Raw genomic sequence first — 230,686 nt, forward strand, 5'->3', positions numbered from 1 at the left:
GGATTTGAACCTGCGACCCCCTGTACCCAAAACAGGTGCGCTACCAGGCTGCGCCACTCCCCGACGCGCGCTTCCCCTAGGCGGTGCTTTTCGGAAAAGCAAAGGGTTTTTCACGCTTCTTTTTGCCGCCGCCCCGAAGGGCCACTATTCTCGGCAATATAAAGATATGGTGGGCCCGGAGGGACTCGAACCCCCGACCTAGCCGTTATGAGCGGCCAGCTCTAACCAACTGAGCTACAGGCCCGTATGAGCAGCTTTTTTCAGGCAAATCTCACTGGGATGGTCCGATAGCGGAAGCTGTGATGATTTGGCAAGAACGATCAACGCGAATCGTGTCATTCGCCGCAATGATCGACTAAACGCCGCCCGCAGCGGTGATCAACTCGCCGATTTCCAGCGGCCTGACGTTTCTTGTCTGGAGATGCGCAAGCACGTCGCGCCACCAGTCGTAAAATTCGTCCAGATCCGCCTGTGTGCGCACATAGGGCGTGTAACCGGGAGACAAAGAGGGCGAATGGAAGGAAAAAACCAGCAATTGCAAGTCATCGTCCAGCGCGACATCAATCGCTTCTTTCGTTTCCCGGGCCGAAACGCCTTCGGGCGTCAGCGGGATTCGTTCCAGCATCTTGCTGCGCGACAATAAGGCGTTGGCCAGAGGATATTTTTCCATGATCGCTGCGGCCAGTCCCGCCTGTTTGCGCAGCAGCCCCGAATAGACCGTGGTCAGCGGCACTTCGAGCAGCCGTTTGTCATCATTCCACCAGAAGGGCTCCGATCCGACCGCGAGGAAATCAGGGCCGCCCTGCTCGCTGTAATCGAACATTGGCCGGATACTGCTGTCCAGCACAAAGCCGTGCTTTATCAGGAGCTCCATCGTATGCGGCCCCATGCCATAGCGGCCGGCACGAAAAATGGTCGGGGCAACACCGATTTTGTCCCGGATCGCATCGCGCAAAATGACAAGCTTTTGCTCTTCCAGCGCTTTCGGCAAATTACCGGCAAAGCTGTTGTGAACGTTGACCTCTTCTTCGAAAGGCGGATTGACCCACGGATGCAAATGAACACCGACCAGAGCGGTTTGCTGCTCGGTAACGGTCTTTAGAAATGCGGAAGCCGCGTCATCCTCGATAATCGCATAGTCGACAAAATAGATCGGTTTGACACCATATGTTTCGGCGAAAGTCTGAAATTCCTGCAGTTTGGCCGCCGAGACCGTCGTGTGGCCGCTGCTCTGGAAAGGCGCGTTCCAGTCAAATTCTTCTTCGGTGTCGATCGTTATAAGAAAGCGTCTGCCAAATTGCTCCGGCCATTTGACATGACGATCCGGTTTTCGGATTTTCATCGGCTGATGATCCTGCGCAGAAATCTCCGTCACCTCTATCTTGCCACAAATGTCTCAAAACCATTTGAGAAACCGCAAATTAATCCGATTCCGTTTCCCGAATTTGAATTTTGCTAGTGGTCGCTGCTGGCAGCGTCAAGGCAATGTTGTCTTCGTGGATCGTCAGGGAGCCGCCCACCGACTGCGCCAGATTGCGCACCAGACGGAGCGAAAAGCCGAGACCGAGCAGCGATGATTCGCCGCCCTCCCCTTCGATACCCTGCGATGGATCGAGCAAGACATTTTCCGCTACGCCCTTGATGCGGGACGGGCGCGACAAGGTGAACTGGTTGGTTGGCTGCAATCCGATCCGCGTTCTCAGTTCCCCCTTCAGGGTCTCGCCATTCTCGCAGGAGATAATCGCGGCAGACAGCAAGCGCGCGTAGATCCGCTCGAGCGATTCGCCGTCCAGAGCAAAGGGGCGCACCGGCTCGGCCTTGCTGATGTTCAGCTCTACCGATTTGCTTTGCGTCAGCCCTTGCAGGCGTTGACTCATCCGCTCGAACAGCCAGTCCGCCTTCGCCGTGCCGTTGGACTCGGGCAATTGTCCGGAATCCACCTTCACGGCGATGTCGAGATCTTCGAAACCGGCCAGCAAACGGCGCGCTTCATCCATGATATTGCGCGCCAGAGACCGATATTCGTAGGACGCCGGTCCAAACAGCTGCTGCTCGATGATCTCGCTAAAACCGATCACCGCATTCAGCGGGGTCCGCAGTTCGTGAATCAGTTGCTGAAGCTGCTCGCGGCGCTCCACGTCAATACCGTCATGCCGGGCATCTTCTGCCACGTTGGGCCGGCGCATGATGCCCCGATAGCCTTCGAACCGTCCGGTTTCTTCGCTGAAATAGGGTATCGCGCTCATGCGCCAGTTGCCGACGATAATGGCCGCTCCACAGAGCCGCATCCGGGCATTTTCCATCGGCATCCGCTGACGGAAAGCTGCCGCGCCATATGCGTCCGGGCCGGGCCCGTCATCAAAGGCGGGTTGAGCGATGGTAACCCCTACGATAGCCCCTTTCGGAGGCCCTTCGGTCCAAACGATGGTTCCGGTTTCATCGGTTTCAAACCGGATGGTCTCAAGCGATTCCAGCGACAGACCTGGGATGCCGCGCTCGTCACTGGTTTCGCTCAGCGCCTCGACCGAACGGTTTTTCTGATAGTCCGCAATTTTTTCCACCAGCGCACTGATCTGGGATTCGGCGACCCGCTCCGCCGGTTCACCGGGATCGTCAGCAGCTATATCGTTTGCTGCCGCCTCTTCCGGGAGGCTGATGTCGGTCGGTTCTGGCTCCTCAACCGTATCAGGCGCCTCTTCCTCAACTTGCTCGGACGCTGTGAAACCTTGCGATAGCAAACGCTCCTGCGCCCGCCGGGAAAGCCTGGGAAACGCGTCTTCGTAGATTTCCGGAGACAGGTCAGCGGCCGCCATCGCCGCATCGCAAATAGCATCACTATCGGCAGTCAAATAGACCAGCAACGGAGCCGAGCGCAGTCGGCCGTTCAGCGATTGCACGGCAGCCAGACGGTCCTGTTCAGACACCCGGTCATGCAGATCGCGCAGTCTTGTTAGACCCGCCTGAACGTCCTGATTAGCCAGATCGCCCGGTTTCTGTGCCAGCAGATCGATAACTTGCCGCCACTGGGTTGCGGCTCCTCGGCCTTCCGGCAGGCTCCCCTTGAGCACGGTGGTCAGACGGTCATCGAAGCGCAATGTGATATCCCGGAAGTCGTTGGCTTTTCCAATTGTTAACTGGCCGATAACCCTTTCGGTCTGTGACAGGAAGCGGTGAAAATCTCTCGTCACAATGTGGGACAAAGGAGAAAGCATTGCTTGCCGCCCTTATTATATTATAACGATCAAATGACTCGCGAACGGATATTACATCTCTATGGCTGATACAAACCTTGACGAAATCGATCTGAAAATCCTGCAGCGGCTGCAGGATGATGGGCGGGTTACTAATGTGGAACTCGCGAACAGCGTTGGCCTGACGGCCCCGCCCTGTCTTCGCCGGATGCGCGCGCTGGAAGAGGAAGGCGTGATCAACTCCTATCATGCTGCGATCGATCCGGCCAAAATGGGTTACACCATCACGGTTTTCGCAATGGTCAGCTTGAAGAGTCAGGCCGAAGCGGATCTGAAAGCGTTTGAAGATCATGTGCAAAAACTTCCAGAAGTGCGCGAATGCTATATGTTGAACGGTGAAATCGATTTCATACTGAAGGTGGTAGCAAAAGACCTTCAACAATTTCAAAGTTTTTTGACCAGCCAGCTAACCTCTGCACCCAATGTCGCCAGCGTCAAGACTTCGCTCACCATTCGGTCGGCCAAGCATCTGCCCGGCGTGCCCATTCAGGAATAAAAAAGGGCGCCCAAGGCGCCCTTTTCTCAACCAGTAGATCAACAGGATCAGCTTGCCGGTTCAGCGTCCGTCGCGGCTGCTTCAGGAGCTGGTGCCGGTGCCGGAGCGGATTGCTGGTCAATCCACGTCTCCCACATCGCCGCCAGCGGTGCGCGTTCCCCGGAAACCTTGTCAAAGGCCTGTTTCGCCGCCGTCATATTGCCAGCATAGGCTTGTGCGGTGCCAATTCCGATATAGCCGCGATTGATGTCAGCACCCGGCTTGGCAAGCCCTGCCTCATAAAAAGCGACAGCCTTGTCATAATCCTTATAACCAAGCCACACATCCGCAAAGTTCATCATTACCGAACTGCTCCCGGAGCCGCTAACCCCGGAAGGCTGCGAAGGCAAAGATGCCCGGTCAGAAGACAGCTGCCGCTCTGCCGGTACCAGCACCTCAGCGATCAGCGGGCTGTCGGCGCTGATGACGCCTTTCTGCTTACCGTCATTGAGCACGGCAGCAACTTCCCCAAACAGGTTCTTGCGCTGAGCTTCTTCAGCGAATTCCTTGTAGTCACGGGTCGTTTTGAGAGAGTCGGTCGCTTTCATGAAGCGCAACACTTCAAGATTTTGGATGCTGTCAGCCTGTGCCGTCCAGCGACTTGCAGCGATCGCGTCGCCCCAGGAATCACCGCTCGGATAGGCACCAGCCCATTTTGCAGCCCATGTCGCGTAGAGGTTCTTGTCCTTGGTCGCCAGCGAACGGTCTCGGGCCAGGCGATACCAGGATTCAGGAGCCTTTGTGCCAGTGGCATTGGCGTTGCTGATAATCTGGTCCCATTTTGCCAAGCCTTCTACAGGCATGTTCCGCTTGAAGTATGTCTCGGCCAGCAGCGGTTCGATATTATTTGCACGATATCCGAGGTCATAGGCTGCCTGAAAATATTTGGCAGCGTCTGCCCAACGCTCTGCGCCATAGGCAAAATTACCGGCAAAGAAGTTGAATGCCGGCAATTGCTCAGCGGCAGTTTTTCCGCTGTCGAGCGACGCCAGAATGCCTTTTTCCTGCAAAGACGTGTCTTTCAGGGCACCGCCAAGCTGAATGGCCAGCTGTCCCGCGACAAAGCGGTCATCGGGTGCCAGGTTTTCAGCCAGCAGAGCTTCGACCAGCGGCTTCGCAGTGGCTGGCGTATCAGTCGCCATGGCCGCCTGGATTTCGGCCACTTTTGGCCTCACTTCCTTGCTGATCTCAACGCCGCCGCCCTTGTCCTTTTTCTTCTTCGCGGCATGGGCGTCCTGTGGCAATGCCGTGACCGCTATCGTGCCAGCGGTTGCCAACGCTACGGCCATGGAAAAATGAGATAAAAAACGCATGAATATCCTCCGGATGATTATTATTTGGGAGAAACGGGTTCCCCGGAATATGGTTGCACCACACAGTCTTGGCCCTATTACCAAGCTTTCATCGCTTTTCTAGGGTGAATCCGCTGAATAGAGGTTGAACAGCTGTCTCCCTGATCCACCAGAGGCTGTTCTGGGTCTTATAAAGAGGTAGAGTCGCGTGATTGCAATTATTTCCCCCGCCAAATCGCTGGATTTCGAATCCGCCATTCCGGCTGTCCAGCCATCGGAAAATCGCTTTCCCGACGAAACAGAGAAACTGGCCAAAGCGATCGGAAATCTGACCGTCAAAAAGCTGAAATCGATCATGCCGGTCTCAGACAATCTAATCGCCCTGAACCGGCAGCGGTACAGCGCGTTTTTCGATCAGCCGGAACGCCCCGCGATCTACGCCTATAATGGTGACGTCTATACCGGCTTCGAAGCGGGCAGCGCGGGTGAAGAGACCATGGCATTCGCCCAGGATCATTTGCGCATATTGTCGGGCCTATACGGGCTGCTGCGCCCGCTGGATCCCATTCGCCCCCATCGGCTCGAAATGGGCACAAAATGGGCACCCCGCTATAAGAAGCTGACCGATTTCTGGAAGGACAAGATTGCCAAAGCGTTGGCCAGCGATCTGGAGCAGATCGGCAGCGAAACCATAGTCAACCTGGCGAGCAACGAATATTGGGCATCGGTCAAGCCTCATCTGGCAGAACTGCCGGCACGGGTTATCGAAGTGGATTTCCGCAAGGACAGCCCCGATGGCCCCAAATTCATCAGTTTCGAGGCCAAGCGAGCGCGGGGCATGATCGCACGCTATATCTGCGAGAACCATCTGACCGACCCGGAAATGCTCAAGGGATTTGACTACGACGGCTACCGATTTGATGCCGAAAGCAGCACGGAAGACAGTCTCCGCTTTCTTCGCACATGAGCGGAAAGACGGCCGTCGTCATCGGCGCAACCGGCGGCATCGGCGCAGCCATCGCTGATACGCTGGAAACCGATGGCCATTTCGACCGCGTAATCAGATTTTCCCGTTCCGCCGAAAGTCCCGTCTCCCTCGACCTGTCCTCGGAGTCCAGCATCCGGGACGCCGCCGCGTGGATGAAGGATAACAAGCTCTCGCCGTCCATGGTGTTTGTGGCCACGGGCTTGCTGCACGACGGCTCGCGAGGGCCTGAAAAGAGCCTTCGTCAGCTGGATTCCGACTGGCTAGTGCAAAACTATCAGATAAATGCAGTCGGACCGGCACTCGTCGCCAAGCATTTTCTGCCGCTTATGGACCGGAACGATCGGATAAGATTCGCAGCACTCTCGGCCCGGGTTGGCAGCATTTCGGACAATCGCCTCGGCGGCTGGTACGGCTATCGCACATCAAAGGCTGCGCTCAACATGATGATCCGTAACCTGTCGATCGAATGGTCTCGCAAGAACGCAAATTCGATCATCGTGGCGCTGCATCCGGGAACCGTGGACACGGCGCTGAGCGAACCGTTCCAGAGCAATGTCCCCGATGGACAATTATTTGATTCGCAGCGCGCAGCGCGCCAGCTTCTGACCGTCCTGAAGGGCCTGAAACCAGCCGATAGCGGCAAACTGTTCGCCTGGGACGGGACCGAAATCCAACCCTGATCCACGAGCGCAATTCGGCCCTGTAATAATAATGTAAAACTGGCCCGAAAGGCTGGCTTTTGCTGCCTCCTTCCCCTAGAAGAGCCGACAAGAAAAAAACCATAAAAAAGGCCCGTTTGTGAACGAACAAACCACCCCACCGTCGCCGTCCAATATCGAATCGATCGACATCGTCGATGAGATGAAAACCAGCTACATGGACTATGCCATGTCGGTTATTGTCAGCCGGGCGCTACCCGATGTGCGCGACGGCCTGAAGCCGGTTCATCGCCGCATTTTGTTTGCCGCCCAGGAAGGCGGCATGGTCGCCGGACGTCCCTATCGCAAATGCGCGAAGATCGTCGGTGACGTGATGGGCAATTATCACCCCCATGGCGACAGCGCGATCTACATGGCACTGGCCCGCATGACCCAGGACTGGTCGATGCGGGTGCCGCTGATCGACGGCCAGGGCAATTTCGGCTCGATGGACCCGGACATGCCGGCATCGATGCGATATACCGAGGCACGGCTCAACAAGGTCTCCAATTTCTTGCTCAACGATCTCGACAAGGATACCGTCGATTTCATTCCCAACTATGATGGCAGCCGGCAGGAGCCCAATGTGCTCCCTGCCCGTTTCCCCAACCTGCTGGTCAATGGCGCAGGCGGCATCGCGGTCGGCATGGCCACCAACATTCCGCCGCACAATCTCGGCGAAGTAATCAACGCCAGCCTTGCCTATATCGACAATCCCGGCATCACCACCGACGAGCTGATCGAAATCGTGCCCGGCCCCGATTTCCCGACGGCACCGCTGATCCTGGGACAATCCGGCGCCCGCGCAGCCTATAAGGATGGCCGCGGCTCCATCATCATGCGCGCACGGCACGAGATCGAGGAAGGCCGCGGCGACAAGCGTTCGATCGTGCTGACCTCGATTCCGTTCCAGGTCGGCAAGTCCAGTCTGGTCGAAAAAATCGCGGAAGCGGCCAAGGACAAGCGGATCGAGGGTGTCTCCGACATTCGCGATGAATCCAGCCGGGCCGGTGTACGCGTTGTGATCGAACTGAAACGCGACGCAACCGCCGAGGTGGTACTGAACCAGATCTGGCGCTTCACCCCTGCCCAGGCCAGCTTCCCGGCCAATATGCTCGCCATTCGCGGCGGACGACCAGAGGTGCTGACGCTGCGCGACATCATCGAAGCCTTTATCAAATTTCGCGAAGAGGTCATCACCCGTCGCACCAAATTTGAGCTGACCAAGGCGCGCGAGCGGGCCCATATCTTGCTCGGTCTGGTCGTTGCGGTCACCAATATGGACGAGGTTGTCCGGATCATCAGGGGGTCGGCAACCCCGGTTGAGGCGCGCGAATCCCTGTTGCGGCGCGAATGGCCCATTGCCGAGATCGCGCCCTATATCAGGCTGGTCGAGGCGACGGAAACGGACATCGAAGGCGACACCTACAAATTGTCTCAGGTGCAGGTAAAAGCGATCCTCGATCTCCGCCTGCAGAAACTGACCGCCCTTGGCCGCGAAGAAATCGGTGACGAGCTGAAGGAACTGGCTGCCGCGATCGAGGAATATCTTGCGATTTTGGCGGACCGCGCGAAACTCTATGCAGTGATGCGCGAAGAGCTGGAACAGGTGCGCGATGAATTCGCGACCCCGCGCCTGTCTGAAATCACCGCTGCCTGGGACGGTCTGGAAGACGAAGATCTGATGGAACGGTCTGAGATGGTCGTGACCGTCACCCATGGCGGCTATATCAAGCGGACGCCGCTCGACACATTCCGGGCCCAGCGCCGCGGCGGCAAGGGACGCGCCGGCATGGCGACCAAGGACGAGGATGCGATCACCGAATTGTTCGTCACCTCGACCCACACGCCGGTGCTGTTCTTCTCCTCTCACGGGAAAGTCTATCGGCTCAAGGTCTGGAAACTGCCGGAAGGCGGCCCACAGACCAAGGGCCGCCCAATGGTCAACCTGTTGCCGCTGGCCGATGGTGAAGTCATTTCGACGGTCTTGCCACTGCCGGAAGACGAGGCGGAATGGGCGGACCTGCACGTCATGTTTGCCACGGCCAAAGGCGGCGTCCGTCGCAACAGCATGGACAGCTTCACCAATGTACCGTCGAACGGCAAATTCGCGATGAAATTTGACGAGGACAGCGACGACCGCCTGATCGGCGTCGAACTGCTGACTGATAATGATGATGTCCTGCTCGCCACCAGGAATGGCAAGGCGATCCGCTTCGCCGGCGATGCGGTGCGTTCTTTCCAGAGCCGTACCTCCACCGGTGTCCGCGGTATCGCGCTGAAAGGCGATGACGAGGTCATTTCGCTGTCGGTCCTGCGCAGTTTTGAAGCGTCGACCGAGGAACGGGATCAATATCTCAGAGCCGCGCCGTGGAAAGATAATGAAAACGAACCCGAGCTTTCACCGGAACGGATGGCGGAATTCAGTGAAACCGAAGATTTCATTCTCACCGTCTGCGCCAATGGCTACGGCAAACGCTCCAGCGCTTATGAATATCGGCAGTCGGGCCGCGGCGGTCAGGGCATTCTGAATATCGATAATATCAAGCGCAATGGCACCGTCGTCGCCAGTTTCCGGGCAAGCGACGATGAACAGGTCATGCTGGTCACCGATCAGGCCAAACTGATCCGGATGAAGGTCGCAGATATGCGGGTGATCGGACGGAACAGCTCGGGCGTCAAACTGTTCGATGTCGCCAAGGGCGAACATGTCGTCGGCGCTGCCAAGATTGACGAGGAAGAAGAACCGGAAAACGAGGCCGAAGCGATGATCGCTGAGGAATTGGCAGCCGAAGAACCTTCTCAGGATCAGGGTGCGAGCGACATGCGGAGCGATGATTCAGAAACATGACGAACAGCGCGCCCCTCTTCCTGGTGAAAGATGGCGCGCAGAGCTGGCCTGAAATAGCTGCCATGCGGGAGCGGATCTATCCGCCGGAAAAGCTCGTCAATACGCCGATGCACGGGATTGAGTGGTCGGCTGCCCAGCGCCGGGTCTTGCTTTATGTTGATGACCAGGTCGTCGCAGTAGCAGGCATTCACGAACGCGAAATATCGTGCGACGGAACAATGATGCGCGTCGCCGGCATTGGCGGGGTAATGACCGATCCCGATCATCAGGGACAGGGATATGGCAAACAGGTGATGTTGCATGTGATGCAATTGCTGCGGACCGAGGCCAAGTGTGCCTTCGCCCTGCTGTTCTGTGAAGATCACAACGTCGGCTTCTACAGCAAATTGGGCTGGTCGCTGTTCGAGGGCGATATGGTGGTGGAGCAGCATGGCAAAACCGGGCCGTTTGTGTTTCGCAATGTGATGGTCTTGCCGCTGGCAGAACAGGCGAAACGAACTGCCGATATAGACCTCTGCGGACTGCCCTGGTGAAATGTCCCAGCGCACCTGAATTCGGAAGGAACGTTCGATGACGATCCATATTACCCCATCTGGTCAAGCCTGCGGTGCGATTGTGACGGGAGTGGATCTCACCGAACCACTGCCCGATAAAACCGTTGATGCCATTCGGACCGCATGGCTGGACCATCATGTCCTGTCCTTCCCGGATCAGGCCATGACAGACGATGATCTGGAACGCTTCACCCGATATTTTGGCGACTTCGGCAACGATCCGTTTTTCGATCCGATAGAAGGCCGCCAACATATCGCCGCAATCCGCCGCGATGCCGATGAGAAAAGCCCGCTATTTGCCGAAAACTGGCACAGCGACTGGAGCTTTCAGGCGCATCCGCCAGCCGGCACCTGCTTGCTCGGGATCACCATCCCGCCAGTGGGCGGCGACACTTTGTTCGCCGATCAGCACAAGGCGCTCGAGGCGATGCCGCCCGACATGCGCAAACAATATGAAGGCCTGACCGCGATCCACAGTGCGCAAATGGCTTATGCACCGGATGGCGCTTATGGCGAAAAGGACGAGGGCCGCAGCATGGCCATCCGCCCACACGAATCGGCCCGCGAAACGCAGACCCATCCCCTGATCCGCGAACATCGCGAAACCGGACGCCTCGGCCTGTTCAGCTGCATGGGCTATATCATCGGCTTTGATGGCATCGCGCAGGAGGAAGCCCTGCCCTTGCTGCAGCAGCTATACGCCTGGCAAAGCCGCGAAGAATTTGTCTATCGCCACCAGTGGCAGCCCGATATGCTGGTCATGTGGGACAATCGCTCGGTTCTGCACCGTGCGACCGGCGGCTATGACGGTCATGACCGCTTGCTCCACCGCACAACAATCGCCGCCTATCAGCCCTGAACCGGGTCGGCGCTGTCCGCAGCCATCTCGTGGCGCAAGGTTCGCACGATGCCGGTCGCGATCATGAACTGGCCGAAATAATAGAGTGGCCAGACGAGCAGATCGGGGATCACGCTGGTCTCCAGCGGCCCCATCCGGGCAAAGATCAGCAGGTCGGAAATCAGGAACATCATTGCTCCGGTGCCGACCTGATAGCGGGAAAAGCGACTGGTCCAGGCCATTGCCGCCATCGCCGCAACCGAAAGACAATAAATGCCAACGCCGATCGCTTCCGACCGGTCAGAGGGCAAGGTCCAGGCGATGAAGACAGATAAAGGCACCATGATAATTGCCAGCATCTTCTGACTGAAGCCCAGCCTGTGCCGACGATAGCGGGAATAGAACAGGATCGCCACCAAATGGCCAATCATGAAAGCGCCGGCGCCCAGCACCAGATCGAACTCCAGAGCCATATCGCCGATCGCACCCAGCGCCATGATCGCACCGACAATCTTTCCGTCTAGGCGGTGCAGCCGCGTGAGAGCATAGACAGCTAGCCAGCCGACACCGGCTCCCTTCCACGCAATCAGGAAGACGCCGGGAATATTGCTGTCCTTGACGAAAAAATAGCTGATCCCAAACAACAGGCTCAGCATCAGAAAAGGCCGGGATTCGGCAAATGCATTTTTCATCGGATTATTATCGCCCCTCTTCTGCTTGGCCCCTATCACGCAACAAGTGCGACTGCCAGATTGACATTGAGGTCTTACCACAACACTAAGGCGCGCATGACAGATGTACATATCATTGGCGGCGGCCTCGCCGGATCGGAAGCAGCCTGGCAACTTGCGGAACAGGGCGTAAAAGTACGCCTGTCCGAGATGCGCGGCAGCGGCGAAATGACTCCTGCGCACCAGACCGAGGGTCTGGCGGAACTGGTATGCTCGAACAGTTTCCGTTCGGACGATGCCGAGAAAAATGCGGTCGGTCTTCTGCACCAGGAAATGCGCGACCTGAATTCGATCATCATCGGTGAAGGCGACCAGCATCGTCTGCCCGCTGGCTCGGCGCTGGCGGTCGACCGGGACCACTTCTCCGACGGCGTAACCAAACGCCTGACCGAACATCCCAATATTGAAATTATACGCGAGCGGGTCGATCAGTTGCCCGAGAGCGGACTGACCATCGTCGCCACGGGTCCTCTGACCGCCATGACTCTTGCGGAAAGCATCGGCGCAGCGACGGGCGAAGATTCCCTCGCCTTTTTCGATGCCATCGCGCCGATTGTCTACAAGGACAGCATCGACATGGATATCGCCTGGATGCAGTCGCGCTGGGACAAGGTCGGGCCGGAAGGTGACGGCAAGGACTATATCAACTGCCCGATGACCCGCGAACAATATGAAGCCTTCATTCAGGGATTGCTCGACGGCGAAAAGACCGACTTCAAGCAATGGGAAAAGGACACCCCCTATTTCGAAGGCTGCATGCCGATCGAGGTCATGGCCTCACGCGGCCCGGAAACATTGCGCTTTGGACCAATGAAACCAGTCGGACTGACCAATGCCCATACCGGCGAAAGCGCCTATGCCGTGGTCCAGCTGCGGCAGGACAATGCGCTCGGAACCCTTTGGAACATGGTCGGTTTCCAGACCAAGCTCAAATATGGCGCCCAGGCTGAATTGCTGCGCACCATACCCGGCCTGGAAAAGGCGGAGTTCGCGCGCATGGGCGGTCTGCATCGCAACACGTTCATCAACGCGCCCAAATTGCTCGACCAGCAACTACGCCTGAAAAAGGCACCGCACATTCGTTTTGCCGGTCAGATCACCGGTTGCGAAGGCTATGTCGAAAGTGCAGCGGTCGGCCTGATGGTTGGCCGTATGGTCGCTGCAGAGGTCCGCGGTGAACCCTTCACTCTGCCCCCGCAGACAACCGCGTTCGGCGCGCTACTCTCGCATATCACCGGCGGTGCCGATGCCCGCGATTATCAGCCGATGAACGTCAACTTTGGCCTCTTTCCGCCGTTCGAACAGCGCGTGAAAAAGAAAGAGCGCAAGGAAGCGTACACGGCCCGCGCGCGCGCCGATTTCGCGCATTGGTTGCAACCGCTGTCGACCAAGGGGCTGCAACTCGCCTGAAGCAAAGCGCTAGCATTTGCAGCGCGGCTTGGAGCGTTTGCGCTTGGGCCGCGTGGTACGGAACTCGGTACGGGTCAGCTGACCATTGTTGTCACCGTCGGCTCCGGCAAATTTGTCACTGGTCGCCACCGCCCACTCCTCAAACGTCAGCAGATTGTTGCCGTCCTTGTCGAGCTTGCGGAAGGCGTCCGTGCGGCTGCTCATCATTTCCAGCCGGGTGATAATTTCGTCGCGATTGCGGTCATAGCGGTTGAACCGCAATTCTTCCCGGGATGCCTTATAGGCCTCGGGCGGCGTCGGCGGCGCTGGCCCGACCGTCTGCTCATCGAGATCCGCTTCGGGCAGGCTGTCGGGTTCAGCCGATTGTGGTGGCGGGGGCGCTTCGGGGATCGGAACGTCCTGCCCCTGCGCGCCGATCCACAGAAAAAGGCCCGCAGTCATCAACAGCAATATGCCGGCAGCACCGGCGGCAAATCTCTTCATAGGCGAAATCCGCAACCATGCGACCGTCGATCTAGCGACCGGTTATCCCGTGCCAGATGATGCGCCCAGCGCTGGCCGGATTGTAAAGATCGGCAGTCAGTTGACCTTTGCTAACATCCCGGACCATCAGTTTGCAGAGGATTGAGAGCGGTCGTCCGCTTCTGTCAAAATCGGGAGATGGCAGACGATTGACCAGTTCCGAGCAGCGGCCAAAGGCCGACTGTCGCATCCCGCCATCAGAACAGTGGCGCGCGAAATCCCACAGCGCCCAGGCGCGGCCATAGTCAAAGGACGCCCCTGCCGGCAGTTCGTCCTCGCCCAACGCCATGGCAAAAAATCCGCCGCCCCGCGCGTCCGCATAATTGTCAAATTGACGATCATCCCACGGAAAATCGTCAAGCATCACTTCCCAGCCGTCGCGCAAGGTCAACAGCGGGCCGAGACTCACCTCCTGCCCTTCCAGCGCATTGATCCGCTCCACCAGTGGCTCCCCCGCCGGTCTCTCAGCCGCAGGCTTGGTTAAAATGTCCCGCCACCATGTTAACCGCATCTGTCCAATCAATATTTCATTTGTTGAGCGGATAACGTCAGCAAATCTGGAATCGAGCGCGAACAACAGTGCATATCGAGACCGATCAGGCGTTTTTGCATAAGCAAGAACGAGCCTGTGAAACGGATCGAGTTGTAAAACTGTGTCTCGCATCAGGCGCTCGTCGATGCTTTTCCGCGCGAAATCAAGGTAAAGATCTTTTTAACCATGGCCATTGGTCTGGCGCTAACCCTTTTCTGGCTATCAGGCACGCTGAATTCAGATTGAACAGTGCGTCAAAGCACGCACGGATCAAGGGCCATAAGCATGTTTGACAGAACCAGAACCAAATCCGCAAGATCCTTCTTGCAGGAGCTGCGTTCGAACACGGCCGGTAACACCCTGGCAATGGCAGCGATGGCGCTTTTCCCTCTGGCCGCAATGATCGGTGGCGGTGTCGATGTCAGCCGTATTTATCTGGTACAGACACGCTTGCAGCAAGCCTGCGATGCCGGCGCGCTCGCTGGCAGACGCCAGATGGCGGGCGGCTATTGGGCGGCCAACAACAACGCCGCCAACACCGCTGCCCTGAACATGTTCAGAGCCAATTTCGATACCAACGCCTATAGCTCCTATGACAATACGGTCGCTTTTTCGGAGAATGCCGGCACGGTAACGGGCACCGCGACGGTCAAACTGGACATGGCTGTGATGCAGATGTTCGGCTATGGAACAAAAGATGTCACCGTCGTTTGCGATGCCTCCATGGCGATCCCGAATACCGACGTGATGTTCGTACTCGACACCACCGGGTCCATGAATTGTCCCGATACCGGCTCAAACTATTGCGGCAATAATGGCAATGTTGAAGCATCAAACGCCCGCATTCGCGGCCTGCGCTCTGCCGTAAAATGTTTTTATGAAACATTGGCAAAACGGGACAGCGATGAAGATTGCGGTTCAACCCCGGCGCCAGGCAGTGAAAACACTGCGCATCTTCGCTTTGGCTTTGTCCCCTACAGCACCAACGTGAACGTGGGCAAACTTCTGCCCAACGATTTTCTGGCGGACAACTGGACCTACCAGTCACGCGAGGCCATGACGAGACTGGAAAATGTCCTCGTCGATTATCAAGCCGGGACGCCCTACGTCTATGACAGCACCTTTTACTATGACGGCGGTTGGAGCGGCAGAAGCACCGTAGAAACGCATTACAACGTCCGGAACAAAAATGCGTGTAACTCGCTTCAACCGGACGATTATGATGAAATGTCGGGCAATGAAAGCGGCCGATTCTGGGAAGACTCATGGATGTCTGGCGGCGAACAAATATTGCGCTGGTACACCGATGAAACGGGCACCCGTTATGACTACAGCATCCAATATAGCAGCCGTCGGGATCGGTGCCGCATCAAGCTAAGAACGCGTTCGCTTCTTCAAAGGCGGGAATACCGGCAGGTCAATACGCCGGTCTATGAACAGCAACAGGTGTTTTCCCATTACGACTACAAGCCGGTGACATTCGATATCAGCGGTCTGAAGGCCGGCGGATCCACCTGGAACGATTCGGTAGACCTTCCGGTCGGCGATCAGGGACTGGACACCGGGGTTTCGTGGGATGGCTGTATCGAAGAACGGAAAACCGTCAGAACCAACGATTTCGACCCGATACCCACCAATGCGTACGATCTGGATATCGACCGCATGCCAACCTCCGCCGATCCGGACACGCAATGGGGGCCTGTCCTTGAAGAAGCGGTTTGGGGCCGATATGAAGGTTACAACAACAGCCGGACAACGAGCACCGTCTCCTCCTCTTATAATTTGAGCAGAAATTTCAGTTATTTCTGTGCCAATGAAGCCCGCAAGTTGCAGCGATGGGATACGCCTGCCGATTTCGACAGCTATCTCGACAGTCTGGATGCGATCGGTAGCACTTATCACGATATCGGCTTGATCTGGGGCGCGCGCCTGCTTTCGCCCACGGGCATCTTCGCGTCCGAGAATGCGACGACGGATAACGGGGGGGCGATCGATCGCCATCTGATCTTCATGACCGATGGCGATACCGTGACCAGCAACTCGCAATATAGCTCTTATGGGGTTGAGTGGTATGATCGCCGCCGGACCTCAAGCAGCAGCGCACCATCCAGCAGCGATCTTACCACGCAGGTAAACAAGCGTTTTCTGGCGATGTGCTCCGCTATCAAAAACAAGAATATTACATTGTGGGTCGTTTCCTTTGGCAACGGCGTCAGTTCCAGCTCGATCACCAACCTGGAGAATTGCGCCACCCCCGGAAAATTCTACAGCGCGGCCAACAGCGCAGAATTGCTGAATAATTTCCGCACGATCGCCAATGATATCTCACAATTGCGACTGACCGACTGATGCCAAGACTGATCCGGAAATTGCGCGGTCTTCAAAAGAATGAGCTTGGCGCGGCACTGGTGGAATTTGCGCTCGTATCGCCGGTTCTGCTGCTGTTGATCATGGGCATGATGGATGTCGGCCATCGTATTTACGCAACCGCCATTTTGCAGGGCTCGGTTCAGAAGGCCGCGCGCGACGCCAGCCTTGATGACGGCGCTGCCAATGCCAATGCAATCGACGATCACGTGAAAGAACTCATGCTCCCCGTCCTGCAGGCCGAACCGATTTCGAGTTTCGACTTTGATCGCCGGAATTACAGCAGTTTCTCCGAGGTCGGGCAGCCGGAAGATTTTATCGACAGCAACAATGACGGTGTCTGCAACAATGGCGAGCCCTATGACGACTCCAACGGCAATGACAGCTGGGACGAAGACAGAGGCATCGCTGGCCAGGGTGAAGCCAAGGACGCCGTCCTGTACACCGTCAGAGTGACCTATCCGCGGCTGTTCCCGATGGCCAGTATGATCGGGCTGCCGGAAGAGGAAGTCATTGAAGCCAGCACGGTGCTCCGTAACCAGCCATTTGGTGCGCAATCGGAACGTGGAGAGGCGAAGACTTGTACATGATGAACGGATTCAAACGCCTGAAAGAAACATTATCCCAGCTCGCGGGCAATACCAGCGGCCTGGCGCTGATCGAGTTCGCCTATGCCCTGCCGATCTTGATGGGCGTTGGCATGTATGGGGCCGAAGTGGCGAATGTCGCGATGGTCAAGATGCGGGTAAACCAGGTCTCGATGCACGTCGCTGATAACGCGTCGCGGATCGGCGAAGGCTCACTGCTGTCGACCAAGAAAATCTATGAAAGTGAAATCAACGACCTGTTCATGGGCGCGCATCTGCAAGCCGGAAACTATGTCGATATTTTTGAACGCGGCCGGGTCATCATCAGCAGCCTCGAAAAACACAGTGATGGTGGCCAGTATATCCATTGGCAGCGATGCAAGGGCAAAAAGGTGCATCCTTCTACCTACGGGACGGCCGGGGTGTACTCTTCGTCGCGCCCGATCGACGGCATGGGGCCCGCTGGCGCGAAAATCACCGCACCAGACGGCCAGGCTGTGATTTTCGTGGAAATATCATATGACTACAAGCCGCTTATATCGGACAAATTTACGAGTATCCGCACAATAACCTCGCGCAGCGCGTTCAACGTGCGCGATCGCCGGGATTTGACGCAAATATACAAACATAGTTCCAGCGAGCCGGTTTCGGATTGCGCCACCTATGACGGCATCACCTGAATGCCGCTATATCACCGATAACAGACTTTTTTTGCGGCTTCGATGATGCGGGCGCTGTCGACCAGCGCCGCTTTTTCCAGATTCGCCGCATAGGGCAATGGCACATCTTCGTTGGTCACGCGCGTCACCGGAGCATCCAGATCATCAAAGCCCTGCTCCATGCACACAGCGATGATTTCGCTTGCGATCGAACAGGTCGGCCAGCCTTCCTCGGCCACCACCATCCGGTTTGTTTTGGCGAGGCTCTTCAGCACCGTCTCCGTATCCAGCGGGCGCAGCGTCCGCAGATCGATAACTTCTGCTTCAATGCCCTCACCCGCCAGACTGTCGGCCGCCTCAAGCGCCAGACCGACACCGATGGAATAGCTGACAATCGTCACATCGCTGCCCTCACGGATGATCCGCGCCTTGCCGATCGGCAGGGTATAATCCTCTAGCTCCGGCACTTCGAACGAGCGGCCATAGAGCAGCTCATTTTCCAGAAACACAACCGGATCGGGTGTCTGGATGGCCGCTTTCAACAGGCCCTTCGCATCGGCAGCGTCATAGGGTGCAATCACCACCAGACCGGGAACCGATGCATACCAGGGACCATAGTTCTGGCTATGCTGCGCCCCGACCCGTGAGGCCGCGCCATTGGGGCCGCGGAATACAACGGGACAGCGCATCTGGCCGCCGGACATATAATTGGTCTTGGCCGCAGAATTGATGATCTGGTCGATCGCCTGCATGGCGAAATTGAACGTCATGAATTCTACGATCGGCTTGAGGCCGCCCATCGCGGCGCCAGCACCGATACCGGCGAAACCATGTTCGGTAATCGGCGTGTCGATGACCCGTTTCGCACCAAATTCTTCCAGCAGTCCCTGGGTAACCTTGTAGGCACCCTGATATTCCGCAACTTCTTCGCCCATCACAAAGACCGTGTCGTCCTTGCGCATTTCCTCGGCCATGGCATCGCGCAACGCTTCGCGAACCGACAGCGAAACCATGCTTGTGCCATCGGGCACCGCTGGGTCCTCGGCCCGAGAGACTGGCAGAGGCGGCGCCTCCTCCATGATCTCGGGCTTGGCGTCTTCCTTTTTCTCAGGCTCAGCGGCCTTTTCGCTCGATTCCTTCTTGTCCCCGGTCTCGGAAACCGGTTCTTCGCCGGACGCGGGTTCGGCTTCTTCGTCCTCTCCTGCCATTTCGGCAATGACAGTGCCGACCGCAACATCGTCGGTTCCCGCAGCCACCAGGATCTTCGAAATGACCCCGTCGTCAATCGCCTCAAATTCCATCGTCGCCTTGTCGGTTTCGATTTCCGCCAAAATATCACCGGACGTGACTTCGTCGCCTTCCTTGACGAACCATTTGGCCACCGTGCCTTCTTCCATGGTCGGCGACAGGGCGGGCATTTTGATCTCGATAGCCATCAATATTGCTCCACCAGGACGTTGGTATAGAGTTCGGACAGATCCGGCTCCGGCGATTCCTCGGCGAAGTCAGCCGCCTCCATCACAGTCTTGCGGACCTTCTTGTCCAGCGCCTTCAAATCTTCTTCCTTGACGCCCTTTTTCAGCAAGGCCGCCTTCAACCGTTCAATCGGGTCGGATTTTTCGCGCACATCCTGGACCTCGTCCCGGCTGCGATATTTGGCCGGATCGGACATCGAGTGGCCACGATAGCGATAGGTTTTCAGCTCCATCAATACCGGACCACCGCCGCCGCGGACATCCTTCAGCACTTCTTCCACGGCACCCCGAACGGCCATCACGTCCATACCGTCGACCTGCACGCCGGGTATGCGAAAGCTTTCCCCGCGCCGGTATAGTTGATCCTCGGCAGAAGACCGGTTGACGCTGGTGCCCATCGCATATTGGTTATTCTCGATTACGAAGATCACCGGCAACTGCCAGAGCTCCGCCATGTTGAAGCTCTCGTAGACCTGCCCCTGATTGGAAGCGCCATCCCCGAAATACGCCAGGCAGACGCCGCCATCTTCCTTATATTTATGGGCAAAAGCGAGTCCGGTGCCGAGCGAGACCTGCGCGCCAACGATCCCGTGACCACCATAGAAACCATGGTCGACCGAGAACATGTGCATCGAGCCGCCCTTGCCTTTCGAAATGCCGGACGCACGACCGGTCAGCTCTGCCATAACAATATTCGGGTCGATTCCGCAGGCCAGCATATGGCCATGGTCACGATACCCGGTAATGACACTGTCCTTGCCGGGATCGATCGCTGACTGCAGGCCGGTAACCACCGCTTCCTGACCGATATAGAGATGGCAGAATCCACCAATCAGGCCGAGGCCATATAGCTGGCCCGCCTTCTCTTCGAAGCGCCGGATCAGCAGCATCTGCTCGTAGAAATCGAGCATTTCTTCCTTGGTCGCTTTGTAAATCGGGGCCTTTAATCCACCGGTCGAATGCACAGTGGCCTTTGGTTTGGCTGGCGCGCGCTTGGGCGACGCGGTTTTTTTGGCTGGTGCGGTTTTACTGGGAGCTTTTGCCACGCGAGCGGAATCCTTTTTCTGACGAGCGGCCAGCATAGCCAAAACAGTTCCATTACCCAAGCACTTAGACTCAGCGAATAGCGGCAAATCGTAATAGCGTTGCCGACATTGCCACGTGCTATTTCAAAGGTACGATAATCTCGTCAGGATGAACGACATTCACCTTCTTGCGCAGCAATTCACCAATTAAATCAGGGTCCGCACCTTTTGGATCAAGCAGGTCCACCCGGTTTTTCAAGGCGTCGCGTTCGGCTTCCAGCTTGGCCAGTTCGACACCGCGCATTTCCAGCTGGGCCTGATAGTCGCCCCAGGCCAAAATTCCGGTAGGGCCAAGCACAGCATAGCCAGCGATCGCCAGCAAGGTCATCAGCGCAAATCCCGGGGCCAGGGCCGCTTTTACCAGATCTGCTATTTTTCCGCGTTGCGCCATATAATGGTCTTGAATCAGAAAAGTGATTCGCTGGCAAGAGGCTTAACCATAATTACGCGGTAACAGCGCCAAAGCGCCTCACAATAGCGAGCAACCGGCGATCAGCTGAAAATTGAGCGCCCGGCATAGTGGGCAACGCTACCCAGCTCTTCTTCAATCCGGATCAGCTGGTTATATTTCGCGAGACGGTCCGACCGCGCCAGACTTCCTGTTTTGATCTGACCGCAATTGGTGGCAACCGCCAAATCAGCGATGGTCGAATCCTCGGTCTCGCCAGACCGGTGCGACATCACCGCAGTATAGGAAGCATTGTGCGCCATCCGCACGGCCGCCAGCGTCTCGGACAAGGTTCCGATCTGGTTGACCTTCACCAGCAGCGAATTGGCCAGACCGTCCTTGATCCCCATCGACAGGCGTTCCGGGTTGGTCACGAACAGATCGTCGCCGACCAGCTGAACCTTGTCACCGACCGCGTCGGTGATCAGCTTCCAGCCTTCAAAATCATCTTCCGACATGCCGTCCTCAATCGACTTGATCGGATAGTCGCGGCACAGGTCAGCCAGATAGTCGGACATTTCCGCCGGGCTCAGCACCTTGTCCTCGCCGGAGATATGATATTTGCCGTCCCTGAAAAATTCCGTGGCAGCGCAATCGAGCGCCAGCACCACTTCGTCGCCAACCTTGAACCCGGCCTTTTCGATCGATGCCATGATGAAGTCGAGCGCTTCGCGGGTCGATCCAAGATTGGGCGCGAACCCGCCTTCGTCACCAACCGCAGTGGCCAGTCCTTTTTCGGACAGCCCCTTCTTCAGCGTGTGAAAGATTTCCGAACCCCAGCGGACCGCCTCTGACAAGCTGTCAGCACCGACCGGCATGACCATGAATTCCTGGAAGTCGATTGGATTATCGGCATGTTCGCCGCCATTGATGATATTCATCATCGGCACCGGCAGAACGTGCGCCGAAACGCCGCCGACATAGCGGTATAAAGGCAGGCCCCGCGCATCGGCTGCGGCCTTCGCCGCCGCGAGGCTGACACCCAATATCGCGTTCGCGCCGATGCGGCTTTTGTTCGCCGTTCCGTCGAGCGTGATCATCGCCGCATCCAGCTCTTCCTGGTCTTCGGCGTCCAGATCGGTCAGCGCATCCTTGATCTCGCCGTTGACCGCTGCAATTGCTTTGAGCACGCCCTTGCCGAGATATTTGCTCTTGTCGCCATCGCGCAATTCAACCGCCTCATAGGCACCCGTCGAAGCACCCGAAGGCACCGCTGCGCGACCGAAACTGCCGTCTTCCAGCAAGACATCGACTTCCACCGTAGGGTTTCCCCTGCTGTCCAGAATCTGGCGGGCGTGAAGATCGATTATTGCAGTCATGGAATAGGCTCCGAAACAAGATAGATGATGGCGACGGCCTTATCGCGACGCTCGGCTTCTGGCAATCCATTGCACCGATTTTGTCGCGGCTTTCCCCTTGATTTTCCGGCAGATGCTATCATTTTTATAGGATTAGAGGCACAAATGGAACATTTTCTGCTAATGACCGTTGGCAAGAGAAGGTAGAAGAGGGAATAGTGATCATGGCAGATATCAAGAAACCAACCGCAAAGGCACCGGCTAAGGCCGCGGCGAAAAAACCCGCCGCCAAGAAAAGTGCTGCAAACAAAGACACTTCGGAAGTCCGCACAACCAAGGCCCAGAAAGCGGCTCCGCTGAAAGCCGGCGCAACGAAAGCGGCTGCGACGACGCCGGACACCAGCTCCGATTTCAAAGAGCGCGCCGTGACGAAAGCGAAATCCGCCGCCACGCAAGGCAAGGAACGGACCGGCAACGCGATCGAAAATCTGAGCCGGATGATCGAGGACAGCGCCAGAACCATTGATGACAATGTCGGCGAAAAATATGGCAATTATGCCCGTTCCGCTGCGGACGCCGTCTCCTCATTCGCGGACAAGCTCAACGCCAAAGAGATTGATGACATAGTTGAAGACGCTCGCGGCTTCGTGCGCAAAAGTCCGGCCGTCGCGATTGGTGCGGCCGCCGTGGTCGGCTTTCTCGTGTCGCGTCTGATCAAATCGGGCATGGATGATAACGACGCATGAATGTGACAGGGCGTCACCAGGCAGACGGGTGACGGATGTTGCAGGACAAGGAAACACCAGTTTTGGATGAAGAGCGTCTTGCGGATGAAATCGCCGCCTCGATTGCGGAAGAGGAAGAAGCGAAAACGCTGACGAAGCAGGTCACCGACCTGATCGACGACGCTCGCAATCTGGCTCTGGTCGAGGTTGAATATTACAAGACCAAGCTTTCGGTCAACATGGCGGCGACCAAGCGGATTTTGACCATGTTTGGCATCGGTCTCATCTGCGGCACGATGGCGATCATCGCGCTGATTTTGGGCCTGCTGCTGATTATCGCGGAATATCTGGGACCGGTGGCAGCAACCGCCATCGTAACCGGAACCGCGCTGCTGATCGCCGCGATCCTGATGAAAAAGGCAGTCAACGCCGCCAAGAAACTGCCGCTGGACGAAAATGATGCGTGAGAATGACAATGCCACCCAATAATGACGAGATTTTCAATCTGCGCACCCTCGCCATTGAGCGCGACCTCGCCCGTACCAATCTGAAGCGCGAAACCGCCGCCGCCAAAGAACGGTTCAAACCGTCCAATCTGGTGGAAGAGGCGAAAACCAAGGCCTCCAAAAGCGTGCGCCAGGCCGGCGGCAAAGCGATCGACGAGATCAAGGCCAACCCCGTTCTCAGCGCGACCGTGGCGGCGACGGCCATGCTGATCGCAATGCGCAAACCCATTGCCAGACTGATCGCCAACCGCAACCCATCCGAGCCAGATGCAATCGAGGAATAGACTATGAACAAGCTCACGGACAATATCGATAAAGCACGCGCCGCATCGCGGGAGCGTCTCGAAACGGCCAGAGAAAAAGCGACGCAGACGTCGGTCGTGGCACGTGAGAAGATGTCGGAAAGCAAGGCGCGGGCCGCGGCGCTGCTCGGCGATGGGCGCGACAAGGCGACCGAAAGCGTTGCCGCAACCAGGGACGCGGCCAAAAAAGCCATCAGCAAATCGGAAGAGACAATTTCCAACAGCCCGCTGACGATCGTAGCGGGTGGCGCGGCTCTGGGCATCCTGATCGGGATGATGCTGCCGAAAAGCAAAACAGAAGGCAAATATGTCAGCAACGCGGGCCGCAAAATCAACGAAACAGCGCGAACCGCGTATCAGGCCGCAAAAGACGCCAGCCGCGAACAGATTGACCAGCTGGGCTTCAGCAATGACAATATGCGCTCACAGTTCAAAGATTTGTTTGGGAAAGCAATCGACGCTGCTAAGACAGCGATGGCCGCAGCACAGGATGCGGTGAAAGAAGATAATCAGGGCAAAAAATGAGCGAACAACGCAGCAAAATTCATCTGGTCATGGGCGGACGGGTCAAAGACCCCCGCGGGATCGAGTTTGTCAATCTCGACCAGCTGGATCTGGTCGGCGTCTATCCGGACTATGAGGAAGCCGAGGAAGCCTGGCGTTCCAAAGCCCAGCAGACGGTCGACGACGCTGAAATGAAATATGTCGTTGTCCACTTGCACAAGCTGCTTGAGCCCGACCTGCCGGAAGACCTCTAGGCGCTGCGAAACCGCCATTCGAGTAGCGGTCTGGTAAGCAGCAGACCAGCGACAAATCCCCCGATATGCGCAAAAATGGCAATGCCCTGCAGGCTGCCGCTGCTCGCCACCCCGATCATCAGCTGAATGCCGATCCATGCCAGCGTCAGCCAGATGATGCGCACGACATGGCCGGGGATCGGTCCCACCGCATCAACACGGTTGCGCGCAAACAGCAGCGCATAGGCGCCCAATATCGCCGATATGGCGCCACTGGCACCAACCATCGGCACCATCGAACTGCTGTCGGCGGCGCTTTGCGCGAACGCTGCGGCATAGGCACCCGCGACATAGAGAATGGCCATCAGGCCTGGCCCCAGCGCCTGCTCGACAAAGCGGCCACAGAATAACAGCATCAGCATGTTAAAACTGATATGGAGCAACCCGCTGTGCAGGAACGCCGATGAAAGCGGCGTCAACCAGGCCGGCACCAGCCAGCCATGCACCGACAGGTCTAGCGAAGGATCGCTCAGCCGGATCGGAAACATGCCGCCGCGCAACAATGCGTCCTGCTCCCAACCGAAAATCCAGATCACCAGGTAAATCACCACATTGGCGATGATCAGCCCGTTGGTAAGCTTTCCCGGCGGCATATGCATCGGGTTTAGATGAACTCGATCTTGTCTAGCAGGAAATATTTGTCGCCAGACGGCACCGTCACTTCGATCTCGTCACCGACGCTGCGGCCGATCAGGGCCCGGCCAATCGGCGAATTATAGCTGATTTTGCCGGCCTTGGCATCGGCTTCCGCCTGCCCGACCAGCTGATATTTGACCGGCTTGTCATCTTCATCGAGCAAGGTCAGCGTTGCGCCGAACACGGCCTTGTCACCCGACAGAGTCTTGGGATCAATGACCTGCGCGCGCGACAATTTGTCCTCAAGATCGCTAATCGTTGCCTCGACCTGGCCCTGCCGTTCCTTGGCGGCATGATATTCGGCATTTTCCGAAAGGTCGCCATGCGCCCGCGCGGTTTCGATCGCGTCGACGATGATCGGCCGTTCTGCCTTCAGCGCCTTGAGTTCGGCCTCCATTTGCAGATGGCCTTCGACGAGCATTGGTACTTTTTCAACAGCCATTTATTTGGCCTTTCCTTACTTATACGCCGCCGATTTCTGCCGTGCGGCGTCAAATACCGTTTTCCGACGACCCCGTTCTCCAAGGTCGCCCGCAGTGTGACAAAATGTCGGAAAATTACGTCTGCGAAGCCCTATAATAGGACTGTAACGCGCGAACTTCAAGACTCTGATCGCGCAGCGCCTCAATCGCCTGCATCGCCGCGTTGCTCGCAGTAGCGGTTGTATAGATCGGAATTTTGCCAATCAGCGCCGCCGCCCGGATCGATTTGGAGTCTTTCAGCGACTGCCAGCCTTCGGTGGTGTTGAAGATCAGGTTGATGTCGCCATCCTTGATCCGGTCGACAATATGCGGACGCCCTTCGGCAACCTTGTTCACCGTCTCCACCTTGATCCCCTTGTCCGCCAGATATTGTGCGGTGCCGGAAGTGGCGATCAGGCGGAAGCCCAGCTTCTCGGCCAGACGAGCCGCCGGTTCGATGACCTTCTTGTCGGTTTCCTTGACCGATATGAAGATCGTGCCACTGTCGGGCAGCATGTTGCTTGCCCCCATTTGCGCCTTGGCAAAGGCAATCGGGAAGCTCTGGTCGATGCCCATCACTTCGCCGGTCGATTTCATTTCCGGAGACAGGATCGGGTCGATGCCGGGGAAACGGGCGAACGGGAACACCGCTTCCTTGACCGCGATATAGTCGATATGCCGGTCGATCACGGGCAGGTCCTTCAGCTTCTCGCCCGCCATCACCCGCGAGGCGATCTTGGCAATCGGTACACCGATCGCCTTGGCGACGAACGGCACCGTCCGGCTCGCCCTAGGATTGACCTCGATCAGATAGACCTCGCCATCCTTGACCGCGAACTGGATGTTCATCAGGCCGCGCACTTTCAGACCAAAGGCCAGCGCCTCGGTCTGCCGCTCCATTTCCGCGATGATCTCGTCGCTAAGATTATAAGGCGGAATCGAGCAGGCGCTGTCGCCCGAATGGACTCCGGCTTCCTCGATATGCTGCAGCACGCCGCAGACCACCGCCTCGTCGCCGTCGCAGATCGCGTCGACATCGACCTCGATCGCATCGCGCAGATATTGGTCGACCAGCACCGGACTGTCGCCCGACACCTGCACTGCGGTATTGATATAATCTTCCAGCTGCGCCGGTCCGTCGACAATTTCCATCGCCCGACCGCCGAGCACGAAGCTTGGCCGCAGCAGCACCGGATAGCCGATCCGTTCGGCGATCTTCACCGCTTCGTCGCGGGTCCGGGCCATGCCATTGTCCGGCTGCTTCAGTTTCAGCTTGTGGACCAGCTTGGCAAAGCGCTCGCGGTCCTCGGCCAGATCGATTGCGTCCGGCGAGGTGCCGAGGATCGGAATCCCGGCGTCTTCCAGCGCCTGCGCCAGCTTCAGTGGCGTCTGCCCGCCAAATTGCACGACGACGCCGACCAGTTCGCCCGACTGCTGCTCGACGTGTAGGATTTCGAGCACATCTTCTGCGGTCAGCGGTTCGAAATAGAGCCGGTCGGACGTGTCATAATCAGTCGACACGGTTTCCGGGTTGCAGTTGACCATGATCGTTTCATAGCCCGCATCCGACAGCGCGAAACAGGCGTGGCAGCAGCAATAGTCAAATTCGATCCCCTGCCCAATCCGGTTCGGCCCACCGCCCAGAATGACGATCTTCTTGCGATCCGACGGCTGCGCCTCGCATTCCGGCGCACCAAAGATCGGCGCTTCATAGGTCGAATACATATAGGGCGTCTTCGCTTCAAATTCAGCCGCACAGGTATCGATCCGCTTGAACACCGGCCGCACGCCCAGCTTGTGGCGCAGCGCGCGAACATCGGCTTCAGTCGTCGCCCCCGCCATCGCAGCCAGCGCGTCATGCACCAGACCGTGGCTTTCCGCGACCGCGCGCCCTGCCCCGCCTGCGACATGGACCGAGTCAATCGCCAGCTTGGCCAGCCGCTGATCGGAAAAGCCCATCGATTTCAGCTTGCGCAGCGCCTGCGCACCATTGGGCAAGCCATTGTCCAGAACGTCTTGCTCGGCGTCGATAATTTCCCGGATCCGCGCCAGGAACCAGGGATCAAAACCGGCGATCGCGTGGATCTCGGCATCGGTAAAGCCTTCGCGCATCGCCTGCGCAGCGACCAGCAACCGCTCCGGGGTCGCCCGCGCCAGTTCGGCGGCGATTTCGTCCCGCGGCGCACCGATCAACTCGTGCACCCGGTTGAAACCGTCGAGCCCGGTTTCCAGACCGCGCAGCGCTTTCTGCAGCGATTCATGGATATTGCGGCCAATCGCCATGACTTCGCCAACCGACTTCATCGCGGTGGACAGGAGCGGCTCGGCGCCCTTGAACTTCTCAAAGGCAAAGCGCGGAATCTTGGTGACGATATAGTCGATCGTCGGCTCGAACGAGGCCGGGGTGGCACCGGTGATGTCATTGTCGATCTCGTCGAGCGTATAGCCGACCGCCAGCCGGGCCGCGACGCTGGCAATCGGAAAGCCGGTTGCCTTGGAAGCGAGCGCCGAGGAGCGCGATACCCGCGGATTCATCTCGATCACGACCAGCCGGCCATCCTTCGGATTGACCGCGAACTGCACGTTCGACCCGCCCGTCTCCACGCCGATTTCGCGCAGCACCGCGATGCTGGCATTGCGCATGACCTGATATTCCTTGTCGGTCAGGGTCAGCGCCGGCGCGACGGTGATGCTGTCGCCGGTATGCACGCCCATCGGGTCGACATTCTCGATCGAGCAGATGATGATGCAATTGTCCGCCTTGTCGCGAACAACCTCCATCTCATATTCCTTCCAGCCGATCAGGCTTTCGTCGATCAGCACCTCGTTGGTCGGCGAGGCCTCCAGCGAAGTCCGCACATAATGAACGAATTCCTCGCGGTTATAGGCGACGCCGCCGCCGGTCCCGCCCATCGTGAAGCTCGGCCGCATGATCGCCGGCAGGCCGATTTCCTCGAGAATCTCCAGCGCCTGTTCCTCGCTGTGCGCCACCGCGCTGCGGGGACTGTCGAGCCCGATCTTGTCCATCGCCGCCTTGAACTTCTCGCGATCCTCGGCCTTGTCGATCGCCTCGGCATCGGCACCGATCATCTGCACGCCATATTTTTCGAGCACGCCGCGCTTGTTCAGCGTCAGCGCCGTATTCAGCGCCGTCTGCCCGCCCATCGTCGGCAGGATCGCATCGGGCCGTTCCTTCTCGATGATCTTCTCGACAATTTCCGGCGTAATCGGCTCGATATAGGTCGCATCCGCCATTTCCGGATCGGTCATGATCGTCGCCGGGTTGGAGTTGACGAGAATGATCCGGTAACCCTCCTCCTTGAGCGCCTTGCACGCCTGCGTACCCGAGTAATCAAACTCGCAGGCCTGCCCGATAATGATCGGGCCAGCGCCGATGATAAGGATGGATTTTATGTCAGTTCTTTTGGGCATTTATTTATAAAGTCCTACAATCAATTTGATCAGTTCATACGAGATCAGAAAAGCGTTGAGGTATGGGGATCTCAGAATTTCAACAATTTGTTTCCAGGGAACGTTAGGCGCTTCAAGAAGATGAACAACAGCATCTACCCGCCTCAAAGCATCATCCCTCGTTGAACTATCAACGTCCGATTGAGCAATGACACTTCTTAGTTGTCTAGCTGCCCCACGGATTCGCTTTATATCTTCTGAAGACACCGATTTGGACAAACCTGTCCAATCCATGCTGTCTAATTCTGAGTCGGTTAGCGGCGCTTCAGCCGACTGAATCGCAAGTTCGTCAGATACAAGAATATTTGGTCCGTGTAATGAGTAGCTTCCGTGACCAGTAAGTCGAATGCCGTTACCAAGGAGGCGCTGGCCTTCAAATGCTTCGATGAAGTCATCTTGAATCAGTTTCTCTACGGCTTTTTCGACTTTTTCTGTCAAACTCCCAGAAGATAATTCTCTTTGTTCATCTGAAGCTTCAATGATCGAGTCATCAAGTTTAAGCAGCAAATCCTCGAATTTTATCCAACCTGGCTCACCACAATCATCATAAACGCTATCCAAAGCCGACAATATCCCAATTTCTAGCTGGTCGAGAAGTTCAATCTCGTCAATCACGCCGGATTCTCGTCGGAAATCTCGCCATTCTCATTACACGCAAAACAGCCCCAGCCATCATGGTCGATATCATATTCACTTTCGATCTCGAGGCATTTGCGGGTCAGTTCGCGGATCGTGTCACGCTTCGTGTCCAGATCGGTCTGCAACTCGATCACCCACTCGTCATCCTCATTGGCGACCGTCGCCGAACGAAAACCCCATTTCGCCGCGTCATTTTTCAGCTTGTTGAGATCGGCAACCGCCCCGACAAACTGCACATTAATCTCGCGCACAACATGCGACAAATCGCCGCCCGCTGCCATATTCTGCAGGATTTCGTCATCAATGGCCCACTCTTCGGCAAGATGTGCAGGATCAATCGGTACGCTCATTGGTTTGGGCCGGTAGTTTGGGTGGGGGGGATGTAAGTTGTTTTGGGCATTAGAGAGCCGTCCCGATCAATGGAGCGATCATGGAAACTACACTTTGTGCAGCGATCTCAAAATATGGCTTCACTACATTTTCTACTGTTGAACAATAAGCGTCAAACAGAGGCATCAATAGCAGACCGCAAACCGTCAAGAGTGAAATTTTCTTGGAATTGAGCTTTTCTAATCCACTAGAGATTGTCTTTGATAACTCTTCCTTCATTGCACTGCTAAGAAAATTTGATTTCCGTAATGCTTCTGTACAATCGATCAATTTGGTATTAATATCAGTAAGTTGCTGATCTGAATTCAAATTTATCATAATGTTGGATGGGTCGGTTAAAACCTTAGAAACCGCTTGCGATTGCCACTGTGAGAAGCCATCCACAAACTTTATCAGCAAAAATAACGGCGACAGCCTGATGTCAGTTTCAAAAAAATCTCTGTCTTCTTGTTTGTCGACCAGATGAAGCGAATGGAGACTTTTCAAAGAACGTTCGACTGTCTCAAGAAACTTTGCCGGGATGGAACCAATGTGGCTATCTGATGGAATTGAGTGGGCAGGAGATAGTAGAAGTGTCAACGAGTTTAACGACTGCCAACTCGGAATTATTGCTGATTCCGAATTCTCCGCCATCGTTGTGAGGACTTCATATTGAAACGATGTGAGTAGTTCGCTCACGCCAACCCCCCGACAAATTTCTCAAACAGATAAAAACTGTCCTGCGGCCCCGGACTCGCTTCCGGATGATATTGCACGCCAAAAGCCCGCTTGCCGATAATCTCGATGCCGCAATTGCTGCCGTCGAACAGGCTCTTGTGGGTCTCGCGCACATTGTCGGGCAATGTGTCGCCATCCACCGCAAAGCCGTGGTTCATGCTGGTGATCTCGACCAGCCCCTCGGTCGCATCCCAGCCGCCGCCGATCCGCTGCACCGGATGATTGGCGCCGCGGTGGCCCTGGTGCATCTTGACCGTCTTGGCTCCCGCCGCGAGCGCCAGCATCTGATGGCCAAGGCAGATGCCGAACAGCGGAATATCAGCCTCCAGCAACTGCTGGATCACCGGAACCGCATATGCGCCGGTGGCCGCCGGATCGCCGGGGCCATTGGACAAAAACACGCCCGCCGGCTTCAGCGCCATGATTTCATCAAAGGAGGTTTTTGCAGGAACGACAGTAACTTTTGCGCCAGCCTTAACAAGGTTTCTGAAGATATTGCGCTTCGCACCATAGTCGATCGCCACCACATGCGGACGATCAAAAGATGCTTCCATTTCTTCCACCGGCGCATAGCCATGACCCATCCGCCAGGCGCCGCCCTTGTCCCAGAGCTGCGTCTGATGGCCGGTCACAACCTTGGCCAGATCCATGCCTTCCAGTCCCGCCCAGGCCCGCGCCTTGGCGAGCAGATCGTCGATATCGAACTGGCCATCCGGATCATGCGCAATCACCGCATTGGGCGCGCCGGCTTCGCGGATCCGCCGCGTCAGAGCCCTCGTATCAACACCGGAAATGCCGATCCGGCCATTATCCGCCATCCACTGATCAAACGGCTTCTGGTCGCGGAAATTGGACGGCACGGTGACATCCTCGCGGACGATGCAGCCCAGCGCATGCGGGCTGTCCGCCTCGACATCTTCGTCATTGGTCCCGACATTGCCGATATGGGGAAAGGTGAAGGTGACGATCTGCCCGGCATAGCTGGGGTCGGTCATCACTTCCTGATAGCCGGTCATCGCGGTGTTGAAGCAAACTTCACCGACCGCCGAACCGGTCGCACCAAAGCCCCTGCCCCAGACAATCGTGCCATCGGCCAATACCAATATCCCTGTTGCACCCTCGGGAGCGTCGGGATGATGGGCATTGGTCATGGGCTGTTCCTTTGGTCTGGCGTGGGCGCAAAATTTCATGGGACCTAGGACCAGATTTCTGGCGTCACAATCTATGAAAAATATTATCTTCCCGCTATGGTGATCGCTTACTCCAAAAATATGAGGAACGCCATGATTCGCGACACCGTGAAAGCCGCGCAAATTGCCGCCATGAAGGCCGGAGACAAGGAACGCACCGCCGCCACGCGCAGCATCCTGGCAAAGTTCAAGGACAAGGACATCGAGCTGCGCAACAAGGATGATGCGCGCGACGAGGACGCGATCCTGATCGACGTTCTGCAGAAAATGGCCAAACAGCGCCGCGAATCCATCGACATGTTCGAAAGCGGCGGCCGCACCGAACTGGCCGCAGCCGAAAAACAGGAACTGGCGGTAATCGAGGAATTCCTCCCCGCCCAGCTCGGCGAAGCAGAAACCGCCGCACTGATCGACGGCATCAAGACCGAACTCGGCGCCGACGGCATGAAGGACATGGGCCGCGTCATGGGCGAACTGAAAAAACGCCACGGCACCGAAATCGACATGAGCAAGGCCAGCGCGATGGTAAAGGCGGCGCTGGCGTGACTGGCGGCGGTGGCCTGACTGGCGGCCTCCACCGTTCGTGTCGAGCGACTTCAGTCCGTTCGTGTCGAGCGAAGTCGAGACACCCGGGAGGCGCGTAATTGGCTTTCTGGACCTACATGCTGTTATGCGCAGATGGCAAGTTCTACACCGGTCATACGGATGATCTGGAACGCCGGATAGCGGAACATGACAGCGGTGGATATTGTAAGTTCACGAGCCAACGACGACCTGTAGAATTGGTCTGGTCCGAGACCTTTCCCACTCGAGCAGAAGCATTGGCAGCGGAGTTAAGCGTCAAGAAATGGTCCCAGGCCAAAAAACGCGCTCTTGTTGCAGGTGACTGGAAAAAATTGTCTTATTTCGCGAAGCCACCGAAAGAACGTCTCTCGACTTCGCTCGAGACGAACGGCGAGAATGGCGGGCCAGAAGCCGTTCGTACCGAGCGAAAAACCGTTCGTGTCGAGCGAAGTCGAGACACCGGGATCACGCAATGACCCTCTCCCCCCAATGGCTCGAACAGTTACGCTCCCGTATCACCCTGTCGACTCTGATCGGCCGCACGGTAAAGGTCCAGAAAGCAGGCCGCGAATATAAGGCCTGCTGCCCGTTCCACAATGAGAAGACCCCCAGCTTCACTATCAACGACGAAAAGGGCTTTTACCACTGCTTCGGTTGCGGCGCCCATGGCGATGCGATCAGCTGGATGACCGAGCAGCGCGGTCTTGGCTTCATGGACGCCGTAAAGGATCTTGCCGCCGAAGCGCAGATGGACGTCCCCGCCCCCGATCCGCGAGCGGCCCAGCGGCAGGAAGTCCGCGCCACCCTGCACGACGTAATGGCGGCGGCGCAGGACTGGTTTGTCACGCAGTTCAACGGCATTGAGGGAGCGGCGGCCAGAGATTATCTGAAGAACCGCGGCATATCTGAGAAAACCATCCACGAGTTCGGCTTCGGCTTTGCGCCCGATTCCCGCGGCCGGCTAAAGGAAGCGCTCTCGGTCCACGGGGTCGACCAGCTGATCGAAGCCGGTCTGCTGATCAAGGTCGATGACAAGGAGCCCTATGACCGGTTCCGCGGCCGCCTGATGATCCCGATCCGCGATCCGCGCGGCCGGGTGATTGCCTTCGGTGGCCGGATATTGGGCGATGGCGAGCCGAAATATCTCAATTCTCCCGACACGCCCCTGTTCGACAAGGGCCGCACGCTCTACAATCTCGACAAGGCCTCCCCCGCCTCGCGGAAGACCGGACGAATTTTGGTGGTCGAAGGCTATATGGATGCCATCGCTCTGGCCCAGGCCGGTTTTGCCGACGTCGTCGCGCCGCTCGGCACCGCTCTTACAGAGAATCAGATCGAGCGTATCTGGAAGATGGTAGAGGCCCCGATCCTCTGCTTCGACGGCGACAGCGCCGGCCAGAAGGCCGCGATGCGCGCCGCCCTGCGCGCGCTGCCGATATTGCGCCCGGCGCACAGCCTGAACTTCATTGCGCTACCCGCCGGACAGGATCCCGATGACCTGATCCGCTCCGACGGCGCCCACGCCTTCGCCGCGCTGATCGAGAAACCACAGATGCTCGACGAGAAGATCTGGCAGGTGGAATATGCTGCCGAACCGCTCAACACGCCGGAAGCCAAGGCCGGACTCAAGAAACGTCTTGCCGATCATGTCACCGCGATAGCCGACCAGGACATTGCCCGGCACTATCGTCAGGCATTCGACGAACGCTATCAAGAGGCCTTTTTCGCCAGGAAGGACAATCGTCCGCAGCGTCAGAATTTCCAGAACAGCAATCGTAAATTCCCGTCAAAATTTGTCTCATACACGCCGATGGACGACACCAAGAGCTTTTTGCTCGAAGGCTATGACCTGCAGATTGCCAAAGGCATTTTGGGCGGCCTGATCCGACATCCCAACCGGATTTCCGGGCATTTCGAAGAGCTCAGCGCGTTCAAACTTGCCGACTCGCAATTGCAGGCCTTGCTCGGCGAATTGATCAATATCGCGATGACCAAAGAAACGCTTGATATGCAGGGCCTTCTTACCATATTGGAGAAGACAGATTGTTATAATGTCGCAAAAGGGCTGTTACGGGCCGATGCGCTGAATTTCACTTTCAACCGCAAGCTGCCAGACGATGCCCCTTCGCTTTTGATCGAACGGGCGCATCGGGATTTGGCAGAAGCGATTAAGGTGGTGACGGCGCGCCCCGGACTGGAAGCGGCTCTCGCGGAAGCAACACGGCGAGTGCAGGACGATCTTACGGAAGAAAGTTATGCCGAGCAGCAGCGCCTTCGCAAAGCAAAGCAGTTATTTCATGAGCGGTTGGTCGACCTGACCCAGATCGACGACACAGTGTAGTTTTAAATTAGGGGCCTGAGCCATTGGCAAGTAAAGCAAAAAATTCCAAAGCCGAAGACGAACCATTGATCGATCTCAACGACAGCGCGATCAAAAAGCTGATCGCCAAAGGCAAGAAGCGCGGTTACCTGACGATCGACGAGTTGAACGAAGCCCTGCCCCAGGACCAGAACGAACAGATCGAGGACGTTATGTCCGCCATCTCTGAAATGGGTGTGCGGATCGTCGAGAATGACGAGGAAGCTGCCGAAGAAATGGGCGGCGATGAAGTCGAATCGATCGACGGCAAGGATAAGGAAAAGAAAACAGCTGCCGCCGCTCCCAAGAAGACCGCTGCCGATCGCACCGACGACCCGGTCCGCATGTATCTGCGCGAAATGGGTGCCGTCGAATTGCTCAGCCGCGAAGGCGAGATCGCCATTGCCAAGCGTATCGAAGCCGGCCGCGACACCATGATCTGGGGTCTGTGCGAAAGCCCGACCACCTTCAACGCGATTATCGAATGGTCGACCGCTCTCAACGACGGCGAAATGCAGTTGCGCGAGATCCTAGATCTCGACGCCATGCTTTCAAAGGACCCGGTCCCCGAAAACCTCGACGATGAAGATGATGATGACGGCGAAATCAGCGAAAAAACCGCTGGCCCGTCGTTCAAGGACGATGACGAAGTCGAGGACGAAGAACCGGCCGACGGCGAGGATGATGACGAATCCGAACTGACCGAACGACGGACCAAGCGGGTCGTCGAAGAGGAAGAGGAAGACAATACGCTTTCCCTCGCGCAGATGGAAGAAACCCTGAAGCCAGGCGCGCTGGAAAAATTCGCCCTGATCACCTCGGTCTTCAAGAAATTCTCGAAATTGCAAACGACGCGGCTGGAATCGCTGGCGGCGGGTAAGGATTTCCCGGCCGCTTCCGAAAAGAAATATCACGATTTGCGCGAAGAACTGACCGCTTTGGTCGAAAGTGTGCAATTTCATGCCAACAAGATCGAATTTCTGGTCGACCAGCTCTATTCGTTCAACCGCCGTCTGACCACTTTGGGTGGCCAGATGCTGCGCCTCGCAGAGCGCCACAAAGTTCCCCGCCGCGCTTTCCTGGAAAGCTATGTTGGCAACGAACTGGACGACAACTGGCTCGCCAGCATGGCCAAGACCGACAAGAAATGGGCTGCCTTTGTCGAGAAAGAAGCCGACGCGGTGGATCGCATCCGGGCTGAAATTTCCGATATAGCCAATGCCACTGGCACCTCGCTGGTGGAATTCCGCCGCATCGTCAACATGGTGCAGAAGGGCGAGCGCGAAGCACGTATTGCCAAGAAGGAAATGGTCGAGGCCAACCTGCGCCTGGTGATTTCCATCGCCAAGAAATACACCAATCGCGGCCTGCAATTCCTTGATCTCATTCAGGAAGGCAATATCGGCCTGATGAAGGCGGTCGACAAGTTCGAATATCGTCGCGGCTACAAGTTCTCCACCTACGCCACATGGTGGATCAGGCAGGCGATCACCCGCTCGATTGCCGATCAGGCGCGTACGATCCGTATCCCGGTCCATATGATCGAGACGATCAACAAGCTGGTCCGCACCAGCCGCCAGTTCCTCCACGAGCAGGGCCGCGAGCCCACGCCTGAAGAAATGGCCGAGCGCCTTTCCATGCCGCTCGAAAAAGTGCGCAAGGTGATGAAGATCGCCAAGGAGCCGATCAGCCTCGAAACGCCGATCGGCGACGAGGAAGATTCGCACTTGGGCGATTTCATCGAGGACAAGAATGCGATCATCCCGGTTGACGCGGCCATTCAGGCCAACCTCAAGGAAACGGTCACGCGCGTACTCGCCAGCCTCACCCCGCGTGAGGAACGCGTGCTGCGTATGCGCTTCGGCATCGGTATGAACACCGATCACACACTCGAGGAAGTCGGCCAGCAATTCAGCGTGACCCGCGAGCGTATCCGGCAGATTGAAGCGAAGGCACTCAGAAAGCTGAAGCATCCAAGCCGCAGTCGCAAAATGCGGAGTTTCCTGGATCAATAATCTGCAGATCAGCGGCTGGCCGCTATGGTTTGTAAATCCCTAACAGTCGGTAAACCTAGTCTTTAGGTATCGTCTCTATATCCTGAGCCAGATGAAGATGAAGATGTGCATTGCATTTTCACAGGCAATCTCGGGATATCGGAGACGCGATGCTAGGACAGAATGCTCAGTTGGAAACACAGGCAGGGTTGGCGGCATTTGTCAGCAACCACGGCAGTGATGCGACGCCCTATGTCCGGCTGATCGCCGAGGATTTTTCAGTGCTCTCCGGCGCTGATATCGCCGACATCGCCCATTTTATTTGTGTTTTGCACGGCCGTCATCCCGGCGTGGTCGACAATGCGGCGGCCAAGACTGCCGATGACGCCGCCAGGGACTGGCTGCTCGAGGCAACCGGGGGATTCGCCGCCGAACGCGCGTTTTTGACCAAATTGACCGTCGCTGCGGGCCCGATCTCTGGCGTCAGCGGCGATGATCAGAGCAATGCTGCTGTGCTGGGCCAGCGCAAGGCGCTCGATATGCTGTCCCAGTCCGATCGCGCGGGATGCGCTATTGGCGCCGCTATCGCACTGGTCGTAGACTGGCATTTGATCCGCAATATTCTGGAGCAGATTGCCTTGCGTATCGGTGTCGAAGCCCGCTCTTCAATCCTGCCATCAATCAACGCCAGCTCTGATCTCAAAGCACGCTTGGCAGAAACCCCAGCTTTGGAACGCGCGTTGAATTTTGGCGCAGAACAGCTGCTCAATCAACATCGCGGCCTTTGGCAGCTCCTCGAAGCCCGTCGAAAAATGCGCCTTTCCTGCTAGGTTCTGATCAGCGTTCAGCCGTCTTAACTAAATGATTAACTTGCCTAGAATGCGAGTTTTCCCTATCGCCTTTGCTTTGAGTTTCACGGCAAGGAATAGAAAATCATGCGTTTTGACGGTACCAAGGACTATGTTGCAACAGACGATCTGAAGGTTGCTGTCAACGCCGCCATGACCCTCCGCCGCCCGCTCCTCGTCAAGGGCGAACCGGGCACCGGCAAAACGGTCTTGGCGTATGAAATTGCCAAGGCGATGGGAACACCGCTGATCGAGTGGAACGTCAAATCGACGACCAAAGCCCATCAGGGCCTTTACGAATATGACGCGGTAGCGCGTCTGCGCGACGGTCAGCTCGGCGATGAGCGCGTCCATGATATTTCCAACTATATCCGCAAAGGAAAACTGTGGGAGGCCTTTACCGCTCCCGAACTGCCCGTGCTGCTGATCGACGAAATCGACAAAGCGGATATCGAATTTCCGAACGACCTGCTGCAGGAACTCGACCGCATGGAGTTCCATGTCTACGAGACGAAAGAGACGGTCAAGGCGACGGAACGGCCGATCGTGATCATCACCTCCAATAACGAAAAAGAGCTGCCGGACGCCTTCCTGCGCCGCTGTTTCTTCCACTATATCAAATTCCCGGATCGCGAGACGATGCAGGACATCATCAACGTCCATTTCCCCGACATTCAGGGCCTGTTGGTCAAAAAAGCGATGGATATCTTCTACGACGTTCGCGATGTCCCGGGCCTCAAGAAAAAGCCCAGCACCAGCGAGCTGCTCGACTGGCTGAAACTGATCCTCAACGAAGATATGCCGCTGGAAGTGCTGCAGTCCAAGGATTCCAGCAAGGCAATCCCGCCACTGCACGGCGCGTTGCTCAAGAACGAGCAGGACGTGATGCTGTTCGAACGCCTCGCTTTCATGGCGAAACGCGAAGCGCGCTAAACAAAGGCACTGACGATGTTCTTTAACTTCATGGACGAACTCAGAGCCGCCGGTATTTCGGCGTCGCTCAAGGAACATCTGGTCCTGCTTGAGGCTCTGGAGAAGGATGTCATCCGGCAAAGCCCGGAAGAATTCTACTATCTCTCCCGCGCTACGTTCGTAAAAGATGAGGGCCTGCTCGACCGCTTTGACCAGGTTTTTTCAAAAGTCTTCAAAGGGATAGAGACCTCTTACGGCACGCAGGAAGAAGAGATCCCGCTCGACTGGCTGAAAGCGGTCGCAGAGAAATATCTTTCCGAAGAGGAAATGGAAAAGATCAAGTCACTCGGCAGCTGGGAAGAAATCATGCAGACGCTCAAAGAGCGTCTTGAAGAACAGCAGAAACGGCACGAAGGCGGCAGCAAGTGGGTCGGTACCGGGGGCACATCCCCTTACGGCAATTCCGGCTATAACCCGGAAGGCGTCCGCATTGGCGGCGAAGGCGGCCAGAAAAAGGCGATCAAAGTCTGGGACAAGCGTGAATTTCAGAATCTCGACAACACCAAGTTGCTGGGAACGCGCAATATCAAGGTCGCGCTCCGGCGCCTGCGCAAATTTGCCCGCGAAGGGGCTGCGGATGAGCTTGATATCGACCGCACCATCAGCGGCACCGCGAAACAGGGCTGGCTCGATATCCATATGCGCCCGGAGCGGCACAATGCGGTAAAATTACTGCTGTTTCTCGATGTCGGCGGCTCGATGGACCCTTTTATCAAGCTCTGCGAGGAACTGTTCAGCGCAGCAACGTCAGAGTTCAAGAATCTCGAGTTTTTCTATTTCCACAACTGCCCCTACGAAGGCCTGTGGAAGGACAATCGTCGCCGTTTCTCGGAGCGCACCAACACCTGGGACGTTCTGCACAAATATGGCCATGATTATAAACTGATCTTCGTAGGCGATGCATCGATGAGCCCCTATGAAATCACGCATCCAGGCGGCTCCGTCGAACATTTCAACGAAGAAGCCGGCGTAACCTGGATGCAGCGGCTGACAAATACCTATCCAGCCGCGGCTTGGCTCAATCCCGTTCCGGAAAAGCAATGGGGCTATTCACAAAGCGTGAAAATCATCCGCGAGCTAATGAACGACCGGATGTACCCGCTGACCGTGGACGGACTCAGCGACGCGATGAAGGAATTGACGCGAAAGCAGGGTTAGGCGTTCAGCCTTCGACCGCTAGCAAGGTCGTGCCCTCATATTTCTCGGCAGCCGGTTCAAAAATCTCTGACCGTTCGAAATGCAAGTCCTCGACCCGGACATCTTTAAGGCCGGACAGTTTGAATGTCCCGAGCTTGACCTCCCGGGGTGGCTGACCGTCCTTTTCCAGAGGAACAGCATCGACATACATCTCGTCATGGCGCGTATACAGAATATGCGGCGCCAGCTTGAAAATCGTGTTGTTATAGGTAGCTGCCACACATTTTTTGAGTGCGACGCCTTCGAAAATTTCTTTACTCGGTAACATGTATACAAATTATCAGATTCGCGGCCGATTGCAACAAATATGTTGCAGCGCAACATATCAATAAAGGTAGAGTTCCCGGACCATTTCGCCCCAAATCTGCTCGTCTGGTGTCGCAATGGCGTCGAGATCATCCCGGCTCGAGGACGGGTTTTCGATCCACTCCCGCAGTGACGGACCACCGTTGATCACGTCGAAGGCCAGCTTATCTTCCTCATATTCATAAGGAAAATCACGCCACAGCTCATATCCCGGTTTAAGCGCCGCGATCGCCTTTAGCGCCAGCGCCTGGAGACGCCAGGGACGGAAAGCATGGTGATCATAGGCCTGCCCTTCGGCGTGAATCTGCACCCCGTTGCACAATTTCCCATGATGCTTGTGAAAGGTCGGCTCAAACCAGATTTCTCGCAACAGGCATCCTTCGAGCCATTGCGGCGCAACTCGCTGCATTTCTGCAATGATCGCGCGCGCATCGATATCGGGCGCGCCGAACAGTTCCAACGGTCTCGTCGTCCCCCGCCCTTCCGAAAGCATCGTTCCTTCCAACATCACCGTCCCGGCATAGGCGCGGGCCATGTTGACGTTGGGCGCATTGGGACTCGGATTGATCCAGATACGGTCCTCCGGCCAGCCAAATCCCGGTCCTTCGGGCTGCCAACCATCCATCTCAATGACCTTGTAATCGACGTCGAGATTGAAATGACGGATTAGCCAATGCCCCATCTCGCCCATTGTCAGCCCGTGCCGCATCGGCATTGGCCCCGCGCCGACAAAGCTTTCCCAGCCATCTTCAAGGATCGTTCCTTCAATTGGCCTGCCAGCCGGATTGGGGCGATCCAGCACCCATACGGTCTTGCCATGTTCGGCCGCGGCCTCAAGCATATATCGCAATGTCGTAATGAACGTATAGATTCGGCATCCCAGATCCTGAAGGTCGATCAGGATCACGTCGAATGTGCTCATCGATTGCCCGGTCGGCCGACGCACCTCACCGTACAGACTGAATACGGGAATGCCGTGAACCGGATCATCAAAATCTGGCGACTCGATCATATTGTCCTGCTTGTCACCACGAAGACCATGTTGCGGGCCGAAAGCAGCCGTCAGGTCAATCTCATCCAGGCTCGCCAGCGCATCCAGGCTATGTGTAAGATTGTGCGTTACCGAAGCCGGGTGCGCAAGCAAAGCGACCCGTTTTCCGATCAAGGGCTTCCGCAATTCTGCGTCTTCAATCAGCCGGTCTATTCCAAATTTCATGAACGTTCTGCTGCCTCGATTTTGAGCTTAAAGCAATCCTGATGATGGAAATCGGGCTTACCCGCCGGATGGGCCAAAGCCCAGAGAGATTTCTCGCCATTGTGCATTTCAATGACGGCCGATAATCCGGCGTCAAGGGCGCTCCCCTGCAAGATGCCTGGCAATCGGACTGTCGCTTCAAGCCCGATATGGGTATCGCTGAAATCCATCAATATTTCAGGTCGTTGCGCCATGCTGAGCTGCTCCATGCCCTGGCGATAGTCCGAAAAACTATAGGCTGCCCAGTGGCCTGAGGGCGAGAAATTGAACTCGCAATAATGCTTGCTCCCAGGCTTCTTCAAAAACAGTTCAAAGCAACTGTGCTGCCAGAGACAGTCCATGCGCTGCGACGGATCGGCATGGCCCGGCAGCTTGACCTCAGAAACGGTCCCGTCGACATGATATCTCAGCCAAATCGTACCGCTATCGGACAACGACCATTCGACGATGATCTGATCAACGGCCAATGCACCAGTCAGCGGATGACAGTGCAGATTCAAACGCATATTGCGACTTTCATCATCCCCATGTAACGCACCCATCCATGACCCAATATCAATCCGATTTCCTGCGTCTACTGAATGATCGCGGCTACATCCACCAATTAACCGATGCCGATTTACTGGATTCGCTCGCAGCCGAAAGCGTTATCCCCGGCTATATCGGCTTTGATGTCACAGCCGACTCTCTCCACGTTGGCAACCTCGTCCAGATCATGTTGCTGCGGCGGCTGCAACAAGCTGGGCATAAGCCGATTGTTCTGATGGGCGGAGGGACGACCAAAATTGGCGACCCGTCCGGCAAGGATGAAATCCGTAAAATACTCGGCGATGACGGCATCGCGGCGAATTTTGCCAAAATCCGTGGTTGCTTCGAGAATTTTCTGACGTTCGGCGATGGCCCGACCGATGCGATCATGGTCAACAATGATGACTGGCTCAGCGATCTGGAATATATTCCGTTTCTGCGCGAAGTCGGCCGCCATTTCACGATCAATCGCATGCTGACCTTCGATTCTGTAAAACTCCGGCTTGAGCGCGAACAGCCGCTTACGTTTCTGGAATTCAACTACATGATCCTGCAGGCCTATGACTATCTCGAGTTGTCGCGCACATATGGCTGCCGGTTGCAAATGGGCGGCTCCGATCAATGGGGCAATATCGTAAATGGGGTTGAACTCGCCCGCCGAATGGATGGGGCCGAGCTATTTGGCGTCACCACACCTTTGATTACGAAGGCAGATGGTTCGAAGATGGGCAAGTCTGTTGACGGTGCCATCTGGCTGAATGCAGACCGGCTCTCGCCTTACGATTACTGGCAATTCTGGCGCAATACCGACGACCGGGATGTGGGCAAGTTCATGCGCCTGTTCACCGATATCGATCTGGAAGAAATCGCCCGGCTGGAAGCTCTGGAGGGAGCCGAAATCAACGAGGCAAAAAAAATCCTTGCTGATGCCGCCACGGCAATGGCCCATGGCCAAAGCGCTGCAGAAGACGCTGCAAAAACCGCGCAGCAAACATTTGAACAAGGCGCTGCAGGCGGCGACTTGCCCGTGCTCGAACTAGCAGAGGGTGAGATATCCATTCTCGATGCTCTGGTCGCTATCGGGTTCTGCGCGTCGAAAGGCGAAGCCAAGCGACTGGTCGCGGGCGGCGGTGCCCGAATTGATGATGAACGGGTGAAAGACGCCGGCGCTGTTATTCAGACGGCTGAGAAGGATATAAAAATTTCTGCCGGCAAAAAGAAACACGGGCTTTTGCGCAGGGCGTAGCTCCATCTGTGATAGAGAATTTACAGCTATTTACCATTTCTTCTTAATCAGCGTCTAGTTTCGCAATACACCTTTCACGGAGTTTTGTGACATGACGAGTATTTCGCCTGAGACAGCGCCCGATCTGCGCCGCGCGACTAGATTTTCGGTCGATTTTGAAACCATCTGCGATCTGCATCAAGGCAGCGAGATTCGCGTGCGTATCGCCAATATCTCGGCAAACGGAATGATGCTCGCAGATCCGATCGACATGGAAAAAGGAGACCGGCTTATGGTCCGCTTGCCAGTGGCCGGCCGCATCGAAGCCTTTTTGGTCTGGTCTCATCAGGGGCGTCATGGCTTCAAATTCGAACGGGTCATTCGGGAGCCTGATTTCGTTGCCATGCTGGACAAGATCAAGAGCCAGCAGAACTAACCGCTGCGCAACAGACTGACACCCCAGTCACGCTCGAACAGGTACAGCGCTATCCGCGCCGCCTGCCCCCTTTCGCTGTCTAGCCCGCCATCGCGGTCCAGCAAAAGTCGGGCATCGTCGGTGGCCGGCCCGATCAGATCGTTGACTTGCGCTGGCGAAGCGACGCGGAAACCGGCGTCTCCGGATTGTCTTGTGCCCAACAACTCCCCTGCCCCGCGCAAACGAAGATCCTCTTCCGCGATCCGGAAACCATCGTTCGTCTCACGCATCAGGGTGAGTCTGGCGCGCGCCGTTTCGCTAAGCGTATCGCTGCGAATCAGCAAACAATTGGATTTGACACTGCCGCGCCCGACTCTGCCGCGAAGCTGATGCAATTGAGCGAGGCCGAAACGGTCGGCGGCCTCAATAATCATCAGGCTGGCATTCGGCACATCCACGCCGACTTCGATCACGGTCGTGGCAACCAGAACTTTGATCTCATTGCGTTGAAAACGATCCATGACCGAGTCTTTTTCGGGGCCTTTCATCCGGCCATGCACCATCCCGACCTGATCGCCAAATCGCGCTTGCAGGCTGGCTGCCCGGTCTTCCGCTGCTGCGAGATCGCTTTTCTCGCTTTCGTCGATCAGCGGGCATACCCAGTAGGCCTGTCCGCCCGCAGCTATATGCCGGGCCAATCCGTCCACCACATCGGATATGCGGGAATTGGAAATCACGCTGGTATCGATCGATTGCCGACCGGGAGGCAATTCATCGATGCGCGAAACATCCATCTCGCCATATTGACTAAGCGTCAGAGTCCGCGGAATAGGCGTTGCGGTCATCGCCAGCAGATGAGGCGTACGCTCTGCTTTCTGGGTCAGCATCAGGCGCTGAGAGACGCCGAATTTATGCTGCTCGTCGATCACAGCCACCGCGAGATTTTTGTAGCGGACATGCTCTTGGAAGATTGCGTGGGTACCGATCAATATATCGATCGACCCATCCATTAGTCCCATGAGCGTGGCTTCCCGCACTTTGCCCTTGTCGCGCCCGGTCAATATTGCGAGATTGACGGGCACACCTGCCAGCGTCTTTTGCAAACTGTTGAAATGCTGACGCGCCAAAATTTCCGTCGGTGCAAGGAATGCGCCCTGATATCCTGCTTCCACCGCAGATAGCAGTGCCATCAGCGCGACGAGTGTCTTACCGGAGCCGACATCGCCCTGGAGCAAGCGCAACATCGGTGCACTTTGCGCGAGATCACCTTCTATTTCGGCAATGCACCGCTGCTGCGCATTGGTGAGTTGGAAGGGCAGCGCCATCTGCTTACGAAGCCTGCCGTCGCCCTGAATCGGCGTCCCCTTCTTCGTCCGGTTATTTGCGCGCACCAGCATGAACGCCAACTGGTTGGCAAAAACTTCGTCATAAGCCAGCCGGTCATCGGCGTCCGTGCTTTCCGCACTGTGAAGTGCGAGCACACTATGCTTCCAGCTTTTCCAGCTTTTGGTGGCGAGCTGGCTTGGCTCGATCCATTCCGGCAGATCCGGAGCCAGTGCCAGCGATTGCTCGATCAATTGCCGCATCCGCGCGTTGCCAAGCCCGTCGGCCAATGGATAAATGGGCTCCAGCAAGGCAATGGCATTTTTTTGGTCAGGATCGAGCACCTGGTCCGGATGGACCATCTGAAGTTCGTCTCCGTAACGCTCCAGCTTCCCCGAAATCACTTTTCGCTCACCCAGCGGGAGCAACTTCTTCGGCCATCCCGGATTGCGCCCGAAAAAAGTCAGGCTGATATAATTGCCGAGCTTGTCCGTCGCGTGTACCCGTAGCGGGCTGCGCGGCCCTCCCGTGCGATAGTCAACCGGGGTAACCTCGATAATGATCGTCTCGCCGACATCGATTTCATCCAACACATCGACCCGTTTTCGGTGCATCCAGTAACTGGGTTGATGATACAGCAGGTCTTTCACCCGCGTCAGCCGCAGCTTCTCAAGCGGCTTGGCCAGCACCTTGCCGACGCCCTTGAGCGACTGGGTTTCACCAAATAATGGATTGAGTATCTCGGGCCGCATGTCTATCCGCCTTTATACCCCCGCTGGCGCATTATGCCAGCCAAGTTGGAGCAGCAAATATGGACCGCGAGACAAGGCTGAAACGCCTGCAATTTCGCGCATGGCATCGCGGCACGCGCGAAGCCGATTTCCTGATCGGTGGTTTTTTTAATCGCTACAGTCATGCGTGGTCAGAAAAAGAGTTGGACTGGTTCGAGAGCCTGCTCGTCGAAGACGATGTCCATGTCATGGCCTGGGCGATCGGAACGCTGCCCGTGCCTCCTGCGTTTGATGGACCACAAATGGCCGCGATGCAGCGGCTCGACTATATTGACGCGACCAAATAATATTCCTGTCCTGTAGCCAAAAGCGATCCTGAGTGTCTTATCTAGATAGATTATTGTCGTCCGAAAAGGGCATGACTCTGGCTGCGGTGCCGGTGGGCTATCGGCCGCTTTTCCTGTGCGAAACAGCGGTGCAGTCGGGCAAGCGGACGATGTTTGTCGCCACCGATGATGCAGCGATGAGCGCCGTGGTCGAAGCCGCGCATTTCTTCGCCCCCGATCTGGATATTATCGAGTTCCCAGCATGGGATTGCCTGCCCTATGATCGGGCATCCCCCGCTCTCCACACCACATCCGACCGGCTTGCCGCACTGGCGAAGCTTGCCGAGCCATTCACGGGTCCTCAACTGGTCGTGACAACCGTTAACGCGGTGACCCAGCGCGTGCTCGAGCCGGCCCGAATCAAGGACTTTGTCACCCACCTGGCACCCGGCACGACCGTCGAGCAGGAAAATCTGATCTCTTTCCTCTACGCCAACGGCTTCGTTCGCGTCGACACGGTCGCAGACAGCGGTGAATTCGCAGCGCGCGGCGGTCTTATTGACCTGTTTCCGCCAGGCGCACGGCTACCAATCCGCATCGATCTTTTCGGCGACGAGATTGAAACGCTGCGCGAGTTCGATCCCGCTGACCAGCGCACCGTGGGGAACATCGATGAACTGGACCTGCTGCCGGTTTCGGAATTTCTGCTGGACGCCGACAGTATCACCCGCTTTCGCACGCGCTATCGCGATCTTTTTGGCGCCGTTTCAACAAGCGATGCGCTCTATCAGTCAATCTCGGAGGGTCGTCGTCTGGCCGGGATGGAGCATTGGCTACCGCTGCTCGAAGACCGACTGGCGACAATTTTCGACTATATGGGAGACGATTGCGTCATCTTGCGGGATGTTGCGGGATCGGCTGCCGCTGAGGCGCAATTTGCGTCGATCGCAGATTACCACAAAAACCGGGTCGAGGCTGACCAGAGCAATCTTTCCAGTTACCGGCCGCTCCCTCCGGAGATGCTATATCTGACGCCGGACGAATGGCGCTCGATCGAGAATGATACGCCGGTTCATATTCTAAGTGAATTTGACGAGCCTGAATCGGAAACCACATTGTCGATGTCGGTTTCATCTCCCCGCGACTTTTCTCCCGAGCGCGCCCGCAATGAGAATATTTATCAGGCGCTGAGCGCTCATCTGGCCAGCCTGACAAAATCTGGAACAACAGCGATCGTCGCGAGCTACAGCAAGGGATCGCGGGCGCGCATTTTTGACCTTCTCAAAGACCACGGCGTTACGGCGGTAGCACTCTGTGATGACTGGAACGCCTGTCTGTCGGCCGGTCCGGCTATCGCTCTGACCATCTTGCCGCTTTCATCGGGCTTTCGGACAGAAAGGCTGTCCCTCCTTACCGAACAGGATATTTTCGGAGATCGCTTGGTGCGCAAATCCAAGCGGCGCAAGAGCAGCGATGCCTTCATCGAAGAATTGTCGGCGCTCAGCCAAGGCGATCTGGTTGTCCATCTCGAGCATGGTATCGGGCTGTATGAAGGCATAGTTTCGATCCCGGTCGGCACCAGCCCGCACGACTGTGTGCACCTGAAATATGCCGGTGGCGACAAGCTTTACGTGCCGGTCGAGAATATCGATGTGCTCAGCCGCTATGGTGAAGGCGGAGACAGCGTTGTCCTCGACCGGCTCGGCGGTGAAGGCTGGCAAAGACGCAAATCGAAGCTGAAAGAACGCATTCGGGCGATTGCGCATGAACTGCTTCGCACGGCAGCGGCACGGGCATTGCAACCGGCGACTCCAGCGCGCGTCGAGGCCTCCGAAATGGCCGGTTTTGTCGATCGCTTCCCCTATCAGGAAACCGACGATCAGCAGCAGGCGATCGAAGAGGTTCTTGGCGACATGGCATCCGGCAAGGCTATGGATCGGCTGGTCTGCGGGGATGTCGGTTTTGGCAAGACGGAGGTCGCCATGCGCGCCGCTTTTGCAGCGGCTATGGCCGGGATGCAGGTCGCGATCATCGCCCCGACCACGCTGCTTGCTCGGCAGCATTTCAACAATTTCGAAGAACGTTTCCGTCCGTTCCCGGTAAAAATTGGCCGCCTTTCACGTCTGGTACCACCTGCAGAAGCCAAGAAGACCAAAGAAGGTCTGGCCAGTGGCGAAGTCGATATTGTCATCGGCACCCATGCGCTGCTTGCCAAATCCATCGAATTCGAGCGCCTCGGCTTGATCATCATTGATGAAGAGCAGCGCTTTGGCGTGACCCACAAGGAACGCCTCAAGGCGATGAAGGCCGATGTCCATGTATTGACGCTCACCGCCACGCCGATCCCGCGCACCTTGCAGATGGCAATGACCGGGATGCGCGAGCTTTCGGTCATCCAGACGCCGCCGGTCGACCGGCTAGCGGTCCGTACTTATGTCATGCCATGGGACCCGGTGCCCTTGCGCGAGGCATTGCTGCGTGAACATTATCGCGGCGGCCAGTCCTTCATAGTGGTTCCGCGTATCGCCGACCTCCCGGACATCGAAGATTTCCTCAAGAAACATGCTCCGGAATTGACCTATGTTGTCGCCCATGGCCAGATGAGTCCCGCAACCGTCGAAGAGCGGATGTCTGCCTTTTATGACCGCAAATATGATGTGTTGCTCTCGACCACGATTGTCGAAAGCGGTTTGGACATTCCAAGTGCCAACACGCTGGTCATCCATCGCGCGGATCGATTCGGACTGGCCCAGCTTTATCAACTCAGAGGACGCGTCGGCCGCTCGAAAACCCGCGCTTACGCCTATATGATCACGCCCAAAGACCGAGTGATCACCGAAAAGGCAGAGAAACGCCTGAAAATTCTGGGCGATCTCGACAGTCTCGGAGCCGGCTTTGAACTCGCGAGCCATGATCTCGACATCCGCGGTGCCGGCAACCTGCTGGGCGACGAGCAATCCGGCCATATCAAGGAAGTCGGCTTCGAATTATACCAGTCGATGCTGGAAGACGCCATTCTTGAAGCGAAGGCCAAGGGCTCCGGCATGCCCGTTCAGACCGACGGCTTTTCCCCGCAGATCACCGTCGACGCACCGATTCTGATCCCCGAAGAATATGTCCCGGACCTGTCTCTGCGCATGGGTCTTTATCGCCGGATGAACGGCCTCAAGACGCTGCAGGAAATCGAATCCTTCGCGGCAGAAATGATCGACCGGTTCGGCGACCTGCCGATCCAGACCGACAATCTGCTGAAGCTCATGCATATCAAGATGAATTGCGTGAAGGCACACATCGCGAAAATAGAGATGGGTCCACGCGGTGCTCTGGTGACATTTCAGAACGACACGTTCCCCAACGTCCCGGGACTTCTGGACTATGTCGACCGGCTCAAGGGAACCGCGCGCATTCGGCCGGACAACAAACTCTTCATCGAGCGCAAGTGGCGTGACCCCAAGTCTCGCTTGCACGGGCTGACCCAGCTGACCACAGGCCTGTCAAAACTGGCGCAGCGAACGACCGGCTAGTTGCTACGCAGCGCGAAGGCTTCAAATTCGTCCGGTGAAAGGGGTCCTGACCTCAAAAACCCCTGGAAATATTCGCAGCCCTGCTCTGCCAGCGTGTTCAGTTGGGCTTCTGTTTCCACGCCTTCGGCGATGACACTCAAACCTAGGCTGTGGGCCATGTCGATGATCGATCGCACGACAACCTGATCCTTTGCTGACCCACTGATGTCACCCGTCAGGCCGCTGTCGATTTTGATATAGTCGACCGGCAGTTCCTTGAGATAGGACAGACTGCTGTAGCCGGTTCCAAAATCGTCAATCGCGATAGATATATTTCCCTCTCGCAGGCGGTCCAGTTTCTTGGCTGAAACCGACAGGTTGCCGATCAATTCGGATTCGGTGATTTCCAGCGTCAGACGATCCGGTTCGAAACCTGCAATATCGATCTGCTGCAGCATATCATCGTCGAAGGTCGCAATCGCCAAATCGCTGGCCGTCACATTGATGGAAAGGCGCAAAAAACTGAGGCTGGCTGGCCAGCTTGCGGCCAGTGTAAGCGCCTGTTTATGGATTTGCGCAGAAAGAGACTCCATCATCCCTGCCCGTTCCGCGACCGCAAAAAGCGTTGGCGCGCCCAATAGACCATATTCCGGGTGCTCCCAACGCGCCAGGGCCTCCACTCCGACCAGTTGTCCGGTATCGACCTTTATCTGGGGTTGAAAAGCGATAACGATTTCACCGCGAGCCATCGCTCCTGCCAACTGCTCTTCCAGCAGTTCTTCCAGATGGACGTCCGCTTCTGGCATCGTGCTGAAATTGATGGGGAGAGCATCTGCAGAGGTCGCTTCAGCGAGAGCCAGCACGGCTTTCCTGATCAGAGTCTTCGCACTGGAACCGCTGGTTCCAATCGCGACCCCTGCCCGCGCCACCGCATTGATCGGCCGCCCCTCCAGCCCCAGGTCGCTAAAGACGCTGGCTATCAATTTATTGGCGAAGTCAGAAACATCACCATCGGGAATATCCGCCAGCGCTATCAGAAAGTTCTGACCGTCCAGACGAGCAACCAGATGCGGTCCTACATATTGGCGCCGCGTTTGATCCATCAGCTTGTGACCGACTATCCTGAGCAATTGGTCGCCCGCATGGCGCCCAAATGCAGCGTTGATCATCCGGAAGTTTTTGATGCCGATAGCGATCAGCGTCATTTGGCTGCCGGCTTCCAGGGCTTGCTCTATCCAGGTGCTGGCCGATGCCGTGTTCCGCAACCCGGACAGCAAATCCCGCCCGGTCCAGTCAGCCCCGTCGCCGTTACCCGCAAGAAATTCAATCCGGCCAACGATCTTTCCGTCCGCTTTGTACAAATGGTGGATCACTTTTCGGCCGTTAAACTGGTGAGGAACGGCCGCCTGTCTGGAGCCATCGCGTAAGCGTCCCATCGCTCCCCGGACACGCTTCTTTTCCTCCCGAGACAGAGAGCGATAGATACCGCTCACAGGATAAGTCGCAAAATCAATATCACCAGCGGCCGCCAAGAGGCTGTCGCTTATCCAATAATCGCTCATCGATCCTATTGTCATGGACCACTGCAAATCTGCATAGGTCAGCAAGGATTGCTCATCTCTTGCCCGCTCCGCACCGCCGCGAAAATTTTCGACGTAGCGAAAGGCATATTTGATCGCCTGCTCCAAATCGGCACCGCTGGCGGCGAAATCCAGATAATGGGTGGCTCCTGCATCAAAGCAGCGCGCAACAATTTCCTGGCTGTGGTTACTGTCAACCAGTGCCAACAAGGCTATGCCACCCTCCACTGCATTGGCAGAAAGCGCTTCGATCGCTTCCAGACCCGTATTTTCTGAATGTCGCACATCAATCACGGCAATCATTGCACCGGCTGAAAAAAAACGAGCGCGAAGATTGTCGGACCGGCGAGCCGAATGCACCCGCCATCCGAAAGAGGCAATTTCTGCCGCCAGGGGATCGCGCTGGTGAAACGACAGCAGAAAAAGATTTCTTAATCCGATCGGATGACCGTTAGAGACGGATGATTCTAAGACTTCAAAACTCCTAATCCTTGTCGGTCGCCACCGCGATTTTCTGAGGAACTACTATCTTTTTCCGTAGCAGCAAAACCTTTATATGCCGTTGCCTGCCCATCCGGAACAGGCTAGCTTTATACAATTGGACCAATGTGAGGCGACCAATGCAAGACGGGTTCGGACGCAAAATTGATTATCTGCGGATTTCGGTCACTGACCGATGCAATTTCCGCTGCCAATATTGCATGTCCGAGAAGATGACGTTCATGCCGAAATCCGAACTGCTGACGCTGGAAGAAATCACTCTGATAGCGGAACGGTTCATCGGCCATGGCATCCGCAAAATTCGTCTGACCGGCGGAGAACCACTGGTTCGGCGCGACATGAAAGACGTTATCACCCGTCTCGGTCGAAAGGTCGCGTCCGGTGAGCTGGAAGAGCTGACCCTGACGACCAACGGCTCGCTGCTAACCGAATATGCCGACCATCTCGCCGCTCATGGCGTGCGGCGGATCAACGTCAGCATGGATACGCTGGATCCAGAGCGCTTTGCCGAAATCACCCGCGGTGCCGATGTGAACGTCGTCCTCGATGGAATCAGAGCCGCCCAATCGGCCGGAATCCAGGTCAAGATCAACATGGTTGCCCTGCGCAATTTCAACGAATCCGATCTCCTGCCAATGGCCGAATATTGCGCAGCCAACGGCCATGATCTGACGGTCATCGAAACCATGCCACTGGGCGATGTCGGTGCCGATCGCAATCTGGCCCATATTTCTGCAGACGAATTTTTAGAGCCGCTGAGCAAGCGATATGCGATCACTCCGATTGCCCATCGCAGCGCCGGTCCGGCGCGCTATGTTGCGGTCGAACCGCTCGGCCTCCGGCTGGGACTGATCACACCGCTCAGCAACAATTTTTGTGATGACTGCAACCGGCTCCGCCTCACTACCGATGGCAAGATATTCATGTGCCTCGGTCACAACGCTCATGTCGACTTGCGGGCTGCCGTCCGCAAGGATGGCATCCCTGCCGTTGACCAACTGCTTCAACAGGCTCTAAAGCTCAAACCACGGCGGCATGATTTCAATGCACAGCTCGATGGGTCCGCAGAGATATTGGAGCGTCATATGAACGTCACAGGCGGATGACCAAGAAGAAATGGGCACTGATCGTGTCCCCTACGCAGCCAGCACAGGAAGCTGCTGAAAAGCTGAAACCGATGATCGACTGGGTCCCGGTGGAAGAAGCCGACAAGGCCGTGGTTCTGGGCGGCGACGGTTTCATGCTCCAGACACTGCACCAGATGCTCAATCGCGGTGCAATAATGCCGGTCTACGGCATGAACCTCGGCACCGTGGGCTTTCTAATGAACAACTGGCATCTGGAAGACCTCCACGAGCGGCTGATCAAGGCCCGTGCGTTCAAGGTCAAGCCGCTCAAGATGCATGTCGAGACGATTTCCGGGGCCAGCTTCACCCTGCCGGCGATAAATGAAGTGTCGCTGCTGCGCGAGACCCGGCAAACCGCAAAGCTGGAAATCGAGATCAACGGACGGGTGATGATGGAAGAACTGGTTTGCGACGGGGTGCTGATTGCCACTCCTGCCGGATCCACCGCCTATAATCTTTCCGCCAACGGACCGATTTTGCCGCTGACCTGCAATCTTTTGGCGCTGACCCCGATCAGCCCATTCCGCCCGCGGCGATGGAAAGGTGCGATCCTGCCGGACAAGATGGAGATCACCATCCGCGTCCTAAACCCCGAAAAACGGCCAGTTAGCGCGGTTGGCGACCAGCAGGAAGTGCGCGATGTAAGCTGCGTAAAGGTTGCTGTCGACCGCAGTCAGTCGCTGACCATGCTGTTCGATCCGGAACATGCGCTGGACGAACGCATCGCAATGGAACAATTTGTCGTTTGATGGCTTGCAGGCCGCAAATGTCGTTGCTATAGGCGCGCTTCACCACGAAAGGCTCGGTCCAGAATCGAGCATGTTCCCCGATAGCTCAGTGGTAGAGCATTCGACTGTTAATCGAATGGCCGTTGGTTCGAATCCAACTCGGGGAGCCATTTCGTGGTTTGATTTCCGGAAAATCGATGATTTGAGAAAACCGGAGCAATCCGAAGGCGAAGCGCCCTTCAGGCAAATCTTCATTTCGCCGAAACCGGTTAGAAAAGCTGGGCGGCGACACGCTACTCTCGTCGGCCCAAGCAGCGATCCACTCCCTTTAATGTGAGGTGTTTTCGAACCCGATAAATTTCAGGAGACGCGCAACGGTATCTGGCAAATGGAAGCGACGCGCGCTTCCACCGAGCGTTCACGAATACTACGGATCCAAACATGAAACGAATAATTCCTGCTCTTGCAATGACATCGGCGCTCGGCTTGCCCACGACGGCACAGGCTGAGCCGCGCAGCTATGACGCCGCCAAGGCGAACCAGTTCCTGGAGCCGCTGGCCGAAGATATTGTCCCGGAGGATCCCGTGTCGCGCGAACTGCACATGCGCCACACGGCCTATGATGCAGCCATATTCGGGCAGGTCGCGATACTGACCTACAACCAGATCTACGCCCAGGCGATCGACAAGGACTCAGAGCTCTATGTCGGCTTCAACCGCTTCGCCCACGGCCGTGACCTCGCAGGGCCGGGCTATGCGACCTTCAAGTCGCCCAATGCCGACACCTTATATTCCAATGCCTATCTGGATCTGACGGCAGGACCGGTTCTGCTGACCGTGCCGCCCACCGAAGGGCGCTATTATACCGTCAATCTGCTCGACCTCTATGGCAATGCCACCAATATCAGCGCGCGCACCCATGGTACGACCGGCGGCCGCTATCTGCTCGCGACCACCGATTGGGGCGGCGAGGTGCCGGAAGGCGTCACGCTGTTCCGCGTAACACAGCCCTTTATGTGGATCCTGATGCGGATCGAGGCGGAGACGCCCGCGGTTCTGCCGGAGGTCCGGCGCCTGCAGGACGGCTTCACGCTGGAGCCGACGGCTTCGTCGCCTGCCCAGCGCGAATTCCCGGCTCCGGGGACGATTGATGATCCGGCGGCCTTTCTCAAGATCCTCGACTGGGTGGTCGAACAGGCCGGGGTACGAAACGAGGAACTGGGGCACGTCCAAGGCTTCCGCAGTCTCGGCGTGGGCGGCCCGCGCACGGTTGAGCAAGTTTTGGACGACGAAGCGGTGAAGCGGGGCGTGGAAGCCGGATTCGCAGATGCGCGAACGGTCATCACTAACAGTCTCGCCCAGAACGGAGTCAGCATCAACGGCTGGCGCGAGCCGCTTGATATCGGGCGCTACGGCTTCAATTATATTTACCGGGCCAGCGTCAACACGCTGGGCACCGGAGCCAATGTACGGCTCGAAAATTTTGCCTTCACCACGTTCGAGGATGCCGAGGGCGAAGCGCTCGACGGCGCCAAGCATGACTATGTGCTGCGCCTGGCATCGCCGCCGCCCGCCGACTTTTTCTGGTCGGTCACCGTCTATGACCGCAACACTCAGGAACTGGTGCCCAATGACCGGAACAAATATCTGGTCAGCGACAATACAGAGGGGCTGGTCATCGGCGAGGACGGTTCCATTACCATCACATTCTCGCGCGATGCGAAGGGCCCCAACGCCATCCCGATTCCCGATGGCGGCTTCTATCTTGCCTTGCGCGCCCAGGGGCCTCGGCGGGAGATGATGCAAGGGACATGGGAGCTGACGCCGGTGCAAAAATTGCCGCGTTAGGAAACTGCCGTTTCAGCCTATTTAGGGGCGTCGCTACTTGTCTCCAGCTTTGCCTTTTCGGCAGCGATGAATTCCTCCATCTTTGCCTCCATCACGGGTAGCGGCACGGCACCCAACGCAAGATAAGTGTCGTGAAATGGCCGCTGGTCAAAGGCGGTACCGAGTTCCGCTTCTGCCTTGGCGCGGAGCTTGCGAATGCTCATCTCGCCAAGCTTGTAGGCCAGAGCCTGCGCGGGCCAGGAAATATAGCGGTCGACTTCGGTCTCAACATCGCGCTGCGCCAGCGCGGTATGGCTGGCCAGATAGTCTATCGCCTTCTGCCGGCTCCAGCCTTTGCTATGGATCCCGGTATCGATCACCAGTCTCACAGCCCGCCACATTTCAAAAGTTTGCCGCCCAAATTCCTCATAGGGGGTTTCGTACATGCCAAGCTTGGTGCCCAGCCATTCCGTGTACAGCCCCCACCCCTCGCCATAGCCGGAGAAATAAATGCCCCGGCGGAACTCCGGCCGGTCGGGCGCTTCCAGCGCCACCGCTGCCTGAAAACTGTGGCCCGGAATACATTCATGCAGCGCCAATGCGGTCAGGTTATAGAGCGGCCTCGATGGCAGATCATAAGTGTTGAACAGGCAGCTCTCCAGCCCGCCGCGGCCTGACGTGTAGATCGGAGCGATCGCATCTGGCACGGGCCGAATAGTAAAACGATAGCGCGGCAGAAAGTTGAAACTGTCCTTGAGCTTGCCATCCATTTTCTTTGTGACATAGGCGGCATAGGACAGCAGTTCGCGCGGGGTCTTCGCATAAAATTGCGGGTCAGAACGCAGGAAAGCCAGAAATTCGGGAAACGTTCCGGTAAAGCCGGTGGCCTTCATCGTCGCCTGCATGTCGGCATCGATCCGGGCCACTTCCTCCAGACCGATCTGATGGATCTGATCCGGGGTCAGGTCCAGTGTGGTGTAAAGGCGAATCTGGTCCTGATAGAAGCGTTCACCATCCGGCAGCGAATAGGCGTCGATGGACGTTCGCGCGCGCGGCATATAATCTTTGCGCATGAAGCGGAGCAGCGCAGCATAGGCTGGGGCGACCTCAGCCTCGATGATCTGCAGGGCCTCCGTCCGCATCGCGGCCTGCTCGGCCTCAGGGATGGAATCGGGCATCGTGCGAAAGGCATCGTAAAAGGGATTGTCTTCGCCCGTCACCGTGTACGCTTCGATCGTCGTGTCACGACCCTCGATACCGACCCGCGGCACGGTATAGCCGCGCGCCAGTCCGGCCCGCATGTTGGCGATATTCTCGGCAAAATAGCGGGGGATATCTTTCATCCGGCCGAGATAGTCCCGGTAGCGGGCAGCGGTGGAAAAGCCCGTTCGCGGATTGAGACCGCCCCAGAAAAACGTGTCGCTGTTAAACGGTGCCTCATAGGTCTTATACTCGAGACTGTTGACCTGCTCCCAGATCATCTGGCGGAAAACCGCCGCATTTACCTGTTCCTCATCTGAAAGCTGATCGACGGGAATGTCATCAAGCTGGCGCAATACGTCCTGCCAATAAGCCAGCCGCCTTGCCTGCGTTTCCGCTGTTTCACTGGGAAAGCGATCGCCTTGCACCCAGCGCCCTTCATCCTTCACCAGATGAAATTCCTTGTGCCGCCATTCGGTTTCCGCCTCGTAGAGCGCGCGCAATTTTGCGTCGAGTGGCCCGGCTTCCTCAGCAGCAGCTGCCTGAACTTCGGCCTCCTGAGCGAAAGCCGGGGTTGCCGGAACCACACTTGCGGCCCCGAGACACAAAGAAAAACCGATGCGTGATAGCGTCATGACGAACCCCTGATTTGGACCAGATACTTAGTCACCATAGACGCAGGATAGCGCGCTGAGGTCAAGTCGCCGCCCCCATTACAACACAAGTTTCTTACACAGTCGAAAACGCTGTTTTTCTGCCCGTTCCCGCCGCGGTGTCAAACCCATAAAATCCGGATCGCCACATAGAGTATCAGCAAAGCGGTCAACCGCCGGATCCATATCTCCGGCAAAGCCTTGCTGGCCAGAATGCTACCGATCTGCCCGCCCAGCAGTACGCCGACAAACAAGGGCCAATAGGCAAGCACCGCTTCGCCACCGCTGGCCAGACCTGACTTCATCAACTGGCCGGCCAGCCCGCCGATCGAATTGACCAGGATGAACACACTGGCGGTTGCCGCGATGCGGCGGCTGTCGGACCAGCGGGTGAGCAAAAGGATTGGGGCGAGAAAGATCCCGCCGCCGATACCGACCATTCCCGAGAGAAAACCAATGCCGGTACCGACAACGGGCGCAAACAGAAGGTGGCTTGTCCAGGAGGGAGCACGGGGTCCGCCCCCTGCCCGCTTGATAAACGGTTCGATAATCAGCAACAGGCCGGCTGCGGCCAGCGACAGACCGAGCAACAGCATGAAACTGTCTTGGGCCAGGACCATGCGTCCGCCCAGCCACGCGGCCGGGACTGACAGCAGCAGAATCGGCCATATTTTTTGCCACTCGATGAGCCCGCGCGCCTGAAAACGGAGCGTTCCGCCGGTCACGACAATGATATTGCACAGCAGCGCAATCACCGGCAGCGCCCGATAATCAAGCGCCGCCAGCGCCAGCAAGGCAATATAGGTCGAACCGCCGCCAAAACCGACGCTGGCGTACAGCGTTGCAGTCAGCGCAAATAGCAGCGCCAGGCCGAAGATGCCAAAAGCCATCTCAGATCCCGCCGCGCCGTCGGCGACTCAGATCAAAACTTGCCGTGACAATGCTTATACTTGCGGCCTGACCCACAAGGGCAAGGCGCGTTGCGGCTGACCTTGCTGCCATCGAACGGATCTTTCGGATTGTTCATCTGTCCGGATTGCCGCGGCGGAAGCGACGAGGAAACCGTTCCCAAAGTGCCGCCATCAATATCATTGCTGTTATCTTCTCCGGTCAGCGGATCGATATGCGTCGTCAAGAAGTCCGGCAGTTCCGGCAAGTCCGGCACTTCAAGCTCTTCCTGGCTTTGGAACTGGCTGATCGCAATCGTCTTGGTCACGCCTTCGCGAATGATCTCCAGCATCCGCTCGAACAGGCCGAACGCTTCCTGCTTATATTCGTCGAGCGGTTTTTTCTGTGCATAGGCGCGCAGGAACACCACCTGCCGGAGCGCGTCCAGCGTCGCCAGATGTTCTTTCCAGTGATGGTCAAGCAATTCGAGCAGAATCGATTTTTCAATCTGTTGCCAGACGCCGGGGTTCTCGGCTTCGACCGCCGCCATCTTTGCTTCAAAATCGGCATCAGCCATGTCGGCAATGCGCGTTTCAATCATTTCAGGCTCGAGTGCATCTTCCTGCATCCATGCATCGAAATCGGGCTCAAGGTTGAGCACGTCCTTCACGCGGGTCTTCAACCCTTCGATGTCCCACTGCTCGGGATAGCTGCCCGGCGGACAGGCATCGGCAACCATGCCGTTCACAGTTTCATGACGCATGTCTTCGACCACATCACCAACCGTATCGGCATCCATGATTTCGGAGCGTTGCTCGTAAATCACCTTGCGCTGATCGTTCATCACGTCATCATATTCGACGACCTGCTTGCGCGCCTCATAGTTGCGCGCCTCGACCTTTTTCTGGGCCGTTTCAATAGCCTTGGACAGCCATTTCCCGCCGATAGCTTCACCGTCCTCGAGATTTTTGTTCATCATCTTGGCGAACATCGTCTCGGTACCAAAGATGCGCAGCAAATCGTCCTCAAGGCAGAGGTAAAAACGGCTGAGGCCAGGATCGCCCTGACGGCCGGAACGACCGCGCAGCTGGTTATCGATACGGCGGCTTTCGTGCCGCTCCGTACCGAGCACGAACAGGCCGCCGGCCTCCCGCACGGTCTGCCGCAGGGCCCGCACTTCTTCTTCAATCTTGGCGATCGCCTTGTCCTTTTCCAGACCGTCTTCCATCTCGGACAGCTCATCTTCGATCCGGAAATCGATATTGCCGCCGAGTTGGATATCGGTACCGCGACCGGCCATATTGGTGGCGATGGTCACCGCGCCGGGTGAGCCGGCCTGCGCCACGATATGTGCTTCCTGTTCGTGGAAACGGGCGTTCAGGACGCTGTGTTTCACGCCTTCCTTGTTGAGAAAGTCCGAAAGCAATTCCGATTTTTCAATCGAAACGGTACCAACCAGAACCGGTTGCCCCTTGTCGCTATGCTCCTTGACCGTCTTTGCAATCGCCGCAAACTTATCCAGCGTATTCTTGTAAAACTCGTCATTCTCGTCAATCCGCTGGACCGGCTTGTTGGTCGGGATCGTAACGACGTTCATCTTGTAGATTTCGAAAAATTCCGCCGCTTCGGTTTCTGCGGTGCCGGTCATGCCGGACAGCTTCGGATACATGCGGAAATAATTCTGGAAGGTGATCGACGCCATCGTCTGGTTTTCCGGTTCGATCTGAACCCCTTCCTTGGCCTCGACCGCCTGATGCAGGCCGTTGGACCAGCGCCGCCCGTCCATCATTCGGCCAGTAAACTCGTCGATGATGATGACCTTGCCATCCTTGACGATATAGTCGGTATCGCGCTTGCGCATGACATTGGCCATCAGCGCCTGATTGAGGTGATGGACAACCTGGGTATTCTCAAAGTCGTAGAGATTGCTGCCAATCAGCAGACCGGCCTCCTCGAGCAAACGCTCGGCTTTTTCCGTGCCGTCTTCGGTCAGCGAAATATTCCGGCTTTTCTCGTCCTTTTCATAATCCTCTTCGGTGATATTCTGGACCACGTCGTTGACCTTCAGATAAAGATCAGACTTGTCGTCGGTTGGCCCGGAGATGATCAGCGGTGTCCGTGCTTCATCGATGAGGATCGAGTCCACTTCATCGACGATCGCGAAATTGAATGGCCGCTGCACCATCTGGGAGCGTTCGTGCTTCATATTGTCGCGGAGATAATCGAAACCGAATTCGTTATTGGTGCCGTAGGTAATGTCCGCCGCATAGGCAGCCCGACGCTTTTCCTCGCCGAGGTTGGGAACGATGACCCCGACTTCGAGGCCGAGGAAATTATACACCTGGCTCATCCATTCCGCGTCGCGACGGGCGAGATAGTCGTTGACCGTGACGACATGAACGCCCTTGCCACCGATCGCGTTGAGATAGCAGGCAAGGGTTGCCACCAGGGTCTTACCTTCACCAGTGCGCATTTCCGCGATTTCACCGCGATGCAACACGATGCCGCCGATCAGCTGAACGTCATAATGCCGTTGACCCAAAGTCCGTTTTGCCGCTTCCCGAACGACCGCAAAGGCTTCTGGCAAGATATCGTCCAGCGTTTCGCCATTGGCCACACGTTCCTTGAAATAGGGCGTTTTGGCGGCGAGTTCTTCGTCGGAAAGACCCTCGACCGACGGTTCGAACGCGTTGATTGCGTCGACCACTTTTTGCATCGATTTGACATAGCGGTCATTGGCTGACCCGAAGATGGATTTGGCTAAATCGCCGAACATGACATTTTCCAGTTTATAGATTTTTCCGGCAAATCAGGTGCCGGACAATAGAATGAATTTAGGGTGAAACGTTTGCCGATCAATATCGGCACAGAAGTGTAGTGGCGCTAAGGTGCGCCTTCTTCATGTTCCAGCTTGTCGCCCGCTTCCGAAAGCATCGCAAATACAGGCCAGACAGGCTGATTTTTGCCGGCTTGGATGATAGCGGATGCATTGACGGCCTGGACAGTTGCGATGACGCAGAACTGGCGGTAGGGGGATGCGATGCTCGCAGTCTCGGTATCGGTACACTGCTGGGCCTCGGCAATTTCGGCTAGGTTCGCAGCGCTGCCCAGTTCCGGCATCATGCGTTCTTCGGTTGCCGCAGACGCAGGCACGGCAAGGCCGACAGCGTTGAATAGCAGCAACATAAAACTTGCAATATATGCGTTCATGGACAAGGCCCCGTCAATATCAGCGCGTTCTATCAAAACATTAGATAAAGGCAAGTTAAGTGTCGGACAATCTTTCGCCTCTGGCGCCATCCCAATCACCAATATTACCAGATATTGATGGCGTTACCTGCCGTATCGCCAGAGCTCGGTACAAGGAGTGGGACCGCTGCGATCTGACCTTTGTGGAGCTGGCCGAGAACACGGCGGTTGCCGGCGTCCTGACCAAAAGCAAATGCCCGTCACCCGAAGTAGAATATTGCCGGGAAGCCCTGAACGGCGGCAAGGCGCGCGGACTGGTGGTAAATGCGGGGAATGCCAATGCCTTTACCGGTGCAAGGGGCATGGCAGCGGTCGAGAAGATAGTGTCCCTGGCATCCACACACCTAGGTTGCTCCGAGACAGAAATATTCGTTTCCTCGACCGGTGTCATTGGCGTTCCTCTGCCACAGGACAAGGCGGAAGCAGGCCTGAAGTCTGTGTTTGAAGCACAGCCCTGCGGCTGGGAAGATGCAGCAGCAACCATCATGACGACGGACACCTTTCCGAAACTGGCGAGCGCGACTGCTGTGGTCGGCGGCGAGACCATCCATCTCAACGGCATCGTAAAGGGTTCCGGCATGATAGCCCCGGATATGGCGACGATGCTCGGCTATATTTTCACCGATGCCACCGTCGATGCGCGCTTTCTGCAACAGATGCTGAGCGCAGCGACGGCCAGAAGCTTTAATTGCATCACCGTCGACAGTGATACATCGACCAGCGACACCGTACTGGCCTTTGCTACCGGAAAGAACACAGCCCCTGCCCTGACATCTTTTGATGACGACGGTGCCGACGCGTTCCAGGCGGCACTGAGCGATCTGTGCATGCAACTGGCCCATCTGGTGGTGCGCGACGGCGAAGGCGCGAGCAAATTTATCGAAATCGCGGTCACCGGAGCGGACAGCGATGACAGCGCCAAACGGATCGCTCTCTCCATCGCCAATTCGCCGCTGGTCAAAACCGCGATTGCCGGAGAAGACGCCAACTGGGGCCGCGTGGTCATGGCGGTCGGCAAGGCCGGCGAGCCTGCGGATCGCGACTCGCTGGCGATCAGCTTTGGCGGCGTGACCGTCGCCCGCGACGGACTGGTGGTGCCGGATTATGACGAAGCACCGGTCGCCGCGCATCTTAAAGGGAGCGAGATCGACATCGCGGTCGATATCGGTCTCGGCGAGGGCAAGGCCAAGGTCTGGACCTGCGATCTGACCCACGGTTATATCAACATCAACGCCGACTATAGGAGCTAGGTCCTTGCACGCGCTCTATCAGCCCGTTCTCGACATAATTGAAAAAGCATCACGCGATATCGTGCTGCCTTACTACCAGAATCTGAAATCCCACCAGATCAACGAGAAGACCCCGGGCGATCTTGTGACCGTAGCCGACAAGCTCAGTGAGGAATTTATCGCAGGGGCGCTGGCGGCACTGCTCCCGGATGCAAAAATTGTTGGAGAAGAGGCTTTTGCTGCGGACGAAACCGTTCTCGATCAACTGGTGGACGGCCGCGTGTGGATCATTGATCCGATCGACGGCACCGGAAATTACGCCTCTGGCAACCCGCCATTCGGCATCATGATTGCCCTGGCCGAGCAGAATGAAACCGTTGCGGGCTGGCTGTTCGATCCGCTGACCGGGCGCACCTGCCACGCCGCAAAAAATGGTGGGGCCTGGATGAATGGCCAAAGGATAGCGGTACCCGAGAACTTCCCCGAACGACCGATTGCGGCACTGGCTACCGGTTTCATGACAGGCGAAGAGCGCGATGCACTGGTGGCTGCTGCCTCACCACATTATGAAATTGTCGATATTCCCCGCTGTGCTGCGGAGCAATATCCGCGACTGGTGGAGGGCACCAACCATCTTTCGATATTCCATCGGACTCTGCCGTGGGACCATGCTTCGGGCGTATTGTTTCTGAATGAAGCTGGCGGCAAATGCGCGCGCTGGGATGGATCGCATTATCGCCCTGCTGATCGCACAAAAGGACTGCTCGGCGCCTCGTCACCGAAACTCTGGGACGAAGCTGCCGAGCAGCTGGGGAAAATCTTCAGGCTTTAAGCAGGCAGGCTGGACTCAAGCCAGGATTTCAACTGACTTTTCGGAGCCGCACCGACCTTGGTTTCCACCGGTTCACCGTTGTTGAACAGGATCATCGTCGGAATACCACGGACGCCATATTTGGCGGGCGCATCCGGACTGTCATCGATATTGAGCTTGGCAATCGTTACCTGGCCGCTCAATTCATCGCTGATTTCTTCCAGCGCGGGACCGATCATTTTGCACGGACCGCACCATTCTGCCCAGAAATCGACCAGAACCGGGCCGTCTGCCTTAAGAACGTCGCCTTCGAAACTAGCGTCGGTAATTGCTTTGGTAGCCATAACGAATCTCCAATTGTTTGAACCCTATTTAGGTATGCTGGGGTCTGCGCTCAACCTCTGTGGCAGAAAGGATTTTCATGTCGGCTCATAGTCGGGCTTGTGGCGTTCGATCAGATCAGGGGAAAGTTCCAGCATCACCGGCCCATGAGAGTAGAGCAGTCCCGCCTTGATCGGACGGCCAGGAAATATCTTTTCCAGCGCAGCGACATAGGCCGCCATCTGCCGCAGATAGGCAACCGGCGCCTGCGCGGCATTGGCGGGAACGCCGCGGCCGGTTTTGAAATCGACGACAAAAATCTGTTCGTCGGTGATCAGCAGGCGATCAACCGTACCGGAAATCACATGCTCCCCTACCACAGCAGCGATCGGTGCTTCGGCCAGACTTTCGGGCGCAAACAGCGCTGACCATTGCGGATTATCCATGACCGAAAGAACGGTTGCGATAATCTCCGAACGGCGTGCCGGATCCGATATCTGCTTCTGTTTAGCAAGCCATCCGTCGGCAACATCCCTGCGGCGTTCCGGCGCGATATTCGGCAAACGCTGGAACAGGCTGTGCAGCAGGATACCCCGCTCGGCAGCGTCGCGCATCGTCAGATCGGGGGGCGGATTGCTGGCCTGATCGGGCCCGAGATGCGAAGGGGTCAAAGGGCGCGGTGGCCGGGATTCTTCCGGGGCCGACCGGAACAGCCATTCAGGCGTCGGGATTTGACCGACATCCTGATCGCTAGCACCCTCAATGGCAGATGATTTCGCAGGCTGGTGCCGGCTCTCTGTCCGATATTCACGCACCGCAAACCAGTCCGGATCGTCGCGCCACGCGCTGCCCAGGGCTGTGAGGCCGCGTTCGATCGCGCCATACCAGCTCAGTTCCGGCACCTCGCCTTTCGCTCGCGGTCCGAGCACACCCGCAACCACCAGATGTTCTTCCGCACGGGTCATCGCGACGTAGAGCAACCGCCAATGCTCTTCCATCGCGATCTTGTCGGCATAGGCAGCATGTTCCGCAAGGATACCAACCCGCTCCGCCTTGCGAACCGGAACAACGGGATATTCTAGCTCCCGGTCAGTCCCCTCACCGAGTTTGATCGAAAAGCCACCGCTTTTCTTGCTGGCCGGATCAAAAGTCGCGTTGGCGAGGATCACCAGCGGCGCCTGCAGCCCCTTGGCGCCATGAACGGTCATCAGGCGCACTTCGTTGCCGCCTTCCACCTGTTCGCGCTTTATCTCGACGTCGCCCCGGTCGAACCAATCAAGAAAACCCTGCAAGGTTGGAATATGATCCCGCTCAAACGCGAGCGCCGTCGCCAGTAATTCATCCAGCGGATCGACCGCCGCGTGGCTAAGCCGGGACAGCAATTTGCGCCTGCCCTGCATCGGCCCGGACAAAATGGTCTCGAGAAACTGATAGGGCGTGTTGAAATCGGCCATCGCCAGCAATTGCAGCAGCGGCTTGATTTCCTCGCCCAGTTCATCCTGACGACGCAAATATTCCCAGAGACTCTTGTCTGCGTTTTTTGCGTCCCGATAGCCCCGCGCGAGAAGCTCATCCTGCGACCAGCCAAGCAAAGGTGACACAACCAGACTGGCAAGATTGAGATCGTCATTTGGCTGCAGCACGAAGCGGATCGCCGCTAGCAGATCCTGTACCACCAGCGGCTGGTTCAGCCGAATCCGGTCGATCCCGGCCACCGGCACTTTCTCGGCAAACAGCCTCGCGACAATTAAGGCGCTGAGCTCATCGCGCTTGCTGACCAGAATGAGAATGTCTTTGGGTTGCAGCGCCCGGTTTTCCCGATCCAGCCACAGCGGCTTTTCCGGCGACAGCCATTGCTTGATCTGCATGGCAAGCTTCTGGGCAAACACCCTCTTCTCTTCGCTCGCCCAGGATTCCTCATCCTCGTCATCGGCATCGCTGGTGTCTGCGATCGGCTTCCACAGGGTGACACTGCCGCTAGCGCCCTGATAATTGCTGCGATGGTCCGGGACCCGGTGATCCAGGCCCAACTGCTCGTGGCTGATCTGTTCAAGCGTCGCATCGACCACTTCCAGAATCGGCGGTGTCGACCGGAAACTGCGGTCGAGCGACAGATCGCCAAATGGCTGTTCTGAAGCCTCGGCCAGAGCGAAAAACTCGGTGCGCGCGCTGGCATAATTGTGCGGACTGGTGCCCTGAAAGCCGAAAATCGCCTGCTTGAAGTCACCCACCGTGAACAGGGTCCGGAGCCGCTCCGGATCGGCTCCGATACCAGCGAAAAACTCACCGGCCAGCGCGCGGACAATATCCCATTGCGCGCGATTGGTATCCTGCGCTTCGTCGATCAATATATGGTCGGTCCGCTGGTCCAGCTTGTAGCGGATCCAGGCCGCCATATCGCTCTTCTGCAACAGCCGGGCCGTCATCCGGATCATATCGTCGAAATCGACCACGCCATGCAGTTTCTTGGCGTCAGCATAGCGATGATAGAAAGCGCGCCCCGCTTCCAGCGCGCCAGCGAACAGATCGGCATAGTCAAACAACACTGCTTTTTCGAGCAAACTGCTGCTCCACTCAAACAGAGAACCGGCAATAAAATCATAGTCCGGCAGCGCTTTCAGCAGGCCTTTCGTAGGCTTCGGCGGCGCACCGGTGGTCTTGGTCGCCCAGGCCAGATGCACATCCGGCAAGGCGGCGGCGCGCTCCTGCGGACTGAGCGTCAACCAGAGGCGGATCGCAAGCTGCCGTTCCTGCTCCTTCTTCCCGCCAAACTCCGCCATCGCATCGCGCAACAGTGTCATCGAGCGGAGATCTATCGCTTCGTCACGGCAGCGCTCCGCCAGCCACGACTGCCGGTCGCCGTCGATCGGCAGGCCGAGCAGTTGCCGGACAAAGGGCAAAACGCCGGTGGCCAGTTGCTCCATCGCGTCGGCTTTGGCCGCGCAAGCCATCAGAAATTGTTCGGTCGCCTCCTCGCCCATGCGGACGCTTAGCTGCTGGATCGCCTCGATGATCTGCGAACGCCCTGCCCGCTCTTCTTCGAGCAGCAGATCGCCCAGAACCTCGCGCGTCAGAATTTTCTGGTCGCGTGCTTCGATCGGCTTGAACATCGATGCAATACCCGCCTCTTCCGGAAAGGAAGCGAGCAGGGACTGGCAAAAGCCGTGGATCGTCATGATCCGCAGACCTCCACCCTGCGCATCCAGAACGCGCGCAAACAAAGTCCGTGCCCGGGCTCTGGTTTCTGGCCGGGTTGATGCGCCAATGGCCTCCAAGTCATTGGCCAGCAGCGTATCGTCCATCCGCACCCACGCCGCTAGCTGACGGTTGATCCGCTCCGCCATCTCGGCGGCGCCGGCCTTCGTAAAGGTGAGACAAAGGATATGCTCCGGATCCACCTTTTCCGTCAGCAACAGGCGAAACACCCGCGCGGTCAGGACCTGGGTCTTGCCGGTTCCGGCAGACGCGCTGAGCCAGATATTGCTATCCGGCTCAACCGCGTCAATCTGCCGGTCCTTAAGCGGGAAGATCTTTGGCTTGCCGCTACTCATGATCCGGTGCCTCCGCCGGTGCGCGACCGTACCATTCTTCAAGCCGCATCAGCTGATCATAGTCGGCGTAGCGCGCATATTCCGGATGCAGCTTGGCGATCATCGGTTCCGCACCCTTCAGATAGCTATCGGCTGCCTCGTTGAAGCGGGCGACAGCATGGTCGACCATCGCATCTGCCGCGATCACATTGTCCCCGCGCCCCTGCGTCGGAGAGCGAACGTGGCCGAAACTGTCGGTGCCTCCTTTTTTTGCCAAAGACCAATACTCGAAAGCCGCTGCCTCCCCTTCAATATCCTTGAAACCGCCAATCTCGGCAATGGCGGCCAGCAGGCCCAGTTGCAGATTATAGCCTTCGATCACAGCCCTGTTACTTGGCGCACCGCCGGTTTTATAATCGACAATCGCCAGACGCCCGTCGGGCATCCGGTCGATGCGATCGGCGATCCCGGACAGCTCAACACCGGCGACCTCTGCTTTGCCGTATATCTCCGATGCGAGCGGCTGCCGCCCACCCTTTTGATTTTCTGCGACGGTCGCCGCGATCCAGTCCAGCCCCTCCAGCAAGCGCGGCGCCCAAAGGCTGCGCATCAATGGATGCAGGCCAGGGTCGTTCAGAAATACCAAGGCCCTTTCTCGCAGCGCGCCTGGAGCGTAATTGTTCTGCTTCGCCCACTGCTCGAGAATGTCGTGAATGATGGTTCCGCGCCATGCCGCGCTCGGATCGGCGTCGATCCTGTCGAGCGAGGCAAAACCCATGATCTTGTTTGCGTAAAATGCATAGGGATCGGCGATCAGACGGTCGACCTGCGTTACCGATATCGGGATGTCCCGCTGCTCTGCGCTCGGCATCGGACCGGGCCGTGGATAGGGCACGGGCTCCGCCTGCGGCTGGTCGATCAGCGACAACCACGAACGGGCGTCCGGATGTTCTTTCAGATTGTCGCCGCACATGCCTTTCAGACGAAGCAGGAAGCGCGAGGCAATCGCCGGGCCAGAATCGTCGCGCCGCGCCCGCGAGAGGACCACACGCTTTGCGCCCATCGCTCCGACCAGATCGTGGGCAGACAGACCGATCTGCCTTTCCTGCGCCGGCAGGCCAAGCGATTTGCGAATCATCGGTGCCAGCCAGGGATCGGGCGTAATCGCCTGCGGCCAGCTGCCCTCGTTCAGACCACAGCAGATCACCAGTTCCGACTGTTGCAAGCGCGCTTCCAAAAGACCGTAAAGCGCAATCCGGGGATGACCGCCATAGGGAGGACGCACCGATATTTCGGACATCAATGTCTCAAAATAGCCGGCCAATTCATCCGCCGCGATGCGGATTGGCCCCATCTCCGCCCGCACCTGCAATTTCGTCAGCAGATCGGCCAGTTCCCGGCCAGCGGGTCCGGCCCAAATTGCTCCCCCGGTCAGCGTCTCTGCCAATTGTCGCAATTGATCCAGAAGATGCGCCCAGTCCAGCGGCCCAGCAAGCAGCGTTTCGATCGGCGCGAACATCGTACGGACCGACTGCCACCAGGGCGCAAGCGCGTCCCGCAATTTTTTGGTCCGATAGTTTTCGGCTTTCAGCAACGCGTCAATCCCGGCCAGTCCTGGTGCCGGACGCGGACCCCGCATCAGCAAGTCGAGCTTGCGCACATTATCCAGCCACACAAGCCGCTCTTCTCGACTCTGCACCAGCGGATGTTTGAGCAAGGCGAGGAGCTCGGCCGGCGGAAAACCGTTGGCAACTGCTGCCAGCAGATTCAGGAAAAATACGCCTTCCGGCAGCTTCGCCAAGGGCTGTCCCGCGGTATCATCAACCTGAATATCCCAGCGTTTCAGATGAGCAGACACCCGCGTCGCCAACGACCTGTCCGGTGTGACGATGGCAACCCGTTGATTGGGATCCCCGAGCGCCTGCCTCGCCAGCAGAGCGATGATCTGGGCTTCTTCCGCGCTATTGCTTGCCTCCACCGTCTGCACCCCGGCCAGGCTGCGTTCGCTGCTCTCCAGCGTCTGCCAACGCACCGTCAGTTTCGGAATGGCGAAGGCATGGCTCAGAGCCCGGCTGCGTTTTGCTGCTGCGCCGCTTTCGCCCGTCCGGGGCCAGCGCATGACCTCGCCCCGCGCAATCGACATCCGGTCGAGCAGCAATTTGATATGATATTGCGGGTGCGTTTCTTGCGCGCGATCTGCGAACCCGGTCTGTGGGTCCGGCTGGAACGGCCCGAGCAAATCCCACTCCTGATCGGGCATGATCAAATCGAGATCGGGCAGCACCACCAACCCCAGCGGCATGAAGGATATGGTCTCCAGAAAGCGGGCGATAGCGGGTGCCGATGTGGTAATCCCGGCAGCAACGACAAAATGGTCCGGCGGCGACACTTTCCAGCGCGCTGCGATATGATCGAACAGGGCATTGCGGCGCACAGCCTGATCAACCCGCTGCCACTGCTCCAGCTGCTGCTGCCATTTCTCGGCGATGATCAGGAAGAAACGGTACGAGTCCTGCCAGTGACTGGACAGGTCGAGACTCTCCGGCTCTGTTTTCTTGAGATCAGCCAGCGTGATTTCTTCGACATTCAACTGATCGATGGTCCGTGCGAATTCGCGCGCCAGCCGCAGGGCGTCCTTCGCCAATATCGCATCGTCACGGAGCCGGATCTCTTTCTGGATCAGCTGCGCCAGCGTGAGCAGACGGTCCATAGGGTCAACCGCTGGCGGAACATCGAGTGCCAACTCTCCGGAATCAAGCGCGACACCAATTGATTCATCCAGATCAAGATCGCCAATAACCGCCATTTGCGGCAGCAACAGCCCATCCTCGCTGAGCCGGACAAACGCTTCCTGCAGCGCACGCTGAGCGCGATTGTTGGGCAGAATAACCAGACCGCGAGCCAGCCCGAATGCGTCTTTCGCAAAACGGTCGATCAGTCCCTGTGCCAGGGCATCGGCAAAGCCGCCATGCGCGGCGATATTGTAGATCGATGGCCGGCGGCGGTCAGACACGCGCCAGCGCGGCTTCCGTCGGCGCTATTGCTTCTGGCGAGCCGACCTCAAACCAATCACCTTCGTGGACCAGCCCAAATAGCCGCCCTTCCCCGATCGCCCTTTCCCAGAAAATATTGGTCGAAAAGGGCCCCTCGGGCGGATCACGCAGCAAACGCTTGGAAATCAGCTGTATACCCGAGAAAATCAGCGGTGCCTGCTGGCCGGGACGCTTGCGCGAAATCCGCCTCTCGTCATCGAGGTGAAAGTCACCAGAGCCCTTGTAATTATGCGCTACTTCCCGGGGCACGAGGAGCAGCAAGGCATCCATGCGTTCCTCGTCCCACGCCTGTGCCAGTCGGTGCAGGCTGTTGGTGGAGCCATCGGTCCACAGATTGTCGCTGTTGATACAAAAGAAATTCTCTTCCTCGATCAAGCGCTCCGCCTGGACCAAGCCACCGCCCGTTTCCAGCAGCTCTTTCCGCTCGTCTGAAACTTTGACCTGGATCGGATAGGACGACGCCGCCAGATGCGCTTCCATCATGTCGGCCAGATAATGCACATTGACGACCGCTTTGCCGATTCCCGCTTCGGCCAGCTTGTCAAAACAATGATCGATCATCGCCTTGCCCGCCACTTCGACCAACGGCTTCGGACGGTTTTCGGTCAACGGGCGCATGCGTTGGCCCAGACCGGCCGCCATGATCATCGCCGTTTCGACCTTGGTCATGGGGTCACTTTCGCTGCCGGAAGTGGCCGGTGCCGCACATCGGTTGGAATATGCTCGTCAAACCAGTCGGCAATCGGTTTCAGCGCGGGATGCTGCAAATCCTTTTCCAGCAGCCGCCACATTCTCGGCATGAAATCGAGATAGCGCTGCTTGCCGTCGCGGACGGATAGACGCGTGAAAATGCCAATGATTTTCGTGTTTCGCTGCGCGCCCAGAATGGCATAGTGACTGCGGAACGTGTCGGCTGCCGCTTCGCTGTACTCGGCCAGATAATAGGTCAGCATTCGTTGCTCGAGATCATCCGAGACATCGCGCCGGGCATCCTGCAACATCGACACCAGATCATAGGCCCGATGCCCGTTCAAGGCGTCCTGGAAGTCAAGCAGGCCGAACCCGCCATCTTCGAGCAGCATGATATTCTCGGCATGATAGTCGCGCATCACCGTGACTGGCGGGCTTTGCGCGGCGATGACCGGCTCCAAAATGCTCCTCCAGATCGCGTCAAAACTTTCTGCGTCGACATCGAGTTTTTGCGCCGGGCAATACCATTCGGTCAGCAAGCTCGTTTCCCGCAAATATTGCGCCTGATCATAGGCCGGCAAAGAGGCCGCCGGCACGTCATGCAACTCCCGCAGCAAATCCACAGCCTGACGATAGATGCCGTCCTCATCCTCCGGATGATAGTCGAGATGCTCGCGCATCCTCTGATCGCCGAAATCTTCCAGGAGGACCAGGCCGTGGGCCAGATCCCGGGCGTAAATCTCTGGCGCATTAAAGCCGGAAGACGTCAGATATTCGGCGATATTGATAAACGGCCTGGGGTCCTCATGCGGTGGTGGCGCATCCATCAGGATGGCTCGCCGATCGCCGTCGCGGACGCGAAAATAGCGGCGAAACGACGCGTCGCCGGCGACCGGCAATAGAACCGCGTTATCCCATCCGTTTTGCGTCAAAAAATCTGCCGCTGCCGCGGGCGGTTTCATGTCAGTGGCCATCGATTGTTCCAAGCGTTCCCGGCGGCCCAAGTCAACCGACGATTGTCTTCCCCGGTTATTTCCAGCTCAATATTGAGCGCATCCTTCCAGAAACTCTGCGGCATCCGGTCCGGCCATTCGACGATCATCGCACCGTCAATCAGCGTATCCTCGAGGCCGAGTTCCGGGATTTCATCCGGGTCTTCAATCCGGTACAGATCAATATGCGCAGCGGCTATTCTGGTTTCCGGCGGTTCATATTGCTGAACAATGGCAAAGGTCGGACTGGGCACTTCTCCGTGGTAGCCGAGGCCTTCCAATATTCCGCGCGCCAAAGTCGTCTTGCCGACACCAAGTGTCCCGGTCATCGCGATCTTGTCCCCTGCCCGCAGCAATGTGCCCAGTTTTCTCCCAAGGTCTAAAGTCGCTTCCTCATTTTCCAGAATTACCATGCGATCATTGCCTCGGCAGTTGCACCGTTACCAGCGTGCCCTGCCCCGGCTCGGAAGCCAAAGTCAGATCCCCGCCATGTGCACGGACGAGCTGACGGGCCAAGGGCAGACCAAGGCCACCTGATTTCTCATTCACTTTTTGATCACGCGAGCGCGCGAAACTGTCAAACACCTTGGATTGTTCCCCCGCGGTCATGCCAGGACCATCATCGGAAATATGGATCAGCGCCTGCTTCACGTCGCCGGATCCGTGGATCAGTACCCGTCCGCCGTCACCGGTATATTTAACCGCATTATCGACGATCTGGCTGATGGCCTGGCCCAGCCGCTTCCTGTCCGCCATCGCTGATCCCAGCTTTTCGTCCAGTTGCAACTCCAACTCGATCGACTTCGCTTTGACATCATCGCCGAACTGGCCCGCTATGTCCTCGATCAACTTTTGCAAATTCACCTTGTCCTTGGCAATCGGCAACGCGCCGGCTTCGCTTTGGCTCAAGTCGAGGACATTTTCGATCTGGCTGCTCAGCCGTTTGACGGACTGCAATATCGCACGCACATATTCGTGCCCTTGATCGGTCAGGGGGCCGGCTATTCCCTGATCCAGAAGTTCGGCAAAACCGCCGATCGAAGTCAGCGGGGTTCGGAATTCGTAGCTCATGTTGGACAGGAAGCGGCCCTTGATCGAGTCCGCTTCGACCAACGCTTCATTGCGGTCGCGCAGCGCCTGTTCGATCCGGTAGCTGTCGGAAATATCCAGCATCGTGAACAGCGCATTGCCATCAGGCAGCGGAATCGCGGCAAATTCAAACCGCCGTCCGTCAGCAAAGTTCAAGCTCCCACTCTTCTGTTCGCGCTCGGTCGTCGCACTGCGCACCATTTCACGGACTTCCGAGATATGCGCAGGATGGCGCAAATGGCCCGCCATTTTCTGCATCAGGGAATCGACGCGCGGATGTTTGCCCAGATACTTTTCGTCGAGACCCCAATTGTTGGCAAATTGATGGTTCCAGATATTCAGTCTTCCATCAGCAGCAAACACCGCCAGCGATTCAAACAGATTGTCAAAGGTCGCCGTCCTCACCCGCAACAGCGTATCGCGGGCGCTCGCCAGTTGAACCTGTTCGGTGCGATCTTCAAAAATGACCAGCATCCCGCCGTCCGGCGTCGGATTGGCAAGCACCCGCAAATGGGTACCGTCCGCCAGCAGCCAATTTTCTTCAATCGCTTTGGTGGATTGAAACCAGCTGGTTCTTTGTTCGCGCCATTCCGGGAAATCCCGCACTTCCGGGGTCCGGTTCATTTCACGCATCCGGTCGAGAACACGCGGAAACTCGGGCCGCTCGGCGACCCATTGCTGCCGCATGGAAAAAATGCGCTGGAATGGAAGGTTGCAGAACTTCAGCGACTTGTCGGGACCAAATTGCGCCACCCCGGCGGAGATCTGGTCGAGCATATCGCGCTGCGACTCACTGAAGCGTGTCTGCTCCCGGCGCGCATCTTCCAGATCCTGGATGTCGATGGCATAACCAGCGACACCGGACTTCCCGAGCGGCACATCGACCACCTGAGTCATCCGTCTTTCACCGCCAACGGTCGTCGCCACTATCCGTTCAAAGGGTCCGCCTTTCTCGCGCGCGCGGGCAGCAGCATCGACCGGGCTTACTCCATTGATCGTCTCGATAAGTTCAATGCCTTCGGTGACCACCTGCTCACCACTTTTGGCATCGACGGCAGCAACATAAGCGCTGTTGACCAGCGTCAGCTTCATATCCGGTGCACGGTGCCACATCGGCACCGGCGCTGCCTCAATCAAGGCCGAGAGCGCGTCAAAGGCCGCGCGCGCCGCCTCGTTCTCGTCGCGCAGCTCCGCGATCTGCTGTTCGCTTTCGGTGGCGTCGAAGATCCACAAAAGAGCGCTGCCATTGGGTGCAATTTTCTGATCGGCCAAGCCCCCTTTTATCAGCAACGCTTTGTCCGAACCGTCGACTTTGATTGAGCGTATAAAACTGCTGCCGGTTTTCTGCGCCAGATTGACGTCCTCGATCAGCGCTTCCAGATCCTCTCTTACAATTCCGCGACTTGCCTCGTGCAATTCGGAAATATGGGCCGGAAGGTGGTCAAAGCCCAACCAATGCATCAGGCGCTGCGAGGCCTCAAGCTTGCCATTGGATCGTACGAGCAAAGGCAAAGCAGGCGACGTTTCGAGCAGCCGTCCCAGCCTGCCGGATTGCCGCAAGGTCGATTCAGCCTTCGCTTTCATGGCAAGACCCGACCATATCGCCCAGGCTGCCGCGCCCAACCAGGCAGCAAGGATGAGGCCCAAAATGACCACAGTAAGATCTGGGACGTTCGACATTGACCCAATCGATTAGACGGATAGTGAACCTCCGAAAACCCCTATTCTTTATGACTTGGAAAAGCAGCTCGGACTAGGCTATTCCCAGCGTCGCAATAAATGCGGAGAGCGACCATGCCGATTGATGAAAGCCGGACCTTCAAGCCGATCAATATCGCGCTGCTAACCGTTTCCGATACCCGCACCGCGAAAGAAGACACCTCGGGAGATATTCTGGCCGAGCGGATCGTCCAAAAGGGTCATATATTGATCTACCGCCACTTGCTGAGAGACGACAAGTCGGCCCTTGTCGCCCAGTTGCACCAATGGATTGATGACGAGCAGGTCGATGTCATCATCACCACGGGCGGAACCGGCCTGACCGGTCGCGATATCACACCGGAAGCGCTGGCCGCCGTCAAGGACAAGGATATTCCGGGTTTCGGTGAACTGTTTCGCTATCTCAGCATCGAGAAGATAGGCACCTCCACCGTGCAGTCTCGCGCCTGCGCGGTCGTCGCGCGCGGGACCTATATTTTCGCTCTGCCAGGCTCTAACGGCGCGGTGAAAGACGGCTGGGATGGCATATTGGATACCCAGCTGGACAGCCGCCATCGCCCCTGCAATTTCGTCGAACTAATTCCCCGGCTGCTTGAAAAATAGCGATTCAATCCATTTGTTCTTTTTATGTTCTCATTGTATGATGAGCATATGGATGCCAGAAAGCCGCTACATCATGAAACCGAAAAAGGCCGAGGGGCGCCATCCAATGCGGTGTCGCAACGATTCAATCTGCAAGATCGGCAGGTAGACGGCGACTGGCTGGACGAAAAAGGCCAAATCGGTGAAAGCGCTCCAAAACGACGGACAGATGTCACGATCGAATTTCCCAAATCGATCATTAATTACAACACATCACCCGATCTGCCATTCGACCGCTCCATCAACGCCTATCGCGGCTGCGAACATGGCTGTGTTTACTGTTTTGCAAGGCCGACTCACGCTTATCACGATCTGTCGCCAGGTCTCGATTTTGAAAGCAAGCTGTTCGCCAAGCCCAATGCCGCCGACCTGCTCCGCCAAACCTTTGCTAAACCCAATTATCGGCCAGCGAGTATTGCTATCGGAACCAATACCGATCCCTATCAGCCGATCGAAAAGCGCTACCGGATCACGCGGCAGATACTGGAAGTCATGCTGGAAACACGGCATCCGGTTGTCATCACCACCAAATCCAATCGGGTCATCAACGATCTCGATGTGCTGACCCAACTCGCCCTTCAACAGCTAACCGCAGTCGCGATTTCAGTGACGACGCTGGATCCGGTAACGGCACGCCTTCTGGAACCCAGGGCCCCGACACCTGCACGGCGACTGGAAGCAGTCCAGCAGCTCAGCCAGGCGGGCATCCATGTCCACGTCAATATTGCGCCGGTAGTGCCCGGCATCACCGATCACGAAATTGAATCGATCGTGTCTGCTGCGGCCGGCTCCGGGGCACGGAGCGTCTCGTTCATTCCGTTACGCTTGCCGCATGAAGTGGCACCGCTGTTCGAACAATGGCTCGAGACACATTATCCGGACCGCAAATCGAAGGTGATGAGCATCGTCCGCCAGATGCGCGGCGGCAGACGCAATGATCCCGCTTTCCACAGCCGTATGCGCGGGCAAGGCCCATGGGCCGACCTGATCCGCACCCGACTGGCCATTGCCTCACGCAAAGCGGGACTGGGGAAAGCGAAGATTACGCTCCGGACCGATCTGTTCGAACGACCGCAGATCGCTGGCAGCCAACTGGAATTATTCTAGGCGTCGACCAGGCTCTTCAGCTGATAATCCTTATATTCATCACGCAGGGCGCGCTTCAGAATTTTGCCGGTTGCGGTATGCGGCAGTTCATCGACAAATTTCACTTCATCCGGCAGCCACCATTTGGCAACCTTGTCGCTCAGATAGGCAATGATATCATTTGCGGAGACGTCGCTTGCCGGTTTGCGCACGACCAGCAGCAATGGCCGTTCATCCCATTTCGGATGATAAACGCCGACGGCCGCGGCTTCGGCGACGCCGGGACAACCGACAGCCGCATTTTCCAGTTCGATCGAACTGATCCATTCGCCGCCTGATTTGATCACATCCTTGGCCCGGTCGGTGATCTGCATGGTGCCATCGGGATGCAATACCGCGACATCGCCGGTATCGAACCAGCCATCATCTTCAACCGCATCCTCGTCTGCCCGATAATAGCGCTGGATGATCCAAGGGCCGCGGATTTCCAGCGTACCGCTGGTTTTGCCATCGCGCGGCGCAACATTGCCATCTTCATCGATCACCCGCAGTTCCACACCGAAAGGAGGACGCCCCTGCTTGCAGATGACATCGACTTTCTGCTCGAAATTCAGATCATCCCAATTCGCCGGCAGCGCTCCGGTCGTTCCAATCGGCGATGTCTCGGTCATCCCCCAGGCATGAGCCACCCGGATATCATTTTTCATCAGCCGCTCGATCATTGAGCGCGGACAGGCGGAGCCGCCAATCACAACAACGGCCAGCTTACCATAATCACCGCCATTGGCATCCATGTCTGCAAACATCGAAAGCCAGACTGTCGGCACACCGGCGCTATGCGTAACACCCTCTTCACGGATCAGTTTCCACAAAACTTGCGCTTCATTGCTGGCCGAAAACACCATTTTTGCGCCGACGGCAGCGCAAGCATAGGGCAAGCCCCACGCATTGGCGTGGAACATCGGAACAACCGGCAACATTACCGAGCGGGTCGACAGATCCATCACATCGGGCTGTACTTCGGTGATCGCGTGCAAGACGTTTGAACGATGCTCGTACAAAACGCCCTTCGGATTGCCGGTGGTCCCGCTGGTATAGCAGAGGCCGCAGGGGTCATTTTCATCAACCTCGACCCAGTCAAAGTTGCCGTCTTCCGCGTCGACCAATTCCCGAAACGTCGGATAATCGCCTTTCTCGCCGTCGAACTGGATATAATGTTCGATCGTTTTCAGCTGCGGTTTCAACATTTCGATGATCGGCGTGAACATCTTGTCGAACAATAGCACACGATCTTCGGCATGGTTGAGGATATAGACCAGCTGCTCCTCGAACAATCGCGGATTGACCGTGTGCAGGATACCGCCAATACCAGCGGTGCCATACCAGCTGATCAGGTGATGCGCATGGTTCATCGCGATGGTAGCGATCCGGTCGCCCTTCTTCATGCCGAGGCGTTGCATGGCCTGAGAGAATTTGCGCGAATCCTGACCGATCTCGGCCCAGTTGCTGCGGGTGACGTTCCCGTCCGCCCAGTAGCTGACAATCTCGCGAGGACCATGTTCCCTTGCGGCATGATCGATCAAATTGGTAATCTTGAGCGCGCTCGCTTGCATTGCACCGGCCATATTATCTCTCCAGATAAGTTATATTTGGCCGGTTTCTGGTAGGTTTCACGCTAGCTGACAAGCCTTAATTTGGGTTTTGCCACCCGCATGGGCCTTGCCGGACCCAGGCGAACCCCGGAAATGCCATTCACCCGCTCCAGCGACTCAACGGTTTCCGCATCCAGGCGGAACGATCGTCCCAAACAGACCTTGACCAGATCACCGTCAGGCCCCGGCATAATAGCGACCAATTCGCTTTGGCCGCCGATCAACGGCGCCACCAGATTGGTCAGCTCCTGCAATCCGGTAATATCGTGGATCTCCAGTTCCATCCGGGTGCGCGTGGTTTTTTCCAGTCCCTCAAGCGCCTGGACCCGCCGAATCGCGACCCGTGGGCTCTCGTCATCAGAACGCTGATCCAGTTCGACATTGAGCAACGCACAGCCGCCCTGCTCCGCGATCTCTTCCAGAATTTTACACTGTTCTTCTTCGAAACAGCTGGCCGAAAACTGGCCACTGCTGTCGGACAAATCCGCGAGAACAAAACGCTTGCCACGACGACTGTCGCGCCAGCGCACCTTTTCGATCAGGGCCGCCATCACCGATGGTTTGCGCACTCCTTCGCCGATCGGACCTTCGCTGCACAAGGCCGCATAGGTCAGCGCGCCGAGCGACGCGGTCACTGCCTGGAATTGAGAAACCGGATGTGCAGCAAAATAGAACCCAAACGCATCGCGCTCATGGACCATGATTTCGCTGAGCGACCATTTGCTGTTTTCTGGTAGTCTGATCGCCTGCATGTCGCCGCCGGCGCTCCCTTCGCCAAAAAGGCCACCCTGCCCGCTTTCCCTTGCGTCAGCGGCGCTGTTGGCGACGGACAGGATCATGTCCGCGCCGTCATAGACTGCAGCGCGATTGGGCTCCAGTTCATCAAACGCACCGGCCGAAGCCAGACTTTCCAGCTGCCGCTTATTCAGTCCGTGCGGATCGATGCGGTTGGCCAGATCCTCGATCGACGAGAATGGCCCTTTCGCCGATCGCTCGGCGACCAGCGACTGCATCGCCTTCTCGCCGACATTCTTCAATCCTGCCAATGCATAACGAACGACAAGCAGTGCATCGGCCTGTTCCTCGACGGAGAAATTCGGCCGGCTCTTGTTGATCGTCGGTCCCTGAACCTGCACGCCCAGCCGTTTCATGTCATCCACGAAAATACTGAGCTTGTCCGACTGGTGCATATCAAAGCACATCGAAGCTGCATAAAATTCATGCGGATGATGAGCCTTTAACCAAGCGGTCTGGTAGGCGAGCAGCGCATAGGCCGCGGCATGGCTCTTGTTGAAACCATAGCCGGCAAATTTGTCGATCAAGTCGAACAGCTCATTGGCCTGCTCGCTGTTCAAGCCCTTTTCCGCAGCCCCCGATACGAACCGGCTGCGCTGCGTGTCCATTTCCGCCTGAATTTTCTTGCCCATCGCGCGGCGCAGCAAATCTGCTTCGCCGAGCGAATAGCCGGCAATGATCTGCGCGGCCTGCATCACCTGTTCCTGATAGACAAAGATCCCATAGGTCTCCTTCAGGATATCCTCCAGCAACGGATGCGGATAGGCGATTTCGGCGCGGCCATTTTTGCGGTCGCCAAACAGCGGGATATTGTCCATCGGACCCGGCCGGTAGAGCGACACCAGCGCGATAATGTCACCGAAATTGGTCGGCTTCACCGCCGCCAGCGTCCGCCGCATACCTTCCGATTCCAGCTGGAACACACCGACGGTCTCGCCGCGCTGAAGCAGCTCGAACACCTTCTCGTCTTCCCAGCTCAATCCATCGAGGTCGACGGTGATACCGCGTTCGGCCAACAATTCGACGGCTTTTTTCAACACAGACAGCGTCTTCAGACCCAGAAAGTCGAACTTGACCAGTCCGGCTTTCTCGACAAATTTCATGTCGAATTGGGTGACCGGCAAGTCCGAACGCGGATCGCGGTAAAGCGGCACCAGATGATCGAGTGGCCGGTCGCCAATCACGACGCCGGCAGCATGGGTTGAGCTGTGACGCGGCAGGCCTTCCAGTTTCATCGCCAGATCGAACAGCCGCTTGACATCCGCCTGCTTATATTCCTGCGCCAGTTCGGAAATACCGTTGAGCGAGCGCTTCAGATCCCACGGATCGGTGGGATGATTGGGGATCAATTTGGTCAGTCGGTCAACCTGCCCGTACGGCATTTGCAACACCCGGCCCACGTCGCGCAGAACCGCGCGGGCTTTCAGCTTTCCGAAGGTGATGATCTGGGCCACTTGCCGGTCGCCGTATTTTTCCTGGACATAGCGGATGACTTCACCGCGCCGCGTTTCGCAGAAATCGATATCGAAATCCGGCATCGAGACACGTTCCGGGTTGAGGAAACGTTCGAACAGCAAACCCAATTTGATCGGATCCAGATCGGTGATGGTCAGTGCCCAGGCGACCACCGAGCCCGCTCCCGATCCACGACCGGGCCCAACCGGTATATCCTGATCTTTCGCCCATTTGATAAAGTCGGCAACGATCAGAAAATAGCCCGGAAATCCCATGCTGACGATCACATCGAGCTCGAAAGCGAGCCGGTCGAAATAGATTTTCCGCTCTGCCTCGTCCGTCACCTCCAGAACCGCCAGACGCCGTTCAAGCCCGGCCGCTGCGTCACTGCGCAATTGTTCTATTTCACCCGCCAAATCGCCGGCCAGACTGGGCAGAATCGGATCCCTTTTCGGTGGCGAGAAGGCGCATCTCTGAGCGATCACCAGCGTGTTCAGCAAGGCTTCCGGGATGTCGGAGAACAGGTCTTCCATCACCAGCGCGCTTTTCATCCAGAGATGTTTGGACGGTTTCTCGCGGTCGTTATTTTCAACATAAGCGGACTGCGCGATACATTTCATCGCATCATGCGCTTCATGAAAGTCGGGTTCGGAAAAGCAGCTCGGATTGGTCGCCACCAGCGGGATATCACGGTCCATCGCCAGGGTGATCAGCCCTGCCTCCGCCGCCATTTCGATCGGGTCCTCACGGCGGGACAGTTCGATATACAGCCGTCCTGGGAAATATTGCTGCAACAAGGACAGATAGGCCTCAGCCTCGGCTTGCTGTTCTTCCGCGATCAATCGCGCCAGCGCCCCCTCGCCACCTCCGGTCAAGGCGATCAGGCCGGTGCTGTGATCCTCCAGCATATCCATACCGACATGCGCTTCCAGATCAATGGGCCGATCAAGATGCGATGCCGAAACCAGCTTACAGAGATTTTCATAGCCCTCGGCATCCTGCGCATAGAGCGCCAGCCAGTCCAGTACCGGCTTGCCGGAATCGGCGCTGCCGGGCCGGGCAACTCTCAGAAAGCAACCGGTTATGGGCTGTACGCCGTTGGCGCGGCAGCCATCGTCAAAGGCCATGGAAGCGAACAGGCCGATCCGGTCGCACAGCGCCACCGCTGGAAAACCGCGCTCTTTTGCGGCTGGGCCAATCGCCGCCGGTTCCATCGCGCCGTCAAGAATCGTGTAGGCTGAAAAGGTGCGAAGATGGACGAAAGGAGTCTGGGCCATGATTTCAGACTAGCGGGACAAACAGGCTTTGCATATGGCCCCGGTGATCGCGGCGCTGACTATCGACTATTTGTCCACAGCATATTTTGGACATTGCCGAAGACGGTGGCCATCGGAGGCCTACAAACCGTGACGCCATGCAATATTTTCCAGCAACGATATTGCCTAAAGCAGGGCTTCAATCTCGGCCTTGAGCTGTTCCGGCTTAACCGCAGGGCCGAAACGGGAAACCACATTGCCATCGCGATCGACCAGAAATTTGGTAAAATTCCACTTGATCCTCGAACCCAGAAGACCCGATTTTTCAGATTTCAGATATTTCCACAGCGGGTCGGCACCATTGCCGTTGACTTCGATCTTGGCCATCAAGGGAAAGCTGACATCATAGTTGAGCGAACAGAAATTCCGGATTTCGTCGGCGTCGCCAGGTTCCTGATTGCCGAATTGATTGCAGGGAAAGGCCAGTATTTCGAGGCCCTTGTCTCCATATTCCTTGTGCAGCTTTTCCAGGCCCTCATATTGCGGTGTAAAGCCACATTTCGACGCAGTATTCACGATCAACAGCACTTTACCCTTGTGCTTGGCCAAATCGAGATCGGAACCGTCCGCTTGCTTAACGTGAAATTCTGTAACCTTCATATGCGCCCCGCAATGTTTGTTTTCTAGGTTCAATCAGCCAACAGTTTGATACTCGCACGAGAAAAGTCAAAGCCAAACTAGTTTCGGTTTGAAAAACCTAGGTTAATACGCCTTCATGGAGCCGAACAACACGATCCATCTTTGCGGCCAGACGTTCATTGTGTGTTGCGATGAGTGCGGAACTGCCTTCCTGCCGCACCAGCCCGATGAACTCGGCGAGCACCAGATCGGCCGTGGCCTCATCCAGATTGCCAGTCGGTTCATCGGCAAGCACCAGTTTTGGCGCATTGGCCAAGGCACGGGCAACCGCAACGCGCTGTTGCTCGCCGCCGGACAATTTGCTTGGATTATGATGGAGCCGCTCGCCCAGGCCAAGGCTGCGCAACAGCGATTCCGCTCTTTCCTCAGCCGCCTTTTGCGTCGCGCCCGAAATCAGTTGCGGCATGACGACATTTTCCAGTGCAGAAAAATCCGGCAACAGATGGTGAAACTGGTAAACGAAGCCGAGCAGGTCGCGCCGTATCCGCGTATGACCGCTAGCCGACAATTGCGCGGTTTCTTCGCCGGCCAGCTTGATCGATCCGTCAAAGCCGCCTTCAAGCAGCCCGACCGCCTGCAACAGCGTCGATTTCCCTGAACCGGACGGCCCGAGAAGCGCGACGATTTCATTCGCGTTGATATCGAGATTGACGCCGCGAAGCACCTCGATCACGACATCGCCCTGCACAAAGCTGCGCTTCACATCGCGCAACTCGACGGTTTTTGTTGTGCCCTGATCATTCATAGCGAAGCACCTGAACCGGATCGGTACTCGCCGCCTTATAGGCCGGATAGAGAGTCGCCAGGAAGCTGAACAACAGCGCCAGTCCAGCAATCCCGACCACTTCCATCGGATCGGTGCGGGCCGGCAGTTCGGTCAGAAAGCGGATCGATGGATCCCAGAGATTCTGCCCGGTTATCATCTGGACAAAATTGATCACATTCTGGCGGAAATATATGGCGATCAGCCCGAGGATGATCCCTGCAACAATGCCGAGCGTCCCGATCGCAGTTCCGACGGTGACAAATATCCGGAGCAGCGACGCGCGCGATGCCCCCATTGTCCGCAGAATCGCGATATCCCTCGTTTTGGCGCGGACCAGCATGATCAGCGACGACAAGATGTTGAAAACAGCCACCAGGATGATGATCGAAAGAATCACGAACATAACCACCCGTTCGACCTGCAGCGTCTCGAACAGCGAGGCATTCATCGTCTGCCAGTCGGTGATTATCCCGCGATCCGCAACTTTTGGTATCAGCGGATCGATGATATTACGGACGTTATCGGCATCATCGGTCTTGATTTCGATCATGCCAATCTGGTCGCCCAGCAACAGCAATGTTTGCGCGTCTTCCATCGGCATGATCACGAACGCCTTGTCGTAATCATAGACACCGACCTCAAAGATCGCGGCCACCTCATAGGAGATTTCCCGGGGTACGGTTCCGAACGGTGTGGAGCGCCCCTGGGGATTAATGATGGTAATCCGGCTGCCCACCTGGGCACCCAGCGTAGTCGCCAGCCGGCTGCCAATCCCGACGCGACCCGCTCCCGGCTCCAGACGAGCAAGGTCGCCGGCCACGGTTTTGCCGTCCAGTGTTTCGTTACTCAGGATGTCGGGAACCAGCATTCCGCGCACCAAAATTGCCTCGACACGCCCATTGAAGGTGGTCAGCAGCGGCTGCTCGATCAAGGGCGACGCGGACACCACACCCTTGGTCTCGCGCGTTTCTTCCAGCAGATCCCGCCAGTCAGGAATCCGCCCGCCATAGCCCTGAATCACGGCATGGCCATTCAATCCGACGATCTTATCAAACAGCTCTGCCCGAAAGCCATTCATGACGCTCATCACCACGATTAGCGCAGCGACACCGAGCATAACGGCAACCAGACTGATACTGGCCACGAGGAAGATAAACCCCTCCCCCTTGCCCGGTAACAGATAGCGTTTTGCGATGACCCATTCATAACGGGATAGCAGCATGACTTGCGAAAACTTCCTTCAATCGGGTTTCTCTGCCTTTACGGGCGCTGGTTCTGGCAAGCAAGTGGCATGGTGGTTAATCTTCTGTTGCCGATATGACACAAGTCGGGACTAATCTTGACGAAGCCGCATATTTATCATGACAAATATATGTCATTAGATCAGACATAGTTCCAGAATCAATCGTCTCGGTTAACGGGCCATGGTTCAGGGATCCTTGTCCGGTTCCGCCAATTGTTGGGGGACAAGCGGCGTTGAATAGGACAGGAAAACAGGGGACGGATTAGTTCGTCACCATTTTTCGCCCGGGTGCTTATCGGCATCCGGGCGTTTTTTTTGCCAAGAATTTTTTCAAACTACTGAAGTTTCATGCTTTTCTTGCTCTTGAAATTTCACATCCCGATCATATCTTGTTCCTGTGAGACGCCATTTGGGTTTCACATCAACGAACCGGATGCCGCATGTGCGGGTCCAAATTTACATTGCTCAATTGCAGAGGATATAGATATGAATCGTTTAGACTTTACCCCTTACCGCCGCTCAACCGTTGGTTTTGACCGGCTGTTCGATCTTCTTGAAAACAATGCCCGCGCGCAGCAATCCGAGAACTACCCGCCGTTCAACATCGAACGCAGCGGCGAAGATCAATATCGGATCACGCTTGCCGTCGCCGGCTTCAAGGATGACGAAATCGAAATTACCGCTCAGCAGAATCTGCTGCTCGTCGCCGGCAACAAACAGGCCGAAGACAATGAAGCAAAGCAGTTCCTGCACATGGGCATCGCCAACCGCAACTTTGAACGGCGTTTCGAACTCGCCGATTTCGTCCGCGTCGAGAATGCCGCGCTGGCCGATGGCTTGCTGGTAATCGACCTGGTCCGGGAAATTCCGGAAGCGATGCGGCCGCAAACAATCGCGATCAACAAGGTAGACAATGTCACTAAGATTGCGGACGAGCGGAAGAAAAAAGAAGACAAAGCTGCTTAAGCTGCTTTTTTGACCATTAACCAGAGGCAGCCAGAGTGATCTGGCTGCCTTTTTTATGGTCTGAATGAGTTGGGGTGGCCGGATGAGGATCCGACCACCCCTGACACCCGCTTGGTGTCACTCTCAACGATAACTAGCCCGGGTCGCAAAAGGCCAATTGTCGTCAAGAATCTGTTTCGGCGATTTGAGAGAGCATGGCGTGATCGAGTATCCGCACCTTCCCGCTCTCTACTGCCACGATCTGGCTTTCCGACCAGGCCGACAGCTGCCGATTGATATGTTCACGCGACATCCCGGCATAGTTACCGAGTTCGCTCTGGCTCAAGTCCAGTTTCAGTCGTCCCTCATCTGCACCGACTACCGAAAGCCGCAGCAAATAGCGGGCCAGACGCGGCCCGGACGTATAGGCGCGATCACCCTCGATCATGCTGTTGGCCGACCGAATACGTGTCGCCATGACTTTTAATAGCCGCAGCGCCATATTCTTGTGCTTCGCCAATATATCTTCAAAGGCGGCGCGAGTGATGGAAAGCGCGGTGGTCGGCTCAATAGCCGTTACAGTGGCGGTTCGTTCGCCGCCATCGAGCAGCGCGATCTCACCCAGGACCTGCCCTGCTTCCGCGTAATCAAGGACAATCTCGTGACCATTGCTGGCGATCATGCTGGTACGCGCATTGCCTGACAACAATATCAGGAGCGAGTTTCCAGGATCGCCTTGCATGATCAAATCTTCCCCCTTTTTATATTGCACAAAATGCCCGCGCAATATCAGGTCCGCCAGCTCCGCTTCATCACAGTCAGCAAACAGGCTGTGTTCAGCCAATATCTCTGCCAGTTCTTCAGCCTTCACTGCACCCGTTCCTCCACCGCGTCCTTGGGTTTGCTTTAAACACCTTTTCTGCGGCACGCGTGTGACAATAGTCACATCCTGTAAAATAGATTGCACAGATTCGACATCTGCCAAATTCCGTCGATTTAGATAGGTCTAGGGCTCAGACAAGCCGACTTTGCTGCAAGGCGGCAGCAATGAATGACGCAAACAGAGGGTGCGGGTCAAACGGTTTGCTTTTCAGTTCCGGGTGGAACTGAACGCCCACAAACCAGCTGTGATCGGGCCGTTCCACGGTTTCGGGCAACTCCCCATCCGGTGACATCCCCGAGAAAATCAGTCCGGTTTTTTCCAGCCGTTCGACATAGCCCTTGTTCACTTCATAGCGGTGACGATGGCGTTCGCTGATCTCGCGGCTGCCATAAATTTCGCTGATTTTGGACCCCGGCTGCAAAACCGCATCATAAGCACCGAGTCGCATCGTACCACCCAGGTCGCCGCCAGCCTCGCGTTTTTGCAGCCCTTCCTCGGTCATCCATTCCGTGATCAGGCCAACGACCGGCTCTGTGGTTTCACCAAATTCGGTTGTCGATGCGGTTTCGATTCCCGCGAGATTGCGTGCGGCTTCGACACAGGCCATTTGCATGCCGAGACAGATGCCAAAGAAGGGAATATTATTCTCCCGGGCAAACTTCACCGACCCGATCTTGCCTTCGCTGCCACGTTCGCCAAAGCCGCCCGGCACCAATATCGCGTGCAGCGGCTCCAGTTTCGTCGCGAGATCCTCCTCATCCTCAAACATCTCGGCATCCAGCCAGCGCACCTGCACCTTCACCCGATTGGCCAAACCGCCGTGAAAAAGCGCTTCCTGCAGCGACTTATAGGCGTCTTGCAAGCCGACATATTTGCCCACCACTCCAACAATCACTTCACCTTCAGGATGCTCAATCCGTTCCATCACATCATACCAGCGCGACAGATCCGGCTCCTGCGCATCCGTAATGTTGAAGGCCCGCAGCACTTGGCTATCCAGACCTTCCTCATGATATTGCAGCGGTACATTATAGATATTGCTTGCATCGAGCGCCGGAATTACCGATTCCTTGCTGACGTTGCAGAACTGGGCGATTTTCGCGCGCTCGGTATCTGGCAAGGGATGTTCACATCGACAGAGCAATATGTCCGGCTGAATGCCCAGCGAGGTCAGTTCCCTGACACTATGCTGGGTCGGTTTGGTCTTCAGTTCCCCGGCAGCAGCAATATAGGGCACCAGAGTGACGTGCACGGAAAGCGAGTTTTCCCGGCCTACCTTGTTGCGCAATTGCCGAATGGCCTCAATGAATGGCAGACTTTCGATATCGCCAACTGTGCCCCCGATTTCGCACAGAACGAAATCGATGCCGTCCAGCTTGTCCTGGGCAAATTCCTGAATTGCGTCGGTAACGTGCGGAATAACCTGCACCGTCGCACCGAGATAATCGCCGCGGCGTTCCTTGGTGATAATCGACTGATAGATTCGCCCGGAGGTGACATTATCGGATTGCAGCGACGGAACGCCAGTAAACCGCTCATAGTGGCCAAGATCGAGGTCGGTCTCTGCGCCATCATCGGTCACATAGACTTCGCCATGCTGATAGGGCGACATCGTGCCCGGATCAACGTTGAGATAGGGGTCAAGTTTCCGGATTCGCACGGAATATCCGCGAGCCTGCAGAAGCGCACCGAGGCTTGCCGCCATCAGACCTTTGCCAAGAGAGGAAACCACACCGCCGGTAATGAAAATATATCGCGCCATGGGAGGAAAGGCTTAAGGCGTAATTGCCGCAAATGGCAATCCCGCGAATCCGGAAAAGTGAAATAAATATTATTTTGGTCCGGGCGATTCACCGCGCACGGCTGCTCAACCGATGAACGGCAGATCACTGACCGCCGCTATGCAGCGAGAGTCAGCATGAACAGTAAATCTAAACCGGATTATTGAGCAAGCGGAACCGAATTGTCCGATTGGGTTGCAGGCGCCTCATCGTCCCCTGCGGCAGCCGCTGCGGCAGCCAGCGGATCGTCGCCGACCAGTGGTACATCATCAGCGGGCGCGGAAATCGGAGCCGCAGTGTCGCGTTGCAGGCTTTGGTCGATCGTCTCAACTTTCCCTTCGGCGGCGGCGAGAACCGCCAGCACAATCGACAAGGTCACGAACAGGACCGCCAGGATCGATGTCGTTCGCGTCAGCAGATCGGCAGCGCCGCGCGCCGTCATCATCCCCGAAGGCGAACCGCCAACACCCAGTCCACCACCCTCGGATTTCTGCATCAAAATGACGCCGACCAGCATGGCGGCAACAATGGCTTGAACGACGGTGAGAAAAAGAAACATGAGTTTTCCGAACTAGTAAGACGAGCGTGCGCTCCGACGTGCAGCGCACATAGCGATTGCCCCGTCGGAGTTCAAGCGGTGATCTGCCAATCGCAAAAAGCCAAATTCCGCCGCCATTCAGTCCCGGGATCGCTGAAAGATGGTAATGCCGGACAGATCAGGCACATTCTCCGATTCCGCTACGCCGTTACCCGATCGGCAAAAACTGTTTTGTGGCCCGGACTATCGACCGGGCCTCAGGCAGCTGCAGCCGCCTCGATAATCGGTCCGAATTTCGCAGCCGTCAGGCTTGCACCGCCGACCAGCCCGCCGTCGACGTTGGGCACCGCCAGCAACTCTGCGGCATTGCTGCCATTCATCGACCCACCATAGAGGATCCGCACCGCATCGCTGCCCTGCCCCATCAGCTCGCCAAGTTTTTTCCGGATCTCGGCGTGCATTTCGGCGACGTCGCTGGCGTCGGGAACACGGCCGGTACCGATCGCCCATACCGGTTCGTAGGCGATGGTCAGCCAATCGGCGCTGGCAGCCGCCGGAAACGACCGCGCGAGCTGTACCGTGACAATTTCTATCGCCTGCCCGGCGTCACGTTCCTCTTCGGTCTCGCCAACACACAGGATAGCCCCCATGCCAGCAGCGTGAATCGCCTCACCTTTGGCTTTCACTTCACTATCGCCTTCCTGCTGATCGGCCCGGCGCTCGCTATGGCCAATGATCGAATAGCTGGCGCCCGCTTCCTTCAGCATGGCTGCTGACAGACAGCCAGTGTGCGCGCCGCTTTCCGCAAAATGGCAATCCTGAGCCCCGATCGCGAAGCCCGGGTTGGCCTGTGCAGCAGCGGCAATCAATGTTGCTGGCGGACAAATCCCGACATCGACCGCTTCATGATTGGCGGCGATGGCAGCAATGTCTGCGATATCCGACAGTTGCGCGCGCAGGCCGTTCATTTTCCAGTTGCCGACGATATATTTCCGGTTTGCCATGATGCCCTCGATCTTTTTTATATTTGTGATGTCCGCCCGCTAACAAATATCCTTTCGCTTGCCAATTTCCTTCCGCAGTCTTTTGCTTGAACCACATCGCCAAGCCGCCTAAAGCAGGCGCAAATCCAACTCCCGCAATGGAACCTCTCTTTCATGATCAGTTTTTTCCGCCGTATTTTTTCATCGAAACTGGGGCTTTTCCTGACCTTTTGTTTTATCGGGTTGATCGCCTTGGCCTTTGCCACGGCAGATGTGTCGAGCAGCGGCACGTTCGGTGGGGTAACCGGTTCGGGAACAGCTGCGACAGTGGGCGACAGCAAGCTGACCACTGCAGAACTCAGCCAGTCCGTGAACAACGCCTTCCGCAGCGAACAGCGCGAAAATACCGGACTCGATCTCAAGACCTATATCAACGGCGGCGGGTTTGATGACGTCCTGGAGCGGCTGATCAACAGCTTTGCCATCGCCGATTTCGGGAACAAATATGGCATGGCCGCGGGCAAGCGTCTGGTCGATGGTGAAATCGCCAACATTGGTGCTTTCCAGGGCGCCGATGGCCAGTTTAGCGAAGAAAATTTCCGGCGGGCCTTGCAGCAGCAGGGTATAAACGAAACCCAGTTGCGCGACGACTTTACGCGCAACCTGCTCGCGGATCAGCTGTTGACTACCGCTGGTTTTGGCGCTGCCGTGCCGCAGCAACTGGTGATGCCTTATGCCTCTTTGCTGCTGGAATCGCGGGACGGCCAGATCGCAACGGTCCCCTCGGTCGCTTTCATTGAGAATATCAAACCGGCCAAGGCCGCCGTCGAAGCCTTCTATGCGAAAAACGCGTCCCGCTACACGATCCCGGAGCGCCGTACGATCCGCTATGCGCTGTTTGACAAGTCCCGTTTCAACGACAAGATCAAGCCGACCGAAAAGGAAATCGCCGGCTATTATAATCTGAACAAGAGTCGCTATTCGGCCAGCGAAACCCGCAATCTGAAACAGGTTATCGTACCGACCGAAGCCGCGGCAAAAGCCTTGGCCGACAAGGTCAAGGGTGGAATGTCGCTGGAGGAAGCGGCGCAGTCGGTGGGCCTCTCGGCTGCCGAAGTCGGATCGATCAGCAAGGACGACTTTGCCAATAACGCGTCGCAAGCCGTCGCCAACGCTGCATTTTCTGCTGCTTCCGGCGCGATTGCCGGACCAGCGCAAAGCGCGCTCGGATGGCACATCGTCAAGGTCGAAGGCATCAAGCAGATCCCGGCCCGCACGCTGGCTCAGGTCCGCACCGAGATCGTCAATGAACTGACGCGCTCCAAAATTGAGGAAGCGATGGCAGAGTTGACCGTCCGGCTCGAAGATGAATTCGCCGACGGAGCGACGCTGGGTGATATTGCCAAGGCCGAAGAGCTGAAAGTGGAGTCGACCCCCGCGCTTCTCGCTAACGGTCAAAACCCCAATGACCGCAATTACAAGCCAATCCCCGAAATGCAGCGGATCTTGCCGATTGCATTCGCGGTCGAGGAAGATTCGGATCCGCAAATCGTCGAAATCATTCCCGGCCAGCAATATGCCGCGGTCGATGTGAGCGAAATAACCGAGTCCGCGCCGCCACCTCTGGCTGAAATCGAAAAGCTGGTAACCCGCGACTATATGCTCGATCAGGGATCGAAAAAAGCCAAGGTCGTCGCCGACAAGATTGTGAAGGCGGTCAGTGGCGGCGCGTCCCTGTCGAAAGCCATTGCCGATGCCGGTGTCAAGCTGCCGAGCCCCGAACGGATACGTTCAACCCGTGCCGATCTGGCCCGGCGCAGCCAGCAAGGACAGGTTCCACCACCGATCAGCCTGATGTTCAGCATGGCTGAAGGCACCGCCAAATCGCTCGCAGCGCCGCGTGATCAGGGCTGGTTCGTGGTCGTGCTCGACAAGCTCAATCGCGGCGATGCATCGAAACGCGAAGATTTGCTCGCTGCAACCAAGAGTCAGTTCAAGCAGGTATTGGGCAACGAATATACCGCACAGTTCATCGACGCGATGAAGGCGGATATCGGCGTCAAGCGCAACGACGACGCTCTCACGGCGCTGAAAAATCAGCTGCTCGGCGGAAACTAATATCCATGGCGGGCAGTTTCGGAACGGAAGCCGCTCGCTCAGCGCTGGCAAACGGCAAGCCAGCACTGATCTGGCGACGGCAAGTTGCAGACACGGAAACGCCGGTTTCTGCAGCTTTGAAGCTGATGGAAGACGGTCGCGGCGATTATCTGCTCGAATCGGTTGAAGGCGGGGAAACCAGAGGCCGCCACAGCATGATCGGCCTTGCGCCCGATCTGGTCTTCCGGGCCAATGGCGAGAAAGCGGCTATCAATCGCAGCTGGCTCGCCGATCGCAACCGCTTCATCGACGAAAGCGGTGACAGCCTCGCCGCCTTGCGTGCTCTGGTCAAGGCCTGCCAGATGGAGGTGCCGGAAGAACTGCCCAGGGCGCTAGCCTGTCTGGTCGGCTATTTTGGCTATGAGACCATTGGTCTGGTCGAGAAACTGCCCCGCGCGCCGCAATCCGATCTGGATCTGCCGGACATGCTGTTCGTCCGCCCGACCGTAATCTTGATCTTTGACCGTCTGGCCGATGAACTGTTTCTGGTAGCACCGGTATGGCCGGAGACCGATGGCGCCAGCGACACCAAGATTGCCGCTGCGGAAGAACGGCTGGACGAAGCACAGCGCGGCCTCTCCAGCCCCGTTCGTGCTGAACTTGTCGAAGGCCAATATCAACCAACCCCCGCGGATGAGCCGCAGTTCAAACCGCAGCTCGACCCCGACAAATATAGTCAGATGGTATTGCGCGCCAAGGACTATATCGAGGCCGGTGACATCTTTCAGGTGGTGCTTGCCCAGCGCTTCACCACCCCGTTCACCTTGCCCCCGATCGAGCTTTATCGCGCGCTGCGCCGGATCAACCCCTCGCCCTTCCTGTTCTTTCTCGACCTGCCCGGCTTTGCCCTCACCGGCTCCAGCCCGGAAATCCTCGTCCGCGCGCGCGATGGTGACGTCACCATCCGGCCAATCGCCGGCACCCGCCCCCGCGGTGCCAATGCCGCCGAGGACAAAGCCAATAAAGAAAGCCTGCTCGCCGACCCCAAGGAACGGGCCGAACATCTGATGCTGCTCGATCTTGGCCGCAACGACGTCGGCCGCGTGGCCAGCGCGCACAGCGTCGAAGTCACCGACAGCTATACCGTCGAGTTCTACAGCCACGTCATGCATATCGTGTCCAATGTCGTCGGCCGGCTCGCCCCGGAAAAAGACGCGCTCGACGCCCTGTTCGCCGGCTTCCCCGCCGGCACGGTCAGCGGCGCCCCGAAAGTCCGCGCCTGCGAAATCATCGCCGAACTCGAGCCCGAAACCCGCGGCGCCTATGCCGGCGGCGTCGGCTATTTCTCCCCCGATGGCAGCATGGACAGCTGCATCGTGCTGCGGACCGGGATTGTGAAAGACGGCATGCTGCATGTACAGGCTGGTGCCGGCATCGTGGCGGATAGCGATCCGGCCTATGAGTTAGCCGAATGCCGGGCTAAGGCGGGCGCGTTGCTGGCGGCGGCGAAAGAGGCGGTGAAGCGGGCGCGCGATGTGGGGTTTGGTCAGTGATGCTTTAGGATTTTGGTGAAGTTAGCCTCAGCTGCCTCTACTGACAGTTTGACCCTTTGCTCTATGGATTGAGGATCAGTCCTTTCCATGTTCCAAACATCTTGCTCCAGCTTTTGCCTGAATTCTGAATCTTCGTAACCCTCGAACGGGGTTTGAAATAACATTTGCGCCGAAACTCGCACCTCGCCGTAGCACTTTCTAATGACAGTAAATGGTTCATGATACTCTGGACCCAGAACGGCCTTTACTTTCAAACTTGTGGCATAAAATTTGCTAAATGTTTCCTGGCTTAGTTCCATTCGCTTAAACGTAGTGAAGGCTATGTCCTTCGCGTACTTCTGTGCCCTTGATTCGCCTTCATCCACCTCCCTCGGATCCGTTTCGGAACTCCATGACATTGGCGAGCGAATAACGTTTAGCGCATTCTCGACCTCATAGAACTGGATCAAAGACTCTTCAGCGAGTTCAATATGCCTCCCTCCGATCCTTTCACTTCGCCAAACTTTCAAACTTTTGACACCCTGCCATGCTGCGAAGCCAGCCGCACAAGCTATCCCTAAATCCGCCAAGGCCGAGAAGTGATCGATGGTCAGATATGGTATCATTTCGCATGTCCCGCAATGAGCTGCAAATTTTCACGACGGAGACCCTATTCCAACATCTTCGGCGCTTCCTTCTGCAGCTTCGCCTTAATCTTGTTCGCGAACATCGCCAGCATCGGCGGCAATTCCAGAACGGCGTACACCTCGTCTTCGCGCACATGCATATCGCTGATAATCCGCTGACCGACCGCCTCCAGAGTGAAATGGAGATGATCCCCTTCCCATCGATGATCGGTCAGGCTCGCGCCCGGTATGATATCGCTCAGCGTATGGACGCCGCTGCCGATCCGGCTTTTGGCTTCTTCCACGCCCAGCTTGTGCGGGATATTGACGGTGACTGGCTCGTTCATATGTCCGCTTACCAGATTTTCACGCGCTTATCAGGGGAAATATACATCGCGCTGTCCGGAGTGATATTGAACGCCTCGTACCAGGCGTCGATATTCGGGACCACGCCATCGACTCGATATTCCGGCGGGCTGTGCGGATCGGTGAGCAATTGCTCGCGCAGCGCGTTCTCGCGGGACTTGCCGCGCCAGACCTGCGCCCAGGCCAGGAAGAAGCGCTGATCGCCGGTCAGCCCATTGAGCACCGGCGGCTCTCCATGGCTCGCCACATAGCGACGATAGGCGGAATAGGCCATTTCCAATCCGCCCAGATCGCCGATGTTCTCGCCCATCGTCAGCTTGCCGTTCACGTGAACGCCGGGAACCGGTTCAAATTTGTCATAAGCCTCTCCAAGCTGTTTGGTCCGTGCCTCGAATTTCTCCGCCGATTCCTTGGTCCACCAGTCGCGAAGCTTGCCGGAGCCATCAAACTGGCGGCCCTGATCGTCGAAGCCGTGGCCGATTTCGTGCCCGATGACGGCACCGATCGCGCCATAATTGACAGCCGGATCGGCATTGGGGTCGAAAAAGGGCGGCTGCAATATCGCGGCGGGGAAGGTGATCTGGTTGAGCAGCGGATTATAATAGGCATTCACGGTTTGCGGATTCATCGCCCACAGCTCGCGATCAACCGGATGGGGCAGCCGGGCCAATTCGATATCAAACGCAAATTGCGCCGCCCGCTGCACATTGCCGAGCAGATCATCCCGCTTCACAACCAGGGGAGAATAGTCAATCCACTTCGACGGATAACCGATCCGCGGTTCAAAGGCGTCGAGCTTCTTCTGTGCCTCGGCGCGGGTGGCTTCATCCATCCAGTCACTCTTGCTGATCCGCTCGCCCAGCGCCGCCACCAGATTATTGACCAGTTCGGTCATCTGCTGCTGGCTTTCAGCGGGATAATGGCGATCGACATATTTCTGGCCAATGGCCTCGCCGATATTGTTGTTCACCAGATCAACGCCGCGTTTCCAGCGCTCTTTCTGGACCGGAATGTCGCGCAGCGTCTTGCTGAAGAAATTGAATTTTGCCTCGTCAAATGCTTTCGGTAGATAGGACGCATTGTCGCTGATGAAATGCGCCGTCAGATAGTCTTTCCAGGTGCTGACCGGAACACTCTCCAGCAGGTCGCCGCTGGCCGCAATGGCGGTGGTCTCGGCGGCGATGATCGTATCGACCTTGCCAAAACCGCTTTCCTCGAGCCAGACGGTCCAGTCGAATTCGGGTGCCAGTTCCATCAACTGCTCGCGGTTCATCGGATTGTATATCTGCTTGATATCGCGCTGCCGCTCGGGCGCCCATTGCACCTCGGCGAGAGCGGTTTCCAGAGCAATGATCCGGTCTGCTTTCGCTGCAGCATCCTTGATGCCCGCCAGTTCCTGGATTTTGATCAGATAATCCCGATAGGCCGCGCGAAACTTGTCATATTCCGCACCTTCCTTCAGATAATAATCGCGGTTCGGCATGCCCAGACCACCTTGTCCGGCAGCGACCACATAGCGCGTCGGGTTGGCCGGGTCGGGTAGAATGCCAACGCCGACTGGCGAAGCATAGCCGACGGTGCCGAACAATTTCAGCAATCCATCCCGGTCATCGACCGCCTCTATCTTCGCGAGATAGGGCTCAAGCGGCTTGGTCCCCAGCTTTTCGAGCGCAGCCTGATCCATCCACGCGCCATAAAAGGCGCCAACCTTCTGATCCAGCGCGTCACCTTCGTCGCCTTGTGCCGCCAGATCGTCAAGGATCGCGTGAACCTGGTCATCGGATCGCTCTCGCAGCATGTCGAACGAACCATAGCGCGAACGGTCCGCAGGGATTTCTACCGTGTCCAGCCAATGTCCGTTGGCATAGCGAAAGAAATCAGCGCCGGGTGCCACCGCCGTGTCCCGCGCCGAAAGGTCTATTCCCCAAGTTCCAATCTCCGCTTTGTCTGCCGGTGCAACCGCTTCCTCTGCCTTCGCCTCAGAGGCTTTGTCCTGTGCCAAACCCGGCGCGCTGACCGAGATAGCGAGGAGAGAGGCGGCGGCGGACAAAAGAATGTGGCTGGTTTTCATCGGGAAATCCTTTGGTTTCGATTGATAATATTGTGGGCATTCAGCGTGGAAATTTCAATTACCATTGGCCAAAAAATTGCGCTGTGTGTCTCGCTGATTACCAGCACCAAACTGCGGCAAGGACGAAATTCCACTTGGCCGCTTATCTTCGCGCCGTTAGACCCCGCCCATGATTCTGGTTATCGACAATTATGACAGCTTCACCTTCAACCTGGTCCATTATCTGATGGAACTGGGCGCGGAGGTGCAGGTGGAGCGCAATGACGCGCTGACCGCCGCCGAAGCGCTGCGTACCGGTGCGCAGGCCTTTCTGATTTCGCCTGGCCCCTGCACCCCGAATGAAGCGGGCATATCGCTCGATCTGGTCGCTGCATGCGCCGATGCCGGCAAACCATTGCTCGGCGTCTGTCTCGGCCATCAGAGCATCGGCCAGCATTTCGGCGGCAAGGTTGTCCGTGGCGGCCTGATGCACGGCAAGACATCGCCGGTAACCCATGACAGCAGCGGCGTCTTTGCCGGACTCCCCTCGCCTTATATCGCGACTCGCTATCACTCGCTGATCGTTGAGGATATTCCCGCCTGCCTGCCAGTCAACGCGACCGCCGATGACGGCTCGGTAATGGGCTTTCGCCATGAAAGCCTGCCGATCCACGGCGTGCAGTTCCATCCGGAGAGCATCGCCACCGAACATGGCCACAAGCTGCTGGCCAATTTTCTGGCGATCGCCGGCATCGAAGCGAAGGAAGCGGCATGACCCTGCCGGACCCCGCGAGCCCGCTTTCCGAAGCAGCCGCGCGCGCGGCGTTTTCCGCCATTTTCGACGGCTCCTGTTCGGAGGCGGAAATCACGGCTTTTCTCGTCGACCTGGCCGACCGAGGTGAGACAGCCATCGAAATCGCTGCTGCCGCCACCGAGATGCGCGCCCGGATGATCGGTGTCGAAGCGCCCGCCAATGCGATTGATGTCTGCGGCACTGGCGGCGATGGCAGCCACAGCCTGAATATTTCCACCGCGACTTCCCTGGTCGTAGCCGCCTGCGATATTCCGATGGCGAAACACGGCAACCGCGCCGCCTCCAGCAAAGCGGGCGCGGCGGATACACTGGAGGCGCTAGGCCTCGATCTCGCGAAAGCCGCCAACAAGGCCGAGCAGAATCTGCACGAAATCGGCATAGCCTTTTTCTTCGCCCCCAATCACCATCCGGCGCTCGGGCCGTTGGCACCGATCCGCAAGGCCATCGGCCGCCGCACAATTTTCAATCTGCTCGGTCCGCTGTGCAATCCAGCGCGGGTCAAGCACCAGCTGATCGGCGTGGCTTCGCCAGATCTCGTCGAAACCTATGCCGAAGCGGCTGCGCAGCTGGGCTATGACAAGGCGATGATCGTCTCCGGCGAGGAAGGGCTAGACGAGCTCAGCATTTCCGGCCCAAGCATGGTCGCCACAATCAGCGATGGCGCAGTCACCATCAGCCGCATCACGCCCGAAGACGTCGGCCTGACCCGCCACCCGGCGGAAGCAATAAAAGGTGGCGATCCCGCCTATAATGCCGCTGCGCTGCAGGCGCTGCTGCGCGGCGAAAAATCCGCCTATCGCGATGCCGTGCTGCTCAACAGCGCGGCTGCGCTGATGGTCGCTGGCGAAGTCGACAGCTGGGAATCCGGGGTCGAGGAAGCCGGCGAAGCGCTCGACAAGGGTCTTGCCAATGCCATGCTGAACTGCTGGATTGCCAACCAATGAACAAACTGGACGAAATCTGCGCGGCCAAGTGGGAGCACGTGCGACAACGCAAGGCCAAACGGTCGATCAACAGCCTGCAAGACGATATCAGCCAGCAATCCGTGCCGCGCGGCTTTGCTGCCGCGATCCGGACCAAATCGGCGACCGACTTTGCGCTGATCGCGGAAATCAAGAAGGCCAGCCCGTCCAAGGGCCTGATCCGGGAGGGCTTCGATCCCCCTGCCCATGCCCGCGCCTATCAGGCCGGCGGGGCTGCCTGTCTTTCGGTACTGACCGATGCTCCCTATTTTCAGGGTGCCGATGAATATCTGGTAGCCGCCCGCGCCGCGGTCAATCTGCCCTGCCTGCGCAAGGACTTCATGGTCGATCCGTGGCAGGTTGTGGAATCCCGGGCGCTGGGTGCCGATGCGATCCTGATCATCATGGCGGCTCTGGACGATAGTCTGGCGGCCGAAATAGAGGCGGAAGCGCTGTCGCTTGGCATGGACGCGCTGATCGAGGTGCACGATGAAGAGGAGCTGGAACGGGCGATCCGGCTTCAGTCGCCCCTGCTTGGAATCAACAACCGCAACCTGAAAACCTTTGAAACCAGTATTGAGCAGACCGAACGCCTGTCCAAGCTGGTGCCCGCAGACCGGATCATTGTGTCGGAAAGCGGCATCTTCACCCACGCGGACTGCCAGCGGCTTTCGCAATCGGGTGCCCGCGCCTTTTTGGTAGGTGAATCCCTCATGCGACAGGATAATGTCGAGAGCGCAACCCGCGCGCTGCTGACAGGAACCGCATGAGCAAACTGACCCATATCGACGGCGATGGCGCAGCCCATATGGTCGATGTCGGCGGCAAGGCCGATACGGTGCGCGAAGCCCATGCAGAGGGCCGGATCACAATGCAGCGGGACGTTTTGGAAGCGATCAAGGCCAATGCGATGAAGAAGGGCGATGTACTGGCCACCGCGCGCATCGCCGGGATCATGGCAGCCAAAAAGACCAGCGACCTGATCCCGCTGTGCCACCCGCTGGCGCTGACCAAGGTGGCGGTCGATTTCGACTTTCTGGACGATGGTATCAGGGTCTCGTCCATGGCCCGGCTGACCGGCAAGACGGGCGTGGAAATGGAAGCATTAACAGCCTGTTCCGTCGCTCTGCTTACAATTTATGATATGTCCAAGGCGATGCAGAAGGATATGGTGATCAGCGATATCCGCCTGCTCTCCAAAAGCGGCGGAAAATCGGGAGATTGGGTCGCGGAATGAGCGCTCTGCTGCCTCTCGAGCAAGCCCAGCAACGACTGATTGCGCTGGCGTCCCGCCTGCCCTCTGAAATGCTTTCCGTTCACTCTGCGCTTGGCCGCTATCTCTCTGACGATCTGATCGCCAAGCGCGAGCAACCGGCCGCCGATATGTCGGCGATGGATGGCTATGCGATCCGCTTTGAAGATCGTCATGGTCCTTGGACCCTGATGGGCGAATGCGCGGCTGGCAATCCGCCCTGCCGGGCGCTCAAACTTGGGGAAACCGCGCGGATTTTTACCGGAGCCTTGCTGCCCGAAGGCGCCGATACGGTGGTCATGCAGGAAAATGTGGAAGCGGATGGCAATACGATCCGGCTGACCGCCGAGCCTTCGCCCGAAAAAGGCCGGCATGTTCGCCATCAGGGCGGTGACTTTGCGCAGGGCAGCATTGGCTTGTCTGCGGGCAGTCTGCTCAACCCGGCAGCGCTCGGCGAAGCGGTGATTGCGGGCTATGGCGAACTCGAGGTCGGCAAAGTGCCCCGGGTCGCAGTGGTCTCGACCGGCGACGAGCTGGTCGCTCCCGGCCAAGACACCCTGCCCCACCAGATCCCCGCCAGCAATGATGTCATGCTGTCAGCCATGCTGGCCGGCCTGACCGCCGAAACCCGCAGCCTAAGCCGGATTCCCGACGATATGGACACACTGTGCGCCGCGCTGGAGAGCGCCAAAGACTGCGATATCATCGTCACCATCGGCGGCGCCTCGGTCGGCGATCATGATCTGGTCGGCCCGGCCTTTCGCAAGCTCGGCGCGGATATCGACTTTTACAAGATCGCGATGAAGCCGGGCAAACCGGTGATGGCCGGAAAACTCGGCAAAACGGTGATCCTGGCACTCCCCGGTAATCCGGCGTCTGCGTTCGTCTCGGCGACCCTGTTTCTGCTGCCGCTGGTCCGCTTCATGGCTGGTGCCGCCCGCTATCTGCCGGACCATAAAAGCGCGCCAACCACCGAAGCCCTGCCCGCCAACGGAGCCCGCGCGCAATTTCTGCGGGCCAAAGTCGATCAGGCCGGGATTACACCATTCACCAGTCAGGACAGCGCCAAGCTCTCGGTCCTCGCTGCGTCAAACGCCTTGCTCTGTCGCCCGCCCCATGCAGAGGCCGCTGATGCTGGTGCGATGGTCCCCTATATTGCGATATAGCGACCAGAACGCCGCAAAAGTCTGAGACTGACCGGGGTACCTTCGAGCACGCCGCCCATTGCAGCCACTCACTGGCTGATGGTCAAAAGGCTGGACAAATCCATCCAGTCGTCCTCACCAATCGGGTCTCCGGGCGGCACATTGACGGTGCGCGGCAGGGTCCCAGCCAGCTTCTCGCGCTGTTCGGGATCGAGCAGTCGGCGCGACAGGCTGAGCGCCCACGCGCGCTCGTTGCCGCTTGCCCGGCGCTTGGCCAGTGCCTCGCCGACATCGATCAGCTTCTGCTCGAGCGCGGCGGCCACTTCCGGGCTGGCATCCGGCCGGCGGGCAGACTGGGCCATGGTGACCAATGTGCGATAGGCAATGCGGCGGCCAAGATCATTATCGGTGGACGCCAATACGGTCTTGGTCAGCCGGTCAAGTAACTCGCCGACGCCCAGTGCCGACGCGTCGCTCTGCTGCTGCACGACCAGCCGCGCCAGCCGGCTCGGAGCCAGCAACGTCTGCGCGGTCAGTTGCGCCGCAGCGTCAGCGGCAACCAGCGGGTCGAACACCGGCCCTCCTGCAGTGGCGAAGACTTCGGTCTCGTACTGCCGGTCGCGGCTGGCATTCTGCGCCGCCGAAAGCAGCGGTATCAGCGCAGACGGTACCCGCAACGCCTGGGGCCGAAGCGTGGCCAGAACGGCGTCGAGCGCTGCACGCTGCCGGTCCGGGCCAACCGGCTCAGCCGCTTCGCGTCCGCCACCATTGACGGCATAGACAAAATCGACTCCGCCAATCTGCTTGGCCGCTGCGACCAGTTGATAGCGGTGCAACAGCCACAGCGGCACGAACCGGCGGCGCAGATTTGCCACCGGCTCACCCGGGCTCAACGCACCCAGGCCAAAGCCGGAGAGCGCTGCGGCGCGAACCTCCATCAGCCGGTTCAGCTCGGCCACCGGATCAGCGCCATCATCCCACAGGCCGCCCCAGGCATAGGCCGTGTCGGCTGCGCGGGCATCGTCATCCTGAACATAGCGGTAGCGCGCCGCTGCTTCCGCTGTCTCACGCTCGTCCATATCGGTGTAGAGCCAGCGCGCCGTTGCGACGTCCCACCCACCGATCCCCTCGGCATAGGCGTCCGAAAGATCGGGCTTGCCATCCACCAGACCAATGCGGGGCGGCGGATAATCCATGACCGAGGCGCGGTCTTGCGTGCTGGCAGCAAAATTATGGGCAAAGCCGAGCGTATGACCCACCTCGTGCGCGCCGAGCTGGCGCAGGCGATCGAGCGCAACCTGCACCGGATCATTCGGCCCGCCACTGTTCAGCTGATCGGCACCGACCAGCGCCTGAAAGATCTGGATGTCCTGTCGTGCGCGCAGCGATCCAAGCACCACCATGCCCTTGACGATCTCTCCAGTGCGCGGATCGACAATTTGCTGGCCATAGGCCCAGCCGCGCGTCGCCCGGTCGACCCAGTTGACCATATTGTAGCGTACATCGAGCGGATCGGCCCCTTCGGGCAGTATCTGCACCCGGAAAGCATCGACAAAGCCGGCCTTGTCAAAGGCATCGCCCCACCAGCCGATCCCTTCGAGCAGCGCCGTGCGGATCGGCTCGGGCGTGTTGCGGTCGAGATAATAGACGATCGGCTCTTTCACCGGCGAACGCGGTGCGGCCTGGTCGATCTTCTCCAGCCGGAACCGGTTGGCCAGATCATAGACCACCGGCGCGCCCAGCGGCGCAGAATAGTCGACCACCTGCGTCGAAAAACCGCCTAGCCGCGGATCAAAGCGTTTCGGCACAAAACCCGGTTCGGGCAGTCGTACAAAGCTGTGGTGAACCGTCAAAGTGACCTTTTGCGGATCGGGCACGATATTCTCGATCTCAGCGCCCGGCTTGTCGGAAACATAGGTCTGGATGGCATCAATCTCCAGATTGTCGGGAAACAGCCGAACCGAGGCCGGATCGGCAAGGCTGAGCTTGTCCTCGCGCTTGAAACCCTTGCCAGCGATCGACGTCGCCGTGCCAATACCGAAATTATCCTGATCCTGGTTGAGCGAAGCGGCGATACCCAGCGTGTCGAGTGTCAGAAAGGGCGCGATATCGATCACCAGCCGGCCATCGGCGAGCGTGTCTGCAATATCCGTCATCCAGACCGTCGAGATTCCGAAATCACTCGCCACCGCCTTCTGTTGGGCACTGTCTCCTGCGCCGGCCCGGAAACGGGGATTTTCAAACTGAACCGCTATTTTCCCACCGATCCGCCGGAACGCGAGCAGCTGGGTATTGCCAGTCCGTCCGCGGTCGAGCACGAGCGGTGCAGAACCAAGCCCGGTCTTCAGCGCAGTGCTATACAGAAGGCGCAGCGCGACACCGTCGTCTGCCGGCCGCGGCAGGGTCAGCAGGATGCGCCCTTCTGCGGGTTCGGTGCGCACCATTACCAGCCCGCTTTTGCCGGTTGGCGCCGCGACTTGCTGCGGTCCAACCTGCGCAGCAAGCGGTGCGAGTGGCAGGGAAAGCGCAAGCAACAGCGTCCCCAGACGTATGTGGCGCATTGTTTTCATAGATTCCCCATGCCGGCTTCCGCGCCCGCTTCAGGCGCGATCATCGGGACCGATGTTGAGGCAAGGACCGCAAAAGCTCAAGCAGTAAAACACGTCATTGAGCAAGACCCGACGGATTCGACGAGATATCAAAGGCAGTGCTCTGACAGAGGCGAAACCCAATAACCGGCCGCTATCGCCCCCCTGATGGAACGCGCTAAAAGGCTGAAAAAGGGTGAGAAGGGAAAGGAAGAATTGGGATTTCTATCAAACAATATCTGATATTTGTGCGACCGCGTATAGCCATCTACGCCGACGTAAAGCGCATTTGGATGCCCGCAACTGGATCGGAATCTGAACGGCAGCTAAAACAATGCCAACGGCATTATTGGCGTTCCCGCTCTTTTGCATTTTTCTCGATTTTTCCATAGGAATACCAGTAACTATATACATCACCAGAGTTCATAATTTCGACGCCCTGTTGTTCAAGTTGCCGATTCAGTCTCTTTTCAAGCGACTGGCATGCCAACCAGATATCTTTTGGGCCACCATAATGAACTCTCCCAATAACGAGAGGCGGCTCGGTCCAGTTACCTGACTGATCCACCCTGCCTTTTTTGTAGAAATATTGTTTCAGGCGGACGGGTAGCCTCCTCCCGTTGTTCGCACGACCGCAGACAGTTTTATCGAGTGACAAATAAGGATAAACGCCCATGACAACATCTGCGATTCCGTTTGCATAAGATGTCACAACCCATTGTTTGAATGGTATCAAGACGCCATTGTTTTCATCAACAACACCCATCGTCCTCTTGGCAGAATCTTTGCGTATAAACCCCTCAGCTGCGAGATTAGCTGACCGTGCTTTCTTCGCTACGGTCTGCGCACCTGCATTTTTCCTCGAAAGCTCCTTCATCTTCGCTGCCAGCTTCGCTTCTGCTGATTGTTTCAACGCCAGTTCTCTCTGCCTTTGCGCCTCCGCCGCCTTTTTCGCTTCAATCCGCTTTATCTTGGCGGCCAGCTTTGCTTCGGCAGACTTCGCAATCTGCTCCTCTCTTTTGGCTTCGGCTTCTGCCCTCTTCGCTTCAGCCTCTGCCTCCGCTTTGTCGCCCTCCGCCTTCTCGCGCTTTTGAAATTCGGCATAAATCGCGCTCATCTGAGAAGCAGGCAATTCCACTGATTCCACCGTCAGACCGGATAGCCACATCCGGCTGGCCTGCTCAAACGTATTTCGCGCCGCGAGATTGGTATCCTGCCCTGCTTTTGTCGCGAGCCCATATTCCCAGTTGGCAAAACTTGCCCAGTCCCGCGGACTGGACGGAATAAAGTCCGCGCCCTGTTTCCCCGCCCCCACGATGATCAGATGCGGCGTTCGCGAAACAATCTTGGTCCCATCGGCGTGGTTCTGCCCCGTGTAGAAATGCGGCTCTTTCAGTCCATCCGTCATATTGACCAGACCGTTCATCGAGTCATTGAAACCTAGTCCGAATTTGAAGGACAGTTTCAGATCCACGGGTCGCAAATCCAGGAAGCGAGCTTTCAAGTCGGGATATTTATTGAGTTGGGAGAGCGGAAACTGCCGCACTATCCCGCCGTCATTTGTCGGAATGTCGACCCGATCGCCCATCGTCCATTTCAGCCCGTAAAATTCCGTCGGCTGTCCGATCAGCCGGTCCCATTCGACGTGCAGATAGATTGAATCGATAAAACCGCCGGTTGGGATATCAATGCTTGGACCATCGGTAGATGAAATATCTGCTACAAAGCGCGTGCCGTTTTTGGTCGCGTCCGCCACCGGATTATATGCCGAAGTATTTATCAATTCGTTCGCCAACGCGGTTGAAACGCTGAACCAGCCAACAGCCAAACCAATCACAACTTTGGATATTGTCAATTTGCCTACCTTTTTTTCTATTGGCGGTTTTCAAGTCAGATTATTTCGCGCAATATTCCCGCCTGCCTTTTTTGCACAGCGCGACGCCTTCACGCCATTTGCGGATTGACTCGTTATAGGCTGCCTTGTCGGCCTCGATTTTGGCGAGGCGCTCCCGCTTTCTCCGCTCCACATCGGCAAGTTTCGATTGGTAGTCGCGAACGCCCGACTGATACGCGTTCCTGCTGTTGGCGTTCAACTCGTTGAGTGCCTTGGAATAGGCAACGAGCCTGCTATTGAGGATACAGCTTCCCTTTTTGCGTTCGTCCGGCAAGAGGGAGCATTTTTGGCGTTCCAGCTCCGTCCGCTGGTCAAGATCGATATTGTTCGCCTTCAGCCGGGCAGCCATATATTGGATGTCCGGTGATACGTTCATTGCGCCTTTTTTTCGCCTGCTTGAGCAGTCGCTGCTCGACCAGATCGCGTATTGGCGCTGACCTTCAATCGTCTCTGACTGCCGTGCTTCCTGCAACTCTGCCAGCTTGGTTACCGAGGCGTCACACTGGGCAACAGAGAATGGGCCTTTGGGTAATATTACCGCAGCCTTCTTGGGCTGAGCCCGTACTGGCGCTTTTGGAGCTGACGGCGTCGCCTTGGCTTTCTGGCTCTTGCATTCGGCACTTTGCAGTATTTTTTTGAAATAGCCGATTTCCTCCGCGGTCAGGCCGGAGTCACCTAAAATTGCCCTCGCTCCTTCACAGCGATCGACCGATTGCCCAAAAGCATCACTCGGCACCCCGGCCAGAGCTGCAACAATTGCCAGAGAAAAACTCGCGATAACATAATTCGGCATCCACAGCCTCCTCTCAAGGCCATAGCCCATTCAAGAAAATATCATTGCCAATCAGATGGATAGTGTCAACACCGTGAGCACAATCACGCGATTTTCTGTCTAAACGGTCGGACAGATATTTATAAATGAATCTCGTCATCAGTCGGCTCTTCGAGATATCGGACAGCGACCGGGCGGCAGGTAGCGAACAACTGATGCAGCCGACAGCCATAGTGATCGAATGATACAGACTGGAGCAGAACCAGACTGCCTGAACGATCATAGCCTCGATGCGAATTTTTGCGCCCATAGCAGACATTGGGTCAAACTTCCCGGACCGCGTTAAACGAAATCTTCACTTGGCAGCGCTACGCCATACCTCTTGTCCTTCCTGAACTTCAGCTTCAGGCCGCAGCGAATGATGGAGCCAATGAAGCAACTGAATTCAGCGAATTTTAATGCCGCAACATCGGCAAATTTGGCTCATCGGCTGGGGTCTTTGGACCTGTTTGACCGGGCCGCTCCCCTGGTTCCCATTGGGGCATGGTCATGCGATCTGGCGAATGACCGACTTGACTGGACCGATGGTGTCTTTGACATGTTCGGCCTGACCCGTGACGACGCCCCCGAGCGTGAAGCCGCAATCGAACGGTATAGTGAAGAATCACGCGAATTGCTGGAACGGAAACGATCGCAGGCCATTGAGAATCGCAATGGCTTCACACTGGACGCAAGCATCTTGCGCCCCGACGGAACCGAGCGCTGGATCCGAATTACGGCAGCGACGCGAGGTTCGAACGGGCGGACCGAGATGCTGTTCGGCATGAAGCAGGATATAACAGACGATCGTCGGCGATGGGACCTTCTCCGGGCGCAAGCCGAGTGCGACCCGCTCACCGGCGTCGCCAACCGGTATCGCTTTCAACGCTTTTTGGACCAGCCGGCCAGTGGGCCGGTGCTGGATGACATCGGCACGTTAATCCTGTTTGACATTGATGATTTCAAGCAAATCAACGACCGCTGGGGTCACGCCGCTGGCGACGCCTGTCTAGTCAATCTTGCGGACCACCTTCGCAAGGCGTTTGTCAACGCTCACTCGGTGTCCCGAATTGGCGGTGACGAATTTGCCGTGTTGCTGCCATCGTCGGTATCGCGCGCGCAAACAAAGGCTGAATTACAGTCTCTTATGGCCCGTCTTCTCAGGCCAATACGGTGGAACGACTGTTTGCTGACAATGCAAGTATCGGTGGGCTTCGCTTTCGCTTCCAGGGGCGGCAAATATAATCCTCAAACCCTGTTCAACACCGCCGACGAAGCGCTTTACTGCTCCAAGAACCGAAAAATATTTGCATCCGACTAGGCTGCGGATCAATCGGCCCGGATCACTTGCCCTTCTACCAAAGGTATAATCACTTCCCGCTTAGTGATGATTCCCCCAAGCATACGTAAGCCCACGAGTAAGCAAAGCCTCCCATTCCCTAAGCGGGGAGATGGGCGGTGATTGAGCTTATTTTGGCGCTGTTCCTATTGAGTGAAGCCCCCGCTACAAATTTCCAGCGTCAGGCCAGCTGGGCCGAGCTTGGGTTGCTCTTTATTGAAGAGGTTGTTTTTCCCCGCCACATAATCATACCAAAAATGGTAACATTGGCACGTGGAGAGCCAATCAAGATTGTCTCCATCTCGATACCAAATGCAGATCCCCATTGCGATTTGGGCCGTCTTAAGCATGGCGGGGTTGATATCTTCAATTTTATTTCTGACCTTCCAGTTATCAAATTCATTGATCGGTCCACTGGAATTAATTCGTTGGGTATTATCGTCTCCGGGAAAGAGCATAAATCCGCGTTTATTGGGGGTTTGATTATTCCTAAAAAAATCCAACAATCGAAGAGGTTCATCCCCATCTCCATCAGGAACGAACAAAAAGCTTTCTATCACGATACCATTCGCAGGTCTTTTACCGATATTTTCAATTTCCAAGTCAAAATAAATCTGAATTTTTTTATCGTTGATCAAGAGAGGCTCAATCAGCAGTGGCTTAAACACTATCCAGGGGCGTTGAGAGCGTTCAGCAATTTCGTTGGAGTTCAAGCCAGCTTTCGCAGCTTGCCTAGTCGCTTGAAAAGTAACAAAAATAAGCCAAACACTTACAAATCCTATAGCTACCCCAAGCACAGCGGTTTTTCCCATGGTCTCATTCCACAAAGACATGGAGCGCTGCGAATAAAGATCATATTCGTCACGCTCGTTTTGGCGGGCAGTATATTCGGCTTCCTTTATGCAATCTGGATTGCGTTTGAGGGACGCAGGATCAATGCAGCTGCTCTTTATGGTAGTCTCAGCATCGTCGGCATATTTATCAGCATTTTGTATGGCAGTTTCCTTGTAGAACTGCTGGACGGTATTTAGATCAACTAAATACGAGATAGCCGCTGATAAGACGATTATACCAATGAGAGTACTAATTAACGGGGTTCGATAGCGAACAATAGATGCCTTCAGCCACCCCAACATTGCGATATTCAACCTTAAATGTTAGATTCGTTAAATGAACACACTTAAAGAAGCCCGAGAAAAGGGCAAACTCAAAGAGTTCATCAGGGAACACGCGACCGACAATGACGGCGACGAAGCCGCCATTTAGGCCACGCTCAAATCAATGGTTGGAAAGTCGAAACCAGTTCCGAAAAGATCGTATGAGGACGGTGACGACGATTGAAGCGATATTCAGCTTCCTTGGCATATTTCCAAAGGTGTTGCGGCGAAACGTGAATGGGAGTGCCAAAGATACCGCGCTTCAATTGTGACCAGAAACCTTCAATTCCTTGAATGGCAGTTCCACTGGGGCTGCCCCATAGTTATTCACCGTGACTAACTGTCTTACCGTCTTTGTTGACAGCGCCGCCGTGGCGGGTGGTTTTATACCGTAGGGGATAACCACTTCCCGCTTGACTTGGCCCGTTTTGTTTCTTAATTGTTCCGTATTCGTTCCCAGAACAGGACACTGTACATGCTCACGCAAAAGCAACATGAATTGCTCTGCTTCATCGATGAAAAGCTCAAGCACAGCGGTGTTTCACCGTCGTTTGAGGAGATGAAGGAGGCGCTTGGGCTGAAGTCGAAGTCCGGCATTCACCGGCTGATCAGTGCGCTTGAGGAGCGCGACTTCATTCGCCGCCTGCCCAACCGGGCACGGGCGCTGGAAGTGTTGAAGCTGCCGGAAGGCGGCGTCAGCGAAACCGACCATAGCAACGTCATCGCGCTGCACCCCGAGACCACGGTGCGCGAGGTGATTTCCAATCCCGCTTCCGCGGCCAATAATGACGTTCTGGAAATTCCGCTGCACGGCCGGATTGCCGCTGGCGCTCCGATCGAGGCGCTGGAAGGCCAGTCGGCGCTCAGCGTACCGGCGGCCCTGCTCGGCCCCGGCGAACATTATGCGCTGGAAGTCTCGGGCGATTCGATGATCGACGCCGGCATTCTCGATGGCGATTATGCGCTGATCCAGAAGACCGAGGTGGCCCGCGATGGCGAGATTGTCGTGGCGCTGATCCACGAGGAAGAAGCGACCCTGAAATATCTGCGCAAGGATGGCCGAAGCATCCGGCTGGACCCCGCCAATGCTGCCTATGAACCGCAAATCTACGGCGAAGGCGAAGTGCGTATTCAGGGCAAGATGGCCGGATTGCTGCGCCGCTACTAATCGCGCTCGCGCCCTCGATCCCTTCCCGCAGCTGCGGAGCGATAGCGCGTCCACGGATGCCGGCCGGTCCAGGCCAGAGCGGTGAAAATTTTCTGATGTTCCAGATCGATCGTCATGCCGCCGACCTGCGACAGCAGGGCCCGATCGGCCTTGAGCCAGCGCGGCTGACAGCCTGACGGCAACCACCGCTCGCTGACCACAATATCGGCCCGGCGGCAGGCGGCGGATAGCGCTATAACCGGAATATGGTGCGAACTGCGGGTCGCCAGGATCTGCCAGTCGCGTCCGTCTTTGTGCACCGTGAGCAGGCAGGCGTCGGCGTTGCAATCGGCATTGGGCCAATCCTCCAGCGCTTGCGCCTCCCGGTCCACCCCGGCATTTTCGCGGATCATGTCACGGATATAATCGCCGCTGCGGGTGCGGAGCATCGCCAGATCGCCGCGATCATCGCGGATCGCGACATGACGGCCATCGCCGGTGATATAAATGTCGGGCGCGCGGGTGCTGACGATGATCACCGCGCCGGTCAGCATCGGGACCAGCCCCCAATAGCGCCAGCGCTCTCGCCACAGACAAAGCCACAGTCCGCCGAGCAGCGCCAGGCCAAAGGCAGCGACCGGCATCGTCGGCACCATCGTTACCGCTCCGGGTCTCGCGGAAACGAAATGCGCCAGCCCGATTAGACCGTTTAGTGCCTGTTCGCAAAGCCACCAGACCGGTGCGCCCAGGCCGGCGCTATCCAGCACCAAGGCCAGCGCCTCGAGCGGCATGATGACGAACGTGGTCAGCGGAATGGCGATGATATTGGCCAGCGCGCCATAGAGCCCGGCCTTGTGAAAATGATAGAGCGCAATCGGCATCAGCGCGATCTCTACCACCAGCCCGGTCAAAAACAGCGAAAGAAAGAAGCGCCCTGTCCGGCGCAGCCAACGCTCTTCGCGCAGCATGAACAGAGCCTTGATCCGCGGATGTTCGTGCAGCGCAATAATCGCCGTGACCGCCGCAAAACTGAGCTGGAAGCTGGGCCCGACCAGCGACTCCGGCCAGAAGAACAGCACGAACAGCGCACCGGCCGCGACCATCCGCAGAGTGATCGCGCTGCGTCCCATGATCAGGGCAATCATCACCAGCAAGGCCGCCACGCAGGCGCGGATCGTCGGCACCTGCGCTCCGGTCAGCAGCGTATAGGCCACCGCTGCCAGCGCCGCACAGCCAGCCGCAAAAACCGGCAGCCGGAACCGCAGCGCCAGCGTCTGCGACAGCGCCAGCAGCTTGAGCATCAGCAAATAGACCGCGCCTACGACCGCCGTGACATGCAGACCGCTGATCGACAGCAAATGCGCCAGACCGCTGCGCCGCATCGCTTCGGCGTCGGCTTCGTCGATGGCCCCGCGATCGCCGGTCGCCAGAGTCGCCCCGATCGCGCCAGCGGCACCCGCCATCTGCGACTGGACATGGTTGGACAGCCGTTGCCGATATCCCGCCATCGCGAACAGCGGATCAGCCGGCCGCAAGACCGTGATGGCCCCCAGCGCCTGCCCCGTTGCTCCGAGCCCCTGAAACCACGCGCGCTTGGAAAAATCATAGGCACCCGGCAGCGCCGGCATCGCCGGCGGCATCAGCCGCGCACGGAGCTGGATCACCGCCCCGTCTTGCAAATCTTCATGCGCCTTTGCCAGCGGCACATTGACTCGCACCCGTGATGGCAGCTCCGGATTGTCCCCGGTTCGCAGCGTCAGTCGCACCATGTCGCGGGCCAACACCGGTTCCACCCGCTCGATCTCGGCGTTGAAGACCGTGACAAGCGGTCGCTCCAGCACCGGTGCCGCGACGCTCCAAGACCGAAACCAGATCAGCGCACAACCGATCGCGGCAAACAGCGCAAAGCAGAACAAGGCCTTGCCCGCTCGTGACCCGCGCATCGTTGTTACCGCCGCCAGAGCGACCAAAGCACATAGGCAGATAAATCCCAGCGACCAGGCAGCATTGGCGAGGCTGAACCACGCAGCGATCCCGCACCCCAGCGCCACCGGCACCCACAATGGCAGCTGATCGCGCTCCCGCTCCAGCAGCCTTTCGAGCTTCTCGGCAGACCATTTCTGAAGCCGGAAATCAGACAATTGTCGCGGCGGAAAGGGCATGCTAAGGGCGACAGCAATCGGTCCGGAACCGGTGCCTTTGGCGCTCTTCGGGCTCAATTCATCCCGCATTTCCAAAACCTATCACAGGGACAAAGCCAGCGTGAATTCAAAAGATGCCGATCAGCCGAAACAGACAAACGCGGTTGTAACCCGCTTTGCCCCCTCGCCCACCGGATTTCTCCATATCGGCGGTGCCCGGACCGCAATGTTCAACTGGCTGTTTGCCCGCCACCATGGCGGCAAGGCACTGCTCCGGATCGAGGATACCGACAAGGCCCGCTCGACTCAGGAAGCAATCGACGCAATCCTCGAAGGTCTGGACTGGCTGGGTCTCGACTGGGACGACGAGCCGGTTTTCCAGTCGGAACGCGCCGCCCGCCACGCCGAAGTCGCGCATCAGCTGCTGGCGTCCGGCAACGCCTATAAATGTTTCGCCACGCCCGAGGAACTGGCTGCGATGCGCGAGCAGCAACGGGCGGAGAAAAAGCCGATGCGCTACGATGGACGCTGGCGCGACCGCGATCCGTCGGAAGCGCCCGAGGGCGCGCCCTATGCGATCCGCGTCAAAACCGAAATGGCTGGCAAGGTGACCATCGCCGACCAGGTACAGGGCGATGTATCGGTACAGAATAGCGAGATTGATGACTTCATCCTGCTGCGCTCCGACGGCTCGCCAACCTATATGCTGGCCGTCGTGGTCGACGATCATGATATGGGCGTCACTCATCTTATCCGGGGCGATGACCATCTGAACAACGCCTTCCGGCAACTGGCGCTGATCCGCGCTCTGGGCTGGGCCGAACCGGTCTATGCCCATATTCCGCTGATCCATGGCAATGACGGCGCCAAATTGTCCAAGCGGCACGGCGCACTGGGTGTTGACGCCTATCGCGACATGGGCATTCTCTCAGACGCGATGTTCAACTATCTGTTGCGCCTGGGCTGGGGCCACGGCGATGACGAGTTCATCTCGCGGACTCAGGCGATAGACTGGTTCGCGCTGGACGGCGTCGGAAAGTCGCCGTCGCGGTTCGACACCAAGAAGCTGCAAAATCTCAATGGCCATTATATGCGCAACGCCGACGATGCAGCGCTCGTCGACCTTGCCACACCCTGGATTGAACAGGAGCTGGGCCACTCGCTGTCGTCTGCCGACATCCAATTGCTCGGTCAGGCGATGCCGGTTTTGAAGAGCCGGGCGAAAAATTTGCTCGAATTGGCCGAAAGCAGTCTTTTTCTCTTTAAAAAACGCCCACTTGTGCTCGACGAGCGGGCAGAAAATCTGCTAGACACTGACGCACGGACGCTGCTTAAATCGATTCACCTCGCCTTGACCGATCTGGAAAACTGGACGCTTGAGGCAACGGAAGAAACTATTAAAGCGATCGCAGAGTCCGCCGAATTGGGGTTGGGAAAGCTCGCACAACCTATGCGCGCGGCACTGACTGGAAGCACCAGTTCACCCGGAATTTTTGACGTCCTGATCCTTCTTCGCAAGGAAGAATCATTAGGGCGTCTTGCAGATCAAATAGAAGAAGCCTGAACATCAGGAGCAGAAAGGACAATATCGTGGGCGATAACGCAAAATTCAGCATCAGTGGGGAAGATTACGAATATCCGGTTCTGACGGGCACCGAAGGACCCGATGTCGTCGATATCCGCAAACTATATGGCCAGACCGGTGCATTCACCTACGATCCCGGCTTTACGTCTACGGCAAGCTGCGAATCCGAGCTGACCTTCATCGACGGCGGCGAAGGCATCTTGCTGCACCGCGGCTATCCGATCGAACAGCTCGCCGAGAACAGCAGCTTCATGGAAGTTGCGCATCTGCTGCTGCGCGGCGAATTGCCAACGGCGGATGAATATGCCGATTTCACCAATACCATTACCCGTCACACCATGGTGCACGAACAGTTGCGCGGCTTTTATCAGGGCTTCCGCCGGGATGCCCATCCAATGGCTATCATGTGCGGCGTAGTCGGCGCTCTGTCGGCTTTCTACCATGACAGCACCGACATCAACGATCCGGCCCAACGGATGATCGCCAGCCATCGTCTGGTCGCAAAAATGCCGACCATTGCTGCCATGGCCTACAAATATTCGATCGGTCAGCCGTTTCTCTACCCGGACAATGATCTGTCCTACACCGGCAATTTCTTGCGCATGACCTTTGGCGTTCCGGCCGAAAAATATGAAGTCAATCCCGCGATTGAAAAGGCGATGGACCGGATCTTCATCCTTCACGCCGACCATGAGCAAAATGCGTCGACCTCGACCGTCCGGCTCGCCGGTTCCTCCGGAGCCAATCCGTTTGCCTGCATCGCCGCCGGCATTGCCTGCCTCTGGGGCCCTGCCCACGGTGGCGCAAACGAAGCAGCGCTCAACATGCTGCACGAAATCGGTCATCCCGATCGCATTCCGGAATATATCGCGCGCGCCAAGGACAAGGACGATCCGTTCCGCCTGATGGGCTTTGGTCACCGCGTGTATAAAAATTACGATCCGCGCGCATCGGTGATGCAGGAAACCGTCCGCGAAGTCTTCGACACATTGAAGGTCAAGGATCCGGTTTTCGACGTTGCGTTGCAGCTCGAGGAAATGGCGCTCAATGATCCCTATTTCATCGACAAGAAGCTCTTCCCGAACGTCGATTTCTATTCCGGCATCATCCTTTCGGCGATCGGCTTCCCGACCTCCATGTTCACCGTGCTCTTTGCCCTCGCTCGCACCGTCGGCTGGGTGGCTCAGTGGAACGAGATGATTTCCGATCCAGGCCAGCGTATCGGTCGTCCGCGTCAGCTGTACACGGGCCCGACCAAGCGCGACTATGTGCCGATCGACAAGCGCTAGGATCGACGAACATTAGAAATTGGGGGGCGATTTTGCCCCCCTTTTTTTATGGCTTTTGTTTGGTCGGAAGCGACAGCGTGAAAGTCGAGCCTTCGCCTTGACTGCTCTCCACGGTGAGGCTGCCGCCCATCGCCCGGGCCAGACGGCGAGAGATGAATAAGCCCAGTCCGCTACCGCCATCCCCGGACCGCCCCAGACGTTCAAATTTCTCGAAGATCCGCTGCTGGTCTTCAGCGGCAATACCATCGCCCTGGTCGGTGACGGCAATCCGGGCGATTCCCTCTTCGGCAGAAACGCGCAGCTTGATAACCGAGCCATCGGGCGAATAGCGGATAGCGTTACCGATCAGATTGACCAGAATTTGCAGTGACCGGCGAAATTCACCAACAGCCGGCAATTTCTCATCCTCGTCCGGCAGGTCGATGTGCATCTGATGATCCGCAGCCTTGACCGCCAGCAAACCCGCGGCACGGTGCGCCAGATCGACAAGGTCAATATCATCCCCGGCAACCGTGAATTCCGGACGCTCGATCGCCTCCAGATCGGAAAGGTCGTTGACCAGGTCAAGCAAATGCCTTCCTGCAGACGCGATATCCTTGGCATAGGTCGCATAGTCCCCACGCAGCGGGCCTTCCAATTTGCTGCTGATGGTTTCTGCATTGGCGATGATTTTACCCAGCGGCTGACGCAAGGCAGGCCCCAGTTGCAGGCCGAACAGGCTGTCGCTTACCAGCTTACGGCTGACGCTTTTGACCTCTTCGTCGTTGCTTTCTTCCTCGCCGACATCCTGATCATTTGCCGCATCGTCGGGCTCCGCTGTAAAGCGATAGCCAGCGAACATCCCCCGCTTGTCGATCAGCGGATATCCATTCAGCATGAAGAGACGCTGTGCGCCTTTTTTTGCACGCATTCGCTGGTTCCGGATCGGCTGACGCTCGGCCACAGCTTCCAGCAATCTGGCATGTGCCGAAGGGGGAATTACGTTATAGATATCGAGCAGCGACTTGCCGATGGCCTCGGCATTCAGCGCTGTATCTCCAGGCATTTGCTGGGCAATGATCCGCAACGCCGCGTCGGTCCTGATCCCGCCGCGGCCCTCCAGCCTGTCAAAATCACGGCCGCGCGCCGAATCGCTTTTCTCGCTTTCTTCGTCGGCATATTCTTTCCAGTCGATGATCGACAGGCCAAGCGGCTGATCCTTGTCCGCAAAACGCGTTTCGACCCACATTTCGATCCGGCGGTCATTGTCCGACGCCTGCACTGGGCGCGACAGGTTCATTCCCAACCGTCTGCTTAACCGGCAAAGCTCTGCGAGTTCAGGAACAGCCAGCGGCCCGCCCTCGGTGCCACCACAATGCAGGTGCAACTGCATGAGCGGTGGGTCAGCCGATAGCAGCAACCCGTCCACATCAACCTGTCCCAGGACGGGTTCAGGAGTCTTGCGGGCAGCGGTCATTTTCCCTGATCGCTCAGCAGGTCGCTGGAGAGAATACGTTCCGCATCTTGAAAAGCATGCGGCAAAGCCCATCGGGACACCAGTGCCGAAGACCGGTCCCGATCCGTCTCTCGATAGGTCGCGGCGGTCAGAATATGATCTCCACCACCCAAAGCCGCAAAAATCGACAGAGCATCCTCAACCGGGAAATTGGCTGCTCGCATTACGACCACGAGGCGCGCCATGTTCGGTTCCGCAGTGAAGGCAACGATCTGGTCACTGGTCAATCCGGATAGGCGCGCCAGGCGCGCGATGAACAGGGTTAGCCCGTCTTTCATCGGGTGGGGCAATCCGTCCTCGTCCATCTTCGATTGATCCAGCAACTGGGCAAGGCGTTCTGCCTTGCGCGCCACGCCTGCGCTCTCATCATGCGCAGAAAGCAGCCGCTCCGCCGCTTGTTTCAACTGCGCACCGGCATAGCCCGTGAGGCGCGCGAGCGCGGCAGTCACCGGCCAGGCAAATGCATAGACGATTTCCGGGGGAAGATCTTCAAGACTCGCCTTCATTTCGCCCGGTGCGCCAGAGGTCTTGGATTGTGCAACCAGCAAGCCCATCGCCGCTTCTGCCACCGCCGGATCCTGATGGTCGAGATTGCGGGTCAGTGTCGATTCCAGGTCTTCCTGGGAAATTTTTTGCAGCAGACGGGCGGCAAGTTCGCTGCGCTGGGTTTTGAGAAACAGATGCTGAACGATTTCGACGGTCTTCAACAAGCCCGAGTTTTCAAGCATCGCAAAGCTTTCGCCCTCTGCGCCCTGACCGATAGCCTGCAACTTTTCGTGGTGGACGTCTAGATCGTCGGTCGCAATCTGGCAAATACGGGTTTCAACCTGACCGACCGCGCTGCGCAGATATTGCCGCGCATTCGACAGCATGCGGTCGTTAAACACCACCTCTGTTCGGGGAAACAGCGCCTGGGCAAAATCATCGGCAACGAAAGCGGCTCTGGCCGCGATCGCTGTCGCTTGCCGGATGATATCCACCTGCTTGGTCCGGTCCAAAGGAAAAACTTGCTCTGCCATGCCTAGGCCGTACCCCAAGGTGGTTAACAAGCCGCTAAGTTGAACATTTCACTACAGGTCCTGAAAGTCCGGTCTTTTCGGCGGTTTTATGGTTAAATAGCGGTCTAGAACGAGCGACAGGCCGGAGTAAAGTGCAGCCGCATAAATGCCGTAGCTGATCGGCCCAAAAATCGTTGCCAGCAGCAGGATCAGCAGCACCAGTCGCAGGTCCGGCTGCAACAGCACAAGCGAGCTCTTGTCCGGTCCCGTTTTCAGCAGCAAAAGATGCGCAAGCAACAGCGCAAAAACCACCAGATTTGGCGCCAAAGTCATCACATCCGAGGCTTGCACCAGCAGAATGGCGACACCGCTTGCAGCGAGCAAATCCAGCGTCATCCCGGCCCAGTCGCGACGGCTCACCCGGCTGTCAAACTGCATCAGGGACGCGCGGGTCAATTGCGCCACACTGCCCAGCAGGAACAGCACCAGTGCAGGAATGGCATAACCGAACACCGCCGTAACGACTGCAATCAGCCCGGAAATAATCGTAAATATCTGAAGATATTGCGGGGCGGCTGGTTTTGCCCAGAGCCTTGGAAGACTACGCTTGATCAGCGGTCGCAGCAGAAAGCGGTTGAGAAAATTATCCCTGTGCGCCGGCATTTCTTTCAATTTGCGCCGCGTGAATTGCCCCGCGCTGATTTCGCTCTGGATATGCGCGATCGCGCCTGCCCCCATCCGCCGATCCGAAATGATCGCGCGCGGACAATCGGCCTGCACCGCAGTCCTGAGCAGCGCCGATCCGATCTCCCAGTCATCCGGGATATCGATCATGGCGACCAGTCGCGACGCCTTCAGCGAAACAATGCCCAGCCAGCGCTGGTTCAGGTCGATCCGCTCGAACTCCTGATATTCGTTGGCGTGCAGAACCGTGAACAGCAATTCCTGCGGCGCAGCACTCAGCTGCTCGACAATGGCGTCATTCGGCAGGATACCATCCGCGATATAGACCAGATGATCCTGATCGCTGGCATATTGCACCAGGTCACTGGGGCTGCGGACATATTCCGCGTCGAGCCCCTGCTGTTTCATGGCATCGATTTTCTGCAGCAAGGCACCATGGGTGACCGGGCAGAGAAAGATAAATTTCTCGCAGCCAAAGCGCTGCGCGGCATCGACTTGCAGATCCAGCAACGTACCCCCGAACAACGGCAGCAGCGCAATCGGCCCGTTCCCGTCGAGATCATCTTTTGCCAGAGAAATCAGTGCCAGTTTCACGAATGTTGCGGTCCCGAACAATGGAAAGGAAATATGCTCCCGTCCATAGATGGTGGCGTCCGGTCATGCCAAGCGATATTCTGGTGAAACGGGCGGGTTCAGCGGTGCAGAACCCGCTTATCAGTCGCGGTGGGCCTCGACCGCTGAAACCGCGCGCTGCAATTTCCGCAAGATAACCGGATCACCCGGCGCAGAGTGGGCGGCTTCATCGGCAAGCGCCAAAATCTTCGTCGCAGAGAAACTGGCAGCGAGGCCTTTCAGGCGCCATGCGGCATATTCCCAGTTGGCATCGCAGCGCGCTCTGCCGAGTAAATCGACTTGCCGCCTCGCACTTTCCAGAAACGCCTCACGCAATTCTGCTATAAGCGACTGGTCGTCCCCCACTGCAGCCGTCAGAGCGGCATCCAGAGCCCCATAATCAAATGACATATCGGCCGTTTACATTTCATGTGGTTAACTTATGGTTTCCATGGTCCGAGATTGTGGTAGACTAAGACTATGGCAGGTAACTCTAAGATAATCGGGATGTGGCGCGACCGGGATGAAAGTCCGGACGACGACCAGGCAGAAGCAACCGCGAACGCGGAGCTTGAGGCGCCAGATACCGAAGCCGCACAGACCGATTTTTCCTCAGAAAATCAGGAAAATAGCGACGACTATGCGGACGATGACTGGGATCATTATGCCGACGATGCCGGGCTGGATCCATCCCGCTCCCGTCGCATGCCGCTGCTGCTGTCAGCCCTCGCCGCCGCCTGCTGGACCGGATTTTTCCTGTGGGCCAATCGCGACATTTTTGCCACAATGCCAACGCCCAAGGCGGGCATTGACCTTTTCACCCAATGGTGCCTGCCGATCATCACGATAGGCATCGCATATCTGCTCTATATGCGGAACAGCACAAGGGAAGCGGGCCGTTTCGCCGAAGTCGGACAGTCGCTGCGCACCGAGTCCGAATTACTCGAAACCCGCCTGAAGACCGTCAATAACGAACTCAGCGTCGCCCGCGAATTTCTCAGTCAGGAAAGCCGCGAACTGGAATCGCTGGGTCAGCAGTCTGCCAGCAAGCTGACTACCGCGGCCGGCATGATAAAAAAGTCGCTCGACGATGGTCTCGGCAAGATGCAGAAACTCGACGAAGTCGGCGGCACCGCCTTCAACAATCTCGAGCAGCTGCGCGAGCATCTGCCGGTCGTGATCAACACCGCCAAGGACGTGACCAACCAGATCGGCAATGCCGGACGCTCCGCCCAGACCGAGATGACGGCCATGGTTGCGACCCTCAAGAAAATCGCCAAAGCCGGCACCAGTGCAGAGGAAAGCATCGAGTCCCTGACCAGCAAATCCGTTCTCTCGGCGGAAAAACTGGCGGTCGAAGCAGAGCGCATCAAGATCAGCCTGGCGGAACAGCTGAACGAAGCGGAGGCCGGATCAACCCAGCTGGCAGCCCTGTTGCAAACCACCACTGCCGAAACCGTCGAAGCCATCCACAAAACACGCGCACAGCTCGCTACCGATGCATCGGAATCGGCAACCGCGATGCGGGCCGAACTCGACGAGCTGGAAGCTGCGCTGGCCAATGCGGGCACGGTTGCGGACGGCGAGGAAGCCCGCCTGAAAGCACTGGCGGACAATCTGAACCGGAATATTTCCGACATCGTCGAAAATATCAAAAATCTGGACAATGAGAGCGGCGAAAAAACCGCCAAGCTGGCCTTTGCGATGAACGCGATGGAACAGAATAGCGCCGCTCTGCAGCAGTCACTCGAAAATGGCTATGGCGTGGCGGATGGCATGATCGAACGCATGGAGAGCCTGCTCGTCGCCCTCGACAGCAGTGCCCGTGAAATGGACGAGACCCTGCCCGCTGCCTTTGAACGGGTTTCGGAAAAATCGCAGGAAAGCCTGGCACTATACAGCCAGATCGCCCGCGAAGCCCGCAAGGCCCAGGAAGATGCGGGGCGCGTCGCCCAGCAAGTCGCTCAAACCGACCATTCAATCAGCGAACAGCAGCAACATATGCGCAAGCTGCGCGAAACCGGCGATGAGGCCAGCCAGTCCATTGTCCAGCAGATCGCCGATATTTCGGAAGCTATCCAGACGGTCCGAACCGAAAATGAAGCGCTCGCCGAAAGCGCTGGCGAAAAAATGATCAGCGCTCTGCTGCGGGTTAAGGAAACCGCGAAGCAGGCATCCGAGCATTCCCGTCAGGCGTTGGAAAACTCGATCGCCAGTTCTAGCGAAGCCTTCGAAAAAATGAGCGAAGATGCCTTGAACCGCATCATCGATGACAAAATCGCCTCGATCGCGCCGAAACTGGAAAAGGCCGTGTCCAGCGCGGTAGCAACAACCGAAACGACCGCTGCCCATCTCACCGAACAACTGGCAGCGATCGAGGATATGACCGTCAAGCTGGAACAGCGTATCCTGTTCGCCAGGGAAAAGGCCGAGCAGAGCAGCGATGAGAATTTCACGCGGCGCGTGGCACAGCTGACAGAATCGCTGAATTCAATCTCGATCGATGTCGGGAAAATCCTGTCGAACGACGTGACCGATATGGAATGGGCGGCCTATCTGAAGGGCGACCGCGGCATTTTCACCCGGCGGGCGGTTCGACTGCTGGACAGCAGTGAAGTACGCGAAATCCTCGCCCAATATTCCGGCAATGACGAATTCCGGGAACACGTGAACCGCTACATCCATGATTTTGAAGCCATGCTGCGCGGCGTTCTCGCCACGCGCGATGGCAGCGCGGTGAGTGTGACCTTGCTGTCATCCGACGTCGGCAAGCTTTACGTCGCTCTGGCGCAGGCGATTGAGCGCTTGCGCAGCTAGGATCAGATGCCTTGCATCCGGTCGCGGCTGTTGAAGAAGTCGATCGTATCCATATCGATCCAGCCATAGATATAATTCAGATAGAAAATACCAAAGGCGGCTGTCGCCAGTAGGGTCGTCCGCAACAGTATCCGCCACGGGCGAAAATTGACCGGCGCGCCATCCGCCTGACCCTTGATCATTTCTTCTCCGGTCTCATGATGGCTGCGGATGCCGATCGGCAGGATGATGAACAGAGCTGTCACCCAGAACAGCACATAAATCGCGAAGACCGAATAGAGCTGCATGGCCGGTTAAGCCTCCACAGTGAGCACCGAAACAACCGGTTTCTTTCCCGTCCACTCGGTCGCACTGCGACGGACAAGCAAACGGATCGCTTCGTTGAACTTGTCGATATCACCAACCGGCTTGGAATATTTGCTGACAATCTTGTCGACAACCTCATCCAGGAAATCTTCTTCGTCTTCCTCCAGCGGAACGCCGTGCATTTTGAGCACAGGCTCGCCGAAGATCTTGCCTTTCTGGTCCAGGCCAATCGCCACCGAAATCAACCCGTTATGTGCGGTCTTGCGCCGGTCGTTCAGCGTTTTCCCGTCAGCCGGGATGATCACATCGCCATCGACGACAAGCCGTCCGGTCCGCTCCTGCCCCAATATCTTCGGTCCCTTGGGTGCAAGCCGAACAACATCGCCATTCTGCTGGAAAATGGCTTTGGGAATGCCCTGCTCCAGACCGAAAGCAACCTGGTTTTTCATATGGCGGATTTCGCCATGGACCGGCACCAATATCTCGGGTTTGATCCATTCGTACATCTGCGCAAGTTCGGGACGGCCGGGATGACCCGACACATGAATATGTTCCTGGCGCTCGGTAATCATGATCACACCTTTGGCCGCGAGCTGATTCTGAATACGGCCGATAGCGATTTCATTGCCTGGAATCTGCTTCGACGAAAACAGAACATGATCGCCTTCGGACAGCTTGATCTGATGGCTGTCGCTTGCGATCCTTCCGAGAGCCGCCCTCGCCTCGCCTTGTCCGCCGGTGGCAATGATCATCACCTCACCGCGCGGCAGGCTCATCGCTTCCTGAAAATCCACGGTTGGCGGAAAATTCTTGAGATAGCCATTTTCACGGCAATTTTCGATAATGCGGTCGAGCGACCGGCCTGCAACGCACAATTTGCGACCGGCATGGACAGCAACCTCACCCAGCGTCTGCAGGCGAGCCGCGTTGGAGGCAAAGGTCGTGACTACGATTCGGGTGTCGATATCTTCGACAACCCGCATCAGGTTACGACGCACTTCGCCTTCCGATCCGGACGCCTTGTCATTGAACACATTGGTCGAATCGCAGACCATGGCGAGAACGCCTTCGTCACCGATTTTCTGAAGCTCTTCCGGTGTCGACGGAACGCCCAGAACCGGTTCGTCATCCAGCTTCCAGTCACCGGTGTGGAAAACCCGGCCATAGGGCGTGTCGATCAGCATCGCATTGCCTTCGGCAATCGAGTGGGCAATCGGCAGATAGCGGAAACCAAACGGCCCGAGATCGAAACTGCCTTCATTGGGAATGATATTGAGCTCGACCTCATTCTCCAGACCGACCTCTTCCAGCTTGCGCCGGATCAGACCGGCGGTGAAAGGCGTTGCAAAGAGCGGCACATCCAGATCAGCGGCGAAATAGGGCACCGCGCCAATATGATCCTCATGACCGTGGGTCAAAACAATGCCAAGCAAGTCCTTGCGGTTCTTCTCGATAAATTCGAGGTCAGGCAGAATCAGGTCAATGCCTGGATAGCTGGGATCGGCAAAGGTCATGCCGAGATCGACCATCACCCATTTGCCATCGCAGCCGTAGAGATTAACATTCATGCCGATTTCGCCGGATCCGCCAAGGGCCAGGAAAAGCAGTTCTTTTTTTGGTTTTGTCATGAAGCGTTTGTTGCTCGCTGATAGAGGATATGCAGTCCCTGAAGAGTCAGGTCTGCTTCCAGATGATCGAATACATCTGTATGTTCGTCAAATAATACGGCTAATCCGCCGGTAGCAATGATTTTGGTGGGACGTCCGATCTGTGCTTTAGTGCGGGCAACCAGCCCTTCGATCATCGCCACATAGCCCCAGAAAATGCCAATCAGCATCTGGCTTTCCGTGGTGGTCCCAATCACATTGTCGTCTTCCGGAGATTCCAGAGCGATACGCGGCAATTGGGCCGTTTTGCCGACCAGAGCATCGAGCGACAGATTGATGCCCGGCGCGATGACACCGCCTTTATAGGCACCTTCATAATCGGCGACATCGAAAGTCGTCGCTGTCCCGAAATCGATGATCACGATATCCTGCCGATATTTCTCATGCGCCGCGATAACATTGAGCGCGCGATCGGCACCGACACTGTCCGGTTGTTCGACATCGAGGGCAATGCCCCATTCCGCGGCACCGCGACCCGCAACCAGCGGCACCACGCCGAAATATTTCTCCGACAATACGGTCAGGTTATGCAGCGCTCGCGGAACGACGGTGCCGATGATAACGGCTTCAACCGCGTCCAGTTCCAGGCCTTCCAGCTCCAGAAGCTGTCGTAGCCAGACAACATATTCATCCGCAGTCCGCCGCGCATCGGTTGCGATCCGCCAGCGCGCACGAATATCATCGCCGTCAAAGAGGGCGAAGACAACATTGGTATTTCCGGCATCAATGGCCAAAAGCATGGGCGAATCGTCTTTCTATCCGATGGAAATGTCACCAGCGTGTATTTCGATAAGCGTTCCGTCGGTTTTTCTCAAGCGCAGCGCTCCGTCAGCCTGGAGCCCCGCAAATTCGCCGGTAATTTTCTCGCCGCCATCGTCGCTGGTAGTGATGGCCATTCCGACGGGATGCGCCAGATTCTGCCATTGCTTCAATATTTCAGCCAGGCCATCCTCGCGCCAAATAGCAACATAGGTTTCAAACTCACGAGCCAATTGCTCCAGAAACCCGGCGGCGTCGATTGTCGCGCCTTCCGCTGCGAGGCTGTTCACAATGCGCCCCTCGACTTCTGGTGCAACCGCGACATTCACACCGATGCCAACGACCACCTGATCCTTGACCCGCTCCAGCAGGATTCCACAAATCTTGGCGTCTGATACCAGAACGTCATTCGGCCATTTCAGCAGCATCGGGACGTCGGGCAGACAGCCGCGAATAGCACTGTAAACCGCCAGACCTGCGACAAAAGACAGCGAGGAAGGCGCAGGATCAGCAGGCCGGATATCCACAGCCGTGCTGCAATAGAGATTGCCCTTCGGACTCTCCCATTTGCGCCCTCGCCGCCCAATTCCGCCGGTCTGGATCTCCGCTCGCAGCCAGAACCCTTCCGGCACGCCGTCTTTCAGACACAGGGCCTTCAGATCCGCATTGGTCGATGCGGTTTCGGCGACGGTCTCTATGACAATGGTCAGAAGAGCGCCACGGCCGCAGAGGCGGTAAGCGGCGCAATGAACGGAATTGTCAGATAGCCCAACGGCGAGACAAATAGCGCCAGCAGCGCGATCAGTATATTTTCCGCCTTGTCGCTGGTCTTGGCAATCTGGTCAGCAGGATCATCGAAATAGATGATCTTGACAACCTTGATATAATAGAAGGCACCGATCACCGAGGCGGCAATACCGATAACCGCCAGCGGCAACATGCCGGCCGCCACTGCGGCATCAAATACCAGGAACTTACCCCAGAAACCGAAGAGCGGCGGGATGCCGGCCAGCGAGAACATAAATACGGCAAAAGCTGCTGCCAGGCCGGGACGGGTTTGCGACAATCCGGCGAGACTGGACAGACTTTCCAGAGGCTTGCCATCCTTGTCCCGCATTTCCAGCACGCAGATAAAGCTGCCCAGGGTCATCGCGACATAGATCACCAGATAGAACATCATCGCCGAAATACCGGCTGGCGTACCAGCGGCCAGACCGATCAGCAGGAAGCCGACATTGTTGATCGAGCTATAGGCGAGCAGACGCTTGATATTCTGCTGGCCGATTGCGGCAACTGCACCGAGAATGATCGACGCCAGTGCGACGAAGACGATGATTTGCTGCCAAGCCGAGGTCTGGCCACCAAAAGCCTCGATGATGACCCGTGCTGTCAGGGCGACAGCGGCCACTTTCGGAGCGCTGGCAAAGAAGGCACTGACCGGAGTCGGCGCGCCTTCGTAAACGTCAGGCGTCCACATGTGGAACGGCACCGCACTGATCTTGAACGCCAGCCCGGAGAGCACCAGCACCAGACCGATCAACGGTCCCGTTGCCAGATCACCGGTCAGCGCTTCGCCAATCATGGCGAAACTGGTCGAACCAGCAAAGCCGTAGACCAGCGAAATACCGAACAGCAGCATCCCGCTGGCGAGAGCGCCGAGCACGAAATATTTCAGGCCGGCTTCCGAAGACCGAATGTCGGTGCGGATGAAGCTGGCCAACACATAAGCGGCCAGACTGTTGAGTTCGAGCCCGATATACAGGGTCATCATATCCGTCGCCGAAACCATCATGCCCATGCCGATCGTCGCAAACAGGATCAGAACCGGATATTCCGAACGATATTTGCCGCCCGCCTGGAAGAAGCGCGGAGCAACAATCAGCGAGATGATCGCTGCCAGATAGATCAGGAATTTCGCCGAACTGCCGAATGCATCCATTCGGTAAAGGCCATCAAAAGCATCAGCGCCGCCCTTGAAATCCGGGTTATGCGCCAGCACCATCAACAGCGTCGACGCACCGAACAACGCCGCCACAGACAATATCGTGACAAGGCGAGCAGCCTTTTCCTGGCTCCACGCGGAGACCAGCAGCAGGATCAGGCCTGAGACGGTCAGAAAGACTTCAGGCGATACCAGCCAGAGAGAAGATGCAAGGTTCATTAGTGCGCCTCCCCATGGGCTTCATCTTTGATTGCCGGCTTCGCCTCACCCATTTTCAGATGCGCGTCGCCTTCCGGAGCGGCCCGGTCAATCCGTGCGACCAGCGCGCCAACGTCACCGCGAATGGGTGCCATGAAGCTTTCCGGATAAACACCCATCCACATCACCGCAGCGGCGATCGGTGCCAAGAGAGCGATTTCCCGCATAGACAGGTCAGGCATCGCCTTGACGTCCTCGTGGACCAGCTCGCCAAAAGCGACCCGGCGATAGAGATAGAGCATATAACCTGCCCCGAGAATGATACCCGTGGTCGCGACAAGCGTGACCCAGCTATTGACCTTGTACAGGCCGATCAGCGACAGGAACTCACCGACAAAACCGCTGGTGCCCGGCAGGCCGATCGAGGCCATGGTGAACAGCAGGAACAGGATTGCATATTTCGGCATGCTGATCGCCAGCCCGCCGTAGCGGTCGATTTCGCGCGTGTGCAAGCGGTCGTAGATCACACCGACGCACAGGAACAAAGCGCCCGATACCAGTCCGTGGCTCAGCATCACAATGACCGAACCTTCGATCCCTTGGCGGTTGAAGGCGAACAGGCCAAGCGTCACGATCGCCATATGGGCGACCGACGAATAAGCGATCAGCTTCTTCATGTCCTGCTGCACCAGCGCCACCAGCGACGTATAGACTACCGCCACCATCGACAGCGCAAAGATCAGCCAGATAAACTGCTCCGACGCTTCCGGGAACATCGGCAGCGAGAAGCGCAGGAAGCCGTAGCCACCCATCTTCAGCAGCACGCCCGCCAGGATCACGGAACCGGCGGTTGGCGCCTGAACGTGCGCATCCGGCAGCCAGGTATGGACCGGCCACATCGGCATCTTCACCGCGAAGCTGGCAAAGAAGGCCAGCCACAGCCATGTCTGCGCCTCGGGGGCAAAATCATAGTTGAGCAAGGTCGGGATATCGCTGGTCCCGGCATCCTGCACCATCCACAGCATCGCGATCAGCATCACCACCGAGCCGAGCAAAGTATAGAGGAAGAATTTGTAGCTGGCGTAGATCCGGTTCGCCCCGCCCCAGATACCGATAATCAGATACATCGGGATCAGGCCGGCCTCGAACAGGATGTAGAACAGGAAGATATCCTGCGCCGCAAACACGCCGATCATCAGCACTTCCATGAACAGGAAGGCCGCCATATATTCGCCCACCCGCGTCTGCACGGATTCCCAGCTCGCACCGATACAGATCGGCATCAGGAAGACCGTCAGCATGATCAGCATCATCGAGATGCCGTCGATGCCCAGCGCCCAGGCAAAATTGCCGAACAGCTCGGCGCGCTCGACATATTGCCACTGCGCCCCGCCAATATCGTAATTGGCCCACAGCACCACACCGAGTACAAACAGCACCAGTGTCGTCACCAGCGCCAGCCAGCGTGCCGCCTGCGCATTGAGGAACAGGCAAATGATCGCCGCCAGCATGGGCAGCCCCATCATCAAGGACAGGATCGGGAAATCAAGCTGGTTCATTTAGCTGGCTCCCTGCACGATTATCCAGGTCGCGGCAGCGGCAAGGCCGAGCAGCATGACCAGGGCATAAGAATAAAGATAGCCGCTCTGGAAGCGCTTCATCACGCCCGAACCGCTGGCGATCACCGAAGCGATGCCGTTCGGACCGAACCGGTCGATCGTCCCTTCATCCCCCTTCTTCCAGAACAGTCGTCCCAGCCAGAACGCAGGCCGGATGAAGATCAGATTGTACAGCTCGTCAAAATACCATTTGTTGAAGAAGAACTGGTACAGCGGGCTGAACGTCTCGGCCAGGCGCGCCGGGCGATCCTTGCCAAAGAAATAGAGGAAGATAGCGGTGCCCAGACCGATCAGCATCGCAACCGACGACGCCAGCTTGACCCACAGCGGCACTTCATGAATTTCGTGCATCAAATGCTCGTTAAACGCCAGGCTTCCAGCCCAGAAGCTGGCGCCTTCCGCAGCTTCGACAAATTTGTCGTGGAACAGGAAACCGGCAAACACGGCACCCATCGAAAGAACGATCAGCGGGATCAGCATGGTCAGCGGACTTTCGTGCGGATGATAGCCGCCGGTGCCGGCGGGCAGCTGTTCGGCGCCGGGCGCATGAGTAGATGGGCTATGCCCCGCATCTTCCTGCGCCGGCGGATTGTCCGCGCCCGCTTCTTCGTGGCCATGGGTGTCATGCAGTGCATCGTCGTGATGCCCGTGCAGCGCGTGCTGGATATGCTCGCTGTCGGTCCAGCGCGGCGTGCCCCAGAAGGTCAGGAACATCAGCCGCCAGCTGTAGAAGCTGGTCAGCAAGGCCGCGAGCACGCCGATGAAGAAGGCGAACTGCCCGACTTCGGTGCCGCTGGCAAAGGCGACCTCGATGATCGCGTCCTTGGAATAGAAACCGGCAAAGCCGCCCAGCCCAATGATTCCGACGCCGGTAATCGCCAGCGTTCCGGCCATCATCGCCCAGAAGGTCAGCGGGATATGTTTCCTGAGGCCGCCATAATAGCGCATGTCCTGCTCGTGATGCATCGCATGGATCACCGAACCGGCACCAAGGAACAAAAGCGCCTTGAAGAAAGCGTGGGTGAACAGGTGGAACATCGCTGCGCTATAGGCACCGACGCCGGCGGCGAAGAACATATAGCCAAGCTGCGAACAGGTCGAATAGGCGATCACCCGCTTGATATCATGCTGGACCAGACCGACGGTCGCGGCAAATATCGCGGTCGACGCACCAACGATGGTGACGACAGTCAGCGCGACCGGGCTGGTTTCGAACATCGGCGACAGACGGCAGACCATGAACACGCCTGCGGTCACCATGGTAGCCGCATGGATCAGCGCCGACACTGGGGTCGGGCCTTCCATCGCGTCAGGCAACCAGGTGTGAAGGCCAAGCTGTGCGGATTTACCCATCGCGCCGACGAACAACAGCAGGCAGAGGATGGTCATCGTATCCAGACGCATACCGGCAAAGGTGATCGTCGAACCGGCCATGCCTGGCGCCGCTTCCAGAATTTCCGGGATCGAGACGGTGCCGAATACGAGGAAGGTGCCGAAGATACCGAGCATGAAACCAAGGTCACCGACGCGGTTGACAACAAAGGCCTTGATCGCGGCGGCATTGGCGCTGGGCTTCTTGAACCAGAAACCGATCAGCAGATAGGAGGCAAGGCCCACGCCTTCCCAGCCAAAGAACATCTGTACCAGATTATTGGCCGTCACCAGCATCAGCATGGCGAAGGTGAACAGCGACAGATAGGCAAAGAAACGCGGCTGGTCTGGATCTTCATCCATATAGCCCCAGCTGTAGAGATGCACGAGCGCAGACACGGTGGTCACAACGACCAGCATCACAGCGGTCAGCGCATCGACGCGCAACGCCCAGTCGAAATTGAGATCGCCGGAGACGATCCATGTCAGCACCGGTACGACTTCAGCGCTGCTGGTCCCGTTCAGAAAGCCGATGAACACCGGCCAGCTAAGCGCACAGGCAGCAAATAGCGCGCCCGTGGTAATGATCTTCGCCGGCACATTGCCGATGATCCGATTGCCGAAACCCGCGACAATCGCTGCCAGCAAGGGCAGAAAAACGATAAGCTGAATCGCCAATTTCCTAGCCCTTCATCCGGTTGACATCATCGACGGCAATGGTGCCGCGCTGACGGAAGTAAATCACGAGAATGGCCAGCCCGATCGCGGCCTCGCCTGCGGCCACGGTCAGGATGAACATGGCAAAGACCTGCCCGGTCATGTCGCCGAGAAAGGCGCTAAACGCGACAAAATTCAGGTTCACCGCGAGCAGGATCAGTTCGATCGCCATCAGAATGATGATGATATTTTTCCGGTTCAGGAAAATGCCCAGCATGCCCATCACAAACAGGATCGAGCTGACCACCAGATAATGTTCAAGGCCGATCATGACCTTTCCCCCCATGTTGAATGGATGTCCGAGATTTTGTCCGTTCCTGCTGCGCCCATCGAAGCACATTCGTCGGCAGGCTCAGAGCGGACGGTGATTGAAGGCAAGCAATGTCGCATCACAGTTCAACCCCTTTGCCGACTTCCGGCTGCGTGTTGCGGGTCGAATCCTCGGGCCGGCGCGCGACCTGGTCGGCGATATCCTGCCTGCGGACGCCACCACGGGCCCGGTGCGTCAGTACGATCGCCCCGACCATGGCGACCAGCAGGATCATGCCTGCAGCCTCGAACAGGAAAACATATTTGGTGTAGAGTAACGCGCCAAGCTGCTCGATATTGGATGGCGCGCCAGCCGGTGGTCCGACCGCTGCGGTCGCCTCGCCCATGCCAGACGACTGCCACGCTCCGACGCCGAAGATGATTTCCACGACCAGCACCAGCGCCAGCAACAGGCCAAGCGGCAGATTCTTCATGAAGCCTGCCCGAAGCTCGGCGAAATCGATGTCCAGCATCATCACGACAAACAGGAACAACACCGCGACGGCGCCGACATAGACGATCACCAGCAGCGCCGCGATAAATTCGGCACCGACCAGGACCATCAGACCGGCAGCGTTAAAAAAGGCCAGGATCAGCCATAACACGCTGTGCACAGGGTTGCGCGCAAAGATACAGAACGCACCGCTGGCCAGCACAATGGCGGCGAAAAGATAGAAAGCGAAGATTTGCATATTATTCTGTCTTAGCCCCTGTCCACATGTCCCGTTCGTCTCGAGCGAAGTCGAGAGACGCCTGCGGAATTTCCCTGTGTCTCGACTTCGCTCGAGACGAACGGAGTCAGGATTCGATTATCAATTCGCACGCCCATTACCGATAGGGCGCATCGGCGGCAAGGTTTGCCGCGATTGCCCGCTCCCATTTGTCGCCATTTTCGAGCAGCTTCGACTTGTTGTAAATCAGCTCTTCGCGGGTTTCCGTCGCATATTCAAAATTCGGCCCCTCGACGATCGCATCAACCGGGCAGGCTTCCTGACAGAAACCACAGTAGATGCATTTGGTCATGTCGATGTCATAGCGCGTGGTACGGCGCGAGCCGTCTTCGCGCGGCTCGGCCTCGATTGTGATCGCCTGCGCCGGACAGACCGCTTCGCACAGCTTGCAGGCAATGCAGCGTTCTTCGCCATTTGGATAGCGACGCAGCGCATGCTCGCCCCGGAACCGCGGTGAAATCGGGTTCTTTTCATAGGGATAGTTGATCGTTTTCTTCTTCTTGAAGAAATATTTCAGCGTCAGCACATGCGCCCCGATAAACTCGAACAGGGTGAAGGCCTTGATGGTTTGTGCGATACTCATGCAGCGTACCTTGTTAGCATTAGAAAGCCGCTGACCAGAAACACCCAGAACAGCGAGACCGGCAGGAATATCTTCCAGCCCAGACGCATCAGCTGGTCATAGCGGTAGCGCGGCACCGTCGCCTTCACCCAGCTGAAGATGAAGAAGAAGAAGAATATCTTGGCAAACAGCCAGATAATCCCTGGCACCATATACAGCGGTTCCCAGTCGATTGGCGGCAGCCAGCCACCCCAGAACAGGATCGCGTTAAGCGTGCACATCAGAATGACATTGGCATATTCACCGAGCCAGAACAGCGCGAAGGCCATCGACGAATATTCGGTCTGGTAACCGGCAACCAGCTCGCTTTCCGCTTCGGTCAAATCGAACGGGGTACGCGCGGTTTCGGCGAGCGAGGAGATCAGGAACATCACGGCCATCGGGAACAGCAGCGGATTGATGCCATAGGCATTGATGCCGAGAATATGCGATTTCTGGCCGACGATGATATCCTGCAGATTGAAGCTGCCGGCAAACAGCACCACCGAGATGATGATGAAGCCAATCGACACTTCATAGGAAATCATCTGCGCCGCAGCACGCATTGCCGAGAAGAACGGATATTTCGAGTTACTCGCCCAACCGGCGATCACCACGCCATAGACGCCCAGCGAACTGACCGCCAAAATATAGAGCAGCCCGATATTGATATTGGCCAGCACCATATTCTCACCAAATGGGACCACGGCCCAGGCAAGCAGCGCCACCGAGAAGGTGATGATCGGCGCGAGCAGGAAAAGCCCCTTGTTGGCGCCCGATGGAATGATCGTTTCCTGCAGGAACACCTTCAAACCATCGGCAAAGCTTTGCAGCAGACCAAAAGGACCAACAACATTGGGCCCTTTGCGCAGCGCCATCGCCGCCCAGATCTTGCGATCCGCATAAATGATCATTGCGACAGCGAGCATCAGCGGAAAAGCGATCAGCAGCACCAGCGCCAGCGTGCCAACGAACCATCCGGCTTCATAGCCGAGTACGGATTGGAGATATTCGGTCATCTAATATCCTCCCTGTTGCGCAGCAATGGGGAGGTGGCGCGCCGAAGGCGTGACGGAGGGGCGACTGGTCGAGGCCAAGGCCCCTCCACCACGCTTCGTGCGGTCCCCCTCCCCGTGCTTCGCACAAGGAGGAAAAAAGACAGGAGCACCGTTCGTGCTGAGCTTGTCGAAGTATGAACGGTGTGTGCGCAGGCTGTCCTTCGACAGGCTCAGGACGAACGGCATCTTGGTCTCGCTCATTCCGCCGCCTCCAAAATCTCGTCATCGGCGTGCAGCAATTCCGCGGAACAGCGCTGCATCGTGCCGCTGGCACGGGCGATGCTGTTGGTCAGATAGAAATCCTTGATCGGATGGACGCCCTGCCCCTTTGGTGCGCTCGGCAGGTCTTTTGGCGGTGCCCAGTCGAACGTCACCAGACCTTCGTTGCCCAATTCGGGATGATCCTTGGCCATTTTGGCCCGTAATTCCTCGAAACTGTCAAACGGCAAGGTCTTGCCCAACACATCGGACAGCGCCCGCAAGATGCTCCAGTCCTCGCGCGCATCACCCGGCGCGAAAATCGCCTTGTTCGAACGCTGAACCCGGCCTTCCAGATTCACATAAGTGCCGTTTTTCTCGGTATAAGCGGCACCCGGCAGAATCACATCTGCCGCATGGGCACCGGCATCGCCATGATGACCGATGAAGACCTTGAAACTGTCCTTGAACAATCCGTAATCCATTTCATCGGCACCCAGCGCGAACAGCAATTTCGGTTTTTTCTCCGCAATCGCCTTGATGCCGCCTTCAAACGCATAGCCGAGCATCAGGCCGCCGGTGCGAGAGGCACCGACATGCAGGACATTGAAGCCGTTCCAGCCATCCTTGACGAGCTTATATTTGGTCGCGAATTTCAGCGCGGCGCCATGCACACCTTCCACGCTGAGCGCGCCGCCGCCAAGTATAATCGCAGGCTTCTCTGCGCCTTTCAGCGCGTCAGCCGCGGCTTTTGGCAGCTTGGTGAGCAGGCCCATATCATCGCCGAGCCATTCGACCGGATAGGTCTGGTCCGCTTCCGGCCCGATACCGAATACCTTCGCCCCGCCCTTGCGCACCGCCTTGCGGATCCGGGTATTGACCAGCGAGGCCTCCCAGCGCGGATTGGTCGAGACCAGCAGGATAACATCTGCATCTTCGATACCGGCAATCGTCGTGTTGAAGTTCACCGCAGCGAGACTGGACACGTCGTAGGAAAGCCCGGTCTGACGGCCTTCGAGCATCTCGGATTTCATCGATTTCAGCAGCTTTTTGGCCGCATACATGGTTTCGCAATCAACCAGATCACCAGCGATAGCGGCCACCGAACTGCCTGCCTTGACATCGGCAATCGCCTGAAAGGCTTCGTTCCAGGTCGCTGCTTCCAGCTTGCCGTTCTTGCGCACATAAGGCTTGTCGAGCCGCCGCTTCATCAGGCCATCGATCGCGTGGCGGGTCTTGTCGGTCGCCCATTCCTCATTCACGTCGTCATTGACGCGCGGCAGGGCGCGCAGCACTTCACGACCACGACTGTCGATCCGGATATTGGTGCCGACACCGTCCATCACATCGATGCCGAGTGTCTTGGTCAGCTCCCATGGACGTGCTTCAAACGCATAGGGCTTGCTGGTCAGCGCGCCGACCGGGCAGAGATCGACGACATTGCCGCTGAGTTCGCTGTGCACTGCGCCTTCGAGATAGGAAGTGATCTCCATCCCCTCGCCGCGGCCAATCGCACCGATTTCCTCTACGCCGGCAACTTCCTCGCTGAACCGCACGCAGCGCGTACAGTGGATGCAGCGGGTCATCGCGGTCTTGACGATCGGCCCCATATATTTCTCGGTGACCGCGCGCTTATTCTCTTCATAGCGCGATCCGCCCTTGCCGTAGGCCATCGCCTGATCCTGCAGATCGCACTCGCCGCCCTGGTCGCAAATCGGGCAATCCAGCGGATGGTTGATCAGGAGAAACTCCATCACCCCTTCGCGGGCCTTTTTGACCATTTCGCTGTCGGTACGGATTTCCTGACCCTCAGCAGCCGGCAACGCACAGCTCGCCTGTGGCTTCGGTGGTCCCGGCTTCACTTCGACCAGGCACATCCGGCAATTGCCGGCAATGCTCAACCGCTCATGATAGCAGAAACGCGGGATTTCCTTGCCGGCAAGCTCAGCCGCCTGCAGCACGGTCGCGCCCTGCGGCACTTCAATTTCGATGCCATCTACGGTGACTTTAGGCATGGATTGACTCCGAACGTATTTCATCATGCTGACGGGAGAAAGGCAAATATTTCACTCTGCCGCCTCCATCATTTCCGCATGCTGGCTCACCGCCCGGTACAGGCCGAATGCCAGCATCGCGCGCAGCGAGGTTTTGTCAAAGGAGATTTCTGCGCCATCACGGATACATGGGCCAAGCAGCGGCACGATCGTACTGATCGCCTCTCCTTCCGCGGCCGTATCCGGAACCGTGTTGATCAGCGCATATATTTTTTCGCGCCCGGACTGGACAACGCACAGGCTGAACAGTTCTTCAGCGTTGCGCGGCTTCATGATGTCCTGCCGCCAGTCCAGATCGGTCAGCGATGCCAGTGATGCGACATCATCCTCGCCATATTTCCGCAGCAGAAAAAACTCGGCGAAGGCCCCTACTGCCGGTGCCGTCGAGAAGCCGTAGCGAATATTCTTGGCTATATAGCAGGGATCATCATAATCGACTTTTTTGTAGATATAGTTGAGCGACTTGGCCTGCTCGGCGCTCAAATATTTGTAATCCAGGGTTTTCGCCGCCCTGAACCGGTTGTTCTCAGCCTTGCACCGGCCGATCGCGTTGATTCCAGCTCTGGCTGAGTCCTGAACCATGGGATCATGAAAACCGGTCATGCCTTCTCGACTCCGGTCGATCCGCGAACCGATTTCCGGTTCGGCAGATACCGCCGCAGGAATAGCCGCAAGAAAAATCACGGCAGAGAGAAAAAGTCCGGATACAACCTTCATTCCGCCGCCTCCAGAACGCCTTCGCCCTTATGCTCGCGAATCCGCCGCTCCATCTCCGGCCGGAAATGCCGGATCAGTCCCTGAATCGGCCAGGCCGCAGCATCGCCGAGCGCACAGATAGTGTGCCCCTCGACCTGCTTGGTAACCTCGAACAGCGTATCGATATCCTCGATATCGGCATCGCCGTCGCGCATCTTTTCCATCACCCGCCACATCCAGCCGGTGCCTTCGCGGCACGGCGTGCACTGGCCGCAGCTTTCGTGCTTGTAGAAATAGCTGAGCCGCGAAATCGCGCGGACGATATCGGTCGACTTGTCCATCACGATCACCGCAGCGGTGCCCAGACCCGATCCCAGATCCTTGAGCCCGTCAAAGTCCATCGGCGCATCCATGATCTGCGCAGCCGGCACCAGCGGCACCGAAGACCCGCCCGGAATGACCGCCAGCAGATTGTCCCAGCCGCCGGTGATGCCTCCGCAATGTTTCTCGATCATATCCTTGAACGGGATCGACATCGCTTCCTCGAACACCGCCGGTTTCTCGACGTGGCCGGACACCTGGAACAGCTTGGTACCGTGATTATTTTCGCGGCCAAAGCTCGCAAACCAGGCCGCACCGCGCCGCATGATCGTCGGCACTACCGCGATACTCTCGACATTGTTAACCGTCGTGGGGCAGCCATAGAGACCGGCCCCCGCAGGAAATGGCGGTTTCAGCCGCGGCTGGCCCTTCTTGCCCTCAAGGCTCTCGATCATCGCGGTTTCTTCGCCACAAATATAGGCGCCGGCACCGCGGTGGATGAAGACGTCGAAATCATAGCCGGACTTGGCCGCATTCTTGCCGAGCAACCCCGCGTCATAAGCTTCCTTGACGGCCGCCTCCATGACCTTGGCTTCCATGATATATTCGCCGCGAATGTAGATATAGGCGGCCCGTGCGCGCATCGCGAAACCGGCGATCAGCGCGCCCTCGATCAGCTTGTGCGGATCGTTGCGCAGGATTTCGCGGTCCTTGCACGAACCCGGCTCGGATTCATCGGCGTTGATCACCAGAAAGCTCGGCCGCGGATTGCCCTCGCTGTCCTTCGGCGCTTCCTTGGGCATGAACGACCATTTCAGCCCGGTCGGAAAACCCGCCCCGCCGCGTCCGCGCAGGCCGCTGGCCTTCATTTCCTCGATGATCTTGTCATTGCCGCGCTTGATGATGTCAGCGGTCTTGTCCCAGTCACCGCGCTTCTGCGCTGCCTTCAGATCCCACGACTGGAAGCCGTAGACATTGGTGAAGATCCGGTCCTTGTCCTGCAGAAAATCAAAACTCATTTCTTGCTCCTGCGGCCCAGAAGACCGCCGATAATTCCAACCGCAACAACCGCCAGCGCGATCCAGCCCGCATATCCGTCCAGGGCCATTACAGGCCCCCGTTCATCAGCACGAGCACGGCCACGACAATCGCCACGATAGCCAGACCAACCGTCCGCACGATGCCGGTCAGCACCTTCCAGACAATCACGATCGCCAGAAAGGCGAGCGCCAGGGTGATCAGCAGCCCCATCACCACTCGTCCCGATAGTCGTGATTTTCCTCGACCATCGCCTGCAGATTGGTCGGACCGCCCTCAGCCTCGCTGGTGTTGCGGCCGATTTGCGAGCCGACCTTGATATCCTTGCCAGCCGCCAGATCCTCGAGGATCCGGGTCATGATGTCATAATCAAGATCTTCGTAATTGTCGTCGTTGATCTGGACCATCGGCGCGTTCGAGCAATTGCCCATGCACTCGACCTCGGTCAGCGTGAACAGCCCGTCCGGTGTGGTCTTGCCCTTGGCCATGCCCTTGTTCTTGCAGGCGGCCATGACGTCGTCGCTGCCGCGCAGCATGCACGGCGTGGTGCCGCAGACCTGCACATGATAGCGGCCAACCGGCGCCAGATTATACATGGTGTAGAAGGTCGCGACCTCATAGGCCCGCATATAGGGCATATCGAGATAGGCAGCGACATATTCGATTACCGGAACCGGCAGCCAGCCCTGCGTCTTGGTATCCGCCCCAACCTGCCGCTGGGCGATATCAAGCAGCGCCATAACCGCCGATTTCTGGCGGCCAGCCGGATATTTCGCGATCTGCCACTTGGCGAGTTTTTCATTTTCCGGCGTAAACGCAAAATCGCCCCATTTGGCGCGGGTTTCGAGTTCGTCGGGGATATTGGATGCTTCAGCCATTATCGGTCACACTCTCCAAATACGACATCAATCGCGCCCAAAATGGCGGTGGCGTCCGGCAGCATATGGCCCTTGGTCATGAAGTCCATCGCCTGCAGATGGCTGAAAGCGGTCGGCCGGATCTTGCAGCGATAGGGCTTGTTGGTGCCGTCGCTGACCAGATAGACGCCGAATTCACCCTTCGGGCTTTCGGTCGCGACATAGACTTCACCGGCCGGAACGTGAAAACCTTCGGTGTAGAGTTTGAAATGATGGATCAGCGCTTCCATCGACTGCTTCATCTCGCCGCGCTTTGGCGGGACGATCTTGCGGTCAGTGGACGATACCGGCCCATCGGGCATTTCATTCAGGCACTGGCGCATGATGCGCGCGCTCTGGCGGACTTCCTCGACCCGGACCATGAACCGGTCATAGCAGTCGCCGCTGGTGCCGACCGGCACGTCAAATTCCATCCGGTCATAGACATCATAAGGCTGCGACTTGCGCAGGTCCCAGGCGACGCCGCTGCCGCGCAGCACCGGACCGGAAAAGCCCCAGCGCACCGCGTCATCCTTGGAGACGGTGGCAATATTGACATTGCGCTGCTTGAAGATGCGGTTATCGACGACCAGGCTCATTGCATCCTCGAACAGGGTCGGGAATTCGTCGAGCCAGTCGGCGATATCGGTGAGCAGCTTCAGCGGCACGTCCTGGTGCACGCCGCCGGGCCGGAACCAGGCGCTGTGCATGCGGGCGCCACTGGCGCGTTCGAAAAATTCCAGGCACTGCTCGCGAATTTCGAATACCCAGATATTTGGCGTCATCGCGCCGACATCCATGACATGCGCACCGAGATTGAGCATATGGTTGCAGATCCGGGTCAACTCGGCGAACAAGACCCGCAGATATTGACCGCGCAGCGGCACTTCCAGATCGAGCAATTTCTCGATCGCCAGCACGTAACTATATTCCATCGCCAGCGGCGAACAGTAATCGAGCCGGTCAAAATAGGGCAAAGCCTGCAAATAGGTCTTGTGCTCGATCAATTTCTCGGTGCCGCGATGCAGCAGCCCGACATGCGGATCAACCCGCTCAACGATCTCGCCATCCAGCTCCATCACCATACGCAAAACGCCGTGGGCCGCGGGATGCTGGGGTCCGAAGTTGATCGTAAAATTCTGGATCTCCAGATCGCCGGTCGTCGGATCGGCCTCGTCAGCGAGATGGTCCATTTCTTCAAGATACTCAGACATCAGATGCCCACCTTTCCGTTCGCTTCGAGCGAAGTCGAGAAGCCGTGAGCCAGAGGCCCACCCTCCCGTTCGCTTCGAGCGAAGTCGAGAAGCCGGTTGTGACGGATAGAGGTGTCTCGACTACACTCGACACGAACGGCAACATTGCTAGCCATCACTTGCCCTCCCCCGACTTATTGGTCCCCGACTTGGTCCGCTTGGGAGCAGGCTTCTTGACCTTGGCCTCGTCACGCTTCGATGGCTTGGCGGCCTTCTTGGTGGCTTTCTTGCCTGCGCCAGTGTCCTTCTTGTCTTCGGTCGCCTTCGGAGTGGGCGGCGGCGATTCCCCACCGACCTTCTCGTCACCGGGCAGAATATAGTCTGCCCCTTCCCAGGGCGACATGAAGTCGAAGCTGCGGAAATCCTGCGCCAGCTTCACTGGCTCGTAAACCACGCGCTTGGCTTCTTCCGAATAGCGCATCTCGACATAGCCGGTCAGCGGAAAATCCTTGCGGAACGGATGGCCCTGAAAACCGTAATCGGTCAGGATCCGCCGCAGATCGGTATTACCGTCGAACAAGACGCCATACATGTCGAACACTTCGCGCTCGAGCCAGCCGGCCACTTCCCAGATATGGGTGACGCTTGGCACCGCAGAATCTTCGTCGGTCGTGACCTTGACCCGGATGCGATGGTTCTGGGTCAGGCTGAGCAGATGATAGCAGACCTCGAACCGTTCCGGCCGATCCGGATAGTCGACACCGGCGATTTCCACCAGCTGCTGATATTCATGCTTGTCGCGCAGCTTTTCCAGCACCGTGGCCAGCTTGGCGCGCTCAACCGTGAAGCTGATTTCGCCATAGGCTTCGACGGTGTCGATCAGCGCAGCGCCAATCGCCTTGCCAAGCTTGGCGGCAACGCCTTCGTTGCTCGAGATAGCTGGTGCACTATGGGCCATCAGATCTCTCCGTTCGTCTCGAGCGAAGTCGAGAGACCGTTCGTGGCGAGCTTGTCGAACCACAGTTCAAGACTGGAGGCGTCCTTCGACAAGCTCAATGCTAACGGATTATATCGAACCATCCCGCTCACCGTTCAAACGTCCCGATCCGCCGAATCTTCCGCTGCAACTGCATAACGCCATACAGCAGGGCTTCGGCCGTTGGCGGGCAGCCCGGCACGTAAATATCTACCGGTACGATCCGGTCACAACCGCGAACGACGGAATAGCTGTAATGATAATAGCCGCCACCATTGGCGCAGCTGCCCATCGAGATCACATATTTCGGATCGGACATCTGGTCATAGACCTTGCGCAACGCCGGAGCCATCTTGTTGCAGAGCGTGCCCGCAACAATCATCACATCCGACTGGCGCGGGCTGGCGCGTGGCGCGGCGCCAAAACGCTCCATATCGTAGCGCGGCATGTTGACGTGGATCATCTCGACCGCGCAGCAGGCGAGACCAAAGGTCATCCACCACAGCGATCCGGTGCGCGCCCATTGAAACAGTTCTTCGGTAGAAGTGACCAGAAAACCCTTGTCATTCACTTCCGAATTCAGATCCTTGAAAAATCCGTCGTCGGGCTGTGTATCGGGACGCATCGGCGTGCCGTCAGCATTCAGGATCGCTGATCCGCTGTTGTCGGTTTCTAATCCCATTCCAGCGCTCCTACCTTCCAGGCATAAGCGAAACCGATGATCAGTTCCGCAAGAAATACCATCATCGTCGTCCAGCCGACCCAGCCGGTCAACTCCAGCGACACCGCCCACGGGAACAGGAACGCTGCTTCCAGATCAAAGATGATGAACAGGATCGCAACCAGATAGAAACGCACGTCAAACTGACTGCGCGAGTCTTCAAAGGCGGGAAAGCCGCATTCATATTCCGAGAGCTTTTCGGCGTTCGGATTATGAGTCCCGGTCAAGCGGGAGACTCCCATCGGCAGGAACACGAAGGCTGCGGACAGACCTACGGCTACAAACAGAAACAATAATATTGGCGCATATTCGGAAAGATCGACCACAGATGACTCGTTTCACTAATATTCGGGGCCGCTTTTAGGCAGTGGCTCCCCATGCTGCAAGGGCGAAGTCGGTTAATTTACCGACCTTTTGCGAGGCATTCGCAGTTACAACAGCGACTTTGCCAATATCCGGTGAAGCTTGCTGTGCAGCGCTTCGTTGGCTGCCAGGATTTCGCCCTGGCCGATAGGCTGATCGCCGCCCGTATAGTCGGTAACAAAACCGCCCGCTTCGCGGACCATCAAAATGCCCGCTGCGACGTCCCAGACCTTAAGACCGGCTTCCCAGAAGCCGTCATAGCGACCGGCCGCAAGCCACGCCAGATCAAGCGCAGCCGAACCATTGCGCCTTATGCCGGCAACCTGCGGTGCCACGGCACCAAAAATCCGCGCCCATTCACTGAGGTCGCCATGCCCCTTGAACGGGATGCCGGTAGCAATCAGCGATTCCGACAGATCACGCCGGGCCGACACGCGCAAACGGCGTTCGCCGAGCCAGGCCCCCTTGTCCATTTCCGCCCACCAGGTCAGGTCGGTCAGCGGTTCATAGATCAGTCCGCTGGTAATCTTGCCCCAGCCGCGGCCGTCGAGCGACGGCTCCTGCACGGCGATCGAAATCGCAAAATGCGGAATGCCGTGGAGGAAGTTGGTGGTGCCGTCGAGTGGATCGATGATCCAGCGCGGCTTGCCTTCCTCGCCGTCGATCATACCGCCTTCTTCCAGCACAAATCCCCAGCCCGGACGAACCTTCAGCAATTCATCGTAGAGAATCCGTTCAGCCCGCATATCGGCCTTCGAGACAAAGTCCGCCGGCCCCTTTTTCGAGACTTGCAAATGCTCGACTTCGCCAAAATCACGACGCAGGCGCGATCCCGCCTTGCGCGCGGCGCGTTCCATGACGGTAATAAGGGCGGAATGTGCTGGCATCTTATATCTCCCCCCTCCCGTTTACGGGAGGGGCTGGGGGTGGGTCTATAGGGTTTTCAAAGAGCAGGCGAGCAACATATTCCTGCCTGCCCAACCCTCCCGCAAGCGGAAGGGGAAAGTTTTTTCAGTCAGGCCTTACCGACATATTCGCGGGCATAGACATCAACGATGATCCGCGTACCGGCCGAAATGAAGGGCGGCACCATGACGCGGACGCCATTGTCAAGAATGGCTGGCTTGTAGCTGGACGAAGCCGTCTGCCCCTTGACCACTGCATCGGCCTCGACAATTTCTGCCTCAATCTGGTCCGGAAGCTGCACGGAGATCGGCTTTTCCTCATAGAGTTCGAGCTGCACATCCATGCCATCCTGCAAAAATTCAGCTGCATCGCCAAGCAGGTCGGCCGGCAGCGTGATCTGCTCGTAATTTTCCTTGTCCATGAAGGTCAGCATGTCGCCATCGGCGAACAGATACTGGAAGGTCTTGGTGTCGAGACGCACCTTCTCAAGCGTATCGGCGCTGCGGAAACGGACATTGGTCTTGCGCCCGTCGACGAGATTTTTCATCTCGACCTGCATATAAGCCCCGCCCTTGCCCGGCTGGGTATGCTGGATCTTGGCAACCTTCCACAGGCCGCCTTCATATTCCAATATATTGCCCGGACGGATATCTACGCCGCTGATCTTCATCGCTTGTCTCGCTTGATGGATTGTTTGATTGAGCGGCGCTGTAATCCGCCAGCGAACAATAGGCAAGCCCGGTAACGCGGAATGCTGCTGCGCGATAACAAGCTGTGCGGTGGCGCACAGGTCTTTTTCATACAATACCGCGAATCGCTCGGCGGCTAATAAAGGGTCATGGCAGAGACAGACCTCATCAGGCATCAACACGACTATCTGGAGATAGCCCCAGACAGCAAAACCGCGCTAGCTGCTGGCCTGTTCGGATATTCGATCGGCGAAGGGCAAATGCAATCGTTCAAGCCAACCGAAGGCTATTTGCGCGATATCGAACAGATGCCCAATTTTGCGCCGCCGTCCGTCAGCAATTTCGTCGCGCAATATCTCGCATCCAATATCGGCGGGCGCGGCAAACTGTCCTAATCGCCCGAAGCGGCGCTCAATATATCGGAGAATTTCCGGACGGCTTCTGCCGGCCCCGCTGGATCATTCCAGACACCACCGGATACCGCCAGAAAATCTGTCCCTGCGTCGATCAGCGGTCGGCAATTGTCTGGCGTGATGCCGCCAATTGCGACGCTGGGTATTTCCATCATTTCGTCCCACCAGCGCAAGATATCCAGCTCCGGCTGATGATGCGTTTCCTTGGTATCGGTCGGGAAAAATGCGCCAAAGGCGACATAGTTCGCCCCGCCCTCGCCCGCTTCCATCGCGAGGTGGCGACTGTCGTGGCAGGTTATCCCGATTTGAACATCGGTCCCCAGCACCGCACGGGCATTTTTCAGACTCTCGTCGCTCTGCCCCAGATGTACGCCATCCGCACCCAGTTGCTGGGCTAGCGCCACATCATCGTTGACGACGAAGGCGACATCAAATTCGTCGCATATCGCTTTCAACGGCTCCGCCAGTCGGGCAGCCTTCTCGCGCTCGACATCTTTCACCCGAAACTGGAAGGCCGCGATCGGCCCGGCTTCCAGCGCGTGGCGCAACCGCAGAGGAAAATCGCCGCCCGTTTCCAGCGGCGAAATCAGGTAAAGCTGGCAGGGCGCAATTTCAGTCATAGGCCGGTCCCCGCCTGCCTTCGAGTTCGACCTGCATATCCGCGGCAATCGCCAGCGAGTCCGGGTCGTCGGTCTCCGCCTGCAACGCGGCGATGCGCTTGCGCAATTGCGCCTTGCGCTGTTTCGCGGGCAACAGGCTGATCGCGGCATATTCCTTCACAGCCTTCACCCACAGGGCGTCCTCGCCGGCCACGTCTTCGGCATCACGCGAAAATGCGCTGCGAAACGGCACAAGCGCGCCGCTGTCATCGCGCTCCAGGAACAGCACCAAGTTCATGCCCGGCGCGAAGACATAGCGGACGCAGCCGCCGAGTAAGGCATCCGGATTAGGCGCCCGCAATTCCTGCGGCGAGCTGACCGTCGCCTGCATCTGCGCACCCTTTTCCAGCCACGCGCCGGCAAGTTCGACCGCAGGCGGCAGTGGTGCGCCCTTGAGCAGCACGGTCGGCCGGGCGACAACCCTGTTGTCATATTCGTCGGCACCGGCACGCTCACCCGTCACCTCAGCGATGACGATCACATCGGCCACTTCGGCCAACTCCAGATTGGTCGGTACCTTGTAGGATGGCACGACCGAACAGGCATGGCCGGGGCTCGCCGCAACCGTCGCGGTCGCCAGCAACGCCGCCGCCATGCGCGAGACCATCCGGGCAACCATCACCAGCCGACCTGCCGCTGTACCGCTCTAGGCAATCGAGGCGCGATAGATCTGGTCGATCGCACGGCCCAGCACGGCATCAAATTCCTCGTCGCTCAGCGAAACCCGCAGATCCTGCAGCAAGCCACGGCTGAAGCTGGCGATCATGCCTTCATTCTTCGCCAGTTCCGCGCAGGCATCGTCGGTCGAATACCCACCGGACAATGCTACCAGACGGATTACCTTCGGGTGATCGACCAGCGGCTTGTAGAGGTTCGCCTCGACCGGAATCGACAATTTCAGCATCACTCGCTGGTCATCCGCCAGTGCGTCCAGATGCTTTGTCAGCTCTGCCAACAGCAGCGCATCGCATTCGGCGCGTTCGTCGCTCTTGATATTCACTTCCGGCTCGATGATCGGCACCAGGCCGTGACCGAGGATCTGTTTGCCAAAGGCGAACTGCTGCTCGACGATATCGGCGATGCCCTTGGCATTGGCCTTGTTGATCACCGACCGCATCTTGGTGCCGAACACGCCTTTCGACACCGCATGTTTGCACTGCTCGTCGAGATCATCGATCGGCTTCATCAGCTGCACGCCATTCTCTTCGTCCTGCAGCCCCTTGTCGACCTTCAGAAACGGCACCACACCGCGGTCCCAGAGCGCTTCCGGCACCGGCTTGCCGCCAGCATCACCGTTCATCGTCTTCTCGAACAGGATCGCGCCGATCACCTTGCCATTGCCGAAGCTTGGCGAGGTGATGATGCGGCTGCGCATCTTGTGGATCAGCCCGAACATCTCGTCATCATTATTGAACGAATCCGCGCCGATCCCGTAGCCGGCCAGCGCCTTCGGCGTCGAGCCGCCGCTCTGGTCCAGCGCGGCGATAAAGCCCTGGCCATTTTCGATCTTGCTCAACATTTCATTATTCGCCATTTTCTGTTCCCTGATATTTTTTCAATTATTTGGTTAGCGCTTCGACGCCGGGCAAGGGCTTGCCCTCCATCCATTCCAGGAAAGCGCCCCCTGCAGTCGATACAAAGCTGAAATCGTCGGCCACGCCCGCGTGATTGAGCGCCGCAACCGTGTCGCCGCCGCCGGCTACCGACAACAGCTGCCCCTCTTTGGTCAGCGCCGCAGCGGTCCGCGCCAGCGCCACCGTGGCATGGTCGAAAGGCGATGTTTCAAAAGCCCCCAGCGGACCGTTCCAAACCAGCGTCTTGCAGGTCTTCAAAACATCCGACAGCGCTTCCACCGCCGCTGGCCCGACATCGAGAATCATCTCGTCATCCGCCACTTCATGGACATTGACCGTCCGGGTCGGCGGATCGGCCCGGAATTCCTTCGCCACGACGACATCATACGGCAGGTGCACGGTGCAATCGGCCCGGTCGGCAGCGGCCAGAATGTCATTCGCGGTATCGGCCAGTTCATGCTCGCACAGCGACTTGCCGACATCGACGCCGCGCGCCGCCAGAAAGGTATTGGCCATGCCGCCGCCAATGATCAGATGGTCGACTTTCTCCACCATCTGCCGCAGTACATCGAGCTTGCTCGACACTTTCGCGCCGCCGACCACGGCAGCAACCGGATGCTCCGGATTGCCCAGCGCCTTGTCGAGCGCCGTCAGCTCGCGCTCCATCGACCGGCCGGCATAAGACGGCAGATGATGGGCGAGCCCTTCGGTGGTGACATGCGCGCGATGCGCGGCGGAAAAGGCATCATTGACGTAGAAATCGCCATATCCCGCCAGTGCCTCGGCCATCGCGGGGTCATTTTTCTCCTCGCCCCGCGCAAAGCGGCTGTTTTCCAGCACGACAACCGCGCCATCCGGCAAGGCGTCGATCGCCGCCTGATCCGGCTTCTCCATGAACTGCACATCGCGGCCGAGCACCGCAGCCAGCGGCGCGACCACCGGCTGCAGCGAAAATTCGGGCTTATACTCGCCCTTGGGACGACCAAAATGCGCCAGCAGCAGCAGCTTTGCACCCTTGTCCGCAAGCTCGGTCACCGTCGGCATCACCGCCTTGAGGCGCGTGTCGTCGGTGACCTCACCGTCGGCCATCGGGACATTCAGATCGACACGGACCAGTCCGCACTTTCCCCGAACATCACCGATATCATCAAGTGTTTTAAAACTGTTAGCCGACATTATTGAGAACCTTTATGAATTAAAGCAGGCCCGCCATGACCTTCGCGGTATCGATCATGCGGTTGGAGAAGCCCCATTCATTGTCATACCAGCTGACAACGCGGACCAGTTTGCCGTCCATCACGGTGGTTTCGAGGCTGTCGACCGAGCTGCTTGCCGGTTGATGATTGAAGTCGGTTGAAACCAGCGGCTTGTCTTCAAACACCAGCACGCCCTTCATCGGCCCTTCTGCAGCGGCTTTCAGCGCGCCATTGATTTCCTCGACACTGGTGTCGCGACCAGGTGTGAACACCAGATCAACCAGGCTAACATTCGGGGTCGGGACGCGGATCGAAGAACCGTCCAGCTTGCCGTTCAGTTCCGGCAATACCAGTCCGACGGCGCGCGCTGCACCGGTGGTGGTCGGGATCATGTTGACCGCACCGGCCCGTGCCCGGCGCATGTCGCTGTGCATCTGGTCGAGCATCCGCTGGTCGTTGGTGTAGCTGTGGATCGTGGTCATGAACCCGCGCTCGATACCCACGCTGTCGTTCAGCACCTTGGCAACAGGCGCCAGGCAGTTGGTGGTGCAAGAGGCGTTGGAAACGATGATATCATCGGACGTCAGAACGTCGTGATTGACGCCGAAAACCACGGTTTTCAAGTCGCCCTTTGCCGGTGCCGAGATCAGCACCCGCTTCGCGCCGGCATCGATATGCGGCTGAGCAGCATCCTTCGACTGGAAGAAACCGGTGCATTCGAGCACAATGTCCACACCCATGTCGCCGTGTGGCAAATCGCCAGGATTGCGTTCGGACGTCACGGCAATTTTCTTGCCATTAACCTTGATATGATCGCCATGGGCGGTCACTTCACCCGGAAAACGGCCATGGACACTGTCATAGGCAAATAGCAATGCATTGGATTCGGCGTCGGCGAGATCGTTGATCGCAACCAGTTCGAAAGCGTCATCATCCCGCTCGAGAATCGCGCGGGCGACCAGCCGGCCGATCCGGCCAAATCCGTTAATTGCTACTTTGGTCATCGGTGTTGCTCCTTTGAGTTTTAACTATGCGGCCTTGTTCAGCCAATTTTTTCGATGATTTGCGGGACGATAGCGTCTGCGGTCAACCCGAAATGCGTGTAAAGATCGTCAATCGGTGCCGAAGCCCCGAAGCTGTCGATGCCGAAGCGCAGTCCATCCAGGCCCGTATAGCGCTCCCAACCAATGGTGGTCCCGGCCTCGATCGACACCCGCAAGATGCCATCGCCGCCAAGCAGGTCCATCTTATAGGCATCGCTCTGCGCATCGAACAATTCTGCACAAGGCATAGAAATCACATCAGTCCCATGCCCGGCCGCTTCCAGCTGTGCCGCGACATCCATCGCCAGTGACACTTCCGAACCGGTCGCGACCAGGACGACCCGTTTCGTGCCGTCTGCGGCTTTCAGACGATAAGCGCCCTGCTCGCAAAGATTTGCACTGACGTCCTGACGCAGCGGCGCAAGCCCCTGGCGAGTCAGCGCCAGAGTCGATGGCCCTGTGTCCCGCTTGATCGCCAGCGCCCAGCATTCGGCGGTTTCAATCGCGTCCGCCGGCCGGAAAACATGCATGTTAGGCATCAGGCGAAGGCTCTGAACATGCTCGATAGGCTGGTGGGTCGGACCGTCTTCGCCGAGACCGATACTGTCATGGGTCATCACATAGATGGCCCGGGCGTTCTGGATCGCCGAGAGCCGCATCGCGCCGCGGCAATAGTCGGTGAACACCAGGAACGTTCCGCCATAGGGAATGATACCGCCGTGCAACGCCATTCCGTTCATCGCCGCTGCCATGCCGAATTCACGGATGCCATAATAGATATAGCGACCGGAATAATCGTCTTTTGTCAGAGGCTTGGTAGAAGGAGTTTTGGTATTGTTTGAACCTGTCAGATCGGCACTACCGCCAATCATCTCCGGCAAGGCCGCAGTGATCGCACCCAACGCCATTTCGGAAGCCTTGCGGGTCGCCCATTTCGGCGGATCTTTGGCGAGACCTTCCATATAGTCCTGCATCGCCTTCCCGTCCGGCAGCTCACCCGCCATGCGGCGCGTGAATTCGGCTGCGTCCTTATGGCCATCGAGACGCGCGTTCCAGTCAGCCCGCGCGGCAGCGCCCTTTTCGCCCAATTGACGCCATGAACTCAGGACATCATCCGGAATCTCAAAAGGATCATGATTCCAGTCCAGAGCCTCGCGGGCGCGGGCAATTTCCTCGTCGCCGAGCGGTGCGCCGTGTGTGGCCGACGTGCCCTGTTTGGTCGGAGCGCCAAAACCAATGACCGTCTTGCAAGCGACCAGCGAGGGCCGCGGATCGGCTTCCGCTTCGCTCAGCGCCCTGCGGATATCATCAAAGTCATGGCCGTCGCAGGAAACGACATGCCAGCCAGAAGCACGATAACGGGCCGGAATGTCCTCACATGTCGATAGCTCTGTTCCGCCATCGATCGTTATCCCGTTGTCATCCCACAGGACATTGAGCCTTCCCAGCCCTAGATGACCGGCCAGACCCACCGCTTCGTGGTTGATGCCTTCCATCAGGCAGCCGTCACCGGCGATCACCCAGGTTTTATGGTCGACCAGATCGTCACCAAACAGCGCGTTCAAGTGGCGTTCGGCGACCGCCATTCCGACCGCCGTCGCAAAGCCCTGCCCAAGCGGCCCGGTTGTCGTTTCGACACCTTCCAGCTTGAAATTTTCAGGATGGCCAGCGCATGGCGAACTGAGCTGGCGAAAATCCTTGATGTCCTGCATCGTCGGGCGGGCATAGCCGGTCAGGTGCAAAAGCGAATAGATCAGCATCGAACCATGGCCGGCAGACAGCACAAACCGGTCGCGATCGGCCCATTTCGGGGCCTTCGGATCATATTTCAAAAAATCGCTGAATAGCACGGTAGCGACATCGGCCATACCCATGGGCATGCCGGGGTGGCCGCTATTGGCTGCCTGGACCGCATCCATGGCGAGCGCTCTGATGGCGTTTGCCATGTTCTTTTCGGTAACGGTCATGACGGATCTGATCTCCCGGACTGGCAACATAAACGCGCGACAAAATACCGCGATTCGTTATTTTGCCCCCTCCTTTGATGATCCAGCAACGCGCCGTCAAGGACCGCTTTTCACGATCCAGTGTTTACGGCGCTGGAATAGATTGATAGCAAGGAAAGACAGGACCTTACCTGTTGGAAACAAGCTATGGAAAATGCTCATGGACAATGAACGGGTCATCCTGGCGATCGGTCGCTTGGAACGCGCGCTAAGCCGTATCGAAACCGCAACCAGCACCGAAAAGACCGATCTTGATCCCGCGCTGGCGGCGCGCCACGAGGCGCTGAAAGAAGAAATGAAGCAGGCGATCCGGACCATAGATGGTCTGATTGAGCGACAGGAAAACTGACATGGCGCAGATGAAACTGGAAATAGCCGGTCGTTCGTTCATGGTAACCTGCCAGGATGGCGAGGAAGAGCATCTTACCAGATTAGCGGCCATGGTCGATCGCAAGGCCCGGGAAGCCGGCGACCCGGCAGGATTAACCGAAAGCCGTATGTTGCTGTTCACCTCGCTGCTGCTGGCGGATGAATTGCACGCCGCCCGAAACAAGAAGCCAGAACCGGAAACGGCAAAAGAGCCCGCCAAACCCGATCCGAAAGACGAACAGGCGATTATCGCGCTCGAAAAACTGGCGGATCGTGCCGAACAATTGGCGAGCAGCCTTGAGTAACGCCCCTTTCATGCCTAGATAGGTTTTGACGGGTACTGTCTGGCACGAGCTTGATACGAACATCCCTGAGGCGATATAACTTCCTAGGGAGCTGTCCCTGCCCGGATTGCGGACTGTTTGGCAGTCGGGTCCGATGCATATGGCGCCCACCTGACGTAATAGGCGTCAGAGGATTTTCCGGCAAACGACCAAGATGGTCCCGTCACTACCCTACAGAAAGAATAATTTTTTGAGTAGTTTAAGCGCTAAAAAGAAGAAGCTGCGTGAAGAATATCGCAGGCGCCGGGATGCGTTTTACGGTCAATTGGACATGGCGACGCGGGGCCTTGCTTTCCGGCGTCCGCCCACGCCTCTGGCGGAACTCATCGAGCGAAGCGAATGCGTTGCGCTATACAGCGCCATCGGATCGGAGGCACCAACGGAACGGCTGGCAGACTATCTGGCTGAAATCGGAAAAACCGTCGCATTTCCGGTCTGCACGGCCGACGCGCCACTGGAGTTTCGCAAGGTGGACAATCTTGATCTGCTCGAAGCGGGATTCCGCGATATCGCTGAACCCGGCGAGGATTGCCCGTCAGTCAGCCCCGATTTGATTATCGCGCCGATGCTGGCCTTTGACCGGTCCATGCAGCGCCTTGGACAAGGCGGTGGCCATTATGACCGCACGTTTGAACGTTATCCCGACGCGCTCCGCATTGGTCTGGCTTGGTCAGTACAGGAAACGGAAGACATTCCTGCAGAAAAGCATGACAAGCCCCTGCACATGATCGTCACAGAATCGGAAATCATCCAAACAGTGGAATTGACGTCATGACAGCAGAGCCAGACGAGAAACCACCCTACAACCCACCGGATCCACCGAACTGGCGCCAGCCTTTCGGGATGGTGCTCATTCTGATTGTAATTCTGCTGTGGAGCGGACTGGCCCTCAATATGATCGACTGGATCAGCGGGCTGAACTTCTGGCTGCAGCTGCCAATCTACATATTCGCGGGGATTGCCTGGATATTTCCAGTGAAGCCATTGCTGATCTGGATGAATACGGGAAAATTCCGCTCCTGAGGCGCCATTCCCCGCTTTTTCGGGAAATGGCGCGAGTGACGAGACTTGAACTCGCGACCTCCGGCGTGACAGGCCGGCGCTCTAACCAACTGAGCTACACCCGCTTATGCACCTGCATTGGGCGGTGGAGCAGCGCAAGTAGAAGAGCTCTGCATTTCTGTCAACAACACTCTTTCGATTATTCTGCATAATTCAGATTCCGTCCCGATTGATTGTCAATTTCCCCCGCTTTTCAGCGGCTACGGGTGACCTAAATGGCACGATTTTCCGAATCTTACAGCGCCGGTCCGGACAAGCCATTTTGACCGCAAACGCGATCAAAGCGCCTGGAGAATCGGAATCATGCCATTGGCGATAACTCGGCGTGCGATTCTTTCCCGACGTCTGGGCCGGTCGACAACCTGGCTTAGTTTATTTTGCGTTTACCAAATATTTTGCTTTGCCCGTCATAGCACCCGCATGTCTGATGCATGGATACAGAATGACGGACCACAGCAGCTCACTGGCCGCACGCGTGCCGACCATGGGGAACCATGGCGAGTTCCCGTCATCGCGCTCTCACGTCGCCCTGCAGCGGCGAGAGGCCCGCTCAATTTTCCCAGCACCGGCGACTGAATTCAATCGGGGTATAGCAGAATGGTAAAACGGTTTCTTTTCGCTCTCGCACTGGCCCTGCCGGGTGTCGCCATGGCAGCCAATAACGTGAGCCTGTCGAGCGACGTCTATGTCGAACGCAAGGTCGCAAAGCCGAACGGAACCACCGCGCTGGTACTCGAAGAACCGACAACCGTCACGGCGGGCGACAAGCTGGTGTTCGTGGTAAAATATAAAAATGTTGGCAATGCGCCAGCTTCCGATTTCTCGGTTACCAATCCGCTGCCCAAAGCGGTGGCGTTTAACGGCACTGCCGATGGCACCGAGCTGGTGTCCGTCGACGGGGGCAAAAGTTGGGGACCGCTGGGCGCCCTCACCTATGTCAGCAGCAACGGAAATGTTCGTCCGGCGCTGATGACCGATGTGACGCATGTGAAATGGACATTCAACCGCACCCTGTCCGCTGGTTCCGGCGGCAAGCTGGTATTTCGCGGCACCGTAAAGTAACCCTGCTGCGGCCAATAATCCGTTCTAACTGCAGATAATCAGTCAGCGAACAACAGGACGGGTGTCTCGAGGAAATGTTTCAAAGCCTGCACATAGCTGGCAGCGTCATAGCCATCGACCACCCGGTGATCGCATGAGATGGAGAGATTCATCAACTTGCGCGCCTGAAGCTCTCCGTCGATGATCATCGGCCGCTCGACGATCTTGTTCGGACCGATAATCGCCACTTCGGGGCGATTGATGACCGGGGTCGTCGCGATCCCGCCCAAAGGCCCCAATGACGTCAAGGTGAGCGTTGATCCCGAAAGCTCCGACGCTTTCGCCGTGCCATCGCGGGCCGACGCAGCCAAGCGGCTGATTTCGGACGCCAGCTGCCATATGTTCATATCCTGCGCGTTACGCAGAACTGGCACCATAAGTCCCTGATCCGTCTGTGTGGCCATGCCAAGATGCACCGCACCGTGGCGGGTCACCACGCCGGCTTCATCATCATAGATCGCGTTGAGCATCGGATATTGCGGCAGCGACTTGCAGATCGCGACAATCATAAGTGGCAACATTGTCAGTTTGGGCCGCTCACCGCGATTGGCATTCAGGTCCGCGCGCATGTCCTCCAGTTCGGTCATGTCGATTTCATCGACATAGGAGAAATGCGGAATATTGCGTTTCGATTCGGCCATATTCTGCGCAATTTTGCGCCGCATTCCGATAACCTTGATGGTCTCGTCCTCGCGCTTGTGCGAGACCCCGGAAGGCCGATAGCCTTCTCCCGATCCGTAGTTCAGATAGGCATCCAGATCGCTGTGCCGGATATGATCGCCCTGGGCTTTCACCTGGCTAAGGTCGACTCCGAGATCGCGAGCGCGTTTCCGCACCGCCGGGGTAGCGAGCACCTTCTGGCTAGCCTCATGTGACGGCTTGACGTCACTGGCTTCCTCATCGCTTACCGGTGCCTCTTCAGACTTTTTCTCAGCTTCGGCATGGTCGTCCGGATCAGAATCTTCTTCTTTTATTTCAGTATCTTGAACTTTTTCGCCGCTGTCGTCTGCTACTTCCAGATCTTCCAGTTCCTCAAGGTCGACATCCCCCTCAACCTCAATCTCGACCAGCATCGAACCGATCGAAACAATATCCCCTTCTTCTCCGGCAATCGCAGTAATCTTGCCGGAAACCGGTGCTTCCATCTCCACCGTCGCCTTGTCGGTCATGACATCGGCCAACTGGTCGTCTTCCGCGACAACATCGCCAACTTTAATATGCCACTTGACGATTTCCGCCTCGGCAATGCCCTCGCCAATGTCAGGCAGGTTGAATATAAATTTGGTCATGATTGCAAATCCCCGACAATTTTCTCCAGCGCCTCACCAATCCGGACCGGTCCCGGGAAATAGGCCCATTCCAGACTGTGCGGATAGGGTGTGTCAAAACCGGTAACCCGCTCAATCGGCGCCTCAAGATGATAGAAACAGCGTTCCTGCACCAGAGCAGACAACTCCGCCCCGAAACCGCTGGTCCGCGTCGCTTCATGCACGATCAGGCAACGACCGGTTTTCTTGACCGATTTTTCGATCGTCTCGATATCGACCGGCACCAGCGTCCGCAGATCAATGACCTCGGCATTAATTTCATGCTCTTCGACCACTGCCTTGGCGACGTGAACCATCGTCCCGTAAGCGAGCACCGTCACGGCATCGCCCTCCCGAACAATATTGGCCTTGCCGAGCGGCACGGTATAGTGCCCCTCCGGCACCTCAGCCTCGGAAAATTTGGACCAGGGCTCCACCGGATTGTCATAATAGCCGGTAAACGGGCCATTGTAGATACGCTTTGGCTCCAGAAACAGCACCGGGTCATTGTCCTCAATGGAGGCAATCAAAAGTCCCTTTGCGTCATGGGGCGTTGACGGAATGACGGTTTTCAAACCGGAAACATGAGTGAACATCGCTTCGGGCGACTGGCTGTGCGTCTGGCCACCGAAAATGCCGCCACCGACCGGCGACCGCACGGTCAGCGGAGCGGTGAATTCTCCTGCGGAACGATAGCGCAGCCGCGCCGCTTCGGAAATCAGCTGGTCCATGCCCGGATAGATATAGTCGGCAAACTGGATCTCCGGCACCGGTCGTAGACCGTAGGCACACATCCCGACCGCCGCTCCGATAATCCCGCATTCGGAGATCGGCGTATCAAAGCAGCGGGTCTTGCCGAATTTTTCCTGAAGACCTGCCGTCGCGCGAAACACACCGCCGAAATAGCCGACGTCTTCGCCCATGATCACGACATTTTCGTCGCGCTTCATCATCGTCTCGAGGCCGCTGTTGATGGCCTCTATCATGTTCATGACGGCCATTTGATCTCCCGCTCTTTATTCGCCTGCGCGGCCTGTTCCCTAAGATGCCAGGGCATGTCCTCAAACACGTCCTGAAACATGGTTTCAAATGGCTGATGCAGACCGTGGCCCAATATGCCGTTCTTGGCCGCTTCGGTGACCGCCTCCTTGACCGCCGCCAAAGATTCCGCGTCCAGTTGCTCCTGCTGCTCGACGCTCCAGATGCCCCGTTTGATCAGGTGTTTGTTGAGCCGCATGATCGGATCGCCGAGCGGCCATTCCTCGCGTTCCTGCGCGCTGCGGTAAGCGGTCGGATCATCGGAGGTGCTGTGCGCATCGGCCCGGTAGGTAAAATGTTCGATCAGGGTTGGCCCCTGATTGGTCCGGGCCCGCTCTGCCGCCCATCGGGTTGCGGCATAGACCGCCAGCGGATCATTGCCATCGACGCGCAGCGCAGCAATCCCATAGCCGACACCCCGCGCAGCAAAGGTGGTCCGCTCCGCACCGGCAAATCCGGAGAAAGACGAAATCGCCCACTGATTGTTGACAATATTCATGATGACCGGCGCGTTGTAGACAGCCGCAAAGGTCATCCCCGCGTGAAAATCGCCCTCCGCGGTCGATCCTTCGCCGCACCATACGGCAGCGATCCGGCTATCACCCTTGCTGGCGCTGGCCATGGCCCAGCCCACAGCTTGCGGATATTGCGTTGTCAGATTGCCCGATACCGTAAAGAAATTCAGCTCGCGCGAACTGTACATGATTGGCAACTGCCGGCCTTTCAGCTTGTCCGCCTTGTTCGAAAAAATCTGGTTGACCATTTCGATCATCGGATAACCACGGGCAAATAATATGCCCTGCTGGCGATAGCTGGGAAAACACATATCGTCCGCGTGCAACGCCATCGTCGAGGCAACCGACGTCGCTTCCTCGCCGGTACATTTCATGTAGAAACTGGTTTTGCCCTGACGCTGCTGCCGATGCAGGCGGTCGTCAAAAGTGCGTACCTGCACCATTGTGCGCAGCATCTTCAGCAGGGTCTCATCATCCAGCTTGGGATCCCAGGGGCCGACCGCTGCGTCGTCATCGTCGAGCACGCGAATCATGCTGTACGCCATGTCCCGCATATCTGTCGGGGCGACATTTATGTCCGGACGAGCCAGCTCGCCCGCCTCCGGTATATCCAGCTCACCATAGTCCACTACATCGCCAGGCCGATATTTGGGCTCCGGGACATGCAGGCTCAGCGGCGGCAGATTGCTCTTTTTTCTGTCATCAGCCATCAGGTCTCTCCAGCAGAAGTTGCGCAATCATTGCGCTGCAATATTCGTTCAACCGGCTGTTACAATATTACTATTGTCGACTTAGGTCAATCTCGCTGCCCTATTTTTTGGTTCATACCGCCACAGGCGCAGAAATATGGGCTTGCGGGTCATAATCTTGAACTTCGAAATCGCTGATTTCATATTGGAAGATCGAATCCGGTTTTCGGAGGATTTTGAGCTTCGGGTCCCCGCTCGGCTTCCGGGACAGCTGCTCTTCTACCAACTCGGAGTGGTTAAGATAGAGATGCACATCACCACCGTTCCAGACCAACTCGCCGGGTTCCAGATCGCACTGCTGCGCGATCATCCGGATCAGCAATGCCGCTGAAAATACATTGAACGCAAAACCGAGCCCCAGGTCACAGCTGCGCTGATAGAGCAGTCCGGACAGTTTGCCGTTAGAAACATAGAATTGATAGGTCTTGTGGCATGGCGGCAAAGCCATTTGATCCAGCTCGGCGACGTTCCAGCCGGTAAAAATATGACGCCGGGAACCAGGGTTGTTTTTGATCCCGTCGATCAGCGCGGCAATCTGGTTAATGCCCTTGTCCTCGCGCCGGAAAAGCCCCTCGCCCGCCGGCGTGTAGCGCGGCCAATCGACCCACTGCTTGCCATATACCGGCCCCAGATCCCCCCAGCGCGCGGCGAATGCATCATCCTCAATGATCCGCTGCTCAAATATGTCCCGGTCGATATCTTCCCCGGTTTCCGTGCGATATTTGTCGAGCGGCCAGTCGGTCCAGATATGGACCTTCTGCTTAACCAGCTCGCGAATATTGGTATCGCCCGTGAGGAACCACAGCATTTCCCGCGCCGCAGTTTTCCAGAAAACACGCTTGGTCGTGAGCAGCGGGATCGCATCATTGGCCAGATCAAAGCGCATGGTCACACCAAAAACGGCGCGCGTGCCAACCCCGGTACGGTCAACCCGTTCATCCCCCAGCGTCCAGATCCTGCGCATCAGGTCAAGATATTGCTGCTCGTAATGCTGGTCGGGAATCAAGCGACATACCTCCTCTGGCGTATGCCTGATGCTAGACCTCTACCATGCTATGCTCAACCGGCCTGTTTCATTTCCCAGCAAATCACCTAAAATTTTATTGAAATTTCGTAGGCAGAACAGCCCCAATGACTTGAACACTCATTGTCGTTATCATATAAATTGCTTAGTCGTTCGGTAATGCACGACCAAGCAATCGGTTCGGGAAGTAGCTCAGCCTGGTAGAGTACGGCGTTCGGGACGCCGGGGCCGGAGGTTCGAATCCTCTCTTCCCGACCAAATCTTTGCTTTCGAAAAGTTGAGAGAAAACAGCGCTGCCAGCTGCGGTCTCCAGCAATGCCTTTTCTTGTCGCCCATAGCTTCCTTGACCAAAGGTCGATAGCGGTTGGTTGGTCGCAGCTCCCGCTCACATTGCATGAAAAGTGCCGAAAATAATCTTCTAAGTCGGCGTTAACCTTATATTGAGTATACGCCTGTAATTCCTCCTTTCATGAGCACGCGCGTTTTAATAGTCGATGATCGACCGACAAACCTGAGGATCTACGCCCAGTTTGTGACGTTGATGGGGGAGAAATATTCCGCCGTCACCTATGCAGACCCGGTGGAGGCCCTGGCTTGGATGCAAGATAACAAAGCGGATTTGATGGTCGTCGACTATCGGATGCCGCAAATGAACGGGGCGGAGTTTATCCGAAAAGTCAGGATGATGCCTGGCGCCAATGAAATTCCCGCGATCGTAATAACAGCCCATCAGGACCGCGAATGTCGACTGGCGGCGCTTGATGCTGGAGCCACCGATTTCCTGCAGAGCCCGGTATCGCACGTCGAATTCTGCAGCCGCGCCATGTCGTTGCTCACCAAAAGAAAGAAAAGCGCGACCTTGCGCCAGCGCGCGTCGGAAATAGAACGCAAGCATGCTGCTGTCGGTTCTACAAGCTCCTCTGACGGCCACTCCGGCAAAAGCATGCTGGAGCAAATTATCGATACAATTCCGATCATGATCAACGCGACGGATCGTTCGGGGAAATGTCTGTTTACGAACGCCTACCAGTCAGCGCTGTTTGACAAAGACCCTGATGAAATGGTCGGCACGGATTTCGCCGACAATTTTGAACCGACTTTGGCGGCAAACACCCGTCGGCGGGATGCGCTGGTTCTCAAATCCAGCTTGGCCATTCCCCATTACGAAGAGAAAATCACTAGCGATGGGGTAGACCTTGTTTTTCATTGCAACAAATCACCGCTACTCAATCATGACGGTGAAACGATTGGCGTTTTGACGACGGCCGTCGATATTACTGCCCGGAAATTTGCGGAAGAACATAGAACGCATTTGGCGTTGCACGACATGCTGACGGGGCTTCCCAATCGTGTATTGCTGGCCGAAAATGTGAAAGCGGCCATCGACAATTGCAAGAAAACAAATAGCGAAGCGGCGCTTTTGCTTCTGGACCTTGATCGCTTCAAAATCATCAACGACACGCGAGGCCACCACAGCGGTGACGCACTTTTGCGCGAAGTGGCGGAGCGTATTTCCAAGATCATCGGCCCCTCCGATTTTGCTGCGCGTATCGGCGGCGATGAGTTCGCGATTATTTTCAGCGAGGTCAAAAATATTGACTCAATAAATTCCCGCTGTGCCAACCTCCTGAAAGCGATTAGTGAACCCTACGCTATCAGCGGTATCGGTCAGGTGATCAGCGCATCGATCGGGGTCAGCCTGATCCCCGGTGACGGCGATGAATATGAGGAAGTTCTCCGCATGGCGGACCTTGCCATGTATGATGCCAAAGCGAACGGCCGCAATTGTCATCGCTTCTTCTCAGAAGAGATGAACCAGATTGCACAGGCCGATGCAGCGCTCGAAAATGAACTGCGAGACGCGTTCAGGGAAAACCAGTTTGCGCTCGAATATCAACCGATTGTTGATGCTCAATCACTGGAATATGTCGGTTTGGAAGCACTGATCAGATGGGATCATCCAACTCGAGGACGTCTGCTCCCAATCCAGTTCATTCGGGTTGCCGATGAAAGCGGGCTGATGGACGTACTCGGCAACTGGGTCATCGGTGAAGTATGTCGGGAAATAAAATCCTACGCAGACCGGGGCATTGATCTGCCAAGGGTCGCGATCAACGTTTCGCCGAGACAGTTCCAAAATCAAAATCTTTGTGATGAATTGCTTTCAAACATCGAATCAAATGGAATTGAACCATCGAAGATTACGATCGAAATCACCGAAGAACTGCTGATCGACAATAATGAAGAGGTCAGAGCCGCCCTTCAGCGCATTCGAAGCCATGGCGTGGGCATCTCCATTGACGATTTTGGCACCGGCTATTCGTCCCTGCAATATCTCAGAGACTTGCCAGCCAATTGCCTCAAAATTGATCGCACGTTCATTTCGCGCATAGAACATAGCGCTGCAGATCGCGCCATCATCGGCACAATTGCGCATCTGGCACATGCGCTCGATATGCGCGTTGTCGCCGAAGGCGTTGAAAATGATGCGCAGCTTGAGTTACTGCGCGTATCAGGGTGCGACGAGATACAAGGCTTCAAGATCGCGCGCCCCCAGCGGGCTGAAAATCTGGACAAACTCTTTGACGGTCGGAAAGACGACCCGGCTACCTTTGCAGCAGAAGGGTAAGGAGATTGCTCTCCTCTACATCGAGCGCTCCGGCCAAGTCGCATAAGCACCACCGACATCCGAAAAGCGGGATGGACGGTCAAGTAAGCGACCGTGAGCACGAAATGATCAAGAACCGGATCATTTTGATCATTCTTGCGTGGTCTGCCTTTGCTTTTGCTGGCGATTCTCCGGGACTGGTCATTGGCTTTGGTATCTATTTCATTGTCAGCATAGCTGTTGCCATTGCCTATCACCTACATCCATACGCTTCGAACCTGCGGCGTTTTCTGGGTCTTTGCATCGATTTCGGCGCGGCTGCTTTTCTGTTTCACATTGGCGGGGAAAGCTTCGCGGCGGTCTATCCTGCGCTGCTTTGGGTCATTCTGGGCAACGGGTTCCGTTTTGGAGTAAACTGGCTCTATCTCGCCTCGGCCATGGCCGCCATCGCTTTCGGCTTTACAATCTATACCGTCGACTATTGGCGCAACAGCCCATCGCTTTCGATCGGCCTGCTCGTCGCGCTGATCGTGATACCTGCCTACTGCTCGACACTGATCACGAAAATCTCTCAAGCGAAGGAAGAAGCTGAGGCTGCGAATAAAGCGAAAAGTCTGTTCCTGGCCAGCATCAGCCACGAACTGCGGACACCGCTGAACGCCATCATCGGCTATGGGACGCATTTGCTTGAAATGAAACTGCCGGATACGCAGCATCAGATGATCAATACCAGCGTCTCCGCTGGCCGTCATTTGCTGCATCTGATCAACCAACTGCTGAACTTTGCTCATTCTGATTCACGCGACGAACTGCCTGAACCAAGGCCATTTTCAATGGTCGACGTCCTCTCTGAAGTGCGGGATATAATGCAGATCGCAGCCGCAAAGAAGAATCTCCACATCATCCTGCAAGCCGAGCCCAACAGCGACCAGATGATTGCCGGCCAACTCGACTATGTCCGCAACATTCTGATCAATCTGACCAGCAATGCGATAAAATTCACGGAATCGGGATCAATCACGCTACAATGCGGCTTCCGGCAAAAAAACGAAGATGGCGAAATGTGGATTTCGGTCACCGATACCGGACCTGGCATCCCGAAAGACGCGCAGCAGAAAATCTTCGAGGTCTTCCAACAAGCCAATGACACGATCGCGAGCGAGTTCGGCGGAACCGGGTTGGGACTGGCAATCTGTCGGAAACAGGCCAGCTTGATGGGCGGGCAAATTTCTTTGGAGAGCGAAGTTGAGGTAGGCAGCAGCTTCACCCTGTCTTTTCCAGCCGAGATTTTGAAACCTGAAGAAAGCAGCGGCGAACAGGAAGTCGTCAGAATTCTGTCTCTCACTCGCGGTATCGATGCACCGGTCATCTGTAGCGATGACAAGCAACCGGTCAAAATCGACCACGTCCAATGTGAGACGGCGGACGACGTCAACACGATTCTCGAACATCGCAATCTGAAGCTTTACGATATCGCCCTCCTGGATCAGGCAATCGCAAGCGCTCACGATGATCAATCGCCGCTATGGACCGCATTCCGCGAAGCGCAACTTCCTCCCGTTCTATTGGCGGAAGGAAAACAGAAAAGCCTTAAAGATCTGCAGTTGCGGGCCGCTTTTGCAACCACATTGCCGGCCGGTTCCGACTTCAGCGCAATCCGCAGCGCTGTTCAGATAGGCTGTTCCTTCGTCGGTTTAACGGCGAAGGAAGACACGGATTCAACTGACCAGGATCAACCCCTGGAAATTGCACCGGCCCGGGTGCTGGTCGCGGATGACAACCGGACAAACCAGATGGTTTTGGAAACCATATTGTTGAACGCTGGTCACGCCGTAACCTTAGTGGCGGACGGCGAGAAAGCGCTTGAAGAGCTCGAACGCGGTCCATACGACATTGTATTCCTCGATGTGAACATGCCGATCATGGGCGGCATAGAATGTTGCAAACTTTGGCGGCAAATGGAAGACCCGCGTAATCATGTTCCTATCATCGGCTTGACGGCTGATTCTACCGACGAGACCGAGACGAGATGCCTTGATGCCGGCATGGATTTGCGGATGACCAAGCCGGTTGAAGCGGCGGAACTCATCAACGTCATCGCTACCCAGACGACAAACAGACAGGTCCGGGCCGAAAGCGACGTCGCGACGGATCCTTTGGGTGTCGTCAGCAATATTGCCGGAAGAAAACGCAAGAATGATCCTCCTGCAGTCGATCGAACGCAGCTGGACTATCTTTTGTCGATCGGGGACGCAGCTTTCGTCGATTCTATCGTCGAGGCCTATCTGGAAGATGCCAACGACATTCTTGCGGCGTTCCGCAAATCCGTCACTGATCAGTCGGTCGATGATTTCCGCTTCCATGCGCATGCATTCAAGAGCGGTGCCGCAAATGTCGGTGCAAACATCCTGGTGCAGACCTGCTCCAAACTGGAAGTGATTGGTGAAGCCGAGTTCAGCGAGCGGCGGTTTGAGTATCTGGCGAAGGTTGAACAACAGCTGGAGGAAATCCGCGCTTGCCTGAAAGCAATTTCAGACTCCAGCCATAGCGAAGCCGAAACCGAGAATGCAGCCTTGGCGTGAGCCGCAGCTAGACAGCCTTCAGCGACCGAATGATACGGCGGTCCTGCGCGGCAGCCAGCCGTTCCATCTTTCGTACATCCGACTCTTCAAGATACAGCGCCGTCTCTGCCCAAGTGTCGGTGATTTCCAGCAATTCTTCCAGACTCACCGGATTAGCGATTTTCCGGGCGCGATAGACAGCCCGTTCCGCGTGGAATCTCCTGCGGTTTTGGCGCGTATATTCTACGATAGCGGCCTCGCCCATCCCGTCTTCCGCCAGGATATCGACGACGCCCATGTCGTACAGTTCGCTGGCGGAGAATAATTTTCCTTCCAGAATGAACCGTTCGGTTTCTTTGCGACTGAGCCGCTGCCGCAAAAAGCTGTAAGCCCCCATACCGGGGAAAAGATTGAACAGGATTTCCGGCAATCCCAGTCGCGCACTCTTTTCGGCGACCAGAATATCGAAAGCCAGTGCGTGCTCGAAACCACCCCCCAGTGCATCGCCCTGCACCAGCGCCATTGTGATGATCGGCGCCCCGAACGCGGTACTATTCTCATATTGCATATGAACGCATGTCCGGGCGTATTTTTTTAATCCGCCAAGATCACGGCGACGGATGCAATCTGCAAAATGTTTCAGATCACCGCCCAGATTGTAAATTCCCGGCGTTCGTGAGCCGCAAACAAAATAGCGCATCGGATCAGCATCTTTTGCTCTCTCCCGCGCGTAATTGGAGTGGATCCAGTCTTGCACCTGCTGGATCTCGTCTCCCAGCTCATAGGTGTAACTCGGACGCGACTTCTGGTTCATGTAGCACCAGAAGATCTCGTCAGACCGATCAAAGCGCAGCTCTATTTCGCTGAACTTTTTTGAGAAAATATCGGGATCGGGGTTGGTTAATGAATGGTCTAAGGTATCATTCGGGTCGATCGATGAACCTCGATCCAGATCGTTGGAAGCGCGGCCACGAAAGTCCATATGATACTCCATTTTTGGCAAAGGGTTTGGCGTTACTGCACCTAACAAGTTCCTCTGCCTATGGGTGAAATTTTAAGATATGCCCCATTTCAATGCAAGTAAAACCGAGAAGAATTTGTAACATACTTAATTGATTCCAAATTTTTCTTATCTTTGCGTCGTTTGAGCAAAAATAACCGTCCAAATATGGTTAATATCTGACCGAATATCGGCAAAAATCTTGCGTTCGGCTACTTTTTTCCTCTGATTTCAAGCGGCTGATAACGCCCGAAATCGATCATTCAGCCAGCATCCGATTCCGCGCCTGCGGATTGGTTTACCAGGCCGCGAAACGCCCGCACGGCCGACCGATTACCTTTGGTGACCTCGAAAACATCCTCGGCAATTGGCATCGCGACGCCATATTTTTTTGCCAGGGCGATAACCGTCGGAGCACTTTTTACGCCCTCGGCCACCATATGCATCTCCTCGATAATTTCATCAATGGATCGCCCCTTGCCGAGCTCAACGCCGACGTGACGATTGCGGCTCAGGGGACTGGTGCAGGTCGCAATCATATCTCCCATCCCGGTGAGCCCGGCAAATGTTTCGGGCTTGCCGCCCATCGCAACACCCAGACGCGTAATCTCTGCCAGCCCTCTGGTGATCAGGGCCGATCGGGTGTTGTCGCCAGCGCCCAGACCATCGCCCATGCCCACGGCGATCGCGATGATATTTTTGAGCACTCCGCCCAGTTCACAGCCAAGAAGATCGGTATTGGTATATACCCGGAAGAGCCCGGAGTGAAAAAGCCGCTGTAGCTGCTTCACGATAATCTCGTCTTCCATGGAGATTACGCTGGCGGCCGCCTGCCCCGCCATGATTTCGCGCGCCAGATTGGGGCCGGTCAAGACACCGACCGGATGACCAGGGAGCACTTCTTCAATGACCTCTGTCATCCTTTTGCTGGTGGTCAGTTCAAGCCCCTTGGTCAGGCTGATGACCGGAACCCACGGCCGCAGATATTGTTTGGCTTCTTCCAGGACACTGCGAAAATTGTTCGAGGGTATACCCATGACCAGCACGTCGGCACCTGATACGGCCTCTCCGATTTCGGCCGTTGCGGTCAGGGCATCTGGCAATTTTATGTCCGGCAGATATTTGCTGTTGTGATGATTGTTATTAATGTCGTTCACGGTTTCAATATCCCGTGCCCACAGTTTTATCGGCGCATTCCGCGACACTATGGACGCGACCGTAGTCCCCCACGAGCCACCGCCCAGCAATCCCACCTTCAATTCCATATAATTCCCTCCGCCGAACACTCCTCTATCGGGAGTCGATCCTGTTCAGAGTGACGGGAATTTCAGTATTTTGCAAGGAACTCGAGATGCCGGCTGGCGGTGCCCTTAGGATTTTCGATCATCGGAACATGTCCGACATTCTCAAAAATCACCGACTCCGCATTCGGTATGCCACTTTCCAGAACATCGACGCAACTGACATCGATCAATTGGTCGTGCCGCCCCCAGATGATCAGCGTCGGGGTCTTCACCCTTCCCAGTTGGTCATTCAGCGGTTTCACAGTGCCATCCTCGACCAGCGTCCAGAAAATCTTGTCGAGAAGATCACGATGGGCAGCAAAATCCTCGTAGAAAATCTTGCGGAACTGCCCGGGCACTTTCATCGGCTTGTAAGCGACAAACGCCAGCATCCGTTTCACGTCGTCAGCGCTGTGGATCTCCAGTGGATTTTTACCGGCCACTGCGTCTTTCTGAAGCTCGCTTTCATTGCTGCCGACAACGCCCGCATTGTTGAACAAGGTCATCGACAGCAGATATTCCGGAAAATCCAGAGCGAAGCGCAGCGCTATAAAGCCGCCCATGCTGTTTCCGCCCATATGACATTTCTTTATGCCCATCGCATCGAGAAACTCGCGAACCCGCGCGGCCTGGGTGATCATGTCATAGTCACGGCCCATATCCCGGACATTGTCGCCGAAGCCGGGTAGATCCGGTGCGATCAGGCGATATTTGCCGACCATTTCTGGGGCGTACATCGCCCAATTGTCTTTGTCGCCGCCAAATCCGTGCAACAGCACCAGTGGCTCGCCGTCGGCCGGACCACCTTCCAGATAGGGCCAGACCAGATCGCCCACCTTGATCGACTTTTCGACCAACTTACCCCTACGGCGCAACGCGTTGCGCAAAAACCGGTACAGGCCGCGCGGGAAAAACGCGTAGACGGCAAATAGCGCCAGGACCAGGATGCCCAATATAGTCAGGAATATTTGGATTGCGTCCATCTCAGGCCCCTTGCGTCATCAACTGCATATCCAACCAATCGGTCATATCGGACAGGACGGTTTCTTTTTCCGGTTCGTTAAAAATTTCGTGAAACAACTCGGGATAGACGATCAACTTCTTCTCGCTCGAGGCAATGCGATCGTCAAGAAATCTGGATCCTTCAGCGGCAGCCAGGCTGTCCTGCCCCCCATGTAGCATGAGCATCGGCAGCGTAATCTGGCCGGCATGCTCCTGAATGGTCGACATATTCGCCAACATCTCGGCAGCCAGCCGCGCACCCATTTTACCATTGTAAACAAGCGGATCGGCAAGATAGTCAACCACCACCTGTGGATCGCGGCTGACTCCGTTCGGATCGAGTTCCAGCACTCCGAGCTTGGGAAAAAACCGAGACAAGAAGCCGCTTATCCCTTTCAAAACGGCCGATGGCTCCTCCGCTGCCTTTATCGCCGGACCGGAAAGGACACACGCGGTAAAGGAGTCCTGGTTGGCGAGCAGATAGGTGGCACTGATCAAGCCGCCCATACTGTGCCCCACCAAGACAACAGGCAGCTTGGGAAACTCCAGCTTTGCGCAGGCAAACAATTCGTCGACACCGTCATGAAACACAGAGAAGTCGGGCACATAGCCCGGTGTTCCATCCGATTTGCCATGCCCCCAGTGGTCGACGGCGAACACCGCATAGCCTTTCGAGACACAATATTGAGCAAAATAACGATAACGCCCGGCATGTTCGGCATAGCCGTGTACCAACAGGATTATAGCTTTCGGGGCATCATCCGGGAGCCACTTTTGCATATGCAATTTTGCGCCGGCTGCCTTAGACGTCGCCGGAAGCGACAAGCTCCCCTCCTGATGTATCAAGCGATCTTCCTTGTCATGGCCATATCATGATCCTGCGCCAGCTCATTCTCATATTCAAACAATATCCGGTCTAGAGTCTGGCTGATCTTCGTTTGCGTGCGAACCATCTCGATTTTTGGCCAGGTGGTACGCTCACCCAGCTGGATCAACTCGGCAATATCCTCGATCGGCAGGTTGCTTAAAATCTTGGAAGGCCCCCAGAACATTGTCGGGCGGATGATATTGATGTCGCCGGTATAATCCTGGTTGATCACAGACAACGCCATGTTGGCCATACTGTTCAACCGCGGAAAAAATGACAGCGGCTTCTGCATGATTTCGACATTGGCGTTGAGCCAGGCCTTCATCGTAGCGGAAGTGGCGTTGCGGATGGAAGAGAGCGGATTGCGCGACTGGCTGAAATCCGTGGCAAAGGGGGTGATCAGGGGGTTGGCCTGGCTGACGATGTGATGGTTGACGCCGTAGAGCCTGGCTAGCCGCTTGACTGGCAAATCGTGGGTCACGGAACCATCCACCCATTTCCGGTTTGGCAAATATGGGACGCGCTCACCACGATGGTCTTTCGCAGCCAGCGTCACTGGCGGATAAATACCGGGCACCGCACAGGAAGCCAGGACCGCTTCGCGGATAAACACATTGGGAGAAGCGATCGCATTCAACAGGCGCGACGTCTGGTGCTTTTCAGCCGGCGCAATGGACACGTTAAGGTGCCGACCAGTCAGCTCGTACGCCTCTTGAAAAGTAAGGTCAGGGAGCAAATCCGACAACCGCTGGCGAATTTCATCCGCACGCATTTTCCTTGCTCCGCCCAGCAATCCGCCGTGGCCATTGTCGCCATGCTCGGGATCGATCACCAGATTCTCGGGTTTGAAGAAGGGTGGTATATCATCGTCGACATGCGTGCTTATCAAAGCTCCGACGACCGACCCGCCGCTGGAGCCAGACATGATGTGCGGGAGCACCCCTTCCTCCCAAAGGGCCTTGGCAACGCCGACGTGAAAATAGAGAAAAGCACCAGAGCCGCTCATCAGGAATGCGGATCGGCCGTAGCAATGTTGGGCGCGACGGAAGAAATCGAGCTTTTCCTCAAACGGAATGTCAGTCACTTTCTCGCTAGCCAGATACTCCAGCGAATTCACGATCGCGTCAACATAGTCCTGAATAAGCTGTTTCGTACCGAATTTTGCTTTCTGGTGGAGGCGCGCATGCCCCATCCCGTCCATATTTCCGTGAATGCCTTCGTTGAGTGCATAGAGAAGGCCCGCATTGTCCTGAGACTTCCAGAGTTTGGACAGGCGCTTCAGGCGCCGGCGGATGGACGTATAGTCGAAATGTTTGCTCTCGTCGGAGGCCTTCCAGATATCGACTCCGGTTGATTTGTCGTGCGCTTTCGCGGCCTTCGACCACTCGGAATAGCTTTTGGCCTGGGCCATCGCTTTTTCCATCTTCAAAGTCGTGTTCAGGATCATATTCGATTCACTCTTTCGCCAATATTGCATATGGTAGCAAAAGCCGCCCGACTGTCGAACGGCAGACTATCGATCCACTCCTTATTTCGCTTTCGGCTTGTTTCCGCCGGTTGTTTTTGATGCAGTCGTTCTCGGTTTTTTCGCAACCCGTCGATACATCACCGATCCATCCTTGGAGGATGCCGGTTTTTTTGATGCGGCCGCTGTTTTTTTGGTCCGGTTCACAACAGCGCTTGGTTTGGCATCTTTCAGTTCATTAAATGCTCTTTGCAGGCATTCCCGGAAAAACTCAACATCGGGCATCATCTTGCGGTCGGAAATGATACTGAACGATATGGTTCCATTATAGCTCGGAGTGGCAATAAAAAGGCCCATGCCGTGCGCCAACGGCGCCAGGCCATATTGATGCGTCAGCTTTGCCCCATTCATATACAGCTGGATCTGCGGTCCTGGAACATTTGAAACCATCAGATTGCTCATTTTAGGAGCAAAGCGTTCGTCCGTCATGATCCGAGCGACTCCAGCCATGGTTACGCCCGGAATATGCTTGGTCAAATCCGTCATGATCCGCGCGCTGAGGCCGGATTTTGCGGCTTTGGTTTCGCGTGTTGTATCCTTGATAGCTTCGAGCCGCTTGATGGGATCGGCGATATTCGACCAGATTTTGATCGTCATCGCAGAAATATTATTGCCAGGATTGGCTTCATCACCCGAACGGCTGCGCGCATTAACGGGAGCCACCGCCACCAGCGATTCTTTCGGCAGCTCCTTATGTTTGGTCAGGTAATGACGCAGAGCACCGCTGCAAATCGCCAGCACCACGTCATTAATCGTGGCGTCGCTCACCTTGAGCCGCATTTTTTTCAGCTCTTCGAGATCAAATGTGATCGCATCGAACATTTTATTGGGGGTAACAGGACCGTTGAACCGGGTTTCGGGCACACCGGTATCGGTCTTCTCGTCCGCGCCCTTAAGGCTTTTTTGCGCCGTCAATAGAAGGGCCGGTGTGAACTTGAGCAGCGCCTGGGTCAATTTTACCGGCGAAGAAACCGTGCTGTTAATCGCGCGGCTCAATATCTCGGATATTGTTGGCAGCTTATTGGATGCCCCATTTCCCTCCGGTAGCGGGATTGCAGGCGTTCCTTCGACATCCTTGTCCGAAATGGCGGCGAAGAAATGCGCCCCTGAAACGCCATCAATGGTCGAATGATGGATACGGGTCAAAATGGCATAGCTGCCCTTGGCATAGCCCGGAATATTGTCGAGTCCCTCAACGACATACATGTCCCACAGCGGCCGCGTCATATCCAGAGGCTTGCTGTGGTGGCGAGCAACATGAATGCAAAATTGCCGCCAGTCGCCTGGCTCCGGCAAACGGCTGTGGGAGATATGCGCCTCAAGATCAAAATGCTCGTCTTCGACCCAGTAAGGATGGTCGATATCAAACGGCAACCGGTATAATTTGCGCTTGAACATAGGCGTAACGTCGAGCCGCTTGCGCATATGTTCGATAATATCTTTGAACCGCACCTTACCGCCAGGAGCGGTCGATGGATCATAGATATAGACAGCCATCACATGGGTAAGATTGGTGGCAGATTGGATATAGAGAAACTGCGCATCCTGTGCGCTCAGCTGGCTTATATTGCTCTGCTCGGTCATCCACTATGTCCTTTCCACAGCGTAATCATTCAAAAATGCGGTCGGCCAGGGCCAACAGTTCAAGTCGGGATTTTTCCATGCGGCGTGATAGCGCCCGGAATTTTCGGAGCAATGCCTTGCGTTCAGCAATCGTCTCCGGGGTGGTTTCGCCGGTCAAGCCAAGGCCGGCAGCCATTCTGAAGCCATTTTCGAACAGGATCTTGCCAATCGAGGCTTCGCTGGTGATGCGGCGGAGCAAATAGGCCTGGCGCCCCTCTTTCAGGGCCATTTCGACGCACGTCTTCTTGTCGATCGCATTGCCGGGCTCCAACCGCGATAAAATATCCAGAATAACGGTATAGGCTTCGACAAACGGCAAGAACACGGCATGCCCGATCAGCGGCTGAAAGCGATTGGTCAGACTGGCCAGCTTGACGCCGCCCTCATCCAGCTTGGCCTCCCATTCCGGATCGGCTCGCTCCAGTTCTGCTTTCAAATTCTCGCGATATTGCTGCTTTTCTGGATAGAAAAACTCGAACTTGAACAGATCGCGCAGGCGGTCTGTTTCCTCCCAGAACACTTCTGCTGCACTGCGGTCAGTGACTTCCCGGGCCTTCAGGATCGACAGTTCAATAATGGCCTTGTCGAGAAAATGGTGGATGATGGAGTTGCGATAGTAGCTTGCAATCGGATGCTGGTCCGGTTCGATGGCGTAGACCAGCGTCGATCCCTTGTCGTAGCGCACCAGCAAACCGTTGTTCACCAGCGTCTCGATCACCCGCTGAACCCCGTCCAGATTCTCGTCCGTTAGGTCTTCACTCATCCGGATGTCCCGGTCTCTGGCCCAGCCGACGAGAAAGTTTATCACCGCGCGCAGTTCCACTTCGGTCATCGCGCGCGGAGCGGTCCCGAGCAGACAGAGGCACATCAGTGAGGTCAAGGTCAGCGGCGTCGCCCGGTTTGCCTGCACAGCGACTTCAAAGGCCATCTTTGACAAGCCAAGCCGGTCATTAGGATTGGGGGCCTTTTTGACCACCACCGGTTCGCCGAAATCGACATAGACCTTACCCATTGGCTCTCGCAGACTACGCAGATAGCCAAAGAACCAGCTTAGCGACTCCGGTTTCTTGATCCGGCCCTTCTGTTCGCTGGCATATTCCTCGACATCGCGGATCAGGTCAAAACTGGTGACGACGGGAATGATATGAACATTCTCGATGTCATTGCTGTGCGCGCTATCCATGACATATTTCAGCAGTCCGTAGCGAGGCGGCATCAGCTTGCCGAGCCGCGACCGGGTGCCCTCGAAGGCCCAGGTCATCGGGAAGCGTTTCTCGAGCAAATAGCTGACATAATGCCGCAAAACGAGTTTGTAGACGGGATTATTCTCGAAACTGCGGCGGATGAAAATGGTGCCGGCGCGCCGCAGCATGAAGCCAAGCCCGAAAAAGTCCAGATTGATCCCGCCAAAGACGTGAATCAGCGGAAGGTCATTTTGATAGCCAAGATCGGTGGCGGTCACACCGTCAATATAGGTCTTGTGCGTGAACAGCAGCAGCGTGGGATGCTCTCGCATGGTCTTACGCAACCGGGTCAGTTCCTTGCGGTCAAACACCACTTCATCTTCATAGCCTTGCGACAGCATGAACCGGTCGAGCTTGGCCTTCATGTCAATGAACAACGGACTCGGACGCGCGATCAGCTCCCGCATATATTTCGCGGCCTGCTCGTAGAGCGCGGCTTCCTCCTGGCCCGTTTCAGACGCAAGCTGGCTCATTGCGGCGCGGAACCGCGCATCGCTGCGCAGTCCGTCGGCGACATGCCGGGGAACCTTGTACCGGCGCCCGCGCAATCCGCGCTCCGCGATATCGAGAACCAGTCCGGCCTGACGCACGACAAAAGCGGCAAATTCCGTATTGTCGGTCTGGTCGTAATCCTTGCTGAGTTCGGCGAATCTCTGCTCCAGCTCACCGATCGTGGCCGGTTGTCCGGTCAGGCAATGAGCCCGGCGCTTGTTGCGCAGCAGTATCGATCGCGCACGAAGACTCCCCGGATTCCTGGGATCGCCAAATATGACGTGGCGCATTTTGACGGCCCGGCTTTTTTCGAAATCGGGAATACGCCAAGCAATGCGAACCGGTACCACAAGAGTCTCCGGGTTTCCCTTTAGCTTTTCAGCGAGAGCCCCAAGGCGCATTTTCGCCCGTTCGTCGGATATCGGCAAACTGACCCAATTGAGTTTCCCGCCGGGGCCACCTTCGGCCATCGAAGCGTGCAGCCAATCGAGCAAGTGCCGACGCTCAACGCGATTGCGCGCATCGATCACAAATAGCTTCGGGCCTCGCGAAAGGAGCGCCCCGGAATTCGCTATCTGTGTTGCTTCGTCCATCCCCGCCCCTTGGTCTCGGTCTATTCGGCCGCTTCGGTCTTCGTCGACTGGTCGGCGGCTGTTTTCTTCGTTCGGGTAGATCGATTAACCGGCTGCTTTGCAAAAGATTTTTTTGATACCACTTTCTTGGTACCGGTTTTTCGACTGGCAGGCTTCTTTCGCGCGGTTGTCTTTTTTGCGGCCGGACGCTTCGATGGCGCGCCAGCTTTGGTGGCTCGCCTGGTCCCGGCTGCTTTTTTTACGGGCGCCTTTGGTTCATTGACCAGCGTGTCCAGCGCGTCCTCTTCCTCAGCCTGGCCCAGAGTTTCCAGGAACATCCCGCGCACTTCCGCGACATGCTCGTTCATCGTCGCTGCCGACCATTTGCTCGTGTCGACGGCCGGCAAAACATCAATTCTCACCCTGGCTGGACGCATCAGAAATTCATTCTTGGGAGCGACATCCCCGGCATTGTGAATAACGATAGGCACCATCGGCACACCAGCCTGGATCGCCATGTGAAACGCACCCTTCTTGAATGGTCCCAATTTCGGCGAAAGGGTGCGGGTTCCTTCAGGCGCAATAACGATCGATTTACCGTCATTTTTCACCGCATCAATCAGCGGCGCCATCGCCTTGATCGCACTGCCGGCGTTCGCTCGGTCAATAAACACCGTGCCCGCCAGTTCCATCAGCTTGCCGATCACCGGTGTATCGCGCACCTCCTTCTTGGCCACGCCGCCCATATCCCGGCGGATCAGCTTCGCCAGGATCATCACATCAGCCTTGCTCTGATGGTTGAAGACGAAAATACAGGGCCGTGATGTCCACAGATTCTCTTCGCCGGTCACTTCCAGTTCACATCCGGTCAGCGCGGTCGCAATATCGCCGAATAATCCGGTTGAAAAATTCATCGCCTCGCGCTGCGAGCCGGTCAGTGCCCAGATCGGCAACGAAGCGATGGCGGATCCGATCAGCGATCCGGTGGCGTAGATCGTCCTGACATAGTCCACCGGCTTGCCCTGCCCGCGGCTTTCATATTTTTCCAGCGGCCAGCCATGTTCCCGGGCGGCTTCTCGCAATTTGGTATTGGGGTTCAAGGGTCGCGGCTTGCCAACCCTTTCGAGCAATTCGATATCGTCATAGCTGTCCGAATAGAAATAGCTTTGGTCGAGATCGAGACTGTAGCTGGCCGCCAGATTTTCCGCTGCCATGACCTTGCCTTCGCCAAAGCATAGCGGCCGGATGATATTACCGGTAAACTCGCCATTCTCGACTTCATATTGCGAGCAAAGCACATGCTCGATATCGAGATCACGAGCGGTAGGCTCGATCTGATAGATCGTGGCGGACGAAACAATGGCGATCGTGTGTCCCTTGGCGCGATGCGCCTCGATCAAGGCCCGCGCTTCCGGATAGACTTTCCGCGCGATATGTTTTTCGTACAGTTCCTCGCCGAATTCGAAATAGCTGTCTTCGGTAACGCCTTTCATGAATTTTGCGGCCCCGGTCATCAGACCCGAAAAACCCATCGCGCCAGTGCTATATTGCGCCATCACATTGACCGTTTCGACGACCTCTTCAGCGGTCATTTCCCGCCGTTTGATCTTTTCCCACAGCATCGCGGTCGCAGAATAGCCGGCGATTATCGTACCATCGAAATCGAACAGCGCAGCAATATGGGCACCTTCCGGGGCATCAAGAACGTCTTGCAGATGCGATTGATAGTCAGCGATTTTTTTCTTGGTCATCCGGATGTCCTTTGGCTCACACCCATCGTGCCAAAAAATACGGGCATTTCCCAGTTAATATTCGCGAAACCATCGATTCAGAGAGCGAAGGTTTCGCTAGAACCGCTTTTTGATTCCTTGCCAGTCAGAAAATACCCTTGTTACCAGCGCCACCGTCCGTTGAGACGGACAGGAACTGCCTCGAATCAACCGCATTATACGGCAGTTCTGTTGCGATAGCAGCGCAGCCTCACCGCTTTCGGCGCGATCAATTTTACCGATCCACCAATATGGGTTGCAGGGCCGCATGATGATCGCTACACGCTGCCCCGTCTATGAGGTGCGTTGGCTGAGTGGTCGAAAGCGCCGCACTCGAAATGCGGTATGCCAGCAATGGTATCTAGGGTTCGAATCCCTAACGCACCTCCACAGACAGAAGGCGTCCATAGGTCAAAAACGATGCCACCGACATACGCGTCGACCGGTCACCGGCAAAAATGGTAATTCCTGGAAGTTACACCCTGCCTCAATATCTGCGGGCGAGCACTGCGAAGATATCGTCTTGGGATACGCCAGCGGACAAATTGCAGATAACGAGCCTTCTCAATCATCGATGATAATATCTTCTTGCGCCAGGCTTGGACACTGGAAGCGGTTTCGACCTGTATACGCCTACCCTACCCTGCTCAGTCGTAAGCTATTGGACAGCTCCACCGGAACGCTTATATTCCACTTCTTCCTCATGTTCAGCTTCAGCAGCGTGATCACCACCTTCCACGATCTGGATTTTATTGTCTGAATCAGCCAGATTGATCTGGGGCAGCAACTTCATAAGCTCATCTTTGGAAGATGCCCGCCCGTAGAGCCAGCCCTGCCCATCCATGCTTCCGATATCGTCCAGATATCCTCGCATTTCATCAGACTCGATCCCTTCGGCCGTGATCGGTACGTTCAGCGACGACGCAAGCGAGGCAATTGATTTGACGATGGCAGCGCTTTCATCATTCTCAAGCATCGAATTTACGAAGCTGCGGTCAATTTTGATCCGGTCAAAAGGGAACGCCTTCAGCTGCGTCATGGACGAATATCCGGTCCCAAAGTCGTCGAGAGATATTCTTATTCCCAACGCCTTCAGACTTGTGATGGTGTTGAGCACCAGCGGCGTATCCTCAAGGAGACTGCTTTCGGTAATCTCCAATTCCAGCCGCTGGGCCGGGAAGCCCGTTTCAGCCAGAATTTGCATGATCTGCTTATCGAGATCGGGATCGGTCAACTGCACCGGCGAAATGTTGACTGCTAAAACAAGCGAATGATCCCAATTCTTTGCATCTGTAAACGCTTGACGCATCACAGAAAAGGACAGCGACGAAATCAAACCCGTGCGTTCGGCGACGGGAATAAATTCCGTAGGCTCTATCAATTGGCCGCTGGGATGATGCCAGCGAGCCAGCACTTCAAACCCGAGGAGATTGGACCCGCGAATACCATATTGCGGCTGATAGAATGGGACGAACTCGCCTTTGGGGATCCCTTCACGCATTTCCGACTCGAACTGGTATCGTTGCTGCACTTCCAGTTCCATCGAATCCTCAAAGCAGGCAATCCTGTCGCCGCCAGCCTTTTTAGCGTCATACATAGCAATGTCGCTGCGCCGCAGAACATCAGCGACGCTTGAATCGGGATCAGCATTCAAATAGATTCCGATTGACGCACTGATTTTGGAAACAGATCCCCCGACCGACGCAGGATCCTCGAACGCTCCCTGAATCTGCTTGGCTATAGCAACTGGAACGCCTTCGCCCGACGCCTCTCCGAAAAGCAATATTGCAAACTCGTCGCCGCCCAGTCGAGCACAGTCCGCGTTGCTGGGCAAAACCGAAACGAGACGATTTGCCACTTCCTTGAGCATGTCATCACCGGCCTGATGGCCATATACATCGTTAATTTTCTTAAAATTATCGAGATCCAGATTGATCAAAGAGAAATTCTCTCTAGCCCGCAATTTCTCTTCAATTTTTGCAGCGATCCCCGGCCGATTTAATAGACCGGTGGCATAGTCCTTGATCGCAAACATATCGGCTTCACGCTTGGCGTCGTCTGCTATTTGCGACTTGCGCCAAATCTCTATCGAACCTCGCCAAATAAGCAGAATGAGCGCCGTATTGAGCAGGAGAGCAGCCGTTAAAGTCTCATCCAGAACGGTCGCGCCACCGAAAATATTGGATACCGCGCTTGGCAGAAGCGCACTGCTCAACCCGACAAATACAGCCAGGGAGCCGCAAAGAGCAGCGATATATAAAATGTTTGAACTGCTGACTGAGCGTGACTCAGATGATTTGATTACGTGCATATTCATAGAAATCCGACAACCTGTCCAGAATTGCCAAGGTATCATCCTAGGGTTTCCATAAGATTAAGGTTGTCAATAGATGTATCGTAGCTGAAACAGCGAAGCCCAATTGTACCTACAAGTCGCGCCTTGGGGCCGATAGGGTGTAAATGCTAGCGGATAAGGATCAGCCAATCGTTTCGCGCGAAGAGTTCAGGAGTTCTGCGCCTGAACTTTCAATACAGCCTGCTCTATGTCCTGTTCGGAATAGGGCTTGCGAATGATTGGCGCGTCCTGCAGCTCCTCAAAATCGAAGCGCGAACCAAATCCCGTTGTGAAAAACCAGGGAACGTTGTTCTGTCTGAGCTGACGGGCGACGGGCAACGAAGGCTTGCCGTTCAGATCAACATCAAGAAACGCGAGCGAGAAAAGTGTATTCTGGGTAATTTCCAGCGCGCTGGAAAGATCAAAAGCGAACTCTAAATTTGTCCAACCAAGCTTTCGCAGGATATCTTCCATGGCCAGAGACAGCATGGCATCGTCTTCAACGACCAAGATGGAAAATTCGGACACGGCACGGCTTTCGGCTCTGGTTTCAGTCAACAGGAAACGAGCATTTGAACGTCACACCTGACGGAAGATATTCCACTGCTGTTTCCCCCTTCATCTCAGAGGCCAACGCACGTTCTATCAATGTGGTTCCAAAACCTTTTCGTTCCGGCGGCGAAACTTCGGGTCCACCAGTCTCCTGCCACATGAATTCCAGATGCGATTTTTCATCGGCCGATTGGAAATGCCAGTCAATGTTGACCGTCCCTTCGTCGCCGCTCAACGCGCCATATTTCATCGCATTCGTCCCGAGCTCGTTGATCGCCATCGACAGAGCGAGCGAAGTACGGGACGATAGCCTGCAGTGCGGACCGGAAACATTAATCCTTCCGCTATCCGTTCCGCCAAACGGATGGATCGCCTGTTCGACGATATCTGCGATGCCCGACCCAGACCAGTTGTCTGCAAGCAGCAAGTCGTGGGACCTGCTGAGTGCCAGTATCCGGGATAGAAAGGCGTCTTTTCCGGCAGTATCCTCGGGCAATGACATGCGCGCAATCGCCTGCACCATAGCGAGGGTATTTTTGACCCGGTGCTGGAGCTCTCCCGCCATGATGTCGAGATGCTGCTGATGTTCTTTCTCGCTGGTGATGTCTTCTAACACCGCGATGCAGAATTCCATCGTGCCCGACGCATTTTTTTGGGATGAAGTGGTGAGTCTTGCCCAGATGACCGATCCATCTTTGCGATAATATCGCTTCTCAAGATTATAGCCGCCGATTGCGCCCGACTTTAATTTTTCGAACAATTCAAGATCATCGCTCAGGTCATCCGGATGCGTGATCTCCTGGAACGTCAGGCTGAGCAGTTCCTCCCGGTCATAGCGGAAAATTTCGCACAATTTCCCGTTGATCCTGAGCCAGCGACCGTCATTGCCGACATGGGCAATCCCCACCGCGGCAGTATCGAAGGTTTTCGCCAGCAAAGCCTTTTCACGTTCGCGTTCGAACTCGATCGCTTTTTTCTTTGCCAGCCCTCTTACTTCAACGACCGTACCAACAGCCTCACCATCTTCTACGATCGGACTGGCACTATAGGCAACGGGATAGAAACTGCCGTCGGCGTGGACAAAAACATCCTCTCCTTGTTCGCGCACGCCGGTAGGAAGCGCCCTGTCCAGACGACATTCTGCAATGGGGAAATTGGTGCCGTCCGGGTACGTGTGGTGGATTACGTCATGAAGCCGACGACCGATCAAATCACTCGCGTTGAAGCCTGTCAGAATTTCCGCTGCGGGATTCGCATAAATACAGTTTTGGCTGGCATCTATAACAAACAGCGCCGCAGTCGCGTTCTCGCATATCGCCTTGAAAGACGCGGCTATGTTATGTTCGTGCAATGGCATTTGCCGGGGAATTACAACCTTCCCGGCAAATCACAACTAATCTGTGTTAGCATTGCGAATATTTAATGGCTCACAGCCATTGCTGCGCCAACTGCTCCAGTCGCAACAGACGTCGCATCTGGATCGGAAAAATTCAAATTTCGCGGCTACCCGTACTGCAAACTAGGCAGAGCTCGTGCAACCATCCATTCGCTAGCCGTCTGAACCACAGCGGACAAGATTGGCATTCGCCGAACCAGAGAGCTTGAGTGAATCCATTTTAGGGAGATCCAGTTGATACGACCGGTCTGCAGCCTTCTCGCCCTCAGCCTTGCACTGATTGAGGCTGACGATCACGGTCGAACCCGAGCCCTCAACCTTTTCAATCATGCATGTCGTCTCGCCATAGGTGACTTTTGCCTGGTCGAGCTCAAGATATTGATCAGAGCCCGAACATTGTCCTTTGGGAGCGTAGCTGCCAAGATAATAGGTCGCATAGCGGGTCTTGGCGGGCAGTGAAATATCCTGATTGAGCTCGTCGTCCTTGCCATCGGCCGGATCAATATCCACCCCGACTTCATCTACACCCGACAACGATTTTTCGGCCAAAACGTCATCAGCCTGACCGCTGCCGTCGGACATCCCGCCGCTTGTGTCTTCGGCCATAGGTTCGCCAGAACCATCTGCACCGCGCTCGGCAGCCTGACAACCAGCCAGCAAAGAAATACCTGCCACAATTGCAATATTCTTCTTCATGTCCACTCTCCTCATTCACCTTCTATTTCAATATTTACGCGAAACTGTGCAGTAAGTTCCCCTATGGTAGGATATGGCACGAAGCTATATAACACTACTATTGCTAACATCCCGACATTGAACTGCAAATTTGCAAAATGATTGGAAGAAAATTCTGGTGATCGTGGAACCAATACTACCGACCATCCGTTGGTAGAGTAGAGCGAATGCAAACAATAACATAAACAAGGAGATAATTCATGAACGAGAATACAATCAAAGGAAACTGGGAACAAATCAAAGGCAACGTCCAGAAAAAATGGGGCGAACTGACCGACGATGAACTTGACCAGATCAACGGAAACCGCAAAATTCTTGCCGGGAAGCTCCAGGAAAAATATGGACATGCGCAAGACGCTGCCGAACGCGAAATCGAGGAATTTGAACGGACATACTGATCCGAAAATTTTCTCAGACATTTTGAATGTTGCAAAAAGCCCCGTGCACCGGCACGGGGCTTTTTTGTGCAGAATACGACCGATTGAGCGATCATAGACGATAATCTCCACGGTCATTGCGCAGATTTGATAAAAGCCTGTGCCAAAGTCGGCATGCCGAACAGTTGATCCGTAATCATGACCACCAGACTCCTCCCGCTCAGCGCGCTCCTGCTCGGCTCCTTATTCTTGCTGACGGCGGGAGGAATAAATGGTCTGGTATTGCCGATCCGTGGCTCCAACGAAGGGTTTAGTGCGTTTTCGCTCGGTCTGCTGGGCACCGGCTGGGCGACCGGATATGTTCTTGGCTGCTTGTTTACGCCGCGAATGGTCTCGGGAGTGGGACATATTCGCGCTTTCGGGACCCTCGCCGCCACGGCGGCAATCGTTGTACTGCTGTCATCGATGTTCCCCAACCCCTGGGCCTGGATACCCTTGCGCGCGATATCGGGGTTCTGCTTTGCTGGCGCGGCGATGATCGTGGAAAGCTGGCTGAGTGAAGAGGTCGATGCGTCCATTCGCGGGCAAGTGTTCGGGACCTATGCCATGATCAATCTTATCGGCTCAACGGGCGGGCAGATGATCCTGATCGGCGCCGACGTATCCGGTCACTGGTATTTCATGCTGGCCGCCATCTTCTATTGCCTGGCGCTCATTCCGACGGCGATAAGCGCGAACCGCGCCCCTGCCCCGCTGTTTGAGGTCAAACTCAACATCCCCCGGCTCTGGCAGAATTCTCCGGTAGCGGTCTTTGCCGCCTTGATGATCGGCGTTTCCAACGGAACGTTCGCCACGCTGGCGGCCGTGTACGGAAACAAGATCGGACTGGGCACGACCAGCATCGTCCTGTTTTGCAGCGTGCCCGTTCTCGCTGGGGCCTTGTGCCAGATTCCGGTCGGCAAGGCATCCGACCGGTTCGACCGCAGAAAGGTTCTGGTTTTTCTGGCGCTGGTCGCGATATCGGCGGAAACTGCGTTTCTGATCACCGCCCCTGAAAGCGGTATCCAGAACATCTTGATCGGCTCGCTGCTGGGCGCGGCCATCTTCGCCATGTATCCCATCGTTCTGGCCCATGCCAATGATTATGCGGAAGCCGGCCAATCTGTCCAAATCAGCGGCGGGCTGCTGATGTTTTTCGGCTTTGGTTCCGTTGCAGGACCCTTTTTCGGCGGCGCGGCACTGTCTATCGTCGGCCCGCTTGCGCTGTTCTGGACGATGATCTGCGCCCATGTTCTGATCGTCCTTTTCTCCATCTGGCGGATCAGCCAGCGAGTGTCGGCAACATCGGACGCAAAAGCGCTCTTTCAAGCGATTCCACTGGCGCGAACATCGACACCGGAAACCGAAGTGCTCGCTGACAGGGAGCAATCCTGACAGGGAGGCCTTTCGGGAGCACAAGCCACCGCCTAGCACTCACTTTCCCAAGGCCTTCATCTCGCCTGCCGAAATCCAATGCCGCGCTTGCATCTCGTCCAAAAGCGCTTAAATTGTTTGTATGATTTCAGCAGATCCCTTCAAGTCCGGCAATCCGTTGCCGGCAAACACCCCGGACATCCTCGACGCACGCTTTGCGATCGGTGACGTCGTGCGCCATCGCATTTTTGATTTTCGCGGTGTGATCTATGATATCGACCCGGTGTTCGCAAATAGCGAAGAATGGTATGAAGCCATTCCGAAAGACTTGCAGCCGCCAAAAAATCAGCCTTTTTATCATCTGTTCGCAGAAAATTCCGACGGCAGCTATGTCGCCTATGTAAGCCAGCAGAATCTGTTGCCTGATGATAGCGGCGAACCGGTTGGCCATCCTGATGTCGCGCGGCTGTTTCAGGCGACCGACAACGGCCAATATAAACTGAACAGTATTTACCGCCACTAGCCGCAGCACGCGGTCAGGATTTGATTTTCCACCCTGATTGCAGCAGAAAATAGCAAATCGCGGCCAGTCCGACGTTGATTGCCAGCAGAATGATGGCACCCTGCATGATCGGTGAATCAGCGACGCCAAGAAACCCGTAGCGGAAGCCGGAAATCGCATAAAAGAACGGATTGGCATGGCTAACCGCCTGAAACACTGGCGACAGGCGGTCGATCGCATAAAACGTACCGGACAGAAGCGCTAGCGGTGCCACCACGAAATTGGTCACCGCCGCCGCATGGTCGAATTTTTCCGCCCAGATCGAAGTAAGAACGCCCAGGAATGACAGCATCGCAGAACCCATGATGCCGAACCAGAGCACCGCCCACCAGTGCGCCACGCTGACATCGACACCAGGCCAGAAGAACATTGCCAGCCAGACCGCAAAACCGACCAGCGCCGCCCTTGTCATGGAAGCCGCAACCAGCGCTGCCAGCAGTTCTCCGACCGACAGCGGCGGTGTCAGATAATCAATAATCGTACCCTGGATCTTGCCGACCAGCATCGAGAAACTGCTGTTGGCGAAGGCATTTTGCAACATGCCCATGCAGATCAGCCCGGGCGCGATAAAGTCGGCAAAGGGAACGCCCAATACGCTGCGGTCGCCACGCCCCATGGCAACCGTGAAAATGACAAGAAACAGTAACGTCGTGATCGACGGAGCCCATACAGTTTGCAACTGGACCTTGAAAAACCGCCTGACCTCTTTCCAGTATAACGCCAGAAATCCTGCCCAATTGACTCCGCGAATGACCGCTACGCCAGGTTCGGCAAAACGGGTCTCACCGAGCGGCGGTTGGTTTGTCTGATCTTTGTTGGTCTGGTCGAGCATAGTCGTTCCGCCTATCGGCTCCTGTCGTCAATCACAACCCTCTATCGCGCAGTGGAAGACCATTATCCTGCCCAGTATGTGGTTGTATAATCACCTCCGCAACCCTATATCGCCCCTACTCGGAAATGATTAGGACTTTGCATGGCTTGGACGGATGAACGGATAGATTCGCTTAAAAATATGTGGGAAAAGGGTCTGACGGCCAGCCAGATCGCGGAAGAATTGGGCGGCGTGAGCCGCAATGCCGTGATCGGCAAGGCGCATCGCCTCGGCCTCAAGTCACGTCCCTCTCCGGTAAAAGCCAAGCCACAGGCCAAAAAGGGTGCGAAACCGGCAGCCAAGCCGAAAAAGGCGGCGGCCAAAAGCAGCACTCCTGCCAAGCCCAAGGAAGAGCATGTTGCCCGCCGTGCGATGCCACCACCAACACCGGCCGCACGCACTCACGCCGCCCAGCAGGCGCGTCAGCCCAAGCATGATGGCCCGAAGATCGTCTCTGTCGGTCCTGGCGGCTTCTTGCGTCAGGGTCCCGGCGATCAGCAGGCTCCGATTCCGCCAGCTCCGCCGCGCCGTCTGGTGCCGGCCAAGCCGAGCGACGAGATTGCCGACAAGACCAGCCTGCTTGATCTCAATGACAAGATCTGCCGCTGGCCGATCAATCACCCCGGCGAACCGGATTTCCATTTCTGTGGCGAAGAAGTGAACCCGGGCTTTCCCTATTGCGTCGAACATTGCGGTCGGGCGTTTCAGGCGCAATTGCCGCGTGGTGCCCGTCGGGCACCGCCACCGCTGCCCTTTGGTGGCCCGCGGGTTCGCTAGGCGACAGACCAAATTGCAAGAATTTTCAATGCTCTGGCAAGAGACTTCATAAGTCTCTTGCCAGTGTGACTCCTGCGCTCTTATAGGGTCGATCATGTCTGATGATCTGTTCGGTTCCAACCCGCCAAACCAATCCAAACCCGGTGACTATGATGCCTCGGCGATCGAGGTTCTGGAAGGGCTGGAGCCCGTCCGCAAGCGGCCCGGGATGTACATCGGCGGCGTCGATGAACGCGCGCTCCATCATCTCGCGGCAGAAGTCATCGACAACAGCATGGACGAAGCGGTCGCTGGCCATGCCAGCCGGATCGAGATCACGCTAAATGCCGACAACCGCCTGACCGTCAGCGATAATGGCCGCGGCATTCCGGTCGACCCGCACCCGAAATTTCCCGGAAAATCGGCCCTCGAAGTGATCATGACGACGCTCCACTCGGGCGGCAAATTCTCCGACAAGGCTTACGCCACGTCTGGCGGCCTGCACGGCGTCGGCGTCTCCGTGGTCAACGCCCTGTCCTCCGATACCGTGGTCGAAGTGGCGCGCAACAAGACGCTTTATCGCCAGTCCTTCTCGCAGGGTCTGGCCACCTCAAAACTTGAAGAGGTGGGCACCACGCCGAACCGCCGCGGCACCAGCATATCCTTCATCCCCGATGTCGAGATTTTCGGCGAGGGCAACAAATTTAAACCGGCGCGCCTGTTCAAGCTCGCCCGCTCCAAGGCCTACCTCTATGCCGGCGTCGAGATCCGCTGGAAATGTGACGAGAGCCAGGCCAGCGACGACGTCCCGGCTGAAGCAACCTTCCAGTTCCCAGGCGGCCTGTCCGACCATCTGCGCGAACAGCTGGCTGGACGCGAATGCGTCACCACCGAGTTCTTTTCCGGCAATCAGGACTTCCCCGACGAACAGGGGCGGGTCGAATGGGCGGTCACCTGGCCAATCTGGACCGATGGCAGCTACAGCTGGTATTGCAACACCATCCCGACCCCCAATGGCGGAACTCACGAGGCTGGCTTGCGCAACGCCCTCGTCCGCGGCCTGCGCGCTTTTGGCGAGCTGGTCCAGGTCAAGAAGGCGGCACAGCTGACCGCCGATGACATCATCTCCGGGGGCGAAATGCTGCTGTCGGTATTTATCCGCGATCCGCAGTTTCAGAGCCAGACCAAGGATCGCCTGACCTCACCGGAAGCGACCAAGTTCGTCGAAAACGCGATACGCGACCATTTCGACCATTTCCTGACCGACAATATGGACCGCGGCAAGGCGCTGCTCGGCTTCGTCATGGAAAAGATGGACGAGCGGCTGAAACGCAAGGCCGAGCGAGAGGTCAAGCGCAAGACCGCGACCTCGGGCCGCAAGGTGCGCCTGCCCGGCAAGCTGACCGACTGTTCCGGCAATGATCCGGCCGGCACCGAAATATTCATCGTTGAAGGCGACAGCGCCGGCGGCTCGGCCAAGCAGGCCCGGGACCGCACGACACAGGCCATCCTGCCAATCCGCGGCAAGATCCTGAATGTTGCCTCGGCGAACAGCGCCAAGATATTCGGCAATAGCGAAATTGCTGACCTGATCCTCGCGCTCGGCTGCGGCACGCGCAAGGACTGCGATCCTGACAATCTGCGTTATGAACGGGTGATCATCATGACCGACGCCGATGTCGACGGTGCCCATATCGCAACCTTGCTGATGACCTTCTTCTTTCAGGAGATGCCGGAACTGGTTCGCCAGGGTCATCTCTTTCTCGCACGCCCGCCGCTCTATCGGATCAGCGCTGGCGGCAAGAGCCATTACGCGCAGGACGAAGACGCCCGTGCCGCCATCGAAAATGGCCCGTTCAAAGGCAAGAAGGTCGAAGTCAGCCGGTTTAAGGGGCTTGGTGAAATGAACCCGAACCAGCTCAAGGAAACGACCATGGATCCGGATACGCGGTCGCTGTTCAAGGTGACATTGCCGCAGGAATATGAACAGCGCGCCGGCGTGAAGGATCTGGTCGATCGTCTGATGGGCAAGAATCCCGAGCACCGGTTCAACTTCATCCAGCAAAATGCCGCGAGCCTTGATGAAGATGTGATCGACGCCTAGTAAGCTGCGGCAAGCCGTTCGTTCTTTACTGGAGACTTCTGTGCGCTTTCTATTCGCTTTTGCGCTTTGCCTTTTGTCCTTTTCGACCGGACCATTGCTGAGTTCCGCCCATGCCCAGACCGCGGTTGCCGTTTCCGCTCAACTGTCGCAGCGTGCCGATGATGTGATGCGCCTGATGCGCGGTGAGCCGATTGAAGCGGAAGTTTTTGACGAAAATTTTCTGAATGCCGTGCCCCCTGTCCAGTTCCGCACCCTCGTCCAACAGGTGACAGCACAGCACGGCCAAGCTCTGGCAATATTAACGATAGACCCGCGAAGTGCAAATTCCGGAACGATCAAGATCAGCTTTGAAAAATCGGTCGGTACGGTCAACATCGACCTTGAGGCCGATCAACCTCACCGTATTTCCGGCCTCTTCCTGACCGGTTTCGCAGCCGCTGGCGGTTCCGTTGATGAGGTGCTCGCCAAGATCGATGCGCTGCCCGGTCGCCAGGGGGTGCTGATCCGCGACCTTGATAGCCCTGAACGGGAGACAATCGCAGCCCTCGATCCCGACGGCCGCTATGCGATCGCATCAGCCGTCAAGCTGTATATATTGGCGGAACTGGACCGTTCGATCCAGGCGGGCGAACGGCAATGGTCTGATGTCGTTCCACTGGGACCGAAGTCCCATCCCTCTGGAATCACTCAAAACTGGCCGGATCGATCGCCGGTCACCCTTCACACCTTGGCCACTCTTATGATTTCGGTCAGCGACAATAGCGCCACGGACACGCTGATCCGGGTTTTGGGGCGCAATGAACTGGCCGCCATTGTCGCGGCCACCGGCCACCACAACCCGGAAGATCTGCGGCCGTTTCTGATGACCCGTCAGGCCTCCGCGCTCAAAATGCCCGTGCATGCTGATCGCAGGGCAAAGTTTCTTACCGCCAGCCCCGCCGAACGCGAGCGGCTGCTAGAGGGTTTTGACGACGCTCTGACGCTCGACAGCCTCGACTTCCGCCTCTTGACCAACAAGCCCAATTATATCGATCAGCTGGAATGGTTTGCCACACCGAGCGACATGCTTGGCCTGCTCGGCTATCTGCACCGCTATGCAAGCGACGAGGCCAAGGCTCTGCTCGCGATCAATCCCGGTATGGGTCCGGATGCGGCGCAAAAATGGGACTATTTCGGCTACAAGGGTGGCTCGGAGCCCGGCGTACTCTCCTATAATTTTCTGCTGCGGTCCAAATCCGGCAAAAGCTATGGTGTTTCGGTCAACTGGAACGATGCAGACCAATCGCTGCAGGAGAGCGAATTGCTGACCCTGACCACCCGCCTCGTCAATCTGTTGGCTGAAAAATAAACTAAAGCCTGGCCAGGGCAGCAACCAGCGCCTTCACCTTCTGCTGTCGCCATTGCGGCAGCGGTGCCATCAGCCAGTAGCCGCGTGACGACACGCTGTCCTCGCCAATGATCTCGACCCTGCCGGCGGCAAGATCTCGCTGGACGAGCATTTTTGGCACCCATGCATAGCCAAAGCCATTGGCTGCCGCTTCGATCGCCAGCCCCCCATCGGCGACCCGCATCAGCGTTTCCTCACCTTCGGAAATCGGGCAGCCCGGCCAGTCGATTTTATTGCCCCCCTTCTGTCCGGGAGCAGCAACTTTGACGAATACCGTATCACCAAGCATTTTGCCTTCATGCTGACCGGGGCCGTCACCAAGCCAGATCGCCACGTCAAGATTGGCTTCGGTAAAGTCGATCTCGTCATCGGCGGCCACCAGAGCGAAGCTGGTGTCCGGATTGTCGGCGGAAAAGCGCGACAGCCTCTCGTTCAGCCATTTCTGGGTGAAATCCCGCGGTGCGGCGATAGTCAGTTTGTGCGAAGATTGCCCCGACTGCATCGCCCGCACGGCTTCTTCAAATTGCAGGAATCCGGAGCGCAGTGCATCCAGACCCGCCGATGCTTCGTCCGTCAGCTCGAGACCTTTGGGGGTACGGCGAAACATCACCACACCCAGCATATCTTCAAGCGCGCGTATCTGCTGCCCGACCGCAGCCGGCGTTACCGCCAGTTCGTCCGCTGCCTTGGTGAAACTGAGATGCCGGGCGGCCGCATCGAGAACCCGAAGGCCGTTTAGCGGCAAATGGGTCCGCTTCATTGTCCGACAGTCGGTTCAGACAGAGGGAAAAATGGTATGCGGACCTGAAAGGCCGGAGGCGCGCTGCCCACCATGGTGAAATGGCCTTCCATCGAGCCGCTTGGTGTATTGAGGGGGCAGCCCGAGACATAGTCGTGGGATTTGCCCGGTTGAATGACGGGCTGTTCGCCGATCACGCCTTCCCCATCGACCATTTGCAGGCCGCCGCGCTCGTCATGGATCCGCCAGTGCCGGGTCAGCAACTGCACCGGAGTATCCCGGTGGTTCTCGATGCGGATATGATAGGCCCAGAACCAGCGATGCCCGCCAATATCCGATTGTTCGGGCAAAAAGGTCACCGAGACACGCACGGTGACCCCCTCGGTGGTCTCGGCATAGGGAAAGAATGACTCCATCAGCACGATATAGAGTTAAAGACCGACAGACGAAAGGGCCTGATCCAGGTCTTCGATCAGGTCGATGGGATCTTCCAGTCCGACATTGATCCGCAGCATGTCTTCCGTGATCCCGATCTCGACTCGCGCTTCTTCTCCCAGCCCGTGATGGGTGGTCGACGATGGATGACACATGAGCGAACGACTGTCGCCGATATTGTTAGAAATATCTATCAATTTCAATGCGTTGAGCAGCCCATGCGCTTGCTTGCGCCCGCCGCCGACGTAGAGCGAGAAGATCGGTCCGGCCGCTTCCATCTGGCTCATCGCGAGCATATGCTGCGGGTGACTCGGAAGGCCGGGGTGCAAGATTTTCTCTACCCGCTGCTCTAAAAACTTGCCGACTTCGACGGCATTATTGCTTTGCCGCCGGATGCGAAGGTCAAGCGTCTCCAGTCCCTTGAGCACAACCCAGGCATTGAAGGCACTGAGCGTCGGCCCCGTGTTGCGAGTGAAGGAGAGGAGCGTCTCCTCAATAAATTCTTCTGTCCCGCACACCGCACCGGCCAGGACCCGACCCTGCCCGTCCATCATCTTGGTGGCGCTATAGGCGACCACATCGGCACCATGTTCCATGGGTCGCTGCAGCACATTCGTGGCGAACGCATTATCGACAACGCTGGTGATGCCGTTGGCGCGCGCCAGATCGCATACGGAACGGATATCGATCACATCCATCGTCGGATTGGCCGGCGTCTCGAAGAAGAAGACCTTGGTCTTCGGCGTCATCGCCCGTTCCCAATTCTCGATCTCGCGGCCGTCGACCACAGTGGTTTCGATCCCGAATTTCGGCAATAGTGTGTCGGTCAGCCAACGGCAGGACCCAAACAGCGCGCGGCTGGCGACAACATGATCACCCGCCTGCAGCTGGCACAGCAAGGCCGCCGTCATCGCTGCCATGCCCGAAGCAGTGGCGCGGCAAGCCTCCGCGCCTTCCATCACCGCAATCCGCTCTTCCAGCATCTGCACCGTCGGATTTTGCAAACGGCTGTAGGTCATCCCGTCCTGCTCACCGGCAAAACGGGCGGCGGCGTCCTCGGCGCAGTCGTAGCTATAGCCCGAAGTCAAGAACAGCGCTTCGGACGTTTCACCAAATTCACTGCGCATAGTGCCGCTGCGGACCGCCTGGGTGGCCGAGCGCCATTGCTTGGTAATTTCGCGGTTCTGGCCGGTGTTTCTTTTCATTCGATCGGTTCCAATTTTCGTCTGTTTTCAGCTTAGTGGGGTTTGTCCTGACAGAACAGTGGCAACCATGGGTTGATCCATATTGCCCCCGCTCAGGATCGCGGCCACCCGCTTGCCGCTAATCCGCTCTTTTTCGCTGATCATCCCTGCCAAAGCCACCGCTCCCGCGCCTTCGGCAAGATTGTGCGTATCCTGCCAGATGATACGGATGGCGTCGGCAACAGCCTCGTCGTCAACTGTGACGATATGATCGACATGCTGGCTGTACAGGGCAAAGGCTTCCTCATCCGGCGCGCGGACAGCGACTCCGTCTGCAAACGTATCTGCCTTGCCCGCCGCATCAATCTTGCCCATTTCAAGCCCCAGTTTCGCGGCTGGTGCCCGGTCGGATACCACGCCGATAACTTTGGTGGACAGCCCCAGGGCATTGCGCGCGGCAATGGTCCCGCAAATGCCCGATCCATTACCGATCGGAACATAGACAGCATCAAGAGCGCCCGCCGCATCGAACAGTTCCAGGCCATAGCTGGCGACACCCAACATGATCGCCGGGTGGAATGCCGCAACAAGTTTCAGGTTCCGCTCATTGGCCAGTCGGGCGGCATAATCAGCCGCTTCCTTATAATCCTCCCCATATTCGATCAGTTCGGCGCCGAACCCCCGCATCGCCGTATTTTTCTCAATCGAATTCCGGTGCGGAACGACGATTACCGCCTGCAAGCCTGCCGCGCGGGCGGCACGGGCCTGTGCCTGGCCATGATTGCCACGGGTTGCGGTCACGATCCCTGACACGTCCGGATGTTCGCGAACCAGCCAGTCCATGAAGGTAATCCCGCCGCGAATTTTGAACGCACCTGTTGGGGTGTGATTTTCATGCTTCAACCAGACCTCCGCACCCAACCTGTCGCCAAGCAGGGGCCAAGCATATTGCGGTGTCGGCGGCATTTCCTGATAAACCCGCTCCGCCGCGCTTCGCAATTCTGCGAGGGAATATAAGGCGCTGCTCATGAGAGCTGAGCGACGACAGCGTCGCCGATTTCCGTGGTGGAAGCCTTGCCGCCCAGATCATGGCCGAGCACGCCCTGCGCCAGCACAGCGGCAACCGCTGCTTCGACCTTGCTGGCTTCCGCCTCCATGGCAAAGCTGTGCCGCAGCATCATCGCGGCAGACAGAATCATCGCAGAGGGATTGGCAATGCCCTGCCCGGCAATATCCGGCGCGCTGCCGTGAATTGGTTCGTAGAGCCCTTTGGTGCCTTCCCCCAGCGACGCGGACGCCAGCAGGCCGATCGAACCGACGCACATGCTCGCCTGATCGGAAAGAATATCCCCGAACAGATTGCCGGTGACCACGACATCAAACTGGCCCGGATTACGGACCAGCTGCATTGCCGCGTTATCGACATACATATGGGTCAGTTCGACCTCGGGATAGTCGGCTGCCACCTCGATCATGACGTCGCGCCACAATTGCGAGGTTTCCAGCACATTCGCCTTGTCCACCGAGCACAGCCGCTTGCCGCGTACCATCGCGGTTCGGAAAGCGACATGGGCAATGCGCCGTACTTCGCTTTCGTCGTAGGACATGATGTCATAGCCTTCACGGAGACCATCGGCGGTCTTGCGCATGCCCTTTTCGCCGAAATAGACATCACCGTTCAGTTCACGGACGATGACAACGTCTATCGTTCGCGCGATCTCCGGTTTCAGCCCGGACGCATCCTCCATGCCGGGGAACATCTTGGCAGGCCGCAAATTGGCAAAGGTCTGCATTTCCTGACGCAGCCCCAGCACCGCCTGCTCCGGACGCAGATGACGCTCGAGATTATCGCAGGCGGGATCGCCGACCGCACCGAACAGCACAGCGTCGGCCGACTTTGCCAGCGCGATGGTTTCCGGCGGCAGCGGATGGCCATGGTTGCGATAGGCGGTACCGCCGACATCCGCATGCTCCAGACGCAGATCCGGCAAGTCCAGCGCTTCCAGTACGCGCAGCGCCTCGACCATGATTTCCTGACCAATGCCGTCGCCGGCGAGCACCGCAATATGCATGAGAGTTCCTTCTATTAAGCGCGCCGTTCCTGCCGCGCCTTTGCGCGTTACGCAACCACCCTTTTCAGGCGATCGACCAAAACCGAACGCGTGGCCATCACGTCCCGGCGGTGATCTTCAAAGAAATGGCGCTTCAGGAAAAATCCGGTGAGGCGCAACCCGTCAAATATGTCATGCCATTCGGGAGTGACCTGTTCTTTCAGAAACGCAGGGAGCGGCAACAGGCGCTCCTTATAGAGGGCCCCGACAGCGGCGCTGACCGCTTTGGCGCTCTTCGGACTGACATAGACCAGATCTTCCTCCAATCCGGTCACCGCACATCTGTCCAGCGCCAGTCCGAATCCCAGTTCCGAGAGCAGCAACAGCTCATAGCGCACCAGTGCAACCGCCCAGCCCTTGGCGGACGGAGCGCTGCAGATCGCCTCCAGCAAGGCAGACAAAGCCGAATGAAGCGGCGGATAGCTCTGCTCTTCCGGTAATACGGCTGCGGTCAGCGCGGTAACCCAGTCGAGCGCTGCGCTGGCCAGCGGTTCGCCCAGAAACGGGCCTCTGCTTAACTCGAGCTCCGCCGTCATCGATGCCAGCTGATCCTCGGTCCGCGCCCGGTAATCGGCTTGAACAATATTCGACGGGATCAGGATCGGCCGCATCATTCGCGAGCGAGCGCCGCGCACATAGCCCGACACCAGCCCGTTTTCAGGCGTCAATGAGCGCACCACCGCACCATGCTCGCCATGCGACTTGACCGAACAGATAATCGCCGATGTACGGAGGCTAGGCATGGAAAAAATCGTAGATTTTCTGCGCTACCGTCGCCGATACGCCCGGCGCAGCCTGCAAATCATCCAGCGAGGCATTTTTCACCGCCCGTGCCGTGCCGAAATGCAGCAGCAGCGCCTTTTTGCGCGCTGGTCCGATGCCCGGCACGTCATCCAGCGAACTGTGCCCTACCGCTTTGGCGCGTCTGGTCCGGTGCGCACCGATGGCGAAGCGATGCGCCTCATCGCGCAGGCGCTGGAGATAGAAAAGCACGGGACTGTTAGGCGGCAGATTGACCATCCGGCCATCCGGCAGGTGAAAGGTTTCCCGTCCGGCATTGCGATCCGGGCCTTTCGAGACCCCGATCATCACCACATCCTCGACGCCAATTTCCGCCAGCGCATCGCGCGCCGCGCTCATCTGCCCCTTGCCGCCGTCGATCAGCACCAGATCCGGCCATTCGCCCTTGTCGCGGTCCGGGTCCTCTTTCTGGGCACGAGAGAAACGCCGCTCCAGCACTTCACGCATCATCGCGAAATCGTCACCCGGCGCGATATCAGGATTTTTGATATTGAACTTGCGATAGGCATTTTTGCGGAACCCTTCGGGTCCGGCGACAACCATTCCCCCAACCATATTCGTGCCCTGAATATGGCTATTGTCATAGATTTCAATGCGATCCGGCACCGCCTCCAGTTCCAGCAGTTCGACCATCTCCCGCATGATCTTCGCCTGCGTGGAGGTTTCCGCCAGCCGCCGTTGCAGCGCCTCTTCGGCATTGCGGCTGGCTTGTGTGAGCAGCTTCCGGCGATCGCCCCGCTGCGGCTTCGACACGCTGACTCGATAATCGGCCTTGGTGCCCAGCGCCTCAGCCAGCAAGTCCGCATCGGGCAATTCCCGGTCAAGCAGCACCAGCTTGGGCGGCGGCATCTGATCGTAAAACTGCATCAGAAAGCTCGAGAAGACCTCGTCAATCTCGACATTACTGGTGTGGGCGGGAAAGAAGCTGCGATGTCCCCAATTCTGGCCGCCGCGGATGAAGAACGCCTGGATGCAGACCGTCGATCCCTGCGCCGCCAGCGCAAAAATATCCGCGTCCGGCAGCCCGGCTGCATTGATCGCCTGATTGCCCTGAATGAAGGTGAGCGCCTTTAGCCGGTCGCGATAGACCGCGGCCATTTCGAAATCGAGCGCTTCGGAGGCCTTTTCCATCGCTTCGCCCAGCTTCTGCTGCACCTCGGTTGATTTTCCCGACAGGAAATCCCGCGCGTCGTCGACCAGTTCGGCATAGGCCTGCTTGTCGATCCGCTCGACGCACGGCGCCGAACAACGCTTGATTTGATACAGTAGACAGGGCCGCGAGCGATTGTTGAAGAAACTGTCGGTACAGGATCGCAGCAGAAACAGCTTTTGCAGCGCATTGATCGTCCGGTTTACCGAGCCGGCACTGGCAAAAGGCCCGTAATATTGCCCTTTGACCCGCTGCGCACCGCGATGCTTGGTGATGCGCGGAAAATCATGCCCTTCGCGGAGCAGGATGAAAGGGAAACTCTTATCATCGCGCAGCAACACATTGTATGCAGGGCGGAATTTTTTGATCAGCTGCGCTTCCAGCAACAGCGCTTCCGCTTCGCTGCCAGTCGTTACGATGGTCATTGACCGGGTCTGGGCCACCATCCGCATCAAGCGGTGCGGCAAGCGGTTCATCTGCACATAGGCACCGACCCGGCTCTTGAGCGACCGCGCCTTGCCGACATAGAGCACATCACCACGCTTGTCCTGCATACGGTAAACGCCGGGTCTGGTCGGCAGCGTCTTCAGCACTTCCCGGATCGCCGCCATTCCGGCCTCGAGATCCGGCGTATCGCCCTCCCCCCGCACAGCGTAGGTCGCCTTATCCTCGTTGAAACGGGAAGCGGCATTGGGTTGATCGGGGCGGTCTGCCTTTGACATGAGGCGTATCTAAGCGCGCTACGCGCGCAATGCCAGAATCAATCGCGCCGGCCTTGCTGCAAAAGCAGCAAGCCGGCACAATGATCCGAAAATTACGATTTAGTGAGCGCTGCGGCGGTTGGGAAACGCCAACGGCCGTTTAATTCAGCGTTTTGCCGATATCGCCAATGGCCTTGTCGACCAGCGCCTTGTCGGCAGCGGCGTCATGGCGCGCAGCGATCAAATCTTCGGCGGCCTTGGTTGCCGCAGAGGCAGCTTTCGCACGAACCGCTGCGATCGCCGACCGTTCGGCCGCGCCAATTTTTTCTTCCGCCATTTTCTTGCGGCGAGCAATCAGCGCTTTGGTATCGGCCTGAGCCTGTTCAACCAAGGTTGCGGCTTCTTTCTCGGCACTGAACATCAAAGCTTCTATCTCAGCCTGCGCACCAGCGGTCTTCGCTTCATACTCCGCTTTCAGAGCTTCCGCCTCTTTCCGCAAATTGGCGGCTTCGTCGAGATTGTGCTTTATTTCCGCAATCTGCTTGTCGAGTATCTCGGCAATGATCTTTGGAACCTTGGTCCACAACATGATCGCGAACACGATCAGTACGCCAACCGCGACCCATCCGGTGGCGGTCAGTCCGAGCGCGCTGGCTTCAGCGCCTTCTGCTAAAATCGTCAATAGCATGGTCTATCTCCTTCAGCAGGCGCTTAGAAAGCAGCCTTCACTGCCTTTTTGGCTTCAGTGGCCGTAACCTTGGCACCAGACACTGTTTTCACGATTGCCTGGGCTGCTTCAGCAGCCACTGCTTCGATTTCTTTCATCGCACTGCTCTGGGCTTCCTTGAGCGCGGCATCCGCCTCGTCAGCTTTTTTCCCGATCGCAGTCTCTGCGCGCTTGATCGCAGCTTCGTTCTTCAGTGCCACCTTGGCTTTGGCGTCATTGACCAGATTAACCGCCTCGGCCCGGGCATCATTAATGCTGGCGCGATAATCGGCTTCAATCTGCTCGGCCTTGTCCTGCCCAGCCTGCGCCGCCGCGAGATCGTCAGAGATTCGCTTTTGACGATCATCGACAGTCTTGCTGATCTTGGGCACCATATTTTTGGCTATGCCGAAATAGATGATGCCGATGACGATCAACAACCAGAAAAACTGGCCGAGATAGACTTCCATGAGCTGGCTAATTTGAGGCATTATTCACCTGATAGTTCAAAACGCAAAATCGAAAATCGAGGGCGGGCTGGCATTGCCAACCCGCTCTGATATTTATTCAGCTGGCGCTGCTTCTGGTGCAGCTTCAGGCGCTTCCATTGTTGCTGGCGCATCAACTGCAGCCGCTTCAACAGCAACAACTTCAACAGCCTCATCAGCCGGTGGAGCATAGAGGATCATCATGGCGACAGCAAAAGCGATCAGACCGAGCAATTCAGCAGCAGCAAAGCCGATGAACAGACGACCCTGCTGGCCGTCAGCGGCAGATGGGTTGCGCAGAGCGCCTTCGAGGAAGGATGCGAAAACATTACCAACACCGGCAGCAGAAACGCCGATACCAATGGCAGCAAGGCCAGCGCCGATTACTTGTGCAGAAGCGAGATTCATTTTTTAACTCCGTATTGTAAAATTAGGATTGAAAGTGACTTAGTGAAGATTTTCCGCATCGTTTATGTACAATGTTGTGAGAAGCGCAAAAACATAGGCTTGGATAGCACAGACGAGAAGCTCCAGCGCGCTTACAAAGGCGATGAAGATAATGCTGAGCAGTGCAATGGCCCAGCTTGCGCCCCCGGCATCAATAGCCTGGATGACGAAACTTGCGAACACCTTGATCAGAATATGACCGGCGATCATCGCCACGAACAGCCGCAATGCCAGGCTGAATGGGCGTACGAGGAACGAGAGCACTTCGACCATGAAGATCAGCGGAATCATCGGCAGCGGCGTACCATGCGGGATGAACAGGCTGAAAAATTTAAACCCGTGCTTCCAGAAACCGACAATCAGAACGATTGAGAAACTGATCGCTGCCAGCAAGCCCGTGACCGTGAATTGGCTGGTGACGGTGAATGGGTGAATTCCGGGAACAATACCGAACGGCATCATGCCAAGCAGGTTGGAAAACAGAATGAACATGAACAGGGTGAAGATCCAGGGCGTGTATTTCTTGCCATTCGGACCGATGCTGTTGAGGATGAGATTGTCGATAAAACCAACAATACCCTCAACCATTACCTGCCAACGACCGGGAACAAGCTCACGCTTCATTCCACCGATCATGAATACATAAAGCAGCGCAAGGACGACGAACATCCATAGCGCGCTGTTAGTGAAATTGATCTGCTGGCCAAATAAAGTGAATCCATCGAAGATGGGTTGCACTTCAAACTGGTGCATAGGATCAATTTTGCCTTCGGTAGCCACTAGTTAAACCCCTGATCGTCAATCGTCATCATCTGGTAGCGCCGTACCGATGTCTTTCACCGGCTGGCTCGAAATCACATAAATTTTCCTGAACGCTACTCCCGCCCCAAGGAAAAAGAATAGCAACAGGAACAAAGGCGTCGTTCCCAACCAGGTGTCAAATAGCCACCCGAGAATGAAACCGCCAGCCACGCCCCCGATCAAATAGCTTAGCACCCTCCCGCCGAGCCGCTGACTTTCGTCTGGCCCCTTGTTTCGGTGCGCCGCTTTGATCCTCTCCCGATTTTGTGCCGATCCCAGCCGCTCTTCCAGCGACGAAACCCGCACATCCTCTTCGAGGGGATCCCGATCAGATTCGCTTGCCGCCATTATAGCCCCCATAAAAGCCCCGAAGAGCGCCAAAAAGAGCCACAAACAACAGCAGGCTGACCCGCCAAGGCGCGGCCCGTTTAGGAAAGCAACGTGCCCAAGTCAACAGCAATGCTGCAACGCGGAAAATGGGCCGGATTCAGACCTACATTCGCCCGGCAGGTCGCATCGCGTCTGCCGGATTCGGTGCAACCCCGGATATATTATCTGCATTGGATTGACTCACCGTCTCTTTACCTGTGCAATCGACTGTCATCCGGTCGGTACCAGGCCCCTTCTCTTCCTGGCACCATCGCCGCAGATTTCGACGATATGCCATGCAAAGGACCAGCCATTGACGCTCCAGCTCGACCGCAGCCAGAATATATTGACCGTTACCATAGACCGGCCCGAGCGCAGAAACGCCGTCGATGCCGACACCGCCAAGACCCTGTATGACACGTTCACCGATTTTGATCGGGACGACAGCCTCAGCGTCGCCATTCTGACCGGCGCCGGCGGCAATTTCTGCGCGGGTGCCGACCTGAAAGCGGTATCACAGGGCAACGGCAACCCGGTGTTGGCGGATGGCGACATGGCACCGATGGGTCCGGGCCGGCTTCAACTGTCAAAGCCGGTGATTGCGGCGGTCGAGGGCTTTGCTGTCGCCGGCGGCCTCGAACTCGCCCTGTGGTGCGACCTCAGGGTGGCAGCGCAATCCGCCTCGTTCGGCGTCTTCTGCCGTCGCTGGGGTGTGCCGCTGATCGATCTCGGAACCATCCGCCTGCCCCGGCTTATCGGCCAGTCGCGCGCTGCTGACATGATCCTCACCGGCCGCGAGGTAAAAGCGGAAGAAGCGCTTTCTTTCGGTCTCGTCAACCGGCTGGCGCCCGATGGCGAGGCGCTGGCCGAAGCCCGAAAGCTCGCTGCTGCCATCGCCGCCTTTCCCCAGCGCTGCCTGCGGAGTGATCGCCGGTCGATGCTGGATCAATGGGATCTGAGTGAAGCCGATGCGATCAGGCACGAAATCCAGCTGGGGCTGAAAACCATAAAATCCGGCGAAACCAGGGACGGCGCCACCGAATTTGCGAAGGGCCGCGGCCGCCACGGAGAGTTTGACGATTAGAAAATCGGAAAGCGCCGACAAGCATCCCAAAGCTGGTGACTGCAGCATGCGCCCCCGCCATTGCCGCCGGAGAAATGAGTTTGGAGCCGCCGCCTGACGGCGAGGGAAGGCAGCACAAATAAGAAAGGCGCACCAACCTTATGGGCGCGCCTTTCAAAATCATATGTGTCGCTGTCCGCTCAGGGGCAACGCGAGTCCCGCACCGGAGCAGAACTGTCCCGCGTGTTCCAGGTGCCGCTTGGCGTCTGGTATTTCTCGCCCGGCACCGTGCGCATGATCAGGTTACAGCCCGAGGTGAACGCAAATTGCTCTACCGTAGAGTTGGTTTCCTGTGCCTTGCGGGTATAAGCCGCCTTGCGCTTGATATTGATATCCTCGACCAGCGCCTTGATCGCCGGTGACGGGGCCGTAACATAGCCCAGATATCCATCCGGCTTTTCACCGATAACGCCCGAAGATCGAGCGGCTTCATAGGCGGGATCACGCTGCGCCATGACGGGCGACACAACGACGGCCGTCAAAATCAGTCCGCCGATGACGGCCAGAGCCTTGTTTTTCTTTGCATATTCAAACATTAGAAAATATCCGCTTCCTGGTTGATCAAATCTTTTGCATCGCCATCGAGGCGATACACCACTTCCTGCTTGATGTTGATATTGAGGTTGATGACAATCGGCTTGTCCGGTGCAGTGACCTGCACGCAGGCAGACAATCCTGCCAATGTCCCCAAAATCACAGCGCTGGTGGCTAAGCTCCTCATTTTACGACGAATCGCACCATATACACGATCCGTCAATTGCCTTGTCTCATAAAGCATCATCGCTTTCCCCCGGCTGAATGGACTATTCATCTTTAAGAACCTTCTCAGCTTCTTTGGCCCGCGCCTCTTGCGCTCGCAAAAGCGCCGGCAAATTCTGTCCGACCAGTAGTTCTGGCTCATAGTAGGATTTGGCACTGCTCATCAACTGCATGAACGGTGCCTGGATACGGACGTTGAACTGGATCGGAATCCGCGCGAGCTGTTTGGTAATGAAGTTCCGGCTTGCGTCGTCGCCTTGTTGCAGCCCGTCAAATTTCACCTCAGTAATGATTTCACCGTCAATATCGCCGTCCATCCCGATGGTCAGGTTACGATATTTGATTGATTTCAGCGCATTGAAGGCGAAATTTGCCATGGCTCCCATATCTTCATAGGTCAGCTCACCAACATAGGCGAGCGTGCCGCCGCCTTCCCTCGCCACCAGATAGCCGCCAACCACCTGGCCGCCGTCCTGGTCAAAAACCATCGGCAGCTTGCCATCGAATACGCCGGTAGCGGTCATATTTTCAAAATCAAACTGGGTGAGGAACTGGGACGCGTCAACGCCTTCCACCGTAAATTGCAGCCGCCGCTCGGCGTCTTCACCAAGATCCAATATGGTCGGCTCAAGATACAGTTTCCCACCGGCAAAAGGCCACTCACCGCCCTCGACCTGAACCTTGTAGTCGGGCAACAGGCGATAGCGGATCTGACCGTTGAACACCGCGACCCCCGGATTGACTTCGGACAATGTGACAATCTGACCCGGCCCGGTTTCAAGAGCAAGCAAGTCGGAGAAGTTGATCTCGCCGGCCAATCCGGTGACCGGACCGAAGGCCGCCGCCAGATTCAGACCATTGGTGCGGAAACGGCCGCTGCTCTTGATACCATTGTTGGATCCGTCCCAGTCAATCCGGCCGGCCCCAGATATCTCTCCCTTTACATTGGCGATCACACCAAGCGTGAGCGGCGTCAATTGTTCCGGCTGAAGCTTGTCATTGAATGCCAGGGACGGAACATCGATCAGCGCCCGGCCCGTACTATCGTTCAGCCTGTGCACGATATCAATCGCCGCTACCCCAGTCTGCGTCTCCGGCTCGCGCAGCAGTCCTGTCGCCGAGAGATCACTGCCGTCAAAACGGAACAGGACGTTATTGCTGACCAGTGGACGAAACCGTTCTACCGGCTGCTCATCGCGGACCAGTAAAGTCGCATCCGCGATAAATTGGCCCTTTTCATATCGCCAATCGCCTTCTACCTTTTCCATCAACAGCGGAACATTGGCGACTTTTCCGGACCCGCCTTCGATGTTTCCGTGAATCGCGGACCCGAATTTGGCGCTGAGCTGAGCCATATCGAGCACCGTCATGCTGTCAGCCGTTCCCAGCCGAATTCCGACATTTTGCGCTGCCAGACCCCGCGCAAGCGAAAACCCCAGTGCCCCGCTGGAAATCGCAAGAGGCGTACTGCCAACAAAACCCTTCAGATTGAGCGATGGCGCACTGGCCGCAAAATTCACAGCGGAACCGTTACCGTTGATGATGGCACTGCCCTGCGGACACAGGCGGGTGCTGGTCGGTCCGGCGCGCAAAGATGCCGTACGCAGGCTGGCGAATTGCAAGTTGACGCATTGGCGGAAAAGGGAGAAGTTTCCGTTACGGGCTACAAAGCCGCTAATCGGAATCTGCAGCCCGGTGATATTCCCGTCACCGAGCGGGCCGGTCAGAATGATCCGCCCATCAATGTTGGTCCCGCCTTGACGCGTGGGCGAAAATGCCAGTGCCGGAATTTTCAGCTGCGCTTCACCCGCCTGATAATTGGCCATTTCAAGCCGTCCTGAAAATCCGCGGGACAGGCTGCCATCGTAGATCAGCAGCTTCGCGCTCGGCAAACCCCCGCCTTCCAGACCGATATGACCGTCAGCCAGCATTCGGATATTCTTGTCCGTAAACGCGAATAGCATCGGGTCGCTCAGACTCACCGTTGCCCCGGATCGCGAACGCAAACCAAGAGTGTTGAGCGAAAGAGTGGTTCTGCCCGTACCCTTGCTGAATTTGACATCGCTGGACATATCAAACGCATTGCCAGCCCGCTGGATCGCTTTTGCGAAGCGCTCCGCAAGTGGTCCGGCCGGCGTCGCGGCGACTGAGTCCGACCAACCGCTCGCTTGGCGCAGCAAGTTTTTCTCAACCCGTGCACCACTGATTTCCGGAGTACCGGCAAAGCTCGCGGTCATCTCGGGTCCGGCATAGCCCAGCTTGAAGGCGCCGTTGATCTGCGATTCATCGGCCATTCCATAAGGTGATCGTAGCCCGCTTGCGGTCAGATCGATATCGCCGCTGCTCTGGCTCAAATCACCGGCCATATCAAAAGACGCTTTAACGGAACGGCTGGAATAATCGGCATAGCGGAACGGCCCGCCGGAAAGCCCGATTGTGCCAGCCCAGCTCACCAGATCGGCACCAAGGTCAACAGAGACTTGCGCTGCGACATCTTCAGCGGCGGCATCCAGATCGCCGCAGCTGACAGTGGGCAACCGCAGCGGCCCCTGCAAATGTGGCTTCTTGCCGCGCATCGCCACCTTCCAGAAAAAACTCGGATTTTTCAGAGTACAGCCACTGACATCCAGGTTGCGGCTGATCGCCGCCATTTCTCCGCTGAAACCACCATGCAATTCGCCTTCGCCATTGAGCACAAGCCCGATAGCTCCATAGTCGCTGTCGATCCGCAGCCTGGCATCGGACAATCCCAACCACATGTCTGGCAGCGCCAGCGGACTGTCATCACTGGGATCGGTGAATTTGTCGAGTTCGCCAAAACTGAGCTTGCCATTCTCAAGCCGCCCGAACAGCTTTACGCCGCTCGCCCGAACCCAGTTGATTCCGAGACCGCCGAGGCTCAGGCTATTGCCCACCTCGACCAGATCCGCAGTCAAATCGGGACGGTCCGGATGACCGATAACCAGATTCCGAATGACCTGTCGGCGAAGCCCGATCTCGTCAATGTCATAGCTCGCGTCGACATCCATTTGTTCGAGCTGGGACTGGACGGCATTGTCTGCCAATGACGTTCGACTCACCCACAGCGCAATCAGTCCGAGCAGGACCAGAACAAGCAATATCCCCCCGAACAGTCGAAACCGGGAATGGCGACCGACGGGGTCATTGGCGATTTCGTCTTCCATCGCGATTGAAATGCAGAAGTCTTCCTGAAGTTGCAATGTACAAGTGATAGCGGGACCGAGTTTTCCGCTGAGGCGGTGGGTTAGACAAAACCGGCCTTTCGCCAAATTATCCGTTCGTTCTTTATTTGTTCTCACTATAGACAGGACATGACCGAGCGTCGCGATATTCCGGCGGGCTTGCCCAACAGCATCAGTGGCCGTCGCGCCAGGCTGCGGCACCGGATATTGACCGATCGGGGCGATGCACTGCTTGATCACGAACTGGTTGAATATCTGCTCGCGCTCGCCATTCCGCGCCGTGACACAACAGCGCTGGCCAATCGGCTGATAGAGGAATTCGGCGGATTTTCACGCCTCGTGGTTTCCGATCCCGATGCCCTGAAAAATTTTCCGGGCATGGGCGAAACCAGTGTGGCAGCGCTGAAGATTGTCCGGCTGGCGGCTCTGCGCCTGATCTCCGAACCGCTCCGCACCCAACCCATTTTGTCAAGCTGGCAGGCATTGCTCGACTATTTGCGGGCGGACATGGCGCACCTTGGCCATGAGCGCGTGAGAGTTCTGCATCTCGACAGCAGAAATCGGCTCATCCGCGATGAACTGGTCAGCGAAGGCTCAATCGATCAAGCGCCGATCTATACCCGTGAAGTCGTCAGACGGGCACTGGTCTTGGGATCGGCCGCAATCATCCTGGTCCATAACCATCCCAGTGGCGACAGTACCCCCAGCCGACAGGATATCGCGATCACCAAGGACATTTGTGCCGCCGGCCGCATGCTCGGCATTGCGGTACACGACCATATCATCGTCGGCCGCGACGGCCATACATCGTTCCGGTCGAAGGGTTTGATCTAGACAGCGGCCTCGACCGCCATCAGCAGAGCGAGACACAAGCCCAGATATCCCCCAGTCGCCAGCTCTTCAATAGAGGAACATCGGCATACCTTCGACTTGGATCAGATTGGCGCGATACTGGTTCGCATCGTAAAGACCGGAGACATTCACCCCCTTGCTGTCTTCCAGTAAAGTGCCGATCGGCACCGTACCATAATTGCCGTCGGTCAGGCACACCATATTGGCCATGCGGTCCTGCTCGATCAGCTGCACCGCCAGCGCGCCAAAGGCAAAGCCGACCATCCGGTCCATCGCGTCCGGCTCCCCGGCGCGCATCAGATAGGCAAGCTCCTGCACGATCGTCCGCTGGTCACTGCGCGCTTCGATTTCACGCGCCAGCTGGGTACCGATATTCAGGCCGTCGCGGTTGGTGTTGGATTTGTTGATCTCATCGGCATAGTCCGTCGCGCCCGACAGCCGGGCACCCTCGGACACCAGACAGATGGCGTAGGATTCCGGGTTCGCTTCCTTGTCCTGCAGCAGGAGCGGCAACAAAATCTCCATATCGGCTGGCACTTCGGCGATAACCGTCCGGTCTGCCTGCGAGAGAAATCCAGAGACCAGAGCGGTCTCGCCCGACCGGCGTCCGAACAATTCGATTACAGCGATGCGTTCATGGCTAGCTGCCGTGGTGCGCAGCGAGTTGATCGCCTGCACCGAACGCGTGACGGCGGTCGAAAATCCGATACAATAATCCGTGCCATAGACATCATTGTCCATCGTCTTGGGAATTGAAATCACGTTGCAGCCCAAGCTCGACAGATGCGCCGAGAAACGCAGCGTGCCGTCACCGCCCATGGTGATCAGCGCATCGACCTCCAGCGCATCCAGAACATCCAGCACCTTTTGCGTCTGGTCTCCCTGCTCCGTTGTTCGTGGATCACAGCGCGAACTGTGCAAGATCGTGCCGCCCTGGCGGTCAATACCGCGCACCCGGTCCCGGTCCAGCATCATCACGCTATTTTCCCGGGCCCAGGGATTGGCGGGATCGATTTCCAGCACCCCTTCCCAGCCGCGACGCAGCCCGATGACGTCCCAGCCGCGCTGCCAGGCCGATGTCGCGATCGACTGGATGCAGGGATTGAGTCCCGGCACGTCTCCGCCGCCAGTGAGTATAGCCAGACGCATTTTATTCTCCCTGTTTCGGCCGCTGCATTGCCGACTCATTTCGTAGGTGCTAGCGGGGCGGCAAATCAAGGCAATTCATTGCCGCAATCATCCTCTTTGTCCAAGGACCGATCATGATCCCACGCTATTCCCGCCCCGAAATGACCGCCATCTGGGAACCCGAATCCAAATTCCAGATCTGGTTCGAGATCGAGGCGCACGCCACCGATGCGCTGGCCGAACTGGGTGTGGTGCCAAAGGAAGCGGCGGAAGCGATCTGGGCCAAGGGCAAGTTCGATGTCGAGCGGATCGACGAGATCGAACGCGAAGTGAAACATGACGTAATCGCCTTCCTGACTAACGTTGCGGAAAATGTCGGCGAGGAAGCCCGCTTCATGCATCAGGGCATGACCTCCAGCGATGTGCTCGACACCTGCCTCGCGGTGCAGCTGGCGCGCGCATCCGACATATTGCTGGCCGATATCGATGCCCTGCTCGCCGCGATCAAGAAACGTGCCTATGAGCACAAGTTCACGCCGACCATCGGTCGCAGCCACGGCATCCACGGTGAGCCGGTCACTTTCGGCCTCAAACTGGCGCAGGCCTATGCCGAATTCGAGCGTAACCGCGAACGGCTGGTCGCCGCGCGCAAGGAAATCGCCACCTGTGCCATCTCCGGCGCGGTCGGAACCTTTGCCAATATCGACCCCAGGGTTGAGGAACATGTCGCGGAGAAGCTCGGCCTTGCCGTAGAACCCGTCTCGACCCAGGTCATCCCGCGCGACCGCCATGCGCAATTTTTCGCCACGCTCGGCGTGATCGCATCCTCGGTGGAACGACTCGCTGTTGAAGTCCGCCATCTGCAGCGCACCGAGGTTCTGGAAGCGGAGGAATATTTCTCGCCGGGCCAGAAGGGCTCGAGCGCGATGCCGCACAAGCGCAACCCGATCCTCACTGAAAACCTCACTGGTCTGTCGCGGATGGTGCGCAGCTATGCCCTGCCCGCGATGGAAAATGTCGCGCTGTGGCACGAGCGCGATATCTCGCACAGCTCGGTCGAACGGATGATCGGACCGGATGCGACGATCACACTCGACTTCTCGCTGGCGCGGCTGACCGGCGTGATTGAAAAACTGCTGATCTACCCAGAACGCATGCAGAAAAATCTCGACCGCATGGGCGGCCTGGTCCATTCGCAGCGCGTGCTGCTTGCCCTCACCCAGGCCGGCATCAGCCGCGAGGACAGCTACCGCATCGTTCAGCGCAACGCGATGAAAGTGTGGGAATCAGACGGCGAGATCGCTCTGCTCGACCTGCTCAAGGCCGATCCCGATGTCAGCGCGAAACTATCCGATGCAGAACTCGAAGAGCGCTTCAACCTGGATTATCACTTCAAGCATGTCGACACGATTTTCGCTCGCGTCTTTGGAGAATAGACCGCACTCGGCCGTGGTTTCATAGCATCTGGTCACCCGGCTTTTTTGGGACTAAGGGTGATCGCCACACGAAAAAAGGTGACGCATGCAATTTATCAAAATCCTGTTCTGGGTTCTCCTGCTGGTCGCGACCTTCATCTTCTGGTGGACCAATGAAGCGCGGTCGTCGCTGGACCTTGGTGCAGCTGTGGTTGAAGCACGGGTTTCCACCTTCGTTGTCGGTGCCTTTCTGATCGGTTTCATCCCCACCTGGCTGCTGTTCCGGGGAACCGGATGGCGGCTCAGACGCCGGATCAGGACACTGGAAGAAGCGGCAAAACCGGCTCCGGTGTCTGCCGCCGCAACAACCCGTTCGCCTACGCCGCCGCCCGCAGCCGCTTCAGAGCCCGAACCGGCCGTCTCATCGGTCGACAGCACCAAGGCATCTGACCTATGAGCAACCCGATCTTCGTCGCGCTCGACACGCCCGATCTCGACCGGGCGATTGAAATTGCCAAATCCGTCAAAGGCCATGTCGGCGGCCTGAAACTCGGACTCGAATTTTTCTGCGCCCACGGCCATCATGGCGTGCACGAGATTCAGAAACTCGGATTGCCGATCTTTCTCGACCTCAAGCTCCACGATATTCCCAATACTGTCGCCAAAGCGATGCAGGCGATCAACGTGCTGGAACCAGCGATCGTCACGATCCATGCGTCCGGCGGACGCGCGATGATGGAAGATGCCAAGGCCGCGGCCAATGGCCATACCAAGATTGTCGGGGTCACGTTGCTAACCTCGCTCGATGAACGCGACATGGGCCGGATCGGCTATACCGGCACCCCGCATGACCAGGTCGAGCGCCTGGCAGGACTGGCACAGGAAGCCGGCCTAGATGGCATCGTCTGCTCGGGCAACGAAGTGAAGGCGGCGCACAAGATCTGGAAAGACGGATTTTTCGTCGTCCCCGGTCTCCGCCCCAAAGGCGGCGCTCTCGGTGACCAGAAACGCGCGGTCACGCCTGCGCAAGCGCGCAACAACGGTGCGAGCATATTGGTGATTGGCCGGCCGATTACCGGAGCGGAGAATCCTGGCGAGGCAGCGCGAGCTATAGAGGCGACGCTTTAAGGCACCAGCACGGTAACAGAGTCGTCACCCTGAACTTGTTTCAGGACCCCGGCCGATTATGCTGTGCAGGACGAGATCCTGAAACAAGTTCAGGATGACGAATATTGTTTGTCCCGCTATTAGCCCTCCCATGAAAACCCAAATCAAAATCTGCGGCCTGTCCACCGAAGCCTGTATCGATGCCGCAATCGACTCTGGCGCCACCCATATCGGCCTCGTCCATTTCGAAAAAAGCCCGCGCCATGTTTCATTGGAACGGGCAAAGCAGCTCCGCGCCCATGCGGGCAATCGCATCAAGACGGTGTTATTGCTGGTCAATGCAGACCCAAAGCTGACCGGCAAGGCGATCGGCGATATCCAACCCGACGTCCTGCAATTCCACGGCAGCGAGACGCCGGAATGGGTGAAACTGGTACGGGCCAAATCGGAACTGGAAATCTGGAAGGCCGTCGGGGTACGCGACCGCGCGGGCCTGGCCAAAACCAGCCGCTATGTTGGCTCGGTCGATCGCCTGCTGTTCGACGCACCGGCCAGAGCCTTGCCCGGCGGCACCGGAACATCCTTCGACTGGTCCCTGCTCGCCGGACACCAGCACGAGGTCGACTGGGGTCTCGCTGGCGGTCTCGATCCGGACAATGTGCAGGACGCCCTGACCGCCACCCATGCGCCGCTGGTCGATGTCTCCTCCGGCGTCGAATCCGCACCCGGCGTCAAACAGGTGGACAGAATCGCCGCCTTTTGCCAAGCGGTGCGGGAATTTGATGAAGCCGGATAGCATCCGTTCGTGTCGAGCGTAGTCGAGACACAGGCCGAACACAGATGCATCTCGACTTCGCTCGATGCGAACGGAAATTTCGAACCCATGACCGACCAACCCAACAGCTTCCGCAACCAGCCCGACGATCGCGGCCATTTTGGCGAATTTGGCGGCCGCTATGTCGCCGAAACGCTGATGCCGCTGATCCTTGATCTGGAAAAACACTATCGCGCGGCGCAAGCCGATCCGGCGTTCGAGGAAGAATTCAACGACCTGCTCGAACATTATGTCGGCCGCCCCAGCCCGCTCTATTTTGCCGAACGGCTGACCGAGGAAGTCCGCAAGGATGCGCCCGAAGGAAAAGGCGCGCAAATCTGGTTCAAGCGCGACGAGCTCAACCATACCGGCGCGCACAAGATCAACAATTGCATCGGCCAGATCCTGCTCGCGATGCGCATGGGCAAGACCCGCATCATCGCCGAGACCGGCGCCGGACAGCATGGCGTCGCCACCGCAACCGTCTGCGCCCGCTTCAATCTGCCCTGCACCATCTTCATGGGCGCCACCGATATCGAACGGCAGAAACCGAATATCTTCCGGATGAAACTGCTCGGCGCGGAAGTCGTCTCGGTGACCAGCGGCTCGGCGACGCTGAAGGATGCGATGAACGAGGCGCTGCGCGACTGGGTCGCCAATGTCCACGACACCTTCTACATCATCGGCACCGCCGCCGGCCCCCATCCCTATCCCGAACTGGTCCGCGATTTCCAGAGCGTGATCGGCAAGGAAGCCCGCGCCCAGATGCTCGCGCGGATCAACCGCCTGCCCGACCTGCTGGTCGCGGCGATTGGCGGCGGCTCCAACGCCATTGGCCTGTTCCATCCATTTCTCGATGACCCGGATGTGAAAATGCTCGGCATCGAGGCCGCTGGCCATGGCCTCGACAAGGAACATGCCGCGAGCCTCGCCGGCGGCGGCCCCGGCATTCTCCACGGCAACAAGACCTATCTGCTGCAGGACGAGGACGGCCAGATCACCGAAGCCCATTCGATCAGCGCCGGCCTCGACTATCCCGGCATCGGCCCCGAGCATAGCTGGCTGAAGGAATCCGGCCGCGTCGACTATGACAGCGCCACCGACAGCGAAGCCCTCGACGCCTTCCAGTTGCTCTGCCGCACCGAAGGCATCATTCCCGCGCTCGAACCGGCCCACGCGATCGCCGCAGTAACCCGCGAAGCGAAAAAGATGGACCGCGACCAGATCATATTGGCGAACCTGTGCGGGCGCGGCGACAAGGATATTTTTACGGTGGCTGAGGCGCTGGGGACCGAGATATGAGAGCGGATGCACAGACCTTCTCCCTTCAGGGAGAAGGATACGAAGCCTTGCTGAGGAACGAAGCTAGGCGCCGTTGGATGAGGGTGCTCTGCAACCGAGATTTGGTACACCCTCACCCAGCGACAACTGGCCCGCAAACTGCCAAATTTGCGCACCCCTCTCCCTTAAAGGAGAAGGTCCTATGACCCGCCTATCCCAATCCTTCCCCGCCGACCGCGCAGCCCTCGTCGCCTTCGTCACCGCAGGCGATCCGACCCCCGCCGACACCGGCACCATCCTCGATGCGCTCGTCGATGGCGGAGCCGATATTATCGAGCTCGGCATGCCGTTCACCGATCCAATGGCCGACGGCCCGTCGATCCAGGAAGCGGATATCCGCAGCCTCACCGCCGGCACCAAGACCGCCGACATCTTCAACATGGCCAAGGAATTTCGCCAGCGTCATCCCGACACGCCGCTGGTGCTGATGGGCTATGCCAATCCGATGACGATCAGAGGCTCCGAATGGTTCGCCAATGCCTGCGTCGATGCTGGCGTCGACGCCGTGATCTGCGTCGATATCCCGGTCGAGGAAGACGAAAGCCTCGGCGACGCCCTGCGCGCCAGGGATGTTGCGGTTATCCGGCTTGCTACGCCAACCACCGATGCCGAGCGCCTGCCCACCATATTGAACAACGCCAGCGGCTTTCTCTATTATGTCTCAGTCGCCGGTATCACCGGCCAGCAACAGGCGGCACAGGCCAGCATCGAAGAGGCTGTCACCCGCCTGAAAGCCGGCACCGACCTGCCCGTCGCCGTCGGCTTCGGCGTGCGCACGCCCGAACAGGCCGCCGATATTGCCCGCGTTGCTGATGGGGTCGTCGTCGGCTCGGCGATCGTCGAGATTGTCGGCGAATATGGCAAGGATGCCGCGCCGCATGTCCGGGACTATGTAAAGTCGCTTTCTGATGCTATCAGGGCAGCTAGAAAGACTTGAATTCGAACCCCGTTCGTGTCGAGCGAAGTCGAGACACAGGCCGCACAAACCGGCATCTCGACTTCGCTCGATGCGAACGGAATAGAGGAATGATGCTATGAGTTGGCTAAGCAATGTCCGCAACAAGATCGCGTCGATTACCAAGCGCGAGACGCCCGAAAATCTCTGGCACAAATGCAAGAAATGCGAAGCGATGGTGTTCCTCAAGGAATATCAAGACAATATGTATATCTGCCCGAAATGCGAGCATCATGGCCGCATCGGGCCGATGGTCCGTTTCGCCCAGATCATGGATGACGACAGCTGGAAGCTGATTCCATGGGCCAAGGTCCAGGAAGATCCCCTGAAGTTCAAGGATCAGAAGAAATATGCTGATCGCCTGAAAGACGCGCGCACCAAAACCGGTGAGCAGGATGCATTGATCAACGTCAAGGGCACGATCAAGACCATTCCCTGCGTCGTCGGCGTACAGGATTTTTCCTTCATGGGCGGATCCATGGGGCTTGCGGTCGGTCAGGCTTTTGTTGACGGCGCCAAACGCGCACTCAAGGACCAGTGCCCCTATATCATTTTCACCGCGGCAGGCGGAGCCCGGATGCAGGAAGGCATCTTGTCGCTCATGCAAATGCCCAAAACGACGGTGGCTATCTCAATGCTGCGCGAGGCAGGCATCCCGTTCATCGTCGTGTTGACCGACCCTACCACCGGCGGCGTTACCGCCAGCTATGCAATGCTCGGCGATATCCATATTTCCGAACCCGGCGCGATGATCGGTTTCGCCGGTCAGAGGGTGATCGAGAACACCATCCGCGAGAAGCTGCCCGAGGGTTTCCAGACCGCCGAATATCTGCTGGATCACGGCATGGTCGACATGGTCGTGCACCGCAAGGAACTACGTGATACACTGGCCCAGGTCATGAGCTATCTGATGGCATGGAAAGAAGCGGCTTGATGCAATCCTCCCCTCCCCTGAAGGGGAGGGGCCGGGGGTGGGGCTGCGCAATGCGCTCGCTTCGCTCGCGACCCACCCCAACCCCTCCCGCAAGCGGGAGGGGCTTTTTATAATGGCAGACGGCGCAAAATCCGATCATCCGGCGGTGCAAGCCCAGCTGGACCGGCTGGAACTGCTCTCTCCCGGCCGCGACATATTGGGGCTGGATCGCATCCGCGAGGTCCTTGGCCGCCTCGGCAATCCGCAGGACAAGCTCCCCCCGGTCTTCCATGTCGCAGGCACCAACGGCAAGGGCTCCACCTGCGCCTTTCTGCGCGCCGCGATCGAAGCGGAAGGTCTCAAAACCCATGTCTATACCAGCCCGCATCTGGTCCGTTTCAACGAGCGAATCCGGCTGGCCGGCAAGCTGATCGAGGATGATTATCTGGCAGAGCTGCTCGCCCGGGTTCTCGATATCAGTGCCGATATCAATCCGAGCTTCTTTGAAGCAACGACCGCTGCTGCCCTTCTCGCCTTTGCCGAAACCCCGGCCGATGCCTGTATCTTGGAAGTCGGCCTGGGCGGCAGGCTCGATGCGACCAATGTCATTGCCCGCCCGGCTGCCACCGGCATTGCCGAACTCGGTATTGATCACGAGGCGTTTTTGCTCAGCCCCGAGGACGGCACGCCGGCCGATCCGCTGGTCCGCATCGCCTGGGAAAAAGCCGGTATCGCCAAGAAGAACGCGCCCTTGCTCACACAAAAATATGCTGAGGAAATGCTGCACGCCATCGCCGACCATGCTGCAGATATCGGAGCGCAGCATTTTCCGCGCGGCGAGGAATGGGACGCGGCAATTTACGAAGGCCAGTTGCACTACAAAGACGAAGCCGGAAAGCTCAACCTGCCCCTGCCCGCGCTGGTCGGTGCGCATCAGGCGGATAATGCAGCGCTCGCCATCGCGATGCTGCGCCATCAGGATGCGGTCAAAATTTCGGATGCCGCGTTAAAAGCCGCGATGGGCTGGGCGCAGTGGCCGGGGCGGATGCATTTCCTGATCGCCGGCCCCCTGACCCATCTGCTGCCAACCGACGCCGAAGTCTGGGTCGATGGCGGCCATAATGTCAGCGCCGGCCTGGCGCTGGCCAAATATTTTGCCGACTATGGCGCGGGCTCGATCGATCTGGTGATCGGCATGCTGGCCAACAAGGACCCGGCTGCGATCATCAACCCGCTGCACGAAAAGCTGGCCAGTGTGACCGTGATCCCGGTTCCCGGCCATGAATCGCATATCGCGAGCGACTATCCCTCAGCCGACGCGCCGATAGCCGAAGCGGCCGATATTGAAGCCGCCCTGCGCGCACTGACACCGAGTGAGGGTAACACCGTACTGATTGCCGGATCGCTCTATCTCGCCGGCGAAGTGCTAAGGCTCAACGAGCAAGTGCCGGACTAGACGCTACCGTGCCCCGGCGCAGGCCGGGGCCCAGAACAGTCCCGATATCAAGCCCGCACACCATGACAGCGGATACACATCACCTCCGACACTGACCGAAGAAAGCCCCAATCACCCCGGCGTTCCCGCTTCCGTCTCGTCACTATGCACCGATCCCGCCGTCCCCAAAGACCGGTCAACCAGACCATAGCGGATCATCAGCCAGAACATGATGACACCCGGCAACGCCGCCACGGTGGTCAGCAGATAGAAATTCACATAGCCCATTGCTTCGATCAGCGACCCCGCCGTGGTTCCCGTCAAAAAACGACCGAGAATGCTGGCAGCGGCTGACAGCAACGCAAATTGCGTACCCGTAAACTGCAGATTGCAAAGCGCGGACAGATAGGCGACCACCGCCACACCGCCGACACCGCTGGCGAAATTCTCAAAACCAATCGCCCCGGCCATGCCCCAGTTGCTGTGGCCCGCAGCGGCAAGACCCGCAAAGGACAGATTGCTCACCGCCATCAGGATCAGGCTCAGCATCACCGCCTTTTTCATGCCAAGCCGCGAATAGACGATACCACCGATAAAAATGCCGATCAGAAAGGCGAAAAAGCCCAGGCTGACATCGTAAAAGGCAATCTCGTCATTGGTGAAGCCGAGGTCTTCGAACAGCAGCCGGAAGGTCAGATTGGCCAGCGTGTCGCCGATTTTATGGACCAGCACGAACAACAGCACCAACAGCGCGCCCGACCGTTTGAAAAATTCCATCAGCGGGCTCACATAAGCCTTGGCGGCTTCCAGCGGGCCTTTCAGCGCCATCGGCTCCTGCCGCCGGCTCGGCTCGCGCATGATCAGACCGACAATCACGGCAAACAACGCAAACAGCGAACAAACATAATAAGCGATCGACCAGTTGGTCCGCGCTGCTACAACCAGCGCCACTGCACCGGCGGTCGCTGCACCGATCCGCCAGCCATATTGCGACATGCCGGACCCGACCCCCAGCTGTTCGGGCTCGAGCAATTCGATACGATAGGCATCGATCACCACGTCAAATGTCGCCCCGGCAATCCCGACCATGATCGCGGCAATCGCAACGGCGGCAATATCCTTCGCCGGATCCAGCGATCCCAGATAGATGATCGCCAGCATCGCGAGGAGCGCCGTCACGATCAGCCAGGACAATCTTTGCCCGACACGCCCGATGATCGGCAGTTTGATGACGTCGATAATCGGCGCCCACAGCCATTTGAAATTATAGGCAAGGAAAGTCAGTGCAAAAGCAGTCACCGTCGACTTCTCGATTCCCGCCTGCGCCAGACGGGTCGTCAAAGTGGCAGCGATCATCGTCAGCGGCAATGCAGAGGATACGCCAAGGAACAGCGCAGCCAGAGGGGCGGCCTCGCTATAGGGTCGCACTCCTGCCGGAAGATAACCACGCCATCCCGATACTGCTTGCTCACTCACGCCAAATTCTCCCTGAAACTATTGGAATCTTTAGCGCCTATTCACCTTAATGCCAGCTTGATTTTGGTGCCACTTCACATATCCAGCAGCTTCGCCGCAACAATCGTCCCTGCACCGGGCCGCTGTACGATAATCGCATATCGGTCGGCACCGCTCGTCTTCAAATATCGCGCGGGAACGGCATAGATCTCGGACTTCCCGCGCCAGCTGCCCAAAACCCGCTCATCCTTCACGACATTGGTATAATGCATGGTTCGTCCACCATTCTCGCCCCGCCCGATGCGCACGGTTTCGGCGGAACTCAGCGCAATCAGGGAAACGCTGGCCATAAAGTCGGACGTGCCGCTAATCGCGACCATGATCCGGCCGCTGGGATCGGTGGACGCCGTGATCAGCGGCCCTCTCCGGTCCGCTCGCCGCACCAGCGACCGTATATCGCCTTCCCGCGACCCCACCGCTCCGTCACCACCATTGACGACGATTTGCGGCGTGTACACGCCTGCACCTTCATTCCCCTTCGCCGCATAGGCCCGCTGCAACCGCGTATTGGCTTCCCGCGCCAGCGTATCTTTCCAGCCAAGCCGGTCCCAGTAGGTCACCGGCCGCGTGATCACCAGCAGGGATTGGTCTTTCGCCAGCCGACTGGCCAGCAAATCTGCGGGCGGACAGGACGAACAGCCCTGGCTGGTGAACAATTCGATCACCACCGGATGCGCAGACCGGGTGGGATCATCGGGCGCTTGCCGACCAGTGGTCACCCCGGTGGAGCCGGCCTGGGCCGATGGCGCGGATTGCACGCCGAGAAAAGCGGCCAATACCGCTCCGGCGAACAACAGACAGGGGATGATCTTGCGCATTCGGGACTCCACCGGGGTGACACTAGCCGTTCGCGCCCGCCAAACCAAAGGTTACAGATTGCAGCGGCGCGGTTTTTCCGCCATGGATCCCGCCCATGACCGAAGAAAAACCAGCCAAAATCTATCGCGCCAAACCGACCCCGGGGGCGAAAGCGCCCGCTGCGCCCAAGGCCCCCGCTGGCGAGACCCGCGAAGGCCAGCGCATCGCCAAATTGCTGGCCCGCGCCGGCGTCGCCTCGCGCCGCGAGATCGAGCGGATGATCGAGGCAGGACGGATCGCACTGAACGGTGATCTGGTTGAACATCCCTCGCTGCTACTCAAGAACCTCACCGGCATCACCGTCGACGGCAAACCGGTCGCCGAACCCTCGCCCGCCAAACTGTTCCGCTTTCACAAGCCCAACGGCTATCTGACCGCGGAACGGGATTTTTCGGGCAAGAAGACGATCTACGACGTGCTGCCCGCCGATATGGAACGGATCATGCCGATCGGCCGACTCGACATGAACACCGAGGGCCTGCTGCTGATGACCACCGACGGCGAGTTCAAGCGCCAGATGGAATTGCCGAAAAACGGCATCGAACGCACCTATCGCGCTCGCACCTTCGGCGAAATTTCGCAGAACCAGCTGGAAGAACTCTATCGCGGAATCACCATCGACGGGATGCACTACAGCCCGATCACCGCCAATCTCGAACGTCGCACAGGCCGCAACCAGTGGATCGAAATGACCCTGACCGAGGGCAAGAACCGCGAAGTGCGGAAGGTCCTGGAACATTTCGGCCTCGAAGTCTCCCGCCTGATCCGCACTCGCTACGGACCGTTCGTGCTCGGCGACCTGCAAAAGGGCGAGATCGAACAGGTCCGCCAGCATGACCTGGTCCAATTCCGCAAGTCGCTGAAATGAAGAGACGCATTTTCGGTTTGAAGTCCATTCGTCCTGAGCGTGTCGAAGGACATCTCGACCTCGTTAAACTCAAGACCAATGGCATAAAATGCGCATAATCGCAGGCAACTGGCGCGGCAGAAAGATTGTCGCTCCCAAGGGCGACACAACCCGCCCGACCGCAGACCGCACCCGCGAACGGCTGTTTTCGATGCTGACAAGCCGGTTAGGCGATTTTGAGGATTTGCAGGTCCTCGACCTGTTCTCCGGTTCCGGCGCGCTGGGGCTCGAAGCGCTATCGCGCGGCGCCGCTCACTGCACCTTTGTCGAACAGGACAAGAATGCGCTCGGCGCGCTGGAAAAGAATATTGAGGTTTTGGGGGCAGGCGCCGACGTCAGGGTCGGTTCGGTCCTGCATCTGGGCCAAGCCCGTCAGACCTATGACTTGGTGCTTATGGATCCGCCCTACGATTCGGGTGCCGGCGCGGTGGCGCTGGACAAGCTGGCCCGCCATGGCTGGTTTGCGCCATCCAGCTGGATTGCTGTCGAAACGGCGCGGCATGAAACTGTCGAAGTAAAAGGATTTGATCTGGATTGCGTCCGCGACAGCGGCAAGGCGCGCCTGCATATCCTGCGCCCCGCAGGCAATTAGCCGCCCATCAACACCGTTTTGGAAGCGGTTTCCTGCTGGTCCTGCTGCGCCGTGCTGTAGAAGGTCGTCGCGGCCATCAACAGGGTTGCGATAATCGCGCTCGTGGTCAGTCTCTTGCTCATCTCGTGTTCCTTGGGGGAAGGTTTAATGTCCATTGATTGATAAATGGTGCATTGCAACAAAATCTTCAACCTGTCCCTTCGGGCAATCCTCAAAAAACATAAAAAAAGCGGGGCAGTCCCTAGAACTGCCTCGCTTTTTCCTGTGATCCTTCTCCCGTCAGGGAGAAGGATGCGAAGACTTGGCAATTTATTGCCTAGTCGCAGCTGGATGAGGGTGTTCTGCGCTTAAGAGAGCAGAACACCCTCATCCAACGCCGCCTAATTCGCTGCGCTCATAAGGCTCTGTATCCTTCTCCCTCGCGGGAGAAGGTAATATTTAGACATCGTTCACGAGTTCAGGACGCCCAAAATTACATTTCGCTGGCTGGCTTGCCCGGCCAATAATCCAGTGCCCGGTTACCAAAATTCAGTCCAGCTTCGCGCGGATTGATGCAGTCGTCGGTTACATCACCACCGCACACCGCATATTCCTTGCCGTTCAGCATAACCTTGTCGGCACGGCCATTTTTGCCTTTTGCAATCACCGTTGCCTTCTGATCCATTTTCGCGCCATCCGGCATATCCTGCTGGCTGGCATATGCGGCTCCTGAAAAAGCCATTGATGCTGCGGTTACAACGCTCAAAATCGCAATCTTACGCATGTTGGGTCTCCAATTCGATTAGTCCTGCTAATATTACTCTTCAGCAGCCACATCGTTCCGTTCCGCATACCGGGCGCATGAACATGAAGGCGCAGAAACATAAAGACACGATTGGGGCCTTGCTCCGCTCGCAGATGTTCCCTAACTGTTCACCTGTGTCCGATACAGTCAATATACCCCACGAGAGCGACCCGCCCTACGTCCGCGGGCTGAACGCACCGCAGCGCGAAGCCGTGCTGACCACCGAAGGGCCGGTACTGGTTCTGGCCGGGGCCGGCACTGGCAAGACCGCCGCTCTCACCCGGCGGCTCGCCCATATCGTCTTCTCGCGCAAGGCCTGGCCAAGCGAGATTCTCGCCGTGACCTTCACCAACAAGGCCGCCCGCGAGATGAAGGAGCGGATTGCCGGAATCGTCGGCGAGAGCTTCGAAGGCATGCCCTGGCTCGGGACCTTCCACAGCATCGGCGCCAAAATGCTCCGCCAGCACGCCGAACTGGTCGGCCTGCAGAGCAATTTCACCATTCTCGACACCGATGATCAGCTCCGCCTGCTCAAGCAGCTGATTCAGGCGGCCGAGATCGACGAGAAGCGCTGGCCGCCGCGCATGCTGGCCGGCCTGATCGACCAGTGGAAGAACCGTGGCCTCAACCCCGCCGATCTCGATGCCAACGAGAATGAACGCTATGCCAATGGCCGGGGCCAGGAATTTTACGCCGCCTATCAGGCGCGTCTGCTGGCGCTCAACGCCTGCGACTTCGGCGACCTGCTGCTGCATATCCTTAACCTGCTGAAGACCAATCGCGAAATCCTGCAGCGCTACCAGCAACGCTTCAAATATATTCTGGTCGACGAATATCAGGACACTAACAGCTCGCAATATCTCTGGCTGCGCCTGCTCGCCCAGAGTCACAAGAATATCTGCTGCGTCGGCGACGACGACCAGTCGATCTATTCGTGGCGCGGCGCAGAAGTCGCCAATATCCTGCGCTTCGAAAAGGATTTCCCGGACGCGACGGTGGTCAAGCTGGAGCAGAACTACCGCTCCACCCCGCATATTCTTGCCGCTGCATCTGCGCTGATCGACCACAATAGCGGCCGCCTCGGCAAGACGCTGTGGACCGAAGAAACCGACGGCGACAAGGTGCAGGTGATCGGCGTCTGGGACGGCCCCGAGGAAGCCCGGCGGATCGGCGACGAAATAGAGGCGCTGCAGCAGCTAAAACAAGTGTCACTCAACGATGTCGCGATCTTGGTCCGCGCCCAGTTCCAGACCCGCGAGTTCGAAGACCGCTTCATCTCGATCGGCATGCCCTACAAGATCATTGGCGGCTTCCGCTTCTACGAGCGCGCGGAAATTCGCGATGCCCTCGCCTATCTGCGCGTCATTGCCCAGCCCGCCGACGATCTGGCGTTCGAGCGCATCGTCAACACTCCCAAGCGCGGCCTCGGCGACAAGACCATCGAGAAAGTCCACCGCCTCGCCCGGTCACAGGGCATCGCGCTGGCCGCCGCTGCCTATACGATCTGCGACACGGACGAACTGCCGCCCCGGGCGCGCAACACCTTGCTCGAGCTGATGCGCAATTTCGCTCGCTGGCGCGAGATGGCTACCAACACCGATCAGGCCGAGCTCGCCCGGATCGTGCTCGATGAATCCGGCTACACCACGATGCTGCGGGCCGACCGTTCGACGGAAGCCGCCGGCCGGCTGGAGAACCTCACCGAACTTGCCCGCGCGATGGAAGAATATGAAACGCTCGGCGAATTTCTGGAGCATGTCTCGCTGGTGATGGACAATGACGCCCGCGACGACGAGGCCAAGGTCACGATCATGACGATGCACGGCGCCAAGGGTCTGGAATATGATCACGTTTTCTGCGTCGGCTGGGAGGAAGGCGTCTTCCCCTCGCAGCGCAGCATCGATGAAGGCGGCAACGCCAGTCTCGAGGAAGAACGCCGCCTCGCCTATGTCGCGATCACCCGCGCCAAAAAGAAATGCTCGATTTTCCACGCCGCCAATCGCCGCATCTACGGCCAGTGGAACAGCTCGATCCCCTCCCGCTTCATCGGCGAACTGCCCGACGACCATATCGAGCATGAGAGCAGCATGAGCGGCGGCGAAAGCCTGTGGCGCGCCAACTGGAGCGAGCACAGCGATCCGTTCGCCCATCTCGCCGCCGCCAACGCCACCAGAGCCGGCAAACGCGGCCCCGGCTGGCAGCGCGCCGCAGCATCCTCGGGCGGCTTCGACACAAACCCGCGCGTCATTAAGGAAGCCCGCCGCAGCGCCGTCTCTCTCGGCAACAAGGGCAGAGACGACGTCACCGTCGGCATGCGCGTCTTCCACACCAAATTCGGCTATGGCGAGGTCAAGGTGAAAGAAGGCAACAAGCTGGAAATCGCGTTCGAGAAGAGCGGGGATAAACGGGTTTTGGACTCGTTTGTCGAGGTGGCTTGAGCCCCCTGCCGTTAGCCCTAAGCCTGTCGAAGGGCGGCTATCGACGCAATGCATGGTTCGACAAGCTCACCACTAACGGCCACATCCCCAACCTCTCCCTTTCAAGGGAGGGGATCAAGGGGCGGAATAGTCGCGAGCCGGCTCGATGCAGGTGAGTGGCTTTATCGCACGCATAGATTGTTCGCCATTTCCCCTGCCCGACCGCTTCGGCCCCCGCCGCCTCACCGCTCCAATTCGGAAACTTCGCGATCAATCATCGCGACGATATGGTCACTCAGTTTCTTGTCATATTGGCCAAGCGGGATCGATTGTTGCATCAACATGCCGCCGGATATCGACAGGATTGCCCTTGCCAGACGCTCGCGCGTTTCGGCCTTGGCCGGATCGGGGGCCAATAGCATCAGCGCATCGACGATAGCCGTCCGCATCTGTTCCAAGGCTTCGCGGGTAATCCCAGCAATCTTCGGATTGCGAGAGGACTCGGCAACTATCTCCGCAAACAGCACGCCGCTGTCATCTTCAGGGCCGCGGACATATTGACGGATCCACTCTTTCACCGCGTCGCGGTCCTTGATCGCAATCGCAGCCCGCAAGTCTTCAACAGCGAGGGATTCCTGCAGATCCCACTCCACGATTGCCGAGACGATTTCTTCCTTGCTGCAAAAATCGCGGTAAATCTGGCCGACCAGAACCCCCGATTCCTTCGACAGTTGCGCCATGCCGGTGTTGTGGAAACCATTTTCAATAAACAGCTTCCGGGCAGCGTCGGTGATTTTGCTGCGGCGTTCCAGCGTTCTTTGTGTCTGTAAATCCAGCTCTTTTTTGTGATCCGCTTCCGCCACCATAGTGTTTACCCTTTTTCCTCTTGACCCAAAAACTACCCATCCCTATTTGCGGTGTGAATGAGTGTTCACTCACATAACAGCACAGAGAAAAATATCTATGCCTTTTTTCCGCCCCGCAATATCAGCCTTGCTGCTTGCCGCTTGTGCAATGCTGGCTGCCTGCAGCAACGACCAAGCTGACGAAGGGAGCGCGCAAGGACCACCTGAGGTTAGCGTTATCACCATTGCGGAACAGCCAGTGACGCTGACCACCGAACTTCCCGGGCGGATTACAGCCTATGAAGTGTCGGAAGTCCGGCCGCAGGTGAGCGGTTTGATCACGCGGCGATTATTCACGGAAGGGCAGTCGGTCAAGCGCGGTCAACCCCTGTATCGCATCGATGCCCAGCCGCAGCGCGCGCAGGTCGCCAGTGCCAAGGCAGCGCTCGCCCGCGCCCGTGCCTCGATCGCCGCCAGCGAGGCTTTGGCCAAACGCTATGGCGAACTGGTCGAGATCAACGCCGTTTCGCGGCAGGATTATGATGATGCGGTTGCTGCCGCCGGTCAGGCGCGCGCCGATGTCGCTGCCCAGCGAGCCGCCTTACAATCGGCTGAAATCGACCTGGCCCGCACGACCATCCGCGCGCCGATATCGGGCAGGATCGGCCGTTCTTTGGTCACCACCGGCGCACTGGTCTCCGCTTCGCAAGCGACCGCGCTGACCACCATCCAGAAGATCGACCCCGTGTTCGTGGACATTTCCCAGACCAGCGCCGAAATCCTCAAGCTGCGGCAGCGGATTGCCGAAGGCGACCTGACCCGCGGCGATGGCGCGGCGGCGGTTGAACTGATATTGGAAGACGGCAGCATTTACCCCGCAGAGGGCCGCCTGCAGTTTACCGATGTCAGCGTCGATCCGGAAACCGGCTCCCAGACTATCCGGGCGCTTTTTCCAAACAAGTCCAATCTCCTGCTGCCGGGCATGTTCGCTAGGGCGCGGCTGATTGAAGGATCGCAATCCGATGGCATATTGGTTCCGCAGCGCGCGGTCAGCCGGGACGACACCGGCGCTGCCGTCGTCATGGTCGTCGGCCCGGGTGGCAAGCTGATGCCCCGGACGCTTGTCCTGGGTCAGGTGATCGGTCAGGACTGGCTGGTCAAATCCGGCCTGAAACCGGGCGACAAGGTTGTCATCGAGGGGGCAATGATGCTGCGCCCCGGAATGCCTGTGAAGGCCGTTCCATGGAAAGACCCGTCAAAAAAACCGCTAGCAGGCGCCTCCTCCGCTCCCTCAACAGCCCAGTCGAAGAAGTAGATAATCATGTCACGCTTTTTTATTGACCGCCCCATCTTTGCATGGGTGATCGCGGTGGCCATGATCATCGCGGGGGCCCTAGCCATCAACAACCTGCCGGTGTCGCAGTTCCCTGCGATTGCCCCGCCCGCTGTATCGATCACCGCCAGCTATCCCGGCGCCGATGCGAAAACGCTTGAAAACACGACCACCCAGATTATCGAGCAACAGCTCAAGGGCATCGATAATTTGCGCTATTTCTCGTCCAGTTCCTCATCCGCTGGGACCGTCACCATTACCCTGACCTTCGAGCAGGGTACGGATCCCGATACCGCCCAGGTACAGGTTCAGAACAAGCTGCAGGCCGCAACCCCGCTGCTGCCGCAAGAGGTCCAGCAGCAGGGCGTGAGAGTGAACAAGACAACGGACAGTTTCCTGCTGGTGATCGGTATCGTATCGGAAGATGGAAGCCATAACGGCACCGATCTCGGCGACCTGATCACATCCAAGCTTCTGGACCCGATCAGCCGCGTGAACGGAGTGGGTGATACCCAGGTGTTCGGCAGCCCATATTCGATGCGGATATGGGTCGACCCGATAAAATTGTCCTCATTCCAGCTCACAATCCCTGACGTAACCGCTGCGATCCGAGCACAGAATGCTCAGGTTTCGGCCGGTCAGCTCGGAGCCCTGCCGGCACCGGACGATCAGATGCTCAATGCAGCCGTCTCGGTTCAATCCCGGTTGCAGACGCCAGAGCAGTTTCGCGGAATCGTGCTTAAATCGTCTTCGGATGGCGCAAAGGTTACATTGGGCGATGTTGCCCGTGTGGAACTGGGAGCGGAAATCTATTCCGTCACCGCCCTCTACAATGGAAAACCCGCGGCCGCTTTCGCGATCAATCTGGCCCCCGGGGCGAACGCGCTTGATACGGTCGAAGGCGTAAAGGCGAAGGTCGCGGAGATCGCTCGCGACTTTCCGTCCGACGTAAAGGTTGACTATCCCCTCGATACGACTCCTTTTGTGCGGTTATCGATCAAGCAGGTCGTCGAAACCCTGTTTGAGGCGGTTCTGCTGGTGTTCCTGGTGATGTTCCTGTTCCTGCAGAATTGGCGCGCAACGCTGATCCCGACGATCGCGGTTCCGGTGGTCCTAATGGGCTCATTCGCGATCATGGCCGTGATCGGCTTTTCCATCAACACGCTGACGCTGTTTGGCATGGTTCTGGCGATCGGGCTGTTGGTGGATGACGCGATTGTTGTGGTCGAAAATGTCGAGCGGCTGATGGAAGAGGAAGGGCTGTCGCCGAAAGACGCCGCCCGCAAATCGATGGATGAAATCAGTGGTGCGCTGATCGGCATCGGCCTCGTCCTCTCGGCGGTATTCCTGCCGATGGCCTTCTTTGGCGGGTCGACCGGCGTTATCTTTCGCCAGTTTTCCGTCACCATCATCTCGGCGATGGTTCTCTCCGTTCTCGTAGCCCTTATTTTGACCCCCGCGCTATGTGCGACCATGCTGAAAACCCGCGAGTCAAATCTGGCTGACGGAACGGGACGGCTGGCGGCTTTCTTCCGGTGGTTCAACAGAAAATTTGAATCCGGCAAAGTGAAATATGGCCATGGTGTGCGCAAATCCGTGCGCAACTGGCCGCGGTCGATGCTGGTCTATGCCGTGATCATCATCGGCGTCGGCCTGATATTCCTGCGGCTGCCATCGTCATTTTTGCCGGAAGAGGATCAGGGAGAAATGTTTGTTCTGGTCCAGGGCCCATCGGGCGCGACGGAAGCCAGAACCGCAAAGGCTCTGGATCTGGTGACCAACTATCTTCTTGAAGAGGAAAAGGACAATGTTGAAGGCGTCTTCGCAATCAATGGCTTCAGCTTTGCCGGCCAGGGCCAGAATGCCGGGATTGCTTTTGTCGACCTGAAAGACTGGGATGTGCGCCCGGGGTCGGAGAATAACGTGCAGGCGATCGCCGGTCGGGCTGCAGCGAAGTTTCAACAATATAAAGACGGCATGATCATTCCGATTGTACCACCCGCCGTTTCAGAACTGGGCAATGCGACCGGCTTTGACATGCAATTGGTCGACACCGGCAATATCGGCTACGAGGCTCTGGTAGGCGCACGCAACCAACTGCTGGGCATGGCCGCACAGGATCCCCGCGTCGATCAGGTCCGTCCGGTCAGTCTCGAAGATGCGCCTCAGCTCAATGTCGATATTGACCTGGAAAAAGCGCGCGCCTTGGGCCTCAATATCAGCGAGATCAACACGACCATCGCGTCGGCCTGGGGCAGCAGCTACGTCAATGATTTCATCGACAAGGGACGGGTGAAACGCGTGTATTTGCAGGTTGACGAACAATACCGGCAACGGCCCGACGACATCGGCAAATTGTTCGTCCGCAGCCAGAACGGCGAGATGACGCCTTTCACAGCATTTTCGACCCTGACCTGGGCCAAGGCACCGGTTCAGCTCACCCGCTACAATGGTCAGCCAGCGATGCAGATTCAGGGCGTGCCGGGTGCTGGCCTGAGCAGCGGCGACGCAATCACCGCGATGGAGGAATTGCAGGCGAAATTGCCACCAGGAACATCGCTCGAATGGACCGGCCTGTCCTATGAAGAACAGTCCGCTGGCAGCCAGAGCGCGTTGCTATACTCGCTTTCGCTTCTAATCGTGTTCCTCTGCCTGGCTGCACTTTATGAAAGCTGGTGGATTCCACTGTCCGTCATGCTGGTCGTGCCGCTGGGTGTGTTTGGCGCGCTGGCTGTTGCAGCGATGAGCGGACTGGACAATGATATCTATCTCCAGGTTGCCCTGATTACGACCATGGGGGTCGCCGCGAAAAACGCCATCCTGATTATCGAATTTGCACAGGAAAAGATCGCTGGCGGGATGAACGCCTTCGAAGCCACGGTCGACGCAGCGGCGCAGCGGCTTCGACCGATCCTGATGACCAGTCTCGCCTTTGTCTTCGGCGTGCTGCCGCTGGCGATCACCACCGGGGCGGGTGCAGGCGGACAGAATGCGATCGGACGCGCTGTTGCCGGTGGTATGACCGCAGCAACCATATTGGCGATCTTCCTGGTTCCAACCTTCTTCATCGTTGCCGCCCGCTTCCTCGGAGGCGTCGACACGACCGAACCGGAGACCGTGCAGGAAAAGGATTCCAAAAAGGATCCAGAAACAGACGGCTCCACCACAATTGCGACGGAAGATTGAACATGCTGACCCGTAGTTCACTGCCATTAGTTCTTGTCTGCTCGACGGCGCTGGCCGGATGCAGCTTGGCGCCGACCTATGTTCGTCCGGAAATGCCGGTGCCGACTGAATTGCCTGCCGGGGGCGTATATCTGCCTGCTGCCAGCGACGCGCCGGATATCACGCGCATTGGCTGGCGCGATTTCTTCACCGACCCAAGGCTCGTCCAGCTGATCGATACCGGGCTCGAAAACAACCGCGATTTGCGTATCGCGGCAGCCAATGTCATGCAGGCACGGGCACAATATAGGGTCCAGCGCGCCGATCGGGTGCCCACCGTTGGCGTATCGGGCGCGGCGACCAGATCGCAACCAATCACATCCGGTCAGGATGTCGCCATCGAAAATTATGCGCTGCAGGGCGGCTTTTCCGCTTTTGAGCTCGACCTTTTTGGTCGCGTGGCCAATCTGTCACGTGCCGCGCAAGAGCAATTTTTCGCCAGCGAAGAAGCGCAGCGCGCAACCCGGATCAGCCTGATCGCCGAGATTGCCTCTGCCTGGCTCCAACTGGCGGCCGATCAGGATCAACTCAGAATCAGCCGGAACGCGCTGACCTCCTTTGAGGAAAGCCTCCGCCTCTCCGAAGCACGTTTCCGCATCGGCGTAGCCTCCGAGCTGGAAGCGCGGCAGGCCGAGACCGCTTTTCAAAGCGCCCGGGCAGATATCGCCGCCTTGCAAAGCCAGATTGCCCAGGATCGCAATGCGATCAACCTGCTGGTCGGTACCCAGGCACCAGCCGAGCTGCTGCCCGACGCGCTAGGGACCGGTGGCTATACCCTGGAGGCCTTGCCAGGCGAAATCGACTCACGCGTGCTTCTACAACGCCCCGATGTGTTGCAAGCGGAACATCAACTGATCGCTGAAAATGCCAATATCGGTGCCGCTCGTGCAGCTTTCTTCCCGAACATATCACTGACCGGGTTGCTCGGAACGGCGTCCAACGCGCTCGGCGGCTTGTTTAGCAGCGGCAGCTTTTCTTCCTCCGCCGAGGGCGCGCTGTCCCTGCCGATTTTTGACGGCGGGCGGAACAAGGGCAATCTCGATTTTGCCAAAGCCTCCCGCGAACTCGCGCTCGCCAACTATGAAAAGGCGATCCAGACCGCCTTCCGTGAAGTTGCAGATGCCCTGGCCCAACGGGGAACGATTGACGAACAGCTGGCGGCGCAATCGGATAGGACAGTGGCTGCGGAAACGACCTTGCGCCTATCCGAAGCAAGATTTGAAGCCGGGGTTGATTCCTATCTCGTGGCGCTGGATGCGCAACGAACGGCCTATAGTTCGCAGCAACAACTGGTTAATACAAGGCTGGCGCGAGCGCTCAATCTGATCAATCTGTATCGGACGCTGGGCGGAGGCATGTCGACGACTCCTTGATTTTTGCCGGATTACGGATATTCTCTCCAAAAATAGGTGATATAACCTAACAAGGAGAGGATCCAACATGGGCAATTTTCCCGCTGACCGGACCGATGATCCCAGCCGGATCATACTGCAATCACTAATCTGCATGTTGCGCGAAAAAAATATCCTGAGCCGCGCCGATATTGAGGATCTATGTGATCGGGTTGCGATGCGCGCTGCGGAAGCAGAACGCGATCCGCTTCCCTGCTCCGCCAAAGCGGCTGCGGTTGCCGCTGAAGAAATGATGCAGATCGGAGAATTTGTCGGCCATCTCTATGGCGGAAAGCATTTGCGCCGCTAACCGGCAAAATAATGCGAACGCAACACAAGCGCAATGCTGTCACGAATGAGGCCGCTTCGCCCAACGATGCCCTATGCGAGCATTTTAATTTCGGAACATGTGATACTCGGTGACAATGCTCCGCTTGGCGGTTTCACTATTGCCCGCGCCGTTTTCGGATATTCTTTCGGACAACAATGAAAGTGGTGCTGATCCCCACCACCATGAGCGCAATCAGACTATAGGCGATTATCAATCGAAGCTCCATTCTATTCCTCGCCCCCTCGCTGGTCGGCTACATCTTCTTCTGCAAATTCCCGGGTGATTTCCGCGTCGAGCTTGTCGCGCGGGCTCTCATGCCCGGCTTCGCGCTTCTCCGCCTGGATCGCTTCGATACCCCATGCCTTTGCTGCGGCTGCAGCGACCTTGCGCCTGCTTTGCAAAGGATCATTGGCAGCGAGGTCTAGCTGGCGTGCTTCCTGTTCCCGGCAAGTGGATGCTTTTACACGCATGACGATCGCCTTTCCCGCTGCATCATTTGCTGCGGTTCGTTTTCATATTCTCAAGTCCGGCAACGACCCCTGCCTTGCCCGAAGGGTTGGACGCATTGGTCTTCACCTTTACCGCTTTCGGCTTGCGAATTTCCTTGTTCGATTTTTTCTGCGATTTGGCCATGATAATGTCCTTTTGGATGGAAACGGATGACGGCAGTGGTTGCCGGGACACCATCAAACTGAATGACAAGGATGATCTGGGTCGCGGCAAGGCGATGGGCGTAACAGGCAGGTCGGCGAAGACTCGGCGGTAGTCTGCAAATACTATCGGCTCAAAAAACTACTGATCACACAGAGTTGAGCCCGTCATTCTCGCAACAACGGGACCGCAGTGGGTCCCCCTGCATATAGGTATCGAACAAGCCGATTGTAAGACATGGTCTTCAGGCCTGATCCTTTTGTGCTGGTCGAGGCTGTTGCACCGCTATCAGGATGGGATATAGCAACAGGATGACCCTGACCCCTTCCGAAGCCGAAAAACTGCGCACAGACGCAATCACCCTTTTGCGCGCCGGTGACGCCACGAAGGCGCGGCCGATGCTGGAGCAGATTTGCGCACCGGACAGTGGTGTGGAACCGCAATGGCTGCTCCTCGCGCATGCGTGCCGGATGCTGGGCGACGATCACGGAGAGGAATCTGCGCTGCAAAAGCTGCTGATGATCGACAAACGCCATCTCCCTGCGCTGCTGCTAATGGGCGAACTCAAGGCGCGAACCGGGGATGACCGGGCGGCAAACAGCTTTTACAAAGCGGCGCTCAACATGGTCAGCGTCGGCGCGGCGGTCTCGGCAGATTTGCGCCCAAAGCTGAAGCAAGCAGAAGAGTTTCTCGCCGGCGCGCATGGCCGCTTTGAAGCGTTTCTGCTTAAAAAGCTGGATGCGACTGGCCTGTCTGGCGATGACACCCCGATACCCGTGCGCCACGCGATCGATTTGCTGATGGGCCGCAAGGAGATATACTACCAGAAACCATCGGTCTTCTACTATCCCGGCATGCCGCAACGGGAGTTCTATGAGAGGTCCGAATTTCCCTGGCTGGGCGAAATGGAAGCAGCAATCCCGGCTATGCAGGAGGAACTGCGCGGCGTGATCGCGCGGACGCAAGAGTTTCAACCCTATGTCCAGGGGCACCCAGACCGCCCGCGGCCGAACAATCCGCTACTCGATGATCCCAGCTGGGGCGCGCATTATTTCTGGAAAGACGGCGTCGAGGTCACCGAAAATTCGGTCCATTGCCCCAAAACGATGGCGGCGCTCGCTTCCGCGCCAATCCCGGTCATTCAGGAACGCTCGCCGATGGCGCTCTATTCGGTGCTCGAACCGAACACCCATATCGCCCCGCACTATGGGATGCTCAACACCCGGCTGATCTGCCATATACCGCTAATCCTGCCGCCCGATTGCGCGATACGCGTCGGTGGCGAGACGCGCCCCTGGCAAGAAGGGCAAGCGCTGATCTTCGATGACAGTTTCGAGCATGAAGCCTGGAACCGCAGCAATCAGCGGCGTGTCATTCTGCTGTTCGAAATCTGGCGCCCGGAAATCTCTGCGGACGAGCGGCAGGCGCTGACAACGATTTTCGAAGCGATCAATGAATATCAAAAGCCGGTCGAGATATAAGCAACATCGCAAGCGGGCGACTGCGCCCTCCCTTACAATATCCTACAATATAGCGTCGCCCATCTCGAGCATTTTGCCATTGGTCACGATGACCCGGTCGCCCAGCTCGGCCTGCTCGAACAGAAGCCGCGCAAATTCCATCGGCACGCCGATGCAGCCGTGCGTTCCCCAGCCCCATTTGACGTCCGAGGCATGGATCGCCACCCCGTCATTGGTCAGCCGCAGCATATAGGGCATCGGCGCATCATAGATGTTGGAGACATGATCCGCATCCTTTTGGCTGATCGGAAAAACGCCGGTCGGCGTCGGTTTTCGGGAGTCACCAAAGGTAATCACGGCCGCGCCGATTTCATAACCGGCCCGGAACACCGAAATGCTCTCGGCCTTGAGATCCACGGTCACGACCAGTTCGCCCTCCGGCACCCCTTCGTCGTCCCACTTGTAATAGCCATGCACAAACGGCTCGTCGATCTGCAGGATCCGCTTGACCACGAACGTGTCGCTGAGCGGCAGTTTTTCGGCGACATCGAACGACTCGGCTGCGGGTTCGGCGCTTTCCGGAACATTCTCCACGACAGGTTCCGGATCAACGGCAGCGGAAATCGCGACCTTCGACGGCGTTGCAGTCGCACCAGCGGAATCGGGGGCCGGGCGAGTCAAACCCATCACCAGCATCGCAACAATCGCCAGTGCCGTGACCAGCAAAACCGATGCGCTCAACCGATAGGCTATTTTCTCGACCATGAATCATACTCCATCTGTTAATGAAATATTTACCATGGAATCCCGCAAAAGAACGCCCGATTTTCACCGCGTCCCGCAGCGGTACGGCAGCGCTGGAGATGTTAAGCAGCTGCGTTAAGAGACAGCGTTAACAGGCGTTATGGGACACCCACGCTGGCAGGTGCCCCATCTTCCTTACAGTAGATCGCTTCCCGCCTCGGGCAGCAAGAATATGCCTAGAAAACCGCTTTTGCCTCGGTCTCTTTCATCATCGCCTTGCGTACCAGCGGGATCGGCGGGCCACCATAGCTGAGGAACTCGTCATGAAATTCCTTCCAGCCAGCCGTTTCACCGCCCTCTTCGGCCTTCTGCTTCGCGAAATGGGCGTTGGTCCAGTCTTCCCGCAGCTTGCGGATCATCAGCTTGCCCATCGTATAGTTGAGATAGGCAGGATCGTACGTCCCGCGCGCCGCCTGCTGGTCGGCATTGCCTTCATCCTGATAGCATTGCTCCAGGAACATTTCCTTCGACTCGGCAACGGTCATGCCCTGCGAATGCAGGCCAATCGCCGAGAGGAAGCGGCAATCCCGCAGCAACGCATTGGAAAGCTGCCCGATATGGGTTTCCTGGTCGCCCTCATTGAGACCAGCCTCCCACATCATTTCCTCGCCATAATGCGCCCAGCCCTCGGCAAAGGCATAGCCGACGAACAATTTGCCGAAAATCGACTTGGCGCGGTTGCTGTGCAGGAAATTGAGGAAATGGCCGGGCCAGACTTCATGCACCGACGTGAACAACAGGTCCTTGGTACCCGGAATATAGGCTTCCCGCTTGGCTTCGTCCCACGAAGGATCGGGCGGCGAGATATAATAGACGCTCGGCAGGCCTTTTTCATACGGCCCGGGAATGTCGATATAGGCGCTGTTCTGCCGGTTATAGGGTGGCGATTCCTCAACCTGCGCCTGTTCGGTGCCGGGGATCGATACGATATCCTTTTCCACCAGAAACGCGCGCAGACCCGGCAATTGCAGGCGGGCTTCCTCGACCGGTCCGTCGGCGGGCTTGTCGCTGGCCATTTTTGCCATACAGTCGCCGATGCTCACACCCGGCGCAAATTCGCTGCACGCCTCGGCCAGCGCGTCTTGATTGCGCTTCAGATCGGCCCGACCGATCGCTTCCAGTTCGGCGAGCGGAATATTCACGCCTTCCGTCTTGCTCAACATCGCGGCGAATTTTTCGGCACCCAGAGCATAGCCGTCCTTGGTCGCCGGCACCGAACCGATATGACCGGCCAGATCCTTCATCGCCGCAGCGGCAGCGGCAGCCGCAACATCAAATTGCTGCTGCAAATCGGTGTCTTTCACCTCGGCAAAGGCCGCTTTTGCGTCGCCAGTGTAATAATCGGCAAACCCGCCAAAGCCGGCCTGGCCGAGCTTGACGTAAGTTTCGGGCAACGGCAATTGCAGATTGGCCTTTATCTGGGCAGCCGCAGCCGGAACGTTGTTCGCATATTTGATAAACGCCTTCATCCGCGTCTCGGCATCGGCATAGGGCCGCGCGATATAAACATTGGGATCCAGCGCACCGATGTAGAATTCCGGATTCTTGTGCGGCCAGTCGGCGGTTTCGAGCCAGAAAAGCTCACCCTCCATCACATTGACCAGATAGTCCCGCTCAAATTGCTCCGCTTCGCTCAGATCAGCGACGTCGATCGCCTGCGCGTCGGCTATCGCCTTTTTGCGCATGTCGATCATCTTGGTCAGGCCCTCGGCGCTCCAGTCCGGCAATTGACCGTCAAATTCATGCTTGCCCTGATAGATCGCAAATGTCGGATTGATCGGGAAATAGCCGTCCAGAAAATTTGAGAGATAACCGCCCCAGGCACTGCTGCTGTCAATTTGCATCGCGACCTTCGGCTCATCCTCGATCTTCTTGCATCCACTGACCGTCAGGGCGGCCAGCGAAACCGCCAGCATCAAATTGCGCATCTTCATCATTTTCTCCCGGGGAACCGTTGCATTGATAGTTTCTAACATTCACAATTTGCATGGTCGGCGACAGCTTGACCAGTATTATTCGACGAACCGCTTTCCACCAATCTACTAGGCCAAGAACGAATTGATTGCAGCCACTTGCCTGAATCGCTAGCAGATATGCCGTGATCGATCCTGCTCCACATCCCTTCTCCATCGCCAATTATCGCTACCTCTGGTTCTCGCGACTGGCTTCGATGTTCGCGCTCTACGCGATGATGCTGATTGTCGGCTGGCAGGCCTATAATCTGGCCCGCGAAGACATGGGGATCAGCGCATCGGCCGGGATATTGGGCCTACTCGGCTTGCTGCAGTTCGTTCCCCTGTTCATTTTGACGCCGCTGGTCGGATGGGTTGCCGATCATATGGACCGCCGCTGGATTGCGCGCGTTGTACTGGCCGCACAGGCGTTGATCGCGCTCACTCTCGGTTTGCTTACCGCAACCGGCGGCATCACCCTCTGGAACATTTATGTCATTGCCGTGCTGCTCGGTATCTGCCGTGCGTTTCTCGGGCCAGCGGTCACGTCCCTTGCGCCCAATCTCGTACCGAAAGCATCGATTCCCCGCGCCATTGCTCTCTCCACCATCGCCTGGCAGGTCGGGGTCATCGCCGGTCCAGGCATGGCCGGCCCCCTGTACAAGGTGGACGCGTCGCTGCCCTATTTTGTCTGTGCTGGCCTCTATGGGCTGGCAACCCTGGCGATTTTCCTGATCGGGCCAGTTCCGCGCCCTGAAACAGACCGGACAAAGGGACCCTTGCAGCAGGTGGGCGAAGGCTTGTCCTACGTCTGGACCAACAAGCTGGTGCTCGGCGCCATAACGCTGGATCTTCTGGTCATGTTCCTGGCTGGCGCGACCGCCATGATCCCGGTCTTTGCCAAAGACGTCCTGCACGCGGGTGAAATCGGCCTGTCGCTGCTCGCAGCCTCGCCGGCGGTTGGCGCTGTGATCGTTGCGGTCATCTTTTCCTTCGTCCCGCTCAGCAAGAATGTCGGCAACAGCATGCTGGTGGCGATGGCCGTTTTCGGACTGGGCACGATCGGT

Annotated in this window: 204 protein-coding genes, 5 tRNA genes and 1 pseudogene (1 of these 210 cut by a window edge); 83 read left to right on the top strand and 127 right to left on the bottom strand. The window is 57.3% G+C overall.

The genetic code is table 11. The features are described from left to right. Window positions 1–167: 167 nt before the first annotated feature. The 3 genes from ACN0WW_RS02295 to ACN0WW_RS02305 form a co-directional block, all read right to left on the bottom strand. Window positions 168–244 (bottom strand) — tRNA-Ile (locus tag ACN0WW_RS02295). Between the two features lie 111 nt (window positions 245–355). Then, a complete protein-coding gene (locus ACN0WW_RS02300; protein WP_417608986.1) occupies window positions 356–1,342 on the bottom strand; it encodes a polysaccharide deacetylase family protein in 987 nt (328 codons plus the stop codon). A 79-nt stretch (window positions 1,343–1,421) separates the two neighbouring features. Then, window positions 1,422–3,212, bottom strand: coding sequence for a sensor histidine kinase (locus ACN0WW_RS02305; protein WP_417608988.1), 1,791 nt, complete (start codon window positions 3,210–3,212; stop codon window positions 1,422–1,424). Window positions 3,213–3,273: 61 nt separating this feature from the next. On the opposite strand from ACN0WW_RS02305, the gene ACN0WW_RS02310 reads away from it, so the two are divergent. After that, window positions 3,274–3,747, top strand: coding sequence for an Lrp/AsnC family transcriptional regulator (locus ACN0WW_RS02310; protein WP_417608990.1), 474 nt, complete (start codon window positions 3,274–3,276; stop codon window positions 3,745–3,747). Between the two features lie 47 nt (window positions 3,748–3,794). Here the strand turns inward: ACN0WW_RS02310 and ACN0WW_RS02315 are convergent, their stop codons facing one another. Beyond that, window positions 3,795–5,099, bottom strand: a complete 1,305-nt coding sequence (locus ACN0WW_RS02315; RefSeq protein WP_417608992.1) for a hypothetical protein — start codon at window positions 5,097–5,099, stop codon at window positions 3,795–3,797. 187 nt (window positions 5,100–5,286) lie between these two features. Between ACN0WW_RS02315 and ACN0WW_RS02320 the strand changes: the two genes are divergently transcribed. The 5 genes from ACN0WW_RS02320 to ACN0WW_RS02340 all read left to right on the top strand — a co-directional run bounded on the left by ACN0WW_RS02320 (window position 5,287) and on the right by ACN0WW_RS02340 (window position 11,028). Next, a complete protein-coding gene (locus tag ACN0WW_RS02320) occupies window positions 5,287–6,045 on the top strand; it encodes a YaaA family protein (RefSeq protein ID WP_417608994.1) in 759 nt (252 codons plus the stop codon). Next, window positions 6,042–6,746 carry an SDR family NAD(P)-dependent oxidoreductase gene (locus ACN0WW_RS02325; RefSeq protein ID WP_417608996.1) on the top strand — a complete coding sequence of 235 codons (705 nt, stop codon included), beginning with the start codon at window positions 6,042–6,044 and terminating at the stop codon, window positions 6,744–6,746. The genes ACN0WW_RS02320 and ACN0WW_RS02325 overlap by 4 nt, the downstream gene beginning before the upstream one ends. A gap of 181 nt (window positions 6,747–6,927) precedes the next feature. Further along, the gene (gene gyrA / locus ACN0WW_RS02330) at window positions 6,928–9,615 is read left to right on the top strand and encodes a DNA gyrase subunit A (protein WP_417609726.1); all 2,688 of its coding nucleotides are present in this window, start codon (window positions 6,928–6,930) and stop codon (window positions 9,613–9,615) included. Then, window positions 9,612–10,148, top strand: coding sequence for a GNAT family N-acetyltransferase (locus ACN0WW_RS02335; protein ID WP_417608998.1), 537 nt, complete (start codon window positions 9,612–9,614; stop codon window positions 10,146–10,148). Before gyrA ends, ACN0WW_RS02335 begins: the two co-directional genes overlap by 4 nt. 37 nt (window positions 10,149–10,185) lie before the next feature. After that, window positions 10,186–11,028 (top strand): TauD/TfdA dioxygenase family protein, encoded by an 843-nt coding sequence (locus tag ACN0WW_RS02340; RefSeq protein WP_417609000.1) that lies wholly within the window; start codon window positions 10,186–10,188, stop codon window positions 11,026–11,028. On the opposite strand, the gene ACN0WW_RS02345 is transcribed toward ACN0WW_RS02340, so the two are convergent. Further along, the gene (locus ACN0WW_RS02345) at window positions 11,019–11,699 is read right to left on the bottom strand and encodes a lysoplasmalogenase (RefSeq protein WP_417609002.1); all 681 of its coding nucleotides are present in this window, start codon (window positions 11,697–11,699) and stop codon (window positions 11,019–11,021) included. The genes ACN0WW_RS02340 and ACN0WW_RS02345 overlap by 10 nt on opposite strands. A gap of 96 nt (window positions 11,700–11,795) precedes the next feature. Here ACN0WW_RS02345 and trmFO point away from each other — a divergent pair, with 96 nt between their 5' ends. Then, window positions 11,796–13,148, top strand: a complete 1,353-nt coding sequence (gene trmFO / locus ACN0WW_RS02350; RefSeq protein ID WP_417609004.1) for a methylenetetrahydrofolate--tRNA-(uracil(54)-C(5))-methyltransferase (FADH(2)-oxidizing) TrmFO — start codon at window positions 11,796–11,798, stop codon at window positions 13,146–13,148. Window positions 13,149–13,157: 9 nt separating this feature from the next. Here the strand turns inward: trmFO and ACN0WW_RS02355 are convergent, their stop codons facing one another. Further along, window positions 13,158–13,631, bottom strand: coding sequence for a hypothetical protein (locus ACN0WW_RS02355; protein WP_417609006.1), 474 nt, complete (start codon window positions 13,629–13,631; stop codon window positions 13,158–13,160). A 31-nt stretch (window positions 13,632–13,662) separates the two neighbouring features. Then, entirely contained in the window at window positions 13,663–14,112 is a 450-nt protein-coding gene (locus ACN0WW_RS02360) for a hypothetical protein (RefSeq protein ID WP_417609008.1), read from the bottom strand. A 375-nt stretch (window positions 14,113–14,487) separates the two neighbouring features. On the opposite strand from ACN0WW_RS02360, the gene ACN0WW_RS02365 reads away from it, so the two are divergent. The 3 genes from ACN0WW_RS02365 to ACN0WW_RS02375 are packed head-to-tail and all read left to right on the top strand — an operon-like array spanning window position 14,488 to window position 17,836. Continuing rightward, on the top strand, window positions 14,488–16,551 hold the full coding sequence (locus ACN0WW_RS02365) for a TadE/TadG family type IV pilus assembly protein (protein ID WP_417609010.1): 2,064 nt from the start codon (window positions 14,488–14,490) through the stop codon (window positions 16,549–16,551). Further along, the gene (locus tag ACN0WW_RS02370; protein ID WP_417609012.1) at window positions 16,551–17,159 is read left to right on the top strand and encodes a TadE/TadG family type IV pilus assembly protein; all 609 of its coding nucleotides are present in this window, start codon (window positions 16,551–16,553) and stop codon (window positions 17,157–17,159) included. The genes ACN0WW_RS02365 and ACN0WW_RS02370 overlap by 1 nt, the downstream gene beginning before the upstream one ends. Continuing rightward, the gene (locus ACN0WW_RS02375) at window positions 17,156–17,836 is read left to right on the top strand and encodes a TadE/TadG family type IV pilus assembly protein (protein ID WP_417609014.1); all 681 of its coding nucleotides are present in this window, start codon (window positions 17,156–17,158) and stop codon (window positions 17,834–17,836) included. The genes ACN0WW_RS02370 and ACN0WW_RS02375 overlap by 4 nt, the downstream gene beginning before the upstream one ends. Before the next feature lie 11 nt (window positions 17,837–17,847). On the opposite strand, the gene ACN0WW_RS02380 is transcribed toward ACN0WW_RS02375, so the two are convergent. The 4 genes from ACN0WW_RS02380 to eno all read right to left on the bottom strand — a co-directional run bounded on the left by ACN0WW_RS02380 (window position 17,848) and on the right by eno (window position 22,142). Then, window positions 17,848–19,251, bottom strand: coding sequence for a pyruvate dehydrogenase complex E1 component subunit beta (locus ACN0WW_RS02380; RefSeq protein ID WP_417609016.1), 1,404 nt, complete (start codon window positions 19,249–19,251; stop codon window positions 17,848–17,850). Further along, complete coding sequence (pdhA, locus tag ACN0WW_RS02385) at window positions 19,251–20,372, bottom strand: pyruvate dehydrogenase (acetyl-transferring) E1 component subunit alpha (protein WP_417609728.1); 1,122 nt, start codon at window positions 20,370–20,372, stop codon at window positions 19,251–19,253. Before pdhA ends, ACN0WW_RS02380 begins: the two co-directional genes overlap by 1 nt. 82 nt (window positions 20,373–20,454) lie before the next feature. Continuing rightward, window positions 20,455–20,766 carry an FtsB family cell division protein gene (locus ACN0WW_RS02390; RefSeq protein WP_417609018.1) on the bottom strand — a complete coding sequence of 104 codons (312 nt, stop codon included), beginning with the start codon at window positions 20,764–20,766 and terminating at the stop codon, window positions 20,455–20,457. A gap of 101 nt (window positions 20,767–20,867) precedes the next feature. Next, complete coding sequence (eno, locus tag ACN0WW_RS02395) at window positions 20,868–22,142, bottom strand: phosphopyruvate hydratase (protein WP_417609019.1); 1,275 nt, start codon at window positions 22,140–22,142, stop codon at window positions 20,868–20,870. A gap of 203 nt (window positions 22,143–22,345) precedes the next feature. Between eno and ACN0WW_RS02400 the strand changes: the two genes are divergently transcribed. From ACN0WW_RS02400 to ACN0WW_RS02420, 5 genes are all read left to right on the top strand, one after another. Next, a complete protein-coding gene (locus tag ACN0WW_RS02400; protein WP_417609021.1) occupies window positions 22,346–22,867 on the top strand; it encodes a hypothetical protein in 522 nt (173 codons plus the stop codon). A 62-nt stretch (window positions 22,868–22,929) separates the two neighbouring features. After that, window positions 22,930–23,313 carry a phage holin family protein gene (locus ACN0WW_RS02405; protein ID WP_417609023.1) on the top strand — a complete coding sequence of 128 codons (384 nt, stop codon included), beginning with the start codon at window positions 22,930–22,932 and terminating at the stop codon, window positions 23,311–23,313. Between the two features lie 2 nt (window positions 23,314–23,315). Beyond that, window positions 23,316–23,636, top strand: a complete 321-nt coding sequence (locus ACN0WW_RS02410; protein ID WP_417609025.1) for a hypothetical protein — start codon at window positions 23,316–23,318, stop codon at window positions 23,634–23,636. A 3-nt stretch (window positions 23,637–23,639) separates the two neighbouring features. Next, window positions 23,640–24,179 (top strand): DUF883 family protein, encoded by a 540-nt coding sequence (locus tag ACN0WW_RS02415; protein WP_417609027.1) that lies wholly within the window; start codon window positions 23,640–23,642, stop codon window positions 24,177–24,179. Next, window positions 24,176–24,412: a DUF4170 domain-containing protein gene (locus ACN0WW_RS02420; protein WP_417609029.1), complete on the top strand. Its 237-nt coding sequence runs from the start codon at window positions 24,176–24,178 to the stop codon at window positions 24,410–24,412. The genes ACN0WW_RS02415 and ACN0WW_RS02420 overlap by 4 nt, the downstream gene beginning before the upstream one ends. On the opposite strand, the gene ACN0WW_RS02425 is transcribed toward ACN0WW_RS02420, so the two are convergent. The 7 genes from ACN0WW_RS02425 to carA all read right to left on the bottom strand — a co-directional run bounded on the left by ACN0WW_RS02425 (window position 24,409) and on the right by carA (window position 31,916). Continuing rightward, window positions 24,409–25,050, bottom strand: coding sequence for a rhomboid family intramembrane serine protease (locus ACN0WW_RS02425; protein WP_417609031.1), 642 nt, complete (start codon window positions 25,048–25,050; stop codon window positions 24,409–24,411). The two genes, ACN0WW_RS02420 and ACN0WW_RS02425, sit on opposite strands and share 4 nt — an antisense overlap. A 5-nt stretch (window positions 25,051–25,055) precedes the next feature. Beyond that, window positions 25,056–25,529, bottom strand: coding sequence for a transcription elongation factor GreA (gene greA / locus ACN0WW_RS02430; RefSeq protein WP_417609033.1), 474 nt, complete (start codon window positions 25,527–25,529; stop codon window positions 25,056–25,058). A 115-nt stretch (window positions 25,530–25,644) separates the two neighbouring features. Beyond that, window positions 25,645–28,980, bottom strand: coding sequence for a carbamoyl-phosphate synthase large subunit (carB, locus tag ACN0WW_RS02435; RefSeq protein WP_417609035.1), 3,336 nt, complete (start codon window positions 28,978–28,980; stop codon window positions 25,645–25,647). Continuing rightward, a complete protein-coding gene (locus ACN0WW_RS02440) occupies window positions 28,981–29,634 on the bottom strand; it encodes a hypothetical protein (protein ID WP_417609037.1) in 654 nt (217 codons plus the stop codon). It abuts the gene before it with no gap. After that, window positions 29,631–30,008, bottom strand: coding sequence for a ribonuclease E inhibitor RraB (locus tag ACN0WW_RS02445; protein WP_417609039.1), 378 nt, complete (start codon window positions 30,006–30,008; stop codon window positions 29,631–29,633). The genes ACN0WW_RS02440 and ACN0WW_RS02445 overlap by 4 nt, the downstream gene beginning before the upstream one ends. Before the next feature lie 49 nt (window positions 30,009–30,057). Further along, window positions 30,058–30,726 carry a hypothetical protein gene (locus tag ACN0WW_RS02450; RefSeq protein ID WP_417609041.1) on the bottom strand — a complete coding sequence of 223 codons (669 nt, stop codon included), beginning with the start codon at window positions 30,724–30,726 and terminating at the stop codon, window positions 30,058–30,060. Next, complete coding sequence (gene carA, locus ACN0WW_RS02455) at window positions 30,723–31,916, bottom strand: glutamine-hydrolyzing carbamoyl-phosphate synthase small subunit (RefSeq protein WP_417609043.1); 1,194 nt, start codon at window positions 31,914–31,916, stop codon at window positions 30,723–30,725. Before carA ends, ACN0WW_RS02450 begins: the two co-directional genes overlap by 4 nt. Window positions 31,917–32,048: 132 nt before the next feature. Between carA and ACN0WW_RS02460 the strand changes: the two genes are divergently transcribed. The 7 genes from ACN0WW_RS02460 to ACN0WW_RS02490 all read left to right on the top strand — a co-directional run bounded on the left by ACN0WW_RS02460 (window position 32,049) and on the right by ACN0WW_RS02490 (window position 39,850). Then, complete coding sequence (locus ACN0WW_RS02460; RefSeq protein WP_417609045.1) at window positions 32,049–32,501, top strand: GatB/YqeY domain-containing protein; 453 nt, start codon at window positions 32,049–32,051, stop codon at window positions 32,499–32,501. Window positions 32,502–32,599: 98 nt separating this feature from the next. Further along, window positions 32,600–32,995, top strand: coding sequence for a GIY-YIG nuclease family protein (locus tag ACN0WW_RS02465; protein WP_417609047.1), 396 nt, complete (start codon window positions 32,600–32,602; stop codon window positions 32,993–32,995). After that, window positions 32,992–34,860 (top strand): DNA primase, encoded by a 1,869-nt coding sequence (gene dnaG / locus ACN0WW_RS02470; RefSeq protein WP_417609049.1) that lies wholly within the window; start codon window positions 32,992–32,994, stop codon window positions 34,858–34,860. The genes ACN0WW_RS02465 and dnaG overlap by 4 nt, the downstream gene beginning before the upstream one ends. A gap of 23 nt (window positions 34,861–34,883) precedes the next feature. After that, entirely contained in the window at window positions 34,884–36,893 is a 2,010-nt protein-coding gene (gene rpoD / locus ACN0WW_RS02475; RefSeq protein ID WP_417609051.1) for an RNA polymerase sigma factor RpoD, read from the top strand. Between the two features lie 149 nt (window positions 36,894–37,042). Further along, window positions 37,043–37,702 carry a DUF6975 family protein gene (locus tag ACN0WW_RS02480; RefSeq protein ID WP_417609053.1) on the top strand — a complete coding sequence of 220 codons (660 nt, stop codon included), beginning with the start codon at window positions 37,043–37,045 and terminating at the stop codon, window positions 37,700–37,702. A gap of 105 nt (window positions 37,703–37,807) precedes the next feature. Beyond that, window positions 37,808–38,653: an AAA family ATPase gene (locus ACN0WW_RS02485; RefSeq protein WP_417609055.1), complete on the top strand. Its 846-nt coding sequence runs from the start codon at window positions 37,808–37,810 to the stop codon at window positions 38,651–38,653. Between the two features lie 15 nt (window positions 38,654–38,668). Next, on the top strand, window positions 38,669–39,850 hold the full coding sequence (locus ACN0WW_RS02490; RefSeq protein ID WP_417609057.1) for a vWA domain-containing protein: 1,182 nt from the start codon (window positions 38,669–38,671) through the stop codon (window positions 39,848–39,850). Between the two features lie 4 nt (window positions 39,851–39,854). Here ACN0WW_RS02490 and ACN0WW_RS02495 read toward each other — a convergent pair whose 3' ends face one another. From ACN0WW_RS02495 to ACN0WW_RS02505, 3 genes are read right to left on the bottom strand one after another with little or no spacing between them, the layout of a single operon-like run. Beyond that, complete coding sequence (locus tag ACN0WW_RS02495) at window positions 39,855–40,157, bottom strand: hypothetical protein (RefSeq protein ID WP_417609059.1); 303 nt, start codon at window positions 40,155–40,157, stop codon at window positions 39,855–39,857. A gap of 57 nt (window positions 40,158–40,214) precedes the next feature. Continuing rightward, window positions 40,215–41,411: an exo-beta-N-acetylmuramidase NamZ domain-containing protein gene (locus tag ACN0WW_RS02500; RefSeq protein ID WP_417609061.1), complete on the bottom strand. Its 1,197-nt coding sequence runs from the start codon at window positions 41,409–41,411 to the stop codon at window positions 40,215–40,217. Further along, on the bottom strand, window positions 41,408–41,956 hold the full coding sequence (locus ACN0WW_RS02505) for a DOMON-like domain-containing protein (RefSeq protein WP_417609063.1): 549 nt from the start codon (window positions 41,954–41,956) through the stop codon (window positions 41,408–41,410). The genes ACN0WW_RS02500 and ACN0WW_RS02505 overlap by 4 nt, the downstream gene beginning before the upstream one ends. A 38-nt stretch (window positions 41,957–41,994) precedes the next feature. Here ACN0WW_RS02505 and tyrS point away from each other — a divergent pair, with 38 nt between their 5' ends. Both tyrS and ACN0WW_RS02515 read left to right on the top strand, forming a co-directional pair. Next, complete coding sequence (gene tyrS, locus ACN0WW_RS02510) at window positions 41,995–43,224, top strand: tyrosine--tRNA ligase (RefSeq protein WP_417609065.1); 1,230 nt, start codon at window positions 41,995–41,997, stop codon at window positions 43,222–43,224. A 91-nt stretch (window positions 43,225–43,315) separates the two neighbouring features. Continuing rightward, a complete protein-coding gene (locus tag ACN0WW_RS02515; RefSeq protein WP_417609067.1) occupies window positions 43,316–43,639 on the top strand; it encodes a PilZ domain-containing protein in 324 nt (107 codons plus the stop codon). Here the strand turns inward: ACN0WW_RS02515 and recG are convergent. Beyond that, window positions 43,636–45,693, bottom strand: coding sequence for an ATP-dependent DNA helicase RecG (gene recG, locus ACN0WW_RS02520; protein WP_417609069.1), 2,058 nt, complete (start codon window positions 45,691–45,693; stop codon window positions 43,636–43,638). The two genes, ACN0WW_RS02515 and recG, sit on opposite strands and share 4 nt — an antisense overlap. 59 nt (window positions 45,694–45,752) lie before the next feature. On the opposite strand from recG, the gene ACN0WW_RS02525 reads away from it, so the two are divergent. Beyond that, window positions 45,753–46,019, top strand: a complete 267-nt coding sequence (locus tag ACN0WW_RS02525) for a succinate dehydrogenase assembly factor 2 (RefSeq protein WP_417609071.1) — start codon at window positions 45,753–45,755, stop codon at window positions 46,017–46,019. Window positions 46,020–46,051: 32 nt separating this feature from the next. Beyond that, complete coding sequence (gene mfd / locus ACN0WW_RS02530) at window positions 46,052–49,522, top strand: transcription-repair coupling factor (RefSeq protein WP_417609073.1); 3,471 nt, start codon at window positions 46,052–46,054, stop codon at window positions 49,520–49,522. Here the strand turns inward: mfd and ACN0WW_RS02535 are convergent. After that, complete coding sequence (locus tag ACN0WW_RS02535) at window positions 49,519–51,384, bottom strand: putative bifunctional diguanylate cyclase/phosphodiesterase (protein WP_417609075.1); 1,866 nt, start codon at window positions 51,382–51,384, stop codon at window positions 49,519–49,521. The genes mfd and ACN0WW_RS02535 overlap by 4 nt on opposite strands. A 317-nt stretch (window positions 51,385–51,701) precedes the next feature. On the opposite strand from ACN0WW_RS02535, the gene moaA reads away from it, so the two are divergent. From moaA to ACN0WW_RS02555, 4 genes are all read left to right on the top strand, one after another. Further along, window positions 51,702–52,688, top strand: coding sequence for a GTP 3',8-cyclase MoaA (gene moaA, locus ACN0WW_RS02540; protein WP_417609077.1), 987 nt, complete (start codon window positions 51,702–51,704; stop codon window positions 52,686–52,688). Then, entirely contained in the window at window positions 52,685–53,458 is a 774-nt protein-coding gene (locus tag ACN0WW_RS02545) for an NAD kinase (RefSeq protein WP_417609079.1), read from the top strand. Before moaA ends, ACN0WW_RS02545 begins: the two co-directional genes overlap by 4 nt. Window positions 53,459–53,532: 74 nt before the next feature. Further along, window positions 53,533–53,607 (top strand) — tRNA-Asn (locus tag ACN0WW_RS02550). 271 nt (window positions 53,608–53,878) lie between these two features. Beyond that, complete coding sequence (locus ACN0WW_RS02555; RefSeq protein ID WP_417609081.1) at window positions 53,879–55,285, top strand: DUF1254 domain-containing protein; 1,407 nt, start codon at window positions 53,879–53,881, stop codon at window positions 55,283–55,285. A gap of 17 nt (window positions 55,286–55,302) precedes the next feature. Here the strand turns inward: ACN0WW_RS02555 and ACN0WW_RS02560 are convergent, their stop codons facing one another. The 4 genes from ACN0WW_RS02560 to ACN0WW_RS02575 form a co-directional block, all read right to left on the bottom strand. Then, complete coding sequence (locus ACN0WW_RS02560) at window positions 55,303–57,099, bottom strand: DUF885 domain-containing protein (RefSeq protein ID WP_417609083.1); 1,797 nt, start codon at window positions 57,097–57,099, stop codon at window positions 55,303–55,305. Window positions 57,100–57,239: 140 nt separating this feature from the next. Beyond that, window positions 57,240–58,007, bottom strand: a complete 768-nt coding sequence (locus ACN0WW_RS02565) for a sulfite exporter TauE/SafE family protein (protein WP_417609085.1) — start codon at window positions 58,005–58,007, stop codon at window positions 57,240–57,242. 32 nt (window positions 58,008–58,039) lie between these two features. Beyond that, on the bottom strand, window positions 58,040–60,781 hold the full coding sequence (secA, locus tag ACN0WW_RS02570) for a preprotein translocase subunit SecA (protein ID WP_417609087.1): 2,742 nt from the start codon (window positions 60,779–60,781) through the stop codon (window positions 58,040–58,042). Between the two features lie 107 nt (window positions 60,782–60,888). Next, entirely contained in the window at window positions 60,889–61,215 is a 327-nt protein-coding gene (locus tag ACN0WW_RS02575; RefSeq protein ID WP_417609089.1) for a hypothetical protein, read from the bottom strand. Between the two features lie 59 nt (window positions 61,216–61,274). Between ACN0WW_RS02575 and argJ the strand changes: the two genes are divergently transcribed. Further along, entirely contained in the window at window positions 61,275–62,504 is a 1,230-nt protein-coding gene (gene argJ, locus ACN0WW_RS02580) for a bifunctional glutamate N-acetyltransferase/amino-acid acetyltransferase ArgJ (RefSeq protein WP_417609091.1), read from the top strand. 4 nt (window positions 62,505–62,508) lie between these two features. Next, window positions 62,509–63,315: an inositol monophosphatase family protein gene (locus ACN0WW_RS02585; protein WP_417609093.1), complete on the top strand. Its 807-nt coding sequence runs from the start codon at window positions 62,509–62,511 to the stop codon at window positions 63,313–63,315. On the opposite strand, the gene trxA is transcribed toward ACN0WW_RS02585, so the two are convergent. From trxA to ACN0WW_RS02620, 7 genes are all read right to left on the bottom strand, one after another. After that, a complete protein-coding gene (gene trxA, locus ACN0WW_RS02590) occupies window positions 63,312–63,638 on the bottom strand; it encodes a thioredoxin TrxA (RefSeq protein ID WP_417609096.1) in 327 nt (108 codons plus the stop codon). The two genes, ACN0WW_RS02585 and trxA, sit on opposite strands and share 4 nt — an antisense overlap. A gap of 75 nt (window positions 63,639–63,713) precedes the next feature. Continuing rightward, window positions 63,714–67,166 (bottom strand): double-strand break repair helicase AddA, encoded by a 3,453-nt coding sequence (gene addA, locus ACN0WW_RS02595; RefSeq protein ID WP_417609098.1) that lies wholly within the window; start codon window positions 67,164–67,166, stop codon window positions 63,714–63,716. Beyond that, complete coding sequence (gene addB, locus ACN0WW_RS02600; protein WP_417609100.1) at window positions 67,159–70,158, bottom strand: double-strand break repair protein AddB; 3,000 nt, start codon at window positions 70,156–70,158, stop codon at window positions 67,159–67,161. Before addB ends, addA begins: the two co-directional genes overlap by 8 nt. Then, window positions 70,151–70,867 carry a nucleotidyltransferase family protein gene (locus ACN0WW_RS02605; RefSeq protein ID WP_417609102.1) on the bottom strand — a complete coding sequence of 239 codons (717 nt, stop codon included), beginning with the start codon at window positions 70,865–70,867 and terminating at the stop codon, window positions 70,151–70,153. Before ACN0WW_RS02605 ends, addB begins: the two co-directional genes overlap by 8 nt. Beyond that, entirely contained in the window at window positions 70,864–71,850 is a 987-nt protein-coding gene (locus ACN0WW_RS02610; protein WP_417609730.1) for an aminoglycoside phosphotransferase family protein, read from the bottom strand. The genes ACN0WW_RS02605 and ACN0WW_RS02610 overlap by 4 nt, the downstream gene beginning before the upstream one ends. Beyond that, window positions 71,847–72,293: a tRNA (adenosine(37)-N6)-threonylcarbamoyltransferase complex ATPase subunit type 1 TsaE gene (gene tsaE, locus ACN0WW_RS02615; protein WP_417609104.1), complete on the bottom strand. Its 447-nt coding sequence runs from the start codon at window positions 72,291–72,293 to the stop codon at window positions 71,847–71,849. Before tsaE ends, ACN0WW_RS02610 begins: the two co-directional genes overlap by 4 nt. Before the next feature lie 4 nt (window positions 72,294–72,297). Next, on the bottom strand, window positions 72,298–74,649 hold the full coding sequence (locus ACN0WW_RS02620; RefSeq protein ID WP_417609106.1) for an ATP-binding protein: 2,352 nt from the start codon (window positions 74,647–74,649) through the stop codon (window positions 72,298–72,300). 114 nt (window positions 74,650–74,763) lie between these two features. On the opposite strand from ACN0WW_RS02620, the gene moaB reads away from it, so the two are divergent. Further along, window positions 74,764–75,291 carry a molybdenum cofactor biosynthesis protein B gene (gene moaB, locus ACN0WW_RS02625; protein WP_417609108.1) on the top strand — a complete coding sequence of 176 codons (528 nt, stop codon included), beginning with the start codon at window positions 74,764–74,766 and terminating at the stop codon, window positions 75,289–75,291. 48 nt (window positions 75,292–75,339) lie between these two features. Then, a complete protein-coding gene (locus tag ACN0WW_RS02630; protein ID WP_417609110.1) occupies window positions 75,340–76,437 on the top strand; it encodes a PA0069 family radical SAM protein in 1,098 nt (365 codons plus the stop codon). On the opposite strand, the gene ACN0WW_RS02635 is transcribed toward ACN0WW_RS02630, so the two are convergent. The 5 genes from ACN0WW_RS02635 to ACN0WW_RS02655 form a co-directional block, all read right to left on the bottom strand. Further along, entirely contained in the window at window positions 76,434–78,041 is a 1,608-nt protein-coding gene (locus tag ACN0WW_RS02635; protein WP_417609112.1) for a long-chain fatty acid--CoA ligase, read from the bottom strand. The two genes, ACN0WW_RS02630 and ACN0WW_RS02635, sit on opposite strands and share 4 nt — an antisense overlap. A 50-nt stretch (window positions 78,042–78,091) precedes the next feature. Next, window positions 78,092–81,595, bottom strand: coding sequence for a DNA polymerase III subunit alpha (gene dnaE, locus ACN0WW_RS02640; RefSeq protein WP_417609114.1), 3,504 nt, complete (start codon window positions 81,593–81,595; stop codon window positions 78,092–78,094). A 165-nt stretch (window positions 81,596–81,760) separates the two neighbouring features. Then, window positions 81,761–82,234, bottom strand: a complete 474-nt coding sequence (locus tag ACN0WW_RS02645) for a glutathione peroxidase (RefSeq protein WP_417609116.1) — start codon at window positions 82,232–82,234, stop codon at window positions 81,761–81,763. Window positions 82,235–82,331: 97 nt separating this feature from the next. Further along, window positions 82,332–83,018 (bottom strand): ABC transporter ATP-binding protein, encoded by a 687-nt coding sequence (locus ACN0WW_RS02650; RefSeq protein ID WP_417609118.1) that lies wholly within the window; start codon window positions 83,016–83,018, stop codon window positions 82,332–82,334. Beyond that, window positions 83,011–84,261, bottom strand: coding sequence for a lipoprotein-releasing ABC transporter permease subunit (locus ACN0WW_RS02655; protein WP_417609120.1), 1,251 nt, complete (start codon window positions 84,259–84,261; stop codon window positions 83,011–83,013). Before ACN0WW_RS02655 ends, ACN0WW_RS02650 begins: the two co-directional genes overlap by 8 nt. A 507-nt stretch (window positions 84,262–84,768) precedes the next feature. On the opposite strand from ACN0WW_RS02655, the gene ACN0WW_RS02660 reads away from it, so the two are divergent. Continuing rightward, on the top strand, window positions 84,769–85,248 hold the full coding sequence (locus ACN0WW_RS02660; RefSeq protein WP_417609122.1) for an Hsp20 family protein: 480 nt from the start codon (window positions 84,769–84,771) through the stop codon (window positions 85,246–85,248). A gap of 163 nt (window positions 85,249–85,411) precedes the next feature. Here ACN0WW_RS02660 and ACN0WW_RS02665 read toward each other — a convergent pair whose 3' ends face one another. From ACN0WW_RS02665 to tpiA, 4 genes are all read right to left on the bottom strand, one after another. After that, the gene (locus ACN0WW_RS02665; protein ID WP_417609124.1) at window positions 85,412–86,098 is read right to left on the bottom strand and encodes a Crp/Fnr family transcriptional regulator; all 687 of its coding nucleotides are present in this window, start codon (window positions 86,096–86,098) and stop codon (window positions 85,412–85,414) included. Between the two features lie 142 nt (window positions 86,099–86,240). After that, entirely contained in the window at window positions 86,241–87,872 is a 1,632-nt protein-coding gene (locus ACN0WW_RS02670; protein WP_417609126.1) for a CTP synthase, read from the bottom strand. A 179-nt stretch (window positions 87,873–88,051) separates the two neighbouring features. Further along, window positions 88,052–88,450, bottom strand: coding sequence for a preprotein translocase subunit SecG (gene secG, locus ACN0WW_RS02675; protein WP_417609128.1), 399 nt, complete (start codon window positions 88,448–88,450; stop codon window positions 88,052–88,054). A 236-nt stretch (window positions 88,451–88,686) separates the two neighbouring features. After that, entirely contained in the window at window positions 88,687–89,433 is a 747-nt protein-coding gene (tpiA, locus tag ACN0WW_RS02680; RefSeq protein WP_417609130.1) for a triose-phosphate isomerase, read from the bottom strand. 153 nt (window positions 89,434–89,586) lie between these two features. On the opposite strand from tpiA, the gene ACN0WW_RS02685 reads away from it, so the two are divergent. Together ACN0WW_RS02685 and trpE are read left to right on the top strand one after the other, a co-directional pair. After that, window positions 89,587–91,530 (top strand): peptidyl-prolyl cis-trans isomerase, encoded by a 1,944-nt coding sequence (locus ACN0WW_RS02685; RefSeq protein WP_417609132.1) that lies wholly within the window; start codon window positions 89,587–89,589, stop codon window positions 91,528–91,530. A gap of 5 nt (window positions 91,531–91,535) precedes the next feature. Then, window positions 91,536–93,062: an anthranilate synthase component I gene (trpE, locus tag ACN0WW_RS02690; protein ID WP_417609134.1), complete on the top strand. Its 1,527-nt coding sequence runs from the start codon at window positions 91,536–91,538 to the stop codon at window positions 93,060–93,062. Here the strand turns inward: trpE and ACN0WW_RS02695 are convergent. Genes ACN0WW_RS02695 through ACN0WW_RS02705 form a run of 3 tightly spaced genes read right to left on the bottom strand, consistent with a single transcriptional unit; the run spans window position 93,056 to window position 96,104 of the window. Beyond that, window positions 93,056–93,667, bottom strand: a complete 612-nt coding sequence (locus ACN0WW_RS02695; RefSeq protein ID WP_417609136.1) for a hypothetical protein — start codon at window positions 93,665–93,667, stop codon at window positions 93,056–93,058. The genes trpE and ACN0WW_RS02695 overlap by 7 nt on opposite strands. Before the next feature lie 44 nt (window positions 93,668–93,711). Continuing rightward, window positions 93,712–94,014 carry a polyhydroxyalkanoic acid system family protein gene (locus ACN0WW_RS02700; RefSeq protein ID WP_417609138.1) on the bottom strand — a complete coding sequence of 101 codons (303 nt, stop codon included), beginning with the start codon at window positions 94,012–94,014 and terminating at the stop codon, window positions 93,712–93,714. An 8-nt stretch (window positions 94,015–94,022) separates the two neighbouring features. Next, a complete protein-coding gene (locus ACN0WW_RS02705) occupies window positions 94,023–96,104 on the bottom strand; it encodes a M13 family metallopeptidase (protein ID WP_417609140.1) in 2,082 nt (693 codons plus the stop codon). Between the two features lie 169 nt (window positions 96,105–96,273). On the opposite strand from ACN0WW_RS02705, the gene ACN0WW_RS02710 reads away from it, so the two are divergent. Genes ACN0WW_RS02710 through ACN0WW_RS02730 form a run of 5 tightly spaced genes read left to right on the top strand, consistent with a single transcriptional unit; the run spans window position 96,274 to window position 100,277 of the window. Beyond that, a complete protein-coding gene (locus ACN0WW_RS02710) occupies window positions 96,274–96,858 on the top strand; it encodes an anthranilate synthase component II (protein ID WP_417609142.1) in 585 nt (194 codons plus the stop codon). Further along, window positions 96,855–97,841, top strand: coding sequence for an anthranilate phosphoribosyltransferase (gene trpD / locus ACN0WW_RS02715; RefSeq protein WP_417609144.1), 987 nt, complete (start codon window positions 96,855–96,857; stop codon window positions 97,839–97,841). Before ACN0WW_RS02710 ends, trpD begins: the two co-directional genes overlap by 4 nt. Continuing rightward, window positions 97,838–98,629, top strand: a complete 792-nt coding sequence (trpC, locus tag ACN0WW_RS02720; protein WP_417609146.1) for an indole-3-glycerol phosphate synthase TrpC — start codon at window positions 97,838–97,840, stop codon at window positions 98,627–98,629. The genes trpD and trpC overlap by 4 nt, the downstream gene beginning before the upstream one ends. Continuing rightward, complete coding sequence (gene moaC / locus ACN0WW_RS02725; protein ID WP_417609148.1) at window positions 98,626–99,096, top strand: cyclic pyranopterin monophosphate synthase MoaC; 471 nt, start codon at window positions 98,626–98,628, stop codon at window positions 99,094–99,096. Before trpC ends, moaC begins: the two co-directional genes overlap by 4 nt. Beyond that, complete coding sequence (locus ACN0WW_RS02730) at window positions 99,093–100,277, top strand: molybdopterin molybdotransferase MoeA (protein ID WP_417609150.1); 1,185 nt, start codon at window positions 99,093–99,095, stop codon at window positions 100,275–100,277. Before moaC ends, ACN0WW_RS02730 begins: the two co-directional genes overlap by 4 nt. A gap of 68 nt (window positions 100,278–100,345) precedes the next feature. Here the strand turns inward: ACN0WW_RS02730 and ACN0WW_RS02735 are convergent, their stop codons facing one another. The 3 genes from ACN0WW_RS02735 to ACN0WW_RS02745 form a co-directional block, all read right to left on the bottom strand. Next, window positions 100,346–102,817: a zinc-dependent metalloprotease gene (locus ACN0WW_RS02735; RefSeq protein ID WP_417609152.1), complete on the bottom strand. Its 2,472-nt coding sequence runs from the start codon at window positions 102,815–102,817 to the stop codon at window positions 100,346–100,348. A gap of 373 nt (window positions 102,818–103,190) precedes the next feature. Continuing rightward, window positions 103,191–104,681, bottom strand: coding sequence for a cell envelope integrity protein TolA (locus tag ACN0WW_RS02740; protein ID WP_417609154.1), 1,491 nt, complete (start codon window positions 104,679–104,681; stop codon window positions 103,191–103,193). Window positions 104,682–104,739: 58 nt separating this feature from the next. Beyond that, window positions 104,740–105,531: a hypothetical protein gene (locus tag ACN0WW_RS02745; protein WP_417609156.1), complete on the bottom strand. Its 792-nt coding sequence runs from the start codon at window positions 105,529–105,531 to the stop codon at window positions 104,740–104,742. A gap of 409 nt (window positions 105,532–105,940) precedes the next feature. Between ACN0WW_RS02745 and ACN0WW_RS02750 the strand changes: the two genes are divergently transcribed. After that, window positions 105,941–106,870 (top strand): diguanylate cyclase domain-containing protein, encoded by a 930-nt coding sequence (locus ACN0WW_RS02750; protein WP_417609158.1) that lies wholly within the window; start codon window positions 105,941–105,943, stop codon window positions 106,868–106,870. A gap of 164 nt (window positions 106,871–107,034) precedes the next feature. Here ACN0WW_RS02750 and ACN0WW_RS02755 read toward each other — a convergent pair whose 3' ends face one another. Both ACN0WW_RS02755 and ACN0WW_RS02760 read right to left on the bottom strand, forming a co-directional pair. Next, window positions 107,035–108,036 carry a hypothetical protein gene (locus ACN0WW_RS02755; RefSeq protein ID WP_417609160.1) on the bottom strand — a complete coding sequence of 334 codons (1,002 nt, stop codon included), beginning with the start codon at window positions 108,034–108,036 and terminating at the stop codon, window positions 107,035–107,037. A gap of 125 nt (window positions 108,037–108,161) precedes the next feature. Continuing rightward, on the bottom strand, window positions 108,162–108,341 hold the full coding sequence (locus ACN0WW_RS02760; RefSeq protein WP_417609732.1) for a transposase: 180 nt from the start codon (window positions 108,339–108,341) through the stop codon (window positions 108,162–108,164). 179 nt (window positions 108,342–108,520) lie between these two features. Here ACN0WW_RS02760 and lexA point away from each other — a divergent pair, with 179 nt between their 5' ends. Beyond that, window positions 108,521–109,213, top strand: a complete 693-nt coding sequence (lexA, locus tag ACN0WW_RS02765) for a transcriptional repressor LexA (protein ID WP_417609162.1) — start codon at window positions 108,521–108,523, stop codon at window positions 109,211–109,213. Here the strand turns inward: lexA and ACN0WW_RS02770 are convergent. Then, window positions 109,210–111,423 carry a ComEC/Rec2 family competence protein gene (locus ACN0WW_RS02770; protein WP_417609164.1) on the bottom strand — a complete coding sequence of 738 codons (2,214 nt, stop codon included), beginning with the start codon at window positions 111,421–111,423 and terminating at the stop codon, window positions 109,210–109,212. The two genes, lexA and ACN0WW_RS02770, sit on opposite strands and share 4 nt — an antisense overlap. 31 nt (window positions 111,424–111,454) lie before the next feature. Between ACN0WW_RS02770 and gltX the strand changes: the two genes are divergently transcribed. Next, window positions 111,455–112,897, top strand: coding sequence for a glutamate--tRNA ligase (gltX, locus tag ACN0WW_RS02775; protein ID WP_417609166.1), 1,443 nt, complete (start codon window positions 111,455–111,457; stop codon window positions 112,895–112,897). Between the two features lie 26 nt (window positions 112,898–112,923). After that, the gene (locus tag ACN0WW_RS02780) at window positions 112,924–114,207 is read left to right on the top strand and encodes a citrate synthase (protein WP_417609168.1); all 1,284 of its coding nucleotides are present in this window, start codon (window positions 112,924–112,926) and stop codon (window positions 114,205–114,207) included. A gap of 46 nt (window positions 114,208–114,253) precedes the next feature. Here the strand turns inward: ACN0WW_RS02780 and ACN0WW_RS02785 are convergent, their stop codons facing one another. The 4 genes from ACN0WW_RS02785 to ACN0WW_RS02800 all read right to left on the bottom strand — a co-directional run bounded on the left by ACN0WW_RS02785 (window position 114,254) and on the right by ACN0WW_RS02800 (window position 118,407). Continuing rightward, window positions 114,254–115,663, bottom strand: a complete 1,410-nt coding sequence (locus ACN0WW_RS02785) for a sensor histidine kinase (protein WP_417609170.1) — start codon at window positions 115,661–115,663, stop codon at window positions 114,254–114,256. Beyond that, window positions 115,660–116,721 carry a hypothetical protein gene (locus ACN0WW_RS02790; RefSeq protein ID WP_417609172.1) on the bottom strand — a complete coding sequence of 354 codons (1,062 nt, stop codon included), beginning with the start codon at window positions 116,719–116,721 and terminating at the stop codon, window positions 115,660–115,662. Before ACN0WW_RS02790 ends, ACN0WW_RS02785 begins: the two co-directional genes overlap by 4 nt. Window positions 116,722–116,772: 51 nt before the next feature. Further along, window positions 116,773–117,978, bottom strand: a complete 1,206-nt coding sequence (locus ACN0WW_RS02795) for a hypothetical protein (RefSeq protein ID WP_417609174.1) — start codon at window positions 117,976–117,978, stop codon at window positions 116,773–116,775. 120 nt (window positions 117,979–118,098) lie between these two features. After that, window positions 118,099–118,407, bottom strand: coding sequence for an Hpt domain-containing protein (locus ACN0WW_RS02800; RefSeq protein ID WP_417609176.1), 309 nt, complete (start codon window positions 118,405–118,407; stop codon window positions 118,099–118,101). A gap of 69 nt (window positions 118,408–118,476) precedes the next feature. On the opposite strand from ACN0WW_RS02800, the gene ACN0WW_RS02805 reads away from it, so the two are divergent. Further along, window positions 118,477–120,813: a hypothetical protein gene (locus ACN0WW_RS02805; protein ID WP_417609178.1), complete on the top strand. Its 2,337-nt coding sequence runs from the start codon at window positions 118,477–118,479 to the stop codon at window positions 120,811–120,813. A gap of 2 nt (window positions 120,814–120,815) precedes the next feature. On the opposite strand, the gene ACN0WW_RS02810 is transcribed toward ACN0WW_RS02805, so the two are convergent. The 22 genes from ACN0WW_RS02810 to efp form a co-directional block, all read right to left on the bottom strand. Further along, window positions 120,816–121,100 carry a DUF1467 family protein gene (locus ACN0WW_RS02810; protein ID WP_417609180.1) on the bottom strand — a complete coding sequence of 95 codons (285 nt, stop codon included), beginning with the start codon at window positions 121,098–121,100 and terminating at the stop codon, window positions 120,816–120,818. A gap of 6 nt (window positions 121,101–121,106) precedes the next feature. Beyond that, complete coding sequence (locus tag ACN0WW_RS02815) at window positions 121,107–122,747, bottom strand: ribonuclease J (RefSeq protein ID WP_417609182.1); 1,641 nt, start codon at window positions 122,745–122,747, stop codon at window positions 121,107–121,109. Beyond that, a complete protein-coding gene (locus tag ACN0WW_RS02820) occupies window positions 122,744–123,526 on the bottom strand; it encodes a type III pantothenate kinase (protein ID WP_417609184.1) in 783 nt (260 codons plus the stop codon). The genes ACN0WW_RS02815 and ACN0WW_RS02820 overlap by 4 nt, the downstream gene beginning before the upstream one ends. A 15-nt stretch (window positions 123,527–123,541) precedes the next feature. Further along, complete coding sequence (locus ACN0WW_RS02825) at window positions 123,542–124,330, bottom strand: biotin--[acetyl-CoA-carboxylase] ligase (RefSeq protein ID WP_417609734.1); 789 nt, start codon at window positions 124,328–124,330, stop codon at window positions 123,542–123,544. After that, on the bottom strand, window positions 124,252–125,706 hold the full coding sequence (gene nuoN / locus ACN0WW_RS02830; RefSeq protein WP_417609186.1) for an NADH-quinone oxidoreductase subunit NuoN: 1,455 nt from the start codon (window positions 125,704–125,706) through the stop codon (window positions 124,252–124,254). The genes ACN0WW_RS02825 and nuoN overlap by 79 nt, the downstream gene beginning before the upstream one ends. Then, window positions 125,706–127,244: an NADH-quinone oxidoreductase subunit M gene (locus ACN0WW_RS02835; protein ID WP_417609188.1), complete on the bottom strand. Its 1,539-nt coding sequence runs from the start codon at window positions 127,242–127,244 to the stop codon at window positions 125,706–125,708. Before ACN0WW_RS02835 ends, nuoN begins: the two co-directional genes overlap by 1 nt. After that, window positions 127,245–129,353 carry an NADH-quinone oxidoreductase subunit L gene (gene nuoL, locus ACN0WW_RS02840; RefSeq protein ID WP_417609190.1) on the bottom strand — a complete coding sequence of 703 codons (2,109 nt, stop codon included), beginning with the start codon at window positions 129,351–129,353 and terminating at the stop codon, window positions 127,245–127,247. Window positions 129,354–129,357: 4 nt separating this feature from the next. Further along, on the bottom strand, window positions 129,358–129,663 hold the full coding sequence (gene nuoK / locus ACN0WW_RS02845; RefSeq protein ID WP_417609192.1) for an NADH-quinone oxidoreductase subunit NuoK: 306 nt from the start codon (window positions 129,661–129,663) through the stop codon (window positions 129,358–129,360). Between the two features lie 118 nt (window positions 129,664–129,781). After that, on the bottom strand, window positions 129,782–130,393 hold the full coding sequence (locus ACN0WW_RS02850; protein WP_417609194.1) for an NADH-quinone oxidoreductase subunit J: 612 nt from the start codon (window positions 130,391–130,393) through the stop codon (window positions 129,782–129,784). A gap of 136 nt (window positions 130,394–130,529) precedes the next feature. After that, window positions 130,530–131,015 carry an NADH-quinone oxidoreductase subunit NuoI gene (nuoI, locus tag ACN0WW_RS02855; RefSeq protein WP_417609196.1) on the bottom strand — a complete coding sequence of 162 codons (486 nt, stop codon included), beginning with the start codon at window positions 131,013–131,015 and terminating at the stop codon, window positions 130,530–130,532. Beyond that, window positions 131,012–132,052: an NADH-quinone oxidoreductase subunit NuoH gene (gene nuoH, locus ACN0WW_RS02860; protein WP_417609198.1), complete on the bottom strand. Its 1,041-nt coding sequence runs from the start codon at window positions 132,050–132,052 to the stop codon at window positions 131,012–131,014. The genes nuoI and nuoH overlap by 4 nt, the downstream gene beginning before the upstream one ends. Window positions 132,053–132,288: 236 nt before the next feature. Beyond that, window positions 132,289–134,304, bottom strand: a complete 2,016-nt coding sequence (nuoG, locus tag ACN0WW_RS02865) for an NADH-quinone oxidoreductase subunit NuoG (RefSeq protein ID WP_417609200.1) — start codon at window positions 134,302–134,304, stop codon at window positions 132,289–132,291. A 51-nt stretch (window positions 134,305–134,355) separates the two neighbouring features. Then, the gene (locus ACN0WW_RS02870; RefSeq protein WP_417609202.1) at window positions 134,356–135,060 is read right to left on the bottom strand and encodes a hypothetical protein; all 705 of its coding nucleotides are present in this window, start codon (window positions 135,058–135,060) and stop codon (window positions 134,356–134,358) included. Then, window positions 135,057–136,379, bottom strand: a complete 1,323-nt coding sequence (nuoF, locus tag ACN0WW_RS02875) for an NADH-quinone oxidoreductase subunit NuoF (RefSeq protein WP_417609204.1) — start codon at window positions 136,377–136,379, stop codon at window positions 135,057–135,059. The genes ACN0WW_RS02870 and nuoF overlap by 4 nt, the downstream gene beginning before the upstream one ends. Window positions 136,380–136,467: 88 nt before the next feature. Further along, entirely contained in the window at window positions 136,468–136,611 is a 144-nt protein-coding gene (locus tag ACN0WW_RS02880; RefSeq protein WP_417609206.1) for a hypothetical protein, read from the bottom strand. Further along, entirely contained in the window at window positions 136,611–137,276 is a 666-nt protein-coding gene (gene nuoE, locus ACN0WW_RS02885; protein WP_417609208.1) for an NADH-quinone oxidoreductase subunit NuoE, read from the bottom strand. The genes ACN0WW_RS02880 and nuoE overlap by 1 nt, the downstream gene beginning before the upstream one ends. Further along, the gene (locus ACN0WW_RS02890) at window positions 137,276–138,508 is read right to left on the bottom strand and encodes an NADH-quinone oxidoreductase subunit D (protein WP_417609210.1); all 1,233 of its coding nucleotides are present in this window, start codon (window positions 138,506–138,508) and stop codon (window positions 137,276–137,278) included. The genes nuoE and ACN0WW_RS02890 overlap by 1 nt, the downstream gene beginning before the upstream one ends. 154 nt (window positions 138,509–138,662) lie before the next feature. Then, window positions 138,663–139,445, bottom strand: a complete 783-nt coding sequence (locus ACN0WW_RS02895) for an NADH-quinone oxidoreductase subunit C (protein WP_417609212.1) — start codon at window positions 139,443–139,445, stop codon at window positions 138,663–138,665. Window positions 139,446–139,572: 127 nt separating this feature from the next. Continuing rightward, window positions 139,573–140,088 carry a NuoB/complex I 20 kDa subunit family protein gene (locus tag ACN0WW_RS02900; RefSeq protein WP_417609736.1) on the bottom strand — a complete coding sequence of 172 codons (516 nt, stop codon included), beginning with the start codon at window positions 140,086–140,088 and terminating at the stop codon, window positions 139,573–139,575. Between the two features lie 47 nt (window positions 140,089–140,135). Next, complete coding sequence (ndhC, locus tag ACN0WW_RS02905; protein WP_417609214.1) at window positions 140,136–140,510, bottom strand: NADH-quinone oxidoreductase subunit A; 375 nt, start codon at window positions 140,508–140,510, stop codon at window positions 140,136–140,138. A 105-nt stretch (window positions 140,511–140,615) separates the two neighbouring features. After that, on the bottom strand, window positions 140,616–141,434 hold the full coding sequence (locus tag ACN0WW_RS02910) for an inositol monophosphatase family protein (protein WP_417609216.1): 819 nt from the start codon (window positions 141,432–141,434) through the stop codon (window positions 140,616–140,618). Window positions 141,435–141,562: 128 nt separating this feature from the next. Next, window positions 141,563–142,123 carry an elongation factor P gene (gene efp / locus ACN0WW_RS02915; RefSeq protein ID WP_417609218.1) on the bottom strand — a complete coding sequence of 187 codons (561 nt, stop codon included), beginning with the start codon at window positions 142,121–142,123 and terminating at the stop codon, window positions 141,563–141,565. 168 nt (window positions 142,124–142,291) lie between these two features. Between efp and ACN0WW_RS02920 the strand changes: the two genes are divergently transcribed. Further along, window positions 142,292–142,537 (top strand): hypothetical protein, encoded by a 246-nt coding sequence (locus ACN0WW_RS02920; RefSeq protein ID WP_417609220.1) that lies wholly within the window; start codon window positions 142,292–142,294, stop codon window positions 142,535–142,537. On the opposite strand, the gene thiE is transcribed toward ACN0WW_RS02920, so the two are convergent. From thiE to tkt, 6 genes are read right to left on the bottom strand one after another with little or no spacing between them, the layout of a single operon-like run. Next, window positions 142,534–143,175, bottom strand: coding sequence for a thiamine phosphate synthase (thiE, locus tag ACN0WW_RS02925; protein ID WP_417609222.1), 642 nt, complete (start codon window positions 143,173–143,175; stop codon window positions 142,534–142,536). The genes ACN0WW_RS02920 and thiE overlap by 4 nt on opposite strands. Then, on the bottom strand, window positions 143,168–143,833 hold the full coding sequence (locus ACN0WW_RS02930; RefSeq protein WP_417609224.1) for a hypothetical protein: 666 nt from the start codon (window positions 143,831–143,833) through the stop codon (window positions 143,168–143,170). Before ACN0WW_RS02930 ends, thiE begins: the two co-directional genes overlap by 8 nt. Window positions 143,834–143,860: 27 nt before the next feature. Next, complete coding sequence (locus ACN0WW_RS02935; RefSeq protein ID WP_417609226.1) at window positions 143,861–144,748, bottom strand: fructose bisphosphate aldolase; 888 nt, start codon at window positions 144,746–144,748, stop codon at window positions 143,861–143,863. Between the two features lie 25 nt (window positions 144,749–144,773). Beyond that, window positions 144,774–145,964 (bottom strand): phosphoglycerate kinase, encoded by a 1,191-nt coding sequence (locus tag ACN0WW_RS02940; protein ID WP_417609228.1) that lies wholly within the window; start codon window positions 145,962–145,964, stop codon window positions 144,774–144,776. A gap of 19 nt (window positions 145,965–145,983) precedes the next feature. Further along, window positions 145,984–146,988 (bottom strand): type I glyceraldehyde-3-phosphate dehydrogenase, encoded by a 1,005-nt coding sequence (gene gap, locus ACN0WW_RS02945; protein WP_417609230.1) that lies wholly within the window; start codon window positions 146,986–146,988, stop codon window positions 145,984–145,986. A 38-nt stretch (window positions 146,989–147,026) separates the two neighbouring features. Continuing rightward, complete coding sequence (gene tkt / locus ACN0WW_RS02950; protein WP_417609232.1) at window positions 147,027–148,994, bottom strand: transketolase; 1,968 nt, start codon at window positions 148,992–148,994, stop codon at window positions 147,027–147,029. Between tkt and ACN0WW_RS02955 the strand changes: the two genes are divergently transcribed. The 4 genes from ACN0WW_RS02955 (at window position 148,960) to ACN0WW_RS02970 (ending at window position 150,769) form a co-directional block, all read left to right on the top strand. Further along, window positions 148,960–149,382: a hypothetical protein gene (locus ACN0WW_RS02955; protein ID WP_417609776.1), complete on the top strand. Its 423-nt coding sequence runs from the start codon at window positions 148,960–148,962 to the stop codon at window positions 149,380–149,382. The genes tkt and ACN0WW_RS02955 overlap by 35 nt on opposite strands. 1 nt (window position 149,383) lies before the next feature. Beyond that, window positions 149,384–149,707, top strand: coding sequence for a cell division protein ZapA (locus ACN0WW_RS02960; protein ID WP_417609234.1), 324 nt, complete (start codon window positions 149,384–149,386; stop codon window positions 149,705–149,707). 229 nt (window positions 149,708–149,936) lie between these two features. After that, a complete protein-coding gene (locus ACN0WW_RS02965) occupies window positions 149,937–150,521 on the top strand; it encodes a 5-formyltetrahydrofolate cyclo-ligase (RefSeq protein WP_417609236.1) in 585 nt (194 codons plus the stop codon). After that, on the top strand, window positions 150,518–150,769 hold the full coding sequence (locus ACN0WW_RS02970) for a DUF2842 domain-containing protein (protein WP_417609238.1): 252 nt from the start codon (window positions 150,518–150,520) through the stop codon (window positions 150,767–150,769). Before ACN0WW_RS02965 ends, ACN0WW_RS02970 begins: the two co-directional genes overlap by 4 nt. Window positions 150,770–150,796: 27 nt before the next feature. Here the strand turns inward: ACN0WW_RS02970 and ACN0WW_RS02975 are convergent. Next, window positions 150,797–150,873, bottom strand: a tRNA-Asp gene (locus ACN0WW_RS02975). 532 nt (window positions 150,874–151,405) lie between these two features. Between ACN0WW_RS02975 and ACN0WW_RS02980 the strand changes: the two genes are divergently transcribed. Then, window positions 151,406–151,870 carry a hypothetical protein gene (locus ACN0WW_RS02980; RefSeq protein ID WP_417609240.1) on the top strand — a complete coding sequence of 155 codons (465 nt, stop codon included), beginning with the start codon at window positions 151,406–151,408 and terminating at the stop codon, window positions 151,868–151,870. 38 nt (window positions 151,871–151,908) lie between these two features. Here ACN0WW_RS02980 and ACN0WW_RS02985 read toward each other — a convergent pair whose 3' ends face one another. The 4 genes from ACN0WW_RS02985 to thyA form a co-directional block, all read right to left on the bottom strand. Next, the gene (locus ACN0WW_RS02985; RefSeq protein ID WP_417609242.1) at window positions 151,909–153,198 is read right to left on the bottom strand and encodes a dihydrolipoamide acetyltransferase family protein; all 1,290 of its coding nucleotides are present in this window, start codon (window positions 153,196–153,198) and stop codon (window positions 151,909–151,911) included. Further along, window positions 153,195–154,217, bottom strand: a complete 1,023-nt coding sequence (locus ACN0WW_RS02990) for an alpha-ketoacid dehydrogenase subunit beta (RefSeq protein WP_417609244.1) — start codon at window positions 154,215–154,217, stop codon at window positions 153,195–153,197. The genes ACN0WW_RS02985 and ACN0WW_RS02990 overlap by 4 nt, the downstream gene beginning before the upstream one ends. Further along, window positions 154,205–155,479, bottom strand: a complete 1,275-nt coding sequence (locus ACN0WW_RS02995) for a 3-methyl-2-oxobutanoate dehydrogenase (2-methylpropanoyl-transferring) subunit alpha (RefSeq protein WP_417609246.1) — start codon at window positions 155,477–155,479, stop codon at window positions 154,205–154,207. The genes ACN0WW_RS02990 and ACN0WW_RS02995 overlap by 13 nt, the downstream gene beginning before the upstream one ends. A 112-nt stretch (window positions 155,480–155,591) precedes the next feature. Next, window positions 155,592–156,524, bottom strand: coding sequence for a thymidylate synthase (thyA, locus tag ACN0WW_RS03000; protein WP_417609248.1), 933 nt, complete (start codon window positions 156,522–156,524; stop codon window positions 155,592–155,594). A 199-nt stretch (window positions 156,525–156,723) separates the two neighbouring features. On the opposite strand from thyA, the gene ACN0WW_RS03005 reads away from it, so the two are divergent. From ACN0WW_RS03005 to ACN0WW_RS03015, 3 genes are all read left to right on the top strand, one after another. Next, a tRNA-Pro gene (locus ACN0WW_RS03005) sits at window positions 156,724–156,800 on the top strand. Window positions 156,801–157,011: 211 nt separating this feature from the next. Next, entirely contained in the window at window positions 157,012–159,171 is a 2,160-nt protein-coding gene (locus tag ACN0WW_RS03010; protein WP_417609250.1) for an EAL domain-containing protein, read from the top strand. Between the two features lie 71 nt (window positions 159,172–159,242). Next, on the top strand, window positions 159,243–161,732 hold the full coding sequence (locus tag ACN0WW_RS03015) for an ATP-binding protein (protein WP_417609252.1): 2,490 nt from the start codon (window positions 159,243–159,245) through the stop codon (window positions 161,730–161,732). Between the two features lie 7 nt (window positions 161,733–161,739). Here ACN0WW_RS03015 and ACN0WW_RS03020 read toward each other — a convergent pair whose 3' ends face one another. The 8 genes from ACN0WW_RS03020 to ACN0WW_RS03055 form a co-directional block, all read right to left on the bottom strand. Continuing rightward, a complete protein-coding gene (locus ACN0WW_RS03020; protein WP_417609254.1) occupies window positions 161,740–162,693 on the bottom strand; it encodes a crotonase/enoyl-CoA hydratase family protein in 954 nt (317 codons plus the stop codon). Window positions 162,694–162,974: 281 nt separating this feature from the next. Then, on the bottom strand, window positions 162,975–163,976 hold the full coding sequence (locus ACN0WW_RS03025) for an NAD(P)H-dependent glycerol-3-phosphate dehydrogenase (RefSeq protein ID WP_417609256.1): 1,002 nt from the start codon (window positions 163,974–163,976) through the stop codon (window positions 162,975–162,977). Between the two features lie 62 nt (window positions 163,977–164,038). Next, window positions 164,039–164,977 carry an alpha/beta fold hydrolase gene (locus ACN0WW_RS03030; RefSeq protein ID WP_417609258.1) on the bottom strand — a complete coding sequence of 313 codons (939 nt, stop codon included), beginning with the start codon at window positions 164,975–164,977 and terminating at the stop codon, window positions 164,039–164,041. Between the two features lies 1 nt (window position 164,978). Further along, entirely contained in the window at window positions 164,979–165,776 is a 798-nt protein-coding gene (locus tag ACN0WW_RS03035; protein ID WP_417609260.1) for a lysophospholipase, read from the bottom strand. A gap of 62 nt (window positions 165,777–165,838) precedes the next feature. Further along, window positions 165,839–167,311, bottom strand: a complete 1,473-nt coding sequence (locus tag ACN0WW_RS03040) for a DUF3336 domain-containing protein (protein ID WP_417609262.1) — start codon at window positions 167,309–167,311, stop codon at window positions 165,839–165,841. 81 nt (window positions 167,312–167,392) lie between these two features. Next, window positions 167,393–168,973, bottom strand: coding sequence for a WS/DGAT/MGAT family O-acyltransferase (locus tag ACN0WW_RS03045; protein ID WP_417609264.1), 1,581 nt, complete (start codon window positions 168,971–168,973; stop codon window positions 167,393–167,395). 25 nt (window positions 168,974–168,998) lie between these two features. Next, window positions 168,999–171,341 (bottom strand): glycerol-3-phosphate 1-O-acyltransferase, encoded by a 2,343-nt coding sequence (locus ACN0WW_RS03050; protein WP_417609266.1) that lies wholly within the window; start codon window positions 171,339–171,341, stop codon window positions 168,999–169,001. A gap of 20 nt (window positions 171,342–171,361) precedes the next feature. Further along, a complete protein-coding gene (locus tag ACN0WW_RS03055; RefSeq protein ID WP_417609268.1) occupies window positions 171,362–173,071 on the bottom strand; it encodes an HAD-IB family hydrolase in 1,710 nt (569 codons plus the stop codon). 318 nt (window positions 173,072–173,389) lie between these two features. Here ACN0WW_RS03055 and ACN0WW_RS03060 point away from each other — a divergent pair. Continuing rightward, a tRNA-Ser gene (locus ACN0WW_RS03060) sits at window positions 173,390–173,479 on the top strand. A gap of 268 nt (window positions 173,480–173,747) precedes the next feature. Here ACN0WW_RS03060 and ACN0WW_RS03065 read toward each other — a convergent pair. From ACN0WW_RS03065 to ACN0WW_RS03080, 4 genes are all read right to left on the bottom strand, one after another. Continuing rightward, window positions 173,748–175,406 (bottom strand): putative bifunctional diguanylate cyclase/phosphodiesterase, encoded by a 1,659-nt coding sequence (locus ACN0WW_RS03065; protein ID WP_417609270.1) that lies wholly within the window; start codon window positions 175,404–175,406, stop codon window positions 173,748–173,750. Between the two features lie 186 nt (window positions 175,407–175,592). Next, the gene (locus ACN0WW_RS03070) at window positions 175,593–175,982 is read right to left on the bottom strand and encodes a response regulator (RefSeq protein WP_417609272.1); all 390 of its coding nucleotides are present in this window, start codon (window positions 175,980–175,982) and stop codon (window positions 175,593–175,595) included. Continuing rightward, window positions 175,975–177,327: a sensor histidine kinase gene (locus ACN0WW_RS03075; protein ID WP_417609274.1), complete on the bottom strand. Its 1,353-nt coding sequence runs from the start codon at window positions 177,325–177,327 to the stop codon at window positions 175,975–175,977. Before ACN0WW_RS03075 ends, ACN0WW_RS03070 begins: the two co-directional genes overlap by 8 nt. A gap of 198 nt (window positions 177,328–177,525) precedes the next feature. Next, window positions 177,526–178,068 carry a hypothetical protein gene (locus ACN0WW_RS03080; RefSeq protein ID WP_417609276.1) on the bottom strand — a complete coding sequence of 181 codons (543 nt, stop codon included), beginning with the start codon at window positions 178,066–178,068 and terminating at the stop codon, window positions 177,526–177,528. A gap of 239 nt (window positions 178,069–178,307) precedes the next feature. On the opposite strand from ACN0WW_RS03080, the gene ACN0WW_RS03085 reads away from it, so the two are divergent. From ACN0WW_RS03085 to hspQ, 3 genes are all read left to right on the top strand, one after another. Next, window positions 178,308–178,505 carry a CsbD family protein gene (locus ACN0WW_RS03085; RefSeq protein WP_417609278.1) on the top strand — a complete coding sequence of 66 codons (198 nt, stop codon included), beginning with the start codon at window positions 178,308–178,310 and terminating at the stop codon, window positions 178,503–178,505. 177 nt (window positions 178,506–178,682) lie between these two features. Next, window positions 178,683–179,918: an MFS transporter gene (locus tag ACN0WW_RS03090; RefSeq protein WP_417609280.1), complete on the top strand. Its 1,236-nt coding sequence runs from the start codon at window positions 178,683–178,685 to the stop codon at window positions 179,916–179,918. A 121-nt stretch (window positions 179,919–180,039) separates the two neighbouring features. Further along, entirely contained in the window at window positions 180,040–180,420 is a 381-nt protein-coding gene (gene hspQ / locus ACN0WW_RS03095) for a heat shock protein HspQ (RefSeq protein WP_417609282.1), read from the top strand. 13 nt (window positions 180,421–180,433) lie between these two features. On the opposite strand, the gene ACN0WW_RS03100 is transcribed toward hspQ, so the two are convergent. Continuing rightward, on the bottom strand, window positions 180,434–181,291 hold the full coding sequence (locus tag ACN0WW_RS03100) for an ABC transporter permease (protein ID WP_417609284.1): 858 nt from the start codon (window positions 181,289–181,291) through the stop codon (window positions 180,434–180,436). A gap of 141 nt (window positions 181,292–181,432) precedes the next feature. Here ACN0WW_RS03100 and ACN0WW_RS03105 point away from each other — a divergent pair, with 141 nt between their 5' ends. The 3 genes from ACN0WW_RS03105 to ACN0WW_RS03115 all read left to right on the top strand — a co-directional run bounded on the left by ACN0WW_RS03105 (window position 181,433) and on the right by ACN0WW_RS03115 (window position 185,538). Then, on the top strand, window positions 181,433–182,107 hold the full coding sequence (locus ACN0WW_RS03105; protein WP_417609286.1) for a GcrA family cell cycle regulator: 675 nt from the start codon (window positions 181,433–181,435) through the stop codon (window positions 182,105–182,107). Between the two features lie 94 nt (window positions 182,108–182,201). Further along, entirely contained in the window at window positions 182,202–184,190 is a 1,989-nt protein-coding gene (gene parE, locus ACN0WW_RS03110; RefSeq protein WP_417609288.1) for a DNA topoisomerase IV subunit B, read from the top strand. Between the two features lie 40 nt (window positions 184,191–184,230). Then, on the top strand, window positions 184,231–185,538 hold the full coding sequence (locus ACN0WW_RS03115) for a serine hydrolase (RefSeq protein ID WP_417609290.1): 1,308 nt from the start codon (window positions 184,231–184,233) through the stop codon (window positions 185,536–185,538). A 1-nt stretch (window position 185,539) separates the two neighbouring features. On the opposite strand, the gene ACN0WW_RS03120 is transcribed toward ACN0WW_RS03115, so the two are convergent. The 12 genes and pseudogenes from ACN0WW_RS03120 to ACN0WW_RS03175 form a co-directional block, all read right to left on the bottom strand. Continuing rightward, window positions 185,540–186,337: a LysR family transcriptional regulator gene (locus ACN0WW_RS03120; protein WP_417609292.1), complete on the bottom strand. Its 798-nt coding sequence runs from the start codon at window positions 186,335–186,337 to the stop codon at window positions 185,540–185,542. Beyond that, window positions 186,334–186,732 (bottom strand): Co2+/Mg2+ efflux protein ApaG, encoded by a 399-nt coding sequence (gene apaG / locus ACN0WW_RS03125; protein WP_417609294.1) that lies wholly within the window; start codon window positions 186,730–186,732, stop codon window positions 186,334–186,336. The genes ACN0WW_RS03120 and apaG overlap by 4 nt, the downstream gene beginning before the upstream one ends. 15 nt (window positions 186,733–186,747) lie before the next feature. Beyond that, a complete protein-coding gene (locus ACN0WW_RS03130; protein WP_417609296.1) occupies window positions 186,748–187,956 on the bottom strand; it encodes a trans-sulfuration enzyme family protein in 1,209 nt (402 codons plus the stop codon). 27 nt (window positions 187,957–187,983) lie between these two features. Beyond that, window positions 187,984–188,964, bottom strand: a complete 981-nt coding sequence (locus ACN0WW_RS03135; RefSeq protein WP_417609298.1) for a threonine dehydratase — start codon at window positions 188,962–188,964, stop codon at window positions 187,984–187,986. Beyond that, on the bottom strand, window positions 188,961–190,007 hold the full coding sequence (gene leuB / locus ACN0WW_RS03140) for a 3-isopropylmalate dehydrogenase (RefSeq protein WP_417609300.1): 1,047 nt from the start codon (window positions 190,005–190,007) through the stop codon (window positions 188,961–188,963). The genes ACN0WW_RS03135 and leuB overlap by 4 nt, the downstream gene beginning before the upstream one ends. A gap of 47 nt (window positions 190,008–190,054) precedes the next feature. Further along, entirely contained in the window at window positions 190,055–190,789 is a 735-nt protein-coding gene (gene recO, locus ACN0WW_RS03145) for a DNA repair protein RecO (RefSeq protein WP_417609302.1), read from the bottom strand. Further along, window positions 190,782–192,719, bottom strand: a complete 1,938-nt coding sequence (gene uvrC / locus ACN0WW_RS03150) for an excinuclease ABC subunit UvrC (protein WP_417609304.1) — start codon at window positions 192,717–192,719, stop codon at window positions 190,782–190,784. The genes recO and uvrC overlap by 8 nt, the downstream gene beginning before the upstream one ends. A 139-nt stretch (window positions 192,720–192,858) precedes the next feature. Beyond that, window positions 192,859–193,386, bottom strand: a complete 528-nt coding sequence (locus ACN0WW_RS03155) for a F0F1 ATP synthase subunit B (protein ID WP_417609306.1) — start codon at window positions 193,384–193,386, stop codon at window positions 192,859–192,861. Between the two features lie 23 nt (window positions 193,387–193,409). Next, window positions 193,410–193,895: an ATPase gene (locus ACN0WW_RS03160; RefSeq protein WP_417609308.1), complete on the bottom strand. Its 486-nt coding sequence runs from the start codon at window positions 193,893–193,895 to the stop codon at window positions 193,410–193,412. A gap of 186 nt (window positions 193,896–194,081) precedes the next feature. Then, window positions 194,082–194,300: pseudogene (locus ACN0WW_RS03165) on the bottom strand (F0F1 ATP synthase subunit C); the annotation flags it as partial. Between the two features lie 39 nt (window positions 194,301–194,339). Further along, a complete protein-coding gene (locus ACN0WW_RS03170; protein WP_417609738.1) occupies window positions 194,340–195,092 on the bottom strand; it encodes a F0F1 ATP synthase subunit A in 753 nt (250 codons plus the stop codon). A gap of 45 nt (window positions 195,093–195,137) precedes the next feature. Next, window positions 195,138–195,488 carry an AtpZ/AtpI family protein gene (locus tag ACN0WW_RS03175; protein ID WP_417609310.1) on the bottom strand — a complete coding sequence of 117 codons (351 nt, stop codon included), beginning with the start codon at window positions 195,486–195,488 and terminating at the stop codon, window positions 195,138–195,140. Between the two features lie 334 nt (window positions 195,489–195,822). Between ACN0WW_RS03175 and ACN0WW_RS03180 the strand changes: the two genes are divergently transcribed. After that, window positions 195,823–196,593, top strand: coding sequence for a crotonase/enoyl-CoA hydratase family protein (locus tag ACN0WW_RS03180; protein WP_417609312.1), 771 nt, complete (start codon window positions 195,823–195,825; stop codon window positions 196,591–196,593). Window positions 196,594–196,772: 179 nt separating this feature from the next. On the opposite strand, the gene ACN0WW_RS03185 is transcribed toward ACN0WW_RS03180, so the two are convergent. The 3 genes from ACN0WW_RS03185 to ACN0WW_RS03195 are packed head-to-tail and all read right to left on the bottom strand — an operon-like array spanning window position 196,773 to window position 200,576. Further along, a complete protein-coding gene (locus ACN0WW_RS03185; RefSeq protein ID WP_417609314.1) occupies window positions 196,773–197,168 on the bottom strand; it encodes a YdbL family protein in 396 nt (131 codons plus the stop codon). Beyond that, the gene (locus tag ACN0WW_RS03190) at window positions 197,168–197,443 is read right to left on the bottom strand and encodes a YnbE family lipoprotein (RefSeq protein ID WP_417609316.1); all 276 of its coding nucleotides are present in this window, start codon (window positions 197,441–197,443) and stop codon (window positions 197,168–197,170) included. Before ACN0WW_RS03190 ends, ACN0WW_RS03185 begins: the two co-directional genes overlap by 1 nt. Next, the gene (locus ACN0WW_RS03195) at window positions 197,436–200,576 is read right to left on the bottom strand and encodes a YdbH domain-containing protein (protein WP_417609318.1); all 3,141 of its coding nucleotides are present in this window, start codon (window positions 200,574–200,576) and stop codon (window positions 197,436–197,438) included. The genes ACN0WW_RS03190 and ACN0WW_RS03195 overlap by 8 nt, the downstream gene beginning before the upstream one ends. A 147-nt stretch (window positions 200,577–200,723) precedes the next feature. Here ACN0WW_RS03195 and radC point away from each other — a divergent pair, with 147 nt between their 5' ends. After that, window positions 200,724–201,428 carry a RadC family protein gene (radC, locus tag ACN0WW_RS03200; RefSeq protein WP_417609320.1) on the top strand — a complete coding sequence of 235 codons (705 nt, stop codon included), beginning with the start codon at window positions 200,724–200,726 and terminating at the stop codon, window positions 201,426–201,428. A gap of 66 nt (window positions 201,429–201,494) precedes the next feature. Here radC and ACN0WW_RS03205 read toward each other — a convergent pair whose 3' ends face one another. Continuing rightward, a complete protein-coding gene (locus ACN0WW_RS03205; RefSeq protein ID WP_417609322.1) occupies window positions 201,495–202,595 on the bottom strand; it encodes a 6-phosphofructokinase in 1,101 nt (366 codons plus the stop codon). 113 nt (window positions 202,596–202,708) lie between these two features. Here ACN0WW_RS03205 and purB point away from each other — a divergent pair, with 113 nt between their 5' ends. The 8 genes from purB (at window position 202,709) to ACN0WW_RS03245 (ending at window position 210,575) form a co-directional block, all read left to right on the top strand. Next, window positions 202,709–204,010, top strand: coding sequence for an adenylosuccinate lyase (gene purB, locus ACN0WW_RS03210; protein WP_417609324.1), 1,302 nt, complete (start codon window positions 202,709–202,711; stop codon window positions 204,008–204,010). Between the two features lie 85 nt (window positions 204,011–204,095). Then, complete coding sequence (locus ACN0WW_RS03215; protein WP_417609326.1) at window positions 204,096–204,446, top strand: lipopolysaccharide assembly protein LapA domain-containing protein; 351 nt, start codon at window positions 204,096–204,098, stop codon at window positions 204,444–204,446. After that, a complete protein-coding gene (gene pyrF / locus ACN0WW_RS03220) occupies window positions 204,443–205,117 on the top strand; it encodes an orotidine-5'-phosphate decarboxylase (protein ID WP_417609328.1) in 675 nt (224 codons plus the stop codon). The genes ACN0WW_RS03215 and pyrF overlap by 4 nt, the downstream gene beginning before the upstream one ends. A gap of 130 nt (window positions 205,118–205,247) precedes the next feature. Then, complete coding sequence (locus ACN0WW_RS03225) at window positions 205,248–205,892, top strand: phosphoribosylanthranilate isomerase (protein ID WP_417609330.1); 645 nt, start codon at window positions 205,248–205,250, stop codon at window positions 205,890–205,892. A gap of 87 nt (window positions 205,893–205,979) precedes the next feature. Beyond that, window positions 205,980–207,212: a tryptophan synthase subunit beta gene (trpB, locus tag ACN0WW_RS03230; RefSeq protein WP_417609332.1), complete on the top strand. Its 1,233-nt coding sequence runs from the start codon at window positions 205,980–205,982 to the stop codon at window positions 207,210–207,212. Between the two features lie 181 nt (window positions 207,213–207,393). Next, window positions 207,394–208,188, top strand: a complete 795-nt coding sequence (gene trpA, locus ACN0WW_RS03235; RefSeq protein ID WP_417609333.1) for a tryptophan synthase subunit alpha — start codon at window positions 207,394–207,396, stop codon at window positions 208,186–208,188. 97 nt (window positions 208,189–208,285) lie between these two features. Next, complete coding sequence (gene accD, locus ACN0WW_RS03240; protein ID WP_417609335.1) at window positions 208,286–209,140, top strand: acetyl-CoA carboxylase, carboxyltransferase subunit beta; 855 nt, start codon at window positions 208,286–208,288, stop codon at window positions 209,138–209,140. Between the two features lie 112 nt (window positions 209,141–209,252). Continuing rightward, window positions 209,253–210,575, top strand: coding sequence for a bifunctional folylpolyglutamate synthase/dihydrofolate synthase (locus ACN0WW_RS03245; RefSeq protein ID WP_417609337.1), 1,323 nt, complete (start codon window positions 209,253–209,255; stop codon window positions 210,573–210,575). A gap of 111 nt (window positions 210,576–210,686) precedes the next feature. On the opposite strand, the gene ACN0WW_RS03250 is transcribed toward ACN0WW_RS03245, so the two are convergent. Both ACN0WW_RS03250 and ACN0WW_RS03255 read right to left on the bottom strand, forming a co-directional pair. Next, window positions 210,687–212,030, bottom strand: coding sequence for an AmpG family muropeptide MFS transporter (locus tag ACN0WW_RS03250; protein ID WP_417609339.1), 1,344 nt, complete (start codon window positions 212,028–212,030; stop codon window positions 210,687–210,689). A gap of 74 nt (window positions 212,031–212,104) precedes the next feature. After that, on the bottom strand, window positions 212,105–212,887 hold the full coding sequence (locus ACN0WW_RS03255; RefSeq protein WP_417609341.1) for a DUF1223 domain-containing protein: 783 nt from the start codon (window positions 212,885–212,887) through the stop codon (window positions 212,105–212,107). 95 nt (window positions 212,888–212,982) lie between these two features. On the opposite strand from ACN0WW_RS03255, the gene ACN0WW_RS03260 reads away from it, so the two are divergent. Next, complete coding sequence (locus ACN0WW_RS03260; protein ID WP_417609343.1) at window positions 212,983–213,795, top strand: pseudouridine synthase; 813 nt, start codon at window positions 212,983–212,985, stop codon at window positions 213,793–213,795. Window positions 213,796–213,883: 88 nt separating this feature from the next. Next, a complete protein-coding gene (gene rsmD / locus ACN0WW_RS03265) occupies window positions 213,884–214,426 on the top strand; it encodes a 16S rRNA (guanine(966)-N(2))-methyltransferase RsmD (RefSeq protein ID WP_417609345.1) in 543 nt (180 codons plus the stop codon). Here the strand turns inward: rsmD and ACN0WW_RS03270 are convergent. Then, the gene (locus ACN0WW_RS03270; RefSeq protein WP_417609347.1) at window positions 214,423–214,548 is read right to left on the bottom strand and encodes a hypothetical protein; all 126 of its coding nucleotides are present in this window, start codon (window positions 214,546–214,548) and stop codon (window positions 214,423–214,425) included. The genes rsmD and ACN0WW_RS03270 overlap by 4 nt on opposite strands. A 350-nt stretch (window positions 214,549–214,898) precedes the next feature. Continuing rightward, on the bottom strand, window positions 214,899–215,189 hold the full coding sequence (locus ACN0WW_RS03275) for a hypothetical protein (RefSeq protein WP_417609349.1): 291 nt from the start codon (window positions 215,187–215,189) through the stop codon (window positions 214,899–214,901). A 134-nt stretch (window positions 215,190–215,323) separates the two neighbouring features. On the opposite strand from ACN0WW_RS03275, the gene ACN0WW_RS03280 reads away from it, so the two are divergent. Then, window positions 215,324–217,648, top strand: coding sequence for an ATP-dependent helicase (locus tag ACN0WW_RS03280; protein ID WP_417609740.1), 2,325 nt, complete (start codon window positions 215,324–215,326; stop codon window positions 217,646–217,648). Between the two features lie 221 nt (window positions 217,649–217,869). Here ACN0WW_RS03280 and ACN0WW_RS03285 read toward each other — a convergent pair whose 3' ends face one another. Next, complete coding sequence (locus ACN0WW_RS03285; RefSeq protein ID WP_417609351.1) at window positions 217,870–218,493, bottom strand: TetR/AcrR family transcriptional regulator; 624 nt, start codon at window positions 218,491–218,493, stop codon at window positions 217,870–217,872. 97 nt (window positions 218,494–218,590) lie between these two features. Here ACN0WW_RS03285 and ACN0WW_RS03290 point away from each other — a divergent pair, with 97 nt between their 5' ends. The 4 genes from ACN0WW_RS03290 (at window position 218,591) to ACN0WW_RS03305 (ending at window position 224,731) form a co-directional block, all read left to right on the top strand. Next, entirely contained in the window at window positions 218,591–219,787 is a 1,197-nt protein-coding gene (locus ACN0WW_RS03290) for an efflux RND transporter periplasmic adaptor subunit (protein ID WP_417609353.1), read from the top strand. A gap of 6 nt (window positions 219,788–219,793) precedes the next feature. Further along, the gene (locus ACN0WW_RS03295) at window positions 219,794–222,991 is read left to right on the top strand and encodes an efflux RND transporter permease subunit (RefSeq protein WP_417609355.1); all 3,198 of its coding nucleotides are present in this window, start codon (window positions 219,794–219,796) and stop codon (window positions 222,989–222,991) included. 2 nt (window positions 222,992–222,993) lie between these two features. Continuing rightward, entirely contained in the window at window positions 222,994–224,403 is a 1,410-nt protein-coding gene (locus ACN0WW_RS03300) for an efflux transporter outer membrane subunit (RefSeq protein WP_417609357.1), read from the top strand. Window positions 224,404–224,470: 67 nt separating this feature from the next. Beyond that, window positions 224,471–224,731 carry a hypothetical protein gene (locus ACN0WW_RS03305; protein ID WP_417609359.1) on the top strand — a complete coding sequence of 87 codons (261 nt, stop codon included), beginning with the start codon at window positions 224,471–224,473 and terminating at the stop codon, window positions 224,729–224,731. Between the two features lie 248 nt (window positions 224,732–224,979). On the opposite strand, the gene ACN0WW_RS03310 is transcribed toward ACN0WW_RS03305, so the two are convergent. Continuing rightward, a complete protein-coding gene (locus ACN0WW_RS03310; RefSeq protein ID WP_417609361.1) occupies window positions 224,980–225,222 on the bottom strand; it encodes a hypothetical protein in 243 nt (80 codons plus the stop codon). 22 nt (window positions 225,223–225,244) lie between these two features. Beyond that, window positions 225,245–225,385, bottom strand: coding sequence for a hypothetical protein (locus tag ACN0WW_RS03315; protein WP_417609363.1), 141 nt, complete (start codon window positions 225,383–225,385; stop codon window positions 225,245–225,247). A gap of 4 nt (window positions 225,386–225,389) precedes the next feature. On the opposite strand from ACN0WW_RS03315, the gene ACN0WW_RS03320 reads away from it, so the two are divergent. Both ACN0WW_RS03320 and ACN0WW_RS03325 read left to right on the top strand, forming a co-directional pair. After that, window positions 225,390–225,518: a hypothetical protein gene (locus tag ACN0WW_RS03320; RefSeq protein ID WP_417609365.1), complete on the top strand. Its 129-nt coding sequence runs from the start codon at window positions 225,390–225,392 to the stop codon at window positions 225,516–225,518. Between the two features lie 196 nt (window positions 225,519–225,714). Further along, window positions 225,715–226,884, top strand: coding sequence for an aspartyl/asparaginyl beta-hydroxylase domain-containing protein (locus ACN0WW_RS03325; protein WP_417609367.1), 1,170 nt, complete (start codon window positions 225,715–225,717; stop codon window positions 226,882–226,884). A gap of 42 nt (window positions 226,885–226,926) precedes the next feature. On the opposite strand, the gene ACN0WW_RS03330 is transcribed toward ACN0WW_RS03325, so the two are convergent. Next, complete coding sequence (locus ACN0WW_RS03330) at window positions 226,927–227,628, bottom strand: L,D-transpeptidase family protein (RefSeq protein ID WP_417609369.1); 702 nt, start codon at window positions 227,626–227,628, stop codon at window positions 226,927–226,929. Window positions 227,629–227,843: 215 nt separating this feature from the next. Further along, entirely contained in the window at window positions 227,844–229,595 is a 1,752-nt protein-coding gene (locus tag ACN0WW_RS03335) for a DUF885 domain-containing protein (RefSeq protein WP_417609742.1), read from the bottom strand. 170 nt (window positions 229,596–229,765) lie between these two features. Between ACN0WW_RS03335 and ACN0WW_RS03340 the strand changes: the two genes are divergently transcribed. Beyond that, window positions 229,766–230,686 carry the 5' portion of an MFS transporter gene (locus tag ACN0WW_RS03340; protein WP_417609371.1) on the top strand. Its footprint extends 342 nt past the window's final position, so 921 of the gene's 1,263 nt are visible here — the first part of the coding sequence; its start codon is at window positions 229,766–229,768; the stop codon falls past the right edge of the window.

The organism is Parasphingorhabdus sp., assembly GCF_048269865.1.
Classification (GTDB): Bacteria; Pseudomonadota; Alphaproteobacteria; order Sphingomonadales; family Sphingomonadaceae; genus Parasphingorhabdus.

Excerpts from the sequence above, each read along its gene's own strand:
- ACN0WW_RS03225 (WP_417609330.1), top strand. The coding sequence starts at position 205,248 with ATGAAAACCCAAATCAAAATCTGCGGCCTGTCCACCGAAGCCTGTATC.
- ACN0WW_RS02800 (WP_417609176.1), bottom strand. The coding sequence starts at position 118,407 with ATGTCATTTGATTATGGGGCTCTGGATGCCGCTCTGACGGCTGCAGTG.
- ACN0WW_RS02425 (WP_417609031.1), bottom strand. The coding sequence starts at position 25,050 with ATGCATATGCCGCCGGGAAAGCTTACCAACGGGCTGATCATCGCCAAT.
- ACN0WW_RS02535 (WP_417609075.1), bottom strand. The coding sequence starts at position 51,384 with ATGATTGCCGTGATTGATGTGCGACATTCAGAAAATACGGGTCTGGAA.
- moaA (WP_417609077.1), top strand. The coding sequence starts at position 51,702 with ATGCAAGACGGGTTCGGACGCAAAATTGATTATCTGCGGATTTCGGTC.
- ACN0WW_RS02315 (WP_417608992.1), bottom strand. The coding sequence starts at position 5,099 with ATGCGTTTTTTATCTCATTTTTCCATGGCCGTAGCGTTGGCAACCGCT.
- carA (WP_417609043.1), bottom strand. The coding sequence starts at position 31,916 with ATGACCAATGCCCATCATCCCGACGCTCCCGAGGGTGCAACAGGGATA.
- ACN0WW_RS02565 (WP_417609085.1), bottom strand. The coding sequence starts at position 58,007 with ATGGCTTTTGGCATCTTCGGCCTGGCGCTGCTATTTGCGCTGACTGCA.
- ACN0WW_RS03080 (WP_417609276.1), bottom strand. The coding sequence starts at position 178,068 with ATGAAGAAGAATATTGCAATTGTGGCAGGTATTTCTTTGCTGGCTGGT.
- nuoF (WP_417609204.1), bottom strand. The coding sequence starts at position 136,379 with ATGAGTTTTGATTTTCTGCAGGACAAGGACCGGATCTTCACCAATGTC.
- ACN0WW_RS03010 (WP_417609250.1), top strand. The coding sequence starts at position 157,012 with ATGAGCACGCGCGTTTTAATAGTCGATGATCGACCGACAAACCTGAGG.
- ACN0WW_RS02985 (WP_417609242.1), bottom strand. The coding sequence starts at position 153,198 with ATGACCAAATTTATATTCAACCTGCCTGACATTGGCGAGGGCATTGCC.
- ACN0WW_RS03050 (WP_417609266.1), bottom strand. The coding sequence starts at position 171,341 with ATGGACGAAGCAACACAGATAGCGAATTCCGGGGCGCTCCTTTCGCGA.
- ACN0WW_RS03040 (WP_417609262.1), bottom strand. The coding sequence starts at position 167,311 with ATGATCCTGAACACGACTTTGAAGATGGAAAAAGCGATGGCCCAGGCC.
- ACN0WW_RS02460 (WP_417609045.1), top strand. The coding sequence starts at position 32,049 with ATGATTCGCGACACCGTGAAAGCCGCGCAAATTGCCGCCATGAAGGCC.
- uvrC (WP_417609304.1), bottom strand. The coding sequence starts at position 192,719 with ATGTCAAAGGCAGACCGCCCCGATCAACCCAATGCCGCTTCCCGTTTC.
- tyrS (WP_417609065.1), top strand. The coding sequence starts at position 41,995 with ATGACCCAATATCAATCCGATTTCCTGCGTCTACTGAATGATCGCGGC.
- ACN0WW_RS02340 (WP_417609000.1), top strand. The coding sequence starts at position 10,186 with ATGACGATCCATATTACCCCATCTGGTCAAGCCTGCGGTGCGATTGTG.
- ACN0WW_RS02610 (WP_417609730.1), bottom strand. The coding sequence starts at position 71,850 with ATGAAACCGCCCGCGGCAGCGGCAGATTTTTTGACGCAAAACGGATGG.
- trpC (WP_417609146.1), top strand. The coding sequence starts at position 97,838 with ATGAACAAACTGGACGAAATCTGCGCGGCCAAGTGGGAGCACGTGCGA.
- ACN0WW_RS03335 (WP_417609742.1), bottom strand. The coding sequence starts at position 229,595 with ATGCGCAATTTGATGCTGGCGGTTTCGCTGGCCGCCCTGACGGTCAGT.
- ACN0WW_RS02605 (WP_417609102.1), bottom strand. The coding sequence starts at position 70,867 with ATGACCAAGGTCGAAACGGCGATGATCATGGCGGCCGGTCTGGGCCAA.
- ACN0WW_RS02770 (WP_417609164.1), bottom strand. The coding sequence starts at position 111,423 with ATGCGGGATGAATTGAGCCCGAAGAGCGCCAAAGGCACCGGTTCCGGA.
- ACN0WW_RS02645 (WP_417609116.1), bottom strand. The coding sequence starts at position 82,234 with ATGAAGGTTACAGAATTTCACGTTAAGCAAGCGGACGGTTCCGATCTC.
- ACN0WW_RS02890 (WP_417609210.1), bottom strand. The coding sequence starts at position 138,508 with ATGTCTGAGTATCTTGAAGAAATGGACCATCTCGCTGACGAGGCCGAT.
- ACN0WW_RS02850 (WP_417609194.1), bottom strand. The coding sequence starts at position 130,393 with ATGCAAATCTTCGCTTTCTATCTTTTCGCCGCCATTGTGCTGGCCAGC.
- ACN0WW_RS03245 (WP_417609337.1), top strand. The coding sequence starts at position 209,253 with ATGGCAGACGGCGCAAAATCCGATCATCCGGCGGTGCAAGCCCAGCTG.
- ACN0WW_RS02670 (WP_417609126.1), bottom strand. The coding sequence starts at position 87,872 with ATGGCGCGATATATTTTCATTACCGGCGGTGTGGTTTCCTCTCTTGGC.
- ACN0WW_RS03135 (WP_417609298.1), bottom strand. The coding sequence starts at position 188,964 with ATGAGCAGCGCCTTATATTCCCTCGCAGAATTGCGAAGCGCGGCGGAG.
- ACN0WW_RS03045 (WP_417609264.1), bottom strand. The coding sequence starts at position 168,973 with ATGACCGAGCAGAGCAATATAAGCCAGCTGAGCGCACAGGATGCGCAG.
- trmFO (WP_417609004.1), top strand. The coding sequence starts at position 11,796 with ATGACAGATGTACATATCATTGGCGGCGGCCTCGCCGGATCGGAAGCA.
- ACN0WW_RS02815 (WP_417609182.1), bottom strand. The coding sequence starts at position 122,747 with ATGACAAAACCAAAAAAAGAACTGCTTTTCCTGGCCCTTGGCGGATCC.
- ACN0WW_RS02485 (WP_417609055.1), top strand. The coding sequence starts at position 37,808 with ATGCGTTTTGACGGTACCAAGGACTATGTTGCAACAGACGATCTGAAG.
- ACN0WW_RS02710 (WP_417609142.1), top strand. The coding sequence starts at position 96,274 with ATGATTCTGGTTATCGACAATTATGACAGCTTCACCTTCAACCTGGTC.
- trpD (WP_417609144.1), top strand. The coding sequence starts at position 96,855 with ATGACCCTGCCGGACCCCGCGAGCCCGCTTTCCGAAGCAGCCGCGCGC.
- ACN0WW_RS02990 (WP_417609244.1), bottom strand. The coding sequence starts at position 154,217 with ATGGCCGTCATGAACATGATAGAGGCCATCAACAGCGGCCTCGAGACG.
- ACN0WW_RS03105 (WP_417609286.1), top strand. The coding sequence starts at position 181,433 with ATGGCTTGGACGGATGAACGGATAGATTCGCTTAAAAATATGTGGGAA.
- ACN0WW_RS02365 (WP_417609010.1), top strand. The coding sequence starts at position 14,488 with ATGTTTGACAGAACCAGAACCAAATCCGCAAGATCCTTCTTGCAGGAG.
- ACN0WW_RS02910 (WP_417609216.1), bottom strand. The coding sequence starts at position 141,434 with ATGCCAGCACATTCCGCCCTTATTACCGTCATGGAACGCGCCGCGCGC.
- ACN0WW_RS03285 (WP_417609351.1), bottom strand. The coding sequence starts at position 218,493 with ATGGTGGCGGAAGCGGATCACAAAAAAGAGCTGGATTTACAGACACAA.
- greA (WP_417609033.1), bottom strand. The coding sequence starts at position 25,529 with ATGGCTGTTGAAAAAGTACCAATGCTCGTCGAAGGCCATCTGCAAATG.
- ACN0WW_RS03300 (WP_417609357.1), top strand. The coding sequence starts at position 222,994 with ATGCTGACCCGTAGTTCACTGCCATTAGTTCTTGTCTGCTCGACGGCG.
- ACN0WW_RS02970 (WP_417609238.1), top strand. The coding sequence starts at position 150,518 with ATGACAGCAGAGCCAGACGAGAAACCACCCTACAACCCACCGGATCCA.
- addA (WP_417609098.1), bottom strand. The coding sequence starts at position 67,166 with ATGAGTAGCGGCAAGCCAAAGATCTTCCCGCTTAAGGACCGGCAGATT.
- ACN0WW_RS02445 (WP_417609039.1), bottom strand. The coding sequence starts at position 30,008 with ATGAGCGTACCGATTGATCCTGCACATCTTGCCGAAGAGTGGGCCATT.
- ACN0WW_RS03015 (WP_417609252.1), top strand. The coding sequence starts at position 159,243 with ATGGACGGTCAAGTAAGCGACCGTGAGCACGAAATGATCAAGAACCGG.
- ACN0WW_RS02410 (WP_417609025.1), top strand. The coding sequence starts at position 23,316 with ATGACAATGCCACCCAATAATGACGAGATTTTCAATCTGCGCACCCTC.
- ACN0WW_RS02900 (WP_417609736.1), bottom strand. The coding sequence starts at position 140,088 with ATGCGTCCCGATACACAGCCCGACGACGGATTTTTCAAGGATCTGAAT.
- ACN0WW_RS02500 (WP_417609061.1), bottom strand. The coding sequence starts at position 41,411 with ATGAAATTTGGAATAGACCGGCTGATTGAAGACGCAGAATTGCGGAAG.
- ACN0WW_RS03030 (WP_417609258.1), bottom strand. The coding sequence starts at position 164,977 with ATGGACGCAATCCAAATATTCCTGACTATATTGGGCATCCTGGTCCTG.
- ACN0WW_RS02355 (WP_417609006.1), bottom strand. The coding sequence starts at position 13,631 with ATGAAGAGATTTGCCGCCGGTGCTGCCGGCATATTGCTGTTGATGACT.
- gap (WP_417609230.1), bottom strand. The coding sequence starts at position 146,988 with ATGACCAAAGTAGCAATTAACGGATTTGGCCGGATCGGCCGGCTGGTC.
- leuB (WP_417609300.1), bottom strand. The coding sequence starts at position 190,007 with ATGCATATTGCGGTGCTCGCCGGCGACGGCATTGGTCAGGAAATCATG.
- ACN0WW_RS03320 (WP_417609365.1), top strand. The coding sequence starts at position 225,390 with ATGTCCTTTTGGATGGAAACGGATGACGGCAGTGGTTGCCGGGACACC.
- ACN0WW_RS02545 (WP_417609079.1), top strand. The coding sequence starts at position 52,685 with ATGACCAAGAAGAAATGGGCACTGATCGTGTCCCCTACGCAGCCAGCA.
- ACN0WW_RS02785 (WP_417609170.1), bottom strand. The coding sequence starts at position 115,663 with ATGACCGCTGCCCGCAAGACTCCTGAACCCGTCCTGGGACAGGTTGAT.
- ACN0WW_RS02575 (WP_417609089.1), bottom strand. The coding sequence starts at position 61,215 with ATGAACGCATATATTGCAAGTTTTATGTTGCTGCTATTCAACGCTGTC.
- ACN0WW_RS03155 (WP_417609306.1), bottom strand. The coding sequence starts at position 193,386 with ATGCTATTGACGATTTTAGCAGAAGGCGCTGAAGCCAGCGCGCTCGGA.
- ACN0WW_RS02980 (WP_417609240.1), top strand. The coding sequence starts at position 151,406 with ATGGTAAAACGGTTTCTTTTCGCTCTCGCACTGGCCCTGCCGGGTGTC.
- trpA (WP_417609333.1), top strand. The coding sequence starts at position 207,394 with ATGACCCGCCTATCCCAATCCTTCCCCGCCGACCGCGCAGCCCTCGTC.
- ACN0WW_RS02870 (WP_417609202.1), bottom strand. The coding sequence starts at position 135,060 with ATGAAGGTTGTATCCGGACTTTTTCTCTCTGCCGTGATTTTTCTTGCG.
- ACN0WW_RS03280 (WP_417609740.1), top strand. The coding sequence starts at position 215,324 with ATGTTCCCTAACTGTTCACCTGTGTCCGATACAGTCAATATACCCCAC.
- ACN0WW_RS03100 (WP_417609284.1), bottom strand. The coding sequence starts at position 181,291 with ATGCTCGACCAGACCAACAAAGATCAGACAAACCAACCGCCGCTCGGT.
- nuoG (WP_417609200.1), bottom strand. The coding sequence starts at position 134,304 with ATGCCTAAAGTCACCGTAGATGGCATCGAAATTGAAGTGCCGCAGGGC.
- ACN0WW_RS02735 (WP_417609152.1), bottom strand. The coding sequence starts at position 102,817 with ATGCGCCACATACGTCTGGGGACGCTGTTGCTTGCGCTTTCCCTGCCA.
- pdhA (WP_417609728.1), bottom strand. The coding sequence starts at position 20,372 with ATGCTGGCCGCTCGTCAGAAAAAGGATTCCGCTCGCGTGGCAAAAGCT.
- trpB (WP_417609332.1), top strand. The coding sequence starts at position 205,980 with ATGACCGACCAACCCAACAGCTTCCGCAACCAGCCCGACGATCGCGGC.
- moaB (WP_417609108.1), top strand. The coding sequence starts at position 74,764 with ATGCCGATTGATGAAAGCCGGACCTTCAAGCCGATCAATATCGCGCTG.
- ACN0WW_RS02750 (WP_417609158.1), top strand. The coding sequence starts at position 105,941 with ATGAAGCAACTGAATTCAGCGAATTTTAATGCCGCAACATCGGCAAAT.
- hspQ (WP_417609282.1), top strand. The coding sequence starts at position 180,040 with ATGATTTCAGCAGATCCCTTCAAGTCCGGCAATCCGTTGCCGGCAAAC.
- eno (WP_417609019.1), bottom strand. The coding sequence starts at position 22,142 with ATGACTGCAATAATCGATCTTCACGCCCGCCAGATTCTGGACAGCAGG.
- ACN0WW_RS03130 (WP_417609296.1), bottom strand. The coding sequence starts at position 187,956 with ATGAAAAGAAACACCGGCCAGAACCGCGAAATTACCAAGCAATGGCGC.
- ACN0WW_RS02745 (WP_417609156.1), bottom strand. The coding sequence starts at position 105,531 with ATGCCGAATTATGTTATCGCGAGTTTTTCTCTGGCAATTGTTGCAGCT.
- nuoK (WP_417609192.1), bottom strand. The coding sequence starts at position 129,663 with ATGATCGGCCTTGAACATTATCTGGTGGTCAGCTCGATCCTGTTTGTG.
- thiE (WP_417609222.1), bottom strand. The coding sequence starts at position 143,175 with ATGACTGAAATTGCGCCCTGCCAGCTTTACCTGATTTCGCCGCTGGAA.
- tsaE (WP_417609104.1), bottom strand. The coding sequence starts at position 72,293 with ATGGTAATTCTGGAAAATGAGGAAGCGACTTTAGACCTTGGGAGAAAA.
- tkt (WP_417609232.1), bottom strand. The coding sequence starts at position 148,994 with ATGACCGTTACCGAAAAGAACATGGCAAACGCCATCAGAGCGCTCGCC.
- ACN0WW_RS02705 (WP_417609140.1), bottom strand. The coding sequence starts at position 96,104 with ATGAAAACCAGCCACATTCTTTTGTCCGCCGCCGCCTCTCTCCTCGCT.
- lexA (WP_417609162.1), top strand. The coding sequence starts at position 108,521 with ATGCTCACGCAAAAGCAACATGAATTGCTCTGCTTCATCGATGAAAAG.
- ACN0WW_RS02700 (WP_417609138.1), bottom strand. The coding sequence starts at position 94,014 with ATGAACGAGCCAGTCACCGTCAATATCCCGCACAAGCTGGGCGTGGAA.
- parE (WP_417609288.1), top strand. The coding sequence starts at position 182,202 with ATGTCTGATGATCTGTTCGGTTCCAACCCGCCAAACCAATCCAAACCC.
- ACN0WW_RS02400 (WP_417609021.1), top strand. The coding sequence starts at position 22,346 with ATGGCAGATATCAAGAAACCAACCGCAAAGGCACCGGCTAAGGCCGCG.
- ACN0WW_RS03275 (WP_417609349.1), bottom strand. The coding sequence starts at position 215,189 with ATGCGTAAGATTGCGATTTTGAGCGTTGTAACCGCAGCATCAATGGCT.
- pyrF (WP_417609328.1), top strand. The coding sequence starts at position 204,443 with ATGAGCAACCCGATCTTCGTCGCGCTCGACACGCCCGATCTCGACCGG.
- ACN0WW_RS03170 (WP_417609738.1), bottom strand. The coding sequence starts at position 195,092 with ATGCACCAGTTTGAAGTGCAACCCATCTTCGATGGATTCACTTTATTT.
- ACN0WW_RS03020 (WP_417609254.1), bottom strand. The coding sequence starts at position 162,693 with ATGGACTTTCGTGGCCGCGCTTCCAACGATCTGGATCGAGGTTCATCG.
- ACN0WW_RS03055 (WP_417609268.1), bottom strand. The coding sequence starts at position 173,071 with ATGACCAAGAAAAAAATCGCTGACTATCAATCGCATCTGCAAGACGTT.
- ACN0WW_RS02635 (WP_417609112.1), bottom strand. The coding sequence starts at position 78,041 with ATGGCCGGTGCAATGCAAGCGAGCGCGCTCAAGATTACCAATTTGATC.
- ACN0WW_RS02930 (WP_417609224.1), bottom strand. The coding sequence starts at position 143,833 with ATGGTTGCCCGGATGGTCTCGCGCATGGCGGCGGCGTTGCTGGCGACC.
- ACN0WW_RS02515 (WP_417609067.1), top strand. The coding sequence starts at position 43,316 with ATGACGAGTATTTCGCCTGAGACAGCGCCCGATCTGCGCCGCGCGACT.
- ACN0WW_RS02630 (WP_417609110.1), top strand. The coding sequence starts at position 75,340 with ATGGATGCCAGAAAGCCGCTACATCATGAAACCGAAAAAGGCCGAGGG.
- ACN0WW_RS03195 (WP_417609318.1), bottom strand. The coding sequence starts at position 200,576 with ATGGAAGACGAAATCGCCAATGACCCCGTCGGTCGCCATTCCCGGTTT.
- ACN0WW_RS03305 (WP_417609359.1), top strand. The coding sequence starts at position 224,471 with ATGGGCAATTTTCCCGCTGACCGGACCGATGATCCCAGCCGGATCATA.
- dnaG (WP_417609049.1), top strand. The coding sequence starts at position 32,992 with ATGACCCTCTCCCCCCAATGGCTCGAACAGTTACGCTCCCGTATCACC.
- ACN0WW_RS03260 (WP_417609343.1), top strand. The coding sequence starts at position 212,983 with ATGACCGAAGAAAAACCAGCCAAAATCTATCGCGCCAAACCGACCCCG.
- ACN0WW_RS02940 (WP_417609228.1), bottom strand. The coding sequence starts at position 145,964 with ATGTCGGCTAACAGTTTTAAAACACTTGATGATATCGGTGATGTTCGG.
- ACN0WW_RS02810 (WP_417609180.1), bottom strand. The coding sequence starts at position 121,100 with ATGCAGCTCTATTCGGTCTTCGCGATTTATGTGCTGTTCTGGGTGACA.
- recG (WP_417609069.1), bottom strand. The coding sequence starts at position 45,693 with ATGCGGCCCGAGATACTCAATCCATTATTTGGTGAAACCCAGTCGCTC.
- ACN0WW_RS03190 (WP_417609316.1), bottom strand. The coding sequence starts at position 197,443 with ATGAATAGTCCATTCAGCCGGGGGAAAGCGATGATGCTTTATGAGACA.
- ACN0WW_RS03185 (WP_417609314.1), bottom strand. The coding sequence starts at position 197,168 with ATGTTTGAATATGCAAAGAAAAACAAGGCTCTGGCCGTCATCGGCGGA.
- ACN0WW_RS02420 (WP_417609029.1), top strand. The coding sequence starts at position 24,176 with ATGAGCGAACAACGCAGCAAAATTCATCTGGTCATGGGCGGACGGGTC.
- ACN0WW_RS02960 (WP_417609234.1), top strand. The coding sequence starts at position 149,384 with ATGGCGCAGATGAAACTGGAAATAGCCGGTCGTTCGTTCATGGTAACC.
- ACN0WW_RS03065 (WP_417609270.1), bottom strand. The coding sequence starts at position 175,406 with ATGAATATGCACGTAATCAAATCATCTGAGTCACGCTCAGTCAGCAGT.
- rsmD (WP_417609345.1), top strand. The coding sequence starts at position 213,884 with ATGCGCATAATCGCAGGCAACTGGCGCGGCAGAAAGATTGTCGCTCCC.
- ACN0WW_RS02655 (WP_417609120.1), bottom strand. The coding sequence starts at position 84,261 with ATGCTGCTATCCCGTTATGAATGGGTCATCGCAAAACGCTATCTGTTA.
- dnaE (WP_417609114.1), bottom strand. The coding sequence starts at position 81,595 with ATGGCCCAGACTCCTTTCGTCCATCTTCGCACCTTTTCAGCCTACACG.
- ACN0WW_RS02310 (WP_417608990.1), top strand. The coding sequence starts at position 3,274 with ATGGCTGATACAAACCTTGACGAAATCGATCTGAAAATCCTGCAGCGG.
- ACN0WW_RS02895 (WP_417609212.1), bottom strand. The coding sequence starts at position 139,445 with ATGGCCCATAGTGCACCAGCTATCTCGAGCAACGAAGGCGTTGCCGCC.
- ACN0WW_RS03085 (WP_417609278.1), top strand. The coding sequence starts at position 178,308 with ATGAACGAGAATACAATCAAAGGAAACTGGGAACAAATCAAAGGCAAC.
- ACN0WW_RS02415 (WP_417609027.1), top strand. The coding sequence starts at position 23,640 with ATGAACAAGCTCACGGACAATATCGATAAAGCACGCGCCGCATCGCGG.
- efp (WP_417609218.1), bottom strand. The coding sequence starts at position 142,123 with ATGAAGATCAGCGGCGTAGATATCCGTCCGGGCAATATATTGGAATAT.
- ACN0WW_RS02525 (WP_417609071.1), top strand. The coding sequence starts at position 45,753 with ATGGACCGCGAGACAAGGCTGAAACGCCTGCAATTTCGCGCATGGCAT.
- ACN0WW_RS02300 (WP_417608986.1), bottom strand. The coding sequence starts at position 1,342 with ATGAAAATCCGAAAACCGGATCGTCATGTCAAATGGCCGGAGCAATTT.
- ACN0WW_RS03325 (WP_417609367.1), top strand. The coding sequence starts at position 225,715 with ATGACCCTGACCCCTTCCGAAGCCGAAAAACTGCGCACAGACGCAATC.
- gyrA (WP_417609726.1), top strand. The coding sequence starts at position 6,928 with ATGAAAACCAGCTACATGGACTATGCCATGTCGGTTATTGTCAGCCGG.
- ACN0WW_RS02995 (WP_417609246.1), bottom strand. The coding sequence starts at position 155,479 with ATGGCTGATGACAGAAAAAAGAGCAATCTGCCGCCGCTGAGCCTGCAT.
- apaG (WP_417609294.1), bottom strand. The coding sequence starts at position 186,732 with ATGGAGTCATTCTTTCCCTATGCCGAGACCACCGAGGGGGTCACCGTG.
- ACN0WW_RS02390 (WP_417609018.1), bottom strand. The coding sequence starts at position 20,766 with ATGGCGCAACGCGGAAAAATAGCAGATCTGGTAAAAGCGGCCCTGGCC.
- ACN0WW_RS03215 (WP_417609326.1), top strand. The coding sequence starts at position 204,096 with ATGCAATTTATCAAAATCCTGTTCTGGGTTCTCCTGCTGGTCGCGACC.
- ACN0WW_RS02305 (WP_417608988.1), bottom strand. The coding sequence starts at position 3,212 with ATGCTTTCTCCTTTGTCCCACATTGTGACGAGAGATTTTCACCGCTTC.
- secG (WP_417609128.1), bottom strand. The coding sequence starts at position 88,450 with ATGTTTCTTTTTCTCACCGTCGTTCAAGCCATTGTTGCCGCCATGCTG.
- ACN0WW_RS02920 (WP_417609220.1), top strand. The coding sequence starts at position 142,292 with ATGGCAGAGACAGACCTCATCAGGCATCAACACGACTATCTGGAGATA.
- radC (WP_417609320.1), top strand. The coding sequence starts at position 200,724 with ATGACCGAGCGTCGCGATATTCCGGCGGGCTTGCCCAACAGCATCAGT.
- ACN0WW_RS03160 (WP_417609308.1), bottom strand. The coding sequence starts at position 193,895 with ATGCCTCAAATTAGCCAGCTCATGGAAGTCTATCTCGGCCAGTTTTTC.
- ACN0WW_RS03255 (WP_417609341.1), bottom strand. The coding sequence starts at position 212,887 with ATGCGCAAGATCATCCCCTGTCTGTTGTTCGCCGGAGCGGTATTGGCC.
- ACN0WW_RS02325 (WP_417608996.1), top strand. The coding sequence starts at position 6,042 with ATGAGCGGAAAGACGGCCGTCGTCATCGGCGCAACCGGCGGCATCGGC.
- ACN0WW_RS03175 (WP_417609310.1), bottom strand. The coding sequence starts at position 195,488 with ATGGCGGCAAGCGAATCTGATCGGGATCCCCTCGAAGAGGATGTGCGG.
- accD (WP_417609335.1), top strand. The coding sequence starts at position 208,286 with ATGAGTTGGCTAAGCAATGTCCGCAACAAGATCGCGTCGATTACCAAG.
- ACN0WW_RS02660 (WP_417609122.1), top strand. The coding sequence starts at position 84,769 with ATGAATCGTTTAGACTTTACCCCTTACCGCCGCTCAACCGTTGGTTTT.
- ACN0WW_RS02620 (WP_417609106.1), bottom strand. The coding sequence starts at position 74,649 with ATGTCGAACGTCCCAGATCTTACTGTGGTCATTTTGGGCCTCATCCTT.
- nuoI (WP_417609196.1), bottom strand. The coding sequence starts at position 131,015 with ATGAGTATCGCACAAACCATCAAGGCCTTCACCCTGTTCGAGTTTATC.
- ACN0WW_RS03090 (WP_417609280.1), top strand. The coding sequence starts at position 178,683 with ATGACCACCAGACTCCTCCCGCTCAGCGCGCTCCTGCTCGGCTCCTTA.
- ACN0WW_RS03120 (WP_417609292.1), bottom strand. The coding sequence starts at position 186,337 with ATGAAGCGGACCCATTTGCCGCTAAACGGCCTTCGGGTTCTCGATGCG.
- ACN0WW_RS02560 (WP_417609083.1), bottom strand. The coding sequence starts at position 57,099 with ATGACGCTATCACGCATCGGTTTTTCTTTGTGTCTCGGGGCCGCAAGT.
- ACN0WW_RS03035 (WP_417609260.1), bottom strand. The coding sequence starts at position 165,776 with ATGCAAAAGTGGCTCCCGGATGATGCCCCGAAAGCTATAATCCTGTTG.
- carB (WP_417609035.1), bottom strand. The coding sequence starts at position 28,980 with ATGCCCAAAAGAACTGACATAAAATCCATCCTTATCATCGGCGCTGGC.
- ACN0WW_RS02730 (WP_417609150.1), top strand. The coding sequence starts at position 99,093 with ATGAGCGCTCTGCTGCCTCTCGAGCAAGCCCAGCAACGACTGATTGCG.
- moaC (WP_417609148.1), top strand. The coding sequence starts at position 98,626 with ATGAGCAAACTGACCCATATCGACGGCGATGGCGCAGCCCATATGGTC.
- ACN0WW_RS02820 (WP_417609184.1), bottom strand. The coding sequence starts at position 123,526 with ATGCTTTTGGCCATTGATGCCGGAAATACCAATGTTGTCTTCGCCCTC.
- ACN0WW_RS02790 (WP_417609172.1), bottom strand. The coding sequence starts at position 116,721 with ATGGCAGAGCAAGTTTTTCCTTTGGACCGGACCAAGCAGGTGGATATC.
- nuoN (WP_417609186.1), bottom strand. The coding sequence starts at position 125,706 with ATGAACCTTGCATCTTCTCTCTGGCTGGTATCGCCTGAAGTCTTTCTG.
- ACN0WW_RS03205 (WP_417609322.1), bottom strand. The coding sequence starts at position 202,595 with ATGCGTCTGGCTATACTCACTGGCGGCGGAGACGTGCCGGGACTCAAT.
- ACN0WW_RS02685 (WP_417609132.1), top strand. The coding sequence starts at position 89,587 with ATGATCAGTTTTTTCCGCCGTATTTTTTCATCGAAACTGGGGCTTTTC.
- ACN0WW_RS02335 (WP_417608998.1), top strand. The coding sequence starts at position 9,612 with ATGACGAACAGCGCGCCCCTCTTCCTGGTGAAAGATGGCGCGCAGAGC.
- ACN0WW_RS02955 (WP_417609776.1), top strand. The coding sequence starts at position 148,960 with ATGGCGTTTGCCATGTTCTTTTCGGTAACGGTCATGACGGATCTGATC.
- ACN0WW_RS02555 (WP_417609081.1), top strand. The coding sequence starts at position 53,879 with ATGAAACGAATAATTCCTGCTCTTGCAATGACATCGGCGCTCGGCTTG.
- trxA (WP_417609096.1), bottom strand. The coding sequence starts at position 63,638 with ATGGCTACCAAAGCAATTACCGACGCTAGTTTCGAAGGCGACGTTCTT.
- ACN0WW_RS02495 (WP_417609059.1), bottom strand. The coding sequence starts at position 40,157 with ATGTTACCGAGTAAAGAAATTTTCGAAGGCGTCGCACTCAAAAAATGT.
- ACN0WW_RS02935 (WP_417609226.1), bottom strand. The coding sequence starts at position 144,748 with ATGGCGAATAATGAAATGTTGAGCAAGATCGAAAATGGCCAGGGCTTT.
- nuoH (WP_417609198.1), bottom strand. The coding sequence starts at position 132,052 with ATGACCGAATATCTCCAATCCGTACTCGGCTATGAAGCCGGATGGTTC.
- ACN0WW_RS03330 (WP_417609369.1), bottom strand. The coding sequence starts at position 227,628 with ATGGTCGAGAAAATAGCCTATCGGTTGAGCGCATCGGTTTTGCTGGTC.
- ACN0WW_RS03310 (WP_417609361.1), bottom strand. The coding sequence starts at position 225,222 with ATGCGTGTAAAAGCATCCACTTGCCGGGAACAGGAAGCACGCCAGCTA.
- recO (WP_417609302.1), bottom strand. The coding sequence starts at position 190,789 with ATGCCTAGCCTCCGTACATCGGCGATTATCTGTTCGGTCAAGTCGCAT.
- ACN0WW_RS02370 (WP_417609012.1), top strand. The coding sequence starts at position 16,551 with ATGCCAAGACTGATCCGGAAATTGCGCGGTCTTCAAAAGAATGAGCTT.
- ACN0WW_RS02805 (WP_417609178.1), top strand. The coding sequence starts at position 118,477 with ATGGCAGGTAACTCTAAGATAATCGGGATGTGGCGCGACCGGGATGAA.
- ACN0WW_RS02380 (WP_417609016.1), bottom strand. The coding sequence starts at position 19,251 with ATGGCTATCGAGATCAAAATGCCCGCCCTGTCGCCGACCATGGAAGAA.
- ACN0WW_RS02490 (WP_417609057.1), top strand. The coding sequence starts at position 38,669 with ATGTTCTTTAACTTCATGGACGAACTCAGAGCCGCCGGTATTTCGGCG.
- ACN0WW_RS03270 (WP_417609347.1), bottom strand. The coding sequence starts at position 214,548 with ATGAGCAAGAGACTGACCACGAGCGCGATTATCGCAACCCTGTTGATG.
- ACN0WW_RS02835 (WP_417609188.1), bottom strand. The coding sequence starts at position 127,244 with ATGAACCAGCTTGATTTCCCGATCCTGTCCTTGATGATGGGGCTGCCC.
- ACN0WW_RS02375 (WP_417609014.1), top strand. The coding sequence starts at position 17,156 with ATGATGAACGGATTCAAACGCCTGAAAGAAACATTATCCCAGCTCGCG.
- ACN0WW_RS02650 (WP_417609118.1), bottom strand. The coding sequence starts at position 83,018 with ATGAATGATCAGGGCACAACAAAAACCGTCGAGTTGCGCGATGTGAAG.
- tpiA (WP_417609130.1), bottom strand. The coding sequence starts at position 89,433 with ATGGCAAACCGGAAATATATCGTCGGCAACTGGAAAATGAACGGCCTG.
- purB (WP_417609324.1), top strand. The coding sequence starts at position 202,709 with ATGATCCCACGCTATTCCCGCCCCGAAATGACCGCCATCTGGGAACCC.
- ACN0WW_RS02345 (WP_417609002.1), bottom strand. The coding sequence starts at position 11,699 with ATGAAAAATGCATTTGCCGAATCCCGGCCTTTTCTGATGCTGAGCCTG.
- ACN0WW_RS03025 (WP_417609256.1), bottom strand. The coding sequence starts at position 163,976 with ATGGAATTGAAGGTGGGATTGCTGGGCGGTGGCTCGTGGGGGACTACG.
- nuoE (WP_417609208.1), bottom strand. The coding sequence starts at position 137,276 with ATGGCTGAAGCATCCAATATCCCCGACGAACTCGAAACCCGCGCCAAA.
- ACN0WW_RS03290 (WP_417609353.1), top strand. The coding sequence starts at position 218,591 with ATGCCTTTTTTCCGCCCCGCAATATCAGCCTTGCTGCTTGCCGCTTGT.
- trpE (WP_417609134.1), top strand. The coding sequence starts at position 91,536 with ATGGCGGGCAGTTTCGGAACGGAAGCCGCTCGCTCAGCGCTGGCAAAC.
- ACN0WW_RS03315 (WP_417609363.1), bottom strand. The coding sequence starts at position 225,385 with ATGGCCAAATCGCAGAAAAAATCGAACAAGGAAATTCGCAAGCCGAAA.
- ACN0WW_RS02695 (WP_417609136.1), bottom strand. The coding sequence starts at position 93,667 with ATGATACCATATCTGACCATCGATCACTTCTCGGCCTTGGCGGATTTA.
- ACN0WW_RS02505 (WP_417609063.1), bottom strand. The coding sequence starts at position 41,956 with ATGCGTTTGAATCTGCACTGTCATCCGCTGACTGGTGCATTGGCCGTT.
- secA (WP_417609087.1), bottom strand. The coding sequence starts at position 60,781 with ATGTTCGGCGATTTAGCCAAATCCATCTTCGGGTCAGCCAATGACCGC.
- ACN0WW_RS03295 (WP_417609355.1), top strand. The coding sequence starts at position 219,794 with ATGTCACGCTTTTTTATTGACCGCCCCATCTTTGCATGGGTGATCGCG.
- ACN0WW_RS02480 (WP_417609053.1), top strand. The coding sequence starts at position 37,043 with ATGCTAGGACAGAATGCTCAGTTGGAAACACAGGCAGGGTTGGCGGCA.
- ACN0WW_RS02880 (WP_417609206.1), bottom strand. The coding sequence starts at position 136,611 with ATGGGGCTGCTGATCACCCTGGCGCTCGCCTTTCTGGCGATCGTGATT.